This is a genomic window from Niallia sp. FSL M8-0099, assembly GCF_038006945.1.
Taxonomy (GTDB): domain Bacteria; phylum Bacillota; class Bacilli; order Bacillales; family Cytobacillaceae; genus Niallia; species Niallia circulans.
Genome location: NZ_JBBOWF010000001.1, coordinates 57,672 through 288,357, shown reverse-complemented (window position 1 = coordinate 288,357; position 230,686 = coordinate 57,672). Strand labels below are relative to the sequence as shown.

At 34.8% G+C, this 230,686-nt stretch carries 215 protein-coding genes, 1 pseudogene and 2 riboswitches (2 of these 218 only partly in view); of the genes and pseudogenes, 59 read left to right on the top strand and 157 right to left on the bottom strand.

From position 1 onward, the window contains the following. From NSQ92_RS01320 to NSQ92_RS01290, 7 genes are all read right to left on the bottom strand, one after another. Positions 1 to 988, bottom strand: the 5' portion of a protein-coding gene (locus NSQ92_RS01320) for an MATE family efflux transporter (protein ID WP_341152289.1). 374 nt of this gene lie to the left of the window's left edge; the window shows 988 of its 1,362 coding nt (coding positions 1-988); its start codon is at positions 986 to 988; its stop codon lies off the left edge, out of view. Positions 989 to 1,185: 197 nt separating this feature from the next. Continuing rightward, positions 1,186 to 1,629, bottom strand: coding sequence for a MarR family transcriptional regulator (locus NSQ92_RS01315; protein ID WP_186440670.1), 444 nt, complete (start codon positions 1,627 to 1,629; stop codon positions 1,186 to 1,188). A 149-nt stretch (positions 1,630 to 1,778) separates the two neighbouring features. Beyond that, positions 1,779 to 2,789: an SPFH domain-containing protein gene (locus NSQ92_RS01310; protein WP_341152288.1), complete on the bottom strand. Its 1,011-nt coding sequence runs from the start codon at positions 2,787 to 2,789 to the stop codon at positions 1,779 to 1,781. Between the two features lie 36 nt (positions 2,790 to 2,825). Further along, on the bottom strand, positions 2,826 to 3,677 hold the full coding sequence (locus NSQ92_RS01305) for a TPM domain-containing protein (protein ID WP_341152287.1): 852 nt from the start codon (positions 3,675 to 3,677) through the stop codon (positions 2,826 to 2,828). Next, on the bottom strand, positions 3,674 to 4,702 hold the full coding sequence (locus NSQ92_RS01300) for a TFIIB-type zinc ribbon-containing protein (RefSeq protein ID WP_141231687.1): 1,029 nt from the start codon (positions 4,700 to 4,702) through the stop codon (positions 3,674 to 3,676). Before NSQ92_RS01300 ends, NSQ92_RS01305 begins: the two co-directional genes overlap by 4 nt. Positions 4,703 to 4,950: 248 nt before the next feature. Then, on the bottom strand, positions 4,951 to 6,426 hold the full coding sequence (locus NSQ92_RS01295; RefSeq protein ID WP_341152286.1) for a protein adenylyltransferase SelO: 1,476 nt from the start codon (positions 6,424 to 6,426) through the stop codon (positions 4,951 to 4,953). A 147-nt stretch (positions 6,427 to 6,573) separates the two neighbouring features. Continuing rightward, entirely contained in the window at positions 6,574 to 7,545 is a 972-nt protein-coding gene (locus NSQ92_RS01290) for a sensor domain-containing diguanylate cyclase (protein WP_172859416.1), read from the bottom strand. A gap of 108 nt (positions 7,546 to 7,653) precedes the next feature. Then, a riboswitch (cyclic di-GMP riboswitch) is annotated at positions 7,654 to 7,739 on the bottom strand. 254 nt (positions 7,740 to 7,993) lie between these two features. On the opposite strand from NSQ92_RS01290, the gene NSQ92_RS01285 reads away from it, so the two are divergent. Next, positions 7,994 to 8,530: a CueP family metal-binding protein gene (locus tag NSQ92_RS01285; RefSeq protein ID WP_172859417.1), complete on the top strand. Its 537-nt coding sequence runs from the start codon at positions 7,994 to 7,996 to the stop codon at positions 8,528 to 8,530. Positions 8,531 to 8,580: 50 nt separating this feature from the next. Here NSQ92_RS01285 and NSQ92_RS01280 read toward each other — a convergent pair whose 3' ends face one another. From NSQ92_RS01280 to NSQ92_RS01270, 3 genes are all read right to left on the bottom strand, one after another. Further along, positions 8,581 to 9,405: a GNAT family N-acetyltransferase gene (locus NSQ92_RS01280; protein WP_172859418.1), complete on the bottom strand. Its 825-nt coding sequence runs from the start codon at positions 9,403 to 9,405 to the stop codon at positions 8,581 to 8,583. Positions 9,406 to 9,470: 65 nt separating this feature from the next. Next, entirely contained in the window at positions 9,471 to 10,535 is a 1,065-nt protein-coding gene (locus tag NSQ92_RS01275; RefSeq protein WP_341152285.1) for a UvrB/UvrC motif-containing protein, read from the bottom strand. 22 nt (positions 10,536 to 10,557) lie between these two features. Then, positions 10,558 to 11,523, bottom strand: a complete 966-nt coding sequence (locus NSQ92_RS01270) for a S66 family peptidase (protein ID WP_341152284.1) — start codon at positions 11,521 to 11,523, stop codon at positions 10,558 to 10,560. Positions 11,524 to 11,647: 124 nt separating this feature from the next. Between NSQ92_RS01270 and NSQ92_RS01265 the strand changes: the two genes are divergently transcribed. Continuing rightward, complete coding sequence (locus NSQ92_RS01265; protein WP_047941651.1) at positions 11,648 to 11,860, top strand: DUF5316 family protein; 213 nt, start codon at positions 11,648 to 11,650, stop codon at positions 11,858 to 11,860. 15 nt (positions 11,861 to 11,875) lie between these two features. On the opposite strand, the gene abc-f is transcribed toward NSQ92_RS01265, so the two are convergent. Further along, on the bottom strand, positions 11,876 to 13,507 hold the full coding sequence (abc-f, locus tag NSQ92_RS01260) for a ribosomal protection-like ABC-F family protein (protein WP_341152283.1): 1,632 nt from the start codon (positions 13,505 to 13,507) through the stop codon (positions 11,876 to 11,878). A gap of 536 nt (positions 13,508 to 14,043) precedes the next feature. On the opposite strand from abc-f, the gene NSQ92_RS01255 reads away from it, so the two are divergent. Together NSQ92_RS01255 and NSQ92_RS01250 are read left to right on the top strand one after the other, a co-directional pair. Further along, positions 14,044 to 15,438, top strand: coding sequence for an amino acid ABC transporter substrate-binding protein/permease (locus tag NSQ92_RS01255; protein WP_082138302.1), 1,395 nt, complete (start codon positions 14,044 to 14,046; stop codon positions 15,436 to 15,438). After that, positions 15,425 to 16,153, top strand: a complete 729-nt coding sequence (locus NSQ92_RS01250) for an amino acid ABC transporter ATP-binding protein (RefSeq protein WP_047941654.1) — start codon at positions 15,425 to 15,427, stop codon at positions 16,151 to 16,153. The genes NSQ92_RS01255 and NSQ92_RS01250 overlap by 14 nt, the downstream gene beginning before the upstream one ends. 31 nt (positions 16,154 to 16,184) lie before the next feature. Here the strand turns inward: NSQ92_RS01250 and NSQ92_RS01245 are convergent, their stop codons facing one another. After that, entirely contained in the window at positions 16,185 to 16,532 is a 348-nt protein-coding gene (locus NSQ92_RS01245) for a winged helix-turn-helix transcriptional regulator (RefSeq protein ID WP_047941655.1), read from the bottom strand. 172 nt (positions 16,533 to 16,704) lie between these two features. Here NSQ92_RS01245 and NSQ92_RS01240 point away from each other — a divergent pair, with 172 nt between their 5' ends. Further along, entirely contained in the window at positions 16,705 to 17,565 is an 861-nt protein-coding gene (locus tag NSQ92_RS01240; RefSeq protein WP_095259190.1) for an SDR family oxidoreductase, read from the top strand. Between the two features lie 42 nt (positions 17,566 to 17,607). On the opposite strand, the gene NSQ92_RS01235 is transcribed toward NSQ92_RS01240, so the two are convergent. Continuing rightward, entirely contained in the window at positions 17,608 to 18,441 is an 834-nt protein-coding gene (locus tag NSQ92_RS01235) for a helix-turn-helix transcriptional regulator (RefSeq protein WP_341152282.1), read from the bottom strand. A 106-nt stretch (positions 18,442 to 18,547) separates the two neighbouring features. On the opposite strand from NSQ92_RS01235, the gene fabF reads away from it, so the two are divergent. Beyond that, a complete protein-coding gene (fabF, locus tag NSQ92_RS01230; RefSeq protein ID WP_047941658.1) occupies positions 18,548 to 19,780 on the top strand; it encodes a beta-ketoacyl-ACP synthase II in 1,233 nt (410 codons plus the stop codon). A 53-nt stretch (positions 19,781 to 19,833) separates the two neighbouring features. Here fabF and NSQ92_RS01225 read toward each other — a convergent pair whose 3' ends face one another. The 24 genes and pseudogenes from NSQ92_RS01225 to NSQ92_RS01110 all read right to left on the bottom strand — a co-directional run bounded on the left by NSQ92_RS01225 (position 19,834) and on the right by NSQ92_RS01110 (position 47,205). Then, positions 19,834 to 21,054 (bottom strand): MFS transporter, encoded by a 1,221-nt coding sequence (locus NSQ92_RS01225; protein WP_336044636.1) that lies wholly within the window; start codon positions 21,052 to 21,054, stop codon positions 19,834 to 19,836. A gap of 204 nt (positions 21,055 to 21,258) precedes the next feature. Then, a complete protein-coding gene (locus tag NSQ92_RS01220) occupies positions 21,259 to 22,302 on the bottom strand; it encodes an ArsR/SmtB family transcription factor (protein WP_144545406.1) in 1,044 nt (347 codons plus the stop codon). Between the two features lie 127 nt (positions 22,303 to 22,429). Further along, on the bottom strand, positions 22,430 to 23,644 hold the full coding sequence (locus tag NSQ92_RS01215; protein ID WP_341152281.1) for an MFS transporter: 1,215 nt from the start codon (positions 23,642 to 23,644) through the stop codon (positions 22,430 to 22,432). Between the two features lie 246 nt (positions 23,645 to 23,890). Further along, on the bottom strand, positions 23,891 to 24,874 hold the full coding sequence (locus NSQ92_RS01210; protein WP_095322541.1) for a ketoacyl-ACP synthase III: 984 nt from the start codon (positions 24,872 to 24,874) through the stop codon (positions 23,891 to 23,893). 218 nt (positions 24,875 to 25,092) lie between these two features. After that, positions 25,093 to 26,253, bottom strand: a complete 1,161-nt coding sequence (locus NSQ92_RS01205) for a sugar ABC transporter permease (RefSeq protein ID WP_095320589.1) — start codon at positions 26,251 to 26,253, stop codon at positions 25,093 to 25,095. Then, positions 26,228 to 27,769, bottom strand: coding sequence for a xylose ABC transporter ATP-binding protein (locus tag NSQ92_RS01200; protein ID WP_061801248.1), 1,542 nt, complete (start codon positions 27,767 to 27,769; stop codon positions 26,228 to 26,230). The genes NSQ92_RS01205 and NSQ92_RS01200 overlap by 26 nt, the downstream gene beginning before the upstream one ends. Before the next feature lie 68 nt (positions 27,770 to 27,837). Then, on the bottom strand, positions 27,838 to 28,935 hold the full coding sequence (gene xylF, locus NSQ92_RS01195; RefSeq protein WP_341152280.1) for a D-xylose ABC transporter substrate-binding protein: 1,098 nt from the start codon (positions 28,933 to 28,935) through the stop codon (positions 27,838 to 27,840). Between the two features lie 400 nt (positions 28,936 to 29,335). Further along, complete coding sequence (locus NSQ92_RS01190; protein WP_341152279.1) at positions 29,336 to 30,955, bottom strand: response regulator; 1,620 nt, start codon at positions 30,953 to 30,955, stop codon at positions 29,336 to 29,338. Positions 30,956 to 30,966: 11 nt separating this feature from the next. Continuing rightward, positions 30,967 to 32,727 (bottom strand): sensor histidine kinase, encoded by a 1,761-nt coding sequence (locus tag NSQ92_RS01185; RefSeq protein WP_047941666.1) that lies wholly within the window; start codon positions 32,725 to 32,727, stop codon positions 30,967 to 30,969. Then, complete coding sequence (locus tag NSQ92_RS01180; protein ID WP_341152278.1) at positions 32,728 to 33,504, bottom strand: substrate-binding domain-containing protein; 777 nt, start codon at positions 33,502 to 33,504, stop codon at positions 32,728 to 32,730. A 9-nt stretch (positions 33,505 to 33,513) separates the two neighbouring features. Next, positions 33,514 to 33,765, bottom strand: a complete 252-nt coding sequence (locus tag NSQ92_RS01175; protein WP_341152277.1) for a hypothetical protein — start codon at positions 33,763 to 33,765, stop codon at positions 33,514 to 33,516. Between the two features lie 330 nt (positions 33,766 to 34,095). Next, positions 34,096 to 34,755 carry a phosphate signaling complex protein PhoU gene (gene phoU, locus NSQ92_RS01170; RefSeq protein ID WP_047941668.1) on the bottom strand — a complete coding sequence of 220 codons (660 nt, stop codon included), beginning with the start codon at positions 34,753 to 34,755 and terminating at the stop codon, positions 34,096 to 34,098. Positions 34,756 to 34,767: 12 nt separating this feature from the next. Continuing rightward, positions 34,768 to 35,598 (bottom strand): phosphate ABC transporter ATP-binding protein PstB, encoded by an 831-nt coding sequence (gene pstB / locus NSQ92_RS01165; RefSeq protein WP_341152276.1) that lies wholly within the window; start codon positions 35,596 to 35,598, stop codon positions 34,768 to 34,770. Positions 35,599 to 35,617: 19 nt separating this feature from the next. Then, entirely contained in the window at positions 35,618 to 36,442 is an 825-nt protein-coding gene (pstA, locus tag NSQ92_RS01160; RefSeq protein ID WP_047941670.1) for a phosphate ABC transporter permease PstA, read from the bottom strand. A 1-nt stretch (position 36,443) separates the two neighbouring features. Further along, complete coding sequence (gene pstC, locus NSQ92_RS01155; RefSeq protein ID WP_235844567.1) at positions 36,444 to 37,358, bottom strand: phosphate ABC transporter permease subunit PstC; 915 nt, start codon at positions 37,356 to 37,358, stop codon at positions 36,444 to 36,446. A 38-nt stretch (positions 37,359 to 37,396) separates the two neighbouring features. Continuing rightward, complete coding sequence (locus NSQ92_RS01150; RefSeq protein WP_095259177.1) at positions 37,397 to 38,230, bottom strand: phosphate ABC transporter substrate-binding protein; 834 nt, start codon at positions 38,228 to 38,230, stop codon at positions 37,397 to 37,399. 657 nt (positions 38,231 to 38,887) lie between these two features. Further along, positions 38,888 to 40,447 (bottom strand): annotated as a pseudogene (locus NSQ92_RS01145) (IS1182 family transposase); the annotation flags it as partial. A 386-nt stretch (positions 40,448 to 40,833) separates the two neighbouring features. After that, positions 40,834 to 41,850 (bottom strand): BtrH N-terminal domain-containing protein, encoded by a 1,017-nt coding sequence (locus NSQ92_RS01140; RefSeq protein ID WP_341152274.1) that lies wholly within the window; start codon positions 41,848 to 41,850, stop codon positions 40,834 to 40,836. After that, entirely contained in the window at positions 41,834 to 43,429 is a 1,596-nt protein-coding gene (locus tag NSQ92_RS01135) for an ABC transporter ATP-binding protein (RefSeq protein ID WP_341132104.1), read from the bottom strand. Before NSQ92_RS01135 ends, NSQ92_RS01140 begins: the two co-directional genes overlap by 17 nt. A 117-nt stretch (positions 43,430 to 43,546) precedes the next feature. Further along, entirely contained in the window at positions 43,547 to 43,702 is a 156-nt protein-coding gene (locus NSQ92_RS01130) for a hypothetical protein (protein ID WP_341132103.1), read from the bottom strand. 63 nt (positions 43,703 to 43,765) lie between these two features. After that, positions 43,766 to 44,563, bottom strand: coding sequence for a SagB family peptide dehydrogenase (locus tag NSQ92_RS01125; protein WP_341132102.1), 798 nt, complete (start codon positions 44,561 to 44,563; stop codon positions 43,766 to 43,768). A 14-nt stretch (positions 44,564 to 44,577) separates the two neighbouring features. Next, a complete protein-coding gene (locus NSQ92_RS01120; protein ID WP_341152273.1) occupies positions 44,578 to 45,834 on the bottom strand; it encodes a YcaO-like family protein in 1,257 nt (418 codons plus the stop codon). 17 nt (positions 45,835 to 45,851) lie between these two features. Then, positions 45,852 to 46,757: a hypothetical protein gene (locus tag NSQ92_RS01115; protein ID WP_341152272.1), complete on the bottom strand. Its 906-nt coding sequence runs from the start codon at positions 46,755 to 46,757 to the stop codon at positions 45,852 to 45,854. Then, complete coding sequence (locus NSQ92_RS01110; RefSeq protein WP_341132096.1) at positions 46,747 to 47,205, bottom strand: hypothetical protein; 459 nt, start codon at positions 47,203 to 47,205, stop codon at positions 46,747 to 46,749. The genes NSQ92_RS01115 and NSQ92_RS01110 overlap by 11 nt, the downstream gene beginning before the upstream one ends. An 865-nt stretch (positions 47,206 to 48,070) precedes the next feature. Here NSQ92_RS01110 and NSQ92_RS01105 point away from each other — a divergent pair. Next, positions 48,071 to 48,262, top strand: a complete 192-nt coding sequence (locus tag NSQ92_RS01105) for a hypothetical protein (protein WP_341132095.1) — start codon at positions 48,071 to 48,073, stop codon at positions 48,260 to 48,262. Between the two features lie 64 nt (positions 48,263 to 48,326). Here the strand turns inward: NSQ92_RS01105 and opuFB are convergent, their stop codons facing one another. Both opuFB and NSQ92_RS01095 read right to left on the bottom strand, forming a co-directional pair. Continuing rightward, complete coding sequence (opuFB, locus tag NSQ92_RS01100) at positions 48,327 to 49,841, bottom strand: osmoprotectant update ABC transporter permease/substrate-binding subunit OpuFB (RefSeq protein WP_341132094.1); 1,515 nt, start codon at positions 49,839 to 49,841, stop codon at positions 48,327 to 48,329. Positions 49,842 to 49,844: 3 nt separating this feature from the next. Continuing rightward, positions 49,845 to 50,804: an ABC transporter ATP-binding protein gene (locus NSQ92_RS01095; RefSeq protein ID WP_341132093.1), complete on the bottom strand. Its 960-nt coding sequence runs from the start codon at positions 50,802 to 50,804 to the stop codon at positions 49,845 to 49,847. Positions 50,805 to 51,066: 262 nt separating this feature from the next. On the opposite strand from NSQ92_RS01095, the gene NSQ92_RS01090 reads away from it, so the two are divergent. Together NSQ92_RS01090 and NSQ92_RS01085 are read left to right on the top strand one after the other, a co-directional pair. Beyond that, positions 51,067 to 51,306 carry a hypothetical protein gene (locus tag NSQ92_RS01090; RefSeq protein WP_047941674.1) on the top strand — a complete coding sequence of 80 codons (240 nt, stop codon included), beginning with the start codon at positions 51,067 to 51,069 and terminating at the stop codon, positions 51,304 to 51,306. Between the two features lie 138 nt (positions 51,307 to 51,444). Beyond that, the gene (locus tag NSQ92_RS01085) at positions 51,445 to 52,026 is read left to right on the top strand and encodes a DUF6944 family repetitive protein (protein ID WP_341132092.1); all 582 of its coding nucleotides are present in this window, start codon (positions 51,445 to 51,447) and stop codon (positions 52,024 to 52,026) included. Between the two features lie 27 nt (positions 52,027 to 52,053). Here NSQ92_RS01085 and NSQ92_RS01080 read toward each other — a convergent pair whose 3' ends face one another. Then, positions 52,054 to 52,593 carry a hypothetical protein gene (locus tag NSQ92_RS01080; RefSeq protein ID WP_047941676.1) on the bottom strand — a complete coding sequence of 180 codons (540 nt, stop codon included), beginning with the start codon at positions 52,591 to 52,593 and terminating at the stop codon, positions 52,054 to 52,056. 219 nt (positions 52,594 to 52,812) lie between these two features. Next, a complete protein-coding gene (locus NSQ92_RS01075; RefSeq protein ID WP_047941677.1) occupies positions 52,813 to 53,901 on the bottom strand; it encodes an NAD(P)-dependent alcohol dehydrogenase in 1,089 nt (362 codons plus the stop codon). 137 nt (positions 53,902 to 54,038) lie between these two features. Between NSQ92_RS01075 and NSQ92_RS01070 the strand changes: the two genes are divergently transcribed. Both NSQ92_RS01070 and NSQ92_RS01065 read left to right on the top strand, forming a co-directional pair. Beyond that, positions 54,039 to 54,929 carry a LysR family transcriptional regulator gene (locus NSQ92_RS01070; RefSeq protein WP_047941678.1) on the top strand — a complete coding sequence of 297 codons (891 nt, stop codon included), beginning with the start codon at positions 54,039 to 54,041 and terminating at the stop codon, positions 54,927 to 54,929. A 46-nt stretch (positions 54,930 to 54,975) separates the two neighbouring features. Then, on the top strand, positions 54,976 to 55,227 hold the full coding sequence (locus NSQ92_RS01065) for a hypothetical protein (RefSeq protein ID WP_341152271.1): 252 nt from the start codon (positions 54,976 to 54,978) through the stop codon (positions 55,225 to 55,227). A gap of 92 nt (positions 55,228 to 55,319) precedes the next feature. Here NSQ92_RS01065 and NSQ92_RS01060 read toward each other — a convergent pair whose 3' ends face one another. The 3 genes from NSQ92_RS01060 to NSQ92_RS01050 all read right to left on the bottom strand — a co-directional run bounded on the left by NSQ92_RS01060 (position 55,320) and on the right by NSQ92_RS01050 (position 57,443). Then, a complete protein-coding gene (locus tag NSQ92_RS01060; RefSeq protein ID WP_341152270.1) occupies positions 55,320 to 56,027 on the bottom strand; it encodes a M48 family metallopeptidase in 708 nt (235 codons plus the stop codon). 18 nt (positions 56,028 to 56,045) lie between these two features. Then, positions 56,046 to 56,540 carry a YehS family protein gene (locus tag NSQ92_RS01055; protein WP_047941817.1) on the bottom strand — a complete coding sequence of 165 codons (495 nt, stop codon included), beginning with the start codon at positions 56,538 to 56,540 and terminating at the stop codon, positions 56,046 to 56,048. Between the two features lie 411 nt (positions 56,541 to 56,951). Then, positions 56,952 to 57,443: a hypothetical protein gene (locus NSQ92_RS01050; protein WP_341152269.1), complete on the bottom strand. Its 492-nt coding sequence runs from the start codon at positions 57,441 to 57,443 to the stop codon at positions 56,952 to 56,954. A gap of 322 nt (positions 57,444 to 57,765) precedes the next feature. Here NSQ92_RS01050 and NSQ92_RS01045 point away from each other — a divergent pair, with 322 nt between their 5' ends. Then, a complete protein-coding gene (locus NSQ92_RS01045; RefSeq protein WP_341152268.1) occupies positions 57,766 to 57,915 on the top strand; it encodes a hypothetical protein in 150 nt (49 codons plus the stop codon). A 297-nt stretch (positions 57,916 to 58,212) separates the two neighbouring features. After that, positions 58,213 to 61,632 carry a carbohydrate binding domain-containing protein gene (locus tag NSQ92_RS01040; protein ID WP_341152267.1) on the top strand — a complete coding sequence of 1,140 codons (3,420 nt, stop codon included), beginning with the start codon at positions 58,213 to 58,215 and terminating at the stop codon, positions 61,630 to 61,632. Between the two features lie 349 nt (positions 61,633 to 61,981). Here NSQ92_RS01040 and NSQ92_RS01035 read toward each other — a convergent pair whose 3' ends face one another. Next, a complete protein-coding gene (locus NSQ92_RS01035) occupies positions 61,982 to 67,576 on the bottom strand; it encodes a 5'-nucleotidase C-terminal domain-containing protein (protein ID WP_341152266.1) in 5,595 nt (1,864 codons plus the stop codon). A gap of 804 nt (positions 67,577 to 68,380) precedes the next feature. Here NSQ92_RS01035 and NSQ92_RS01030 point away from each other — a divergent pair. Beyond that, positions 68,381 to 68,971 carry a LysE family transporter gene (locus NSQ92_RS01030; RefSeq protein ID WP_144545420.1) on the top strand — a complete coding sequence of 197 codons (591 nt, stop codon included), beginning with the start codon at positions 68,381 to 68,383 and terminating at the stop codon, positions 68,969 to 68,971. Positions 68,972 to 69,347: 376 nt separating this feature from the next. Here NSQ92_RS01030 and NSQ92_RS01025 read toward each other — a convergent pair whose 3' ends face one another. After that, positions 69,348 to 70,298 carry a glycoside hydrolase family 43 protein gene (locus NSQ92_RS01025; protein ID WP_341152265.1) on the bottom strand — a complete coding sequence of 317 codons (951 nt, stop codon included), beginning with the start codon at positions 70,296 to 70,298 and terminating at the stop codon, positions 69,348 to 69,350. A gap of 631 nt (positions 70,299 to 70,929) precedes the next feature. Between NSQ92_RS01025 and NSQ92_RS01020 the strand changes: the two genes are divergently transcribed. Together NSQ92_RS01020 and NSQ92_RS01015 are read left to right on the top strand one after the other, a co-directional pair. Further along, positions 70,930 to 72,483 carry an ABC-F family ATP-binding cassette domain-containing protein gene (locus NSQ92_RS01020; RefSeq protein WP_341152264.1) on the top strand — a complete coding sequence of 518 codons (1,554 nt, stop codon included), beginning with the start codon at positions 70,930 to 70,932 and terminating at the stop codon, positions 72,481 to 72,483. Positions 72,484 to 72,752: 269 nt separating this feature from the next. Next, positions 72,753 to 73,847 (top strand): GerAB/ArcD/ProY family transporter, encoded by a 1,095-nt coding sequence (locus tag NSQ92_RS01015; protein WP_341152263.1) that lies wholly within the window; start codon positions 72,753 to 72,755, stop codon positions 73,845 to 73,847. 380 nt (positions 73,848 to 74,227) lie between these two features. Here NSQ92_RS01015 and NSQ92_RS01010 read toward each other — a convergent pair whose 3' ends face one another. From NSQ92_RS01010 to NSQ92_RS00955, 12 genes are all read right to left on the bottom strand, one after another. Continuing rightward, on the bottom strand, positions 74,228 to 74,842 hold the full coding sequence (locus tag NSQ92_RS01010; protein WP_341152262.1) for a hypothetical protein: 615 nt from the start codon (positions 74,840 to 74,842) through the stop codon (positions 74,228 to 74,230). 110 nt (positions 74,843 to 74,952) lie between these two features. Continuing rightward, positions 74,953 to 76,734: an anti-phage-associated helicase HerA gene (herA, locus tag NSQ92_RS01005; RefSeq protein ID WP_341152261.1), complete on the bottom strand. Its 1,782-nt coding sequence runs from the start codon at positions 76,732 to 76,734 to the stop codon at positions 74,953 to 74,955. Positions 76,735 to 76,746: 12 nt separating this feature from the next. Next, positions 76,747 to 77,925 carry a hypothetical protein gene (locus NSQ92_RS01000; RefSeq protein WP_341152260.1) on the bottom strand — a complete coding sequence of 393 codons (1,179 nt, stop codon included), beginning with the start codon at positions 77,923 to 77,925 and terminating at the stop codon, positions 76,747 to 76,749. Positions 77,926 to 78,395: 470 nt separating this feature from the next. Continuing rightward, a complete protein-coding gene (locus tag NSQ92_RS00995) occupies positions 78,396 to 78,713 on the bottom strand; it encodes a hypothetical protein (RefSeq protein WP_341152259.1) in 318 nt (105 codons plus the stop codon). 124 nt (positions 78,714 to 78,837) lie between these two features. Continuing rightward, positions 78,838 to 80,412, bottom strand: a complete 1,575-nt coding sequence (locus NSQ92_RS00990; RefSeq protein ID WP_341152258.1) for a GmrSD restriction endonuclease domain-containing protein — start codon at positions 80,410 to 80,412, stop codon at positions 78,838 to 78,840. A gap of 220 nt (positions 80,413 to 80,632) precedes the next feature. Beyond that, positions 80,633 to 82,486 (bottom strand): DUF262 domain-containing protein, encoded by a 1,854-nt coding sequence (locus tag NSQ92_RS00985; RefSeq protein WP_341152257.1) that lies wholly within the window; start codon positions 82,484 to 82,486, stop codon positions 80,633 to 80,635. Positions 82,487 to 82,695: 209 nt separating this feature from the next. Continuing rightward, on the bottom strand, positions 82,696 to 83,190 hold the full coding sequence (locus tag NSQ92_RS00980) for a hypothetical protein (protein ID WP_341152256.1): 495 nt from the start codon (positions 83,188 to 83,190) through the stop codon (positions 82,696 to 82,698). Between the two features lie 169 nt (positions 83,191 to 83,359). After that, positions 83,360 to 86,698 (bottom strand): DEAD/DEAH box helicase family protein, encoded by a 3,339-nt coding sequence (locus NSQ92_RS00975; protein ID WP_341152255.1) that lies wholly within the window; start codon positions 86,696 to 86,698, stop codon positions 83,360 to 83,362. A gap of 4 nt (positions 86,699 to 86,702) precedes the next feature. Then, positions 86,703 to 87,926 carry a restriction endonuclease subunit S gene (locus tag NSQ92_RS00970; protein WP_341152254.1) on the bottom strand — a complete coding sequence of 408 codons (1,224 nt, stop codon included), beginning with the start codon at positions 87,924 to 87,926 and terminating at the stop codon, positions 86,703 to 86,705. A gap of 2 nt (positions 87,927 to 87,928) precedes the next feature. Next, positions 87,929 to 89,413, bottom strand: coding sequence for a type I restriction-modification system subunit M (locus NSQ92_RS00965; RefSeq protein ID WP_341152253.1), 1,485 nt, complete (start codon positions 89,411 to 89,413; stop codon positions 87,929 to 87,931). Positions 89,414 to 89,470: 57 nt separating this feature from the next. Beyond that, entirely contained in the window at positions 89,471 to 91,279 is a 1,809-nt protein-coding gene (locus NSQ92_RS00960) for an N-6 DNA methylase (protein WP_341152252.1), read from the bottom strand. A gap of 78 nt (positions 91,280 to 91,357) precedes the next feature. Continuing rightward, complete coding sequence (locus tag NSQ92_RS00955) at positions 91,358 to 92,137, bottom strand: hypothetical protein (RefSeq protein WP_341152251.1); 780 nt, start codon at positions 92,135 to 92,137, stop codon at positions 91,358 to 91,360. 521 nt (positions 92,138 to 92,658) lie between these two features. Between NSQ92_RS00955 and NSQ92_RS00950 the strand changes: the two genes are divergently transcribed. From NSQ92_RS00950 to NSQ92_RS00920, 7 genes are all read left to right on the top strand, one after another. Continuing rightward, positions 92,659 to 92,820 (top strand): hypothetical protein, encoded by a 162-nt coding sequence (locus tag NSQ92_RS00950; protein WP_341152250.1) that lies wholly within the window; start codon positions 92,659 to 92,661, stop codon positions 92,818 to 92,820. Positions 92,821 to 92,881: 61 nt separating this feature from the next. Next, complete coding sequence (locus NSQ92_RS00945) at positions 92,882 to 93,064, top strand: hypothetical protein (RefSeq protein WP_341152249.1); 183 nt, start codon at positions 92,882 to 92,884, stop codon at positions 93,062 to 93,064. Continuing rightward, complete coding sequence (locus NSQ92_RS00940; RefSeq protein ID WP_341152248.1) at positions 93,057 to 94,439, top strand: recombinase family protein; 1,383 nt, start codon at positions 93,057 to 93,059, stop codon at positions 94,437 to 94,439. Before NSQ92_RS00945 ends, NSQ92_RS00940 begins: the two co-directional genes overlap by 8 nt. After that, a complete protein-coding gene (locus NSQ92_RS00935) occupies positions 94,436 to 95,947 on the top strand; it encodes a recombinase family protein (RefSeq protein WP_341152247.1) in 1,512 nt (503 codons plus the stop codon). Before NSQ92_RS00940 ends, NSQ92_RS00935 begins: the two co-directional genes overlap by 4 nt. 364 nt (positions 95,948 to 96,311) lie before the next feature. Next, complete coding sequence (locus tag NSQ92_RS00930; protein ID WP_341152246.1) at positions 96,312 to 96,755, top strand: recombinase family protein; 444 nt, start codon at positions 96,312 to 96,314, stop codon at positions 96,753 to 96,755. A 281-nt stretch (positions 96,756 to 97,036) separates the two neighbouring features. Next, positions 97,037 to 97,195, top strand: a complete 159-nt coding sequence (locus NSQ92_RS00925; RefSeq protein ID WP_341152245.1) for a hypothetical protein — start codon at positions 97,037 to 97,039, stop codon at positions 97,193 to 97,195. A gap of 8 nt (positions 97,196 to 97,203) precedes the next feature. Next, entirely contained in the window at positions 97,204 to 98,685 is a 1,482-nt protein-coding gene (locus tag NSQ92_RS00920; RefSeq protein ID WP_341152244.1) for a recombinase family protein, read from the top strand. A 15-nt stretch (positions 98,686 to 98,700) separates the two neighbouring features. Here NSQ92_RS00920 and rlmD (NSQ92_RS00915) read toward each other — a convergent pair whose 3' ends face one another. Both rlmD (NSQ92_RS00915) and NSQ92_RS00910 read right to left on the bottom strand, forming a co-directional pair. Then, positions 98,701 to 100,110 carry a 23S rRNA (uracil(1939)-C(5))-methyltransferase RlmD gene (gene rlmD, locus NSQ92_RS00915; protein WP_341152243.1) on the bottom strand — a complete coding sequence of 470 codons (1,410 nt, stop codon included), beginning with the start codon at positions 100,108 to 100,110 and terminating at the stop codon, positions 98,701 to 98,703. Between the two features lie 485 nt (positions 100,111 to 100,595). Beyond that, a complete protein-coding gene (locus NSQ92_RS00910) occupies positions 100,596 to 101,054 on the bottom strand; it encodes an RrF2 family transcriptional regulator (RefSeq protein ID WP_047941702.1) in 459 nt (152 codons plus the stop codon). 170 nt (positions 101,055 to 101,224) lie between these two features. On the opposite strand from NSQ92_RS00910, the gene hmpA reads away from it, so the two are divergent. After that, on the top strand, positions 101,225 to 102,433 hold the full coding sequence (gene hmpA / locus NSQ92_RS00905; protein ID WP_047941703.1) for an NO-inducible flavohemoprotein: 1,209 nt from the start codon (positions 101,225 to 101,227) through the stop codon (positions 102,431 to 102,433). 44 nt (positions 102,434 to 102,477) lie between these two features. Here hmpA and NSQ92_RS00900 read toward each other — a convergent pair whose 3' ends face one another. The 10 genes from NSQ92_RS00900 to NSQ92_RS00855 all read right to left on the bottom strand — a co-directional run bounded on the left by NSQ92_RS00900 (position 102,478) and on the right by NSQ92_RS00855 (position 111,231). After that, on the bottom strand, positions 102,478 to 103,350 hold the full coding sequence (locus tag NSQ92_RS00900; protein ID WP_047941704.1) for a YitT family protein: 873 nt from the start codon (positions 103,348 to 103,350) through the stop codon (positions 102,478 to 102,480). Between the two features lie 90 nt (positions 103,351 to 103,440). Then, positions 103,441 to 104,307, bottom strand: a complete 867-nt coding sequence (locus NSQ92_RS00895; protein ID WP_445669255.1) for a DNA-3-methyladenine glycosylase family protein — start codon at positions 104,305 to 104,307, stop codon at positions 103,441 to 103,443. 85 nt (positions 104,308 to 104,392) lie between these two features. Next, positions 104,393 to 105,214, bottom strand: a complete 822-nt coding sequence (pdaA, locus tag NSQ92_RS00890) for a delta-lactam-biosynthetic de-N-acetylase (RefSeq protein WP_047941822.1) — start codon at positions 105,212 to 105,214, stop codon at positions 104,393 to 104,395. Between the two features lie 94 nt (positions 105,215 to 105,308). Next, positions 105,309 to 106,847, bottom strand: a complete 1,539-nt coding sequence (locus NSQ92_RS00885) for a fumarate hydratase (protein ID WP_061799865.1) — start codon at positions 106,845 to 106,847, stop codon at positions 105,309 to 105,311. A 243-nt stretch (positions 106,848 to 107,090) separates the two neighbouring features. After that, complete coding sequence (locus tag NSQ92_RS00880) at positions 107,091 to 107,603, bottom strand: thioredoxin domain-containing protein (RefSeq protein WP_341152242.1); 513 nt, start codon at positions 107,601 to 107,603, stop codon at positions 107,091 to 107,093. A gap of 12 nt (positions 107,604 to 107,615) precedes the next feature. After that, a complete protein-coding gene (locus tag NSQ92_RS00875; protein ID WP_341152241.1) occupies positions 107,616 to 108,611 on the bottom strand; it encodes an aliphatic sulfonate ABC transporter substrate-binding protein in 996 nt (331 codons plus the stop codon). Between the two features lie 2 nt (positions 108,612 to 108,613). Further along, complete coding sequence (locus tag NSQ92_RS00870; RefSeq protein WP_341152240.1) at positions 108,614 to 109,309, bottom strand: ABC transporter ATP-binding protein; 696 nt, start codon at positions 109,307 to 109,309, stop codon at positions 108,614 to 108,616. 19 nt (positions 109,310 to 109,328) lie between these two features. Then, on the bottom strand, positions 109,329 to 110,108 hold the full coding sequence (locus tag NSQ92_RS00865) for an ABC transporter permease subunit (protein WP_341152239.1): 780 nt from the start codon (positions 110,106 to 110,108) through the stop codon (positions 109,329 to 109,331). Positions 110,109 to 110,288: 180 nt separating this feature from the next. Then, positions 110,289 to 110,474, bottom strand: coding sequence for an SE1561 family protein (locus NSQ92_RS00860; protein ID WP_047941711.1), 186 nt, complete (start codon positions 110,472 to 110,474; stop codon positions 110,289 to 110,291). Between the two features lie 151 nt (positions 110,475 to 110,625). Further along, complete coding sequence (locus NSQ92_RS00855; protein WP_061799877.1) at positions 110,626 to 111,231, bottom strand: TetR/AcrR family transcriptional regulator; 606 nt, start codon at positions 111,229 to 111,231, stop codon at positions 110,626 to 110,628. Positions 111,232 to 111,465: 234 nt separating this feature from the next. Between NSQ92_RS00855 and NSQ92_RS00850 the strand changes: the two genes are divergently transcribed. Beyond that, positions 111,466 to 112,251, top strand: coding sequence for a tyrosine-protein phosphatase (locus tag NSQ92_RS00850; protein ID WP_047941823.1), 786 nt, complete (start codon positions 111,466 to 111,468; stop codon positions 112,249 to 112,251). Positions 112,252 to 112,404: 153 nt separating this feature from the next. Here the strand turns inward: NSQ92_RS00850 and NSQ92_RS00845 are convergent, their stop codons facing one another. After that, positions 112,405 to 112,893, bottom strand: a complete 489-nt coding sequence (locus tag NSQ92_RS00845) for a YtxH domain-containing protein (protein ID WP_047941713.1) — start codon at positions 112,891 to 112,893, stop codon at positions 112,405 to 112,407. Between the two features lie 194 nt (positions 112,894 to 113,087). On the opposite strand from NSQ92_RS00845, the gene yfkAB reads away from it, so the two are divergent. Further along, positions 113,088 to 114,209, top strand: a complete 1,122-nt coding sequence (gene yfkAB, locus NSQ92_RS00840) for a radical SAM/CxCxxxxC motif protein YfkAB (RefSeq protein WP_047941714.1) — start codon at positions 113,088 to 113,090, stop codon at positions 114,207 to 114,209. A gap of 77 nt (positions 114,210 to 114,286) precedes the next feature. Here yfkAB and NSQ92_RS00835 read toward each other — a convergent pair whose 3' ends face one another. The 5 genes from NSQ92_RS00835 to cax form a co-directional block, all read right to left on the bottom strand. Then, positions 114,287 to 114,451 (bottom strand): hypothetical protein, encoded by a 165-nt coding sequence (locus NSQ92_RS00835; RefSeq protein WP_341152238.1) that lies wholly within the window; start codon positions 114,449 to 114,451, stop codon positions 114,287 to 114,289. A 91-nt stretch (positions 114,452 to 114,542) separates the two neighbouring features. Continuing rightward, positions 114,543 to 114,668: a hypothetical protein gene (locus NSQ92_RS00830; RefSeq protein WP_341152237.1), complete on the bottom strand. Its 126-nt coding sequence runs from the start codon at positions 114,666 to 114,668 to the stop codon at positions 114,543 to 114,545. Positions 114,669 to 114,809: 141 nt separating this feature from the next. Next, positions 114,810 to 115,634, bottom strand: coding sequence for a YfkD famly protein (locus NSQ92_RS00825; protein WP_061799879.1), 825 nt, complete (start codon positions 115,632 to 115,634; stop codon positions 114,810 to 114,812). 99 nt (positions 115,635 to 115,733) lie between these two features. Then, positions 115,734 to 116,348 carry a YczE/YyaS/YitT family protein gene (locus tag NSQ92_RS00820; RefSeq protein WP_047941716.1) on the bottom strand — a complete coding sequence of 205 codons (615 nt, stop codon included), beginning with the start codon at positions 116,346 to 116,348 and terminating at the stop codon, positions 115,734 to 115,736. Positions 116,349 to 116,760: 412 nt separating this feature from the next. After that, the gene (gene cax, locus NSQ92_RS00815) at positions 116,761 to 117,825 is read right to left on the bottom strand and encodes a calcium/proton exchanger (RefSeq protein WP_061799881.1); all 1,065 of its coding nucleotides are present in this window, start codon (positions 117,823 to 117,825) and stop codon (positions 116,761 to 116,763) included. Between the two features lie 242 nt (positions 117,826 to 118,067). On the opposite strand from cax, the gene NSQ92_RS00810 reads away from it, so the two are divergent. Further along, the gene (locus NSQ92_RS00810) at positions 118,068 to 119,243 is read left to right on the top strand and encodes an MFS transporter (RefSeq protein ID WP_047941718.1); all 1,176 of its coding nucleotides are present in this window, start codon (positions 118,068 to 118,070) and stop codon (positions 119,241 to 119,243) included. Between the two features lie 175 nt (positions 119,244 to 119,418). After that, positions 119,419 to 121,350: a heavy metal translocating P-type ATPase gene (locus tag NSQ92_RS00805; RefSeq protein WP_061799883.1), complete on the top strand. Its 1,932-nt coding sequence runs from the start codon at positions 119,419 to 119,421 to the stop codon at positions 121,348 to 121,350. Positions 121,351 to 122,068: 718 nt separating this feature from the next. On the opposite strand, the gene NSQ92_RS00800 is transcribed toward NSQ92_RS00805, so the two are convergent. From NSQ92_RS00800 to NSQ92_RS00790, 3 genes are all read right to left on the bottom strand, one after another. After that, positions 122,069 to 122,890, bottom strand: coding sequence for a YihY/virulence factor BrkB family protein (locus NSQ92_RS00800; protein ID WP_047941720.1), 822 nt, complete (start codon positions 122,888 to 122,890; stop codon positions 122,069 to 122,071). Between the two features lie 225 nt (positions 122,891 to 123,115). Then, positions 123,116 to 123,481, bottom strand: a complete 366-nt coding sequence (locus tag NSQ92_RS00795) for a YtxH domain-containing protein (protein WP_141231691.1) — start codon at positions 123,479 to 123,481, stop codon at positions 123,116 to 123,118. A gap of 77 nt (positions 123,482 to 123,558) precedes the next feature. Beyond that, positions 123,559 to 124,032 (bottom strand): low molecular weight protein-tyrosine-phosphatase, encoded by a 474-nt coding sequence (locus NSQ92_RS00790; RefSeq protein ID WP_061799886.1) that lies wholly within the window; start codon positions 124,030 to 124,032, stop codon positions 123,559 to 123,561. A gap of 153 nt (positions 124,033 to 124,185) precedes the next feature. Between NSQ92_RS00790 and NSQ92_RS00785 the strand changes: the two genes are divergently transcribed. Beyond that, positions 124,186 to 124,410, top strand: a complete 225-nt coding sequence (locus NSQ92_RS00785; protein WP_061799888.1) for a DUF1128 domain-containing protein — start codon at positions 124,186 to 124,188, stop codon at positions 124,408 to 124,410. Between the two features lie 73 nt (positions 124,411 to 124,483). Here the strand turns inward: NSQ92_RS00785 and map are convergent, their stop codons facing one another. From map to treR, 3 genes are all read right to left on the bottom strand, one after another. Next, entirely contained in the window at positions 124,484 to 125,236 is a 753-nt protein-coding gene (gene map / locus NSQ92_RS00780) for a type I methionyl aminopeptidase (RefSeq protein ID WP_061799891.1), read from the bottom strand. Positions 125,237 to 125,497: 261 nt separating this feature from the next. Continuing rightward, on the bottom strand, positions 125,498 to 126,016 hold the full coding sequence (locus NSQ92_RS00775) for a type 1 glutamine amidotransferase domain-containing protein (protein WP_061799892.1): 519 nt from the start codon (positions 126,014 to 126,016) through the stop codon (positions 125,498 to 125,500). A 78-nt stretch (positions 126,017 to 126,094) separates the two neighbouring features. Beyond that, positions 126,095 to 126,811 (bottom strand): trehalose operon repressor, encoded by a 717-nt coding sequence (gene treR, locus NSQ92_RS00770; RefSeq protein WP_172867590.1) that lies wholly within the window; start codon positions 126,809 to 126,811, stop codon positions 126,095 to 126,097. A 286-nt stretch (positions 126,812 to 127,097) separates the two neighbouring features. On the opposite strand from treR, the gene NSQ92_RS00765 reads away from it, so the two are divergent. Beyond that, positions 127,098 to 127,421 (top strand): helix-turn-helix domain-containing protein, encoded by a 324-nt coding sequence (locus tag NSQ92_RS00765; protein ID WP_047941727.1) that lies wholly within the window; start codon positions 127,098 to 127,100, stop codon positions 127,419 to 127,421. Positions 127,422 to 127,578: 157 nt separating this feature from the next. On the opposite strand, the gene NSQ92_RS00760 is transcribed toward NSQ92_RS00765, so the two are convergent. Both NSQ92_RS00760 and NSQ92_RS26760 read right to left on the bottom strand, forming a co-directional pair. After that, entirely contained in the window at positions 127,579 to 127,728 is a 150-nt protein-coding gene (locus tag NSQ92_RS00760; RefSeq protein ID WP_082138297.1) for an anti-repressor SinI family protein, read from the bottom strand. A gap of 32 nt (positions 127,729 to 127,760) precedes the next feature. Then, a riboswitch (cyclic di-GMP riboswitch) is annotated at positions 127,761 to 127,846 on the bottom strand. 195 nt (positions 127,847 to 128,041) lie between these two features. After that, positions 128,042 to 128,251, bottom strand: coding sequence for a hypothetical protein (locus tag NSQ92_RS26760; RefSeq protein WP_341152028.1), 210 nt, complete (start codon positions 128,249 to 128,251; stop codon positions 128,042 to 128,044). 317 nt (positions 128,252 to 128,568) lie between these two features. On the opposite strand from NSQ92_RS26760, the gene NSQ92_RS00755 reads away from it, so the two are divergent. Then, a complete protein-coding gene (locus NSQ92_RS00755; protein ID WP_251687955.1) occupies positions 128,569 to 128,898 on the top strand; it encodes a helix-turn-helix domain-containing protein in 330 nt (109 codons plus the stop codon). 176 nt (positions 128,899 to 129,074) lie between these two features. Here the strand turns inward: NSQ92_RS00755 and NSQ92_RS00750 are convergent, their stop codons facing one another. The 5 genes from NSQ92_RS00750 to NSQ92_RS00730 all read right to left on the bottom strand — a co-directional run bounded on the left by NSQ92_RS00750 (position 129,075) and on the right by NSQ92_RS00730 (position 133,509). After that, the gene (locus NSQ92_RS00750) at positions 129,075 to 129,986 is read right to left on the bottom strand and encodes a pseudouridine-5'-phosphate glycosidase (RefSeq protein ID WP_047941729.1); all 912 of its coding nucleotides are present in this window, start codon (positions 129,984 to 129,986) and stop codon (positions 129,075 to 129,077) included. A 1-nt stretch (position 129,987) separates the two neighbouring features. Continuing rightward, positions 129,988 to 131,103, bottom strand: coding sequence for a carbohydrate kinase (locus NSQ92_RS00745; RefSeq protein ID WP_047941730.1), 1,116 nt, complete (start codon positions 131,101 to 131,103; stop codon positions 129,988 to 129,990). 205 nt (positions 131,104 to 131,308) lie between these two features. Then, positions 131,309 to 132,115 (bottom strand): flagellar motor protein MotB, encoded by an 807-nt coding sequence (motB, locus tag NSQ92_RS00740; RefSeq protein WP_341152236.1) that lies wholly within the window; start codon positions 132,113 to 132,115, stop codon positions 131,309 to 131,311. Next, positions 132,108 to 132,908 carry a flagellar motor stator protein MotA gene (motA, locus tag NSQ92_RS00735; protein WP_047941732.1) on the bottom strand — a complete coding sequence of 267 codons (801 nt, stop codon included), beginning with the start codon at positions 132,906 to 132,908 and terminating at the stop codon, positions 132,108 to 132,110. Before motA ends, motB begins: the two co-directional genes overlap by 8 nt. Before the next feature lie 220 nt (positions 132,909 to 133,128). After that, the gene (locus NSQ92_RS00730) at positions 133,129 to 133,509 is read right to left on the bottom strand and encodes a DnaJ family domain-containing protein (protein ID WP_047941733.1); all 381 of its coding nucleotides are present in this window, start codon (positions 133,507 to 133,509) and stop codon (positions 133,129 to 133,131) included. A 113-nt stretch (positions 133,510 to 133,622) separates the two neighbouring features. On the opposite strand from NSQ92_RS00730, the gene NSQ92_RS00725 reads away from it, so the two are divergent. Then, positions 133,623 to 133,781, top strand: a complete 159-nt coding sequence (locus NSQ92_RS00725) for a hypothetical protein (RefSeq protein ID WP_162837578.1) — start codon at positions 133,623 to 133,625, stop codon at positions 133,779 to 133,781. Between the two features lie 306 nt (positions 133,782 to 134,087). Continuing rightward, positions 134,088 to 136,169 carry a DNA topoisomerase III gene (locus NSQ92_RS00720; protein WP_144580229.1) on the top strand — a complete coding sequence of 694 codons (2,082 nt, stop codon included), beginning with the start codon at positions 134,088 to 134,090 and terminating at the stop codon, positions 136,167 to 136,169. 150 nt (positions 136,170 to 136,319) lie between these two features. Here the strand turns inward: NSQ92_RS00720 and pgmB are convergent, their stop codons facing one another. Continuing rightward, complete coding sequence (pgmB, locus tag NSQ92_RS00715; protein ID WP_095259150.1) at positions 136,320 to 136,985, bottom strand: beta-phosphoglucomutase; 666 nt, start codon at positions 136,983 to 136,985, stop codon at positions 136,320 to 136,322. Positions 136,986 to 137,198: 213 nt separating this feature from the next. On the opposite strand from pgmB, the gene NSQ92_RS00710 reads away from it, so the two are divergent. Next, positions 137,199 to 138,431 (top strand): aminopeptidase, encoded by a 1,233-nt coding sequence (locus NSQ92_RS00710; protein ID WP_061799902.1) that lies wholly within the window; start codon positions 137,199 to 137,201, stop codon positions 138,429 to 138,431. A 97-nt stretch (positions 138,432 to 138,528) separates the two neighbouring features. Here NSQ92_RS00710 and NSQ92_RS00705 read toward each other — a convergent pair whose 3' ends face one another. Then, positions 138,529 to 139,647 (bottom strand): DUF4309 domain-containing protein, encoded by a 1,119-nt coding sequence (locus tag NSQ92_RS00705; protein ID WP_047941737.1) that lies wholly within the window; start codon positions 139,645 to 139,647, stop codon positions 138,529 to 138,531. 505 nt (positions 139,648 to 140,152) lie between these two features. Between NSQ92_RS00705 and NSQ92_RS00700 the strand changes: the two genes are divergently transcribed. The 3 genes from NSQ92_RS00700 to NSQ92_RS00690 all read left to right on the top strand — a co-directional run bounded on the left by NSQ92_RS00700 (position 140,153) and on the right by NSQ92_RS00690 (position 141,657). Beyond that, complete coding sequence (locus NSQ92_RS00700; protein WP_061799910.1) at positions 140,153 to 140,425, top strand: acylphosphatase; 273 nt, start codon at positions 140,153 to 140,155, stop codon at positions 140,423 to 140,425. Positions 140,426 to 140,569: 144 nt separating this feature from the next. Beyond that, complete coding sequence (gene mscL / locus NSQ92_RS00695; RefSeq protein WP_047941739.1) at positions 140,570 to 140,956, top strand: large conductance mechanosensitive channel protein MscL; 387 nt, start codon at positions 140,570 to 140,572, stop codon at positions 140,954 to 140,956. Between the two features lie 62 nt (positions 140,957 to 141,018). After that, positions 141,019 to 141,657 (top strand): Bax inhibitor-1/YccA family protein, encoded by a 639-nt coding sequence (locus NSQ92_RS00690; protein ID WP_047941740.1) that lies wholly within the window; start codon positions 141,019 to 141,021, stop codon positions 141,655 to 141,657. Positions 141,658 to 141,715: 58 nt separating this feature from the next. Here the strand turns inward: NSQ92_RS00690 and NSQ92_RS00685 are convergent, their stop codons facing one another. The 3 genes from NSQ92_RS00685 to NSQ92_RS00675 all read right to left on the bottom strand — a co-directional run bounded on the left by NSQ92_RS00685 (position 141,716) and on the right by NSQ92_RS00675 (position 143,829). Then, a complete protein-coding gene (locus NSQ92_RS00685; RefSeq protein WP_047941741.1) occupies positions 141,716 to 142,000 on the bottom strand; it encodes a hypothetical protein in 285 nt (94 codons plus the stop codon). Between the two features lie 287 nt (positions 142,001 to 142,287). Further along, complete coding sequence (locus NSQ92_RS00680) at positions 142,288 to 142,791, bottom strand: acyl-CoA thioesterase (protein WP_047941825.1); 504 nt, start codon at positions 142,789 to 142,791, stop codon at positions 142,288 to 142,290. 105 nt (positions 142,792 to 142,896) lie between these two features. Continuing rightward, complete coding sequence (locus tag NSQ92_RS00675) at positions 142,897 to 143,829, bottom strand: magnesium transporter CorA family protein (RefSeq protein ID WP_095322574.1); 933 nt, start codon at positions 143,827 to 143,829, stop codon at positions 142,897 to 142,899. A gap of 120 nt (positions 143,830 to 143,949) precedes the next feature. On the opposite strand from NSQ92_RS00675, the gene NSQ92_RS00670 reads away from it, so the two are divergent. Continuing rightward, a complete protein-coding gene (locus NSQ92_RS00670; protein ID WP_047941743.1) occupies positions 143,950 to 144,198 on the top strand; it encodes a hypothetical protein in 249 nt (82 codons plus the stop codon). Between the two features lie 159 nt (positions 144,199 to 144,357). On the opposite strand, the gene NSQ92_RS00665 is transcribed toward NSQ92_RS00670, so the two are convergent. From NSQ92_RS00665 to NSQ92_RS00635, 7 genes are all read right to left on the bottom strand, one after another. Beyond that, entirely contained in the window at positions 144,358 to 144,915 is a 558-nt protein-coding gene (locus NSQ92_RS00665; protein ID WP_047941744.1) for an RNA polymerase sigma factor, read from the bottom strand. A gap of 87 nt (positions 144,916 to 145,002) precedes the next feature. Then, positions 145,003 to 146,328 (bottom strand): oligosaccharide flippase family protein, encoded by a 1,326-nt coding sequence (locus NSQ92_RS00660; RefSeq protein WP_047941745.1) that lies wholly within the window; start codon positions 146,326 to 146,328, stop codon positions 145,003 to 145,005. Positions 146,329 to 146,529: 201 nt separating this feature from the next. Beyond that, positions 146,530 to 147,162, bottom strand: coding sequence for a response regulator (locus tag NSQ92_RS00655; protein ID WP_047941746.1), 633 nt, complete (start codon positions 147,160 to 147,162; stop codon positions 146,530 to 146,532). Then, positions 147,155 to 148,201: a sensor histidine kinase gene (locus tag NSQ92_RS00650; RefSeq protein WP_047941747.1), complete on the bottom strand. Its 1,047-nt coding sequence runs from the start codon at positions 148,199 to 148,201 to the stop codon at positions 147,155 to 147,157. The genes NSQ92_RS00655 and NSQ92_RS00650 overlap by 8 nt, the downstream gene beginning before the upstream one ends. Continuing rightward, on the bottom strand, positions 148,198 to 148,932 hold the full coding sequence (gene liaF, locus NSQ92_RS00645) for a cell wall-active antibiotics response protein LiaF (protein ID WP_047941748.1): 735 nt from the start codon (positions 148,930 to 148,932) through the stop codon (positions 148,198 to 148,200). The genes NSQ92_RS00650 and liaF overlap by 4 nt, the downstream gene beginning before the upstream one ends. A 96-nt stretch (positions 148,933 to 149,028) precedes the next feature. Beyond that, positions 149,029 to 149,679 (bottom strand): PspA/IM30 family protein, encoded by a 651-nt coding sequence (locus NSQ92_RS00640; RefSeq protein WP_047941749.1) that lies wholly within the window; start codon positions 149,677 to 149,679, stop codon positions 149,029 to 149,031. Between the two features lie 12 nt (positions 149,680 to 149,691). Continuing rightward, entirely contained in the window at positions 149,692 to 150,039 is a 348-nt protein-coding gene (locus NSQ92_RS00635) for a lmo0954 family membrane protein (protein WP_047941750.1), read from the bottom strand. 335 nt (positions 150,040 to 150,374) lie between these two features. Between NSQ92_RS00635 and NSQ92_RS00630 the strand changes: the two genes are divergently transcribed. Next, positions 150,375 to 151,726 (top strand): IS3 family transposase gene (locus NSQ92_RS00630; protein ID WP_341132648.1). Its coding sequence is split into 2 segments (ribosomal slippage): positions 150,375 to 150,825 and positions 150,825 to 151,726, totalling 1,353 coding nucleotides; the frame shifts between segments, so codons are not numbered across the junction. Positions 151,727 to 151,913: 187 nt separating this feature from the next. On the opposite strand, the gene NSQ92_RS00625 is transcribed toward NSQ92_RS00630, so the two are convergent. The 16 genes from NSQ92_RS00625 to NSQ92_RS00550 form a co-directional block, all read right to left on the bottom strand. Beyond that, the gene (locus tag NSQ92_RS00625) at positions 151,914 to 153,110 is read right to left on the bottom strand and encodes a Ger(x)C family spore germination protein (RefSeq protein ID WP_341152235.1); all 1,197 of its coding nucleotides are present in this window, start codon (positions 153,108 to 153,110) and stop codon (positions 151,914 to 151,916) included. Beyond that, positions 153,107 to 154,699 carry a spore germination protein gene (locus NSQ92_RS00620; RefSeq protein WP_095322577.1) on the bottom strand — a complete coding sequence of 531 codons (1,593 nt, stop codon included), beginning with the start codon at positions 154,697 to 154,699 and terminating at the stop codon, positions 153,107 to 153,109. The genes NSQ92_RS00625 and NSQ92_RS00620 overlap by 4 nt, the downstream gene beginning before the upstream one ends. Beyond that, positions 154,696 to 155,814 carry a GerAB/ArcD/ProY family transporter gene (locus tag NSQ92_RS00615; protein ID WP_341152234.1) on the bottom strand — a complete coding sequence of 373 codons (1,119 nt, stop codon included), beginning with the start codon at positions 155,812 to 155,814 and terminating at the stop codon, positions 154,696 to 154,698. Before NSQ92_RS00615 ends, NSQ92_RS00620 begins: the two co-directional genes overlap by 4 nt. A gap of 62 nt (positions 155,815 to 155,876) precedes the next feature. Beyond that, the gene (locus NSQ92_RS00610) at positions 155,877 to 157,010 is read right to left on the bottom strand and encodes a GerAB/ArcD/ProY family transporter (RefSeq protein ID WP_341152233.1); all 1,134 of its coding nucleotides are present in this window, start codon (positions 157,008 to 157,010) and stop codon (positions 155,877 to 155,879) included. 121 nt (positions 157,011 to 157,131) lie between these two features. Next, a complete protein-coding gene (locus NSQ92_RS00605; protein WP_172864638.1) occupies positions 157,132 to 157,371 on the bottom strand; it encodes a hypothetical protein in 240 nt (79 codons plus the stop codon). 151 nt (positions 157,372 to 157,522) lie between these two features. After that, positions 157,523 to 158,680: a DEAD/DEAH box helicase gene (locus NSQ92_RS00600; RefSeq protein WP_341152033.1), complete on the bottom strand. Its 1,158-nt coding sequence runs from the start codon at positions 158,678 to 158,680 to the stop codon at positions 157,523 to 157,525. A 216-nt stretch (positions 158,681 to 158,896) separates the two neighbouring features. Then, positions 158,897 to 159,565: a GTP pyrophosphokinase gene (locus tag NSQ92_RS00595; RefSeq protein WP_047941826.1), complete on the bottom strand. Its 669-nt coding sequence runs from the start codon at positions 159,563 to 159,565 to the stop codon at positions 158,897 to 158,899. 370 nt (positions 159,566 to 159,935) lie between these two features. Beyond that, positions 159,936 to 161,765, bottom strand: coding sequence for an ABC transporter ATP-binding protein (locus NSQ92_RS00590; protein ID WP_341152232.1), 1,830 nt, complete (start codon positions 161,763 to 161,765; stop codon positions 159,936 to 159,938). Next, on the bottom strand, positions 161,728 to 163,485 hold the full coding sequence (locus NSQ92_RS00585; protein ID WP_047941758.1) for an ABC transporter ATP-binding protein: 1,758 nt from the start codon (positions 163,483 to 163,485) through the stop codon (positions 161,728 to 161,730). The genes NSQ92_RS00590 and NSQ92_RS00585 overlap by 38 nt, the downstream gene beginning before the upstream one ends. Positions 163,486 to 163,777: 292 nt before the next feature. Continuing rightward, on the bottom strand, positions 163,778 to 165,397 hold the full coding sequence (locus NSQ92_RS00580; protein ID WP_053215647.1) for an ABC transporter substrate-binding protein: 1,620 nt from the start codon (positions 165,395 to 165,397) through the stop codon (positions 163,778 to 163,780). Between the two features lie 51 nt (positions 165,398 to 165,448). Beyond that, complete coding sequence (gene opp4C, locus NSQ92_RS00575) at positions 165,449 to 166,372, bottom strand: oligopeptide ABC transporter permease (protein WP_341152231.1); 924 nt, start codon at positions 166,370 to 166,372, stop codon at positions 165,449 to 165,451. A gap of 12 nt (positions 166,373 to 166,384) precedes the next feature. Further along, the gene (locus NSQ92_RS00570) at positions 166,385 to 167,335 is read right to left on the bottom strand and encodes an ABC transporter permease (RefSeq protein WP_082138299.1); all 951 of its coding nucleotides are present in this window, start codon (positions 167,333 to 167,335) and stop codon (positions 166,385 to 166,387) included. Between the two features lie 15 nt (positions 167,336 to 167,350). Continuing rightward, positions 167,351 to 168,364 (bottom strand): ABC transporter ATP-binding protein, encoded by a 1,014-nt coding sequence (locus tag NSQ92_RS00565; RefSeq protein ID WP_047941761.1) that lies wholly within the window; start codon positions 168,362 to 168,364, stop codon positions 167,351 to 167,353. Next, entirely contained in the window at positions 168,361 to 169,383 is a 1,023-nt protein-coding gene (locus tag NSQ92_RS00560; RefSeq protein WP_047941762.1) for an ABC transporter ATP-binding protein, read from the bottom strand. The genes NSQ92_RS00565 and NSQ92_RS00560 overlap by 4 nt, the downstream gene beginning before the upstream one ends. Before the next feature lie 359 nt (positions 169,384 to 169,742). Next, positions 169,743 to 170,957 carry a M20 family metallopeptidase gene (locus NSQ92_RS00555; protein ID WP_336045068.1) on the bottom strand — a complete coding sequence of 405 codons (1,215 nt, stop codon included), beginning with the start codon at positions 170,955 to 170,957 and terminating at the stop codon, positions 169,743 to 169,745. Between the two features lie 46 nt (positions 170,958 to 171,003). Next, positions 171,004 to 172,209, bottom strand: coding sequence for an amidohydrolase (locus tag NSQ92_RS00550; protein WP_047941764.1), 1,206 nt, complete (start codon positions 172,207 to 172,209; stop codon positions 171,004 to 171,006). Positions 172,210 to 172,813: 604 nt separating this feature from the next. Between NSQ92_RS00550 and NSQ92_RS00545 the strand changes: the two genes are divergently transcribed. After that, positions 172,814 to 173,575, top strand: coding sequence for a class I SAM-dependent methyltransferase (locus tag NSQ92_RS00545; RefSeq protein WP_095259138.1), 762 nt, complete (start codon positions 172,814 to 172,816; stop codon positions 173,573 to 173,575). A 97-nt stretch (positions 173,576 to 173,672) separates the two neighbouring features. Here NSQ92_RS00545 and NSQ92_RS00540 read toward each other — a convergent pair whose 3' ends face one another. From NSQ92_RS00540 to NSQ92_RS00525, 4 genes are all read right to left on the bottom strand, one after another. Then, positions 173,673 to 174,395 (bottom strand): amino acid ABC transporter ATP-binding protein, encoded by a 723-nt coding sequence (locus NSQ92_RS00540; RefSeq protein ID WP_047941766.1) that lies wholly within the window; start codon positions 174,393 to 174,395, stop codon positions 173,673 to 173,675. Then, positions 174,392 to 175,048: an amino acid ABC transporter permease gene (locus tag NSQ92_RS00535; RefSeq protein WP_047941767.1), complete on the bottom strand. Its 657-nt coding sequence runs from the start codon at positions 175,046 to 175,048 to the stop codon at positions 174,392 to 174,394. The genes NSQ92_RS00540 and NSQ92_RS00535 overlap by 4 nt, the downstream gene beginning before the upstream one ends. 162 nt (positions 175,049 to 175,210) lie before the next feature. Next, the gene (locus NSQ92_RS00530) at positions 175,211 to 176,020 is read right to left on the bottom strand and encodes a basic amino acid ABC transporter substrate-binding protein (RefSeq protein WP_061799928.1); all 810 of its coding nucleotides are present in this window, start codon (positions 176,018 to 176,020) and stop codon (positions 175,211 to 175,213) included. A 228-nt stretch (positions 176,021 to 176,248) separates the two neighbouring features. Further along, the gene (locus NSQ92_RS00525) at positions 176,249 to 177,595 is read right to left on the bottom strand and encodes an aspartate kinase (protein WP_047941769.1); all 1,347 of its coding nucleotides are present in this window, start codon (positions 177,593 to 177,595) and stop codon (positions 176,249 to 176,251) included. 460 nt (positions 177,596 to 178,055) lie between these two features. Here NSQ92_RS00525 and NSQ92_RS00520 point away from each other — a divergent pair, with 460 nt between their 5' ends. Beyond that, positions 178,056 to 179,273 (top strand): MFS transporter, encoded by a 1,218-nt coding sequence (locus NSQ92_RS00520; RefSeq protein ID WP_047941770.1) that lies wholly within the window; start codon positions 178,056 to 178,058, stop codon positions 179,271 to 179,273. A 46-nt stretch (positions 179,274 to 179,319) separates the two neighbouring features. Continuing rightward, positions 179,320 to 179,556, top strand: coding sequence for a hypothetical protein (locus NSQ92_RS00515; RefSeq protein ID WP_047941771.1), 237 nt, complete (start codon positions 179,320 to 179,322; stop codon positions 179,554 to 179,556). Here the strand turns inward: NSQ92_RS00515 and NSQ92_RS00510 are convergent. Further along, the gene (locus tag NSQ92_RS00510; RefSeq protein ID WP_047941772.1) at positions 179,540 to 180,442 is read right to left on the bottom strand and encodes a LysR family transcriptional regulator; all 903 of its coding nucleotides are present in this window, start codon (positions 180,440 to 180,442) and stop codon (positions 179,540 to 179,542) included. The two genes, NSQ92_RS00515 and NSQ92_RS00510, sit on opposite strands and share 17 nt — an antisense overlap. Before the next feature lie 111 nt (positions 180,443 to 180,553). Between NSQ92_RS00510 and NSQ92_RS00505 the strand changes: the two genes are divergently transcribed. From NSQ92_RS00505 to NSQ92_RS00490, 4 genes are all read left to right on the top strand, one after another. Further along, positions 180,554 to 181,222, top strand: a complete 669-nt coding sequence (locus NSQ92_RS00505) for an O-methyltransferase (protein WP_235844521.1) — start codon at positions 180,554 to 180,556, stop codon at positions 181,220 to 181,222. A gap of 248 nt (positions 181,223 to 181,470) precedes the next feature. After that, positions 181,471 to 182,193, top strand: coding sequence for an AzlC family ABC transporter permease (locus tag NSQ92_RS00500; protein ID WP_095322583.1), 723 nt, complete (start codon positions 181,471 to 181,473; stop codon positions 182,191 to 182,193). Continuing rightward, positions 182,190 to 182,516 (top strand): AzlD domain-containing protein, encoded by a 327-nt coding sequence (locus tag NSQ92_RS00495; RefSeq protein WP_047941775.1) that lies wholly within the window; start codon positions 182,190 to 182,192, stop codon positions 182,514 to 182,516. The genes NSQ92_RS00500 and NSQ92_RS00495 overlap by 4 nt, the downstream gene beginning before the upstream one ends. A gap of 392 nt (positions 182,517 to 182,908) precedes the next feature. Then, complete coding sequence (locus tag NSQ92_RS00490) at positions 182,909 to 184,558, top strand: glutamine--tRNA ligase/YqeY domain fusion protein (protein WP_047941776.1); 1,650 nt, start codon at positions 182,909 to 182,911, stop codon at positions 184,556 to 184,558. A gap of 63 nt (positions 184,559 to 184,621) precedes the next feature. On the opposite strand, the gene NSQ92_RS00485 is transcribed toward NSQ92_RS00490, so the two are convergent. The 15 genes from NSQ92_RS00485 to NSQ92_RS00415 form a co-directional block, all read right to left on the bottom strand. After that, a complete protein-coding gene (locus NSQ92_RS00485) occupies positions 184,622 to 187,342 on the bottom strand; it encodes a tetratricopeptide repeat protein (protein ID WP_095322584.1) in 2,721 nt (906 codons plus the stop codon). Positions 187,343 to 188,238: 896 nt separating this feature from the next. After that, positions 188,239 to 189,948 (bottom strand): ABC transporter ATP-binding protein, encoded by a 1,710-nt coding sequence (locus NSQ92_RS00480; protein ID WP_095259134.1) that lies wholly within the window; start codon positions 189,946 to 189,948, stop codon positions 188,239 to 188,241. 81 nt (positions 189,949 to 190,029) lie between these two features. Then, positions 190,030 to 190,149: a class III lanthipeptide gene (locus NSQ92_RS00475; RefSeq protein ID WP_201781388.1), complete on the bottom strand. Its 120-nt coding sequence runs from the start codon at positions 190,147 to 190,149 to the stop codon at positions 190,030 to 190,032. A gap of 36 nt (positions 190,150 to 190,185) precedes the next feature. Next, positions 190,186 to 190,305, bottom strand: coding sequence for a class III lanthipeptide (locus tag NSQ92_RS00470; RefSeq protein WP_201781389.1), 120 nt, complete (start codon positions 190,303 to 190,305; stop codon positions 190,186 to 190,188). Positions 190,306 to 190,341: 36 nt separating this feature from the next. After that, positions 190,342 to 190,461 (bottom strand): class III lanthipeptide, encoded by a 120-nt coding sequence (locus tag NSQ92_RS00465; RefSeq protein WP_201781390.1) that lies wholly within the window; start codon positions 190,459 to 190,461, stop codon positions 190,342 to 190,344. A gap of 36 nt (positions 190,462 to 190,497) precedes the next feature. Further along, positions 190,498 to 190,617, bottom strand: a complete 120-nt coding sequence (locus NSQ92_RS00460; protein WP_201781391.1) for a class III lanthipeptide — start codon at positions 190,615 to 190,617, stop codon at positions 190,498 to 190,500. Positions 190,618 to 190,652: 35 nt separating this feature from the next. Then, complete coding sequence (locus NSQ92_RS00455) at positions 190,653 to 190,772, bottom strand: class III lanthipeptide (RefSeq protein ID WP_201781389.1); 120 nt, start codon at positions 190,770 to 190,772, stop codon at positions 190,653 to 190,655. Between the two features lie 36 nt (positions 190,773 to 190,808). Then, on the bottom strand, positions 190,809 to 190,928 hold the full coding sequence (locus tag NSQ92_RS00450) for a class III lanthipeptide (RefSeq protein ID WP_201781392.1): 120 nt from the start codon (positions 190,926 to 190,928) through the stop codon (positions 190,809 to 190,811). Between the two features lie 37 nt (positions 190,929 to 190,965). After that, entirely contained in the window at positions 190,966 to 191,088 is a 123-nt protein-coding gene (locus NSQ92_RS00445; RefSeq protein WP_201781393.1) for a class III lanthipeptide, read from the bottom strand. Positions 191,089 to 191,179: 91 nt separating this feature from the next. Further along, entirely contained in the window at positions 191,180 to 193,783 is a 2,604-nt protein-coding gene (gene lanKC, locus NSQ92_RS00440; RefSeq protein ID WP_341152230.1) for a class III lanthionine synthetase LanKC, read from the bottom strand. Between the two features lie 62 nt (positions 193,784 to 193,845). After that, positions 193,846 to 193,983 (bottom strand): class III lanthipeptide, encoded by a 138-nt coding sequence (locus NSQ92_RS00435; protein ID WP_123258863.1) that lies wholly within the window; start codon positions 193,981 to 193,983, stop codon positions 193,846 to 193,848. A gap of 21 nt (positions 193,984 to 194,004) precedes the next feature. Next, on the bottom strand, positions 194,005 to 194,679 hold the full coding sequence (locus tag NSQ92_RS00430; RefSeq protein ID WP_341152229.1) for a trypsin-like serine peptidase: 675 nt from the start codon (positions 194,677 to 194,679) through the stop codon (positions 194,005 to 194,007). A gap of 304 nt (positions 194,680 to 194,983) precedes the next feature. Then, positions 194,984 to 195,604: an NDxxF motif lipoprotein gene (locus NSQ92_RS00425; RefSeq protein ID WP_047941780.1), complete on the bottom strand. Its 621-nt coding sequence runs from the start codon at positions 195,602 to 195,604 to the stop codon at positions 194,984 to 194,986. Continuing rightward, positions 195,601 to 196,176 carry an HAAS signaling domain-containing protein gene (locus NSQ92_RS00420; protein ID WP_095259380.1) on the bottom strand — a complete coding sequence of 192 codons (576 nt, stop codon included), beginning with the start codon at positions 196,174 to 196,176 and terminating at the stop codon, positions 195,601 to 195,603. Before NSQ92_RS00420 ends, NSQ92_RS00425 begins: the two co-directional genes overlap by 4 nt. Next, positions 196,154 to 196,483, bottom strand: coding sequence for a PadR family transcriptional regulator (locus NSQ92_RS00415; protein ID WP_047941782.1), 330 nt, complete (start codon positions 196,481 to 196,483; stop codon positions 196,154 to 196,156). The genes NSQ92_RS00420 and NSQ92_RS00415 overlap by 23 nt, the downstream gene beginning before the upstream one ends. Positions 196,484 to 197,079: 596 nt before the next feature. Here NSQ92_RS00415 and NSQ92_RS00410 point away from each other — a divergent pair. From NSQ92_RS00410 to NSQ92_RS00395, 4 genes are read left to right on the top strand one after another with little or no spacing between them, the layout of a single operon-like run. Beyond that, positions 197,080 to 198,345 (top strand): sensor histidine kinase, encoded by a 1,266-nt coding sequence (locus NSQ92_RS00410; RefSeq protein ID WP_251687928.1) that lies wholly within the window; start codon positions 197,080 to 197,082, stop codon positions 198,343 to 198,345. A gap of 3 nt (positions 198,346 to 198,348) precedes the next feature. Next, positions 198,349 to 198,966: an accessory gene regulator ArgB-like protein gene (locus NSQ92_RS00405; protein WP_095322589.1), complete on the top strand. Its 618-nt coding sequence runs from the start codon at positions 198,349 to 198,351 to the stop codon at positions 198,964 to 198,966. Continuing rightward, positions 198,963 to 199,100, top strand: coding sequence for a cyclic lactone autoinducer peptide (locus tag NSQ92_RS00400; RefSeq protein ID WP_082138300.1), 138 nt, complete (start codon positions 198,963 to 198,965; stop codon positions 199,098 to 199,100). Before NSQ92_RS00405 ends, NSQ92_RS00400 begins: the two co-directional genes overlap by 4 nt. A gap of 2 nt (positions 199,101 to 199,102) precedes the next feature. Next, entirely contained in the window at positions 199,103 to 199,819 is a 717-nt protein-coding gene (locus NSQ92_RS00395) for a LytR/AlgR family response regulator transcription factor (protein ID WP_047941785.1), read from the top strand. A gap of 166 nt (positions 199,820 to 199,985) precedes the next feature. Here the strand turns inward: NSQ92_RS00395 and NSQ92_RS00390 are convergent, their stop codons facing one another. The 3 genes from NSQ92_RS00390 to pdxR all read right to left on the bottom strand — a co-directional run bounded on the left by NSQ92_RS00390 (position 199,986) and on the right by pdxR (position 202,890). After that, the gene (locus tag NSQ92_RS00390; RefSeq protein WP_047941786.1) at positions 199,986 to 200,174 is read right to left on the bottom strand and encodes a hypothetical protein; all 189 of its coding nucleotides are present in this window, start codon (positions 200,172 to 200,174) and stop codon (positions 199,986 to 199,988) included. 178 nt (positions 200,175 to 200,352) lie between these two features. Beyond that, the gene (locus NSQ92_RS00385; RefSeq protein WP_047941787.1) at positions 200,353 to 201,393 is read right to left on the bottom strand and encodes a SepM family pheromone-processing serine protease; all 1,041 of its coding nucleotides are present in this window, start codon (positions 201,391 to 201,393) and stop codon (positions 200,353 to 200,355) included. Positions 201,394 to 201,495: 102 nt separating this feature from the next. Next, a complete protein-coding gene (gene pdxR / locus NSQ92_RS00380; RefSeq protein ID WP_341152228.1) occupies positions 201,496 to 202,890 on the bottom strand; it encodes a MocR-like pyridoxine biosynthesis transcription factor PdxR in 1,395 nt (464 codons plus the stop codon). Between the two features lie 113 nt (positions 202,891 to 203,003). On the opposite strand from pdxR, the gene NSQ92_RS00375 reads away from it, so the two are divergent. The 3 genes from NSQ92_RS00375 (at position 203,004) to NSQ92_RS00365 (ending at position 206,098) form a co-directional block, all read left to right on the top strand. Next, a complete protein-coding gene (locus NSQ92_RS00375) occupies positions 203,004 to 203,711 on the top strand; it encodes an aspartate/glutamate racemase family protein (protein ID WP_341152227.1) in 708 nt (235 codons plus the stop codon). 162 nt (positions 203,712 to 203,873) lie between these two features. Continuing rightward, positions 203,874 to 205,259 carry an alkaline phosphatase gene (locus NSQ92_RS00370; protein ID WP_341152226.1) on the top strand — a complete coding sequence of 462 codons (1,386 nt, stop codon included), beginning with the start codon at positions 203,874 to 203,876 and terminating at the stop codon, positions 205,257 to 205,259. A gap of 173 nt (positions 205,260 to 205,432) precedes the next feature. Continuing rightward, positions 205,433 to 206,098, top strand: coding sequence for a DUF4352 domain-containing protein (locus NSQ92_RS00365; protein ID WP_095322592.1), 666 nt, complete (start codon positions 205,433 to 205,435; stop codon positions 206,096 to 206,098). A gap of 267 nt (positions 206,099 to 206,365) precedes the next feature. Here the strand turns inward: NSQ92_RS00365 and NSQ92_RS00360 are convergent, their stop codons facing one another. Continuing rightward, on the bottom strand, positions 206,366 to 207,205 hold the full coding sequence (locus NSQ92_RS00360; protein WP_176474073.1) for an STAS domain-containing protein: 840 nt from the start codon (positions 207,203 to 207,205) through the stop codon (positions 206,366 to 206,368). Positions 207,206 to 207,311: 106 nt separating this feature from the next. Next, positions 207,312 to 208,166, bottom strand: coding sequence for a VOC family protein (locus NSQ92_RS00355; protein ID WP_095322593.1), 855 nt, complete (start codon positions 208,164 to 208,166; stop codon positions 207,312 to 207,314). Positions 208,167 to 208,307: 141 nt separating this feature from the next. On the opposite strand from NSQ92_RS00355, the gene NSQ92_RS00350 reads away from it, so the two are divergent. After that, positions 208,308 to 208,619 (top strand): winged helix-turn-helix transcriptional regulator, encoded by a 312-nt coding sequence (locus NSQ92_RS00350; protein WP_047941794.1) that lies wholly within the window; start codon positions 208,308 to 208,310, stop codon positions 208,617 to 208,619. Positions 208,620 to 208,953: 334 nt separating this feature from the next. Here the strand turns inward: NSQ92_RS00350 and NSQ92_RS00345 are convergent, their stop codons facing one another. Beyond that, complete coding sequence (locus tag NSQ92_RS00345) at positions 208,954 to 209,184, bottom strand: excisionase family DNA-binding protein (protein WP_047941795.1); 231 nt, start codon at positions 209,182 to 209,184, stop codon at positions 208,954 to 208,956. 133 nt (positions 209,185 to 209,317) lie between these two features. Between NSQ92_RS00345 and NSQ92_RS00340 the strand changes: the two genes are divergently transcribed. Further along, positions 209,318 to 209,512, top strand: a complete 195-nt coding sequence (locus NSQ92_RS00340; RefSeq protein WP_047941796.1) for a hypothetical protein — start codon at positions 209,318 to 209,320, stop codon at positions 209,510 to 209,512. Positions 209,513 to 209,631: 119 nt separating this feature from the next. Here the strand turns inward: NSQ92_RS00340 and NSQ92_RS00335 are convergent, their stop codons facing one another. The 4 genes from NSQ92_RS00335 to NSQ92_RS00320 form a co-directional block, all read right to left on the bottom strand. Beyond that, positions 209,632 to 211,668 (bottom strand): bifunctional diguanylate cyclase/phosphodiesterase, encoded by a 2,037-nt coding sequence (locus NSQ92_RS00335; RefSeq protein WP_336045369.1) that lies wholly within the window; start codon positions 211,666 to 211,668, stop codon positions 209,632 to 209,634. Positions 211,669 to 211,915: 247 nt separating this feature from the next. After that, positions 211,916 to 212,515: a class I SAM-dependent methyltransferase gene (locus NSQ92_RS00330; RefSeq protein ID WP_336045370.1), complete on the bottom strand. Its 600-nt coding sequence runs from the start codon at positions 212,513 to 212,515 to the stop codon at positions 211,916 to 211,918. 51 nt (positions 212,516 to 212,566) lie between these two features. Next, positions 212,567 to 214,144: a response regulator gene (locus NSQ92_RS00325; RefSeq protein ID WP_047941799.1), complete on the bottom strand. Its 1,578-nt coding sequence runs from the start codon at positions 214,142 to 214,144 to the stop codon at positions 212,567 to 212,569. Continuing rightward, the gene (locus tag NSQ92_RS00320; RefSeq protein ID WP_336045371.1) at positions 214,125 to 215,930 is read right to left on the bottom strand and encodes a sensor histidine kinase; all 1,806 of its coding nucleotides are present in this window, start codon (positions 215,928 to 215,930) and stop codon (positions 214,125 to 214,127) included. Before NSQ92_RS00320 ends, NSQ92_RS00325 begins: the two co-directional genes overlap by 20 nt. 260 nt (positions 215,931 to 216,190) lie before the next feature. On the opposite strand from NSQ92_RS00320, the gene NSQ92_RS00315 reads away from it, so the two are divergent. From NSQ92_RS00315 to NSQ92_RS00305, 3 genes are all read left to right on the top strand, one after another. After that, on the top strand, positions 216,191 to 217,129 hold the full coding sequence (locus NSQ92_RS00315) for a carbohydrate ABC transporter permease (protein ID WP_373694333.1): 939 nt from the start codon (positions 216,191 to 216,193) through the stop codon (positions 217,127 to 217,129). Continuing rightward, the gene (locus NSQ92_RS00310; protein ID WP_047941802.1) at positions 217,129 to 217,956 is read left to right on the top strand and encodes a carbohydrate ABC transporter permease; all 828 of its coding nucleotides are present in this window, start codon (positions 217,129 to 217,131) and stop codon (positions 217,954 to 217,956) included. The genes NSQ92_RS00315 and NSQ92_RS00310 overlap by 1 nt, the downstream gene beginning before the upstream one ends. Positions 217,957 to 218,031: 75 nt before the next feature. Then, complete coding sequence (locus tag NSQ92_RS00305) at positions 218,032 to 219,330, top strand: ABC transporter substrate-binding protein (RefSeq protein ID WP_047941803.1); 1,299 nt, start codon at positions 218,032 to 218,034, stop codon at positions 219,328 to 219,330. A gap of 264 nt (positions 219,331 to 219,594) precedes the next feature. Here the strand turns inward: NSQ92_RS00305 and NSQ92_RS00300 are convergent, their stop codons facing one another. The 9 genes from NSQ92_RS00300 to NSQ92_RS00260 all read right to left on the bottom strand — a co-directional run bounded on the left by NSQ92_RS00300 (position 219,595) and on the right by NSQ92_RS00260 (position 227,488). Next, on the bottom strand, positions 219,595 to 220,755 hold the full coding sequence (locus NSQ92_RS00300; RefSeq protein WP_341152225.1) for a 3D domain-containing protein: 1,161 nt from the start codon (positions 220,753 to 220,755) through the stop codon (positions 219,595 to 219,597). Positions 220,756 to 220,973: 218 nt separating this feature from the next. Then, the gene (locus NSQ92_RS00295; protein WP_061800843.1) at positions 220,974 to 221,426 is read right to left on the bottom strand and encodes a GNAT family N-acetyltransferase; all 453 of its coding nucleotides are present in this window, start codon (positions 221,424 to 221,426) and stop codon (positions 220,974 to 220,976) included. A gap of 16 nt (positions 221,427 to 221,442) precedes the next feature. After that, positions 221,443 to 223,383, bottom strand: coding sequence for an elongation factor G (locus NSQ92_RS00290; protein ID WP_061800844.1), 1,941 nt, complete (start codon positions 223,381 to 223,383; stop codon positions 221,443 to 221,445). A gap of 94 nt (positions 223,384 to 223,477) precedes the next feature. Beyond that, on the bottom strand, positions 223,478 to 223,864 hold the full coding sequence (locus tag NSQ92_RS00285) for a ribosomal maturation YjgA family protein (RefSeq protein ID WP_341152224.1): 387 nt from the start codon (positions 223,862 to 223,864) through the stop codon (positions 223,478 to 223,480). A gap of 141 nt (positions 223,865 to 224,005) precedes the next feature. After that, a complete protein-coding gene (locus NSQ92_RS00280) occupies positions 224,006 to 224,209 on the bottom strand; it encodes a zinc ribbon domain-containing protein (RefSeq protein WP_047941808.1) in 204 nt (67 codons plus the stop codon). 88 nt (positions 224,210 to 224,297) lie between these two features. Continuing rightward, positions 224,298 to 225,056: a phosphotransferase family protein gene (locus NSQ92_RS00275; protein ID WP_341152223.1), complete on the bottom strand. Its 759-nt coding sequence runs from the start codon at positions 225,054 to 225,056 to the stop codon at positions 224,298 to 224,300. A gap of 314 nt (positions 225,057 to 225,370) precedes the next feature. Beyond that, complete coding sequence (locus NSQ92_RS00270) at positions 225,371 to 225,694, bottom strand: hypothetical protein (RefSeq protein WP_047941810.1); 324 nt, start codon at positions 225,692 to 225,694, stop codon at positions 225,371 to 225,373. Between the two features lie 257 nt (positions 225,695 to 225,951). After that, complete coding sequence (locus NSQ92_RS00265; RefSeq protein WP_341152222.1) at positions 225,952 to 226,962, bottom strand: tRNA dihydrouridine synthase; 1,011 nt, start codon at positions 226,960 to 226,962, stop codon at positions 225,952 to 225,954. Between the two features lie 289 nt (positions 226,963 to 227,251). Beyond that, positions 227,252 to 227,488 carry a CPCC family cysteine-rich protein gene (locus NSQ92_RS00260; protein WP_341152221.1) on the bottom strand — a complete coding sequence of 79 codons (237 nt, stop codon included), beginning with the start codon at positions 227,486 to 227,488 and terminating at the stop codon, positions 227,252 to 227,254. 1,412 nt (positions 227,489 to 228,900) lie between these two features. Between NSQ92_RS00260 and NSQ92_RS00255 the strand changes: the two genes are divergently transcribed. After that, positions 228,901 to 229,131 carry a VOC family protein gene (locus NSQ92_RS00255; RefSeq protein WP_321198311.1) on the top strand — a complete coding sequence of 77 codons (231 nt, stop codon included), beginning with the start codon at positions 228,901 to 228,903 and terminating at the stop codon, positions 229,129 to 229,131. 855 nt (positions 229,132 to 229,986) lie between these two features. Here the strand turns inward: NSQ92_RS00255 and rlmD (NSQ92_RS00250) are convergent. Continuing rightward, positions 229,987 to 230,686 carry the 3' portion of a 23S rRNA (uracil(1939)-C(5))-methyltransferase RlmD gene (gene rlmD / locus NSQ92_RS00250; RefSeq protein WP_341152220.1) on the bottom strand. 668 nt of this gene lie beyond the right edge of the window, so only the last 700 of its 1,368 coding nucleotides appear in the window; its start codon lies beyond the right edge, outside the window; the stop codon is at positions 229,987 to 229,989.

The window sequence follows — 230,686 nt, the reverse complement described above, 5'->3', positions numbered from 1 at the left end:
AAAGAACGGCCATTCCTAGTATAAGCTTACTCGTAAACGACACAACTTTTTTCATCCGCTTTCTATCTGCTGTAAAGGAATAAGCTATTAACGGCACTACACCTTCACAAACACCCATGATGAAAAACTCTAGAAACTGTTGTAATCTTGAGGAAATTCCATAAGCAGCAACAGCTTTATCTCCATATATCATCATAAAGTGATTAAAGAAGAGGGCTGTAACTCCCATAAAAACATTCATCAAAAATACCGGAACCCCAATCGTTAAAATATGCTTAAGGATAGTTTTTTCGAATGAAAAATCCCGAAAAGATAAGGTAAGGAATTTGCTCTTTTTTCCCATATAATAACTAAAATAAATACAAGCCATAATATTTGAGAGAATGGTTGCTGCTGCGACCCCCATAATTCCTAGCTTTAAAACAAAAATAAACAATAAATCCAGCACAATATTTATGGCTACACTAAGTATCATTCCAATCATGGAAACATTTGCCGCACCTTCTGATCGAACTAATTGTTCCATAGTAAAAAATAAAATAATAAACGGTGAACCAATAATTAACATCATTACGTATTGTTTTGTATACTCAAAGGAATGGAGGCTACTACCCAATAATGAAACAATCGAATCTATAAATGGAAGTGTAGCTATAATGATTAATAAACCTAATAAAATAGAACTGTAAATAGAAAACGAAGATACTTGTTTTACTCTATAATAATTTTTTTCACCAAGAAGCCTTGATATATAGGTACCTCCTCCCATTCCTATTAAATTTCCAAAAGCCATGATTAAAGCAAAGACTGGAAGTGCTAGTGTAATAGCTGTAAGCATCGCAGTGTCCTGTAAAAAGCCAATAAAATAAGCATTTAAAATCGAATAAACTACTGTCATTGACATACCAAGCATCATTGGAATAGCAAAATGGGCAACTGCTTTAGCAATTGGTGCTTTTTCAAAATAATAAAGATTTTCTTTTTCCATATTATCACTACTTTCTTTTTATTTAGTTAGAAATCTAACTAAATAATTAGACTTCTAACTATTTAGTTGTAATAAACAGACTTCATTCATTGAACCGTACTTAATCTAAATGTATTGAAAACGAAAAACAATTCAGTTTTTTATTTACTTAGAACTCTAACTATATACGGTGATATCCCCTGTAAGATATCACTTTGCTAAAGTTGTTTGTCTACATTTACATTCATTCGTTCTAAAAAATGAAATAGCTGCTTTTTCTCTTCATCACTAAAACCCTCAACCAGCATATTCTCAGCATTAGCAAAAAAAACTTCAAAATCACCTACGATTTTTTTCCCTTTCTCTGAAAGAGACAATAACTTTCTACGCTCATCCTTTGGATCAATTGTACGTTTTATAAAATCTTTTTTTTCCAAATTATGAATGATACTACTGATGGAGGAACCCTTTCGATTAAACCTTGTTTCTAAATCCTTATGCGTAATCCCCTGCTCCTCATGAGCATCAATGAAACCCATAGTACGGGCCTGTTCTAATGTAATCCCATGCGCTTCCAACCTTTTATCACCACTTAGCTTAATTTTATGATTAATGGTGCGAATAAGATATTGAAAATTTACTTCAAACTCCCTCTCCTTCATTTTCATTCCTTCCTTTTAATTACTTAGAATACTAACTAATTTACCTCACCTTCTATATAATGTCAATAAAATGCTTTTTGTGTTTGTAAAATAGCAACCAATAAACCCAAAACGGTTTCCCTCTATGGAAAACCGTTTTGGCGTCGCTTTTATACTAACTTATGGCCACAATTGGAGCAGAAATTGCCTTCCCCTGTTTTCGTTCCACAATTCGGACAAAAATTGGGACGCTTTTTCTCTTGATTTTGGGGTGCTGCTTCTGGTGTTGGTTGTTGAGCCGGCGTTTGCTGCTGATTTTGCCCCTGGCTTTGATTTTGCTTACTCATTTTATCCATCATTTGATTAGCCATATTCATTCCCATCATCATGCCAGCCATATCAGACGCTGCACCCCCGCCTGACATTTTCCCATTAGCCATGCCATCAATCAGCGAGACTTGCTGGTACTTATCTATATTGCCAACCATTCCGTGTGAGGCATTTTTATTAATCATATCCTGTACTTCTTTTGGATAGCTGAAGCTCATAATCTGGAAGCCTGTAATCGCAAGCCCGCTTTCCATCATCTGGCTATTTAAATCTTCTTGAATGCCTTTGGCAATTTCAAAGGAGTTTGCTTGAAGATTGAACATATCCTTACCTTCTGTGACTATCCACTTCATTAATAATTGATCCAGTACAGAGATAATGCGAATTTTTACATCTTCTACTAAATATTGATTTTTAATCCCAGCAATTTTATCGATCAGCGATATATAATCCTTTACTTTAAACTGAAAGGTTCCGTTTGCTCTTATTGGCATTCCACCAGGAAGTCCAGCTGCTGGTATATTTATTGCGTTTTTCGTGCCCCATTTAACTGTAAATTCCTTTGTATTGACGAATAGCACTTCTACTCGCATTCCACTATTAAATCCGAATTTAAAGCCTTTTAAAGTGGATAGAAATGGGACAATTTGCGACTCAATGTCATACTCGCCCTCCTCTTGAAAAGCTCCTTCTATATTGCCATTGTTTAAAAAGATAGCATCCTGACCTGGACGAATAATTAATTTACTTCCCTTTTTAATTTCACGATTTTTCCATTTATAAAAAATCATATCTTCACGAAATTCTTCCCATTCCACTACATTAGCAAATTGATTACGAAAAAATGACATCCTTTTTTAGCCCCTTTCACTAAGTAAAATACTTGTTTAGAATTTTCCTCTGCTTCCACTATGGGAGTGACCACCGCCAGTGATCCCTCCACCGCCACCTGAGTTGTTTTGTGGCTTTCTTTGTTTTGTTACTGTTTTTCGAATAAAGCGATCCTGTCTATTTATAATCTTCGAGTTATCCATATACGTATTGCCATCCACGGTTACTTTTCCCCCTGATTGGAAAACCATTATACTCACGATAATCCCTGCAATCACGAGCGAGGCAATCAGCTGAAAGCCCCAATGGAAGAAAAATGCTGGCATTCCACTTGCATTATTTTCCTCGCTATATTCATTTCTAGCCTCATCTATGCCGCTATAATCATAATCATTTTCTAAATTAGCCGGATCATCCACTAAATAATAAGCTGATTCATGCATAAAAGTGGAGAATGCCTCTAAGTAATCGCCGTCTGATAAAGCAGGTGTTATTTCTTCGCGGATATTATCTAGTGTTTCATTATCCAATGCATCTTCCGCTTTTTTAAAACCTGCTAAATAAATATCCCTTTGCTCCATATCAATGGCTAAGATAGCTGTATTACCATGAGGCTGGTCATAGCCTGGTGCTTCTTCATCATAATAATCTTCTACATATCGTTTAATATCTTTTCCATTTGTGCCATCTAGCGTAAGAATCAATAAGGCGGTTTCGGCTTCTTCGCCTAATTCCTCTGCTAAGCTTTCCAGTTCTGTTTTTTCTGAATCTGTTAAAAGCTGGGCATCATCAAAGATATATTGCGTTTGATTTTCTGAAGCCGCACTTACTGCATTCCTTGAGAACAGAGTAAATATTGCCAAGGCAATAAATAGTAAACTACTATACTTCCTTAAAATTTTTCTCAAAAGAAGCCACCACCCATTAAGACGGAGATACCCTTTAATGCAAGGAATGTGCCGCCAGCAATTCCGCTAAACCATAACGCTACCTTGCCTTTACTAATCGGCGGTTTCCCGACTACTTTTCCTGTTTGTCCATTCATCGCAAAAATATGTTCTTGGCTTTCGTAATCGTAACTGACCATCCATACAGGAAGCAAGACATAATCACTCCGGACCGCTTTTGTATCAATATTTCTATCCCGATAATTTATCGTGTGATACCCAGCAAAAGTGGAATGTACAAAGGAATCAATGTAATCACTCACTTTAGCCTTTGCGCGCGGTAATAATTCTGCGTCCGTATAATTATATTTTTCAGAAATAAAGCCAGCTAGATAAGGTGTTTTAAAATCTTTTAACTGTTCATATGGAAAAGGTTCCAATTTATCCATTAATTCATCTTTCATTTTTTCAGAAGCATCAACTGGAATTTTCGCATAATCTAAATTTATCTTTCGATATGCTTCATAATACTTCGTTTCCGTATAGATATAATCACCGCTTGTATACGTCCGGACCTTTGTGCAAAGGGCAGTTACATCAACATCACTGTTTAAATCATAAAGCCAAAATGGTACATACATACCAGTAATACTTTTTATCCTGTCTGCATTCATAAATCCCTTTGGAGTTAATAGTCCCTTTCTACACCATTTTTGAAAAGCCGCCATAGCTTCTTCTTTACTGATTGTAAAAGGGATCACTTTCTTAGGAGCAAGCGCTCCTGCCAATCGGTCAGCAATAACAACGCCTGCACCGCAAAAGCTACAATTTGTTGCCGTTGTGTCTGCTTCTGTTAGTAATACTGCCCCGCAGTTGTCACAATGGTATTCCTTCACCTCATTCTCTTCAAAAGAAGCGGTCATTAAATTTTCTGGATAGCTCTCAATATTCTCTTCATTTCCACAGCTAGGGCAAGATAAACTGCCTGTATCTGCATTAAAGCTCATATCTCCCCCACAATTTGGGCATTTATAATGAAGGATCAAGTAAATCACCTCAATTTTTATCTCTTCTTATACTAATCATACCTTATTTATCCACTCGCTGCTCTGCTGCCGTGAAAAATTTCCGTTATATACATATACTGATTGAACGTTTAAAAAGTTTCATTTTCATGCTTTGTTTTATAGATGGCAAAGATGTAAACATTTAGTCGACCATAATAAAAAAGTTCCCTGTTCTAAAAGAAACAAGAAACTTTTTATCGGTTGTTATTTCTGCTAGATTAAAATCATCATGTCCCGCAATACGTTTTATAAGCAGGGTTGATCTTCACTGGAGCTATGCCGTACTCCATTTGTGCTTTTGTATATGCATACGGGTTAGAAAGCATTTGTAATAATTCTTCCATTACACTTAAATCTCCGGCTTCTGCAGCATCAAGTGCTGCTTCGACACGATGATTGCGAGGGATGACAACTGGATTATGCTTTTTCATCCGTTCACGAGCAGCTACTTCTCCCCCTTCTTGCCCTGCAATTCTTTCCTTCCAAGCTTTATGCCATTCGCTAAATGCTTGATTTTTATTTAGTTCTAATCTTTCTACTTCCCCTAGTGTTAAAGCACGGAAAGTATCTGTATAGTCCGCCCGATTATTTTGCATGATACCAAGGAGCTTCTCTATCAGCTCAGCATCTTTTTCTTCTTCCGCTGCCACTAGTCCTAATTTTCCTCTCATTCCATCAAGCCAATGCTGCTGATAAAAAGGATTAAATTGATCTAATTGTTCTTGAGCAAGCTCCACTGCTTTTTCCATATCATCATGGAATAATGGCAGGAGGCTTTCAGCAAACCTGGCCAGATTCCACCCTGCTATTTTCGGCTGATTTCCATATGCATACCGACCTTGAACATCAATCGAGCTAAAAACAGTATCTAAATGGAAGCTATCCATAAACGCACATGGTCCATAGTCAATCGTCTCGCCACTAATCGTCATATTATCTGTGTTCATAACACCATGAATAAACCCAACTAATTGCCATTTTGCAATTAATGCAGCCTGCCGCTTCATTACTTCTCTAAACATTTCAACATACGGATTCCCATCTTTCTTAATCGTTGAGAAATGCCGTTCCATAGCATAATCCGCAAGTGCTTTAAGATCCTGCTTCGACTCAAGAGCAGCTGCATATTGAAAAGTTCCTACGCGAAGATGGCTTGCTGCTACTCTTGTTAAGACAGCTCCTGGCAAATTCATTTCACGGACAATCGTCTCGCCAGTAGCTACAACCGCTAAGCTTCTAGTAGTTGGAATGCCAAGCCCATGCATCGCTTCACTAATGATATACTCCCTTAGCATTGGCTTAAGCGCTGCTCTCCCGTCGCCACCGCGCGAATAGGGAGTTCGGCCAGAGCCTTTTAATTGGATATCGAATCGTTCGCCTGATGGGGTAATCTGCTCTCCGATTAACATCGCCCTTCCATCGCCTAGCATGGTCGGGTGGCCAAATTGATGGCCTGCATATGCTTGCGCAAGAGGAAAGCCTCCTTCTGGAACCTCATTCCCGCTTAATACTTGTATTATCTCAGGGTGCTGCAATTGCTCCCCATTTAATCCAAGTGTCTTAGCCAAATTCTCATTAAGCTTCACTAAACTTGGGGAACTGACTGGATTTACTGTCATCTTAGAATAAAATGTTTCGGGAAGACGAGCATAGCTATTATCAAAATTCCAGCCAACATCTGTTTTTGTCTCTTTATTACTCATATTAGCTCCCTTCCATTCCTTTTTGATATTTCTATTATACCCTTTTCACCGTGAAGAACATGCAATAACACTTTGCAAAAAGCAATTCTATATAAAGAAAACAGCTTCCTTTAGTTGAAAGCTGTCTTCCCTGTGCTGCAAAACAAGTTATTCTGCCAATACTTTATTTTGATTTTTCTTTTTCTTCTGAACTTTATTTTGATACATATGATTATCTGCTTCTGTAAATAAGGCTGTCATTCTTCCAAGAGAGCTTTGACCAAATGCGTAGCCAATCGACATTCTCACCATGTTTTCTTCTACGCATTTTCCCTTATCGCTTAATCCCATCGTCATCCTCTTATATAACTCTTCTATTTCTTCTTGCTGCATTCCTTGAATTAACAAGACAAATTCATCCCCGCCGATTCTCGAGACCGTAATATAGGGAGAAGAAAAAGTATTTAATAATTTTCCAGCTGCTTTGATTAAATCATCGCCTTGTTTATGACCGTACTTATCATTAACTTGTTTTAGTTCATCTAAATCACATATGATAATGGCAATTACTTCATCTATTTTCGTATCAAATTCTTCCATCTTTTGTTCAAAGTAAAAGCGATTATATACTTCTGTCAATGCATCATGGATCAGCTGATGCTCTAAATTCTCTCGTAGTCTTACTTTCTCGTCGATATTACGAATGATTCCATGAATCGCTACAAGCTCTCCATGCTCATAAATAGGCGTCGCATATTCCTCAAACCATTTATAAGAACCGTCTGAACATCTCATTCGTTGAACCAATGGCTGACTATAATCAATTGCACCATGAAGTTTTTTGTACATAATGTCATAATCATCGGGATAAATCATTTCTAAAGGGGCATACGGATTCCGATAAAATTCCTTGACCATGCCATCTCCTAATACAGCATCGGCGGAAGGACTAATATACGAATGTCTCATTTGCGGTTTCACTTCATATCGATAAACGATGTCCTTTGAGCTTTCCACTAGTCGAAACATAATGTCTTCTTTTTCTACTTTCGCTTTCCACTTATTATATTTACGCTTATCATTTTTTTTCCAAAAGAAAATGCCTATCATTACTCCGCAGCAAAAATATAATATCCCCATTTTTCTCCTCACCTTACCATTAGTGAGACTATCATCGACATATTACAGCTATCCAAATAATAGAAAAAAGCTAATCTTCGACCGATTAGCCCTTCTTTATCAAGATAAATCGGTAACTGGCTGACTTAATCTCCAAGATCTTAGTCCCTATAGCTTTGCGTCTTCACCTTTCGATGAATTTGCCTTTATCATTTTATTATATTTAAATAATGAAAATACTCTATTTCCTTTTTCTAGTTTCTATTACAAATTTTATAGGAAAATAGACAGATACACAAGAGAAAGAAAGGACTTTTCTCACAATTTTTACCAAACTTCTGAAAAATGAAAAAGAAATCGATTAAATAAAAAAATTCACAAAATCTCCATTTTTCTTTCATGATTTTTTGCTCTTTTTTGTTATCTTTATACATAAGCAGTCAAACTTGAAAGGGAGAATGCGATTAATATGAAAAAAACTAAACTTATCATTCCGATATTTATTACCATACTATTTGCTGTAACGATTCTTTTAATTATTACCCAAAATAACCGCTATGAAAAAATGGAGGATAGCGATATCAAACAACTTGTTCAAGATTTTAGTTCCGGGAAGAAGTCAGCAGCTGCCGCTTCCATTACCTCTGATATATTAACGGTGAATACTCTCGACAACGAAGAGCATCTCTATCGCTTGCCCAAAGAGGAATTTTTTGTTTCTGTTGCTCCTTACTTAGTAGATACTCACCCTTGTGCTATCCATAATTTAGCTGGATGCCGCGGGGAATTGGCAAATAAGGAATTCGCGGTACTTATTGAAGATGACGTGGGGAATGTTTATGTAGATGAACTTATAACTTCTCAGCAAAACGGGTTTATCGATTTATGGCTTCCACGCAATAAAGATTTAAAATTAACCATCTCCTATAATGGCAAAACAGCCAAATCGGATCTCACTACTTTTAAGGATGATAATACATGTATTACTGCTCTTCCTTTGATATAAGGATAGAAGGTATCTTAATGACTACATTTAGATACCTTCTGTCAAAAGAGTTATTTATATTCATAATAGTCCTGAGAATGATAGCTTCGAAATCCACAAGACTCATAAAGTTTAAGCGCTCGAGCATTTTTTGCTTCTACTTCTAAAAAGATAGAAAGGCCTTTTTCCTTTTCCATTTTTACCACTTTGGATAATGCCCTTCTGCCAATTCCTTTTCCGCGAAGCTCTGGAACAACAACAAACCCGTAAATCCATGCTTCTCCATCGGTTTCAGAAACTCTGATTTTCCCCGCTGTTTTTCCATCTACCTCAATAATCATGCGTTTATCACCAGCCTGCTTCGTTATGGTGTTAACGTAATCGCGAGCATCCTCCTCAGCTATACCAAAGCCTAAAACATCAAGTTCTATTTCTATTTCTTTATCCTGATCATAATCATATGGTCTTAAAGAAATCGCAGCATCCTCTATTAAATCTCCCTTATACCATTTCATTTGATGTTCCGAAAAGGCATAGAAACATGGTAGCTTATCTAAAAATAATTTTGCACTCTGCGATGCAGCAGGGGCATTCAATAATATACTCGTCACTTCTCTCAGCCTTGCTGCTTCTAAGCCCTCTTCCAACAAAGCTGTAAAAATCCCGTTTTGACGAAAATGTGGATGAACCATGCCACAAAGCTCGACTTTTCTGCCGAAATAGTAGCTCCCTAAAAAGCCAGCTAGTTTGCCGTCTACATAATGAAAAAAGTCCTCTTTCTTTTCTCCATTTCGATTTTCGAGCATATCAAAGTTAAGCTTTAACTCAAAACCTTCTTCTTTCTCACAAATATCCTTAAGCTCTCTAATTTCAGCAATTTGTTCTTTTGACAGCATATTGATTTCTCCTCTATTTTAGGATATCACTGCATTTTTATCTGTATTTCTCGAAGAATCTCTTTTTAATAGAACGGAAGAATTTTCCTGATGCTATTTTCCCAATTACCACATTCGGTATTTCCCTGCCATTCGCCCTCTATGACAACATACTGACAATTGCCGCTGTTTAAATAGTTGTAAATAATATAAGCTTCGTCTATTTCTGCTTTATCTAAAGTGCCGATAAACAGATTCTTTCTTGAAAGATATGTGCAAATCTGCCTCTTCACCGCTTGCATATCAAAATGATTTGCTTCATATATTTGCCGGTATAAAATTTGATTTCGTCTAATCAGAAATAGCTTTATCCGGTCATTATCTAAGTACTCGACTGCTAGAAAAAGACGATTATCTACCATAAAATTTATTACTGTTTCTGTTTGCAGAATCGTCTTTATTTTGGCAATGGTATCTCTTATTTCCGCTGCTTTTTCAAAATCAAAATTACTAGAAGCTTCGCTCATTTCGGCGGACATTTCTTCTAGTATTCTAGTATCCTTTTTTTTAAATAAAGAGATAAGACGATGGATAATTTGTTGATACGTTTCTTCAGCTATTGGATTGAAGCAAATCCCTATACACTTTCCGATTGTATAATTGAGACATGGACTATTACTTCTTGTCGTCTTGGAACAATCTATTTTATAAAATGATTGGATTCCTTTTATCGCATTTTCTACTGTTCTTTTACTAGTAAATGGACCAAAATAATAATGAATATCGTCCTTCTCCAATTCATTTACAATCTCCATACGGTAGGATCCCTTCTGCCATCGGAATACGATGTAGTTGTATGCCTTTGTCGCTTTCATCATCCGATTGTACATGGGCTGGATTTCTTTTATTAACTTACATTCCAGCATTAATGCCTCAAACTCTGTATCTGTGACAATAAAGTCAAAATCCTTTATATGCTTCACTAATTTCTCTATTTTACCAATCCGATTTTTCGAATGCTGAAAATATGAAGAAACTCTATTTTTTAATGTTTTGGATTTGCCAACGTAAATGATTTGTCCAGAGGAATCCTTCATCAAATACACCCCTGGAGATGCTGGTAGATTTTTTATCTTTTCTTTAAGCTCCAAGTCGATTCCTCCATTGAACCATTTAAAAAGTAGTCAATTTAATTCCATGGTTCTTTGTATCAATCTCTACATCTCCCCCAATGGGGAAAGTAAAGAATGGTTGGATATGACCAAAATCCACATCATATAGGACAGGGATTTGCTGCAAAAGAGGATGTTTATCTAAAATAAACAAAAGCTGCTCTTCAGTCATTTTCGATGCTCGTTGAAATCTCCCAATTACTAATGCTTTAATTATTCCTGCTGTCTGCAGCAAGGAGGTTAAATCTCTTGCGAATGTTTCTGGAATGGTTAATTCATCATCTTCTACAAATAGAATGCTGTCTTTAAGATTAGGCATATATTCTGTTCCCTGCAGTAAATTTAAGGTACATAAATTACCACCAAACAATTGCCCTTTTGCACTCCCCTCTTGGTATACCTTCCAGCCTCCAGGTTCATATCGACGATTTTCTTGATCCAAATACCATGCATCATCTGTCCATACATCAGAAGGTTCTATGATGAACGCACTAGTTTCCATCACGCATTTCTGAAAATATTCTGTTTGGTATTCCTGCAGCTTTTCCATTTGAAAGCTAGAAAAATGTGGACCAGAATAGGTAATAAAATCAGCCTTGGTTGTAATTGCAGCTGCTAAAGCGGTAATATCACTATACCCACAAAGTATCTTCGGGTTAGCTTTTATTAAATCAAAATCTAAATAAGGCAACAGCTCGTTGCTGTTAAATCCGCCAATTACCGTTAATATTCCTTTTACATTTTGATCCCGAAAAGCATCATGAATGTCTTCCACCCGATGCTCAATCGTGGAGGAGAATTGTAAGTCCGATTCAAAAATGTGCTTCCCAAACGTCACAATAAATCCAAGATTCTCTAATCTTTTCTTTGCTTGCTCTATTCCCTCTTCTGATAAAATTGCTGCACTTCGACTAGGGGCAATCACTCTAATTTCATCACCCTTTTGTAGCTTAGCAGGTATCCTCATGGCTATTCCTCCTCTTTCTTCTTATTAAAGCATAAATAATCACATATTTCTGTAACTTTAAGTTGAAACAATACGTATAATTAACACAAGAAAATTGCTTCTTATTTAAAAAGGAGGAAGATCTATGTTTATGTTTTTTTTCATCATCGGTATCATTTCGATCTTCATTGCGGTGACGATGGTCGGAGCATGGCCAGATGGCAGGCAGCACAGAAATCATCATTTTACAGAAACCGAACAAGATCGCACATTAAACGCAAAAATTTCCATAATAGCCTTTCTAATTGGGGGAGTATCATTAGCAATAGCTGGAATAATTAATTATTTTACAAATTAAAAGGGGAATAATCCCCTATAGCTCCTTTATTTGCTTTGTTAATTCCAGAAACTTTCTATCTAATTCCGCATATTCCTTATCCTTCGGTGTCATAAAGCTTAATTTTCCTAATACTTCTTGTCTTTCTGTCTCCAGCTTTAGCCGTAATTCTTCTTTATTATCTCTATCCCGTTTTGGAGACTCCGTCCATTGCCTTTGAATCGTTCCATCGCCTATGATTAGTTTACTTGTCGTTGTTTGCTCTAGAAAATAACGGTCATGCGAAACAATAATAAGCGTTCCATTATACTGGGATAGCGTTTTTTCTAATTGTTCCCGGGAAGGTAAATCCAGATGGTTTGTTGGTTCATCGAGTATGAGCACATCTTTTTCTTCTAAAATATAAGCCATTAATTTGCATTTTACCCGTTCTCCCATGCTCATATTTTTTATTGGTTCCTTCCATTGAGAAGCCATAAAGCCTAAATGTTTCATCAGTGTTTGTACTTTTCCTCTTTCTTCAAATGTTTCTTTGAAAAACAGCTGTTCCGGTGTTTCCTCTAAAGGAAGATCGAATACTTCCTGTGTTAAATAACCGATAGTGGCTGTCGGTGAAATCCAAACTTCTCCATCGGCCTTTTCTTTTCCTAAAATAATATTTAACAAGGTTGTTTTCCCACTTCCATTAGATCCCATAATCGCAACCTTTTCCCCATGCTGAATCGTTACATTCACCTTTTTAAACAACAATTTAGCGTCAAACGCTTTCGATAAATCTTTGATTTCCAAAAAGCGTTTCCCCTTCTTTTTATTCGCTTCAATCGAAAAAGCTACCGTATACTCTTCGTCTAAACGTTCCACTTTATTTTTTTCCAGCTCTTTTTCTAACCGTTTTTGCTTTGATTTGACTTGAGCATCCATTCGTTTGGCCTTTGTGCGGTAATATTCTTTTGGGAATTCTTGTTTGGTTGATTGGGCATGCGCTTTCTGAGACCAAGAGGTGAGCTCCTTCATTTGTCCTTCCACTTGTTTAATCTTCTTCTGCTGTTTATCATACTCCCGCTGCTGGGATAATCTCTTTTGCTCGCGTGCCTCCATATAGCTCGTATAATTCCCTTTATATTCGATAAGCTGTTTATTTTCAAGTGACCAGATTTTTGTTGTAACTGTATCCAAGAAATAGCGGTCATGGGAAACGATTATAATGGTTCCTTTATATGCTGTTATTTGGTCGAGCAGCAGTGCCATACTTTGTTCATCTAAGTGATTGGTTGGTTCGTCTAATAGTAATAAATCAGCATCGTGGGCAAAGCCTTTAACAAGACGTGCTTTTAATTTTTCCCCGCCACTCATTACTCGGAAGTCCTTTGTCGGCACCTGCCATTTCTCTAATAGCTTCGATTCCCAAAAAGTTTCTTTCTGTAAGTCGTAGTTTTCAGTTTCCTGTTCGACCATTTTTACCAATAAGTCTTCCTTTACCCACTTGATATGTCCATCTGTAGGGACAATTTCTTTAATTATTAACTGCAGTAAAGTAGATTTTCCTGCACCATTTTTACCAATAATCCCAATAACTTCTCCTTGCTGTACACTTGCATTTATATTTGTAAAAATAGTAGTATCCAGCACTTCATATCCGATATTAACTAACTTTAAAAGTTCTTGCATTTTATCAAACCCTTTCAGAAGGGAGAAAAAAATCCTCCCAAATTTTCTCTGGAAGGATTAGCCGTACCTAATTATTTGCTCATTCACAACATACATAACCGATATACAAAAAGCGTGCATATCGACCAATCATTGTGCACATACCATTAGAGATATGCTTTGAAAAAGCGATTTATGGAAATGGGCAGACTAATCCTATTTTTTGTTCCATTTGAAATGTATTTCATTCAAATTTTGGAAAAATAAGATTAGTTCTTCATCGTTCACCCATCATCCCTTTCGTTATAAGTAACTGTAGTATAACATACTTGCTATTATGTATTCCACCCTCTTAAAAATAATTGGTAAATTTTCTCTTTATATTCCTATCTGTACAAGATCAAAATTGTTTAGTATTATTTTAATTATGTTTTGTTAGGTAATCTAACATGTTATACCAGAACTTTATAACTTTAGAAAAACGAAAAGGAGTTGTACGAATGAAAGAAAAGAAAAGGATGTCTAAATTAGTTTTATTCTTCGTAGTTATCTTAACTATGCTGAATATTATTTCTCCTATATCAAAAGCAGAAGCAAAGGAGAAAGTATATCAGATTGCAACAGATATTACATTTGCGCCATTTGAATTTCAGGATGTAAATGGGGACTTCGTCGGAATCGATATGGATTTAATGGCTGCTATTGCGAAAGATCAAGGTTTCAAATATGAAATGAAGCCACTTGGATTTAACGCAGCTGTTCAAGCACTTGAATCAAAACAAGTGGATGCTGTTATTGCCGGGATGAGCATTACAGATGAACGACAAATGAAATTCGATTTCTCGGAACCCTATTTTGATTCTGGTATCATTATGGCCGTCGACAGCGATAATGATAAAGTCTCCTCCTATAAAGACTTAAAAGGTCAAAAGGTTGCTGTTAAAACAGGAACAGAGGGGGCAAGCTTTGCAGAAAGCATCAAAGACAAATATGGTTTTTCCATCGTAACATTTGATGATTCTGCTAATATGTACGAAGAAGTAAGAACTGGAAATTCCGTAGCTGTATTTGATGATTATCCAGTATTAGCATATGGAATCAAGCAAGGAAATGGCCTTAAAATTGTGACAGATAAAGAAGCAGGAGCCTCTTATGGATTCGCTGTTTCTAAAGGACAAAATACAGAGCTTCTTGAAATGTTTAACACTGGATTAGCCAATTTAAAGGCATCTGGAGAATATCAAGAAATATTAGATAAATACTTAGAAACTGGATCAGATGAAGAAGCTAAGAGTGGCTTTTTTGGTTTATTAAAAGAGAGCTTCCCTAGCTTATTATCTGGTTTAAAAATGACACTTATCTTAACAGTCGTTTCTCTATTAATTGCAACTGTACTAGGAATTATCTTTGGACTATTACGTATTGCCAAAAGTAAAATTTTACGAACAATTGCTGGTATATACATCGATATTTTCCGAGGAACACCATTAATCGTTCAAGCATTCTTTATTTACTTCGGAATTCCAGCAGCTCTTGACTTCCGAATTACAGCTGTTGCTGCCGGTCTTATTACATTAAGTTTAAATGCTGGTGCTTACATGGCTGAAATTGTTCGCGGAGGCATTCAATCGGTTGATAAAGGACAGATGGAGGCTGCTCGCAGTCTAGGACTTCCTTATGGAAAAGCAATGAGAAAGGTAGTGCTTCCACAGGCTATCCAATTAATGATTCCAGCATTTATTAACCAATTTGTTATTACACTAAAAGATACGTCTATTCTTTCCATTATCGGTATTAACGAATTGACACAAAGCGGAAAAATTATTATTGCAAGAAACTTAGAATCATTCCAAATGTGGCTGATCGTCGGTATTATGTACTTTATCGTTATTATGATTCTAACAAAAGTATCAAATCGATTAGAAAGAAGGATTAAAAATGGCCAAGCTTAAAGTGACGAATCTGAAAAAATCATATGGTAATCTTGAAGTTTTAAAATCAATTGATTTACAGGTAACAGAGGGCGAAGTTGTTTGTTTAATTGGTCCTTCTGGCTCCGGAAAAAGTACCCTTCTTCGCTGCTTAAATATGTTAGAAGAAGTTACAAGTGGCGAAGTTGTTGTAAATGACTTTAAATTAACAGATAAGAAAAATGATATTAACAAAATCAGAGAAAATATCGGAATGGTGTTTCAGCATTTCAATCTTTTCCCGCATCTAACGGTTCTGGAAAATATCACTCTTGCTCCAGTTGATTTGAAAAAAGCAACACCACAGCAAGCGAAAGAAAAAGCCTTACAACTATTAGACCGTGTCGGCTTAAAGGATAAAGCTAATGAAAATCCTTCTAAATTATCTGGCGGTCAAAAGCAAAGGGTTGCCATTGCCCGCGCCCTTGCGATGAACCCTGATATTATGCTGTTCGATGAGCCAACAAGTGCACTTGATCCTGAAATGGTCGGAGAAGTATTAAACGTTATTAAGCAATTAGCTCAAGAAGGAATGACGATGGTAATTGTTACACATGAGATGGGCTTCGCTAGAGAAGTAGCAGACCGCGTAATCTTCATGGATAATGGCTATATCGTGGAAGAGGGTACACCACAAGAGATTTTTGGAAACCCACAAAATGAGCGTACAAAAGATTTCTTGAATAAAGTATTGTAAAGCTAATGGGGACAATTATTTGTCCCCATTTTTATTCCTTAAAATGCTTTTTCCCCCACTCTCCCATTAAATCAAGAATAGGAATAAAGCTAACTCCCTTTTCTGTTAAGGAATATTCCACTTTGGGAGGCACTTCTTTATAAACTTCTCTGTGCACCATTTGATCTGCTTCTAATTCTCTTAACTGCCTTGTTAAAATCCCTTTTGATATGCCAGGCAATAGTCTTTGCAATTCATTAAACCGTTTTGTCCCCTGACTTAAATGCCATAAGATAATAATTTTCCATCTTCCCGCCGTTAAATTTTGTGTATAAGTTACAGGACAAAAACCCTCCTCATCGATTGAGACAGATTCATTTTGAACAAAAAAACGTGCCATTTTCTCTCTCCTTCCCATGGTACTATTTATGTGACTATGTTATAAAAAAATAACTACTTTCATTTTTTTTACTATGAATATACTATATACCTATATTGGATATCCAACAACACATCTTGTTAAAGTCGTTGGGGTATAATGAAAGAAAAACATTAATTGGAGGGAATTTCAAATGAAACTATTAGTAACAGGTGCCACTGGTAAACTTGGATCTAAAATCGTAAATGTTTTATTAGCAAAAGTACCTGCTGATCAGCTTGCTGTCAGTGTACGCAATCCAGAAAAAGCAGAGGATTTACGCGCAAAAGGCGTAGATGTTCGCCATGGAGATTTCGATCAGCCAGAAACTTTGGCAGCAGCCTTTAAAGGAATCGATCGCCTATTAATTATTTCAGCAGATGGAGATACAGAAACTAGAATTCGCCAACACAATAATGCTGTCGATGCTGCTAAAAACGCTGGTGTTTCCTTTATCGCATATACAAGTATTGCGAATGCACAGGAAAGCACTAACTTCCTTGCTGAAGTTCATAAAGCAACAGAGATCGCTATTCAAAAAACAGGTATCCCTTATTCCTTCTTACGTAATAACTGGTACCTAGAAAATGAGCTTTCTACTATTCAAGGAGTTCAAGCTGGAGCACCGTGGGTTACCTCTGCTGGCAGCGGAAAGGTCGGCTGGGCTCTACAGCAGGACTATGCAGAAGCTGCAGCAGAAGTGCTAGCCGGTGAAGGACATGAAAATACGATTTATGAACTATCTGGCAAACCTTTATCACAAGAAGAGATCGCTGCCGCTGTTAGCCAAGTGATTGGAAAAGAAGTGCCTGTCCAACATGTAGATGACAGTAAATATGCAGAAATAATGACACAAGCTGGCATACCAGATTTTGTTGTTCCTATGCTTGTAGCAATTCAAAAGGATATTCGCGAAGGTACATTAGATATTGAAAGCAATGATTTTGAAAAACTACTTGGCCGTTCGGAAACACCTGTAGTGGATGGAGTTAGAAAGCTTATTTCTAATTCTTAATAAATAGAGAAGGGGACACAATAAACGACTGTGTCCCCTCTTTCATTTCATCAAATGCTGAATCTTCTCCTCTGTCCCTGTTCCATCAACAGGCGTATAAATGCTGCATCTTAAATCATTCGTGCCATGGACTTGTAAGGAGGTTAAATTATAAATCATTTTCCCCGCCTTCGAGTGGCGAAATTCAATTAACACCTCAGGAGCAGAACTTACTTCACTTTCATTCCACATTCTATTAAAGTCTGGATAGTTCTTTTTCATGTCTTCGATAAATTCTTGATACCACTCATCTGCCATATATTGTCCTAAATATGTTCGAAAGATGGAAATGAATCCTTTTACAAAGTCCTCCCAATTGACAGCTAATGCTCTTAGTTCTTTTCTGGAAAAAAGCAATTCAATGAGATTTCTCTTTTCCGATGGGATTTTTTCAAAGTCTAGGAATACTTGCTTGGCGGCTTCATTCCACCCAACGATAAAAGAACGGCGATCCGTTATAATAGTTGGACAGTAGCGAAGTTCCTTTAAAATTCTTTCTAAAGCTGGAGTCATCATCTCTTCTTCTGCCTCTTTAGGAAAAAAAGAATTTCCCTCCTCAAACGCTAAACCGTATACATATTTTCGTTCATCAGAATTTAATTGCAGCGCATCTGCTACTGCATCGAGAACAGAGATAGACACTTTAATATCTCTACCTTGCTCTAGCCAGGTATACCAGGTAGTGCTTACTCCCGCTAATTGTGCCACTTCCTCACGGCGGAGTCCTGCTGTTCTTCTTCTCGTTCCAGCTGGGAGTCCAACCATTTGCGGCTGTATCTTAGAGCGCTTTGTTTTCAAAAATTCCGAGAGGGCTTCTAGCCTTATATCTCTATTCATATCCATTCTCCTTTTTAAGCTAGTACTATTTATACTAGTATAAACTACAACTTGTAATAGGATAAGAAAAGGATACAATAAAGAAAAAAGGAATGGGGGAAAAATCGTGAAAAGAGTTGTTGTCACTGGAATGGGAATTATTTCACCGTTAGGAAATAACGTGGATGAATATTGGCAGAACCTCTTAAAAGGGGAATCAGGAATCCGTTCTATCGACCATTTAGATGTATCTAATTCCAAAACAAGAATAGCTGGAGTAGTAACTGACTTTCATCCAGATGAAAGATGGGGAGCAAAGGAAGCAAAAAAACTGGACCGATTTAGCCAGTTTGCTTTAGCTGCAGCAGAAGAAGCCTTAACAAATTCACAATTAGACTTAGATTTAATAGATAAAGAGCGAATGGGTGTTTATGTAGGATCAGGAATCGGCGGTTTGACCACCCTTATCGATAATGTAAATACATTAAATCAAAGAGGTCCTAATCGAGTCAGTCCTAACTTAGTACCGATGATGATTTCCAATGCAGCTGCAGCGCAAATTAGTATTAGATTCGGAGCTCAAGGTCCTTCCCTCTCTCCGGTAACAGCTTGTTCCATTGGAAATACATCGATTGGGGAAGCCTTTCATACCATTCGAAATGGTGATGCAGATGTGATGTTTGCAGGCGGATCGGAAGCTGCTATTACGAATCTTTCCTTAGCAAGCTTCGGGAATGCCAGAGCATTATCGACAAAAAATAACGAACCGGCTTCAGCAAGTAGACCTTTTGATAAAAATCGAGATGGATTCGTGATGAGTGAAGGGGCAGCTATTTTAGTAGTGGAAGACTTGGAACATGCTATAAAGCGTAATGCTCCCATTTTAGCTGAAATCATTGGATATGGCGCAAGCTCAGATGCCTATCATATGGTGGCTACCCATCCAGATGGAAGAGGAGCATATCTTGCTATGAAGCGGGCATTAACTAAAGCAAATATTTCTCCTTCTGATGTAGATGTGATTAGCGCACATGCAACTAGTACACCTGTCGGCGATCTCTCGGAAACATTAGCAATTAAGAAATTATTTGAAGAAGACGCCTATAAAATCCCTGTGACAGCTAATAAGTCCATGCTTGGTCATATGCTTGGTGCTGCTGGTGGAGCGGAAGCAATTGCTTTAGTACAGAGCTTGAGAGAAGGGATTATCCCGCCAACTACTAATTTGGAAACTCCAGACCCAGACTGTGATTTAGACTATGTTCCAGAAGGAGCAAGAAAAGCCGGAATATCCATTGGTCTCTCTAATTCCTTTGGCTTTGGCGGTCATAACTCAGCAATTTTGTTAAAGAAATATTAATAGAAAAGACTAGGAAAAAGGAATGAATCCATTTCCTAGTCTTTCTTAATAGATTAAGCAGCCAGCTTGTTTTTATCGGTGCTTTCTTTATCCAAAAAGGCAAAGTAAGGAATCAATAGTCCCACTAAAGATACAGTAGTAATTATTGCTCCAATTAAAACGTATAAAGGCCGGATCCCCCATAATTCACTTAATGCTCCGCCTGCTATTACGCCTAGCGGCATCATCGCTCGAATGATAAAGGATCGGACCGAAATAATTTTGCCCATTAAATGATTGGGAACGGTTTGCTGACAAATCGTAATATTATGTATGCTGAAAAATGCCATGGTGATGCCAGCAACGATTTCCGTTACGATGGCTGAAATGAGCGAACTTGTTATTCCTAAATTAATGTATGTCACTCCTCCTATTAATAGTGCCCCTAGCATCAAGCGTCTCCGTGATTGGATTTTGATTTTGCCAACAAGTAAGGTTCCAAACATATATCCTAAAGGAAAACCCGCCATAAAATAACCGTACATGGCATTATTTCCATTTAGCACTGTTTTAATATAGGGAATATTAATCACCATTGTGACCCCTACCCCAAATTGAACAAATGCTAAAAAAATCCCTAACCACACAATCGTTTTTTGTTGAAAAAAGTAGCGAACCCCCTCCATAAATTCCACTGCCCATGTTTTTCTTTCCACTTTCGCTTCTCTTACTTCCATAATACCCAGCAAAAGACATCCACTAAGCATCAGCGCCGTACAAATAAACAATAAAGTACTGCCAATTCCGATATATTCAATGACAATCCCTGCCACAACTGGCGCTGCGAACGTCATTAATCTGGCCATCCCTTCTACATAGGCATTAGCACTACTTAATTGCTCTTTCGAAACAAGATTAGGCAGTATGGCTTGATTAGCAGGAGAATAAATCGGAGTTATTAATCCAATGATGACTTGAACAATATAAACATGCCACGGTACTAATGTGTCTGTTACAAACCCAATGAGAGGAAAAAGAAATATCATGCCTCTACTCCAGAGAGCAAAAATCATCATCCATTTTCTACTCCAACGATCAAGGTATGGCCCAATAAAAAGCTGAAGGATGAGAGAAGGCAGAAAATATAATAGCCACATACTGCCTAACGCCCAAGATGAACCAGTAATTTCATAGATTAATAACGAGTTGCAAAAGGTCCCAAAGGCTCCTGCTAACTCCGATATCCCATTTCCAATCCACATAAACGTGAATGATTTATTGCGAAAAATATTCAAATGAACACCACTTTCTTTGGTTTGGTGAGTTGATTGGTGATTTGGCTTCTCATCTTGGATGCTTTGGCTGATATTTTCCCAGTTTGGCTGATTCTCTCCCCGCTTTGGCTGATATACCCTCCAGTTTGGCTGATATACCACCTCCTTTAGCTAACTCCTCTCCCTACTCTCCCTCCTTTCACTCTTTAATCTCCTTTAAATCGTTTATTGTTGAATGTATTGCTCTAATTCTTTTGCTAATGAGGTAATTGCACTCCTTTTTAATACATATTTTCCATCTTCTATTCCTACTAGCTGTGCTGATCTCAATATTTTTAAATGATGGTGAATCGTGGATTTTCCCATTTCTAATTTTTCTGTTATGTCTTGGAGCGTTCGACTTTGTTCAAATAATAGTTTTACCATTCTTAGCCGAACTTCATCGCCCAATGCCTTGTGCTTTAAAACTAGAAAGTTACTCGGCATATATTTATCGCTCGGCGAAATACTTTCATTGGAAACCGGGTAGTAATAGACTTTTGTCCCTTCTATATCTGCTGTAATATTCCACGGACGATAGATGTATTGAGGAATGAGTAATACTTTATGAACACTCGGCTCGGGTGTATATCGTATTCCTCCTGTAGCCCATTCTACAAATTCTTCTGGATTCATTTTCTGTCTCATTTTTTCCTTTATGGAGACATCTGTTTGTAAAATGGATGTGAGTTTTTCTCTATCTGGTTCTATAACTGCTTCATACCATCCACTCATCACGGTGATGAGATGCTGCTTTAATTGCTGAGAATCAACTTGGCAGATAAAAGAAATATAGGTTGGGAAAAAAGGGTTATCTTTTGTAGCTTCTTTTAACTGTTCTATCGCTTCTCTGCTTCTAGCGGCTGCTTGCTCTCTGATAGGTTGATGGCTTTCACTTATAAACGGAATACATTGATAGATTAATTCTCTCTCCGTTAGTTTATTTATATATTCAGTAAATACGTCCAGACTCGCAAAATCCTGTTGATGAAGTAATTGCAGTAATGCTTTCCATGTATTATTCGCTTCTACGTAGTCTAGTTGCGCTTGTAAATTCTGAGAAAGGTTTGTTCGGACATTTTTCCAATAACTCATCGGCTGATCTAATGAATCTAGTAAACGTTCATTGGTAATCGCAGCGATCCCCAATGCACACTCCCATAATAAAGAATAATTCATTTCAACTTGATATGTTTCTTGTTTCCGACCTGTTGTACTAAATACTTTCATTAGCAAAACACCTCCATCTATTTTCTTTTATTCTAAATCATTCGAATTATACATTCAATATTTTTAGAATACCTCATTCAAAAAAACTCGACCTATTGGTTAAGGTCGAGTTTTCGATAAATGACATTTACTCTTTTTCTAAATGGCTTTGAATACGAAATAAAGATTTATTTTTATATATAATCATACTGACCAATGCTAGGAGAACACCTGAGAAAAGGAAGACTATCCTTACCCCTAATAAGTCTGCCAGTAACCCCATCAATAAGGAGCCTATCCCGAAAATCCCTGTACCAATTGCTCCAAGAGAAGTGTACACGGTTGATAGCTGTTCTTTGGGGACGCTGGTTTGAATAACAGTTTGCTGCGGTATACTTTTTATTTGTGTAACAATACCAACACCGAATGATATACCTAATGCAAGGATAGGAATGCTGTTTAAACTAAATAAAATCGTTAGTAGAAAGCTTATAAAAGAGCCTGCTGCTAAAAATGCTCCTAATTTTCTTTCCACAAAAGAAGAATAGTTCATGCAATAGAGACTTCCCAAAATTAATCCTAAAAAGAATGTTCCATTCATAAAGCCCCACCACTGTTGGTCCACCTTTAAAGCATCCTGAATAAACACGTATAAAACAGCTGCAATCCATACCGTTCCAGCGAGACTTTCTAAAGATTCCACTAAAGCCATTTTTCTTAACACAAGCGTATGAAACAGTGTTTTCCAGCCCGCTTTTATTTGTTCTAGTTTCCCCGCTGACTCTATTGTTTTCCCATCTACGTTTTCTAAAAGGCATAATAAACAACTTGAGACAAAAAATAAACAGCAAACAAACCAAATAAGATTCTGTGGACTTAAAAAAAGAAGAAACAAGCTTCCTACAAACCACATTCCGGCCTGAATCAGCTGTGTCACTGTTTCTACCATCCCATTTGCTTTCATTAATTTTTCCGGTCTAACATAATATGGAATTAAAGTTCTTGTGATTGGATTGGCACAGCCATCAAGAAATGCGATAAGACTTATAATCATAAAGATGATAAAGTAATTCGCTTCTGTTATTCCTGGTAAGATAAACCCTAGTAGTAAGAGCAATCCGGTCTTTCCCATTTGGGATCCAGCTAATAACCGATTCAATCGAATTTTTCTCACGAAAAGTGGTGTTAAAATACTTGATATAAACATACTAGTTGTAATCGTAAACGGCACAAATGATGCCGCTGTTGCTGATTCCTTTACGGTATAGATCAAATTAATAATACTCACCATATAGAGGACATCCCCTATATTGGCAAAAGACTGCCCATTCAATAATAATGTAAAGTTCTTATTTAATTTCATGCTTTATCCCCCGCTAATTAAAAAATAATTAAGTTATTCATTAATAACGGAGATTATTAAATTGGACAGTTCATTCTGATACATACTCCTTCTAAGTAGATAAGCCAGGGGGATAAGGCATATTCTAAGATTTTGTTACACTCATCTTATCATAAAGGAGTAACTTCTTGCTTCTGTTTTTAAAGGAAATAAGCTTTTTGATTAAACAAACGTTTGATTCTACTAATAAGCCACCGTTTCTTCTTATCAAATCGTCCATTTAATTAATAATCCAGCATGTGCTAGACCACCGCCGAATCCATATAATAATACATGATCCCCTTGCTTTAATTTCCCTTCTTTCACTCCGATATCCAATGACAATGGGATCGTACCAGAAGAGGTATTTCCGTAGTTAACTAAACTATATAAAGTTTGTTCGATTGGAAAATTACTTTTCTCGCAAATTGATTCTAGCATTCTTAAATTCGCACTATGGGGGACAAACCAATCTATCTCATTTAAAGTCCTATTTCCTCTTTCAGCAACAATTTTCATCCCATTAGTAACTGTTTTAACAGCCCATTTATAGACTTCTCTCCCATTTTGAACAATACAGCCATTTCCCTGTAAGTCAACACCATTCATTTGAGTAGCTAGACTGGTGCAATATAAATGCTGTCCCCCTTCTCCTTCTGATCCGATATGAGAAGAAAGAAAGCTTGGTTTTGTTTCATCATACTCTACCATTACTGCCCCTGCTCCATCTCCAAAAAGAATACATGTTGTACGATCAGTGAAGTCTGTAATTTTAGATAATGTTTCCGCCCCTACAACCAAAACTTTCTTATTTAGTCCTGATGTAACCAGTCCATTTGCTACATATAATCCATAAGTAAATCCTGCACAGGCTGCATTTAAATCCATTGCTCCTGTATTCTTTATTCCTAGCTTAGCCTGCAGGCTGGAAGCCACACTCGGTGTTTTATATTCAGGAGTCATCGTACAAACAATGATTAAATCAACATCATCAACTGTTTTATCGTATCGTTCCATTAAATCAAGGACTGCTTTATAGCTAAGATCGCTTGTAAATTCCTGCTCATCCGCAATTCTTCTTTCCTTAATACCTGTTCGCTTTACAATCCACTCATCATTTGTTTCCACCATTTTTTCTAAATCATTATTTGTTAAAATACGTTCGGGAACGTATGAACCAATCGCTGTAATACGTGCTTTGGAAATTGACATTCACATCACCTCATTATTCATTTACTTTTATTTTAACACCAATTACTATTACCTGGTACTAATTTTATGCAATTTTATTCTCTACTTTAAAAATATTCGCTCATCTCTCTTTAGAATATGTTTTTTTCGTTGTATTTGCTTTACCTATTTTCACCACAAAAAATCCTCACCTTTTTACAAGGTAAGGATTCTTCTACTTCATTAAGCTAGCCTATTATTTACTTCTTACTTGATATATCAATCCAAACGGCAACAATTAAAATAAGTCCTTTTACTATATATTGCCAAAAGGTTTGGATATTCATCATACTCATTCCATTGTCGATACTAGCCATTATTAAAGCACCAATTAGTGCTCCAACAATTTTTCCTTTTCCACCTATCAGACTAGTTCCACCGATAACACATGCAGCAATCGCATCAAGCTCATACATATTCCCCGCACTTACGGTTGCTGCATTTAATCTACTTGTTAACAGAACACCCGCCACACCAGCGAGCCCTCCCATCGTAATAAACACCCACAGCGTATTCCATTTTATATTAATCCCTGACAATGCCGCTGCCTCTTGGTTTCCCCCAATTGCATAGACATATCGGCCGAATGGTGTTTTATTTGAAATAAAGATAAAGATTGCAGCTATTGCTAAAACGATTAAGATTGGAATTGGAATACCTAAATACCGATTCAACATATAGGTTGCTAGCAGGATAAAAAAGGAATAGGCTACAGTCTTACCATAGTCTATCTTAGCAGCAGGGATCATTAAGCCCATATTTTTTCGTTTTGTACGATGTTTGGTCGTCCAAAGGAATAACAAAGCGATACTAACTAATGCAAGAATATATCCAGGAATGTATGGAAAATAACTAGTTCCAATTTTTTTAAAACTATCACTCATTGGTGCGACTGTTTGTCCCTTACTTATACCAATGAGTATACCTCGGAAGATAAGCATTCCTCCTAGTGTAACAATAAAGGCAGGAACAGCTCGGTAAGCAACCCACCATCCTTGCCATAATCCTAAAAGCGCTCCCACGACTACTGCACAAAGGACTACTAAAAGAGTATTCCAATCATACCAGACTTGCAAAATTGCCGCGATTCCTCCTGTTAATCCTACTAATGCTCCAACTGATAGATCAATATGACCTGCAACAATTATTAGCGTCATCCCAATAGCAAGGACGGAAATAACGGACATTTGCGTAAATAAGTTAGAGATATTTCGGGAAGAAAGAAATTCACCTCCAGTGAAAAAACCAAATATTAATGCAATCAATAGTAGAGCGATAATAAGTGTGTAAGATTGCATATCAACTTTAAAGCTTATTTCTCTTTTCTTGCTCTCTTCAACTGTTTGATGTTGAATATTCATTTTTCTTCCCTCCTGTGGCGCATGTCATAATTTTTTCTTGGGTAGCTTCTTCACGTAAAAATTCGCCAGAAATTTCACCCTCAGCCATAACTAGCACTCTATCTGACATTCCTAATACTTCAGGCAGTTCAGATGAAATAATAACAATTCCGACCCCCTGTTGGACAAGTTCATTAATAATCTTATAGATTTCATATTTCGCTCCAACGTCAATTCCTCTTGTCGGTTCATCAAGAACTAATATTTTCGGGTTATTTAACAGCCACTTACTTAGAACTACTTTTTGTTGGTTTCCACCACTTAGTTGTCCAACTCTTGCTTCTAAGCTCGGTGCTTTTAACTTCATTTTTTCCGTTATATCTGTTGCACTTTTCACTTCTAATGCCTGATCAATAACATTTAGCTTAACAACTTTATTTAACGCCGCTAACGTCGTATTTTTTGTTATATCCATTCCTAACACAAGACCGTAGCGCTTACGATCCTCTGAAACATACGCTAATCCTTCTTTAATTGCATCAGCAGGTTTTTGGATATTTGTTTCTTTTCCATCTATGATGACCTTTCCTTCTTTTTTTCCTTTGAATCCACCGAAGAGACTAATAAATAATTCTGATCGTCCGGCTCCCATTAATCCTGAAAATCCTAAGATTTCTCCCTTTTTAAGTAAAAAGGAAACTTGATTAATGATTTTATTTCCTTGCTCATCATAGACAGTATAGTCTTTCACTTCTAAAATATTTTCTTTACTAATAGCATGCTCCTCATATGGGAACAGTTCTGTTAATTCTCTTCCAACCATCTTTGTGACTATTTTATCCTCTGATAATTCCTCAATGGAATTAGTGCTTATCGTCTGGCCATCTCTTAATATGGTGACCGAATCAGCAAGTGACATAACTTCTCCTAATTTATGAGAAATATAGATGCAGGTAACTCCTTGTGAACGTAGATCTTGCAATAAATTGATTAAGATTTCTACATCACTTTCTGTTAAAGCAGCAGTTGGTTCATCCAAAATGAGTATGCTTGTTTTTTTCGTTAAAGCTTTTGCTATTTCTACCAGTTGCTGTTTCCCGACTGTTAAATCGGCAACTTTTGTTTGCGGATCAATATTTAACCCAATATGATCGAGCCACTTTTGGGCCTCTACATAAATTTCATTCCAATTGATTATTCTTTTTCTCATTAACTCATGACCAAGAAAAAGATTCTCGGCTACTGACATTTCCCCTACAAGCGCAAGCTCTTGATAGATAATACCAATTCCTGCCTCCTGCGATTCTTTAATAGATTTAAACTGAACTGTTTGACCATTAATGATGATGTCACCTTCATAGGTTCCATGTGGATAAACGCCACTTAAGATTTTCATTAATGTTGATTTCCCCGCACCATTTTCTCCGCAAAGGGCATGAATCTCCCCCCTCTTTACGGAAAAAGTAACATTATCTAAAGCCTTAACACCCGGAAATTCTTTCACAATCCCTTTCATTTGAAGCGCATATGTGTCCATTATTCATTCACCACCTATTAGTCAGGGAAAGCATTAGCTGCTCCCCCTTTAATTAAATATTTTGAGACTTACGGACGTTCTGGTCGTTCATTTTCTGGAACATTTTTATAGATATCATCATATGAATGGAATCCATCTTTAACTACAGTGTCAACAATGTTCTCTTTACCTACTTTAATTGGATCCAATTTTATAAATGGCACATCTATCTTTCCATTATTAACAGTTGAATCAGATGACACTTTTTCTCCTTTTCCTAGTTGAACAGCTACTTCAGCGCTCTTTGTTGCAATTGCCTTAATTGGTTTATAAACGGTCATTGTTTGAACACCTTCTGCAATACGCTGCACTCCTGCTAAGTCTGCATCTTGGCCAGAGATAACTACTTTTCCAGCTAAATCCTGTGCTTCTAGTGCTTGAATTGCTCCCCCGGCAGTACTATCATTAGATGCCACTACTGCATCAATATCATTCTTATTGGCAGTTAAAGCGTTCTCCATAATTTTCAATGCTTCATTTGCATCCCAATCTTTTGCCCATTGATCACCGACAATTTCAATATTACCTTTATCAACTAGCGGCTGAATAATATTCATCTGTCCTTCTCTAAACATCTTGGCATTATTATCAGTTGGTGATCCTCCCATTAAGAAATACTTTCCTGAAGGTACTTTTTCAACAAGATACTCTGCTTGCATTTCCCCAACCCGTACATTATCGAATGAAACGTAGGCGTCAATATCCGTTCCATTAATTAATCGGTCATATGCTAACACAGGAATCCCTTCGGCTTTAGCTTGATCGACTACTGTTGACAGGGCATCTGAATTGATAGCAATAATAACTAGTGCATCGATACCTTGTGAAAGCATATTTTGTATTTGAGATAATTGTTTTACCTCATCACCATTTGCTGATTGTACTAACACATTTGCTCCTAGCTCTTCTGCTTTTTCAACAAAAAAATCACGATCATGTTGCCACCGCTCTAAGGTTAAATCAGAGACAGAAAGACCAATTGTGACCTTATTTTTTTCTGTTCCTCCTCCGTCCTTATTTCCTTTCTCATTTGCTGGTGTACCATTTGCATCCTGTCCACATGCAGCCATGATGAACATTAGAGATAGAATAAGTACAAACGAAAGTAAACCCTTACATTTTTTCATGAAAATATCCCCCTAATTTTAAGATAATCGATAAGATTGGATTGATTGCTTTGGTCTATTAGTAGACATAAGTTGATTACCGAATATAAAGCCGACTTTCCGTATTCTAAAACATATAGTTGAGTAGAAATGACTTCGTCTCTTCCCTCCTCTAAACCATTTATAAAACGCTTTCACAAAAAGGATATATTTTTTTATAACTATTGGAAATAGAATATTTTTGATAATCCTTTAATATTTTTTGAATTTCCTATTTTCTTCTTCATAAAAAAAACTTCCATCAGTTGAAGTATTACTGCTATATTAAAAGTGGAATAAATAAAAAAACACTCATCATGGATGAATGCTTTTTTGCATAGTGTTTCACTACAATTCTTTTGCTGTTAACCTTCCCCCCATTTTACTCATCCCGATACTGAGTAGGATTAACCCCTGTTACTTTTTTAAATACGGAGCTAAAGTAATACGCATCTCTATACCCTATTTGTGCGGCAATTTCTTTAATACGTAAATCTGTATTCTTGAGCAGTTCTTTCCCCTTTCGGATACGTATATTTGTTAAATATTCACTGAAATGTTGGGAAGTGATTTCTCGAAATAATATGCTTAAATAGCTAGGACTTATATTAAATTCACGGGATAGGCTGGTTAGGGAAATATTCTCGGCAAAGTTTTCATTCATGTACTCCTTCATTTCCATAATAAGCCTTTCTGTTCGATTACCACGTTTTGATTCGATGAAGGAATGAATAGCGGAATAAAAGGAATATAAGCAATCCTCTATTTCTTTATAAGTAAAATTATTCTCTTGATTAAAGATGGGTAGTCCCGTTTCTCCGAATATTTCGTTCACATCGTACCCTTGTTCATTTATTGTCTTACAGGACATAAATACGATATTATTAATGGCTGTTGCCACTGCTTCATATGGAATACTTTCATTCTTAAGTTCTGCAAGCAATTCCGCTACGTCCTTTTTTACTTCTTCAAAGTCACCTGATTTTAAATCCTGATAAATTTTATGATTTACTATTTTATGTAATTGCTTGCTGTAATAAGTATGGTTGCTGATAATATTATGATAGAAATACACATCACCAGAACCGTGAATTCGACTTAATGCAGCTGCAGAACAAGCTTCTTCATAGGATAAATGTAAATCAAGTAATTGATTATACCTATCGCCTATACCAATTGTTAAAGAGATGCCTCTTTCCTGATATTCTTTCTGAATAAACTTGCTTAGTTGATGTCTAATGCGCTCGATATCTTCGAATACAATTAACACAATTTGATCCATTTTATAATTTAAGATATATCCCTTTTCTATCTGACCACGTTCAGAAAACTGCCCCCATTTCTTTTCTAGCAGATGAGAAAGTCGCTTATAGATGGATACATTAAATAAATACTTTTCATTTTCCTCCATTTCACTTCGAGCTGTTTGGAGTTGTTCAATATTTAGCACGGCTACAAAAAAGGGGGTATCCTTAAGATGTTCCATTTCCACATATTTCAAATCAGTCTCTAGATCTCCCACAAAACTATTGGTCAGGAGATTCTGGATTAGTTTTTCTCGTAAAGAATGCTTATTTTCTTGCAATTGCCTTTTCATTTTTTCTACATTTTCTTGTTCTCCCTTATCCCGAATCAAATCATTCTTTACATTTAATACGAGTTTTAATAGATTCTTAGATTGAAAAGGCTTTAGCATATAATCACAAACCTTTAAAGTAATCGACTTTCTTGCAAAGTCAAAGTCTGCATGACCTGAAATAATGATTACTTTTATTTCTGGATAAAACTCTTTCACATGTTTTGTTAATTGAATGCCATCCATTTCTGGCATTTTGATGTCGGTAATCAGAATATCAATACGGTTTTCAGCTAAAATTGTTACTGCTTCTGAACCATTTTCCGCTTCAAATACTTGTTGGAAACCATGACTTAACCAATTCGTATTATTGATTATTTTGTGACGAATCATATCTTCATCTTCTACAACCAATAAATTAAACATAGGATTCCTCCTCATATTTTTACAATAGGTAAAATGATTGTTACAGATGTTCCCGCATCTGGTTTACTTTTAAAATAAATTCCATACTCCATTCCATAGGTTAATTTTATTCGCTCATTCACATTTCGAATGCCAAAATATTCATTTTCATCCTCTATTTTCTCTATTCCTGTTAGAACATTATTAATGTGATTTACCTTTTCAACTGACATTCCCACCCCATTATCCCTGACTTCTAGAACCACTACTCCCTCCTTTTCTTTTCCTTTAATTTCAATTAGCCCCTTCGCTTTCATCCGTCTTACTCCATGATAAATCGCATTCTCTACCAATGGCTGCAAAATAAGCTTGACCGTTTCATAATTTAATATCTCTTCGTCTACTTCTACTTTCGTATCAAATTTATTAAAAAAGCGAAACTTTTGAATCGTAAAATAGTTACGAATATGTTCGATTTCCGCACCAATAAGAATGACATCCTTTCCATGACTTAACGATGTTCGAAAAAACATGCCAAGTGCTTCTATTAAATCAAGCGCTTCTTCAATCCGCTCTTGCTCTAACAATCCAATAATCGAGTCTAATGTATTATAAACAAAATGAGGTTTTATTAATTCTTGTAGTGCTTTCATCTCTATTTTGCGGATTTTCACTTGATCATCCATCGTTTTTTGAACAAGCCATTGAATTCGATTCATTAATTCATTAAAACTATTTGCTAGTTGCCCCATTTCATCGTTCGTTTTGACTTGTGCTCGAATGGCTAAATTATTATCTGCAAACCGTTTAATTGTTCTGCGCAAATCACGAATTGGATTTGTTAAAATATTCGTTAAATAAACACTTATTAGCACAACGAGCAGAAGACTGCCCACAGCAATTATAAGGGTTATCTGCCGGATTTTATTTATGTCTTCATTAAGTTCATCTGCATAAGTGACCCCAATAATATTCCAACCTGTAATCTCAGATTGTTTAAAGTTAACAAGATAATGCTTTCCCTTTACAGCTTCTTCAAATGATCCTTTATCTGAATTTAACAATCTATCATTGTTCATTAGTTCCTTTATAAACATAGGATGACTAGTATCTTCCGGGAAAAACTCTTCCTCCCCTGTTCTATCTGTAAAATAGACATACCCTTTCTCTCCTAATTTGATATCGTTTACAATTCGATTCAATAGATTTACATCAATATCAATAATTAAATAAGCTGGTTCACTTAAACTAGGAGATAAAATTTTCTTTCCAATAGAAAAAACATTACGATTAAACATATCCATATAAGGTGACTTTACTGCAAATTGCGCTTCATCTATTTTTCGCATATTCGTAAAAAAAGGGTCATTCATATCGCTCCAATATACACCTTGAGCGCTTATTGTCTCTCCTGTATGAGAAATGATTCTTATATCCACCAAATCGGATTTCATATTCCTAATTAGTTCTATCGTTTCCCATAAACGAACAGTATATTTCTGTATCCCATCTATATCTCCTGCTTCATTCAGCCTTAAGTACTGAATTGTGTAATAATCATCATAGATTTCTAGAATATTCTCGATATCTAAAATGTATGTTTCTATATTTTTATCCACACGTTCAATTACTTCATTGGTATAAACATTGATACTATTTTGGAGATCATTAATGTAATATTGATAGGAAAGATAACCAAGAATTAATAACGGGATAAGACTAAGTGCCAAGAAGCAGACAATCATTTTTGTTCGGATACTATAACGATCGATCCATTTCAGCCATTTCCTCATTTATTTTATCTCCCACGGCTTTTTTCTTTTTAACAAATCTTCATAATTATCTACATTGCCATATTCCAATCCCGTATATATCATAGTTTCTTTTACTTCGTCCCCATTAATTAATTTATACATATTCTCAACACTAAGACGTCCCATCCCTTTAAAATCTTGTCCAACTAGCGCGTCTGCTAATCCTTTATCGGCAGCAAATACTATTGGATAAAATGTATCAACAATCACAGCTATACCGCCATTTTCTTTCCACCTTTTATATGAAATCATCCCTTCAGGAGGAGAAAATAACGGCCATGCTCCAGCACTAAAAAACAAGTCAAAATGAGGATTCTTTTTCACATAATTCTCTAGAAGCTCTGAAGCGCGATTTATGTCATCATAGGATTCTACCATATCGACAAACTCTAAATCTAATTCTTCCGTTGCATCTTTAAATCCTTCGATTCTCTCTTGCATATTGACACTTTCCTTCACCCCAGTCATAATCAAAACTCTGAGATGACGCTGATGCAAATTTTTTTCTTTTACTATTTTCACCAAAGATTTTCCACTTTCTTGTCCAAGTTCATAATTATTCGTTCCAACATAAAATGCCCGATTGCTTGCCGGTGCATCTGAATCAAAAGTAGCCACCTTTATCCCTTGTGATACTGCTTTATTGATAAGCGGAGTCATTTTCTTTGTATCCAAGACACTGATAACAATGCCATCTACCTTTCTTTCGATTAAACTCTCCACTATTTTTTCTTGCTCCTGACTATCTACTACCATCGGGGCTAATCATTCCATTTTCACCCCTAACTGAGAGCTTACTCGTTCTGCTTCTTCCTTTGCTTCTATGAAAACTGGATTATCAAGAGACTTTGTAACAAAAGAAATTATCTTTTCCTTATCTTGATTAGACAATGGCTCTTTATAGATCGCTTGTTCATGGGAGTTACTTTTGATACGAATGCTAGTTGCCTGTTTATTTTCACATGCACTAACGAATATAAGCAGAATTACTAACAAGATATAGCCTTTGTTTTTCATACTTTCTTCCCCTAACCTACTCATTGATTGGTCTAGCTCATATAAAATTAAAGAAAGGTTACTCCATATGCAACCTAAATGAAACCGCTACCAAAATTATAGTTAGTAAATAAAAAAGAAGACACAAATTTAGTTGGATGAAAATGAATTGATTTTACGAAATTTGATACAGATGACGAAATACATAATTGTTAACAATATTTTCTATTTATTATGAGGTTTTTGTCAATATTAAAGTCACCAATTCTTCTGAATTGGTGACTTTAATATTAGGATAAGAACTCAATCGATAAGAGATAAAGGTCTATTTTTTTTCGAATTGCTTTTCCCTTAGGAATTAAAATCATAAATCTTCCCTTTAATCAAATACCCAGTGCTTTCCGCCATATTGGTTATATGGTCAGCTGTTCTTTCCAAATAACGGTTGATAAATAATAATTGAACTAGCTGATTGGTTTCTTCGGGATGTTCACTTAAATAGGCTGTCAATTTTTTATAGGTTTCTAAATAATAATCATCCACTTTATCTTCTAACTTACTTACTTCCTTTGCAAGCACAATATCTTCCTCTATAAAGGATTTTACTGCTTTTTGCAGCATTTCAATTGATAGTTCCTTCATTTTCTCTAAATGGGTTAAATCCAGAAGCGAAGTTGCTTTTCCTATCTTAATAGTTGCTTTAGCGATGTTTACGGCAAAATCAGCTACACGCTCAATTTCGGAGGAAATTTTGATCACACCAATTACAACACGTAAATCTCTTGCAACTGGCTGTTCCTTCGCCATTAGCCAAATCGCAAAATGATTAATTTCAGATTCTAAATTATCAATGTCATTATCCTCTTCCATTACATTTAAAGCAATTTCAACATCTTGCGCCTTTAACGCATCAAAAGCTTCTTCTAACTGAGTAATGGACATTTCGCCCATTTCACTGATTTTTTCTTTTAACTCTCCTAGCTTCTTCTCAAAGTTTTCTCGAATGACCATTAGTTCCTCCTATTATCCAAATCGACCTGTTACATAATCTTCTGTGCGCTGATCTCTTGGTGTAGAAAAAATCTTATTCGTTTCATCATATTCTACAACTTCACCATTTAAGAAAAAGGCTGTTTTGTCGGAAATCCTTGCTGCTTGCTGCATATTGTGTGTAACAATAACAATTGTATAATCTTTTTTCATTTTTGTAATCAGCTCTTCTACCTTCAATGTAGAAATTGGATCTAAAGCAGAAGTAGGCTCATCCATTAAAATAACATCTGGCTTCATAGCAATGGCACGAGCTATACATACACGCTGCTGCTGTCCACCCGATAAGCCAAGTGCAGATGTCTTTAACCGGTCTTTTACTTCGTCCCAAATCGCTGCCCCACGCAAACTCTCTTCGACAATTTTATTTAATTCTTTTTTATTTTTAATACCTTGCATTCTTGGACCATAAGCCACATTGTCATAAATACTCATCGGGAACAAATTCGGCTTTTGAAAAACCATCCCGACTCTTGTACGAAGCTTAATAACATCATTGGAAGAATAGATATTTTCGCCATCAATAATAATATCCCCTGCAATTTTTACGCCATCGATTAAATCATTCATTCGATTCAATGTTCTTAGGAAAGTTGATTTCCCACAGCCAGAAGGTCCAATTAAAGCTGTTACTTTCTTTTCTTCAATATCCAGAGTTACTCCAAACAAAGCCTGTTTTTCACCGTAAAATAAATTTAGGTCACTTACACTAATTTTTGATGCACCCGTTGTATCTTCTTGACCAACCTTTAAGAATGCTTTCCCTGTTTTCTTTTGACTTTTTTCTATTACTGTTGTAGTCATAAACATACCCCTTTAAAAATTAGTAGTCTGCTTTGTTTAGCTTTTTCGATATAAATGTTGCGATAAGGTTTATAGCAAGAATAATGACGATTAGCACAATACCAACTGCTGCGGCTAATTCAATATCTCCAGACTCTTGTGTTACTAAGAAGGAATGAACCGTTAGCGTACGAGCGGAGGACAACAGGCCCTCTGGCATGGCAGCAACTGTTCCTGCCGTTAAGAAAATAGCTGCTGACTCCCCAACTATTCTTCCGATAGATAAGATAATTCCTGATAAAATCCCTGGCATCGCACTTGGTAAAATAACTTTATACAATGTTTGCAATCTTGTTGTGCCAAGGGCTAATGACCCTTCACGATAAGTAGGCGGAACTGTCTTTAAAGATTCCTCAGTTGTTCGGATAATAACTGGCAGTACGATAATCGTTAATGTCAAAGAGGCCGCTAAAATAGACATTCCTAATTTCAAGGTGGTTACAAAGAATACTGCCCCAAATAAACCATAAATAATCGAGGGAATACCTGTTAAACTTTCTGTTGCAAAGCGAATTATTTTTACCAATCGGCCTTGTTTCGCATACTCTTGTAAATAAACGGCTGCTAATATTCCTATTGGTGTGGCAATCAGCAAGGAAATGACAATCGTGTAAATCGTTGTAACAATCATCGGCCAAATTCCACCGCCGCCACTTGGAGAATAGTCGCCAAAAATAAAATCGAAGCTGATTAAGTGCGCTCCTTTATAAAAGATATATCCAACAATCATAACAAGGACAGCAACAGACAAGAAAGCAGAAAGCCAAAGAAGTCCGCGTAACAAGTTATCTTTCATTTGTCTCATCTTATTTGCCACCCTTCGCACTAATTTTCGCTAAAACAAAATTCAAAATTAATATAAACGAGAACAATACAATCCCAGTTGCAAATAACATTTCTTGATGCGTCCCCGCTGCATAGCCCATTTCCAATGCAATGTTTGTTGTCAGTGGGCGTATACTATCTGTTAAGCTTGCTGGCACAATCAAACTGTTACCAGCAACGAGAATAACCGCCATTGTCTCACCGATCGCTCGACCTAAGCCCAATACAATGGCTGTCATAATACCTGACTTCGCTGCGGGGACAACAACCTTAAAGATCGTTCCAATTTCTGATACACCAAGCGCAAGGGATCCTTCCCGGTATGTTCTTGGCACAGCGCGAATCGCTGTCTCCGCGACTGTTACAATCGTTGGCAGCATCATAATTGCTAATACTAAAATAACCGCTAATAAACTTTGTCCCTTTACTAACCCTAATGTATTTTGTAAAAAAGGTACGATAATTGCTAGGCCAAAAACACCATATAAAACTGATGGAATACCAGCTAAAAGCTGAATGGCTGGTGAAACAATTTTAGCTATTGGCTTTGATGCTATTTCCGCCAAGAAGATGGCTGTGAATAATCCGATGGGAACTCCAATAATAAGTGCTCCTATGGTTGCATACAGAGATGCGACAATCATGGGCCATATCCCGAATTTTCCTTCACTAGGCACCCAGTCGACTCCAAAAAGAAAATCAAAAAAACTAAATCCTTCTGCAATAAAAGGGTGGGCCCCTTTATAGAAAACAAACCCAATAATTAATACTAAGCTGATTACGGAAAGAAGGGCACAAAACAAGAAAACCCTTGCCGAAACCTTCTCAAACATATATTTCCTCTTATTTGCTTTGCCCATTGCTGAGGCTTGCTTTTCGGTTGTTTGAATAGACACTCTATTTTCCTCCAAGATTACTTCTAAAGATTTTGGTATTACTTAATAGGAATTGCTCCTGCCTCTGCTGCAATTTTTTGCCCTTCATCACTTAGAATAAAATCGATGAACTTCTGCCCATTTGCAGTTAAACTCCCATCTTTATAGACAAACAAAAATGGCCGTGCTAACTTATATTTTTGCTCTAATACATTTTCAGCAGTAGCAGCAACGCCATCAATGTCGATAGTCGAGATAGCATCGTCAATATATTCAAAAGAAATGAAGCCAACAGCATGTTTATTATTTGCAACTGTTGTTTTAATATTTCCATTTCCACTGGCAATGATAGAGTTTCTAATTAATTCACCTGAGCTATAGCCTACAATTTCTTGGAATGCATCACGTGAACCAGAGCCATCCTCACGGGAAACAACCACAATCTCCATATCATCGCCGCCAAGCTGACTCCAGTTTGTCACTTTCCCTGTGAATATTTGCTTTACTTGTTCTAATGACAATTCTTTCACTTTATTGCTAGGATGTGTTACAACTACTATTCCATCATAAGCAATAACTACTTCTTTTAATTTTCCTTTTTCTTCATCTTTTAAATCTCGTGAAGACATTCCAATTTCAGAAACGCCACTCATCGCATTTGTAATTCCTGCGGAAGATCCAATTTGATTTATTTCAATTTTAGTTTGATCGTGTTCATGATATTTTGCTGCTAATTTCTCAGCAAGTGGTCCAACGGAAGTAGATCCTGAAATCGATATTGGATTACTGTCATTTGTTGATAGTTCGGTTTCTTCATTACTTGAACATGCTGATAATAAAAGGAGTATAGACAGTAACGAGAGTACTATTTTTAGTTTTTTTATAATGACCATGATTTACCTCCAAAAAGAATAGCAACTATTTATGTCATTTCTTGTCTAATAGTATGATAAATCTCCAGTGTAAATATTCTATTGACTGAATGTAAAGGTTTTGTAAATAACGTTAAAAGCAATCTATCTAATGTTATTTTTTGTAAAAATAAATTACTAGAAGCGGAAAATGACGAAAAATACATTCCCAAAAAAGATGAGGCTGGGACATAACTAGCTTCAAATAATGAGAAAGAGGGTGGGACATAAGTATTTCAATCAAATATAAACCCGAACAATTATTTATATACACTAAAAAAAATTCGTATAATTGTTCGGGGTTTAATTAATTTTAAGAAAGAAGGTTTGTGGTGATCACCCGCAGCCTGAATACACTTCGCTTTCCATGGGGCGAGCGCCAAGCCTCCTCGTGCCTGCGGGGTCTTGGACTTTCTCGCAGCTCCCATAGGAGTCTACGTGTATTCAGGCTGCTCCGTTTTTCCTAGTAATTTTAGTTTACTTAAAAACTAAATAATCTTTAAAAACGGAGTGAAATGAAACGAATTGGGTTCACCACTAAAATTAGAGATTGTTCGTCTTTATCCATAATATATTTTGTTTTATCCCAGCCACTTTCTTTATTTTTAGGTATAAATTCTTCTATTACCTTAGAAGTCTGGCAGTGAATTTTCTTAAATTCACTGCCATTAATGCGAGATCCATTTCGTTTGCTACCTTCGATTTTCCTCGTACAGAAAATCGAGTGAAACGCAAATTAGCCTTCAAGAATCCAAAAACTGGTTCCACATCGGTTTTGCGTTTTCGATAGATGGCACTCGTTTTCTCTTCTGAAAGCTTCGCTCTCACATATTCTTTTTGCTGTTCCCATTTTTTGTTCACCATTAGTTTTCGATTGTTTCCTTCTTTTGCCTTGGTACATGATGAGCGGAATGGGCATCCTGAACAGTCTTCGCACTCGTAGATTTTGAAACTCCTTTGGAAACCTGTAGCGTCCGTTCGGACAGAATGATATTGAAATTCTAAACGTTTCTGATTAGGGCATATATATGTATCGGTTTCTTGATCATATTCCCAGTTATCAGGATTAAATGTATTTTGTTTGTACTTTTTCTTTTGTTCCTTCAAAAACATGTTATATGTTATCAGTGCTTCTCGGTTTCTGTTTGAGAGAATATCACTAAAGTTTTGTTCACTACCATAACCTGCATCTGCAACAATATGTTTCGGTAACTCGAAATAATGTTGCTCTATCTCATCTAAAAATGGAATTAACGTACGTGTATCTGTTGGGTTTGGAAATAAACTATAAGCAAGCGCATATTGACCTTCCGTTGCGATTTGTACATTGTAACCAGCTTTCAATTGCCCGTTTTTCATATAATCATCTTTCATTCGCATAAATGTTGCATCTAGATCTGTTTTAGAATAGCTATTACGTGGTCCAAAGATGTTAAAATCCTGTTGGTACTTCCGTTTTCTTAGGATAAAATCAATCAACTGTTTACGCACTTGTTTCGGGTATTTTCGTTCACTTCGTAAGGCTTTTCGTTCGGTAACGTCTGAAGATGCTTCTATTTGTTTATCATATTCGGTCACTACTTCGTCTACTTTTTGAACCATTTGAGTGAGCTCTCCAAATGATAGCTGTTCATCACTTTCCCGTTCAATTTGGGGTATGATTTCGTTCTCAAGCAACTCATTGTACAACTGGTTTGACTTATCAATTAAACGCTGATGAAATTTCTCAATCGCTTTCTTCCAGACAAACGTAAATTTATTCGCATTCGCTTCAATCTTTGTACCATCGATAAATATCGCTTCTTGATCGATCAGTTTTTCTTCAATCAATTGGCAGCGAAATTGGATAAAACATTGACGGATTAAATCTTTTACTTCTGGTTGAACACGAAATCGGTTAATTGTACGATAGCTTGGTTCATACCCTTGAGCTAACCACATCATACGGATACTGTCTTTTAATAGGGCCTCCATTTTACGCCCCGAAAAGACAGATTGAGTGTAGGCACATAGAATAATTTTAAGCATCATGCGTGGATGATAGGCAGGACAACCTTCATTTCGAAGAAATGGTTCAAACGCTTCTTGAGGGATACTTTCCACTAAATGATGGACATGGAAGGCAATATCATTATTTTGTAACTTTACTTCTAAATCTAAAGGTAAAACGATTTGATTCATGGTATAATCTTTAAACATAAGGACACTTCTTTCTGATTAGATTTTGTGTGGTAACTTAATTTTATCAGAAGTTGTCCTTATTTTTTATTGTAAATAAGCAAAACAGTGAAATTTTACTTGTCGTAAAATTTCACCGTTTTTTTCGTCTTAGAGGAGGGTTTTGTCCCAGCCCCATCTTTTTTTCACTAAATTATTTTATTTAAACTGGTATAACTTACTATTTTTTACTTTTTTGTATTTCGCTTTTTCTCTTTGCTAAAAGATTGGTGTTTTTCAATAAGGTAATAATTTAAAAAAAATACTGAGTAGCCTGAATACAAGTAGACACCATCGAGGATAAGTGAGAAAGATAAGATCTGTTCGGAGGCTGTGTCCCCCCTCCTACTCAATTTGTCCAATTGCACTTATTTACTATAGAGTACCTTTTTAAATTTATTTTCCTGGTTACCAACTTCATGCAGCATCGTTTTCCAGAAAAAGGTTTCAATAACATATATATTATTTAACACTTCTTGTATTCTAATTATATATGTCTTTTCCTTTTTTATAGATTCTAGATAAAATAACCTTGCCAACTTTTTATACAATGAAATTAATTCTACACATTTTTCAATTAATGTATCTGTCTTAAAATTTGGTAGATGTTCCTTAACCTCATTTAAAAAACTTAAATATATTTTTCTAAATCCACTTCCTCCTGTCCCAATTAATTCAATAGAAGCATATACATGCCTACATAGACCTTCATAGTTAATTAAGTTTTTCCAATCAGTTACTTCTTTAGATAATCTCTTTATAGCCATAACACCTCTTGATTTATTGCTGTTTAACATGTTTATTGCATTCTTTTTCATTCCTAAAAGCAACTTATTATTTAAATCCTCTATAAAATTAATTTTTGGAACAATAGCCCATAAATTCTCTATATAGAAAGGGGGTTTTTGCACATTAATTGAGCTTAACAACTCATCAAAACTACATTCTAAAATTTCAGAACTAATACTGTCTGATACGTATACACTTCCTCCTTCATCATAACCTATTACTGTAATTGTATGTAACGCAGCACTAGGAATTTTTGTTTTAAAAAAGGGTAGCAACGAAGGATCAGTAAGAAATAAAATTGGTAGATTTTGATCTATTGCTTTTTTTACTTGATCAAAATTAGGTGTACCATTATTCCATTTAAAATTAACACCGATAGTATTGAAAAAATCGTTTTCTAGCATAGGAGAACGAGTAAAAACAAGTCTGCATTGATTTTCGTAATATTGATTTAAATATATAAAGTCTAAACCATTAGATAAGGCAAGCACCATTCCCTCTGATAATTGTGCGCCATTAAAATTCATAATTTCTGATAAAGACGTAGAAGCGCAATGTAATCCTTTTTTTACTGAATAGTTATCTAACAACTTCATGTAACTTCACTCCAATATTAGATTCAAACTCAACAAATTTTATTCCCTCGTAATTTAATAATGAAATATCATGAGTAACAAAAATCACCAACCTATTATCCTTAATCTCATATAAAATATCCAAACAATCTTTTATAGTAGCTGAATCCATATTACTAAATCCTTCATCTATAATTATTACTTGAGCATTTCTAGATAATTCAAATAAAAATGCTAATAGTTGTTTTTGTCCTCCAGAAAGGTGTTGAACATTTTCTGTATGTTTTAAATTATTTAATTTTTCATTTATAAACCTTATTATTTTTTCATCTACAGTACTTAAATTTTCAATAATAGCTTTAGTATAATCTTCTATATTATATGAAAAAAACTCAGACTTCTGAAAAACTATACCAACTTCAGACCTTAATTTGTTTAGCGGAATATTACAAATATCCTCTCCATCAATAAAAATTGTTGAAGGCTTAGGATTATATAATTTGTTCAGTGTGTTTAGGAATGTTGTCTTACCGCTACCATTAGATCCTAAAATAACATTTAAGTTACCTTTCATTAAAATAAAAGAGTTACCATTCCTATCCATACTAAAAATGTCAACATCTTCCTTTATAAATGGATTCCTAAATCCTTTTACAATAATAGTTTCATAAGAATCTTTGATTTGATCATTATATTCTAAATTTCTAAGTTCTTTCTCAAGTTCAATATTAAACAAATTGTATACCCTTTTTACAGAGACAAGTGATGACTTAAATTTAACTCCTAATGAAATTATACTTTGTAATGGTCCAAAGAAATTAAATACATACATTACAACTGCTACGTAATTCCCAACGCTCAAACTACCTTCAGCTATTAACATTCTTCCAAATATCACAACATATATTATTATAGCTACCTGGATTACCATAAAAATAGTTTTTATATAAAAATCAAGATAACCTATTTTCTTAAACCAATAAAAAATTTTATTCGTATTTAAAGTATAAGCTTTAATAAAATTATTCAGTGCTTTAGTATTCTTTAAAATTCTTAAATTTGTCATTATATTGGAAGTGTTATCAATAAGATTATCACGTTCTTCTAGGTAACCTTTATTGACTATTTCTATTCTTTTTGAAAATATATTAAATATGAGGAAATAAATTGGAATAAATATAAGTAGTAACAAACTAATTTGGTGATTAATGTTAAACATTATATAATATATGATAGCAAAGGAAATAATTTGAACTAGTACATTAATAATTATACTTAGTAAGTTAATACACGATGGAATATCATTGGTTATAACTTGAATTATAGTCCCTTTATTCTTTTCAAAATCATCTATATAGTATTTTTGGACTCTATTAATTATATCAATTCTTAAATTATTATTATTTGTGTTAATTATACTGTTTTCTAATATTACATTAAAGCCACTCATTAATATAAATATAAAACCAATCAATAGACAATATATTAGTATTTTATCTTGAATGGAATTTTTCCCCATCGTATAATCTATTATATTACTAAAAAAATATGGAATGAGTGCAGTCACAATCGAGCTAGATACTACCATTAATATATACAAAATTATTTTACCTTTTTGTCGTATATAATATGATTTTAGAAACGAATACATAATATCATTACCTTTCATGAAGATATGTCAAATTTATAAATTTGACATATCTTCATTCATTAGTGTTTAACCATTAGTGCAACTTACACACCCGACGCAACAGCAGGCATTCCCTCCGCCGCTACCTTCGTTTTCATTGGCAAATGTTGTTATTGTTTCACTTTTTTCTAATACGTTAATATCAAATGATGATGAAGTATTATTATTTTTGGAACTTTCCATTGTTTCACCTCCCCTCAAGTACTTGTCCCTAATTAAAATAAGGTTAGCACGATTTAAGTTTAATTAATTTATAAAATCAGAAGAACTTAAATTCAACTGCTGATGAACTGGAGTTAATTCTTTTCCAAAAAGGTGAACTAACATAGGTTCATCAGAACTCATATTGCATAATAGATTTGCCAGTTTATCATCATAAAATCCAGCTACTGCCCGAGTTGCGATTTTTAAATAACTCGACATTAGATATAAATTTTGAGAAACATACCCTACATCCATACAAATATGACGATACCCTCTATTTCCATATTTACTTATTGTTTGATCAATATTAGCAGTGATTACTATTGCAAATGAACACTTTTCAATATCATTTTTATTTACATTGCTAATGGCATTTGATAAATGATCTCTAAAATCACCTCTTTTGACTAGACCTATACAAGTTTCAAAAGGATCCCAATAATATATTCCTTGCTCTATTCCTATGATATTAAAAGCAAAGATAAATAAACTTAAAGGATATCTTCCACCTGCAGATGGAACCGATTTAATAAAATTAGAAGACTTAGGATCATTTGTGTTTCTTCCACAATATGAAAGTACTAACAATTCTGATAATTCATATAAATCTATAGGTATTCGATAATCTAATAATTTATATGACTTTCGGTTGTTTAAGGAATCATATAATGAATTATTTTCATAGGAAGAAGATAATTTTATTCTTTCTTTAGTAAAAACTTTCTTTTTTTGAGGAAATTTTTCATAATTCGATAAATGAGTTGAACTTTCAATAATTATATTTTTTGTATTTAGGTGAAATAATTTTGCCAATTCACCATATTGACTTAAATTTTTCAATTTAAACTCACCTTCTATGGAAATGGATGTGGTAATTCATTATTATAGTTATCTATTGTATATCCTAGCTTTCTTGGCACATTGTTAAGTCTTTCGCATTCATTCATGGGAATATTCAATTCTAAGAAAGCTAATTTAGGAACTATTGTTCTTACAACATAAAGATTAACACTTGCTACATCTATAGTTGTTAAATCGACCGTATAAACTTCTATGCCTTCACTTTTTAATTTATTTACCAATTCATCATAATTATTGATAAATTCACTAATATTCGGATTAAAATCAATATTTATTCCATTGGTTAAAAAGCCAATTTCATTATTAAAATTATTAAAAGCATAATACTCAGCATGTTCGTCCATTTCTGTAAATGAGCCAACTATTAAATCTTTATTAAATCCATTCAGATATTTATTAACATTTGAATTAAAAGTTGCAGCTGCTTCTTCCAATGATCCTTTCAATGCAGTTAATGGTTCAAAGTGGCTTTTTGCACCAACAGAAAGAAATGGAGGAGCACTATTTTTTATTAACGATAGATAGGTAGGGACTTTAAGATCATTAGAGATTTCAATAATTTCAATCTCTAAGTCTAATTCTTCTATTAGCTTAATTATTTTTTTCGTATCCTCATCTTGAATTGAATTAAGATTTATTTTTGGCATGGATAGCTTCTTTTGCCACATAATTGTAAAAGCATCTCTTTCAATACATTCTAATAATCCACTAGACTTTGCTTGTAATAAAGTATTTCCAGTTGCTAACCCTGTTGAAATTATATCTCTAATAGACTTATTATTCTTACTAGGAAGTAAGTATACTAAATCACTTGGAATCCAAGTACTTTCTTTATTTACCTCATTAAAACCTTCAACCCAATAAAACAATGTATCCCTATTACATTTTGAAAAGTAATTGAAGTTTTTTTCTTTAGAAACCCTTGTTATACTCACAGGGTCTAAACATAATTCAGACAACCTGGTATATGATCCTTTTATAACCTTTGTATTAATAACTGTCGAGCAGTATCGTTCTATGAACTCTCCAATAGCTTTTCTCATTGCTGAGTCTTGAGAATTAAAACTATAACCATAACCTCCAAATCTACTATCTACAATTATTTCCAGTCTATCATTTATTACTGGTTTACCATGAACCATATAAGCATGGAGAGGTATACTTCCAATAATATTTGTCATTTTTATTACAGAACTGATTAAACCTTTTTTATTGTTAATAATTGTATTATTTAATTTTTCAAAATCCATACCATTCTCCTTTTTGATTAGATATCACAGAATTTACAGTTTGGTACTTTCATTATTACAGAAGTACTTTTCTCAAAGTCAAAAAGATTAATAGATATTTCTTTTCCTAATAATAATTCACTATAAGAATTATTAATAAAGTAATTAACTATATAGTTTTTTATTATGGAACTAGATAAGGATTGAAGATCTGGGTAGTTTTTGATTTGGCTTTCAAATGCACCTAGATTGTTTATAAAATTCAAATAAATCTCAGGATGGTTAAGATTAGATATCGTTCTATTTATGAAGCAGTTGTAACAGGATGTTTTATGTGGAATAAATAAAGGTCCTACTTCCAATATCTCTTTATTGAGGTTTACTCTAAGATACTTTAAATTAGTTTCATGTGCTATTTCATTAACTAATTTTAGCAGATGAATATTTTCATAATTATTGAATACTACTAGAAGATCAATATCGTTTCCTATATTTATCAATTCATCAATATCAACCATTTCGAATATACACTCTAGATCTTTGGTTAGTGTTGATACTAATTTTTCTTCCCCAATTACTCCGATTTTTGTCTTCTTAATTCTATTTATTTCATTATTAATATCACTAGCATTTTTAGTAATAAGTATAAGATTTTCAAGACTATCATTCATAGATTTTTTTAAAATATTATTATTTAGTATGTTTTTCTCTTTTAAGAAGTTAGTAATTTGTTCTATATATTCTAAAGAAAGACCTGTTCCTCTACTAATTTCTTCAACTGTGCTTTTACCGTCACAAGAATTAATAACTAAATAAACATCTTTTGCTGACTTTCCTGACATGCTAAATTCTTTATCAATGGTTGAAACAATAAGTTCTTCTTGTTCCTCAAAGTATTTAAAAAAAATATCATTCTTCAATAATAATTGTTTATTATCTATCATTCAATTTACTCCTTTTATCTATAAATATATTGAGAACTTTTAGCCCATCACTATCAGTATTAGGACTATATTTAAATGGAACTAATGAACAAAAAGATACTAGATAAGAAAAAATTATAAAGTTACGATAATAATCTGCATATTCTACGTTACCAAATATCCAAACAAGCGTACCAGTTATAATATTAAAGATGATTCCCCCTAAATATATTAGAATATACTTGTATGAAGTTAGATTAATTGGTAGTTTCCATTCTATTCTTCCCATTAATATTAGTTTTCTTTTAACGAAAAATTTCTTAACTTTTATAAGAACTTCTCCCTCACCAAATCCTAATCCTTTTATCTCACCACCATAGATTCTAACAAAAAATGCATGACCCAATTCATGAATTATAGTTACCAGAAGATATGAAAGAATAGATATTATTATATTCGAAATTGTCAATCATCTCCTAACAACAATTATTTTATAATAATTATAAGACTTTTCCAACAAAAAAATAGAAATATATTCTATTTTTTAGCATTTATTACAAGTAACCTCCAGGATATACTTATCTTGAAATATCACCAATTTAGAAATCAACCTATCTAATATCTTTTCCATATTTTTCTTTAAACTTAGATATAAATTTTTCACTAAATATTATTAATCCTATAATTTCCACTGAATTATAATCTATATTAGATAACTAAGCCAAACACTACAAGTCGCTGAAACATCTATGTACATCATCTCTGATTACCCTCGTTATCTATTTACTTTCTTCGTTGTAGTTTTTAAAACTCGTTCTTTAATATCTTTTAAATTCATTGCTTCAAAGTCTAAAAATAGTTTTTTACAGGCACTTCCTCTACTTCTTGCTCCAACCAAACAGCATTTTCATATTTACTTTTGAACACGATTGCATTTAGTTTTCAATTATCAGACAAAGAATTTCTGCTTCTTTTCGTTCAAACTCCTTTATATCATGTATTTCATAAGATATTCCATTTCATCTTCTTTATTTGAGTATAATGTTCTGGAACATTCCTTCTTTATCCTCATTTACTCCTTTTTAGAGGATAGATCTTTATTTTTGCTTATTAATTAGTCATATATATAGGTGTTAGCATCATAAAATAGTTTGATAGGTTTTGGGGCGTAATTTACACCAATTGGCTATCTAATCTTCGCTTTTTCCAACCAGTTTCTTTGCGCCTCATTTGGTTTCTTTTTATTAACATTCGCGTTATCATTTGCCAATACCGGTTTTTATACTTTCTACCAAAATAATGTACCAGTAGAAATCATGGGGAGATTTTCAAGTGTGTTAGGGATATTAGAGGCTACTTCGATTATATTATTCACTGCTGGAATCGGCTTAACCGCTGAAATATTTGAGATTCGTTTTATCTATATTCTATGCTCTGCTATTTTTTTACTATTCGGAATACTGATTACTTTTGTTGTGTTTGATAGGTCTAAGAAAAATTTATTACGAAACAAATCCTTCCTATAGTACAAAGTCATAGCAGTAAGAGGGTTCTCAACCCTCTTACTAAGAAACGACAATCAGTGATTCCCTAATGAAGTAAACCCGCTTTTTCTAAAAACCCTTGGGCAACCTCACTCGGACTTTTTCCTTCTATATTTACTTGATAATTCATTGCCCTCATTTCATCATCTGTTATTTTTCCAGCTAATTGATTTAAAGCAGCAACTATCTCAGGATGTTCCTCGACTGTTTCTTCTTTCAATAATGGCGCCCCTTGGTATGGTGGAAAAAGATTTTGGTCATCTTCCAGTACCTTCAGTTGATATTGCTGCAACTCACTATCTGTGGAGTATGCATCGACTAAGTTAATTTCACCTGATTCAACTGCTACATAACGTAATTTAGGCTCCATTGTTACAAGATTAGGAAGGGTAAGTTCATAAAGATGCTGAATCCCTTGATACCCATCTTCTCGATCTGAAAATTCCAATGTAAAACCTGCCTGTATTTGCTCTTCTATCCCTTTCAGATCAGAAATTGATTCTAGTTGGAATTGGTCTGCAAGACTCTTGGAAGCTGCTAATGCATAGGTGTTATTATACTGCATCGGCTCTAACATTATCATTTGATATTTTTTTAACATACCATCCCTTGCTTGTCGATATACTTCCTCCCGATTTGTACTAGTAGCTGTTTCCTTTAGAAATTCGGAAATGGCTGTCCCTGTAAATTCTGGATAAAGATCAATGCTTCCTGTTTGCAATGCTTGAAACACGAAAGAGGTTTTTCCTAACCCCGGCTTCAGTTCTACTTGTAGATCTGTTTTTTCTTCAATAAGTATTTTATACATATTAATGAGAACTTCTGGCTCAGACCCTAATTTGCCCCCAATAACAATCTCTTTCTCCTTCTGCCCTATTAATGGCATGAGAATTATTAAAAGCGATAAAAGTGCAATCACTCCAACAGAAATAAAGGCTTTTTTATAGGATAGCTGCTCAAATTTTTTCAATAAGTAGTCAAACAGAAGAGCAAGCAATGCTGCTGGAATCGCCCCTAGAAGAATTAGATTTGTGTTATTGCGATCAATACCTAATAGAATAATATCGCCAAGACCTCCAGCTCCAATTAAAGCAGCAAGAGTGGCTGTTCCTACAATTAACACCATGGCTGTCCGAATCCCTGCCATAATAACTGGCATCGCAAGAGGAATTTCTACCTTGAATAATCTTCTTCTTGTATTCATCCCCATCGCTCGAGCCGCTTCAATTAAGGACGGATCTACTTCTTTAATTCCTGTATATGTATTTCTTAAAATTGGCAGCAAAGCATATGCAACTAAAGCAATGATTGCCGGCACTCTGCCAATTCCGAATAATGGAATCAAAATACCTAATAATGCCAAAGAAGGGATTGTTTGAATAACAGATGTGATTCCTACTATCCCTTCGGCCACCTTCCTATGTCTAGTAATATAAATTCCTAGTGGAATAGCAATGATGACTGCAAAAAAGAGCGCAATAAAGGATATTTGAATATGCTCAAACAACGCGCTCGCTAATTCGGACTTTCTGTCTTGAAATACTTGTGTCAGCTCCTTCATTCCTTACACCCCTTTCTGAAGTAGACTAGAAGATACATATTTCATTATTGACCTGCGATTAACCAATCCAATAGGCGTTCCATCTCGTTCGATTATTACTTGTTCATACTCCACTAGCAAATCTACTATCTCTTGCATAGTAGCAGTAATTGGTGCACTCACTTGACTTTTTTGCATATCCTCTTCTTCCATAATTGGCTCTAATAAGTTCTCCAGTTGAAAATCATTGCTCCAGCTATCATGTGTATTTCCAACAAAGTTCTTCACAAAATCATTAGCAGGATTCGTAATAAGTTCTTGAGGGGTGCCAATCTGAACAACCCTCCCTTTTTTCATAATGCAAATTCTATCTGCTAGTTTTAAAGCTTCTTGCATATCATGTGTAACAAATACAGTCGTTTTTTTTAGATTTTTCTTTAAGTCCAACATATCATCTTGTAACTTTTCACGGCTAAGCGGATCCAAGGCACTAAAGGGTTCATCCATTAATAGAATCTCTGGATCTGCCGCAAGAGCACGAATAACCCCAACTCTTTGCTGTTCTCCTCCTGATAGCTCACTAGGCTTTCGATTGGCGTATGTTTGGTGATCGAGACCAACCATTTCTAAAAGCTCGTCGGTTCGTTGTTTAATTCTGTCTCTTTCCCACTGTTTTAATTCAGGAACTATTGCGATATTCTCTTCAATAGTCATATGGGGAAACAAAGCAATTTGTTGGAGCACATAGCCAATATTCCACCGTAATTCATGAATATCATACTCGCTTATTTTTTTCCCCTTTATATAAATGGTGCCATCTGAAAGAGGAATTAAACGATTAATCATCTTTAATGTCGTTGTTTTCCCACAACCACTTGGTCCGATAATAACAAAAAATTCCCCTTGCTTAATTTCTAATTCAACCGAATCAACTGCTGCTGTTCCATCAGTGTATCTTTTTGATACATTTTCAAATTTTATCATTGCATTTAGTTCTCCTTATTTAAATTGTAGGACTACTCATACCCCGCCTCTTTCACTAACAGATAGAAGCTTATTCTATAACCATATCTACCCATATTTAGGACTAATAATAACACGAAGTAGTCCATCCAAAAAAAGAATAGCTTGGCTAGAATCTCATTGGTTGATCTACTTATCCTCATTTATATTGAAATTCATATTTTAGAGAACAGCTTTTACGTTTATAATAAACAAAGATAAATACTATTAGGAGGACAACGAAATGGACAAGCAAGGGCAAGAAAAGTTTTTAGCTTTTATCTTACAGCGAGTACAAGAGGGTAAAGAAGAAGAAGCAAAGGCTATACTAATGGATAACTTCCGAAAACAAGACGAGGGTACTTTTTCCCAAAATGATATAGAACAGTTTCTGCCTAAAATGATCAGTCTAATAAAACCAGAAAGATTAGAGGAAATCCAAGCAGTAGTAAAGCAATTTTCTGGAAGCTTCGGTAGCAAATAAAAGGATTATTTTCTGTTTGAAAAAACAACTTGGAAACTTTATTCCAAGTTGTTTTTATTATATCCAGCTCGTTTTTATCCCATTTAAAACATTTTTGAATATGTTAGTTATTGTAAAGGAATGGGCGGTTGATATGGAATGAATGGTCATTTTAAAGAAATATTCGGATCAGCTATCAATACGATTGGTACTATCCAAGCAGCTATCGGAATTACCCCCTCTTTCCACTTGTCTAGAGAAACAAATTATCAGCTTCGTTTATTTGGCAATATATTACAAGGAACAGGCAGCGCATTACAAGCTGACGGACAAGGGACTATTTCATTAGAAAAACTAGGAGATGAAATTCAGGCAATTGGAAATTCAACGGTTATAACCGGCTTGCTTCTTTATAAATGGAGCAACACCCCAACAGAGCAGAAACTAATTATTACAGGCAATTGGCTTCAAGCATTAGGCAGCTTTGTCGGGCTTACAGATGAATTTTTTGATCATACAGCAAATGGAAGAATCGAAAATATAATTGGTGGTTTGCTTCAGGGGATTGGAAATTCTTTGCAGGCACTAAGGGGAACAGAACAATTACATGGAATAAGTAACCTTAACCAACAAAATATCGGTGTATTAGGCAACTGGATTCAAGCCATCGGATCAGCTATTTCCCTTATTGGCCAAGTTAAAGAAGAATTAGAAGAGATTGCCCTGAATATTAATGAATAAAATAATGGAGGAAGAAAAATTCTTCCTCTAATCCTTTTTCTTTTTTGGCCATATAAAATTTGAAATCGCAATAATCAGGTCAATGCCTAATACTACTGTCCATAATTTTAGTACACCGTCTAGTGCTTCTGTGCGAGCAGTATCCTTGATGAAAAAAATTAAGCCTAGTAATATCCCTGCCCCAATAGCATAAGCTAACACATGTTTCCCCCAACTTTTCAAGTAATGCTTAGCATATGCCATCCCAAACAATGAAATAGGTTTAGCTCCTTGTTTTGCAACGTAATACCGGAATCTCTCATCCGCCCATTTAATCATGTCTTTTCCAAATGCAATCGAAACGCCAATATAAACAGCAGCAATGGCATGTGCAGTGGTTGCGGTAGCTCCTCGATACATATCCAAACTTGTTGTAATCAATAAAAGCAAATCAATTACTGGTGTTAGCGCTAAAAAGAAAAAGCCTAATTTCTCTCTTTTAAAAACATATCTAATTAGTAATCCTAAAATAATCACAATCCAAAAGCCTATTTCACTAGCAACAATCATCCAGGCAACAAAATTCAAAAATTCTCCTCCTAATATATTTTATTAAGTCAAAAAGGATTACGAATAATTAAAGTAAAAAGTTCCCTTCACCAATTTTTTTAGGAAGATAGTCGGATAAAAAAGAAAGTTTCTGAGGGCCTTATTGCTGGAGGTAATGATTTAAATAAATGAACAGAGAAGTGGCGTCCAATAGTCGATATAGATCTATTTAACGCCACTTTTCCTATTTTTAAATTATTAACTTATTCGTAGTATTGGTTTAATCGCTTCTCCGTTTTTAGAAGCTTCGAAAGCCTCATTAATTTGATTAAAGTCATAGAATTTAACTAACTTATCAAATGGGAATTGACCGTTTTTGTAGTATTCTACTAGCTGTGGGATAAAAACATTTGGTACAGAGTCCCCTTCAATGACACCCATCATTGTTTTTCCTTCTGCCATTATATCATTATGGACATCAATATTCATTTCAGGTGTAACTCCTACTACTGCTGCCACACCTAATGGACGCAGTGCTTGTAAGCATTGACGAACTACTGGAGGAAAGCCAGTTGTATCGACTGCATATTTTGTTCCGCCCTTTGTTAATTCCTTAATTTCTTTAACAACATCTACTTTTGTTCCGTTGAATGTATGTGTTGCACCAAGTTCTTTGGCAAGCTCTAACCGTGAATCATGAATATCAACAGCAATGATTGTTTTACAGCCAACTATTTTAGCAGCCATAATAGCACTTAAGCCAACGGCACCTGCACCATATATAGCAATAGTAGCTCCAAATTCAGGCTTGATTTTATTTAAAACAGTACCTGCTCCTGTTTGGATTCCACAACCTAAAGGTCCTAAAAGTGCTAAATCTACCTCTTTATCCACTTTAACAATGTTACGCTCATGAGCAATTGCAAATGTACCAAAGGAAGATTGACCAAAGAAAGTGGAAAGTGGTTTCCCATCTTTAGATAAGCGATGAGTATGATCATCATGAGCACCGCCAAAGTTCAAGTCATTAAATGTTTCACAAACAGTTGGATGACCTGTTAAACAATTTTCACAATGTCCACAATGTGCAAAGGATAATACAACATGATCCCCTTTTGCTAGACGTGTAACGCCTGAACCAACTTCTTCAATAATCCCTGCTCCTTCATGTCCAAGTACTGCAGGTAGTGGAGCAATTGCTGCATCACGAGCAACTGCATCTGTATGACATACACCAGTTGCAACAATTTTCACTAATACTTCATTTGCTTTTGGGGCAGCTAATTCTACTTCTTCTAAAAGAAAATCTTCACCTTGCCCTGGGGTAACGGCTGCTTTAATCTTCATATGACCTACTCCTTATATATGTTTAATTTAAATGTGACAGATTTGTGAATTCGTTTTTATCGTAATCCTTTCCGAAAATAGATACAATAGAAGCAAAGGAATATGTATATTTATTATGATTCATAAGAGGGGTTCGTATGCAATTATTACAGTTACACTACTTTCTCACTGTTGCCAAGACTGAGCATATGTCTCAAGCAGCACTTCAATTAGATATTTCACAATCATCACTAAGCAAAACAATCGCTAGATTAGAAGAGGATTTAGGTGTTCCTTTATTCAATAGAAATGGGAAGAATATTCGGTTGAATAATTATGGGAAGTTTTATGCGAAAGAAGTAGAACACGCTCTAAGAATCTTAGAAGATGCCCATGAAACAATTCAAGAAATGGCTGAAATAGAGGAAGATCAAGTATCGGTTAGTGTCATGAGTTCCACCATTCTTCCTTCTATATTCAAACGTTTCTATGAAAGAAGACCAAATGTACGGATTCAACAATCGATATTACCTGATTTTATTGCAAAGGAACGGTTAATGCGGGGAGAAATTGAATTATGTGTTTCCAATACACCCATAACAGGGCCCGATATAGAATGGCTGCCTGTCTTAAAAGAACGGTTGGATTTAATCGTTCCAAAAAATCATCGACTAGCACACTTAGATGAAATTGATTTACAAGATGTAAAAAATGAACGATTTATTGGCTATAAATCAGGATTAGAATCTATAAGTATGTTTGAACAATGTTGTATACAAGCTGGCTTCACACCTAATATTGTATTTGAAGGAACGGAACTATCGATAGTTTTGCAGCTTGTTGACGAAGGACAAGGTATTTCCTTTTACCCTCAATATTCTTTTTTAGGCAAACAACTAACTAATAGTAAAATCATTCGTCTAAAGAATCCCCATTGTTATCAAATGGTTGGTTTCGCTTGGTTAAAAAATAGACATTATTCTTATGTAGCAAGACAGTTTCGGCAGCATATGATTGAATCGTTTAAGGAAATTAATAAAAAGAACTGAGACATAGGCAAAAGTGAGGTACGATTTTTTAGGATATCAGCCAAAGTTGAGGGCTTATCAGCCAAATTCGAGATTTATCAGCCAAACTTCAGCTCTTTTCAGCCAAATTCGAGATTTATCAGCCAAACTTCAGCTCTTTTCAGCCAAACTTGGGATTTATCAGCCAAACTTCAGCTCTTTTCAGCCAAATTCGAGATTTATCAGCCAAACTTCGGCTCTTTTCAGCCAATCTTGGGATTTATCAGCCAAACTTCAGCTCTTTTCAGCCAAACCACATAACTTATCAGCCAAAGTATAAGAAAATAATTATTGCTTTTATGTTATCAATCTCCGTCATTCAAAAAAGACTGGATTAATGCTCCAGTCAAATTCTGTTTTCTCTCCATATAACTAGACTGTCATTTTCCAATTAGATAAAGCTAGCCACTTCTCTTTCTCCTGGTAGTCAGGCATTAACTTCCCAACAAGTCTCCAAAAAGAGCGATCATGATTAAGATGAACCATGTGACACATTTCATGAATAACAACATAATCAATTACCTCAAGTGGAGCCATCGCTAACCTCCAATTGAAGGTTAATTGAAAATTGGAATCACAGGTGCCCCAATTGGTTTTGCTATCCGTAATCCTTATCGATCGAGGCTTTGTTTTAAAGTTACTTTGATAGAAGGAGATCCTCTCCTCTACTAAAGACTTACTTCGCTGATAATAATACCTTTTTAATAATTTTTTTATTTGTTTCTTATCATACTCTTTTATATAGATACACAGCTTGTCCACTTCGAATTTCACCTGTTCTTGAACAACCGTTATATCTTGGATAATGTCAATAGGATAGCTATTACCTAAATAAAGAAATCTCTCCTTATTCTCATATACCTTTTCCTGCGGGCCTGCCATTCTTGTCTGCATTTCTTTTATTCTGGTTTGAATTTGGTTCCAATTTTGCTCCAGTACTTGATGGACATAATCGTCTGATGTCTTTTTGGGAGCCAAGATTTCAATGTTTCCATATCCATCTAATGTTATTCCAATGGAAGTACGATTTTTATACTTTATTTCATAACGGATTGTTTCACCTAAGTAGGTATGCAGCATATCGTCACCTACCTTTACTTATCCTCTATATTTAATAGCTAATCCCTTTAAGAAGTTTCTAGCGAAATTATCTAAACACACCTTATAGTTTTTATGGCCTTCTTTCCTTAAAAAAGCTCCTAATTCCCCTTTAGACACATTTAATCCTGCTTTTTTAAATATATCAATCATATCCTCTGTCGTTAATGACAGCGCAATTTTAACTTTCTTTAATAAAATGTTATTAACACTCGTATTGTTTTTTATCGATGATTCAGGTGCGCTGGATTGTCCTGGTTTTGGCTCCTGCTTTCCTCTCTTATAAATAATAAAGCCATTTAGAAAGGAATCTAACATACTATTCGTCAATTTGATTTGATCATCATTTTCTGCCTCTTCATCTGCCTTCTTCAGTATTCTTACTACTTCAGGCACAGATACCTCTTTTCCCCCAAGCTTAAAAATTTCAGCCATTTCACTATTTTTTATTTCTAACGCGTATCTTAAACGAATTAAAATATCATTATTCTCCATGATTTTCCCTCCAATTTTCAAAACAACTATATACTTTTCATCTACCTTCAGTAGAGTTCTAGTGTTAATCATAAATAATTATCCTTAAAAAGTATAGTACCTCTAGATCGCAAAGGATCTTCCACTAATAAATTCAATATATATCCATATAAAAAAGGAATGAATACTGCTTCCTTTTTCCTTAAAACAATCAACCTTTCTAACAAAAATAACCCAACTTCTTGGGCTAAATGAATTTTAATTTAATTAGGGAGATTATCTGACTTAGATATCCACGTATAATACAGTAATAAAATATCCAAAAGAACCGGATCAACGATTACAGAAATCCATAAATTCCAACCTTCATAATGAATCCCATTTCTATTCGTTTTACTATACCATTATATGTTTTGGTCTTGCTAAACTCGTTTACTCTTTATGTTTTAGTTTCCATCTATTAAACTGAATCTTTTCATATAAAAATTGAAAGGCATATAAGATTAAAGCTAAAACCGTAAACACATACATTATCTGCATTTTGGATAATCGCACCAACGATGCTATCCCAAATTTAGTTAAGTAAGGTACAATAACATAGGTAAATATAGAATCAATAACCATGTTGATCCCCATATAAGTAAAGAACTTTCCGTATGTCCATTTTAATATCCAAATGGTACCCACAAAAAAGGATCCTAACATAAACGGAATGTCTCCAGGTATTCTTGGATGGATTTTTTCATACCACCACCACCATTTACGTCTTTTAGCAACGATATTTGTCAATCTCACCATCAACGCAATAAACGTGCTTGCAGCTATATATCGTTTAAGTGTATTTTTACCTAATAAAAGTACCGTCACCCAAGGTACGATCATCGACAAAATCAACAGCGTCTTGGAATATTTCATTATTTTCATCGTGCCCACCCTTTATCATTCATTAAGATTACTATTCCCAAAAAGTCGGATTTTATCTTAATTAAACTTTAAGATAGAATAGAAAATCACTCTAATAAAGATAATGAGCTGGTTATTAAATTGCCCGCTGGTTAGTTAGGACTCCTATAAAATTCCTATTGCTTTATATTTATTGCACGGTTTTTCTTTATTCTGTAATTAGTTCATATGCAGATATTTTCTTAATTCTAAGCGAAATAATCATAGAAACAATATAAGCTAAAACCATAATACAAGCACAAGTGATTACCATACTAAGCAAATATTACTCAATCCTGGCTTAATGCTTATTATTCAACTTAGTGCATTTTTTGATCGAAAAGCAGAGCGATTAAGAGATCCTCATGTAGCGATTGCCTTTGATAAAGAAAGCTATAATACGATCTATGAGGAATCTTTAGCAAACTATCCAGGCGTAAAAGAACAGAGATAGAAGAGATTATCAACATGAACCTTACTAATTATCATTTTGGCAATCGGGAATTATAGATTAACCACTTCTCCTTAAAACTATCTCTTGTAAACTGCTTTTTTCCCATCTTTTTTCTTACTATTCCGACTTTTTACTCATTTCTACTATTATTAAAGATTATTAAATAAATTTATGCTATTATATCCTCGTACCAACATTGAAATCGTTTGCATAGTTAAAACTTAATACCTATTAAAAAATGAGGAGGTGAACTTTAATACTTGGTGCAAACGTTTTTACAAATATAGGAGGGATCAAATGATTTTTTTCAAAAAAATAAGTTACTTATTCTTAATTTTCTTTACTATCTTTTCTGGATTAACGTTTCAAGGTTCAAATGAACAACATCAAGTTAAAGCAGAGACTATTAATTTAGAAGAAAACGACTTTTCCTGGGATAATGCAACAGTCTATTTTGCTATGACAGACCGTTTTGCTGATGGGAACACCGCTAATAATAATTCCTATGGAAGACCGCAAACAGATGCAAACGGAAGTAACATCGGTACTTTTCACGGCGGTGATTTGAAAGGGCTTACAAATAAGTTGGACGAAGGTTACTTTACAGATTTAGGAATCAACGCAATATGGATTACTGCTCCCTATGAACAGATCCACGGCTGGGTTGGCGGGGGTAATAGCGGTGATTTCGCTCATTATTCTTACCACGGATATTATGCATTAGATTACACCATGGTAGACCAAAACATGGGAACTGTAAATGAAATGAGAGAGTTTGTTAATAAGGCTCATGAAAGAGGCATTCGAGTAATTATGGATGTTGTAATGAACCATGCTGGATATAATACTATTAAAGATATGCATGAATACAATTTTGGTAATCCAGGGGTACCTGAAACTTGGACACCAGGTTCTGGACAATCCTGGCATGATGTTCATAATTATATCAATTATGACGATGCGAATGCATGGAAAAATTGGTGGGGAGATTGGGTAAAAGCTGGGATTGGCGGCTATACTCAATGTGGGAATGATGATAAAAATATGTGTCTTTCTGGACTTCCTGATTTCCGTACAGATGTTACGCAAGACTTAGGTCTACCTAACTTATTAAAAAATAAATGGAATAAGGAGCAAAATGGATCATACGATTCTTGGATTGTTCCAGCTGCAAAAGATTTACGTAAAAATTTGGGAGTTGCCCCTGCTGATTACATCACTAAATGGTTATCCTCATGGGTAGAAGAGTTCGGAATTGACGGATTTAGAGTTGATACAGCCAAACATGTAGAAATCCACCGGTGGAAACAACTAAAAGAAGAAGCCAATGATGCACTTTGGAAATGGCGGGCCAATAATCCAGATGCCCCTGGTGCGCAATGGGATGATGATTTTTGGATGACAGGTGAAGTTTGGGGACACGGAGTAGGAAAAAGTGAGTATTTTTACAATGGTTTTGACTCTATTATTAATTTTACCTTCCAAGGAGAAGGTGCAAATGGTCCAGCATACAATCTAGCATCAATGGAAGATACGTTTTCACATTATGCAAGCAAAATCAATACCGATCCAGATTTCAATGTACTGAGCTATCTATCTCAACATGATACATCGCTTTATCCTAGAGATCGATTAATTGATGGTGGAACTTATTTAATGTTATTACCTGGTGGTATTCAAATATTTTATGGAGATGAAACAGCCCGACCATTCGGTCCAACAGGGTCGGATCCTAATCAGGGAACAAGATCCTCCATGAATTGGGATTCAATTAACGAACAAGTTCTCACTCATTGGCAAAAAATGGGGCAGTTTAGAAATAGGCACCAGGCAATTGGTGCAGGTGAGCATAAGCAAATTGGAAATAGCCCTTATACATTTAGCCGTACCCTCAGCAGCAATGAATTAGACGATCGAGTTGTTGTTGCAGTAGGAGCTAGTGGCAAAACAACGATTGACGTTTCATCTGTATTTAATGATGGAGATAAACTGAAAGATTTCTATACAGGCAATACAGCTACTGTTCACAATGGAAAGGTTACGTTTACACCACATAAGAACGGTGTTTTATTAATAGAACGCGAAGGAGAGGCTCTTCCATCCATTTCCGTAACTCCTAATAGTAGTGAATTTGATACAGAAGAGTTGGAAATATCCTTTAGTTTAAAAAATACAGCCGAAGGCTACTACACAGTAGATGGATCTGATCCTAGTGAAAATGGTACTGCATTTGTTGATGGAGATAAATTATCGATCGGAAAATCTCTAGAAATAGGCGAAACACTTGTTCTAAAACTCTATGCCGAAAATGACTCAGGTCCTGTTGCAAAAGAGTATACTTATAAAAAAATCGCTCCATTGCCGAAAGTCTCTGCTAATCCGCCTGGTGGTACATTCTATGACGACACAGTTGATGTAACCTTGGATTATCAAAATGTTGAAGAAGCATTTTATAAAATTAACGAGGGAGAGCCAGTTGCATATACAAAAGGGAAAACCATCTCATTGGGTGCAGATACCGCGGTTGGGGATGAAATTATTCTTACCTTAACGGCCAAAAATCAATATGGAGAAGCAGAGAAAACCTATACTTTCACAAAAATTGATGGCTTAACTATTTACTTTAAGAAACCAGATAACTGGAGTACACCTCATCTTTATTATTATGATACGGAACCAAAAGTTGATGAACCTTCTTGGAATAACGCACCAAAGATGGAGCATTATAAAGATGATTGGTATGTATATACCGTTAAAGGAACCGAGAGTATGAATGTAATTTTTAAGGATGCTAAAAATCAGTGGCCTGGTCCTAATCAGCCTGGATTCATAAGAAGCACAAGCGGATGGTTTGATGGAGAATGGCATGATAGTGATCCAACTACTCCAGTTGTCCCTTCAGCTCCAAAAAATTTAAAAGCAACGGAAGTGAATGCTAGTTCCGTAACACTAAATTGGGAAGCTTCATCAGCTAACGTGTCTCATTATGCTGTATACCGAGATGCAGAAAAAATTGGAGAAACATCTACTACCTCCTATAAGGATACTGGTGTCAGTCCACAGACAGAATACGAATATTATGTAATAGCCATCAATGATATAGGGAAATCAAAAAGCAGCAATATTATTTCTGTTACAACAACAGAGGTTCGCACAAATGAAGTAACGATTTATTATAAAGGTGTTGAGAATCCTTACATCCATTATCAAGTTGGCGATGGAGATTGGACACATCTACCTGGTAAGAAAATGGAGCAATCTAGTATTCCAGCTTACTATGTAACAACCATTCCCTTAGGAGAGGCCGATAAAATAAATGCAGCCTTTAACAATGGTAAAGGAAAGTGGGATAATAACAACGGGAAAAATTACGCTTTTACAAATGGCACCTTTACTGTGGACAATGGACAGCTTTTAGAAGGGGAACCTCCGTCCACTAATAAAGTAACCATTTATTATTATACTGGATGGAATGAACCTCGGATTCACTATTCACCATATGACGGGCATTGGAGTACATTACCTGGAACACAAATGTCCAAAAGCGATTATCCAGGCTACTTTGTGATTACATTGGATATTGGTACAGCAGACGGTCTTGAAGCTGCTTTTAATAATGGAAATAATTCATGGGACAACAATCAAGGTAGTAACTATCACTTTAAATCAGGGGAGTACATTCTTAAAAATGGTCAAGTAACAAGGGGACACCCATAAAGAAGTACTATATAACACAATAATGAACTCTATAGATCCAATGACTAAAAAAAGAGGCTAGCATCTATAGAGTCTTTATTCAAATTATAGAAATCAGGAAAAACTTCCAAGAACCGCACTTATTGTTAAATTTTAGTTTCTGATTTTCTATTAAAAAGTAAGAAGTAAAAAGATGATCCCCTATTCACGGAGATCATCTTCTTTATCAAAGTTATCTTATTTTTAAATACCTTAACGAAAATGTTTAAAAAAACGCTATTTCTTTATTTTCTAATATTAGGGGATTCTGAGTTCTTCCCCTTCTACCTAGTTTTGCTAAGGATGATAAAAATCACTCGATTAATACCAATTAATTTGTTCTCGAATTTCTTCTCTTCCCAAAATACAAACCAATACCAACTATAAGTAATATAAACCCTGCAACTAAAATATTAAAGTTGTTTGTCGCTGTATCTGGAAGCTCGTTAGCTTGAGTTGGAACATTAGAAGACTGCGGCTGTCCTTCAAATACGCCATACGTACTGAAGTGATCCGTATAAACAGACACCTTGCCGTTCTTATATTCTCCACCAATCAATTCCCATTTATCTGCTTTTTCATTCCAATAATAAACCTTTACATTTTTAGGATTTTTGACTTGTTTTGAATCAACTTTAAATGTGAGTTTCACTTTATCATCAAATTCATGGTACGTTTTTCCATCAGCTTCTATTGTAAAGTCATAAGCAATAAGCGAACCCTTTACTTTCATTTTCTTTACGTTAATATTTACGTTTTCAGCTAACGGAAGAATGGAGGCAGGAATTTGTACATCCACATTTCCATTACTTACTACAATCGATGCTCCCGCACTCTGTAAAGCTTGGACTTGCTCTTTTGTTAATGTAAATGTTGCATTGATTTTGTTATCGACTTTGATAACGACTACAGCATTATCTGCAATACTCGCAAGAGCAGAATCACTAATCTTATACTTGTTACCATCCTTTGTTACTTTCGGTTTAATTTCTTTTACTTTATTTGAGTTACCTGGTTTTTCTCCTGGTCCTTGACCTGGCTCTTCACCCGGATCCTGCCCTGGCTCTTCACCCGGATCCTGCCCTGGCTCTTCACCTGGATCCTGCCCTGGCTCTTCACCCGGATCCTGTCCTGGCTCTTCACCTGGATCCTGCCCTGGCTCTTCACCTGGATCCTGCCCTGGCTCTTCACCTGGATCCTGTCCTGGCTCTTCACCTGGATCCTGCCCTGGCTCTTCACCTGGATCCTGACTCACATCCATAATTCTTCCTTCTACTTCAGTAGGAATTCCCTCGCTTCCAATACTCACCAAATGGTCACGGAAGTTTTCCCAATCAGATAATCCTAAGTCTGTAACTCGGCCTTCTGCATAAGCTTTAGCAAAAACGTCATAGCCGTCTCCGCCTTTAGCAGTAAATGCATTTGTAGCAATTGTGTACATCGTATCATCTTGTACTTCTACATATTTACCAGCTTCATTTAAATAGGAAACAGATACAATTCGCTCTCCAGGTTGTTTTGTTTCATCATATACTACTTTTCCACCCGCTACATGTAAGAAACCACCATTTTCTGCTGGATACTGACCTAGAGAAATTTCAAACGCTTCTTTTAGCTCAGCACCTGTTACATCCATGGTTGCTAATGTGTTGTTAAATGGAAGAACAGTGATTATTTCACCAACTGTGATTGGTCCTTTATCAATTGCTGCACGGATTCCCCCGCCATTTTGCAGGGCCATAATAATATTTTTACCAGTGAACGTTCTTGACTTCTCAAGCATTCCATCTGTAATCAAGTTTCCTAAAATCGTTTCATTCTTGCGGACACTTGGTTTTGTATCATCGCCATTCGTACGTGGACTTTCTAATGCAATTGGTGATGACACGCCGATTTCCGTTTTAGCCACTTGATTAATTTTCTCTTTAAATGGCTCCAATACTTTAACAGCTTCTTTATCCTCTTCTTGAGCACCGATAGCTACTAAGTGACCGTCATAAGTCTTCACTACATCATTTTCATCAAAAGTTACATTTAAAACGCCAAGATTACTGTTGGAGTTACCAGTTTGAACAATTAACGTAGGTGTTTCATCCTCGTCTACTATTACTGGTTTCTCCAATGTTGTATGGCTATGACCTCCGACAATCACGTCAATACCTTCTACTTTTTCCGCAAGAATTAAATCATTATCAATTGCTGCATTATCGTCATATCCAATATGGGTCAAGGCAACAATTCGATTTACCCCAGCTTCTTCAAAAGCTTCTACTGCCTTTTCTGCTTCTTTCAAATAGTTTTCAAAAGCAATCGATCCTGGGCTAGAAATGTCAGCCGTTTCCGCTGTCGTTAATCCGAAAATCCCAACTTTCTCTCCATTTACTTCTTTGACAATGCCATTATATATCTTTCCGTTTTCACTGTTTGACTCAATCGATTTGTTCTGAAGTCCAGTAAATTTCCCATCTTTTGAAAAGTCAACGTTCGCACTGACAAATGGGAAGTTTGCTCCCTTAATAAAGTCAGCTAGCGCCTGATGGCCTTCTACAGAAGAACCTAAATCAAATTCATGGTTTCCAAAGGTCATTGCATCAATGCCAAGCAAGTTCAGCATCGCTAAATCAGCTTTTCCTTGGAATTCATTAAAGTATAAGGTCCCTGTAAATTGGTCTCCTGCATGAAGGAGAAGGGCATCTGGATTTGCTGCTCTTATTTCTTTTACAGCAGTAACTGTCTTCGGTATGTTATCCAAAGCAGAGTGGATATCATTAGTATGCATAATAGTTAAATCAGGCACTTCTGGTAAATTAGATAAATCAAGTTGAATCATTACTGGATCATGGTCAGATGCTTGTCCAGTTGCTTCCGTAAAGTTTGCGTTAATATGAATCATATCAGCCGTTGTTACATTTGCTAATCTATTTGTTACTAAAATATGGTCTAGTACTTGGTTGTTACCTTGGAAGAAGTAGGAGAAACGATCTTCAGCTGGAACCTTTTCCACCATATTTGTTAAAATCTCACCCTTTAAAGCCTTAAGAGCCGGTGTAAATTCAAAATCATTCATGTCTCCAGTTACAACCACATTTAAGTTAGGGTTTTTAGCAAGCCCTTCTTTAATAAAGTTGTTTACTTCTTGTGCAAGCTTGATGCGCTCTGCTTCAGAAGACAGTACAGGCGGCTGGTTAGCTCCCCATAAAGATTGATCTCCACCTTTAGAATTCAAATGGTTTCCGATTACTACAACACGCTGACCTTTAAATTCGAATTCTGCAGCAAGTGGTTTACGTGTGTTACTAAATGCTTGTGGATTAATAACACCTGGGTTTAATGTAAGGTTCCCTGTTTCCGTCCAACCATTTGCTTCCGTTGCTTTTCCTTTCGTTCCTTCAACCAATGTTACACGTTCAGGGTTGTAAAGATGACCAACACGAATATTGCCACCAGGAGCTCCACCGTTTGTGTTATTTACAGGAGCCACGTCTATCCATTTATATACTGGACCACCTGCAGCAACAATTGCATTGATTAAACGTTGATAACTTTCTGATGCATCAGAATTTCCTGAATCAGTTTCTCCATCATTATCCTGAACCTCTACTAACGTAATAATATCAGGAGATTTCATGTTTTCTACAAATGACTTGGCAATTTTAGCTACTTTGGCATCTGGAGTGTTTGCTTTATTGTTAGAGAAATTCTCAATATTGTATGAAGCCACAGTTAATTTATCTTCTGCCGGGACAATATGAGTAACTTCTTGTGTTAAATTGGATTTTGTTAAAGTAGGTAATTCGTTTTTATTAACAGATAATTGATAACCATTACTTGAATAGGTTACGACACCGACAACGTCACCATTAAACTTATCACCTGGCTGGAAATCACTTCCCACATTATCTAAAAAGATTTTTTCTGGATTATAATCGTCTTCAGCAATATTTAATCCACCTTGATTATTTAATGTATTATTCGTCGTGCTTTCCACAATAATAGGTACATCATTCGAATATGGAGGTCCTACTACTAGTGCATCTGGGAATGATACACGCATATATTCAAGAGATTCCCAAAAGTCGATCCCATCTTCATCTGGATCAAAAGATGTCATTTCATCATTATCAATTACTTTGTTTGGAGGAAAAATATCTTTCCCAATAATAAGTGGAGCCGGTAGTTCAGCCGTTCCATCTTTAGTAATGGATGTTGCGGTAATTTGTGTTTTAGACAGATTAGCTCCTCCACCATATTCTGTAACAGTTCCATTAACGGAAACTTTGTCTCCAACAGAAACCCCATGAGAGGACTTGTATACTTCAATTGCTTCAGATGTTTCGATATCTGTATCTGCTCCATCCACATCCTGCATAACAAAACTGCTTGAACCAAATACATGGGTTACAACACCAGTTATGTTCGTAACAGAAGAACCATTATATTCAGAAATATGCCCTTTTCCTTGTATATCATGGATACGGAGATTTTCCGTATTTAGAATTTTAAAAGTAAAGCTAAATACATCACTTACTGTACCATTTGTTACAGCAATTGCTTTAATCGTAGTTTCACCTGTTTTTAAAGCGATTGGCTGTGTGTATTTTACACTTGTTTCAGTTGGTGTAGAACCATCTGTTGTGTAGTAAATAGCAGCATCTTCTAGACCAGAATTCAACTCAACCTTTGTACCAGCTGGAACTACCCCTGGTGTTTGTGTGGAATAAACGGCTGGCTTGTTCACTAAATCATAGCTATTAAGACCAGTAGTTTTTAGATGATACCCCGTTTCATCAATTGATCCGATTCCTGTAAGATGAACTTTATCGCCTTCTTTGTAATGCTTAATTAAATCATCATAACTAGAACCTGTACGATTATCGTGAATTACACGTACCTTTTCTCCACTTTCAAATACAGCTTGGAATGTAGCAGTGCCATAGCTATCTTTTGTCATTTCGGAGATTGTGACGTTTTGTAATGTAAGTAATTCTCCTTGTGTGGAATCAGATACCTCAGTAACAGACTGTGCTGCCGGCAGATCATTGTCTGAAGACACGATATCAAGGCTTTCTGGTTCGATTTCCAGTTCATTTTTATATGTCTTCAATACGCCCGTTATTTTTACTTTTTCTCCTGGCTTAACAGATTTAGGGCTAGCATAAACATACATCCCAGCAGTGGAATCTTGCATATAGAAAGTCTCGCTTCCCCAAAGTCCTGAATTTGTTGTCACGATTCCTTCTATCGTAACTGTTTTGCCAGCGCCAAATTCACGAGCTTTTGCGATCGAAATAGCAGGATCTGGTTCTGCAGGTTCAGTAGGCTCTTCAGGAGCAGCTGTGCCAAAAGTATGTATGCCAAGATTATCAAAGGAATTAATTCCTTTGTTCGTCCATTCTACATTTCGATCAAAAATGTCTTTAACATTTTTGTCACCTGATAAAACATCACTATTTCTAATTAACGTAACGTCTTTAGCAAAATCAGCATTCGAGCCAACTTGGCCAATTGAATCAATAATAGATTCTCCTTTTAATAGAACAAGAGGATCGTTACCATTAAAATTAATTACCGTTGAATTTTCTAGATTTCCTTTTGCCTTTATTTTTTCATCGGCTTGAGTATGATAAATAACATAAGTATCGCCATTTTTTAATGTGCCGTTCAGTGAGAGTTTATGTGAAATTTCTTCTGCACCATTTGTATGAATTCCCAGGCTGTACTGACTTAAATCAAGGTCAGAGCCAGTTCCGTTATATAACTCGATTGCCTTGTTAAAGCTGCTTCCCTCGATATATTCCGAGATAATTAAATCTGTAGCTACAACTGCTTCAGCCTTTACCTTTAAATTAGCTACTGGTGAGAATAAACTAAAAAGTATAGCAATTATCGTAATAATACTAAGATTCCTCTTATTTCTTCTTTTCATGTTTTTTCTCCTCTTATTTTTTAGATTAGCTTCTTGTTTCGAATGTCTCGAAAGGAGACTATCTTGTTTGAAAGTGACATACACATGAACTACTAAAGTAGTTAGAAAAATTATCCTAATAGAATAGTAGTTTTTCTATATGCAGCTTCCCACCCTTAACTTTCACACAATCCACTGTACCTCTACAAAATTAGCTAGTTTCTTTGTCACATCCTTTATCAGACAATATAGTTGCAGCTCATAAAATGTCATAGGCCTAAACACCTATACGTTTAACCCAAGGATAATAGGTTATATTTTTACTATTAAAATATAACAAACCTATCCGAGAATCATTGTATAATGTTATAAATTGCTTAACAAGGTTCCTTTACAAAAATTTAAAGAATTTACAAAAAAAATAGAATTTTAATGCTATTTGTCGTAATATGGTTAGTTTTTTCAAGACCATAAAGCGTTTTCCCGTAACATACATTCGAAATAATAATCTTATAAAAATTCAAATTTCTTCTTTCTATATTTCTTGATACCAAATAAAAAATAGTAACAAACTCCTATCTATCAATCAGCATTGCTCTTTTCGCTATAATAAAAATTCAAATTTTCTTCCTCCATAAATCCTTAATTAACAGTAAGAAAGTTTTCGACTAAAAAAAGCTGAATTCAAAAATTCAGCCCTAAATTGTATCGAATTTTTTTGATAATTAGAAAAACTCCCAGCACTACTTTATGTAATATAACAAAAGTGTGTTATATTGTAATCTTCATAGATTACAATCTATCAAATAGAAATGGAGGTTAAATATGCCCTTTTTATCATTCCTTTTGTTTGTATTAGTTAGCAGCTTTACCCCAGGTCCAAACAATTTTATGGCAATGTCGTTTGCTAATAAATATGGATTTAAAAAAACGATTAAGTTCAGCCTGGGAGTTTCAGCCGGCTTTTTTGTTTTAGCGTTGATGTGTAGTATTTTTAATCTTTTGCTTATAAGCATCCTGCCAATTATAAAGGTACCATTAACTATTTTAGGTGTCGGCTATATTCTTTTCTTAGCTTATAAAACACTTACAAGCAAAGGCATCAATAATAATGAGGAAAATGACGAGACGAACAAAAATCTTTTTTTAATAGGTGTTTTGATACAATTTATTAATCCAAAAGGGATTCTGTATGGGATTACAGTCGTATCAACCTTTATATTACCTTACTACACTTCTTACTTTAGTTACTTTATCTTTTCCTTATTCTTAGGGATTATCGGATTTCTAAGCTCATTATGTTGGAGTATATTTGGCTCCATTTTTCAGAAGTCATTATCAAAGTACCAGAAGCCATTTAATATAATAATGGCCTTGTTATTAATATATAGTGCCATTTCCATTGTTTTACATTAAAATTTATACATACGACAAGAATGAGGGTGGTTAATCTCCTCTGCTTTATTCTAATAATAAAGTGGAATGACCCTTTTTCTTGCCGAACTCTTCCTTCTATCAAAATTTAATTGCTATCCATTGAATATTGTCCAACTCGCTATCACAAAAAATTTTTGAAACGATAAGTACAGAAGATAAGAGACTGTTCCAAAAGTTTCTCTTTGAAACAGCCTCTAAAAAGCAAAAAAAATTCACCTATTGCTACCCTTTTTAAATTATTTATGCATAGTAAAAATCTTGACCTTTCCTCTCCATTTACCTTTAACTCATTATCTATTTGGAATTTTCCACTGCAGCGACCATTCTCTTACCGAATTTCTCTGTTCCCTCCTTATCACTCACCAGAAGGAATAATAATCGGTGTTGATGTACGTAATGGAATCCCAAAATTAGGAGAACCATCAGCATTCCAATTGAATTTTTGAATTCTAGTACTTCTTCGCTGGCTTCCTCCATCTGATTCGGAGATAGCATGATAAACAATCCAATCTTCTGTCCCATCAGGAGATTGTGTAAAACTATTATGGCCAGGAGCAAGTACTTTATTTTCAATACTTTTCTTAAACACAGGCTCTGTAGATTTAAGCCAAACCTCGGGATTCATGACATCCTTATTCTCTGAGGTTGTTAACATACCCAAACAATAATCATCCGACCAAGTGGTACTAGCAGAATAAATGAGAAACAACTTATTATTCCTTTTTAACATTACTGGTCCCTCATTAATCGCCATTCCACCTTGCTTTTCCCAATCATACTCAGGTTTTGACAATAATACGTTCGGACCGGTAAGTGTCCACGGATTTTCCATCTCAGCTATATATAGAGCTGATCCATACTCAGGAAAGTTCCCATATCCAGCATAAACAAAATAAAGTCGACCTTTATGTTCAAAAATCGTTCCATCTAAACCAGGGTACTCTGTATTTACATACCCCCTCTCTACCCAATCCCCGCTAAATGGATCTTCCGCAGGATTCTCTAACACAAAAATCTTCCTTGATTGATCATTGCCTATCCCGTCATTTGCTGTGAAATATACATACCAGTTCCCATTAATCCGATGAATTTCTGGAGCCCAAATATTATCACAATTGATTCCTTCACTCGGAGCAGTCCAGATTGTTTTACAATTACCTTGGGCTATTCCACTTAATGTAGGTGACTTCCATAAATCAAGTCTTGTCTTTTTCGTTACCATAAAATAGTAAGTCTCTTTCTCCTTATACACCCAAGGATCTGCCCCAGGTTCTAAAATTGGGTTATGAAAAGTTAATTTCCCCATAGCTTCCTCCTCTTACCACGTTTTTCCAATGACGAAACCGGACTTAGTAAGGGCTTTTATTTTTCCTATCAACAGTTACGATCAAGGAGCAAGCTCTGCTTCTCCTTAATATCCCTTTTTGGTTTGAATCCCGACCTGCCGAAAATGTATAATCTTTATCCTATTTGTTCCTAAATAAATATTTGTAGTTTAATTAATCCTCGAATTTCATACATATCCCTACTCTCACTTTTACTTATCGATTATATTTATTCTCTACCATTTCTTTCTTTTCCTTTTAATATTAACAGAGAGTATGAATTACTTTTTTTAAGGCCAAGTAAATTAAAACTCTTACTTTTCACCTTCCCTAGAAATGCACACCCTAAAACTTTATTTTGTAATCAACCAATTATTTCATTATTTATTCAGCTATTCCCATATGGGAAAACCTCTTATCATATTGTATAATAGACTTTTATCCTATTGTAAGAAGCTAAGAAAAAAATTCATATCCAATTAATGAAGATTCGGTAAACTTTCTTATACCTTCTAAGTTGGATGGTATTTTAGACAATATAAATTCACGTTAGAAAATCCAGTCTAAATCAAGTATGATATCCACATGGGATAGTAGAAAAGGGGTTAAAAAATGAGCGTATTAAATGTAAAAGATTTAAGTCACGGTTTCGGCGATCGTGCGATTTTTAATGATGTGTCTTTTCGGCTTTTAAAAGGAGAACACGTTGGACTTGTTGGAGCAAATGGTGAAGGTAAATCCACTTTCATGAATATAGTCACTGGGAAGCTGCAGCCTGATGAGGGGAAAATTGAGTGGTCTCGAAAAGTCCGTGTTGGTTATTTAGATCAACATGCTGTCCTTCAAAAAGGGACAACAATGCGTGAAGCGCTAAGCACTGCTTTTCAATATCTTTTTGATGCGGAAGCAGAGATTAATGAACTTTATGCAAAAATGGGCGATGAAGGCGCTGATATTGATGCCTTACTTGCAGAAGTAGGAGAGCTGCAAGAAACGTTGGATAGTAATGATTTCTATCAAATTAATGCAAAAATCGAAGAGGTTGCTCGTGGTCTAGGATTAGACGATGTCGGACTAGATCGTGATGTAGCTGACCTTAGCGGTGGGCAGCGTACGAAAGTTTTGCTAGCTAAGCTATTACTAGAAAAGCCAGAGATTCTATTACTAGATGAGCCTACAAACTACTTGGATGAACAGCATATTGAATGGCTGAAGCGCTATTTACAGGAATATGAGAATGCATTTATTCTCATTTCTCATGATATTCCGTTCTTGAACAGTGTTGTTAACTTAATCTATCATATGGAAAACCAAGAGTTGAATCGCTATGTCGGCGACTATGATAACTTCTTAAAAATTCATGAAATGAAAAAACAGCAGCTCGAGTCTGCCTACAAGCGTCAACAGCAAGAAATCGCTAATTTAAAAGATTTCGTCGCTCGTAATAAAGCAAGTGTTGCGACTCGTAATATGGCGATGTCTCGTCAAAAGAAGCTCGACAAAATGGAAATTATTGAATTAGGGAAAGAAAGACCAAAACCAGAGTTCAAATTTAAAGAAGCTCGCGCAGCCAGCCGGTGGATTTTCGAGGCGGAGGATCTTGTTATTGGTTATAACGAACCACTTTCTCGCCCTCTTAATCTGAAAATGGAACGAGGACAAAAGATTGCCTTTGTTGGAGCAAATGGTATTGGTAAGTCTACGCTTTTAAAAAGTATTCTCGGGTTGATTAATCCTATTTCGGGTAAAGTAGAGCGCGGTGATTATCAACACATCGGTTACTTTGAACAAGAAGTAAAAGAGTCCAACTATAATACTTGTATCGAAGAAATCTGGAGCGAATTCCCAAGTATGAATCAGGCGGAAGTACGTGCTGCTCTTGCAAAATGTGGATTAACAACGAAGCATATTGAAAGTAAAATCGAAGTCCTTTCTGGTGGAGAAAAAGCCAAGGTTCGCTTGTGCAAAATTTTAAACACAGAAACGAATTTATTAATACTAGACGAACCTACCAATCACTTAGATGTAGATGCAAAAGAAGAACTAAAGCGTGCTTTAAAAGAATATCGCGGAAGCATCTTGATGGTATCCCACGAACCTGATTTCTATCGTGAAATTGCGACAGATATCTGGAATTGTGAGGATTGGACGACGAAAGTATTTTAACTAATGATTGAGGGGTGCCAAATGATTGAGAATTCATTTTGGTACCCCTTATTTTTACAAATTCTAAAACCTCTTTTCCCAAACTTGGTCAAAGAAACAGCATTCCTTCGTAATACCATGAATTATGACAGATGACCATATCGAATTCATTTTCGCGCATAATCCAGCACAAAAACACTGACAACATTTCAATATATTGGAATAGTTTTAGGATTTTAACCAATGATAAGACATATCAAAAAGTTATATACCTAAAGGGAGTTTCGAAAATGGTGTTAAAAGAAAAAATTTCTTTAAACCAATTATTCCACATTGTTATTGGATTTAATTTGGGGAGTTCTCTTATTATCGGAATTGGGATAAATGCAAAACAGGATGCCTGGATTGCCGTTTTATGCTCTTCCATCATTGGAATTTTCATCGCATTATTTTATTACCATTTCCAAGAAATCTTACCCAATAAACATTTTTCCGAAATGCTTGAATACATTTTAAATCGTCCCATTGCTATTTTCATTACATATATCTATACACTCTATTTTTTTTATTTAGCAACTAGAGTTATTCGTGATTTTGGAGAATTGGTAACAACCTTTATCCTCCCTAACACTCCGATAGAAGTTTGCAGCTTAAGCCTCGTTATCATCCTTGCATACATCGTATATTTAGGGGTGGAAGTACTTGGAAGAGTTACAGAAGTATTTACGCCATACGCTATTCTTTTTATTATCCTTGTGACGATTCTATTGCTTGGTAATAACGACATAAAATTAGAGCGAGTTACGCCTATTTTAGCTACAGGGGTTAAACCATTGTTAAATACCATTTTCCCATACGAACTCATAAGACCATATGGTCAATTATTTGCCTTAACATTTTTATTTTCTCATTTACCTAAACAACAATATGCGAGACACACATTATTCTATTCAATCCTATCATCAGGATTTTGGTTAACAATAGGAACATTCATTGTGACTGCTTCCTTAGGTCCATCCATTGCATCTCGCAGCGCTTTTCCTCTTGTAAGTGCAACAAGGTTAATTAGTATAGGTGATTTCTTACAAAGGGTAGATGCGTTCGCCGTATTTATTATTGCATTAGGAGTAATAATTAAAGTTTGTATTTTATCCTTTGCTGGCTTAAAGGGGCTGGAATACATTTTTAAACTCCCTTATCGCCTATTAGTCATTCCAATGATGTGTATCTTATCCATATACTCATCCTTTATTAGCATAAACTTTTCTGACCATATCACCGAATCAAAAACAGTAGTTCCTTATTTTTTAAGCTTACCTTTATTTTTTCTTCTTCCTAGCTTATTTATGGTACTAGCCTTAATAAAAAAGAAAAAGGATGCATAGACAAGCATCCTTTTTTGAATAGTATATTTGCAGGGGATATGGACAAAAAGTACATACCTTGCATGGAAATCCTATTTTATTAATGTTAATTGCGCGACGCACTCCACATGGCTTGGATGGTGATGGCAGATAAATATAGATGTAGTAGTGTTTACCTTATGATTATTTTTATATGTAAAAATCTATATTACATCATGTCGCCCGTAAACTGAGAGTATAATATCGTTAATGAGAGGTGCAAAAAGTGAGGTAAATCATCATTTCGGATATTGTTGACTGTAAATCTTTAACGTTGATTTACCGTTTATTTTGGGTAGCTTTAGCAAAATGTTAGCTTTGTTAATCCCTTTTTCAAGACAAGATTAAATAATTAAAAAACATTATTTTACAATCTTTTTATCCTTAATTGCAACTACATGCAATAGAGGTAGTCCACTATCTTGCACTTTATCAATAAAGTCCTCCCGTGTATCTCCATCAAATGTAGTTAAAATTCTTGATGTAAAATAATCAGCCAATTTTTGTTTATTATATTTTTGACCATCCAAGATTTTCGTTCCGCTACATACATAGGGATCTCTTCTTTCCCCAACTGGATTAAGAACTAATACTTTTGGCGATCTAGTCAACTTTTTCATCTTTTTTATTTGCTTTTTTAAATCAGCACTATTCAGATCAGATTCATCCATCTTCGCTTGCACTAAAATAGCTTTCTTTACTTTTTTGTTTTTATCCCTTATATCTGCTGTAATTGCAAAATCAGCACCTGAACGGGATTCTGCGGAGTTTCTTCCCCTATCATTAAAAACAGTAGGGATAAGCTCAATATGTATGTCTGAGTCACTATAAACTACACCTTCCAACTTAGAGAGTAAGGCGGAGGTATAAGTAGGTTCTTGATAATAACGTTTTGAATCAGTCTTATTGATCTTATCATTAACATAATCTTTTACACTTTTTCTAACGTGTTCTGGAAAATTAAAGGAATGTTTCAATCCTATTACTCCTTAACTAAATAAATGTACTTTTACATATGGACTAATTAATATTAATCTACTAAAATGCTTTCTATGGTTTGGATATGATCAATTATTTTCTTTAATTACTAATCAAGCCAAGATTCCAATGTATTATTAAAATCAATATCTCTCCATTTTTCTTTCCACAGCTCAATATATCTTATGTCATTTGATGATGGTTCATTGGCACATCTTTCTATACTGACTATTGATGGCATCACCACAGCATCTCCAATTAATAATGCTTCACCACTTTTAAGTGATGGTAAGCTTTCAGTCACTCCATCAAGGGTGTCTGGTAATAAACGTTTAACATAATTCTGATCATCTGGATTTGTTAATCTCATAGCGACAAAATTATTACATTGGGAGAATATAGTTTCAGAAATCTCTGAAGGTCTCTGACTGACTATCGCTAATGTTACACCGTATTTCCTACCTTCCTTGGCTATTCGTTCTATTGCTAAAGTTGAACTTCTATATTTTACAAGGTTGCTTTTTGGAGCATATTTATGGGCTTCTTCATAAACTAAAAGTAATGGTGTGTTATTTTCACCTTGCTTCTTTTTAGTAAAATAACCAAATTCAAATAATAAGCGCGATATTAATGATACAGTAATACTCAAAACTTCAAATGGGACACCGCTTAAATCGATAATAGTTACATTTGACTTTTTCTCGTCTTTGTAACCTATAAAGTTTTTTATAACGTCAATAAAAGAAATTTCTTGTGATGCATCTCCAAATAGGAAGCTCAATCTTTTATCTTTAATTTTATTTTCGAATCTAGAAATGAATTTGTCTAAAGTTCCATCAGCATAGTCGCCATGTTTAATGTTTTGATTTTTGGTCGGATGAAAGTCAAATATTTCTTCAAAAAACTTTAATATCTTTTCCTCATCATTTAATAAAATCCCAGAATTAACTTCTGTCTTTCCATCATTTAATTCATAAGAATCATCCACAATCATTATTCTATCTGTTGACTTTGCATTCTTTGTTTCTCTTTTTAGATTCTTTAGACACGTTAATACTTCCTGAATATTAAACTTTAACGGGCTATCAAAATAAACATCACCCGAGTGTGTATTATTTTTCTTTTTATTTGCTATTATTAATTTTCTAAGGATTGAAGCTTGATTATAATTATTAAATTCACCTGACTCTAGAAATATTTCTTCTAGCTCCTCACCATTTAATAACCAATAAGGTAATATTAAATTTTCTACATTTATTTTGTTTGCGTTAGGAAATGCACTTTCATACTCAGAATGAATATCAAAAATAATTACATGAGAGTTATTTAATCCCTCATACTCACTCTCTTTAATACTATTTGCATTTTGTATTATTTTTGCTGTTGTATGTGATTTTCCTGATCCACTAGCACCTACGATTGCTAGATGCTTATTAAAAAATTTATTTCCATCCACCGGCACACTAACTTCTGGGTTATTTGCCAATTTTGAAAAGCTAAATTTTTTATCAGTTTCAATGCTATTTTCAAAGATTTGTTTTATGTATTTAGTTTCAGCGGGTTTAACAGCCTTTGGAGGAATTGATAAGGTATCCCCTCCTCGTATAAACCTGCTATCCTTTAATACACCGACAGGACTTGCTTCTATTATGTATTTTCTTTGCAGTTCAAAATAATTTGAACCCTTATCATCAGACTTTTTAACCTCTAATAAATCAATAGAAAAACTTTCAATAATCGCTATTAAGATGACATCATTATCATCGGAAATTTGTAAGTAAGAACCAACTTTTAAGTCCTCTTCAGCAATCTTAAAATCCTCTAATCTTTCGACAGATATCTTAACTTTATCCGGTTTTACGGAGATTACTTCAGCATTAATTTTTTCCATAAATTATCACCCCTAAAATAAAAATTCATTAATATCACTAAAGTCCTCAATCTTAATGTGATTTATACCTAAATCCTCTTGCTCAATTCTTTTATCTAAATATAGGTTATATATTTTTTTTGTTCTTTGTAGTTGTAAAATAATTTCTTTGATATATTCATATCTATTAATAAATTTAAGTTCTATATTATTTTGTGGAGTACTCTCTTCTAATAAATTGCTCAAGAAAAAATCAGCACCTTCAAAGCAAAAACCGTCTCTAAAAATTATTCCTTCAGATAATAGTTCGGTCTTCATATTCTTTAGCACGGTATCTTTTACATTTTGAAAAAAGATATATGGTGCGGGAGATTTTATTATAGTTGCACCACCAAATGTACCTTTTTTATAGTACCTCTCAATAATTTTTCGGGATAATTGAATTAACAGATTTGTATCATCAAAGTTTTCTGGTAACTCAAATAAAAAGATTCTTTCATGGAAATTAATATTCGTTTCACGAAAAAATCTTTTATAAATAAATTTATAATATTTTTCTTTACCTAAAAATTGAGTATAACTAGAATGAAAAATAACTTCTCTACTATTTGTTATTAGATCCTTTACCTCTTTCTTAGAACATACTCTTTTGTGCTTATCTTCTGGAGCATTATTTACTACTTTATTCTCAATATACTTATAAATTTGAGCATAATAGATAAACGCTTCTTCTTCTTCACAATTAAATTCCTTATTTATCTTCTCAATTAAGAACTCAAATTGCTCTTGATATTTACCAGTAAAAGTCATTCTGAATTGACTTATAAATTCTGTTTTTAGCTCTTCTTCAAAATTATATTGCTTATTTTTTATCTTACAGTCTCCAATAATGTCATTTAAATCTTGTAAACTCAAAGAAACTTCTTGCTCTTCCTTGTTTTTAAAGTATGCGTATAAAACTGGTTTCCTTTTATCAGTTTTAAAAATCTCTAGCAACTGACAAAGCGGCTTTTTCACTTGAGAATTTGAGAAATTTGCCCGTTCTTTATATTTAACTTGAACAATAATGTTTTCATCACTATAATCCTCAGTTTGTTCAATTTCTACTTCATTTAACTCATTTGTTTGCTCCAAAATCCTAATAATTGTATAGTCATATTGAAAATTAAATCCTTTGATAGCATAATAGCCACCATCTAAGACTGTACTCATTCGTAATATCCTCCATTAAGGAAATGCATTCTCTGTCATATTTCGACACCAAATTGTAAATTTCCTCCTTTTAAAGCAAAGTGTTTTTAAACCGCGAGACAGATGCCTCTCTCAAACAAATCATTGGCCACCTGACTATTCGGATGTCAAAACCAACAGAATGTTGTTATATCAAAAATGTAAATAGAAGAGGCTTCCCAAAAGTTAAATCAACTAGTGAGAAGCCTCTTCTATCAATATAATATTAACATTTTGTTAGTAAATCATTTAATAATCATTATGAATCAGTGGATTTAACAACTATCACACCCCGGTCAAAATCTGAGAGCGTTTATTAATCGTTAACAAGAGGTCTAAAATGTGCGGTAGATTAACGTTTAGATGTTAACTTTAGCATCGATTTACAGTTTTTTTTAGATTGTGTTAACAAAATGTTAGCAGCCGATCCATTAGAGACGAACAAAAATCTATTAAATATTGATAATTCTTTCTGCAAAATAAACTACTATTGGTAATGGGGCATTGATCTTAAATGAATAAGGTGCTGAAGAGTGTTGTTGTACTTTCGGTTCTGGAATAAAGTTTGTAATATCACCTTGCATTATTGCCCTATTCTTTGCAGCATGTAAGAAAAAATCTATATTATACATTTCTATGTTCCTACTAATATTGTTGGAATACTTTATATCAAAGGTTATATTATACGAATAAAAATTTTCACCTAAACCCAATTCTTCAACAATTATACCATTCGAATATAATACTTCAAAAATGTTCATATTTTTCAATGATTTAATCCCCTTTAGCTATTCTAATTAGGATATGAGATTGTGTAAGTACCAAATGAATAATAAACCACAAAAAAATTTGCTCATAATATTTAGAATAAAATCTAATTTTATGTTTTGTAATTTATATTAATGTTTTTACAAAACGGGTTAAAATTTCTGCTCTACTATTTAAGAAATCATCATAACTTAAATCAAGTGCATTTTCGGGACAACCATGTGATTTAAATATTTCTTCTATAGATTCTTTTGGTAACATTACTTTATAATCTGATGGCGCTTTATCTTTTATCTTTTGATTATCAGCATTATTTAAGAAACATAAATTCCCTAAAACGTTTATCTGTTTATTGTTATATCCCAATCCTTTAAGATGATTTTTTGGAAAAATATGATGGAACTCATTTTTACTGCAATTCTTTAATACTTCTTCCAAATCAACTTTTGCACCAGAAATAAATGACCGAGGAAATAAATTTGCTAAGGTTATGACAAATACCTTAGTATTTACGGTTGATAAGTCAAATTGATTTTTTAAGAAGAACTCTTTTTCAATCTCGCACTTAAAGTTTGAAACAACCACTTCATCGTTTTCTAATAGTGCTAATAGACTCTCTATATCTTTTTCATGCTTATCATTCACTCCGCTAGAATATCTTCTTGAATAACATGATTTCCAAAACCACTTAATCAGTTCCTTACGTTGTTTATCATTAAAAAGTCTTCCATTAACTTTATCTGTCGCAAAAAAAGCTGTTAAAGAAACTAGCATTGAAGGATAAGGTAATACCTTATATGAACTAATATTAAGCTCCCTTTGTAAGAAGTCTATAGCTCCTTTAATCCCATTAGCAATCTTATTAAAATTATTTCTTATTTGTTCTCCGTTTATAGAAGCAATGGAGTCAGGTGAAGCCTTTCTATTAATTACTCCACTACAGCATTTCAAAAGTAAATCTTTATCTTCAGATAATTCCCCGAAATTAAACTTCTCTAACTCATCCGCTAATTTTTCTATTTCTTCATTAAAATCAAACTCTGAACTCCATGACCATGCAGTAATTAATTGGAACGTATCTAAATCAGTTCCTGCCCGGTTAATTCTATCAAATACTATAGCAACTTTACCTTTATCATCTGTTTCTATTTCTTGGATTGGGATCATTACCTCTTTAAATTTCTCCTGTAGCTTATCTATTTTTTTTATTTCTTCTCTTGTTAGTCCGTCTGTTGCATCTCTATATCCCACAGAATCAAATAAGACTTTCATAGGAAAATGACTTTTTTTATCTATTTCATCTTCTTTTAATGCTACAAATAGGCTTTCGGTTGAGCTTTCATTTGCTTTAAAAGCATAATAAATATCTATCCAACTGTGATTATCTTTAGTAGGTTCTATTACATCCTGAAACACAGTAAATAATGAAGTAATTCTTTGTTGACCATCTAACACATATTTTACTGGATAATCTTTTTCTGGTTCTGGAAGAGTAAAATTCCCAAAATCTTTTTCTATTTTTAACTTCTCATTAGTCTTCCAAAAAAATAAGTTTCCTATTGGTATACCTTTGTATAAACTATCCATCAAAAATGCTACTTGATTCGCGGTCCACACAAAATCTCTTTGAAACGATGGAATACGAATTTCCCCACTAGTAACCTTATTAATTATTTGTCTTATAGTTATTGGCTCAGCCATTTTAGATACCTCCGATTTATATTATGAATAAACACCCACAATACTTTCACTTAAAACATTCGAACATCGAAGTGAGAGATGTCCTAAATCTGTTATAATATGACCAATTCTTAAACAAGGTTGATAATATTAAATTTCTCATCTATCTAAATCCAAGAAAGTTATGTATGGAATTTCAACAGAATCAAATACGTATTAGGCTCATTTTCTTCAACAATATCTATTTCCAAATTATCTTGATAATTTCATACAGTAATTTATGTCTCTTTTCTAACTCATCAGGGCCGAAATCATCCATTGGCTCAAAGTCTAAGTGAAGATTGTTTATCATTTTTTTAAAGTCAATTTTCGTTTTATACGTGTCTTGCCTTAAAGTTTCATTCCAATAAAGAGTATTAGCATAAGTCTTCAGTTTATCGGAATATTTTTCATTACTACTCGAAATATTATCTTTCCCTTTAAGTAAAAGCAGACCACCAAGACGGTTTCTTTCCCTTTCAAATCTGTCGTTATCATTATTAAATTTTGCTAAATTATCTGCGTTTACAGAAAGAATATGTTCAATGTGAAAACCATTTACAGACCCTGTGTTCGAAACTAAATCGTACAGAGAATGTCTCATTTGCATATTTGTTTCTTTTGAAATAAACTTTTCAATTCTAGCAAAAAAGTATCTTTTAAACCTCTTATTTAATTCGTAACCGGTGTCCTTGAATAATTGATAACTTATTGGCTTCTTAATGTCTAATCCACGGTTCTCAGAGAGCATAGATATTAATTGTTCATCGAATACTTTCCGTATATACGTGAAGTCATCTTGCTCTCTAATACTTTGGCTAATCTTATAGATCGCTTCGTTATAATCATTACTATCGTAGCCTTTTTGAAGCTGTAAAAGGGAATAGAATCGATCAACCTCATAAGATATTTTTTGAATCTTCTCATCTTCCTTTGAGTCATTTAATTTGCAAACGGATAGCGTTAACAAGAACTGACTATCCATTTCAGTTAAACGGTTATAGTAAACATGAATATATGGCTCGTGTTCATTAGAGTAATAGTTTAATACTTTGTTATATAAAGAGGTGAAATATTTGAAGTCGTTAATCAAAAAATCTTTAACAGCTTTGGGATTATGATCTAACTTCCACTTTGCATTCACTTCTTTTTCAAAAATAGTCCTATGATAATTATTTTTATCGTACTTTCTTGAATCACCTATTGTGTTGGCAAATTTAGCACGAAGTAGATACATAAAAAATTCATCTACTTCGTCTTTATATTCTCGGTTTATTTCCCCAATGCTTGTATCCCACAGTTCATTTAACTGGAAATGGTCCAGTTCTTTTTTGTCCACCTGTCCTAGAAGTTTTCCTTTTAAGATTTCGTAAGGCTTTAGCTTTACTCCACGATCATTAATTACTTCAAACACCATTGGTACATCTGTTTGTTCCACATTCAAATTTATTAGTACCAGTCTTTTAAGAAAATAAAATACAAAACTTTCATACTTATGTTTGTCTTGTAACCTATCATCAAGGAATTGGGAAATAGCCGAATAATTACTTACCATGTTAACTGCTGTTACTCCGCTTGAGGTATCTATCCCAGTAAGGTCATGACCGTCATATAGCGCCTTCATTGTAGATAAATGTTGTTCATGTTTCATCCAAAACTCTTTTTCATATCCATTAAATCCAACTATTTTTTGAGATATCCAATCAACTAAAGGAGAGTTATGATGATTACCAAGGTGCATTAGCTTAATCAAAATTAAAGTAATTGTAGTTAACCTTTGCTGTCCATCGACAATATATAACTTCCCGCCAACAGGATTAGTTACGTATGTATTCAAATAATACCATCCATATTCTTCTATTAACTGATGAAGAGGGATGTCACTGGTGCAATGCTTTTCATACTCAATACTAAACTTATAAAAAACATCATCTAATAATCTGTAAACAGGTTCGTTCGACCATTTATATTGTCTTTGATAGAAATCAATATAATAAGTTGTGTTAGAAAAAACAGTATTTATATTTTGTTTATCAGGAGTTACGTCCATACCCATCTTCTAAACCACCCTCTAAAGATTTATAGGAATATTATACCATTAATAGCCCTCCACATATAAAAATACATGGCGGTTCCGTTTAATTTTATTGAAGTCTGGCAATCATGATATTGTTAGTGCAATCTGTATGTCAAAAACAGAAGGAGATAAATACACTCCTTCTGTTTTTTATTTTGTATTATCCAATAGATTACCGTAATTAAATATCAGATATAAAGCTTTACCTTTTCAAAAAGTTCTATTCTCTCATTTTGTGAAAAGTTTCGAACCAGATTTACTATTGCTTCAACCGTTAACCATCTACTTTCTTGAACAAAAAACGCTTTTAGGTTTTCTTTAAAGGGATTCGTAATCTGCTCATTACTAATCCCTGCTTCCATGAATAGCCCTATTACTTCATCAATTTTATCTTCATCAATTTCCTTTCTTCGCAGCATTATTTCTTGTTTAATACTTGACCAATATGAAGTCAGAAATTCCTCCCACTTATCATCCTCAAGATAGAAAAAGTCTAGGTAAGATGTTTTCTCTAGGTCAATAAAGTTTTTAGTATATACTTCTCTACGACCATAACTGTTATTTTCTTGAGAATAGAGACTTTGTAAGTTTGAAATTAATTGATTAAACCTCACATCGGCTTGGTGTTCCCATATCTTCTGGAGCAGGGTTAATATTCTCTTAATTCTATTGGGGTCTCTCATAATGTGCTTCATCCTTCCAGAATCATTTTTAATTTAGAGTGTTGCTATATGCAAGAAGTTTTGTTTTCTAAGATAAAAATAGACACCCTAATAAACATATCAAAGGTGTCTTAAAAAAAGGTATTTATAAATTGAGTTTTTTGTTGTAACTGTCTGCTAGGGTTACAACTCAAGAAATCTCCTCGGCATTACGATTAATCATATCAATAATATCTAAAATCCCTTTTGCTTTTGGCAGTTGGTCTTTAAACACGACTGTTATCCCACCTAATGTTGTAAATGGATCTTGTTGTAATGCTTGGCGCTCAAGAGTTCCGTTTTTCACTACATAATCAATAATTAACTCGACAAATTGAGTTTGTTGTAGATTTAATTTTTCTTCTGATAAGAATGTAGAGAATGCTTCAACAGCCGCTTTTCGGTCTAGCCCAACAATTTTCCGAACAAGTTTTGTTATTGGTGTATCACCAAAATCTTTTTCATACTGTTCTTTAGAGCCTAGTTCATTCCATAGAATTTGCTCTAAGTACTCAATATCTTGTTTAGTTAATGGCTTATTATTACGAAGTTTATAGATTGCTAATGTGTCTTCATGTTGATGTTCTTTTAAATAATGTTCGACCTTTTTACGATAGCTTTGAAGATCATTCACATTTAAAATCGACTCGTTTTCTCTTACTTCCATTACTTCATCTTTAAAATCAGTGTAATAAATTTTCTGTTGGGTACGCTCAATATAGCGAATTAAATCACGCAAGGCCTCACGTACTTTTTCTAAATCTGCTATCGAGGCTTCTTGCCAAAACTCACTTGTTCGCACTTCATCAATAATTTCTCTTTGTGCTTCTATTGCTGGAATTGTTCCTAATTTAGAAAGTGCCTCTGCTGTATCAACAACTCGACGAATAGGTTTAGTTGCATTGTTTGACTGCAATTGTGCCAATTCTATTGTTAACATTAATAAGTCAAAACGCTTGGCTAATTCATCGTCATCAATTGGTGCGATTAACGGTGAAATATTTTCCTTTACTTCGTTAGTCTGAACAACAGATAATGCTTGCCAGTTGTCTGCGTTTTGATACTTATGCACGTATTGCAAATATTGACGCACTCGGAAATTTTCATCATTTAAAGCACGTATATCAGCCAAAATTTCTTTTACTAGCTGCTGACGGTATTCAGAATAGGGCTGTACTTGATACTGAACATCTTGCAACTCACGAACAATATCAACCTTTGAGTTAAACAACTTTTCTGTAAGGGTTTGTGTGACTTTCGATTCTTCTCCTTTTTCATTGGCACGAAAGTACTCAAAGTTTCGCAAATAATCAAAAATCAAGAAATACTCTTTGTCCATTCCCGGACCAAATAAATCCTCACATAAACGTGTTCCGCGACCAATCATTTGCCAGAATTTCGTTTTAGAGCGGACCTTTTTGAAGAAAATGAGATTCACAACTTCTGGCACATCAATTCCTGTATCAAGCATATCAACCGAAATCGCTATTTGTGGCATTTTATTTTTATCTGAAAAGTCATCAATCAAAGTTTGGTAATATTCCACGCTGTAATCAATAACTTCTGCAAAACTACCACCATATTCAGGGAATTTCAAATCGAAACGTTCTTTAATGGCTAGGGCGTGCTTATGATTTTTCGCAAAGATAATTGTCTTTCCTAGTTTATCGCCGCCTTCTACTTTAATGCCATTTTCCATAACATCTTGCAGAACGTGATCAATTGTATTTTTATTAAAGACAAATCGATTTATCGCAGCACTGTCGATATCTTTTACCTGTGGCTCATCTTCAAAAATTTCATCAAATTCTTCTTGCTCTTCTTTTGATAGATCATCATAGCGGATTCCATCATCTAAAATCTTCAATGTTGTCTCCCGTGTACGATAATCAACTAAATACTCGTCTTCTACTGCTTTCGACAGCTCATAGGCAAAAGTAGGTACGCCGTTTTCTAAATCAAAAATCGTATACGTATTTTTATCCAGTTCATTCTTTGGTGTAGCGGTTAACCCAACAAGCATCCCATCAAAATAGTCAAAAATGCTTTTATACTTTTGATAAATCGAACGGTGGGATTCATCGATAATGATTAAATCAAAATGACCGACCGTAAATAAACGGTTACCATCTTTACTTTTCACTTCATCAATCGAGTTCATCATCGTTGGATACGTTGAAAAGACCATCCGCGCATCCTCTGGATTCGACTTTTTCTCAAGCATATTACTTAAAGACAAATTTGGTAAGAGCGTGTTAAAGTTACGAAATGCCTGCTTAACAAGTGACTTACGATCCGCTAAAAATAACACATTTTTAATCCAATGATGTCTCGTTAATACATCCACTAATGAAATGGCAGTACGAGTTTTCCCACTTCCTGTTGCCATGACGAGTAACGCTTTACGCCCGTTGTGACTGAACGCATCACAAACAGCTAAAATGGCTTCCTTTTGATAATATCGATTAGTTATGTCATCATTAATATCAATATTGACTAATGGTTTCTTCAACTTTCGGCGATCAATGATAAGTTGTAATTCATCTTGTGTATAAAATCCAGATGTACTGCGAGCAGGATATTCATCATGCCATATATGGGTTTCAAAGCCATTTGTATAGTAGATAACTGGTCGAATTTGCTGCACTTGTTCGATACAATCTGCATACAACTTAGCTTGTTGACGACCAACTTTCGCATCTCTTGAAGTGCGTTTTGCTTCAACAACTGCTAACACTTTGCCGTTTGTCCCAAGTAACACATAGTCAACAAAGCCTTCCCCTGTGTTATTTGGCATCCCTTGCACTGGATATTCCTCAAGCACATTGTTACCGATTTCCCAACCTGCTAATTTCAAGTCTAAGTCAATATAGCGTTTCCGTGTCTCAAACTCTGATATTTCATCGACTTGGAAATGATACTCTTCCTGTTGCATAACTCGGTTCGCTGTTAACTGCTTACGCAACTCTTCATTTTGCTTACGCAACTCTTCCAGACTCTGATCTTTGGCACTTAGCTTTTCATATAAATCATGAAGTTCTTCCGGCCGTTCACGCTTATACTCTGATGTATAAAGGAGAGATTCATTAAAATCTGGTGCTGTATATTCCTCTGCATAACAATAATCAATCCACGAAATAAACTGGTGTAAATTATGTAACGACAAAACCGCTTCATCTCGTGTAATTGCAACATTTGTATGCACAGATGCATTGCCTAGCTTCACAATATATTTCAACATCGGCAACAATTCTTCATCAATAATGGCTAGGAAATGTCGATCATGAATCAAGCTTGATAAGTTATCTTGATATGGGATCTTTACATCTTGGTCAAACTGATAAACCCATTTCACCGCTAACTCCAGCGCGCGGCGAGATAGAATCGCACACGTCGCTGGACTAACTTGCATGGCTTTTTCTGCTTCTATACAAGCATTCGCAAAACTTTTAAACGTTTGCTTCTCCTGCAAAAAAACAAAATTGGACATCACATCAACTCCTTTGCAAAACAAAATCATTCAACTTCTGTTCTTGAAACAGCTCATCTTTAAAGGCTTTTTGAAGTAGGGAGTTATAAAGTAACTCTAAGTTATTTAGACTTCTTGTTAATACCTTTTTTTGTAATTCTATTTTCAAAATAATTTCAGAAAATTTCTCTTGTGTTTTTAAAGAAGGAAGGGGAACTAGTAATTTTTTTATATCGTCATTTGATATATTAGCTTGTCGTACACCTCGACTCACACTTGTTAATTGCTCTTTAAATTTTTTTTGCTTAAAACAATAGAATAGATAATGTTTATTTATATTATTTGATTTAATTTTCAACTTCGCAACACGTTGATTTAATAAATATCTAGAATAATCATCAGTAACCTCACAAATATTAGCATAATCATCCTTCCCTACTGTACCTGTTAAAGTAATCAATAAATCCCCTGAAGTTACAAGGTACTTTTCATATTTATCTCCAAAGTCTTGTGGTAAAAACGCTAAAGTATTTAAATCAAAATAACCTTTATTTGCTGTACCAATTTTTATAACTGGAATACCTTCATCAATAAAATCATTACTCTTAAAAGCATAACCGCCTATGACGTCAATCAGCTCCCCGAGTTTTTCCCTTTCAAAATTATAAGGGTTATCTACCGGATCTCCAAACATCTCTAAAAACACACTTTGAGTTAATTCATCTAATGCACTGATTTGATATTTACGGCTTACAATTAATTTCTCAGCTAATTCTAAAATCCTTACAATTTTCTTTTGTCTCTCGATATCTGTATAAGGAATTTCAATTAAATTTAGTTTCTTTTTATTTAATGTGACTCCTTTAGCAGCTTTATCAGCATATTTCTCAAGATTTATAGTTTTTAAAGCATAGTACAGATATTCGGGTATAATTTCAGCTGGATTTTTTATTGGAAAAGATGCAATAGCTTCATTTGAGTACATTTGTTTTTTTAGAATTGCAGATTTCCCTAACGACAGTTTAAAACTCATAACTACAGTATCTCTAGGGATTAATTTCATATTACATTCTTGTATTGCTTTTTGTGTTATTCCTTCTTTCGCATTTATTATATACTTACTTTTCAAATCTGAAATTGCTAGCCATTGATGTTCACCACTCCAATATTCCCCATTAGCTCTTGCTGGTGTCTTTCCAATATTTATCTCACATAGTTCATTTAATAACTTCATTTCAAATTTAGCCATTTTTAAATCAACTCTTTCAATAAGCTTAAATTAGATATAATATCCTTTTCTAATTCCTCTATTGTTAAAATAATATTTTGTGGAGTATTATATTGTATTTGTTCATATTTAATTTTTTTATATTTATTAATTGATAAATCATATTCTTGCATACGAATCTCATCGGCCGGTACAAAGAATGACTGTTCTGTTCGTTTACGTTCAATCTCATCTTGTAAATTATTGAAACGGGAAACAATATCCGGAATATCGTTTTCGCCAATTGGTGTACGATGGTCATTTAAAGTAAAGCCATCCGCTTTCATATCATAAAACCAGACCTTATCTGTTCCACCTGTACCTGTTTTAGTAAAAATCATAATTCCTGTTGATACCCCAGCATATGGTTTAAACACTCCGCTCGGCATGGAGATAATAGCCTCCAACTTATTATTATCAATGATTTCTTTTCGAATGGCTTTGTGGGCATTGGAACTGCCGAATAATACGCCATCTGGTACGATGACCGCCGCGCGTCCACCCGGTTTTAAAATACGTAGGAATAGGGATAAAAATAGCAATTCAGTTTTCTTTGTTTTTGCAATTTTTAATAAGTCATTTGATACAGATTCATAATCAAGAGAACCTGTGAACGGTGGATTGGCTAATACTAATGTATATTTCTCTGCATCTTTATTGTCCTCTGATAATGAATCACGATATTCGATGTTTGGTGCATCTACCCCGTGAAGCATCATATTCATTGCACCAATACGTAACATAGTGGTATCCATATCATTCCCATAAAACATCGTATTGTGAAAATGTTCCTTTAAACCTTGAACAAGGAATAAATCATTATGGTTCTTCCGTAAGTATTCACTTGCTGATACTAAGAAACCCGCTGATCCCATCGCAGGGTCAATGATTGTATCTTCAGGTGTAGGTTTCATCAATTCAACAATCATATTAATAATATGGCGTGGTGTTCGGAACTGACCATTTGTACCGGACGTTTGTAACTTTGATAGTAAATACTCATAGATGTCTCCCTGCGTATCACGATCTTCCATTGAAATACTATCGAGCGCAGTAACAACTTTTTGGAGTGTTGCTGGTTTATTAATCATGAAAGAAGCGTCTTTCATATATTTAGAGAACGCAGAATCTTCTTTTCCACCTAACGTTTTAATAAATGGGAAGATGGTAGTAATCATCACTTGATGCATCTCTTCTGCAGGAAGTTGTTTAAATTGAGTCCATCGCATTTTTGGCCAATACTCTTTTTGTATATCCGTTAAATCAGCTGGCATTTCAGAAAAAATCCCTGTATGTTCTAAGCCTAAAAAAGCTGCATCCTTTTCTTTACGCAATTCGCTTTCATCTAATCCTTTAATGAACAGCAAATAAGTTAATTGTTCAATATTTGTTAATGGATTTGTATTGCCCTCTGTCCAAAGCGTTGTCCAAATCCCATCGATTTTATTTTTAATTTCACCTGTAATCATGTAATGACCTCCATTTTGGAAAGATGCCCATTTGAGTAGGCACCTCCCCCTAATCTATTATTTTAAATTAAATGTTTGTTCAATGCCCATTTGTTTAAATACTTTTAATTTAGATTTCTTTAAGTCTGACTGAATTTTTTCTAATTCAGCTTTTAATTCATCTTGTTCTTTTTGATAAATTGCAACAATTTGTTGTTGCTGTTCCAAAGGTAAAACTGGAATCCTAAATTCTTCGATATCTTTCGGTGGTAAATTCAACACTGTTGAACCAGTTAGCTTGTTATGCATAATGAATTGCATGGTTGGTGATTCTAAATATAACTTCAGAAACGCTGGATCAATATCTTTATTGCAACGTATACCAATAAAATTTTGTGAAAGAAGTACATCTTCACGTTTACTCTCAAAAATAGCTACTTTTAATTGTCCTCTAATTGATAGCACAATATCTCCGTGTTGTAGTCGATAACTTTCTATCTTCACACGTCCCCCTAAATCATATCGTGTTAAACTATGTTCTTGAATCACACCATCTATTATATCTGAAATCTTTAACATCGCGACATTCCCATTCGGACTCTCATCTTTTGGTAGTGCATTATAACCGCGAAAAGTCGTTGCAACTTTGTGTAATGGAACAGTATTTAATGTTTCGAAGGCATGTAAATCTACTTCAACTGTACCGTACATATCTAAATCCATTTCGTTTTCAAATACATATCGACTTGGCACAAGTTCATAATCATGTAATTCATTTGTTCCCAAAATTTTCGAAATACCTTTTACTTCTCTACGTTCTGAAAGAATTGATAAAATCTCTTTTAAACCTTCTACTGTTAGCATTGTTTTCTTTCGAACATTTTCCGATAACGCTGTTGCATTAATGAACAGAATTTGATCTTGTGCATGGTTCATTTTTGCTTTATTCACTAATACTAAAACGGAGGAAATACCTGTTGCTGGGGCATAGAAACCTCCGGGAAATTCAATTACCGCTTCAATTACGTCATTTGTTACTAACCGTTCACGAATTTTTTCATCTGCTCCGCTACGTGAAAGCGCACCTGTTGTAAAGAAGAAAGCTCCTTTACCTTTCTCATTTAATGTTTGAATACCAGCAACCATAAAACCTAAGTCTGCATTCATTCGAGAAGGTACACCATAATAACTAAAACGCGGATCATGCTTTAGTTGATCCATTTCTTCGGACATAGGTTTATAACCAAAACGCGGTGTATCGTAAATATAATTAAAATATCGGCTACCAAAAGCTGGTGCTGTTAAAATATTGGCTTGTTTTAATTGAACATTTGTAAAACCAGCTAAATATAAACGTATTTCTGCGATGACCAAATCTTCTACCGCAAAATCTTGCCCGTATATTGAAGTTAGTGTTTTATTTTGTAATAAATCGGTTACCTCAAATCCTTTTCCAATGCGGCCACTAAACACTGTTTCATGCTCTTGTATATTGAAAAAATGTTTTACAATCTCTGTTTGTTGGTGGGTTGCTTTTACTGAACCATACTTTTCCTCTGTTAATTCTATTAGTTCATCAAATAACGTTAATGGGGCAGTTACTTCTAATAACTTTGCATAATCTAAAATCATATCAACTAATTCACTTACAGAAATACTTGATTTGAATTGATATAAATCTCTCTGAAGTCTCTCTTTTGTGAATTGACTATACGATAAAGATTCAAGTGTTGCTTCTAATTGTTTTACAACATTAATTGAACTCGCAATTTGTCTTAATGTTTTACTATCTCCAACCGACACCATCAGTGACCCTATTTGTAATTGCTGTTGAGGTGATAGCATCCCTCGATGTCTATCTAATAAATTTATTAAATCTTTTTTCATTCGAAGCAACCTACTTTCGTTTTTTATAAACAATATTTAAAGTTAGTATTGTATATACTATTTTATTATGATTATAAATTAAATGCAACTATTCATTGCACATTCTAACATCCATTGAACTAACTCACTATAATGTTGTTGATTTGCCAATTGTTTTGCCTTTACATCCCGTCTACCAAATGCGTTGACTTTAAGATCACGGATTACTTGAGCATGTTTTTGTAAACATTCTGCCATTTTCATAGTATCTTGATGAATACGTTCCATATCCCATTCCGTTCCAATAGCACGAATCTCTGCTTTAGTTTCTCCTTGATATAAGACTTTCCATTCATAATTTAGTGATAAGTCTTTCATAAATAATTGTTGGACTGTTTCAAACCAAGCACCATAATACACACCCACAATTTGGAATCTTGGTGAGTTTCGTTTATGACCATTACAACCAGATAATACTCGAATCCCCGCTAGATTTGCAGCTTTCATAAAAGCAGCCATATTGAATTCAACTTCCAACGCATTTATTCGAATCCCAAACGTATGATTGAGGAAATAGCGCCAGTGTGTTTGACATTCTGCATAAGGAATTGAATACGGATTCCCACCAAAACGTGCCACTTTATTATAAATACTTAATGGCAGTGATATAACCAACACTTCAATTAGATTATCGCCCTTCATTATAAATGGAATATCTAACTTATTCAAAATCGCCATAGTATGTTTTAAATCATCTTTTGCACTTGAAGCTAAAAATTCGATACAGCCATTTGTTTCTTTTACCTGAAAACCACGTAACTGTAAAGCATCCACACAAACCTTTGTCGCATCTTGTAATTTAAAATCAATGTAGTTCATTAAACATTCCGCCTTTCAATATTGGTTTTTTTCGTTACATTAAATATACTACATTAAGTTAGTATTGTAAATAGTAAGTTTAAATATTTTTCATAATTTAATTTTAAAACTTATAAATACCGACTTGTTTATAATAAAAAGGCTTCCATATAGGAATTGCTCTTTTATAACTTCAAAAAGACATATAAAAAGTAAAAGCAATATTGTATGTCGGTAGTAAATTGTACACTTCAGTATCTTACATTTACCCTCCTAAGACCTTCAATTTAAAGAGGTAAATATCACATCCATTTGCAGAAAGTAAAAATAATTCTTTTTACCTATAAGAATATTAATTTCTTAAAAGTAAGATGATTAACGCTTGAGGCCAAGAGCATTTATCTTTTACAGAAAGGAGGACTCCACAGTGGAGTACAAGAAGCCAAATACGGACTGGATGAAATTATACCTAGAGCATTGTGAATCACTAGGAATTTCAAAATCTATCATAAAGTTGTTCATCCACTTACAGGAACAAAAGTATGAACAAGATTATAAAAAAGCTTCAAATTCCCGGATATGAAACAAAAGTGATAATTGTACCTCGTAAAAACAAATCAGCTAATGATGCAAAAATTACGACTGGCATCCAATTATCTTTTGATATAGAGATGGAACCAAATAAGCAAGATTCAATGAAATAACGTATAAATCATTCCCCTCACGTCAAAGATGGTAAGCAAATACTTGATGGGAGGGGAAGCTATGGCCGAGAAGTATCGTGTCGTTAAAGTCAGTTACTCCGAGGAATTATCGTCTGACTCAGAACTGTGGTTCAAGCGCTTTATTGAGAAGGCGTTGTTGGACCATATTACTAAAGACGATTATAGACTTCAGGCTTTATTGATTAGTAAAAATAATAATTTGAAAGGATTTTACCATGAATGAAAAAGATTTAACGGTCATTTATGGCCGTGTCAGTTCAGCTGCCCAAAGTCTTGAGTTACAGCTTTCTGCAGCTAGGAGATACCTTGAATCACAGGGTTTAACCGGAAAAGAGGACTTTGTGATCAAACTAACCGATCATGACGTTTCTGCAACAAAGTTCAAAATGAAGGATAGACCAAAACTGATGGAGTTAATCCAACTAATACAAGAAGGTAAAGTTAAAAAGGTTATTGGATATAAGCGGGATCGCTTCGCTAGAAACTTTTATGAGTTTGTGGATATCACGAGAGTTTTTATTAAATATAATGTGGAAGTTGTTTATACAGCTAGCAATGAACCGCCATTCCGAAATAAGTTAGCTCTAGAAGCATTTTATGGAATGTTCGGACAGATGGAAGGCGAAAATATTCGAACACGTACCAGTGATACCCGCAAGCAGTATCCTTCCAGCATCTTTGGATATAAGCGTATAAAGGAAGAAAATCAAGTTAATTTTGTCGTGAATGAGGAAAAGCGAGATTCTATTGTTTCACTATTCACTGAGTTTAGTAATGTGAAAGACGAAGAGCAATTTTTTAACTTTTTTATGACACGCCACAAGGGACTAAATCAACCTGAGAAACGACTACGAATTTTAACCAATCCATTTTACGCTGCTCATTACGATTCGAAAAATGGGTTGCACCCAATGGATCATGTAGAACCTATAATCTGTTTAGATTTATATTTGGTAGCCAAGTCTCAGATAGATGAATTTCTAGCTATCTATAAAGAAAGGCTTAATGAGGTTAATAACCTGTTCATGACAACACCATTGTGCGGCAAATGCGGAAATAAAATGAAGCATCGCAAGCAAAACGTTCTGGATGAAGGTTATTTCGTTTGCAGTGCCAATCATAAAAGGCAGATGATTACAGTTGTTGAATTAAATGATTCCGTTAGGCAGGCTGTTCTGGAGCATGTACAGTCTATGTCTGCCCAGTTAGCCAATAAGATTATGTCCAAACATATTGCTAATACAAAGAAACGATTAGAACATGAAAAGGATATCGCAACATCAGAATATCTTGAATCTTCACTTGAGCTAAGTACCATTAACCTAAGCAGCAAATCTGTTATTTCTAGATACTTGGATAGAATTCAAATGTTAAAGGACAAATCCAATAAGATTGGGCAAGATTTATTAGCTTTACAACTATTAAGTAATGAGATTAGAAGGATTGACAAGATTTTATCTCAACAAGAATTAAGCCTTTCGCATCAAGACATTCAACGATTAACGGAATTGCTTGTTCATGATGTCATAGTTCATGAATCCTATATAGGAATTGATCTATTTCTTTCAACATTTGCAAAGGAATGGAATGCATCATGAGGACAAAAGCAACCGCCTATTTACGTTATTCAGATAAAAAACAAGATGGTAATCATTCATTGGAAATTCAGAAAAACCAAATCCAACTGTTGTCTGAAAGAGAAAATCTAGAAATTGTTGAATGGCGTGCGGACAAAGCAACAAGTGCCTATCACAATAATGCCAGTAAACGTCAAGGTATCCAGATGATTCTTGAGGATATTGAAAATGGCGCAGAAGCGATCTGCTTCTACGAAGAATCTAGAATTACCCGTAGTATCACAGATTTTTATAATGAGGTCTACACCCCTGTTAAACAACAATATCCATTCGTAAGGTTTTTCAGCACTCAATATGATGGTGTTTGGAACCCTAACGACCCTATTGTACAAGCCAAGCTTGTTTTTGCTGCAGAGGAATCGGAAATAAAATCCGTCCGAGCAAAGGATGCTCAAGCAAGTTTACTTGGAGAAAAAAAACGACCCGGCTCTCGTGTACCCGTTGGCTACGATATGGTTGATGGTATCTTATATCCAAGTAAAGATGCTCCAATTGTAGAACTCATCTTTTATCTAACAAGTCTAGGACACTCGCAAGATGTAATAGCTGATTATTTTAACAAATGCAAGATAAGAACGAACAAGATTAAGTATTGGAATAGTAGCACCATTGGTTATGTTTTATCCAACCGCGTCTATTCTGGAAATTTAGCTTGGAATGTTAGAACGAGCTATGAAATCAGCAGATCTAAACCGGAATCTGAAATTGATTTGTTAAGGCATTCGCATGACTCCATTGTCAGTCCGACACTTGTTCATTTGGTAAATCAAATCAACGAATTGAAAGCTCAATACGGTACAATGAGTACGCCTTATTACCTTCGTGGAATAATTAAATGTAAGAAATGTGATGCTTTGCTTCAAGCAAAAGACAATTCTCCCAAAGGTAAAAAAGGTAAATACATGATTTATCGGTGTACAGAATGCAAGAAAACTGTATCTATCATTCCTGTTCACAAAACCGTTTTAAATGATTTGCAACGCAAGTGGAATACTCAACTTTCAACCTTTGTAATAAGTGCTAAGGAACAACTGAAGGGCTGGTCTGCGAAACTCCTAAAGGCTAAAAATAAGCGAAAGGGACTTTTAGAAAAATCACTCTATAATGAGAAAATGCTCGCACCTGATATTACGACCAACACCCTATTGGCTGAAGCTTTCTCAGTTTCACAAATACACTTGCAAGGTGAAATTATGTATATCAATACAACACTGGATGAAATCAATCGATTACTTGAAGACAACTTTCTCGATGCATTTATGAATGAGCTGATACAGGAGAGTTTTTACGACTTTTCAGATACCGAATTACGAGTCTTCTTCCTAATGTATTTCGATGAAGTGATGATTGATTTTGAGAAAAACAACGAAATCCAGATCAGTTATCGTCTTTCTCCATTTATTTCGTTAGAGGTAACAACTGGTCAGCTAACCGAAAAAATTGGCAATAGAGAGAATTTGACTGGTTAAGAAACCGAAATTCTTCTAAGCAACGAATTCAAACTCCATCGTTTGTAGTTCTCTACTCTCAAAAACCCTTGATATCAATGCTTTTTGGGAGTAGCCTTTCGGCTTTCTGACCATCGAAGAATACTTCGATGGTTAATAAACCGAACCATATATTTACTTTATGGTCAAAAAACCGAAAGTTTAAACTGCAATAAAATCATAATTTTTTATGAAAAAGTCTTCAAATATAAAATTACGAAGATATAATGTATTCCGGTTAACCAATTACTGATTAAAAGATTTTAGAGGGAAATAAATAGCTATTAAATATGTTAGACAATTTTAGTTTACTCAATTTTAAAAACTTAAAGGAGAAATTATTATAATGAAATGTGCAATTTATATTCGAACAGCAAGCAAAAACAATCAAGATTACCACTTAAAAACACAAACTGAGCGACTTGAACGCTATATTACAGAACGAAAATGGGAGTTATTCAATTCATATATTGATATTGGTTCAGGTACCAATAAGCATAAAAATCTACAGGCGATGATTGAAGATGCCCAAAATAATAAATTTGATGTTATTCTTTCGACAGACCCCTCACGATTATTTCGATATCCTGAACAATCGTCTAAAATGAAGAAGCTGTGTGAATTGAATGAAATTCATATTATAACATTAGATGGTTCCATTAATACTCAGCAACGAAATGTAGATTTAATTAGTCTTTATGCTTGGATAATTGAACATGAGACTCAAATCATGAGCCAACGAATCAAATATGGTAAGAAGAAACGCATATTAGAAGAACAAATTAAGTAATTTTCAATAATATATCGTAACCCAACAACAAGCGAAAACCGCAGCGGTTACATAGCCATCATTAGATGATTATGTAATTTTCTGCGGTTTTTATTATGAAAGGAGCATTAATCAATGCAAACAAGTAATATTAGCAAAGGCGAGTTATACAGCCGAATGAATCCTGAAGCATTCAAATATCTAAAAAAAGTAGAAGGATTGTTATCTGAATTCCTATATGATTCTCATAAAAATAAGGTTAAATCAAACGTCCTTAACTTAAATAGAAAGGGGCGGTCTTAATGAGTAAAAACACTCTTTCTGCAGAACGAATCTACACAGATCCCAAGCTGGCATTTACTCAAGTAATTAAAGCAATCATTGATAATAAAATTGAGGAACTTGTCAATAATGCTAACAAGGTGAACACTGCTACATCTCAATCAAACGATAAGGAGTAAGATGCTTCATGAGATGTGCAATTTATATTCGAGTATCAACAGACAAAGAGGAACAAAAAGCATCACTAAAATATCAAAAAGAATTATTTTATAAATTCATTGAAGAAAAAGGATGGGACATCTACGAATTTTACGTAGATGTTCAATCCGGGACAACAGCAAAGAGAAAAAACCTTCAACGAATGATCGAAGACGCTCAAGACAAAAAGTTCGATATCATCTTAGCCAAAGAGTTATCACGGCTTGCTCGGAACGGTGAGTTATCATACAAAATCAAAAACCTTTGCGAAAATCAAGGGATCCACATTATCACATTGGATAATGCGATCAACACATTAACCGGCAATACCAATATGTTTGGTTTGTACGCTTGGATGTATGAACAAGAATCTCAAAATACAAGCAATCGTGTAAAAGAAACATTGAAAACACGTGCAAAAAAGGGATTGTTTAAAGGGTCCAATCCTCCATACGGCTATGAGGTTGTGGAAGGTAAGCTTTATATTCGTAAAGATGAGACACCTGACATTGTGCGACGAATTTATAGAGAGTATCTTGAAGGTAGTGGTCGTGAAAGTATCGCACGACGACTTTACAATGAAGGAGTCAAAACACCAGCTGATGTTGCAGGGAAGAAAAATGCGAGTGATAAATGGAATGATTCCACAATCAAGCTCATTCTTACAAATCCTCATTACGTTGGGGATTTAGTTCAAGGACGCACGACCACAGTAAGTGTCACAAGCAAAAAACGAAAGAAACAACAGAAAGATGAAATGTATATCTTTGAAAATACCCATGAACCCATCATTTCAAGGGATATGTTTGAAGCGGTACAAAATCTGATGAAGCAGCGCAAAAAATTCATTACGGCTCCGAAGCTTCACTTATTTACGAACATCCTCTTCTGTGCCGACTGCGGAAAGGGAATGTGGTATAGAAGCAATAGACCACATGGTTACATTTGCGGTAATTACGCTCGTCACGGTAAAAAGGCTTGCAGCTCTCACACGATTAAAGAGGATTTTCTCAAAGAAACGATTTTATATGATATCCAAAAACTTGTTCAAGAAATTGATAAAGAACAATATCTGAAAGAACTTGAGGCAAAGTCAAAGAAATCAAAGAAGGATATCCAACAAAAGCTGGATAAGTTCAACAAGCAAATCGAAGTGTTAAAAATTCGAAAAAAGAAATTCATCAATTTGCTTGCTGATGAAAAAATCAAGCATGATGAGTATTTAGAAATGGTAGAAGATAACAATAACGAACTCTCTCAACTTGCTGAAAAGAAAAATGAAATAATTTCGATGCTCGAAAGTGAGCAAATCATTGATAATATCGATAAGCTTAAACAAGAGCTTCTCCAATTTCTTAATTTTGATGAATTAACACCTGAATTATTACATCGCCTCATTAATCGAATCGATGTAAAAGAAGACGGCACTCCGGTAATACATTACCGATTTGCCGCCCCAACATTTGAATAGAAGCAGGATTTCCCCTTATTGGGAACCTGCTTCTTCTTTTAAAATCATCTGCGATACTACCTCAACATGTGCGGTATGCGGAAACATATCAACCGGCTGCAAATATTCCACCTTATAATCTTTAGACAAATAATCAATATCCTTCGCTAAGGTAGAGGGATTACATGACACATAGACAAACTTTTTCGGCTTTACTTTTTTGATTGCGTCTAATAGTTTTCGATCACAGCCTGTTCTCGGCGGGTCAACGACTACAACATCTGGGCGCCAGCCTTCTTCTACCCATTTTGGCAGCCAGTGTTCTGCTGTACCTGTTACATAGGTTGCGTTTTCGATACCGTGTCTATCTGCATTTTTTTGCGCATCTGTAATCGCGGCTTCGATTGTATCCATTCCGCGGACTTCCCTTGCGCCATCTGCTAGCCATAAGCCAATAGTTCCGACACCACAATAAGCATCCGCTATTTTTTCTTTTCCTGTTAACGCGGCTGCTTTTTTTACTTCATCATACAGCTTTACTGTTTGAACAGGGTTCAATTGGAAAAAAGCTCTTGCTGACAATTCGAAGTTTAAATCACCTAGTGTTTCTTGAATGACTTCTTCCCCGCTTAAATGGATTGTTTTATCGCCAAAAATAAGAGACGTTTTATTGCCGTTGATGTTTTGCACTAATGATTTCACTTCTGGTAATCTTTTTTGAATTTCGGCCATTACTAATTTTTTTCTTGGCATTTCTTTTTGTGTCGTAATCAGTACAACTTGCACTTCTCCAGATTCAAAGCCAGCGCGCGTTACAATCGTGCGGACGATCCCTTTTTGTTTCCGTTCATCATAGATTGGCACTTGGAATTCTTCTAATATTTTGCGGACTTCTTCTGATACTTTATTCGTTAATGGATGCTGTACCATACAATTCTGAATGGGGATTAAGCGATGGGAATCAAGTCCATATAGCCCTGCAATCACAGCACCATTTTTTTGCTGTCCCACTTGGAATTGGCTTTTATTACGATAGTTCCATGGATCTTCCATGCCGATTGTTGGGCGAATATCCAATTTATCGATTTTTAGCTTTGTGTGTCTTTCTAATGATTGAATAACTATATCTCTTTTTTCCTGCAATTGCTGATCATAGGCTAAATGCTGAAGCTGACATCCTCCACATTGTTCATAAAAAGGACATGGTGCCTGTACGCGAAAAGGCGAGGACTTTCTTATCTTCTTTACCTTTCCTTCTGAAAACTTGGGCTGAACCTTTGTCGCTTCAACTACCACTTCTTCTCCTGGAAGAGCACCTGGCACAAATACAACCTGCCTTTTAAAATAGCCGACTCCTTCTCCGTTGATCCCTAAACGTTTTATTGTCAACGGGAAGGTTTGTCCTACCTTCAGCTTCGCTATCATATTTTGCTGTTTATCTTTCATCTATAATTACTCCTATTATCTTCTATTAAAAGGTACTACTATCTTTCCTCATTCTGTCTTCTTCCTATACTAAAGCTTCTTTGGGGAAATATCCAGTTTTGCTTATTCACAGAAGCTGAAAAAAATTTCCACCTAATAAAAAATATATTCCTTAGGTATATGGAACTGAAATTCATTACATGATTTAGCATTGGCTTAATAGTAGATTAATAATCCTTTTCTATACTAAGGTAGTACGAAAAATTACTTTGTTGAGGTGATTCTTTTGAATTTCAAGAAGTTAACATTGGGAATGAGACTGCTTTGCTTTTTGCAGGAATGTTAGTTGGCTGCTCTGACCAAAAAGATGACCAAACGGAAGATACCGAAACAGAAACACCAGCAGAGAACGAAAAAGAAGAATAAAAAAGTGAATATAGAAACAACAAAAAGGCTGATTAACATGTTCAGCCTTTTTTCTTATATACATTTTCTAAAAAAGCAGATTATTCCTCTTCTGAACTTGCTTTGTTTTTCAGAGCAAAATAATCTTTTAACATCACCTGATTTTCTGCTATATCTGCTAGTGTATACTGGTCTAATACTTTAAAAAACTGTTCCAATGCATTATTTAGAACATGCTTTAATGAACATACTGGCGTGATGACACAGGCATTATTATCATCAAAACATTCTACCAAATAGAAGTTTTCCTCTGTTTGGCGGATAACTGCTCCAATATTAATATCTGCTGGATCCATTGCTAAGCGAAAACCACCGCTTCTTCCTCTGATTGTTTCTATATAGCCTAATTTCCCGAGATTGAAAATAATCTTCATTAAATGGTTTTTCGATATATTATAAACTTCCGATATTTCTTTGATATTTGTTAGTTTTGGCTGTTCTTGTGTTGCCAAATAGATTAATACTCTTAGAGAGTAGTCAGAATAATTGGTTAACCGCATAACTCTATCTCCTTTTGTTATTTTTACGGTTCTGATAGTGAAATTGTGAACATTTTGTTAAACATGTTAAAAACAGTGAAAAAGATGTATTTAAAATATTGCTTTTATCGAGACAGAATCCTATCATTAAAGATGTATTTAAAATATTACTTTAAAAGAAGGTTATAAAAATGCTATCACAAAAAACAATTGACATCATTAAATCTACTGTACCAGTATTACAAGTCCATGGTACACAAATAACTACTGTTTTCTACAAAAATATGTTTGCTGCCCACCCTGAACTGCTGAATATTTTCAATCATGCTAATCAAGCACGAGGACGCCAGCAAACCGCTCTTGCTAATACCGTATTAGCAGCAGCACAAAATATTGATCAGCTTGAGACTATTATACCAGTTGTAAAACAAATCGCCCACAAACACCGCAGTTTAATGGTGAAAGCCGAGCACTATCCAATCGTCGGGGAATTTCTTTTAAAAGCGATTAAAGAAGTCCTAGGAGATGCTGCAACAGATGAAATTATCCAAGCATGGGCTGATGCTTATGGTGTAATTGCACAAGTATTTATTGATATCGAAAAAGAAATGTATGAAGAAAGTGCTTCTCAAAATGGCGGTTGGTCTGACTATAAAGAATTTAAAGTGATAAAGAAAGTAAATGAAAGTGATGTTATTACGTCCTTTTATTTAGCTCCAGCTGACGGAAGTTCGTTACCAGCCTATGAAGCAGGTCAATATATTACCATCCGCTTATCCATTCCTGGGGAGAAATTCTTATTTAACCGTCAGTACAGCCTATCATGTGCCAGCAATAAAGAATATTTCCGTATTTCCGTTAAAAAGGAAGCGTCAGTAGAAAATCCGGATGGCAAAGTTTCTAATTATCTTCATAGCGATATTAATGTTGATGATCTAGTAGAAGTTACCGTTCCAGCTGGTGATTTTACCCTTTTAAAAGAAGAAAACCCAATTGTTTTTATCAGTGGGGGTGTTGGTATCACCCCATTTATGAGCATGGTAGGAAGTATTGCAACAGAGCAGCCCAATCGCGAGGTACACTTTATTCATTCTGCAAGAAGTGGTTCCATCCAAGCATTCAAAGAGGAATTAATCCAACTGAAAGAAAAAATTACGAATCTCACTCTTTCTTATATATACGAAAATCCTTCCGAAGAAGATAAGCTAAACCCATTCTTCCAAAAGGCTGGCTATATTGATGCAGACTGGCTAAAAGAGAATGCCATTACGACAGATGGACATTACTATGTCTGCGGCCCAGTTCCATTTTTACAAGCAGTGATAACAGGATTGAAGAAAAATGGGATTGATGATAGTCATATTCATTATGAATTCTTTGGTCCTTCTATGAAGTTATAAGAAAGAAAAAAGCCATTTGTCCGCTGACAACTGGCTTTTTTCTATTAATGGATATCCCGTTTCTTAAAGTTACCGCCTTTTACTTCTGATACATCATAAATAGCGACAAATGCTGTCGGATCTAATTCATGGATAATCTCTTTCATTTTTCTTTCTTCCATCCGGCTGACTACACATGTAATTTCTTTAAATGGCTCATTTGAGTATCCGCCTTCTGCAAGTGTATATGTCGCACTCCGACCTAGGCGGTCACGAATGGTTTCAACCATTACTTCTGGTTCATCTGTAATAATTTTAAACGTTTTGGATCCACTTAAACCTTCTTCTACAATGTGGATTACTTTAGAGGCAATGAAGTATGCAATCGCGGATAAAATAGCTCCTTGAAGACCAAATACCGTAGATACGAAAATAAATACAAACAAGTTTAAAAATAAGATTAAATCACTTGTTCCAAATGGTAATTTTCTTGAAAGCAATACAGCTAACATATCAATTCCATCTAATGCTCCACCATTACGCAAGGCTAAACCCATTCCAAAACCGATAATAATCCCGCCAACAACTGTTATTAGAAGCGTATCTCCTTCAATGATGGTCGGGACATGGTGCATTAAGCTTGTACTAATAGCTAAAGAAAGTATACCGATAACCGAATATATAGCAAAACTTTTTCCTATCTGTTTATATCCTAAAAATATAAAGGGAATATTTAGTATTCCAATCAAAATTCCAAGGGGGAATCCCATTAACTGAGAACCAACGATACTTAAACCAGTAACCCCTCCATCAGATACTGCATTAGGAATAAGCACTGCTTCCAGCCCATATCCAGTGATAATTCCTCCAATAATAACTAATAATGCTCTTGAAGCCATAATAAGCTTCTTTGGTTTTTTCTGTGTCTTTTTCTCCATTTACTTTCCTCGTTTCAAACTATTTAAATAATCAACTTATTTATATTTTACCATAGTTAATTGTTAACAACTAAAGATAAGGCTAAAGAGCTACTCAATACTTCTCCATAGGTATAGGGATGCATAGCTTAAATACGGATGCCATTCCGGGAGCAACGCCTCCATTTCTTCTTTTGTCGGCTTTTGATCCAATTGTAAAAGCTTTTTCAGCGCATTTTGAATCCCTATATCTGCAATGGGAAAAAGATTATTCCTTCCTAATCCAAATAATAATAGATTCTGAATAGTCCATTGGCCTATTCCTCGATAGCGGATTAATTCTTTCATAATTTCGTCATCAGACTTTTTTTCTAAACTTGCGGTATCTAAATTACCTTTTATTATTTCATTGGAAAGATCGATAATATACTCAGCTTTTCTTGTACTAAATTGCAGCTCACGCAATTCTTGGACAGTAAGCTTTGCTACTGTTTCTGGTGCTGGGTAAAACCAGACACCATCTTTTTGAAAACCATATGTAGTCACAAAACGCTCGGTTAAGGTGAAGGCAAACTTTAGGTTTAGCTGCTGATGGATTATACACTTTACTAAACTGTTGTAAGGATGAAAATCTAATACAATCGGTGTTCCATAATGCTCCTCAAAGAGCGGCTTTAATTTGGTTGATTGAAAATGTTCATGAATGGCGAGCAATGATTCATCCCACCGGAAAATTCTGCGGATTTCTTTATAAATGAGGTCATGCAATGAGGAATCTATTTCCTCCCACTCTAAGCGAAATGTTGGTTTTTCCGTTATTCCAGTTGCTTGTATCTTCACCACGATTGGTTTGTTATCGATACGAAGTGGTACTTTTACCCATCTTGCTTCTTTATCTAGTACATGTAGTGGATCTAAGGCTAATCTGCTTAAGACGAGATCAAAATTATAAGGTCCTTCAATTTTAACGGTATGCAAAGTGATCACCTGTTTTTTTCTTGTATTATAGCATGAAAAAGCCCAATAAAGAGAAGGAATTCTCTCATTGGGCATACTACAATTCTTATTGCATGATTCCTTCATCCATTTCTTTCTTCAATGTTAAATCGTCTAAGCTTTTAAAGGTATAGCCTCTTTGTTTCAAATCTTTAATTGCTTGTTCTAATGCTTCTGCGTTATCTTTTGAAACAGTATGAAGTAATAAAATACAGCCCGGATGAACTTGTTTCATTATATTGTCATAGCTATACTTCCAACCCTTTTGCTGGTCTGTCTTCCAATCTACAAAGGCTAATGACCAGAACACTTGTGTATATCCTAACTCTTGAGCAAGCTTTAATGTTCTCTCACTAAAAACACCACGCGGGGGACGTAAGTAACTCATTCCCTTTTTCCCTGTTAGTGCTTCTGTTTCTTTCAGAACGGAATCAAGCTCCTGCTTTAATTTTTCATCACTAACTTGTGTAAAATCTGGATGATGGTAGGAATGGTTTCCAATAATATGACCTTCCGCAGCCATTCTTTTAACAAGATCTGGAGCGCTTTTTAAATAATGACCAGTAATGAAAAACGTTGCAGGTACCTTTTCTTTTTTGAGAACATCAAGAATTTTTCCTGTATATCCATTTTCATAGCCATTATCAAAGGTTAGATAAAGTACCTTATCTTCACTGGTATCTTTATAATAAGCACCATACTTTTCCAGTAAAGTATCTAACTCTTGCCCTGCTTCTGCCGGTTGTTCATTTGCTCCCTTTTTAAATCCCCAGCTTAGCGGTTTATTGGATACACTCGCTCCTACAGGAAGGGCAAATAAACAAAAAGCAGAAAAGCAAATAAACGTTTTGATTGCTAATTTCAATGTAATTCCTCCTTTGCCGTTCATTCCTTTTGTTATTTTCTGTACACTGGAGGAATTCATTCTTGGTAATAACAAGCAAAGAAAAAAACGGCTAAGCTTTTAGCCGTTCTCACCACATTTATTTGTATACACGATCTTTAAATTGCGCTAATTTTTCTAAAGAAGACATTTCAATATCTTGATGAAGAGAATTACCATGAGCATCCATTGTCACCACGGCTTTAAATCCCTCTACCTTTAAATGCCACATCGCTTCAGGAATTCCAAACTGCATAAGGTCTACACCTTCTACCGATTTAATGCAATCAGCGTAATATTGGGCCGCTCCGCCAATGGCATTTAAGTAGACACCGCCATGCTCTTCCAATGCTTTTAGTGTTTTAGCACCCATACCACCTTTTCCAATCACTGCGCGGATACCAAATTTTTTCATGATATCCCCTTGGTAAGGCTCTTCCCGAATACTTGTTGTTGGTCCAGCAGCCTTCACATGCCAATTTCCATCTTCATCTTTGAGCATAACTGGTCCACAATGATAAATAATTTGTCCATTTAAATCAATAGGAGCATCATTTGTACTTAAATATTTATGGATCGCATCTCGCCCTGTGTACATCATTCCATTAATTTGGACAACATCTCCGACTTTTAATTGACGGATTTCCTCTTCACTAATTGGTGCTTGAAGGATAATGACTTCCTCTGCTGCCGCTACTTCATTTTCTTCCGTATCTGCTTTGAAATCGATTTTATCTCCTTCTTGATATTGCCACTCCTTAATTTCCCCTGTATCAGGATTTACGGAGATAGCCAAACGGCGGAATGCCCAGCAATTGTAAGCAACGGATACAAAGAAGCTTGCGGGAATACGGTTCATTACGCCAATTTTACAGCCTAACAGTGTTGTTTCCCCGCCGAATCCCATTGTACCAATTCCTAGTTTATTCGCATTCTCCATGATGTACGCTTCTAGCGCCGCTAATTCTGGAATATCATTTGTATCATCGACAGAGCGGAATAGCTGCTCTTTCGCTAAATCATATCCTGCAGAACGGTCTCCACCGATACCGACTCCAATGAAACCAGCACTACAGCCTTGCCCTTGTGCTTGATATACAGAATGAAGAATACATTTACGAATTCCGTCTAAATCACGACCAGCACGGCCAAGACCTTCTAATTCACATGGAAGGCTGTATTGGATATTTTTATTTTCGCAGCCTCCGCCTTTTAAAATTAAACGAATATCGATATAATCCTTTTCCCACTGTTCAAACTTTATGACAGGTGTCCCTGCCCCTAAATTATTCCCGCTATTTTCCCCTGTAAGTGAATCAACGGAGTTTGGTCTGAGCTTCCCATTTTTCGTTGCAAGCTCCATCGCTTCATAAATAGCTGCTTTTATATCCAGCTGATTGACAGCAATAGGTGTTTTAATTTTAAATGTTGGCAGCCCTGTATCTTGGCAAATAGGTGAGACTTCCTTATCTGCCATTCCAATGTTTTGCGTAATGGTCGCTAAACTCATCGCTGAACGAGTGCCAGCATTTTCTGATGCAGTAGCTTTCGCAATTGCACGTCGCACATCTTTTGGAAGATTGGTCGATGTTTCTACAATTAAATCGTAAATACTCTTCTTTAGATTTTCAAAATACATGCTTCTCCCCCTCATTTGAAAAGCGCAAGTCCAATCTTGCACATTTTATATTACATACATACTCCCTATCAAAAATTATACTCTTCTCTTTGGCGATAGAGAAGTGATTTGCAATCGTTTACAGAAAATTACTATAAATTTGTTTTTTCTATATAGAAAAAGAAGAGATATCCTTCATCTATAGGAGATCTCTTCTTTACAAATCATTGTTTCTAAACGTCCCCACTTTAAAGACGTCTAGTATTAAGATAATGCATTCTCTACTTCATCTATTAATTGCTGTGCATCAATTTCTACTGGGAATTGGAATTCTTTATCATTAATAAAGACAGTTGGTACCATCTTTACTTGACGCTCGATTGCCTCTGCGGTAATTTTTAAACTAATATCAATTGTTGCCGGCTCTTCTTTCAAGCCATATGTTTCTGTTAACATTTGCTTAATAAAGTCACTATCCTTTTCACTCCATTGACTTTGTTTCGCAAATAAATCTTTCATAATTTCATAGATGCGCTCTGGCTCATTATAATCAAAAAATAAGTTTGCCAATGTGCCATACAATAGCATTTCACGTGGTTTATCATAATGCTTAATCACATATTGCACTTTTCCATTCTCTATATATGGTTTTAAGCTTTGATCTGCTGCAGCAAAGAAAGTAGCGCAGTAGGGGCATGCTAAATTTAAAAACACCTCTACTTTTACTGGGGCATCTTCTCTTCCGTAACTTAAAAATGCATTTTTTAGTTTTGACATGATCTTTCCTCCTTATTTTATATTAGTGGGAATAATAGAATCATCCGTTGTTACCGCGTCTTTAATACTAATTTCTTTTTTGAGTAGCTCAGCTGAATAAAAAGTATCCGCAAGCTTTTGTTGACTGTTAATTATATCTTCATTTATTTTTTGCACACCAAAGGTTCTTCTATCATTTGCCTTTTGTAATGGTGCTTCCTCTAAACCAAGCTCAGAAGCTAAGATTTTAGCGACTTCGTCCTTATTTTCATTTGCCCATTGATCTGCTTTTTGTAATTCTTCTAAAATTATTTTTGTAACTTCCGGTTTTTCCTTTAATAATTTATCTGTTGCAAAATAGAATGTCCGATTTTCTGTCAGGTCCTTCCCATTGATTACTGTTCGAGTATCGACCTTATTTTCAACAATGGCTAAATATGGATCCCAAGTGCCATATACATCAAATTCACCTTTTGTAAATGCAGCTAATCCTTCAGCAGCATCCTTATAGAATTTTATTGTCACATCATCTAATGCAATGCCTGCTTTTTCCAATGCAACTAGCAATAAATAGTGCTGATTTCCACCTTGAGTAACACCTATAGTTTTTCCTTTTAAATCTTCAACTGTTTGGATTGATGAGTCCTCTTTGACTATTAGGGCTACACCTTCTGGATAAGGGGCTTCTGAGGCCACATAATGTAACGGATGCCCACCAGCTTGCATAAATACAGCATTACCATCAGAAGCATGTCCGAAATCAATATTATCTGTATTTAAAGCCTCCAACAAAACAGTTCCTGTCGGAAATACCTTCCACTCTATTTGGTAGCCAGCATCATTTAAGGCTTTATCTAAATTCCCATGCTCTTTTAGAATATTTAATGTATTCCCTTTTTGATAGCCAATTGTAATGACTTCTTTATCCTTGTCTCCCGACGGTTTAGTATCCGTTGAAGCCTTATCTCCACACGCAGCTAAAACAATAGCTACGAATGATGCAACGATAAATAGTGATAATCTTTTCATCTTTATCCCCCTAATATCTGATTAAGTATTTTTGTTTCATAGTAAGTAAATTTATCATTGCGTTCACGAGGTCTTGGCAACTCAATAATTTCATCTAATTGAATGATTCCTTTATCAATAACAATAACCCGATCCGCTAACCTGACTGCTTCTGTTACATCATGGGTTACTAGAAGAGAAGTAAATCTTCGTTGCTGCCATATTTCCTCTATTAAATTCTGCATTTCCAATCGTGTGAGTGCATCTAACGCTCCAAGTGGCTCATCAAATAGAAGAATATCAGGATTACTCGCTAAAGCACGGGCAAGGGCAATTCTCTGCTTTTGACCACCTGATAATTGATCTGGCCAATCCTTTTTCTTTTCGATTAATCCCACTCGTTCCAGTGAGTTTATCGCATCATCTTCTTTATCTGCTCCTAGTTCAATGTTTTTTATAATATTTTTCCAAGGGAGCAGACGATCATCTTGAAACATAATCCTAATTTTAGGTTCTCGCTCTCCTTCGCCAGAAAAAAGCAAACTGCCTTTTGAAGGCTGTTCTAACTTTGCAATGACTCGAAGCAATGTACTTTTGCCACATCCACTACGCCCAACAATTGCCGTAAAGCTTTCCTGTTCAAGTGATAGATTAATGTTGCTTAGTACTTCATTTGTACCGAAACTTTTTGCTACCTCTTTTAATTCTATTTTGAACATATCATCACCTCATTCCATCTTAATCTCGTCGATAAGCGGGATTCCATTTTAAAAATCTTTGTTCGAGCAGTTTTGCGAGAAAATCGGATAATTTACCTAAGATGGCATACAAAACAATTGTTAATACAACAATATCCATTTGCATAAATTCTCGACCATTTGTTGCCAAAAATCCGATTCCAGCATCGGCACCAATCGTTTCCGCAACAATTAAGGAAGTCCACATGACTCCAAGAGCATACCGGACTCCGACTAAAATAGACGGCAAAGCACCTGGTAAGATGATATTTCTAAAAAGCAGCCATTTATTTAAACCATAAACAGATCCCATCTCTACTAATTTCCGATCAACATTTTTAATGCCATTAAATGTGTTGATATAAATGGGGAACATAACCCCTATTCCCACTAAGAAAATCTTGGCACTCTCTCCAATCCCAAACCAGAGTATGACAAGGGGAATTAATGCTAAGTGTGGAATCGTTCGTATCATTTGAATAGATGTATCAATGACTCTTTCAAAAAATAAAATGGTCCCATTAAATAAACCTAAAATAAATCCTAATGTTCCCCCAATGACGAAACCGATAATTGCCCGCTGTGTGCTTATCCACACATGTTCTTGTAAATCGCCTGTCCCCCATAAGCTAATTCCTGCTTTTATAACCTCTACTGGAGTTGGCAAAATAGAGGAAGTAATAATCTGAAACTGCCCCAGAATTTGCCAAAGTACAATAAGGACAATAGGAAGGATCCATGGTACATATGGATTGTCATACCACCTTTTGTTTCTTTTCACTTTTTCCACCTTCCAAACACTGTAAAATTGATTGTAACGTTCTTTATTATAGTAATTCCAATCGGATTTGTAAACATTAAAATTTTTAATTATCAGTAAAATTAGCGCATAAAAAAACACCCATCTGCTGAGTGTTTTTAAACAAATTTATTTTTTATTGATAGGAACTATGAATCGGTTTTATAAATCTCTATGTTTAAACTCATTACATTTTGATTCAATTTCATCTATCATTTCAATTAAGCGATCAATATCCTCTAGTTCAGCTTCTTCTGGATCAATGGCATCTAGCACATCCATAAACATATTTAATCTTGTCTTTAGAAAAGTAACTTGCTCATTTTTATCTGTAATTGAACTACCCAATGTATTCTCTCCTTTCAAAACTACTTCTTAATCGTAACGAATTTTTCTTCTTTCGGCAACCTTCCTCTTTTTAGCTTGGCACAGGTATTATTTTTTTACACATTCATAGAGGAAAAAGAAAGAAACATCTAGTCAAGATGCTCCTTTCTGTTTATTTATTGACACTTTCCTTCCCTAACCCTGTAGCTATATAATCGATAATTCTATCCATCACTTGAGGAAAAAGCTCTGTTCCTATTTCATCTTTATGCAATCTTATCATCATAATCGCTTGGATAACTCCTACCGTTAATTCTGGATTCTCTTTAGGTAAGACTCCACGATCCATAAGAACTTTGATAGCATTGATTCCTCTTTGAGTATGTATCCGCGAGAATTCTTCCATCTGTTCCGGAAGTTTTCTTGTAAGTCTTTCATGTTCATCACTCTGAAACACACGTTGAAGAAAGGGATTTTCCTCCACAAATGTGAAGGATGTATGAAAAAATGAAGTAAGCAAGTCCTTCGGAGAAAGATCTTCACGAAATAACTCAGCAAGAACTGTCTCACGTACTTCTTCTTCATTTTTTAGAATTTCAAAATAAAGCTCCTCTTTAGATTGAAAGAATTTATAGAATGAGCCCTTAGCAATCCCGCATGCCTGTACAATATCATCAATAGTTGTTTTAGCCAGTCCATACTGTATAAAAATTTCTCTTCCTTTTTCCATAAGGGCATGATGGATATGCTCTTTTTCCTGTTTTGTAAATTTAGGCATGATAAATCTCCTTTTAATATTTTTATGACTTTTTATAGACATTTAGTCATATAATGTTTATACTTATCTTAATCTCTTTGTAAATAAAAGTAAATAAGTAATAGTATATTTTTGAATTTATATGACTATAAGACCTTTTTTTGTTCACATAAAGAGATAACGATGGAGGGGAAATTCATTGTTAGATCTATTTCCTCTCCTTTCAATATTGAATATAAAGATGGAGAGATGAAAATGAAGACCTTAGAAAAAGCATTTGAATTTGAAAAATTATATAATTTTCGTGATATTGGCGGCATGACAACCAGTGACGGGCGCAAAATGAAAGCTGGTGTATTATTTCGTTCAGAAGAGTTATCTAAGTTATCCAACAAAGATTTGGAAACCTTCGATAAATTGAATATAAAAGCCATTTGTGATTTAAGAACACCTAATGAGCAAAAATCAAAGGTAAGTCGTATCCCGACTGGAAAAAGAATTCAATTATTAAATGTATCCATCCATGATAAAAGCCGAGAATTCACCCGTCTTGAATTCTTTAAATTTCTAGTTAGCAAGTCAAATACCATTGATTTTGAAAAGATCATGAAAGAAATGTATGAACATATGGCATTTGGCTGTCATAAGGAAATTCGCGAAATTCTTATCTTTCTTTCAAACCAGCAAAATATTCCTGCCCTGATTCATTGCACAGGAGGAAAAGACCGAACTGGCTTTGTATCAGCAATTATTCAATTACTTGTGGGTGTCCCATATGAAGCGGTTATAAACGAATATCTAGTATCAAATCAGTTAATAGCTGCTCGTATGAAGAAAGTCGAAACTTTTATTAGATGGATGAGTTTGTTTCAAGTATCGCCAGAACGATTAAAACCCATGTTAGAGGTTCAGCGTGATTATTTAGAAGACGTATATAGAAAAATCATCGAAGAGTACGGAAACATAGAAACTTATCTTCTGGTGGCTTGTAATATTCCTCAAAGCAATTTAGACAAGCTCAAACAATTATTAATTGAATAGAAAGTTATGAGTTATGATCTTAAATATAGAAGTTTTACATGTGAAGATGGATTTAGAGAAAATTACTTTCTACCCAGCAAGTTTATTAAATAAAAGACAACCGCTACATAAAAAGAGCATCTTCTAAGACTTAAGATGCTCCTTTTCTCTACATTATTGTAGGGCTGTCCCCTTTTCCTTTACTTCCATCTCTTCTCTAACAGCAGGAAGCTGGGTTCCTTCTTTCATTTCTGACGATTCAATAATTTGGTCTTTCGTAGTAGCTATCTTATTCGTAATTTGGTTATATTGTCTCTTTGTTTGAAAGTAGAGTTGTCTGAAATCCTCCGTAATTTCTTTTAAGTCCTTGGAACGCTCACGCACAGTGGATTGAATTTGCTTGTACAATCTCTGAGTATCATTCGTAATAGCTTTCATGGCATCAGAAGAACGATGGAATCTTTCCTTCCAATCCTTTTTAAATTCATCTGGGTTATCTTTATAACTCTGAACAATGCGAGTGCTTCCATCTTTTAAATTCTCGAATTTCTGCATCGTTCTTTTTCTGGTAGCTGGATCAATTAGAGAAACTGTGACACCAATGACACTTCCAATTACTAAGCCTGTTACAATTTTATTTCCTTGATTTGCTGCATTAGACATATCATTCATCTCCCTTCTTCTCGTTAAAGATTCTTTTCCCGCCTACGTAATATTTAAACAAAAACGTTTGACAGATAGGATTTTTCCTTTAATAATGACAAGGGGCCTTTTATCCCTAACAATGGAAAAAAGCATTCTATACCTTTTTTACACATAGATATAGTTTAACTATTTATTTTATAAAGGAGCTTATAATGATTACTGAAAAAAACATAATTTCTCCAAGCATTGATCCTTGGGAAGCTTATATGGATATGGAGCAGCATGGAAAATTAACCTTATCTAACATTGAATTTACTACAACAACCTTATGTAATATGCGCTGCGAGCATTGTGCTGTTGGTTATACTCTTCAACCAAAAGACCCGAATGCTTTACCGATTGATTTATTACTAAAAAAACTGGATGAAATTCCGCATCTACGCTCACTAAGTATTACTGGCGGAGAGCCAATGATGAGCCGAAAATCTGTAGAAAATTATGTGGTCCCTCTTTTTAAATATGCACATAGCCGCGGAGTAAAAACACAGTTAAATTCAAATTTAACACTAGGTCTGGACCGTTACGAACCCGTAATTCCTTATTTAGATGTGCTGCATATTTCTCATAACTGGGGAACAGAAGAGGAATTTGCAGAACGAGGTTTTGCGATGATGACAAGAAAACCAACTTACGAACAAAGAGGGAAGCTATTTAACAACATTATTACAAATAGTAGAGCTTTAGTAGAAGCTGGGGTAGTTGTCTCTGCCGAAACCATGCTAAATAAGCGTACACTCCCATATTTAGAGCATATCCACCGGCAAATTGTTGAAGAGATGAAATGTCAAAGACACGAGATTCACCCTATGTACCCTTCAGATTTCGCTTCTGCTTTAGAAACATTATCACTAGATGAAATTCGTGACAGCATCAATCACCTTCTCGATATTCGCGATGAAAATGTGTGGATGCTATTTGGTACCCTTCCATTTTATCCGTGTAATACGAAAGAAGAAGATCTACAGTTATTAAATCGCCTTTATTCTAGCAAAAATGTTACAGTTCGAAACGATCCTGATGGTCGTTCTCGTTTAAACGTTAATATTTTTACTGGAGATGTAATTGTTACTGATTTCGGTGACACTCCAGCACTTGGCAATATTCAAACAGATCATTTAGAAGATATCTTCCAAAAATGGCTATCCACTGATTTAGCTCGTTCGCTAAATTGCCATTGTCCTGCTGTTAAATGCCTTGGACCAAATGTCCTTGTAAAAAACAGTTACTATCAAGATGTGGATTTTACAACAAGAAAAGCAGTAATTAGTCGATAATAAAAAGTAGTGTCCATTGATAGTTGATGGACACTTTTTATTGTGCGTTGTGGGCGTTTTTGCAAGATGATTTTGTACTATTGGTATATGTTTACGGTAAGGAGAAATGCTGTTTTTCTTTTTGGCTTATGAACACCATTTTTCTCTCTTCCCTCCGCTTTTTGGCTTTCATATCCCTTATGAACACCACTTTTCCGCTTAGCTTCCCTTCTTTTGGTTTTCATATCTCTTATGAACACCATTTTTCTCTTTCCTCTCCGCTTTTCTTGCTCTCATCCCTCCTATGAACACCATTTTTCCACTTAGCTTCCCTTCTTTTGGTTTTCATATCTCTTATGAACACCATTTTTCTCTTTCCTCTCCGCTTTTCTTGCTCTCATCCCTCCTATGAACACCATTTTTCCACTTAGCTTCCCTTCTTTTGGTTTTCATTTCTCTTATGAACACCATTTTTTCCAATTATCCCCTCCTTGTTTAGCTTTTCATCCTCCATAAAAAAGCCACTTTCTCCGATCCACTCTCTATTCCTGTTCGCTCCCCAACACCTTCTCCTAACAAAAAAAAAGACTGACATCCATAGTCAGCCTTTTATCCATCCATTTATTTCGGTTTTTCGCTTGCGCTAAATTCAAAGGAAATATGATCTTGGACGGGAATCCATGCACCAATTCCTTGAGAAGTTACATTTTTGACTATAATGGATTTTTTGCTACCTTTAAGCATCATGTATACTTCACCATATGTCACTTTTCCTTTTTCATTAACTGCAGGTGCATAACCGTATAAATATCCAAGTCTTTTAGCTGGGATATTGTATACTTGGTCCTTTTTCGTTCCTGTTCCAACCACTGTTTCAAAAGCAAGAGATAATCCTGAATTTTGAGCTGCTTTTACAAGCATCATTTTCTTCACTTGTTCTGCATTGGGAATTTTTGCAGTTAAGCCGCCCCTAATTTTTTTCTGTGATTCTTGCACATAATGGATCTGGTAGGATGATTTCCCACCACGATTATCATAGAAATTGGTATTTATTTTCTGATACTCCCAATTTGGCGCCGTTTCTGTTGACTCATAGTTAAGCGGCCATTGTCCTAAATAGACAATTGCTTTATAGCCAAGAGCAAATGGCGTACTATTAACCGTAGACTCATTCAACATACGAATCAAATCTGGATTATCGATTTTCACTTTAGAAGAATTAATAAGCTGCTGTGTTAACTCACTAGGTTGTAGCTTAGGCACATCCTGTGTTGGGTTTGGATACGTATTTTCCTTCGTTATATTCATAACTGCATTAGGTATGGTAATAATTTTGGATTTCGGTGGATTTTCTTCTTTTTCTTTCTCTTTTGCTTTTTCCGCATATGTGAACATTGGAAGCATTAAGAAAAAAGATAAAAGCACAATCATTATTTTCTTGTACATAGCAATTTGAACTCCCTTCAAATAATCATCCATCACTATGATTATTTTTTTCGGAGTTCATCAAGATTATCCATTATAAAATAATTTTTTTCTTTCCTTCTATTTAATTACAAATTTTCCCGTCAGCTTAGAACAGTATGGATGGAAAAATTGAATAGCTGGACCAAGTCCAAAAGCAATGATTAAGGTACCAAGCCCAATAGGTCCTTTTACTAAAAAAGCGAACAATAAAGCAAGTATTTCTCCAATTAGCTTAGCCATCATAAGATTGACTCCATATCTCTCCTGAATGGTAACCATAAAATCATCAATGGGATTTAAAGGAAATTCAGACTGTAAGTAGAGAGCAATCCCTAGACCAACAATAATTAACCCAGCAATAAGTAAAAGTAATTGACTCATAAACATAAAATAATGAAGACGATTAACAAGATGCGCCATCCAAAAATCAACAAAAAAGCCAAGAATAAACACGGTTGCAAGAGATAATAAATTTGGTCTTTTTCGTAAAAGAAAAGCATTAACAAATATAAGGAGGATACCTACAATAACAATCCAGCTTCCGATTGTTAATCCTACCAAATGAGACAAGCCTACATTAAGAGCATCCCAAGGACCAGCTCCTAAATTAGCCTTAATAGTCAACGTTGCCCCAAACGCTAATATAAAAAGCCCGCCAACGTACAAAAGCCATCGATAAAACAATGACGACATAGATTAAACCCCTTTCTCCACCCATCCTCTTACTTTCATTCATATGCATACGAAACTTAAAACTTGTCCTTTATCCTTAAAAATAAATAATCAGAATATTTACATTTATTAAATATTATTGTATAATAAGATCATCAAATAAAAGGAGGGCAGCTATTTAGATCGCTTGGATTTTAGTAAAGGAGGAAAATATAAACCTTTGAATATTCATCAATCAGAATGTAATCCACATTACAAAAGGAAAAGAGGTTGGTGATCCGATGGAAGCGACATGATAGATTCCCTAAACAACATATTTAAATCAACGAATACTTAAAATTTATTATCGAAAAATAAAGAGGTGAATAAAGAAAAAGAGGCCTAGCCGTTGTAAAGAAAACGGCTAGGCCTTGTTTTTCTAAATTATATAGTCTTAAAGCAAATAAAACCCAATTCCCATAATCGCATAAGCTGCCAGTAAGGTTGCTCCCTCAAACCAGTTTGTCTCTCCATCATTTGAAATACTTACCATTAGCAATACAGCTGTTACCATACTAATAAGTTCTGGCAGCGTAAAGACTAATGATAATCCACTTGGGAAAAACAAGGAAATTAATACTAATAACGGTGCAACAAACATCGCAATTTGCAACGTTGAACCAATCGCAATTTCAACCGCTATGTCCATTTTGTTCTTGTATGCCATTACAACAGCAGAAGCATGTTCTGCAGCATTTCCTACAATCGCCACAATAATGATCCCGATAAATAACTCAGACCAGCCAAAGGATTCTGCAACTACCTCGAAAGTATGTACTAGGTTTTCTGACACATAAGCAACTGCTAGTGTTGCAATCGCCAAAATAGCAATACTTTTTTTCACAGACCATTCTGGAGTTTCCTCATGAGCATGACCGTGGTCTCCACTCTTTTCCACTTGATAAACCCCGCGATGAGTTACTAATTTAAATAAAAGTGCTGCCAAATACAATACAATTAAAATAATAGCGATCCCAATACTTAAAGAAAATGTTTTTCCTTCACCCATATTCATCGTGAAAACTTCAGGAATAACAAACGCAACGATAACGGCGAAAATCAGCAGTCCTGAGTTATGACGAGCATCAAAAACATTAAATTGCTGTCTCTTATACTTTAACCCGCCGATAAAAAAGGACAACCCAGCTACAAGCAATAGATTCCCCAGCACAGATCCAGTTAAGGATGCTAATACTACTTCTGTTAACCCCTCACGTAAAGCAAATATAGCAATTATTAATTCTACAGCATTCCCAAAAGTAGCATTTAATAATCCACCAATTCGAGGGCCAGCGACAATAGCTAAGCTTTCTGTTGCTCTCCCCATAAAACTCGATAACGCGATGATGGTAAGACAGTAAATAACAAACATAAGAATGCTTGACCAATGTAACAAGGAACCTATTATCGATAATGGAACCCCAATAAATGCTGCAATCATAAATATTTTATTAACCATTTTTTCGCTTCCTTTCACTATCACCTTCATTTATTTTTCCCATCCGGCTGGAGGCTAAACTTATTATACAGCTACTTTCCCTAAATATAACCAATTTTCAAGAAATTTTACTGCTTTAGGAAAAGAAAAATAATATTCTTACTTCTCTAAAAAAATCTATTGCAATACTGTTCAATCCCCTTTAACATCATTTAGGGAGACTAAATATAAACCCAATGTAAGGAAAAAATAAGGAGTATATTATGAACAGTAAAAAATTTGCCGTATTAATTAGCATTGTCAGTATTTCTGGATTTAGTCAAGGAATGCTGCTTCCATTAATAGCAGTTATTTTTGAAAGTGATGGTCTTTCTTCCAGTTTAAATGGCTTAAATGCAGTGGGACTGTATATAGGGATTCTGCTAATCTCTCCTTTTATGGAACATCCCTTGCGTAAATATGGGTATAAACCCGTTATCGTTTTTGGCGGGTTGGTTGTTATTGTTGCACTAGCGCTTTTTCCAGTGTGGAAATCCTTTTGGTTCTGGTTCCTTCTTCGTTTATTTATTGGTATTGGAGATCACTCTCTCCATTTTGCAACCCAAACATGGATTACTACCGCTTCACCAAAGGAGAAACGCGGACGCAATATTTCACTATACGGTGTATTCTTTGGGATTGGATTTGCAGTGGGACCATTGTTAACACCATTAGTAAAAATAAATGAGTCACTGCCATTTATTCTTTCATCTATTATGTGCTTTATCGCATGGATCTTTATTCTCTGGATTAAAAATGATTTTCCAGAGCAAACAGTAGAAACCAATTCATTTCTCGATACAATGAAACGCTTTTCTAGTGCTATGAAGTATGCATGGATTGCTTTTCTTCCACCGCTTGCCTATGGATTCTTAGAATCAAGCTTAAACTCTAGTTTTCCTGTGTATGGATTAAGAATTGAATTAAGTGTCGTCCAGATTTCTCTCTTGCTTACCGCCTTTTCGATCGGAGCCATTGTCTTTCAGCTTCCTTTAGGAATGATTAGTGATAAATTTGGCAGAAGACAGACACTTATAACGATTTTAATTATCGGTACTGCCTGCTTTTCTTTCGCAAGCCTATTAGAAGCTTATTTAATCGGCCTTATCATCTGTCTCTTCCTCGCAGGAATGGCAGTTGGCTCTACCTTCTCTTTAGGCATTAGCTATATGACCGATTTAGTTCCATCTAATCTTCTGCCGACTGGAAATCTTCTTTGTGGAATGGCCTTTAGCGTTGGAAGTCTCATTGGTCCATATTTGGGAGGATTGTTTATTCAATATTTCCAGCATATAAGCTACTTTGTAGTGATTGCTGCTATCTTATTTATTGTTGGTTTGATTATTTTCCTTTTCGGGAAAAAAGAAATGAAAAATCAATATTTAGCAGAAGCAAAATGATACCTGGTTCATACAATATGTGGTAAGATTACCTTATAAAACTAAATATCAAAAAATTATTTTTATTCGGGTATTTATGCTGTCACCTTTCTAGGTGGCAGCTTTCGTGTTTTTTAAGGGTATTGAACTTGATTCTCGCTCTCAATAAGAATGGTTAACAAAGGAGGAAAAACGAATGTCTACAGAAACAGAATTAAAAACCTATATCGAAACAAAGCTAGAAGCAGAGCCTACTCTATTTGCCAAGCTATCTCCTCATCTCGAATTAATTGCTGCAGGGATAAGCGGAATTTTCATTGTAAGCGGCTGGATTTTACACCACTTTCATTATTCTTCTATGTCTATCCTAGCCTACTTACTTGCTTTTGTGATTGGCGGCTATGCAAAGGCGAAAGAGGGAATTAGCGAAACGATTGAAAATAAAGAATTAAATGTCGAAATGCTCATGATTTTTGCAGCAATTGGTTCTGCTATTATTGGATATTGGGCAGAAGGAGCGATATTAATATTTATCTTTGCTGTAAGTGGAGCATTAGAGACTTATACTATGAATAAGAGCAATAAAGAAATATCTGCTCTTATGAAATTGCAGCCAGAAGAAGCTGTCCGAATCCTGCCTGATGGCCAAGAGCAAGTGGTTCCAGTATCATCTCTTTCTGTCTCCGATATCATTTTAATTAAACCAGGTGAAAGAGTACCTGTGGATGGAAAGATTATTAAGGGAACTACAGCAATTGATGAAGCAGCTATCACCGGTGAGTCTATTCCATTATCTAAGGGAATTAATGATGAAGTATTTGCTGGTACCGTAAATATAAGCGGGTCGATTACCGTCACCCTGACCAAACATGCAGACGAAACTCTTTTCCAAAAAATTATTACATTGATTCAATCAGCACAAAGTGAGAAATCCCCTTCGCAAGCCTTTATCGAAAAGTTCGAAGGTGCCTATGTCAAAATTGTATTAACTATTGTTGTCCTATTAATGTTCCTTCCCCATTTCCTTTTAGGGTGGTCATGGAATGAAACTTTTTATCGAGCAATGATTTTTTTAGTCGTGGCCTCTCCTTGCGCCTTAGTTGCAAGCATTATGCCAGCCACATTATCAGCGATTTCTAATGGAGCAAGAGCTGGCATCCTTTTTAAAGGTGGCGTTCACCTAGAAAATCTTGCCCATGTAAAAGCAATTGCTTTTGACAAAACAGGAACATTAACACAAGGAAAACCGGTTGTAACAGATGTCCTGGTTGATCAACATTTTTCAGAGAAAGAAATTATTCAAATAACAGCTAGCATTGAAAGCCATTCAAATCACCCACTTGCAAAAGCAATTGTCCAATACGCTAAGCTGAAATATCAAGAAACATTCCCACAGCCAGAAAGCATTCAAGATAATTCAGGCTGGGGTGTTACAGCCCTTTTGAATAATGCCGAATGGCGGATCGGAAAAGCTGCTTTTGTAGGCGAAAAGGAAGCAATGGCTTTCCAACAAGGAAAATATGATCAGTTATCAAAAGAAGGAAAAACAACTGTATTTATAAAAAAAGATGCCGATGTGATTGCGTTAATTGCATTAAAGGATATTGTAAGAGAAGAATCGAAAGAAGCTATTAACCGTTTAAAGGAAAATGGTATTTATACGGTTATGGTAACAGGAGATAATGAAAAAACAGCAAAAGCCATCGCCCAAGAAAGCTATGTAGAGGACTATATTGCTGAATGCTTACCAGAAAAGAAAGTAACCTCTATTAAAGAGTTAAAAGAGCGATATGAAATCGTGGCTATGGTTGGAGATGGAATTAATGATGCACCAGCTCTCGCCACAGCAAATGTCGGCATTGCCATGGGCGAAGGTACAGATGTTGCTTTAGAAACAGCGGATGTTGTTTTAATGAAAAATGATTTACCTAAAATTGCTGATGCCATTCAACTATCTAAACGGATGAATCGCATTATTAAACAAAATATTATCTTTTCTATTTCGGTCATTATGCTCTTAATTATTTCCAACTTCCTGCAAATCGTTGCCCTTCCTTTTGGTGTTATTGGACATGAAGGCAGCACCATCTTGGTTATTTTAAATAGCTTGCGGTTATTAAAAGGATAAGCAACTCGGCGGAGGAATGTGGATACATGTTGGCTGATATTTTCTAGTTTGGCTGATTTCTCTTTCCGGTTGGCTGATATTTTCTAGTTTTGGCTGATTTCTCCTTCCGGTTGGCTGATATTTTCCGGTTTTGGCTGATTTCTCCTTCCGGTTGGCTGATATTTTCTAGTCTTGGCTGATTTCTCCTTCCGGTTGGCTGATATTTTCTAGTTTTGGCTGATTTCTCTTTCCGGTTGGCTGATATTTTTACTTTTCAGCTAATTCTCTTGCTCGATTGGCCAGATATATTCAATTATCCACTATTTCCTAGCCCAATTAGTGATTTTTTTTATAAGAGAACCATTTAATTGGCTAAGCTGTATATGAGTCATCATTAATTCCCCCACACTGTTTTCGTCACTGCTAACATTGTTACCAAAAGGAATTAATGGACCAAACAAAAATTGGCTAATTTTCCCAATTTATATTGCTATCCTTTATTACGCCAAGCAAAAAGGCCTTCAAGGTGTAATCCTTGAAGGCCTTTTGGTTAATGGTAGCCGTTTGATCCGTTGGCAGAACCAGATGTTTTATGCTTAGGCTTGCTTTTCCCTTTTTGTTTTGTCCCGCCATCTTTTTTTGTATGTTTTGTCATTTTAAATTCCCCCTTATTAAAATGTTTCCCCTCTAATAGTTTGTTCTTTTTACATTCTTTTATAGAGGTAAATAACGGATACACTTAACAAGGTTCTTTCTTTCTTTCCGTGAAATAAGCATTAATCTCGCCGCCAATAATAATAATAATACCTGTTATATAGAACCATATCATTAGAACTATAATCGTTCCGATACTTCCATATGTTGCCGAATAATTACTAAAGTTCCCTACATAATAAGAGAAGGCTAAAGAAGCGACTACCCAGCCAATTGCAGCGAAAATGGCTCCTGGAATAGCGGAAATACATTTTAGTTTTTTATTCGGTGCAATCCAATAAAGAGCAAGAAACACAATAAATAGAATGATGGGGGATGCAAGAAATCTTAAAGTATTCCATAAGGATAAAAATTCATCCGTTAAATTAAATTGTGAAAATAAAAACATCCCTATTTGTTCTCCAAAAACCGGCAATAGCAAAGCAACTACTACTACAGCAATCATTCCAAGTGTCAGTAAAATAGACATACCTCTTGCTACTATAAAAGATCTTGTTTCTTCCACATCATACGCTTTATTTAGCGCCTTTACGATAGCATTTAAACCGTTTGAAGCAGACCATATTGTCGCAATGATACCAAATGATAATAAACTAACATTTCTGCTGAGTACCTGATCAATATTAGATTCAATCGTATTCATAATGTCGCCAGGAGCAAATCCTTCCACTAATCCTAATAAGTCTTCCTTCGTAATAGGAAGATACGGAAGAAGAGTCATCACAAAAATAAGTAATGGGAAAATTGACAAAAGGAAATAATAGGATAATTGGGCTGCCAGATCAAATACATTATCTTGTTGAATTTTCTTGATAAGAACCTTTATAAATGGAATTACGCCTCCCATACAAAATCACCGTCCTAACAGTTCTTTTATGTATGTCTATTGCCCTTTATCGTGTAAATAAAAACCTGTTCACTAATTAGAAAAGACATTAGCCCTTTCTAGCATATGTTCTCATAGTATGTAATGGGAGGCAGCCTAAAGCATCTCCCCTCTTCTAATGTAAAAAATTCCAAATAAAGAGATGGGTACATAGGCTGCTATCCCTGTCAAAACCATTCTTACTGGCTATTCTGGCTTAGGTAAATATTGTATGCTGGAAACAAGCGTTTTTTCCTGATTTCTCGTATTCCCGCTTGAGAAAGCTTCCTTTGTATCTCGGATAATACCAGCAACGACTGGTGTTATTCCTTTCAGTTCTTCTAACTGTTTTTTAACAAATGCAGCATCGTCCGAAATTTTCAGGGCTGAATTCTTTATTTTTTCGGAAGTTAGATTCAAGCTAGATGTCATTTGATCCAAATCTGTTACAGTATCTTTCGCATGCTGTAAAGTTGTTACCGCATGTTGTCTTGTATGTCTGTCCAATAAGCTAATAGCTGTTCCAATAAGACTGCCGATAAAAAGACCTTTTGTCATACTTATTTTCATCATCCCTGCCACCTCTCCAAATTATATGGCTATTACAGCCCCAATTTTGTAAAACAAGCTTGAAGGATGGCTATTATTGCTTATAAGGAATATTTTTGCTTAATCTCTCGTAACAGACCTTCACAGCCATCCTTCACTAAGGCAAACACCTCTTCAAAATTGCCGGTATAATATGGGTCTGGTACTTCTTTTCCCGCAGCGTGGTCTGTATAATCCATTAACAAACGGACTTTTGTGCCGTCTAACATTTCATTAAGCTTTTTAATATTTGCTATATTACTGTTATCCATTGCAATTAGATAATCAAATTCTTCTAAATCCTTATCCGCCAATTGACGGGCAAAAATACCTGCATCCTTGATTTTATTCACTTTAAGAATATCTCTTGTTCCCTGGTGAGGCGGATTACCAGTATGCCATCCGCCGGTTCCAGCCGAATCACAAATAATACTTTCTTGCAATCCTTCCTTTTCGACTAAGTCACGGAATACTGCCTCCGCCATAGGAGAACGGCAAATATTTCCTAAGCAAATAAATAAAACACGTATTTTCATTTTTATTTTCCTCCATTTTTCTATTTACATACTTTTTTTACTTACCAGTTCGCAAAAAGCACTTTATTTAATGATACATCTCTATATTGACATTTCTATGTTTGCATGAAAAGATGAATAGAACAACTTTATTGTCCAGGAAAGGGGAAAGGTATGAATTTAGATAATAAAACAACAGAAAATGTGAATTTCATGATTGAAAAAATAAAAGAAAAATTAAAAGTATTGAACATAGGTGCCATTAAATCCACCCATTTTGATGAAGATCTATATGATGACATTAAAGAAATTTATGAGCATGTGATGAAACGAGACTCCTTTAGTCCAAATGAAATGCAGGCACTCGCTGAAGAGCTTGGAAACTTGCGAAAACAATAACTTGATTTAGAAAAAATAATCAGTGGGTGAGTGCCCACTGATTTCTTTTAATGCCATAGGACAACGAATACCATTAAACATCTTGATCGGTAAGTATAACAGGACCCTCTTTTGTGATAGCAATGGTATGCTCATATTGTGCTGAGTGCCTTCCATCTATCGTTCTTGCCGTCCATCCATTATTATCCATTTTCATTTTATAATCACCAACATTAACCATTGGCTCAATTGTAAATACCATTCCTTCTTTGATACGAGGCCCTTTGCCTGCTAAACCAAAATGAGGTACTTCTGGTTTTTCATGTATTACTTTGCCAATACCATGACCGATAAAATCTCTCACAACAGAAAAACCTTGTTCTTCTACATATTGTTGAATAGCGAATCCAATATCCCCGATTCGATTGCCAACCTTCGCCTGTTCAATACCTATATAGAGGGCTTTTTTTGTAACATCCATCAGTTTTTGCAATTCAGCTGATACTTCTCCAACTGCATATGTCCAGGCAGAGTCAGCCAAAGCACCATTATAATTAACAACCATGTCAATGGTTACGATATCTCCTTTTTTTAGAGGCTCATTTCTTGGAAAACCGTGACAAATTTCATCATTTATACTGGCACAAGTTGCATATGGATAATCACGATATCCTTTTTGTTCAGGAGTGGCTCCCATTTCTGCTAAATAAGCTTCCACCTTTTGATCAATTTCCAATGTTGTAATCCCTGGTTTTATCATCTTGGCAATCATTTTATGACAACCAACTAGAATCTCACCAGCCTTCTTCATTTGTTCTATTTCTCGTTTTGATTTTAATACAATCATGTCCAAGCCTTCTTCCTATCTAAAATTACCGCTAAGAATGAACACAAATAGAATTTTTTCTACTCCTCTTTTTATATTAGCGGTTCATTAAGTATGTTATCTTAACATTATGAGTTGATTGCAGCCAAAAAAACAATTTATCTCTTCTTAAGATTAACACAAAAAAAGAGCCTATACCTACTCCAACTCATGATAAAAAGATTATATTCCCCTTACCATAAATCTGTGTAGGTACAGACTCTTTCCATTATTTATATTTCTTTATTTATTTAAAAGCTTTAATGATTCACGATTAAAGGCAGGGATATCTTCTGGCGTTCTGCTTGTTACCAATTGGTCCCCACATACCACAACCTCTTCATCCTTAAAAGTAACACCTGCGTATTCCATGTCCACTTTGATTGATTTATAGCCAGTGGCATTTCTACCTTCTAGCGCTTTAGCAGTAATGAGCAGCTGCGGTCCATGACAAATTGCAAAAACAGGTTTTTTTGCATCCATAAACGCTTTTGTAAAGGCCACAACTCGATCATCGACACGGAGCTGGTCAGGAGAAAATCCACCTGGAATGAATAATGCATCGAATTCATCAGGGGAAACCTCATCTATTCCTTTATCAATTGTCACAGAGGCTTCTTTTTGTTTTCCTTCCACTGTTTTACCAGCTTCTAGTTCAATTGTTACAACTTCATGCCCAGCTTCTTTATAAGCCTTAGCCGGTTCTGTGTACTCAGAGTCCTCAAACATATCAGTAATTAAAGTAGCAATTTTTTTACTCATATATAGCATCTCCTTTTTCTATTTTCTATAAGTAACGTTCCCCATAGAATGAAAATAAAACATGCTAGGACCATTTTTTCACGCCTCGTTTCTTCTTGCAAAATCAACAAATCGGAATTTATCTGGTCGATGTCGCGACTCTGTAAATTGAAATAAAGTAGCATTTTCAAAATATATGTAGTTTTTAACTACTACGATCGAATGAAATCCTTCTAAATCTAATAGGTTATAGTCTTCTTCTGTAGGCTCTTCTACTGTAAATTCTTTTTTCGCAAAGCTAATTTTTAAATTTAACTGTTTCTCAATATAATCAAAAATAGAGTTTTTACATATTTCCTCTGTTAATCCCGGAACATATTTTTCGACAATATAATCCTTATCTAAAATGATACGTTCTTGATTAATTTCTCTTACACGAAAAACTTCCCAGATAGAATCGTCCTTGTTTAACTGCATTTCCTTTTGCAAAAAAGAAGATGGTTGTTTATTCGTAAAGCTTTCAATAATTGTGACAGAGGAATGTCCCATTTTATCCGCTAATTCCTTAAAGCTAACTAGCCCGGAGATTGGAAATTGCAGTTTTTCTAAATCAAGCACTAAAGAACCTTTACCTCTGAGCTTTTGAATATATCCTTTTTGCGATAAAATATTTAAAGCCTTACGAATTGTTTCTCTAGATGTGTTATACTGCTCAGCTAATTCATTTTCAGATGGCAAAATAGTATCGGGTGGATACTTTCCATTTCTTATCGCAGCTTCTAATTCCTCGAATATCATATAATATTTATTCAACATGAAATTCACCAACATTTTCAAATTATTCGTTACCATTCTACTCTTTTTCAGACAAATTGTCTAAAAAGGATTGAAAAATGAATAAAAAAATGTTTCAGTGTATGTAGAAAAGGGTAAGCACTATAAGATATATTTCAATATTGTGAACATACTTTTAGAAAAATCTTTTACACATCAATGGTTTATAAGCATAATGGATAGAACAATTCGTTCTTTATATGGAACTTTTTATCTATAAATGCTATGATAAATATACATACCGTAAAGAGTGAAAGTGAGTGAGCGTATGATTGGGGATCGTGTAAAACAGCTACGTTTAGAGAAGAGAATGTCCTTATCAGAATTAGCTGAACAAGCAGGAGTTGCAAAATCTTATTTAAGTTCCTTGGAAAGAAATTTACAATCCAATCCATCGATTCAGTTTTTAGAAAAAATAGCAGCTGTTTTCAATATACCAGTCGATCATTTAATCAATGATCAACAGAATAAGGATGAATTAGATTCTGAATGGTTAAAAATTGTAAAAGAGGCAATGGATTCCGGGGTATCAAAAAAAGAATTCCGTGAATTTTTGGAATTTAACAGATGGAGACTGGAACAAAAAAAATAGTACGTTTTCCACTTATATGGCTAAAATAAGTTATTAGATTTTTTCCATTTCAAAAGAGGTTATCTACATTGAATACTTTTCCATTATTGTCAAGTATTCAATGTAGAGATATCTTTTTTGTCCATTTTTTAGACAATCATTTTCTATATACAAATGTTTATTTCGGATTTTCCTGAATTAAGTAATCCTTCTCACTTCGCAAAAATTCTCTTACTTCTTGCAAATTCATTCCAATATTTTTGGCTTCATTAATTAATTGAATCCATTCTGAATCCAATTCTTCGGTAAAAAGTTGACTATTAATCACTTAATTCTTCCCTCCCAAAAATACATTTGTATTTTGGCAGTCCGGCCATCATTGTTTTAAGACATTAGATCCGTGACTTTGCGTCCCAAACTTTCGTATTGGTTTGCCTTTTACATTTACCTTTTCTCGTATTCTTTACTGTTTTCTCATTATATCGCTTTTCCTCATGAAATGATGCAGTAATTTGTCATAAAATTAGGATAAATTACTAAAATATTTCTCCTTGTTTCTACAAAAAATGTTGATTACAGCGAATCTTATCGAATTAATCATACTTATGCATTATTTACAGATTTCTCTTAAGTCAGGAGCACTACTTATCTTGTCTTCTATCATAATATTGTGTTTGATAGCTTTTTAGCACTTTTTTAAAAGAATAATTAATATGAATTTGTTCAAATGTAATCGCATCAAAAAAAGGATATTCCGTTAAGTCATTTTGGCATATAGGACAAATCCACCTGCCTCGTTCATTACTACTATACGATGGTCTATTGCATATATCACAGTTTTTTCTATACATTTTCCACCCTCTTCCTTTTTCTTTTTGGTTTCTTATGCTGAAATAATTGTTACTGATTTAGTTCATTTATTATCTCTTTAGTTAAATTATAATGTTATAAAACACAACAATGTTCTTAGTAAAGAACTTTTCCATAAGTATAGTGCAAAACTATCATTTTCGAAAATTCCAAAATCAACCGTTTTTTCTTTTTAACGAACGATTATCATTCTTTTCCTCACAATAACTCCTTTTATCTAGCTTTTTCATATTTTATATTCACAATATCGTTCGTTATAATGAAATTACATTTCTTATGTGATAAGGAGAATATTGTTATGTTGGTTGGAGAAAAAATAAAGACATTAAGAATAAAAAAGGGCTTTTCTATTAATGAACTTTCCGACAAATCCGGTGTTTCCAAATCTTATTTAAGCTATATTGAAAGAGGAATTCAAAAGAACCCCTCTCTTCAAGTATTAACGAAACTTTCCCACACTCTTGAGACAAATGTAGAGGAACTACTAGACAATAATTATACAGTGATTGATGGAATCGATGAGGACTGGATGAGTTTAGTAGAGGAGGCAATAGAAGAAGGAATTACAAAAGAAGATTTTGCTGGCATTCTTGAATATGTTAAATTTAAAAAAAGACAAGAGAACTAGAAAAAAGGAAGCCTTCTCTATTAATGGCAATAGCGAATGGCCTCCCTCCATTGGAGTTTATGTGTACTCTTCCTGTTTCGTTTTTCTAATAAACATTCTTTCATCAAAAAGACTATTCAAAGAGAATGCTACTACCGATTTGGAAGCGATATTCTTACTTCGAATAGTCTTATTTCTTATTTATTTAACTCTACTGCTATTTTTGAGCCCACCTCTGCATTGTTTTTGACTAATGCAATATTAGCAACTAGGCTTGTTCCTTCTGTTAACTCTTTGACACGACTTAATAAGAATGGAGTTACTTTTTTACCTGTAATATGATTTTCTTTTGCTTCTTGAAGTGCCTTTTCAATAATTTCTGTAATGTATTTTTCATCGAGAGCATCTTTTTCTGGAATTGGATTAGCGATCACTACCCCGCCATCTAGTCCTAATGCCCATTTTGTTTGGATCATATCTGCTGCTTCTTTTGGATCTTCTACTGAGAAATTCACTTCAAATGGACTCGTTCTTGTATAAAAAGCAGGAAGAGACTTTGTTCCATATCCTACAACTGGAACACCATATGTTTCAAGATATTCTAGCGTTAATCCAATATCTAATATTGATTTGGCTCCCGCGCAAACAACCGCTACGCTTGTTTTAGCAAGTTCTTGTAAATCCGCAGAAATATCCATTGTATGCTCTGCTTCTCTATGAACGCCGCCAATTCCGCCAGTTACAAACACTTTAATTCCTGCAAGTTCTGCGCAAATCATGGTAGCAGCTACAGTTGTTGCCCCATTCTTTTTACCAGCGATCAAATATGGTAAATCACGTCTGCTTGCTTTCTCAATATTATCGCTTTTAGCTAAAAATTCAATTTCATCTTCTGATAAACCAATTTTTATTTTCCCTTCTATTATTGCAATGGTTGCAGGAACTGCGCCATTTTTACGAATAATATCTTCTACCTCTTTAGCAGTTTCCACATTTTGAGGATAAGGCATTCCATGGGAAATAATAGTCGATTCTAAGGCTACAATCGGTAGATTATTTTTCTTTGCTTCTAATACTTCTTTTGAGAATTCTAGCCATTCTGTTTTCATGTTATATGCTCCTTTTTGCAAAGTATTTTCCAAATAGTTCTTGTAATTTTTTATTATTTAATAACGGATTTACTGTTTGATTCGATTGAAGGGTTATGTTTGAGCAAGTAATACCGATTTTACAAGCATCTTCCGTGTTTAGGCCTTTAATATGAGAATACATTATACCTGAAACAAGGGAATCACCAGCACCTGTTACATCGACTACTTCTGCTTCTGGAGGTAGGATCACACCAGCTTCCCCCAATTTAGTAAAATAGATAAGGCCTTTATCTCCCCGTGTAATAACTACTTTTTCAACACCTTTTTCGAGAATTATTTCAGCTGCTTTAAAGAAGTCTCCTTCTTCTTTTATTTTTATTCCTGCTAGTACCTCTGCCTCATCTCTGTTTGCAATCAACCAAGTAACTCCATGCAGATCTTCTGGCAGCTTTCGTACTTTTGGTGCCGATACAGGCGTAATACACAATGCCATTTGTTCTTGCCTGCATCTGATGATAATATGCTCCAATACTTCTGCTGAAAAATTAGTGTCAAGAATAACTAATTCTGATGTTGCAATATACCCCCACTTTTTATCGATTATATCTTTATCAATGCTGTCATATATAGACATATCTGCTAAAGCAACGGCAAGTTCACCATCAGATTTCAATAAGGCTGTATAAGTCCCCGTACGATAAAGATTAGACAAAAGAGATGGAGTGATATCTGCATAGTTTTTGGTATTCTCTAATAGCCATTCCCCTTCATGATCATCTCCCACAATAGTAAATAAAGAAGTTTCGAGTCCCAATCGTCCTAAATTCTCTGCAATATTTCTTGCGACCCCACCAGGTGACTGACTTGTAGATGCTGGATTAGAGGTACCGTACTGAATGGTCTCCTCTGCTTGAACTTTACGATCAACATTGGCTCCTCCAATACAAATAACTTCTTTCTTTTTTGGTAATACATAAGCTCTACCTAGTAGTTTCCCTTCTTTTGTTAAAGAAGAAATATAGCCTGCTACCGCAGAACGGGATAAGCCCATTTTCTCAGCTATTTCATTTTGAGTAACAAAGGGATTTTCTTTAATCAGCTGAAGAATAAAAATCTCTTTATCATTCACTTCCATCTCCCCCTCAAATAAAGTGAAACTGCCATTGGTTAGCAGTAGAAATGAGTTATCTCTATTTCTAACAAAACATTTGTCTTTATTATAAACTTTTGTCCGATGAACAACAAGACTTTATTCATTTTTACGAAAACTTTATTTATTTGTTGATTTAGTCTTCTTTTTTAATAAGATTTCTAGATCAAAAAAAGAAGACTATCCATTGTTAGTCTTCTTTTGCAACTCTTGGTTCAATTAAAATATCTACTCTTCTATTTTTTGCTCTTCCTGCAGAACTATCATTACTAGCAATAGGCTGAAACTCGCCGTAACCTTTCGCACTAAATGATTTAGGATCTAATTTCTTGTTTTCAAGAAGTAATTTCATGAAATTCAGTGCTCTTGTCACACTTAGTTCCCAGTTGGACTCATAACTTGAATTACTGATTGGAACATTGTCTGTATGTCCACTTATAATAATGCTTCGCGGTGGATCCATCACAAGTAAATTGGCAATTTCAGAAACAACTTTTCTGTCCCTATTTCGAACTTCAGCACTTCCAGAAGCAAAGAGTACATTATCTCTAATTGAAACATGCAAACCTTCATCTGTCAGTTCCGTATCCAGCTTATTCCCTAATTTATTCTTAGCAATATAGGCATTTACCTTCTGTTGAATCTCTAATAATTCTTGTTTATCTTGCTGCTCTTGTAATTCTTTTAGCTCTTTTTCACTAAGATTTTTTTTATCCTTTTTGTCTTCCTTTTTCTCTTGGTCAGCCAAATCAACATCTGTAGTTTCACTATTCATTGACGGTGCAGGACTAGGATATTCGAAAATACCTGTCCCTCCTTGTAATTCTCTATTAAAAGCTTCTGCTATTTCAGAGAATTTTTTTGCGTCAACAGAACTCATGCCATATAAAACGATAAATAAAGCCAACAATAAAGTAAGGATATCGGCATAAGGAACAAGCCAAGATTCGTCTACATGCTCCTCATGATGTACTTTCTTTTTTTTCTTTTTACTCATTCGTATTCACACTACTTTCGCTTTCTTCCAGAAATTGTCTTCTTTCTGAAACAGGTAAATACGATGCAAGCTTCTGTTCAATTACCCTAGGCGCCTCTCCTTCTAGAATAGAAAGAACCCCTTCTATCATCAAATATTTTTGACTTGCTTCCACGTGTGATTTTCTCTTCAGTTTATTTGCAAATGGATGCCATAAAACGTATCCCGTAAATATCCCCATTAAAGTAGCAACAAACGCAGCACTAATAGCATGTCCAAGTGCTTCAGCATCAGACATATTTCCTAATGCAGCAATCAGCCCAATTACTGCTCCTAGTACTCCCAATGTAGGAGCATAAGTACCTGCTTGCGTAAAAATTAGTGCTCCTGAACGATGTCTCTCTTCCATTGCTTCTATTTCTTCTGTTAATACATCTCTAATATACTCTGCACTTTGTCCATCTACAGACAAAGATAAGCCATTTCTTAAAAATGGATCTTCAATTTCATCTGTTTTTGCTTCTAATGCAAGAAGTCCTTCTTTTCTAGCTAATTGTGCCCACTCTGAAAACAAGCGGATTAACTCTTTCGTATCCTGCACTTTCTGCTCCTTAAACAAGATGCCGAATAACTTTGGAACTCGTTTAATTTCTGAAGCAGGAAAGGCAATAACTACTGCTGCCACTGTACCTACTAAAATAATTAGAATAGCCGCTGGATTCAATAATACTGCAGGGCTGACACCTTTAAATACCATTCCAACTCCAACAGCAATAATAGCAAGTATAATTCCTATCAAGGAAGTTTTATCCATCATTTTCACCTATCTTATTCCAAAATTTCGATTCTCTGTCTTACCTTTTTTTTCGACATTTCTCTTCAAATTTTTAGTTTTATTTCATGTAAATTTCGTAAACTTCATGAATCATGACGATAGTCCTGCTTTTTAATAAAAAAAAGGTGATATTTTCATCACCTTTTTTTGAAATATAAGTGAAAAACCTATATTTGAATTAAAACCGTAACTACTATCATCATTTCGGAAAAAATTTATTCTCAACCTTTTTCTGATATCCAGAGAAAGGTTGAGAATGACTTCCTGCTGTACGTTCTTTCATCATTTTACGGAAGCGCAATAATTTTTCATTATATTTTCTTTGTAAAACTAATTTTTCTTCTTCTGTCTCACAGGAACGAATTAAATCTTCCATGGACAGTAATTCTTGTCTAATCTTATCTTCTTCTAATGAATATCCAGCATTCTTGAGAACACGATAAGCCATTCGCAATTCTTCTGGTACAGATGCTAAGCTATCCTTTGGGAGCGGTTTTCCGAACCCGGGAAGATGGTTAAACTCCCCGTCTTTATATGCTTTTTTTATTTTATCTTCTGAAACAAGAAACGAAAAATCCATTCATCCATCCCCTCCTGTTTTCAATAAATCTATTTCCATTATACAATTTCCACTTCTCGTCGGTATAGGATGAGCGATTTTTATAAAAAATAGAAAAGAAAGGGGTGTTATTATTGGCACGTGGAGAACATTTCAATCATAAGAAGAAACACCATCCAGGTCCGCTTCCAAAGGATACAAGAAAACATACACATACAGAGGATGCTCCTGGCGATGAAGAATTTATCGTAACACAGGAAGCTTTTAAAAACCGAATCGAAGAAGAAGAATAAATCCAAGCAATAGACGGCGTTCTCGACCATTCGAAAAGGGCGCCGTCCTCCTTTTCCCCCAAAAAGTGGTCCCCTTTATTTTCTTATACGTTCGAAATAGGTCATCATATGCTTCGCCTTTATATTCAGCAAAAGCTCACTATTTCCCACTCCCCTTCTTCTCTCATGTTATACTAGAAAGTATCGTATGACTAATAAAACGATGATTATCAAGAAGAGTACGGTTGGCTTTCTTACTTGAAAATGAATAACAGAATCTACTTCTTTTATTCAAGACAGCTAAAATTTCTATTGGAAGGTGTTTAAATGAAATCTCTTGTGTTATGTGAAAAGCCAAGTGTTGCTAGAGAAATTGCAAGAGTGCTTGGTTGCAATAAATCCACTAAAAATTATTTAGAATCAGATAAATATATAGTGACTTGGGCTTTAGGCCATTTAATTGAATTAAAAATGCCTGAGCATTATGATCCTAAATTTAAAAATTGGAATTTAGATGATTTACCAATTATTCCACAAAAAATGGAATTAAAAGTGATGAAGCAAACCAGTCATCAATATAAAGCCATTGAACAGCTAGCAAAAAGAAAAGATATTAAAGATTGCATTATCGCCACAGATGCAGGGCGTGAAGGAGAATTAGTTGCTCGTTGGATTTTAGAAAAGATCCGATTTAACAAACCAACTAAACGTTTATGGATATCTTCACAAACAGACCGAGCAATAAAGGATGGCTTTAAACAACTAAAGCCTGGAAAAGACTATGATCGCTTATATCAATCCGCTGTGTGTAGAGCACAAGCAGATTGGCTAATCGGATTAAATGTTTCTAGAGCCTTAACAACAAAATTCAATGATCCATTGTCAGCAGGGCGTGTTCAAACCCCCACTTTATCAATGGTTCTAGAGAGAGAAAAGGAAATTCAATCCTTTGTTCCAAAAGAATATTGGACCATCACTGCACAAATAGATTCTCTACAAGCAAAATATGAAAAGAATCAAGAGAGAAGAATCTTTTCAAAAGAAACGGCAGAAAAAATTGTCGCCAATACTAAAGGAAAACCAGCAGTTGTTGAAACACTAACCGTAAAAGAAAAAACAGAACAACAGCCATTGCCTTATGATTTAACAGAGCTCCAGCGAGACGCAAACCGTCGATTCGGCTTCTCTGCCAAAAAGACGTTAAATGTCCTGCAGAAGCTATACGAGCAACATAAACTTGTCACCTATCCAAGAACGGATTCACGATATTTAACGACAGATATGAAGAATACGATGATTGATCGCATCGAAAGTATTTCTGGAGCATTTAAAGAAGAAGTTCAACCTGTCTTACGTAACAAGGGGAAGGTCGAAGCCAATAATGTGTTTAATAATAATAAGGTATCTGACCACCATGCCATTATCCCCACTGAGCAGCCTGTATTTTTAAACCGATTAGATAATGAAGAAGTAAAAATTTATGATTTAATCGTAAAAAGATTTTTGACACTATTTTACCCAAAATATAAGTACGAAATTATTTCTACAACATTAAACATTAATGGAGCTTCATTTGTCGCTCAAGAAACAAATATATTAGAGTTAGGTTTTAAAGCATTAGACTCTCGCAAAACAGATTCTTCTAAAAGTCTACAGCTTCAAAAGGGGCAACAATTAAAAGTCCAATCTGTAAATTTGGAGCAAAAATTTACGGAAGCCCCATCTCGTTTTACAGAAGCTGATATTCTGGGGAAAATGGAAAAATTCGGACTGGGTACTCCAGCTACACGTGCTGAAATTATTGAAAGATTGCTTTCATCTGAGGTATTAGAAAGGCAAAATGGGAAATTACATTCTACCTCCAAAGGAAAACAGCTCATCAATCTCGTTAATGATGATTTGACTACTCCCGATTTAACGGCAAAATGGGAGCAAGAGTTAGAGGATATCGCTAAAGGAAAGGCAAATCCTCATCAATTTATGGAACAAATTAAAGAGCAGACAAAACGATTTGTCCGGGAAATAAAACAAAGTGAGAAATCGTATAAGATGCACAATCTCACTGGCTCCAAATGTCCTGAATGTGGATCTTTCCTAAAGGAAAAAAATACAAAAAACGGAAAAATTCTTGTATGCTCCAGTATGGATTGTTCTTTTAGTAAAAGAAAAGATCCTAAACTTTCGAACAAGCGTTGTCCACAATGCCATAAAAAAATGGAAATCCATAATGGAGTGGCCGGTACCTATTTCCAATGCAGAAACTGCAATGTTGTGGAAAAAGCTACAGACCGTAAAAAGACCATTAACAAAAGAGAAGAACGGAAACTTGTTCAGAAATACAGTAAAGACGAAAGCTTTGGAAATAGTCTAGGAGATTTATTAAAAGCCGCGATGAAAAAAGACGATTAAAAGCTATAAGGCTGTTATATTCGCATTCCAGCTATTAATTACTCCAATATCATCCGGATAATTTCGGATGATATTTTTTATGTAATTTGCTACTATTACAAGCCGTTCACACTACTCTTTGCTTCCATGAATAAGTTTCCCTCTTTTTCTTCATCGATTATTAAACTTTTCTAATAAAGTTTTCGCACTTAGCTCTCTAGTGGAAGCAACCTGCCAATCCGCTTTTGCAAAAACATCTCCTTGTCCTATCCCGACAGAAAACATAGGCGTTTGTAAAATACCACTCAAGCCTGCTTGTCCATCCTCTATAGCAGCACACTCATGATAATCGATCCCTAAGCAATCTGCTGCTGTTAAAAATATTTCTGGATCTGGTTTTCCCTTTTTCAGAGAATGTGGGTCTACTATGCAGTCGAACCAGTCTCTTATTCCAAAACGCTCCAATAAAAAAGGTGCATTGGAGCTAGAGGATGCAATCCCAAATTTAATCCCCATTTCCCTAAGTTCTTTCAAAAATTCATACATTCCTGGCAGCATATTTTCTACTGTGAATTCTGCAATTAAAGCTTTATAATAATCACTCTTGCGATTTCCTAATATTTCCTTTTCTTTATCCGTAAATACTTTATCTGTTTGTGCAACTAAGTCGTCAATTAGCACCTTTCGAGGAACACCTTGATATCTTAAGTTATCTTCTCTAGTAAAGGAGACCCCAATCTCCAACGCCATTTTTTTTGTTGCTTCGTAATATAAAGGAACAGTGTCTGCTATAACACCATCAAAATCAAAGATAACTGCTTGTAACCGATTAGTCATAAAAACCTCCTATAAATAAAAAAACAATTATATCTATTCTATCAAAAATGCATATTATTTGTTTCCCTCGCGCTAAGATCAATTATTATCCTAATGTTATGATCAATCAGTTTATTTCTCTTTCTAAAAAAGCTACAATAGAAGCAGCATCCATTCCATATTGGGATTCATGTTATACATAGAGCTAACCGCTTATAGAAAAGGAGAATAAAAATGAGTACATTTCAAGAAAATCTACAAAAATATGCAGAACTCGCAGTAAAAGTCGGTGTAAATATCCAAAAAGGACAAACGCTTGTTATTAATACATCCATTGAATCAGCAGAGTTTGTTCGTCTTGTCGTAAAAGAAGCTTACCAAATTGGCGCAAGTAATGTTGTAGTCAATTGGAGTGATGATTTCGTTACTCGTACTAAATACGAATTGGCACCAGATGAAGCATTTAAAGAATATCCTGAATTTAGAGCAAAAGAGACGATTGCACTTGCAGAAGAAGGGGCAGCCTTCATGTCAGTAGTATCTTCTAGTCCAGACCTTTTAAAAGGGATTGATTCTGAACGAATTAGTAACTTCCAAAAAGCTTCTGGTACAGCTTTAAGCCAATTCCGAAAATATGTACAGTCCGACAAAGTAAGCTGGACCGTAATTGCTGTTCCATCCAAAGCTTGGGCAAATCTTGTTTTCCCAGATGCCCCTGAAAACAGCAGAGTTGAGTTACTATGGGATGCTATATTTAAGGCTATTCGAGTAGATCAAGCAGATCCAATCCAAGCATGGAAAGAACATGATAAAACACTTCATACAAAAGTGGATTACTTAAATGAAAAAGCATACAAACAGCTTCATTATACAGCTCCAGGTACAGATTTAACGATTGAACTTCCAGAAGGACATCTATGGTGCGGTGCAGGATCCATCAATGAAAAAGGTTTTGAATTCATGGCAAATATGCCGACTGAAGAAGTCTTCACTGTTCCACATAAAAAAGGAGTAAATGGAACTGTATCAAGCACAAAGCCTTTAAGCTATGGCGGAAACATTATTAATAATTTCTCCGTAACCTTTAAAGATGGTCGAATTATCGATGTGAAGGCAGAAGAAGGGGAAGAAATTCTTCGTCAATTAGTTGAAACAGATGAAGGTTCTCATTATCTTGGAGAAGTAGCTTTAGTACCACATCGTTCACCTATTTCTCAATCAAATATTCTTTACTACAATACTTTATTTGATGAAAATGCTTCAAATCACTTAGCAATCGGAAGTGCATATGCATTCTGTATTGAAGGTGGAAAAAAGATGTCAAGTGAAGAACTAGCTGAAAAAGGTCTAAACGATAGTATTACACATGTCGACTTTATGATAGGTTCAGACAAAATGAATATTGACGGTATTACCACAGACGGAAAAGTAGAAGCAGTATTCCGCAATGGAGACTGGGCATTTTAATTTTTAGTAACCAAGTTCAATAAGGATGTTCCATGGAATGTTTATGTTATGAAACATTTCACGGAACATCCTTTATTTTACTGTTTTGTTAATCTTCCTATTTTACCAATCTAATCGATTTAATTCGTTGAGATAAGTCCAATTGGATGATTAGTTTATAGTTTCCTGCTGTATAAGTAGCTATAGACCCATCCTCTTTCGTAACAAAATCATCTGGCTTCCCGATTGTATCTTGAATCGATTGTACTGATTCTTTTAAACGAATACCTGGAATAGAAATAGAAGTAACAAGATCGGTTTTCTTATCATAGTAATAAGTAACCTCAGGAAAATCCAATTGACTATATTTCTGATTATAATCCTTGATTGTATAATTCGAATTAATTTTCTTTATCTCTTTTATATTTGTTCCGATTGGATATTGGGCGCCTATCAACATTCCTTGTTCCGCTAAATTTTTTAAACTAGAAGTAACAGATAAGTTTTTATATGGATAGTAAAATTCCGTATCATCCAGCCATTTATTTATAATATCCTTATTTTCAATAGAAGTTCCATCTACTTTAACTAATTTCCCGCTTTTCTGTTCAAGCATCCATGTATCAAATTCCATTTGGTCGGTATCTTTTTTCCTTAAGGTCTGTATATAATTTTGTTGAATGTTTTTGATATTTTTACTAAAGATACGCATTCCATAATCAGTCAGGGTAACTAATTTTCCATCATGAATGGTATAGAAATAGGCCATTACCTCATTTGCTTCTTCTCCTTGGTAAACAGCAGCAATATTTTGCTGGTTAACAAGAAATGTCGCTATATTTTTTTGCGACAAATTGAAGGTCATAGGATTGGGTAATTCTAGATCTTGTTTCACTGCTTCCTTTCCGTATTCTTTCGTCCATAAGTAAAAGGCAAAATCTCCAGTCACAATCGTATCATCTTTTTCCCCTAGATCCGTAGCTTCTACTTGCTGATATTTCCTTTCTCCTTCTCCTATAATATATAATTCATACTCTTTCTCTTTCACGTTCATATCTATTTCAAAATAAGCATTATCTTTCGTCCATTGTAAATCTTTCTTAATCACCATATGTTTTTGATCCAGCTCATTTTTATGTTTCTCTGTTAGATAGGAATTAACCATAGAAGTGATTAAAATCCCTGCAATTATAATGACTACGACCAATAACAGCCAGATATATTTATTTCTTTTCATTATCTTTCTCCTATTTTCCAAACATATCTATACTCCTTTAGGAGGAGTTAGATATTCACTTTATGGATAGTCATGTTCTAGTTGTTTAAAATCAAGCATAACTACCATAAGTTATATTATTGAAAGCTCACTAAAGATACTAATTTTTTTATAGAGCTTCATATATACTTATTAATAGTACCAAATTGCTCCCCAATCTACAAATCTAGCTTTTTCCAGCTCCTACTCCCCCCTTCTCCGAGACCTTTCACACACATCATATAGACTATCCGCTCTCCCATTACCCATATCCAAGGGCCTAACTTGCGTCAATATAAATAAATATGAGATGATTAATAAGAAAGCTTGCTATATATTAAAATAAAGAAAGCTCCAATCTGTGCGGATTTTCTTCACCCTTGCTGATATAAGCACCTTACTCGGTCTTTTCGGATGCTTTTTTCCTTGTTGAGTTCACCGCCCGTTAAAAAGGAGATAAAAGATTTTTAAAATTAGGAGGGACGAAATGAAACAACTACATCTTATAATCAAAGGAAGGGTTCAGGGCGTAGGTTTTCGATACTTTGTCCAAATGATTGCTATGGAAAATCAGGTAACCGGCTGGGTTCGCAATAAAGCAGATGGAACAGTGGAATGTATGGCTGTAGCTTCTTCTGAAACGCTGCGAGCTTTTATGGAAAAAGTAAAAAAGGGAAATCGCTTTGCCAGAGTGGACCATATAGAAATAAAGGAAAGTGAGCCAGAAGAACTATTTTCGAGCTTTAAGGTGATTTATTAAATAATTCATAGGACATATTCGATTTCTGCCATGTCCTATTTTTACTAAATTGTGTTTTCATTAACTTGATAATAATAATTTTTCATGTCAGAATAATAATATTTTAAAAAACAAAATAAGATGTACATATATTAGGAGGATCGCATGTGGAAAGACTTTAAAGCATTCGCAATAAAAGGTAACGTAATAGATTTAGCAGTAGGGGTGATTATTGGTACGGCATTCAGCAAAATTGTCAGTTCACTAGTAGATGATTTGATCATGCCGCTGTTCGCCCACTTTGTTGTCGGCGTAGATTTCTCAACATGGTCTTATTCAAGTATAAATTATGGAAACTTTATACAAAGAATTGTTGACTTTTTCATTATTTCTTTCTCTATCTTTTTAGTAATCCGCTTCTTAAACCGCTTTAAGAAAAAGGAAGAGGTACAAGAAGAAGCAGTAACCGTTGATACTAAAGAAGAGCTATTAAAAGAAATCCGTGATTTACTGAAAGCAGATGTTGTTCGCGATAAAAATGGCTTAAATTGAAACTTTTTTGCGCGTTGTTCGTATTACTATATAAATTAAACACAATACAGGAGTGAAGAAAAATGTATGCATATAGCCCAAGTAACGAATATATGCCCTCTGTTTTAAGAACTTTTGCTCTTTCTCTAGGAATAGCATTCATTGGAACAATGATTGGTAATTTTGTTCCATCCTATTTATTTTTACCGTTGTCAATTTTAGAAGTTGTTCTTTTATTAATCGCCATCTTCGCAAGAAGAGGAAAATCATTATCTTATGGTTTCTTATTTACCTTTACGTTTATTTCGGGGATTACCACCTTTCCAATCGTCTCTTATTATGTATCCACAGTTGGCGGAAATGTTGTCATTAATGCATTGGGTACTACGACAATTGTGTTTGCTGGGGTTGCTATATATGCAACAAAAACGAAGCGCGACTTCTCTTTCTTAAGAGGAATGTTACTCGCTTCCCTAATCGCTTTAATTGCTATCGGTATTTTCAATATCTTTTGGCCATTAGCAACAGGTGGCATGCTCGCATATTCCTTCATTGGTGTCCTAATATTTAGCGGCTATGTGTTGTATGATTTTAATCGAATGAAACATTATGGTATAACAGCAGATCAAGTTCCTTTAATGGCTTTAAATTTATATCTCGATTTCCTAAATTTATTTATAAGTATCTTACGTATTTTCGGAATTCTGTCCGAAAGAGATTAAAAAGGTTTGAGTAAAGAGGTCAAAAACCTCCTTGCTCAAACCTTTTTTAGATGTATGCCTATAAATAATCCGCTATTTGTCTTCTAATTAATCGAATCATTTCTTCTGGATTATCTTTTATTACAAAAGAGTACACTCCACGATTTGTATGTAAATATAGCATTTTATATTGATTACTCGAGGGCTTAAAGGAAATGTCATGGATGGTGTGTAAATGAAATGTCTGCTCGTCGCTAGTAACTCTATCACTCCATAAAACAAGACTTTTTTCTTCTTCGATTATTTCCATATTCAAGTCAATCTTTCTTGTAACAACAAAATAGGAAAGAGAAAATATTTTCACTTTTACCTCCTAGCACCTGTCCCATAGTATAGAATAATTATGGATAACGAAATTAAACACTATCCCCCCTGCAAAATCAGACAGTGTTATTAGACAATATTTTGGAGAATGTCATCATTTCCTGGAAAATAATTTGGTATTTCGACAGCATGTAAAATCGATTTTTATCAATAATGAAAATATTCTCTTTTTCCCAGACTTTCTTTCGACAAACTTATTAGCTTTAGTATGATTTTATGCATTACTAGGATAAGCAAGAGAATGACATGGCATTCCCTTGCCCATCATCAAAAACTTCTATATTTCTTTGCAAGTTCTTCTGTTTCTTTCTTCCGTTTTTTTCGTGCTTCCGCTCGTTCCTTCGCTGATTCGTAAAGGCTCTTTTCCTCTTCTGTTTGTGGGATAACTTTGGGAACTTTTGTCGGCTTTCCATTTTCATCGATGGCAACCATCGTTAGAAAGCTAAGTGCGCATAAATGGCGCTCTCCAGAAATTAGATCCTCTGCCGTTACTTTTACAAATACCTCCATGGAGGAAGTTCCAGTATAGGTAACAAAAGCTTCTAGACACACAGCATTTCCCTCATGAATAGGATACAAAAAATCAACTGAATCAGTCGAAGCAGTAACAATCCCTCGTCTTGCATGACGCATCGCTGAGATAGCAGCTGTATCATCAATATAGGCCATTAATTTGCCACCAAATAAAGTTCCATAAGTATTGGTATCTGTTGGAAAAACAATACTTGTTTTCACTACTAGTGACTCACTACAAAATTTTGACTCTTCCATAGCTCCTCCTTGCATATTCATGGGAGTTTTCTTCCTTTTTATCCTATCTACCATCTTATTATATGCTAATTTAGGAGGAAGAGTCTAATATTGCTTGGATTAGGGTTATCGAAAAAAAGAATTTTTCTTCCGGGCTTTTAACAGATCCCCCATCCACCCTCGTGATTTAAGATAGAAATATACAACAACCGTTGAGCCAATAATCACTGCTAAAGAAAAAACGTAGCCGAATTTCCATTTTAGTTCTGGCATAATCTCAAAGTTCATTCCCCATAATGCTCCCCAAGCCATAATTGGTGTACATATTGTAGTGAATACCGTCAGGGTTTTCATAATTTCGTTTCCTCTATGCTGGGATACTACCTCTTCAAAATTAACGAGATTATTTAATTCTTTTTGGTATTCTTCCACCAAAATTAATCCTCTTTCGATTCTCTTAGTAACACGAGCATATACTTTTCCTTTGGTAATTTCCTCGCCAAAAGCTTCCTCTAATGAGTATCTGATTTCAAGAAAAGGGATCATAACATTCTTCCAAACAAGAAGTTCATGTCTAGACTGATACACTTTATCTAATGTTTTTATACTATTTCTTTGTTTAACATCCCAAATCAATTGTTCTAACTGTTGTTCATAAGCATCTATATGATACAAAATATCTGTCATTACTTTTCCTAGAATAACCATAAATCCTTCAATCGGTGTTTGTGCATGCTTTATCTCTTTTATTAGATTGTTTCTATCAATATGTAAACTATTATCCTTATAATCATAAGTAATTAATGTATCCCTTGATAAGAAAAAATGGAAAATTTCATAGTCTTCTTTTTTATCTATTTCTCTATGGTATATAAGCGAACCACTTAATACTTCTTGGTCTTCTTCTGACGTATCAATATGAAGATAGTTACTTCGATTTCCTTTTATATCGCGAAACCATGTATTTATTAATGGACCCTTTTCTAAGGACACTTCCTGTATATCCGCTTCTTCCAATAGCTGAAACCACTCCCAGTTCTCTAAACGATATCTTTTCACTTGAATCCCCCCTTAATCGCTTTTCAATTATTATTCCCTGAATGACGTTTGTAAAACTTATAATAGGGTAAATAAAAAATAGAATGGAACGAGAAGGAATAAATTAGGAGGGATTCTCTCATGTTTGGAAAAAATTCAATGCGTACTTTTGCAATTGTCGGGGCTGGATTAGGAAGCTTTTTCCTGTTCACATCAAAAGGGAAAGACATGTTTCATCGCTTTAAAAGCAAATTCAATTCTACGCAACAAGAGGACTTACTTTCTAAAGCAGGAAATCCCGCTCCAGATGATATTGGTGACAACAATATGGTAAATGAAGGCGCAATGTATTCCGTAAATTACTATAATAAACAAAGAAATAGTAACTAGTTTCGTAGTTTCGATGTAATTTTGCGAATGGATAAGGAATTTCCATTACTTGGACTGTTCCTATCATTTAGTGATAATTAGTTAAAAGCAATCAGACATTTATGTACAGAATAGGAAAACTTGAATCAGTAGGGAGAAGCAACTGATTCAAGTTTCCTCTCATAAATAAACAATCTTTTTATTCATAACTTTTGGCTTCAATTGATCCTTCGCACGTTTCATTCTTGTTTTGACCGTTGATAATGGCGTTTTTGTATGGTTGCTTATCTCTACCAATGTTTGATTATGGTAATAAAAAAGCAGTAAAGGTTCTTTATACATATTTGGTAATTCTTCCAATGTATCAATCATCTCTTCTTTTTCACATTTGCTCATTAATGTTTCCTCAGGTTCCAATGCCACAGAAGTATCTCTTGCATATGTATAAACAGACTCTTCCCAAAACTTCTTTGATGTTTTCTCTTTTCTCCAGTAGTCTCTACACTTATTTAGAGCAATTTTATAGAGCCAGCTTTTCACTTTATGGTGATCTTCAAAGCTGCCAAATGAGGTATAAGCGGAAATTAATACTTCTTGATACAAATCTTCCGCTAGTTCTTTATGCTTAACAAGCGATAATATATAGATATAAATTGATTTTCCGTATTCCTTCACGACATGTTCAAATAATTCTTCTTGATTTCCCACAGTATATGTTTTATTTATTAGGGATTCCATGTTCTTTCTTTTCCCCTTCCCAGTTTTACGATTCTACTTAATAAACGCTAGCTCCTCTGCGAATCCCTACACTTTTTTTAAAATTTTTTATTGGAATTTATTCACTGGTGTCAGCCACATTGAAACTCCTATTTTTTTGCATATTGTTAAATAATGCATGGAAGCTAATATAACAGCTCCTAAATTCATTCCAATTGCAATTCCGCTCATTTGAAGCTGGCTTAAAGATCCTAAATAATAAATCGCTGCATAAGAGAATGATGTTGCCCACACACTATGAAAAACCGCATCTTTCAACAAGCCCAAACCAATTAAATATGCTTGCATGGGAATGGTGAAGTAATGAAGTAAAAAATAGGGCCATAAAAGCTGCACAATTATAGCTGCCTGAGTAGAGTGAAAAAAGGTCATCGTAAGTGTTTCCGCGTAAAAATAAAAAATCCCAACAGATATGGTCCCATAAATTGCTGTTATGATCATCACTTGCTGCAATAATCTTTGTAGTTTTGGATAGTCTTTTTGTACATACGCTTTCGAAACAGTTGGTATCAGCATTGTCATAAAGCTATGGGATATAAAAGCTGGAAAAAAACCTATCGTCATTGCTATCCCTGCAAGCATTCCATACTGTTCTGTCGCATTTGCTGCTGTTATTCCTGATGCAACAAGTGCCCCTTTGATGAGAAAAGGCTGAATGGCGTGTGTTAGAGCATGAAATATTCGAAGACCTGTTGTCGGAATAGACACAGATAATAAATCCTTCCAAATGACTTTCCCATTCATGCTTTCATTTTTCCCCTTTTTAATCCGCTGATATTGCACGAAAAACATATGCAATAAGTACAATAAGACAACTGTATCACTCCCTACAATGGTAAAAAAGGCAATCAATACAGAAGTATTTAAATCAAAGGAAAACCATTGAAACAAAAAGACTAATAAACCTAATTGAATAATTTTTTTCAAAAAATTAGAAGCCGCAATTTTCCCCATTTGCTGTTTTCCCATAAAATAACCTCTCGCAATAGAAGTAAAGGAAATAATCGGCAATAGAAGAATAACTAGCCACTTCAAGAGTGGATGATAGGAATAAAAAATAGGGATAAAAGGTATGATGATAGATGCGATGATGGTTAGAAAAATAGTGAAAATAATGGTCCACTTTAATACTTGCTGCAGCATCGATAAATGATATTTGGAATCTTTTTCAGCAATAAATTTCGAAATGGATGTTGGCAATTCAAAGGTAGCAAGCAGTACAATAAGAAAGATAGTAGGTAATATGGTCATAAATAAACCTAGTCCATGCTCTCCAAGTTCCCTTGCCATTACCATATTAATAATGAATTCGATACATTCGCCAAAAAACGCGGTAACAATTAATAAAAAGGTCCCTTTATAAAATGAACTCATGAATCTCTCCCTCAATCTATCTTCCACAAGCATGTAAGTAAAAGATGTGTGTTTATTTTCTCTTCTTTATCATCATATGAGACAAGTTCAAAAAATATTTTCCTAGATTGTCTTTTTCTTAATTGTAGAGAGAGAAATGTCTTAATTAAACGTTTGATTAAGGGACCTATTCACTTGCATATAAGGTTTTTTATTTTTTGTTTATTCTACAAGTGAGTGCTTAAAAGCGTAAATGACAGCCTGAGTGCGATCCTGTACTTGCAGTTTACTTAATATATTACTTACATGTGTTTTCACTGTTTTTAATGCAATAAATAATTCGTCTGCAATTTCCTGATTACTTTTCCCCTCCGCCATCAACAAGAGAATCTCCATTTCTCGGGTAGTTAGCTCCTCGTGCAGAGGCGTAGTTTTCTTTTCTCGCATTTTTGTCATCATTTTATCAGTAACTTCAGGCTCTAGGACAATTTGGCCTTGATATGTTTCGCGCACAGCTCTTGCAATTTCACTCGCCTTGGATGTTTTGAGCATATAGCTTGTTGCACCCGCCTGCAAAGCAGGATATACCTTCTCATCATCAAGAAAACTGGTGACAATAATTATCTTTGCCTCCTGCCATGCTTCTATTATTTGCCTCGTTGCCTCAATTCCATCCATTTCATCCATTACTAAATCCATCAAAATCACATCTGGCTTTAATTGAAGAGCAAGCTCAACAGCTTTACTGCCATTTTCCGCCTCTGCAACAACTTCAATATCTGTCTGTGCAGATAAATAAGAAGAGACTCCAATCCGCACCATTTCATGATCATCCACTAGCAATACTCTAATCATTTAAATCCTCCTTTCTTCCCAAAATTGGCACTTTCACTTCTAATCTTGTTCCTTTATTTTCCAAACTTATTAATTTTAATACCCCGCCAATTTCAGCTGCTCTTTCGTGCATATTTTGAAGTCCATAAGATCCTGCTTTCCTCTTATCCACATTAAAGCCGACACCATCATCGATTATTCGCAATATAACAAATGCCTCCCTCTGAATAAGCTGTACTTCTAAGGAACTTGCCTTTGCATGTCTTAATGTATTGGATACCGATTCTTGAAGAATTCGAAAAAGATGATCTTCAATTCCTTTATCCAAATCGATATCTTCTAGTTTCATTTCCATTTCCAAAGATACCTTTTGCTGTAGTTCATGTAATAATTCTATAATTCCCGCTTTTAACGTTTTTCCTTTTAAAGCGATTGGTCGTAAATGAAGCAATAAAGCTCTCATCTCTAATTGAGACTGCTGAATCGTTTCCTCTACTAGCTGTAATTGCCGTGATTCATGATCATTCGTTTTCGGTCTTGTTTCATTAATTGCTGATAACAGCATCGATGCTGCAAATAATTGTTGGCTCACAGAATCGTGCAATTCTCTGGCCAAACGATTTCGCTCTGCAATAATGACAGTTTGAACCTTCACCTCTTGATCTTCCGCTTTCTCATTTACGAGTTTTTGAGATAGCTTCATTTGTTCCACTAATTGATTCTGCAGCTGAATGATTCTATAGCTTAAAGATTGGAGCTCCTCTGTGGAACCAATTGGCTGAACTGGATAATACTCCATTTTATCCATTGTATGTAAGGTTTCTTCTATGGAACGGATTTGTTTTTTCCAGGAAAATCCTGATAAATAACCAATTAAAACACCTAATGTAATATCTACACTGATTAAAAATAAAATAAATGGAACATCCATTACCTCTTTTTCCCACAAAGCACTCCAGGTTGCCGGCGGAAAGACGATTAGATAGCTTATGGAAAAGAATACAAGTAAAAGAAGGGATGCACATACTCCCCACAAAATTTGTCTCGTTATAATACTCATATTCTTTTCACCTCTAAGCTACCAGTAATTAATGAGGTGAAAATTTTCACTCTAGTCTCAGCCTGATCATATCCAGCTGTCCGAATGCTTATATTTTGATTCCATATATTTTCTTCAGCTTCACCAAATATTTGATAGGAACCAAATAAACTGGAATGGTGAATACTAACATCCATATCATAAGGGATATATACCTTCACATCTCCTACAATATTTCGAATCATAATAACTGTTTCTCCTTCTGGTAACACCGTGTAACTAAGATCCACAGTAGTATTCGTTATGCCACCCTGAATATTGATATCATCCCATTCATATACGTGATCTGGTGTGGTATTACGGCTAAAGAGAGAATTCGTAAATAAGGGCTTTTTCTTTATTTTTATTTCGTCTGTCTGTATGGCCGTTTCCTTATCCTTTATGATTGGTTTTATAATATCCTCATTATTCTTTTTTTGAAATAATTGAAAAAGGTAATAGGCAAGGAGTGTAAACAAGATAATTTTCACTGTAACCATATTTAGTATGCTAATGATTAAAAGCAGGCTCCCTATCCAAAAAAGAATCTTTCCAGCTCCGCCTTGCCGTGATTTCTTTGATATATAAATCATGCCAATTGAAACAAGAAGGGAAAAGATTAGTCCGGGATTAAAGACGAAGATTTCTAATAACAAAAAACCTCCAACTACATAAAACCAATTTGCATAGTTATCTTTTAATTGTTTAAACATTGGCTATTCTCTCCCTTCTTTATTTTATTTGGATGAAGATCTTAAATAATTGAAGGCTGGCTTTACCACACCAGCCTCTTTTAGAATACCATTTTTTTATAAGGAAATGGAGTCATCTTCTTTTTTTAGCATATCTTTCTCTAATGCTGCTAACTTTTCGTCCATTGTTTGTTTATAATATTCTGTATTTATTTTTTCTTCTAACGTTTCTATATATTGTTCCATTTCGCTAAAGCGTGTTGGATTTGTTGGACTCGCCTGTTTTTCTTCTAATACTTTATTCATTGTATGGTGTGCTTTTGTTATATTTTCTTTTGCCATCAGTTCCATCTGGCGTATTTTCATATCCTTCAATTTATGTTTCATATCCATATATTTCGTTTCTATTTCATGCAATTGCTGCTCTGTATTTTTTAACGATTCGGTTAAGCGTAATACTCTTTCTTCATAATGAGTCTGCTCCTGCTTAGCATAAGCAAAAAGCTCTTCTTCTCCTGCTTTGCCAGCCACCTCAGCCTGTCTTTGTCTTTTCTCCGCCATTTGTTCAGCCTGTTGTAATTCCTTCATGAACTCTTCTTTTAATTTATATTGTCTTTCGACCATTTTTTTTACTTTATCTGTCTCTTTCTCACATTCTCTTACATATTGATTTAAAAGCGCGATTGGATTTTTTTCTTCCTTCTTATCTAATAAATGATTAATGTCTGCCATTACCGTATTTTTTATTCTTTCTAATAGATTTGTCATATTAACCTCTCCTTATTTATTTAATTCTGACCACTGTTTTTCAAAATTTGCAAAAGGGTCATCCGCTGTTTTATTTGTAATAATGGTCTGCTTGTTGTTCCACTTTTTGTAAACAAGATACAATACATACGCGGCTGCTAATCCGATGATCGCTGGCAGGTTACTTGCTGTTATAATAAGCATAATCACTCCTGCTATCCCCCACCCCAGCTTTCCTGATGTGCTTGTTGCTTTCGTGTATTGCTTAAAGGCAAAATAAAGAATTGCTGCACTAATAACTAAACCGAGTATTGGACCTATCTGTGATAAAAGGATGATAGAGGCGGCCGCCCCAATAAGAAATAAACCAAATTTTTTCATTTTGCGTTTCGCTCCTTTCTTATCTACTATGTTACCTTCTTCCTGTTTTTTTCATAACATGCCTTAGCTTGATTTTGCTCTACAACTTTAGTCTTAGAAAATACTAATACTAATAAGCAAAGAAAAAACTGTTCATAATGGAACAGTTTCAGACTGTAGACAAACTCCTGTATTTTGGAAATAGAAGTTTGAGTAAAGTATATTTATTAATCTCTTTGAATTTAGACGTTACTTTCCGCTCCGGGGGTTCGCTTTCCGTGGGGCTCGCGCTGAGCCGCTTCGGCTTACTGAACTGCACCCCAATTATTGGACACCACAAGAATTGGGGCTTTTGTATGGATAAAAGAAAACGGTGGACTATAGAAGAAAAAATATCAGCTATTGTACTATATGAAAGTGGCAAATTTTCCTTTCTTGAAGTTGCTAATCGTATCGGGATCGATAAAAAATCAGTCATAAAGTGGTGGAAGTTATATCAAATGCATGGAGTAGAGGCACTAATGCCCCGAAATAGTTGCACGGTGTATGAACCCTCCTTTAAACTGGAGGTACTAAAATATCGTGTAGAGACAGGGGCATCTTATCTGAATACTGCCACTTACTTTAACTTACCTTCCCCGTATACTATCCAACGGTGGGAGGAGAAGTATAATCGTCTAGGGGAAGTAGCCTTTGTTTCCAGGAAAGAGGAGAAATCTACCATGGAGAAAAAAGGACAAGCAGAGAAAGATGAAATCAAAGAAATAAAGGGAGAATTAGAACGATTACGTATGGAAAATGCGTATTTAAAAAAGTTGAATGCCTTAGTTCAAGACAAGGAAAAGTCACCAAACAAGACAAAATAAAGGTCGTGTATGAACTAAGGCATGAATATCCGGTGAATAAGTTATGCAAAATAGCGAATATTCGTCGCAGTACGTATTACTATGGAGTTAAGTTAATGAATCAGCCAGATCCCGATGAAAATTGGAAAAAGGAGATTACCTCTATCTTTGTTGAAAATAAAGGCCGTTATGGATATCGTCGTGTTTGGAGTGAATTAAAGAACAGGGGATATAAAATCAATCACAAAAAAGTGCAAAGAATCATGAAAATACTAGGCTTAAAATGTATGATTCGATTGAAAAAATATAAGTCTTATAAAGGAGTAGTAGGAAAAACTGCTCCCCATCTATTGAAAAGAGACTTTACTGCAAGAAAACCGAATGAAAAATGGGTAACAGATATCACCGAATTCAAGCTATTTGGCGAAAAGGTCTATTTATCTCCTGTTTTAGATTTATTTAACCAAGAGATTATTACGTATACCACAGGATCTAGACCGACCTATTCGCTAGTATCGGAAATGTTACAAAAGGCTATGAAGCGCTTGCCCAAGAAATATACAAATCTCCTGTTACATTCGGATCAAGGATGGCATTATCAGATGAAGTCTTATCGTGAATCCTTAAAGGAACGGAAAATCACACAAAGTATGTCGCGAAAAGGAAACTGTTACGACAATGCGGTAATGGAGAATTTTTTTGGCATTCTAAAATCAGAGTTTTTCTATTCCATGGAATTTAAAAATAAAGAGCATTTTTTAAAAGAACTAGAAAAATATATTTATTACTACAACCATAAACGAATTAAAACAAAACTAAATGGTCTGAGTCCAACAGAATATCGAACTCAGACCATAGGTTAAAATAATGTGTTTAATTTTTGGGGGTCACTGCATTACAGCCTGCAGGGTCTCAGACTGTCTCGCTAATCCCACAGGAATCTCACCCCCTCCACTCCAAGCAACGCATGAAAATGCATTTTTACTTCTCCAATATCTTTTTGTCGACAAGCTGACTGTTCATAATGGAACAGTTTTTCTCCTTTAGTAATTATTTTTCTGTACCTGTCAAAAAGCTCTTGGAGCGAATTCCTGATCTTCTCAGAACAAAATCTACATCTACTTTAATATCTGCTTTTGAAAATTCTTGATCCCACTTGTCTTTTATTTTCATAAATGAATCATAGTCTTGTCGTCTCATTGCTTCTCCAAATCCGTAAATATCTGATTCATATTGGCTTTGAACATGTGAAATGCTATTGGATATTTCTTGGGATAAAACTTTATTCACTAGTTTTTCATATTTTTCAATGGTACCTAGCTTATCTACACTTTTATAGCATTGTGTTCCCTCCAGATATCCTTCTGCTTTTATCCCAACATGAATAGCAGGCTTATTATTCTTCCATTTAGAAGTTATTTCTGTTTGTGATTCTGTTACACGCACAGAACTATAGTCTCCCTGTTTGCATTTAATGGACAAAGAAGTAGTTTTTAATTTATTTCTAATCCACAAATAATTTCTCGAATCTTCCATGCTCAGAAAACCGACCAATTTGCCCTTTTTAAATATCGCCAGAGAATCAACGACTACTATTGCATCAGGAGTCACCTTCATGATATTTTCCATACTCTTTCCTTTTTCTACATCTCCTTTTACGCGGACAGTAGCTAACACTGGTTCTTTCCCTTCTAGGTTCAATTCGGAGATAAACTCAATAATACTCATTCCTGGGTCTCCTCCCCAATCCTCTAATAAATGATCCAATTGCGGGGATAACTTTAAAGAGGAAGCCTTTCTATAATGGGCAACTATTTTTAAAATATCTTCTGCCTTTCCATCTTTTGCAATAATAATATTAAAGTCATCCCGTATTTCCCTATTCCTTTCCAAGAAGTCAATAAAATCAAGCATTCCCGACCTAGCTATTTCCTCGCTGATTACCAGTATCTTCATATGAGAGAAAACCAGGGACTGTGCATAGTACTCATTTAAGAGATGCGTAATTTCAGAAATAGTGTTTCCCTCAATGCCTTCTACTATTGTCGGAGCATTTCCAGAAGCAGTTTGGGTATTTAATTCTACTGCATTTAAGGCCTCTACTGTCAATTTATATTTTGCATTTTCGCCTTTATCAATGGCCATTCCTGCCACTAATTTAATTTCTGATAATTCTTTTCGATCCCAACAACCAGTTAATAGAAACAAACAGTTTAATATACATAGAAAGACACAAATTTTCTTCACTTTTTCTTCCCACTTTCCGGTTTAGGCGGAGACGGGGACCCTTGTGGCTTTTGCTTATTCTTTACATTTGGACTTAAATAGGAAGAACGCTTATTAATGGACCATAGTGGAAAACGAACAAATACATCTTTTTGATCTTCGACAATAAATGGAGCAACAGGTGCTAAATAAGGAACCCCAAAGGAACGAAGAGAACTTAAGTGTGCAACCATAAATACAAGTATTAAAAGAACCCCATATAACCCTAAAATAGAGGCAACAATGATAAGAACGAATCGAATAAGTCTAGATGCGTTCGCGAAGCTATAATTAGGAAAAACGAAATTAGCAATCGCAGTAATCGCGACAATAATAACCATAATATTGGAAATGATTCCCGCTTCAGCGGCTGCCTGTCCAATAACTAATGCTCCTACAATCGAAACCGTCTGACCAACGGCCCGCGGCATTCTTACCCCTGCCTCTCTTAAAATTTCAAAAGTAATTTCCATGATAAACACTTCCACTACAGCTGGAAAAGGTACATCCTCCCGCTGTGCAATAACACTCAGTAATAAAGTAGTTGGCAGCAGTTCTGGGTGAAAGGTCAAAACTCCTACATAAGCGGAAGGCATAATTAAACCAATCATAAAAGATAGGTAGCGAATTAAACGAACAAAACTACTCATAAAATAGTTTTGATAGTTATCTTCCGGAGAAGTGAAAAAATCAGTCAGTACAGCCGGAACGATTAATACAAATGGTGATCCATCAATGATGATGACAATTTTTGCATCCATTAAATAGGTAGCTACTGCATCTGGACGCTCTGTATTCATCGCTAACGGAAAAACAGTCAAACTTTTATCTACAATTAATTCTTCAACATTCGCTGACTCAAATACAGCAGAAATATTAATTTTATTTAATCGAGACCTTACTTCTGCTACTATTTTTTCATTTGCAATGGAATACATATACCCCATGTATACATTTGTACGTGTTTCGTTTCCTATCATAAATTTTTCAAAACGCAATTGATGGTTTCTTATTCTTTTTCTTATTAAATTGATATTTGTAGAGGCATCTTCTACAAAAGAGTCCTTTGGTCCCCGTACGACTGTCTGTGTAGTAGGCTCGGCTACTGATCTGCCTTCACTATTTAAATAATTTAAACTAAGCGCCTGCCCAACGCCTCTAAAAACAATAACAATACGTCCTTCCAGGAGAGAAGAAACAATTTCATTAACCTTTTTTAATAATTTATATCCTGAAACACCAAAGCTCTTTTTACTTAAGCTCTGTAGGTCTTCAATTGTATCAACAACAATATCTTTATCGGCTGAATTCTCTAACGTATTCCCTAACATCTCTTTTAGCATTTCTGTATTTACTACAGTTTCTAAATAATAAATACATCCCTCACTTTTTCCTACTCGAATCACATCTGACTGCAAATCAGCTGTATTTCCAAAGGTTAAACCTATCACTTCTCTCAATGCTTCAAAGGTAAGTTCTTCTATCCCTATTTCTTTCGCTTCGGTCGGAACGACTTTAGAGGGTATTTCTTTTTTGCTATTTAAAGCCATCATTTTTTTAAAATAATTCATATTTTCAACCCCCTTTTTTCATCCCTTTGTTCTTTCCATTTTTTTATTAACAACACAAATGTAATCAAAATAGGTACCATAAGTTCCAGTGGAACATGAACAAGAAATAAGTCTACATTTAACCCTTCCACAATATGATCCGAAAAATCCGTAGAAATGAAGATGCTAAACATCGTTGTGATACAGGCAACAGGCATAGCAAAATATCGGTAAGGTATTCGAAAAATATACTCCATTCCTTTTAAGCCGCCATATAGAAACACAGAACTTTTGATTAATATTCCCAGCATCATAATAAACACAACGAGCACGTCAATCCTTTCCAAAAACTCCCCTATACTAACAAGTCTTGCCGCTATTAATAGTGGGAAATTTGCTCGCATTGCTGTATTTTCCCCTAAGGTGGCTATAATGATAAAAACGGAAGATAGTAAAATGATACTTGCGACAATAACACTAATTAAGGCAACCTTCTTCGTTGCCTTAAACTCTCCAATATGAGCGAAAATAACCGTAAATGCTATTAACTCTCCAAAGGGGAAGGCAATGATAGATGGAATAGCCGCTTTCATTATTGGCTTTATCCCATTACTTAAAACTGGCTGTACATTGGTAAGGTTTATTTTGTCTCCAGCGTATAAAAAAATAAACAGCAGGATGATAAATAAAAACATATAGGGACTAAATATTTCAGCTGTTCTTCCTAATACTTCAATCCCTAAATATAAGATATAGCCAATTACTAACATAAGCGCTAATATCGTAAATTCTATAGGTGTCACAGGCAGAATGGCAGAAGTGATCAATTCCCCAAAGTCTCTAATTACTCTTGCAGAAACATAGATAAAATAACTTAAGTACACGAGAGCTAAAGTGATAGCAACTTTTCTAGAAAAACAATATTCCATCATCTCATATAAGTTTTTCCCTGGAAGCAATGACATTAAATAAAGATAAAAACTTATTATAATTACGCCGACAATCATTCCAATTAAAACAACTATCCATGCATCTCTTTTGGCTTCCATTCCTATGCCAATTACGATAGAACTTCCAAGAAGGAAATTGATAATCATCGTAAATATTTGGGTTAAAGATAGTTTTTCTGTCAACATAATCACTCAGCACCTTATCGGTTTTAATTTAATGTAATCAAAATTTCGCTCATCGCTATTTCCTAAAACACATTCTGTCCTCCACTTTTTGCTTTTTTCTTGGAGTTAGATTTATTCCAATGTTTTATTAACATGATAAATACCATTAATGCCGGCAGGCCAAATTGTAATGGAAGATGTAACAGAAAAGGATTAGACTGCAATCCCTCCTCCATATGATCGGTATAATTTCGCGCAATTAATGTTGTGAATACTCCTACAATACAAATCATCGGAATCGAAAAATACCGAAATGATTGACCAAAAATGTACTCGATTGCCTTTAATCCTCCATATATATAAATACAGCTTTTTACAAGTGTTCCGAGCATCATACAGAAAACTACAATAGCATCGATCCGTTGTAGAAAATTCCCAATAGAAACAAGTCGAGCTGCACTTAATAAGGGGAAATTGGAACGTAATCCGAGCTCGTATCCTAAAGACAAAATAATCATCAATGATGTAACCAGCAATAATAAACTTGAAATCAGAACACTATAAATAATAATCTTTTTGCTATATTTAGCATTTGAAACATTGCTCAATATAAAGGTTAAAACGAGTAATTGTCCATACGGCCGTACAATTTCATAGGGAAACACAGCAGTCCATAAGGGCTTAAAGCCGTCAGCTAATACTGGTTTTATATTAGAGAAATCAAGGTTTTTACCAGCATATAAGAAAATAAATAAAAGCATGATGAAGATAAATGCATAAGGAGTGAATATCTCTGCGGTTCTCGCAAGAACCTCCACACCCATATACAATATATATCCCATTACGAACACTAGCATAATGGTGGAAATCTCAATCGGTGTTAAGGGAAGTACTGTACTTGCTATCAACTCTCCAAAGTCGCGGATAATTCGACAGCTATAATAAAAAAAATAAGCTGCATAAACGAGACTGAGCCCCTTTGCAATTGGCCGATTAAAGCAATATTCAAACATCTCAAATAAGTTTTTCTCTGGGGCTAAAGAAATCATATAGATAAAAAATAAGGTGATGACAATTCCTATTCCTAAAGCAATCAGAAGTACAATCCATGCATCCTCTTTTGCTTTTAATCCAAGACCTATTACAATCGTACTTCCGATTTGGAAATTAAAAACAACTGCCGCCAATTGAGTTAACGAAATGCTTTCTTTTAACATGGCTGTAACACACTTCCTTTTAGAAAAGCGCAAGCGCCTCATCTTTTGCTTTATTAGTATTCCGCCAGCTCTGGCAGAAACTTCTATACTCTGTTGTGCAACTGGTATCTAAATGGAGTAATTATCCTTGAGTTTTCTGCCTGCTTTGTTTTTTATTTTTCCATAGTCGAATATCCACTACGACCGACCAGACAAAGCCTAATATTGCAGTAAAAACAATGGTAATAGCTCCTGCACCAACTTCGGCGTCGTATATTCTTTTTATACATTTCATAAATCCTTCATGAAATACAAAAATATCCAGAACAATTGTTAAAACACTCATAGATGTAAATATTAGTAGATAAGCAAAAGTTACCATTTAACCCTTCCTTTTAGTGCTTTGTTTATTTATGGTATTATCTTGTGAAATTTCTCCATTTTTATGCTTATATTTTCATTTATGAATGTTAATTCAAATAAAAAAGCTGGCATCAACCTGCTATTACGGTTGATGCCAGCTTTTAAAAAGATTATTTATTGTTTTTTTGTCTCACTTTGTAATCCACCATTTCTCCATGGTAAAAGGTTTTTCTCGATAACTGAAGATTTAGCCTCTTAGCTGTTTGCTTCAGTTCTCTTTCCTCTCTTTCTGTCACTAAACTAATAACTACTCCCGCTGCACCAAATCTGCCCGTCCTTCCAGACCGATGGATATACTGAGTCTTATCTGTAGCTAAGTCATAATGAACAACATGTGTAATATTTTGAATATCAAGCCCTCTTGCAGCTACATCTGTTGCTAGAAGCATGTTTCTCTTGCCATCTCGAAAATCAGTTAATGACTTTTGACGCTCCATTTTATTTAGATCAGAATGCAAAATACTTGTTTGAATTTTTTTAAATGCTAACTTCTCATGGATAACACTTAAATTTCCAATATCCTTTACAAACACAAGAATCTTCGCATTCTTTAAACGAGAGATCGGTTCTAGTAGCTTTACTTTATCTCGATATTCCGCTTGGAAATAAATATGCTCTACTTCAGCTGCTTCAATCACCTTATCTTTTTTGATGCGAATAATTTCTGCATCTTGAACAAGTTCAGCTGCAATATTTTCTGTTTGCTTTGGTAATGTTGCAGAAAATAAAACGACTTGTCTTTCTTTTAAAGTGGCTTTGATAATTTGACGAACAGATTCTAGATGCTCTGGTACTAACAATTGATCTGCTTCATCTAAAATTACTGTTTTTACTGCATGCATTTTTAATTTTTTTTGTTTAATCAATTCTAATGCTCTTCCAGGTGTACAAATGACAAGATGAGGATGCTTTTTCAGTTTTTCTAATTGTCTTTTAACATTTGCTCCTCCAATAAAAGAGGCCGCCCGAACACCGCTGCCCTCTCCCCATTTTTGAACTTCTCCTAAAATTTGCATAACAAGTTCTTGAGAGGAAGCAAGACAGATTGCCTGAATATTCTTCGATTCTGTATCCAAGTTATTTAAGACTGGTAGTAGATATGCCAATGTTTTTCCTGTTCCTGTTGGGGATTCAGCAATTACATCTTTTCCCTCTAATATTAGCGGAATAGATTGTGCTTGAATAGAAGTTGCTTGTTTAAACTGTGCCTTTTCCCAGTTTTCCTGTATAAACGGTTTAAATGTACTCCAAAATAGCTGTTCTTTCATTTCGTTCTCCTTTTTCATCAAAATCAGACAAATAGCATCTAACCTTAAAATATATCTTCTTATTATAAATTATTTACGAAAAAATAGATATGAAACCTTATTCAATAGGGGGAGATTATATTTTTCGCTGAATATAAATTATAAATGCTGGATTTCGAGGATTTCTTTGTTTCTACAAAGAAAGGAGCTTCGTTTCTTGCGAAGCTCCTTTTCAAACTATATGAATAGCTGATTCTTCCCTACTGTATGAACGATATCGACACCATCTTTGATTCGCTTCATTTTTACATCTAGTTCATGGGCTGCATCTGCTGCTTCCTTTAATTCATTAAGTAAATGTGCAGGAACATCTTTGTCGAATTTATAATAGATTTTATGTTCTAAGCTTGCCCAAAAGTCCATCGCAATCGTTCTTATTTGAATTTCAACAAATACTTCTTGCATTCCTGTACTTAAGAAAACAGGAATACTGATAATTAAATGTAAGCTTTTATAGCCATTTGGTTTTGGATTTTTAATATAATCTTTTACCTGCAGTACTTTAATATCAGCTTGTTTTTCAATAATATTATAAATTTCGTAAATATCCGAAATAAAGGAACAAGTAATTCGAACTCCTGCAATATCATGTATATATTTTTTGGCATTTTCCATTGTTATAGCATGCCCTTTTCGATGCAGCTTTTGCATAATACCCTTTGGATCTTTAATTCGTGATTTAATGTGCTCGATTGGATTATGATTATGGATAAATTGAAATTCCTCATTTAATATTTTTAGTTTCGTATTTATTTCATCTAAAGCAAAGTTATAAATAATTAAGCTATTTTTCCATTCATTAAGCTCATTTGATAATTCATGTAAATTGAAGTTATTATCTTCCATGTATGTCTTGAGTTGTTTTACGCTTTCCATAAACTAGTATGTCTCCTTTGGATTCCTATAAACCTTTTCTGCGTCTACTCCGATACTCTTCAAAAATTCAATAATTTGGTCAATTGTTTTCACTTTCAACATCCACCTTTGTATATAACGAGCTATTTTCGGATGGTTGACATGCACCGAATCTATCTTTATTGTAAACAATAATGACCGGTCAGTCAAATATCATTTCAAACAAATATTTTTATTTATAAAATAAGAAACAGCACTTCCCTTATTCCTTCAATATCAGCTCTAAGGAGAGAAGTGCTGTTCTTTATATATCTACTATCTACACTGACCAACCGGTGCAGCCCCATTTTATTTTTATAATCTAATCAACTGTCTCTGAGAATTGGTTTTGATGTAGTTCATAATAAAAGCCTTTTTTCTTCAATAATTCTTCGTGAGACCCCTTTTCGGCTATCATCCCTTTATCCAATACTAGAATCAGATCCGCATGTTTAATGGTGTTTAATCGGTGAGCAACAACAAAGCTCGTTTTCCCTTTCATCAACCGTTTTAAAGCATCTTGAATTTTCATCTCTGTGATTGTATCAATGCTACTTGTTGCTTCATCCAGAATAAGAATAGATGGATCTGCTAAAATTGCTCGAGAAATGGATAACAGCTGCTTTTGTCCTTGACTAATTCCGTTTCCATTAGCAGAAAGAATCGTATCATATCCTTCCGGAAGATGTTCAATAAAGCCATGAGCATTGGCCTGCTTTGCTGCATACTCCACTTCCTCATCCGTAGCATTTAACCTGCCATACCGAATGTTTTCCCGGATGGTCCCTTCGAATAGATAGCTATCCTGAAGAACAAATCCCATATGCGAACGAAGACTCTCTCTTTTTATTTTTGTAATCTCCTGTCCATCCACTAATATATTTCCTGCGGTTGCATCATAAAATCTCGTGATAAGCTGGATAATAGTCGTCTTTCCAGCTCCAGTGGGTCCAACCAAAGCAATTGTTTCACCTGGGTTTGCCTTAAAATCAATATCTTTTAAAATTTCTTTATTTACCTCATAAGAAAAAGAAACATGCTTAAACTGAACTTCTCCTTTCATTTCTTCCATCACGGCTGCTTTCTTCTCATCTACTTCTTCTCTTTCTTCATCTAATACGTCAAATACTCTCTCTGCACCCGCGATGGCAGATAACAGTGTATTAAATTGATTCGATAAATCATTTAAGGGTCTAGTGAACTGTCGGGAATATTCAACAAAGATTACAATAACCCCAATAGATACAGTACCTGATTTGAGGGCTAATAGCCCGCCAACCCCTACAATTACTGCATAGCTAGCATTATTTAACATATTCATCAACTTTGGAATAAAGCCTGAATAGACTTGTGCCCAATACGCAGAATTCTTAAGCTTATCACTTTTTTCTTTCATATCATGAATCACTTTTTCTTCTAAAGAAAAAGTTTTTACAATTTTTTGTCCTGAAATAGATTCCTCAATAAATCCATTTAACTCCCCTAAATTCTTTTGCTGTTCCTTAAACAATATACTTGTTCTACTCGTAATCCACTTCATTCCGATAAACATAACTGGCACAATAGTTAAAGTCAGGACGGTTAATAACGGGCTGAGCAATAACATAACGACTACTGTCCCAACTAATGTGATAATACTAGAGAAGATTTGGATAACAGAGCTATTTAAAGTAGAACTGACATTTTCAATATCATTTGTAACACGACTCATCAATTCTCCATGCTGCTTTTTGTCAAAATAACTTATCGGCAGCTCATGAAATTGGTGGAATAAATCCGCTCTTAAGCGAAAAACAGTTGTTTGTGAAATTCCAACCATCCAATAACTTTGCAAAAATAATGCAACAGAATGAAAAAAGTAAATACCACCAAGGGCTATTAGCATTCCTGTAAAACCATCTAAATTTCTATTGACAATAAAACGATCAATAGAAATTCCTAAAACATATGGTCCCAATAATCCTAATGCACAGCTCATTGCCACCATCACTAAAACAAGAAATAATAATCCCTTTTTTTGTGCAAGATAGCTCCATAATCGGTATAAGGTCTTCCCCATATTTTTTGGTTTTTTCCCTTTTTTAACAACTGTGGGATCTGGCTTTAATTTAGGTTTAGGATAGCGAAATGGATCGGTTAGTTCCCTTTGCATTCTCCCACTCTCCTTCCCCTAGTTGTGATTCTACTATTTTTTGATAAAGGTTGTTTGTCTTCCATAACTCATCATGGGAAGCAAAACTTACAATCTTTCCATCTTCAATCAACATTATTCTATCTGCCTTCATCGCAGTAGATACTTTCTGCGTAATGAGCAGAAGGGTACATTGATAATCTGCAACTGCATCCAGCAGCTTTTTTTCTGTTTTTAAATCTAATGCACTTGTACTATCATCTAGCAGGAGAATACTTGGCTTTCTGACGAGTGCTCTTGCAATGGAAAGGCGTTGCTTTTGTCCTCCGGATAAATTAACTCCCTTTTGTCCAATTCTCGTATCATATGTATGAGGCATTAACATAATGGTATCGTGAATTTGGGCATCTTTTGCAGCTTGCACTACTTCATCAAAGGTCGCATCAGGATTTCCCCATCTAATATTTTCTTGAATGGTACCCGTAAAGAGCATCGATTCCTGTGGTACATATCCAATTTGCTTTCTTAGCGTATTTAATGAATATGAATCCACTCGTTTATCGTCGATCAAAACGCTTCCTTCTGTTGGTTCATAAAGACGTGGAATTAATTGGAAGAGTGTTGTTTTTCCTGAACCTGTTGCTCCTAATATAGCAATTGTTTCTTTAGGGTGGATGGTAAAGTGCAGATTCTCTATCGTATTCCTTCTATTAGATGGATAACGAAAGGATACATGCTGGAACTTAATTTTCCCTTTCAGTTTTGAGTCCATACTTTCATCTGGATTATCCTTATCCTGTTCTTTCTTATCAATAATCTCTTGGATTCGATCAGCTGAAGCTTTTGAACGAGAAATAACCATTACTAACATACTTACTACAGAAATCGATGTAGTGATTCTTAATGTATAATTGATAACGGCAACTACTTCACCAATCTGTGCCTCACCTGTGTTTATTTGTCCGGATCCAATCCAAAGTATGGCAATAATACATAGATTCATAGCGAATAATAAGAGCGGCACAGTAGTTTCCATAATTCGGAGCGCCTTTTGGGTAAGATTTTTTAAATCCTCGCTTGTATGCATAAAACGATTTCTTTCAAACTGCTTACGGATATATGCTCGGATAAGCCTCACTGCTGTTAAATTCTCCAGCATCACACTGTTTACCTGATCGAGTTTCTTTTGAACAGATTGAAACAGACTTCTTCCTATTTTAATAACCCAAATAAACATAACCACAATAAGCGGAATCGTAATCGCCAATATAAACGCTAGTTTCACATTAACTAAGAAGGACATAATGATTCCACCAACGATTAAAAGCGGTGCCCTTAATAGAAATCGCAATCCCATAAATATCGTGTTTTGTAATTGTGTAATATCATTCGTTAATCTAGTGATCAAAGACGAACTTGCAAAAACATTACTGCTTGAAAACGTAAAATACTGAATGATTTGATATAACTCATTCCGAAGACTATAGCCAAAATTCTGACAAACATGGGAAGAATAGAATGTATTAATTATTCCAGCAGCAAAGGCTACAAGCGAAAATAATATCAACAATCCTCCCCAAATTAACACTACTTTTGTATCTTGATGAGCCAAGCCATCATCAATTATCTTTGCCATAATCAATGGCTGAACCAGTTCTACCGCAAGTTCGGTTAACATTAGTATAAGTGCTATTGTAATACTTAGTTTATATACTCGAAGTCGACCAAATATTTTTGACATTATTCCCTCCAGCCTTTACTCTAATTGAATTTACTACTTAATATCCAATCATCGATGAAATTTATTTAGATTTGCTAAACATTATTTTTATCATACCTCTTTTTAGTAAGTTAGAAAACATCATTCAGAATAAAATTAATTCAGTATATTTTATTACATGTACAAATGCCACCTTCTTTCTTAAAATAAAAAAACCGAACAATTATACAAAAATTCTAGATTAGAATCTCTGTATAATTGTTCAGGTTTAAATTTGTTGGAAATATTTATGTTCGAGCCGCTTTTATCGCTTTTAGTTTACACCAGCTAACGACCATTTATATAATTCATTATGGAAACCAAATACCTTTGGTGATCCCACAGCTACATCTTTAGAAACTGCTCCAAAGTCATAGTCAGAATACAATGTAAAGATCGGCAGTTCATCACTCCAAATTGCTTGAAGCTCATTATAAATCTCTTTACGCTTTTCTGTATCTGGTTCTTGTTTCCCCTTTGCTAATAGTTCATCTACCTTTGGATTGTTATAATTTGTATAGTTACTTGATCCCGCAGAACCATAGATTGTTGTTAAATCTGGATCAATAGTATTAGTGAAGCCAATTAGCATTAAATCGTAGTCGCCTGCTCTCGCTTTTGACATAATCGTTGGGAAATCATACGTAGTTGTATTTAGTTTTAATCCAACCGCTTTTAAATTTTCGGCAATAATATTGGCTGATTGTTCCCGCACTTTGTTTCCAATCGGAACAACAAATTCTATTGTCTTATTGAAATCCCAGCCTGCTTCTTCTAATAACTGCTTCGATTTCTCTGGATCATACGTGTATGTTTCTAATTCTTTATCAAGATAAGGGCTGATGGATGTATACGGACCGTCTACAATTTCTCCTTCTCCCTTTAGTAATTGATCGACAATTTTTTGACGATCAATAGCATAAGCGATTGCTTGTCTTACTTTCTTATCTGTGATGGTTTCCATATTAAAACTCATATTCTGATATCCATATGTTTTATCTGTTGTGGTTGTTACATTGTCAAATCCTTTTACTGTCTCAAAGTCTTGCACTGCAATTTTTCCAATCCCTCCTGCAGCATTCATTTGAATTTCGCCTGTCTGCAATTGAGCTACAAGGTTTGCTGCTGGCATGATTTTCACAAATAGTTTATCCAGTTCTACATCCCCTAAATAATAGTCATCATTCCTAGCATATTCTACATATTGATCTTTTGCATATTTAACAAACTTAAAAGGACCATTCGTTACGGTCGGCTTCATCATAAAAGGATCCTTTTGGAGATTTTCCGGAGCAATATTCTTTAACTTATGTTCTGGAAGAATCATAAATTTAGAACCTAATTGTTCTTTCACCATATTTGGATCAACTGGGGCCTTTGTCTTAAATTGAATTGTTTTCTCATCAACAATGGTTATAGATGGTATTTCTGTTTCTCCTTCTGGAAGCTTGCCATCGTCTGTTAATCCATCTAATACAGTTAAATAGGCTCCAACAGCTGTTTCCGTCTTTGGATTAGCAACTAAATTTAACGTAAAAGCAACATCCGCAGACGTAACAGGTGTTCCATCTGTCCAATTTGCATCCTTATTAATTTTGATTGTAAATGTCTGATTATCCTCTGTTTCAAAGGACTCAGCTAGCTTTGGTGTAAACTCCAAAGGACCAGTCATCTCTAAAAAAGTATCAAACATAAATTTTTCTAACCATGATGCTGCAATATCAGAAGAATTAATGGGATTAAAACTAACTGGAGCATTTACAAGCCCCAAATACATCGTATTTTCTTTTGCACCACCACCAGTTGAAGCTGGATTATTTACACCCGAGCACGCTGAAAGTAATACTAAAATGACAATGGAAAATAGACTAAATATCGTTTTAAATTTCTTCATTGAATGTTCCCCCATCTATTGTTCTAGAATAGTAATAAATGCATCTCCTCATCATTTATGGCTCTTGGGATCCATTGCATCTCGCAAACCGTCCCCCATAAAATTTATGGATAATACAGCAAGTAATATCATGACTCCAGGCGGAATCCATAACCAAGGCTGTGTTGCCAATACAGTAATGGATTGAGCTTCATTAAGCATATTCCCCCAGCTTGCTGTAGGAGGCTGAACACCCATCCCTAAAAAGCTCAAGGATGCTTCCATAATAATGGCAGACGCAATGCCAAATGTAGCATTAACAAGAATCGGCGCAATGCAATTCGGAAGAATATGTTGAAAAACAATTTTTGGCGTGGAATACCCTAAAGCGACACCTGCTTTAACATAATCCATTTCTTTAATTGTTAATACACACCCTCTTACTAATCTTGCAATCGATGGCCATCCGAGCAAACCTAATACTAAAATAACGTTAAATAGACTTGGCCCCATTATACTTACTAGAACCAAAATTACCATTAAATACGGAAATGACATGAACACATCTGTAATACGCATGATAACCATGTCCACCCATTTTCCAAAATACCCCGCAATCGCTCCTAGTATAGTACCAATAGCAACATAAATCACCACTGCTCCGACTCCTACTGATAAAGAGACTCTAGCAGCATATAATAGTCGGCTAAACAAGTCCCTTCCCACTTCATCTGTACCAAGAATATTATTAGCAGAAGGAGCAGACGCAAATTCGCCATCAACAGAATATGGATTATGCGGTGCAATTACTGGAGCAAAGATTGCAATCAGAACCATTAATGAAAAAATAATGAGACCAACAACGGCCAACTTATGTTTAAAAAAACGTTTTGTTATTAGTTTTAGATAGCTTTCTTCATTCCCCAATTGATTTTGAACAGGAATCACCACATTAACTTGTAATTCCGTATCCACTTTCACATTAGGAATACTCATATGCACTCCTCCTTAGTTATACTTAATTCGCGGATCTACTACGGCATATAAAATGTCAGCAAGTAAATTCGAAAATAGGACAGCAAGTGCTGCAATAAAATTTATCGCCATTAACGTAGGATAGTCACGAGAGGAAATCGACTGGATTGTTAGTTGTCCTAAGCCTGGCCATTGAAAAATTTGCTCCGTTACTACTGCGCCGCCTATTAAAATTGGTATTTCCATTCCGATAATTGTAATAATAGGAATTAACGCATTCTTTAATCCATGCTTATTGGTAACGATAAACTCTTTTAATCCTTTCGCTCTTGCTGTCCGCAAATAATCTTGCCCCATTACTTCCAACATGCTGCTTCTGACATAGCGAACCGTACTGCCTGCAATCCCGGTTCCTAATATAGCGGCTGGCATAATGAGGTGAAACAATGTATCCATAAATCCTCCACTGCTTCCCAATGTAAACATGCCACCTGTCGGTAAGATATTTAAAACAAGTGCAAATACGTAAATACTTCCTAATCCTAAGAAAAAGTTAGGAATGGATACACCTAAAAATGAAAAAGTAGTAGTTAAATAATCAATCCAAGAATACTGCTTTGTTGCACTCAAAATTCCTATTGGAATGGCAATAATATAAGCAATAACTAAGGCAGTGCTCATAAGGAGCAACGTGGGGCCAACACGATTTAGCACTAAATCTAATACAGGTTCATATGTTGTATAGGAAAATCCAAAATCTCCTTGCAAAAGATTTCCAAGCCATCTAAAGTATTGAATATAAATAGGATCATTAAGACCTAATGCTTCTTTCTTTGCATCAATATCCGCCTGAGTAGTATCTGGATTAATATACATATCTACCGGGTTACCAGGAGCCAAGTTAATAATAATAAAGTTAAATACCGTTACCCCCAGCAACACTGGAATAGCAATCAATAATCTCCTGATAATATATTGGAACAAATGAATCTCCCTCCTTTAACGTAGTGGAAAATGACAGGCAACTGAATGATTTGCTCCATCTAATAGCGGCTCCTTCTCCTTACACATAGCTTGTGCCATAGGACATCTAGTATGGAACCTGCACCCATTTGGTGGATTTGCCGGACTTGGAACATCTCCTTCTACCACAATCCGCTCTCTATTTCGAAGATGAGGATTAGGAATCGGATAGGCACTTAGCAACACTTGTGTATAAGGATGCTTTGGATTCTTAAAAATCTCTTCAGTCTTTCCAATTTCCACAATTTTGCCTAAATACATAACGGCAATTCGATCACTAATATACTTAACTGCTCCTAGACCATGTGCAATAAATAAATAGGTTAAATTAAATTCCTTTTGTAAATCCTTTAATAAATTTAGTACTTGCGCTTGAATAGAAACATCCAATGCTGATACCGGTTCATCGCAAACAATCAATTTTGGGTTTAGCATAAGAGCTCTAGCAATCCCTACCCTTTGTCTTTGACCGCCAGAAAATTCATGAGGATATCTGCTTTTATGAAATTTAGTTAATCCTACTATTTCAAGCATTCGATCTACCTTTTTACTTGCTTCTTCTTTTGTCGCAAGTCTGTGGGCAATTAAAGGCTCTGCCAATAAATCACCGATTCGCTTTCGCGGATTGAGAGAAGAATAGGGATCTTGAAAGATGATTTGCATATCTGTGCGAATTTTTCTTAATTCCTTATTTTGAATGGCGGCCATATCTCTTCCTTCAAATAAGACTTTCCCATCTGTCGGAGGATCTAGCTTCACAATAGCTCTGCCAGTAGTGGATTTCCCACATCCAGATTCACCAACAAGGGAAATTGTTTCCCCAGAATAAATGGAAAAATCAAGACCATCTACAGCTTTTACATGGCCAACGGTTTTCGATAATATCCCTTTCTTAATTGGATAATATTTCTTTAAATTTTGGATTTCTACTAATGGCTGCATTTGTTCTTTGAATATTCCGTCTTTTTCAGACAAGATTTCTACACTCATATCTTAACCTCCCTTTCCTCTTCCAGCATGTTGCCTTGTTGCTGAGTCTCATACAACCAACAACGAACCTTGTGATCTGCTTGATTGTCTATGCTAATATGGGGAGGCTTTTCGGCAATGCATTTTTCAGTGACATAAGGGCAGCGAGTATGAAATCTACAGCCTTTTGGCATTTGCTGTAATGTCGGAACAGAGCCTGGAATAGAATATAATTTTTCTTGAGAATCATACTCTAAATGTGGAATAGATTCGATTAAGCCTTTGGTGTAGGGATGCTTTGGCTCATCAAAAAGAGTAAAGACATCTGCCTCTTCTACCACCTGCCCGGCATACATGACAATAACCTTATCAGCCATTTCCGCAATAACTCCTAAATCATGGGTAATCATCATAATCGCTGTCTCTGATTCGTTTTTTAAACTTTTCATTAATTCAAGAATCTGTGCTTGAATGGTTACATCTAATGCTGTTGTTGGTTCATCTGCGATTAGAAGCTTCGGTTTACAAGATAGAGCCATCGCTATCATTACCCTTTGCCGCATACCTCCAGAAAGAGCGTGTGGATATTCATCAATAATTACCTCTGCTCTTGGAATTCCTACTTTCTTCAGCATTTCTACCGCATAGCTCTTTGCTTTTTTGGCATTTAAGCCCATATGTAGACGAATTAGTTCCACCATTTGATTTCCAATTGTAAAAACCGGATTTAAAGAAGTCATTGGTTCTTGAAAGATCATCGAAATTTCATTTCCTCTAACTTTTCGCATCTCCGCTTCCGTTAGTGTCGTTAATTCTTTCCCCTTCAGATTTATCGTTCCCTTTTTGATATAACCATGTTTTCCTAACAGTCTCATAATCGATAGGGAAGTAACACTCTTACCACAGCCTGACTCTCCTACAATACCAATAGTCTCTCCTGGCTTAAGCTGAAAAGTAACCTCCTCTACCGAAATAACCTCCCCCTTATCCGTTCGAAAAGCTGTTTGCAATTTCTCCACCTCTAAAATATTCCGCACCATACTTCCCCTCCTTCAAGTAAAGCGTAAGCGCCTGTTTATCAGCGTAAAAACTGGAAGATCACCGACTGAGATAAAGGAAACACAGTGAACGCTAGTGAACTGATGTTGACTTATCGTAGGGAGGTGATCAGAAGTTTGCTAGCTGATAGGCGCTGGAGCTAGATCGTTCTCTGACTTAGAACGTTTTTCCCTGTTATTTCGTAAAGCGTAAGCGCCTGTTTATCAGCGTAAAAACTGGAAGATCACCGACTGAGATAAAGGAAACACAGTAATCGTAGTAAACTGATGTTGACTACGAAAAGAGGTGATCAGAAGTTTGCTAGCTGATAGGCGCTTATCGCTTGTTAGAATACTAGACTTTAGATTGTAGAGCTGTTCACCAAAGCCTCTTTCCTTTCTGTATTCGTGTAGTAATCTACTAGACTTAAAAATATCTTAGCTGTATGGAGCATGGCCCTTTCATCAAAAGTAAACTTTGGATGATGATGAGGATAAATTGCCTCTATATCTTCGTTTCTAGCCCCTACTGAAAAGAAACATCCAGGTCGATTTTGTAGATAATAAGAGAAATCTTCTCCACCCATTCCTGGTTTTTCTATTATGACAGGCTTGCTTTCTGGCAAGGCATTTATCAAACATTTTTCGAGTATATTTGTTTCATCCACTGTATTTACAGTAGAGGGATAGCCTTTTGTATAATTAAATTCAAAAGTTGCATGGAATGCTTTACATACCCCTTTAATTAGCTGCTCCATTTCTTCTATAATCAATGATCGTACATCTTCATCAAATGTACGAACGGTTCCAGTTAAATCAGCTGTATCTGAAATGACATTTCCCGCATTTCCTGCATGAAATGATCCAATGGAAATAACTGCGGGCTTCTGTGGGTTTACTCTTCTGCTAACAATATGTTTAAGTTGATTGGCAATTTGGACGCCAACTGCAACAGCATCAATTGTTTGATGGGGAGATGCCCCATGTCCACCTTTCCCTTGAATTTTTAATTCAAATGCGTCACTTGCAGCGGATACTGGTCCAATTCTATAAAGGACACTCCCTAGTTCACTGCCAGAGGCTAAATGAGCACCATAGACAACATCTACACCATCTAAACAGCCATCTTCAATCATGGCAATGGCTCCCCCTGGCGGTGATTCCTCCGCATGCTGGTGTAATAGCACTACATTCCCAGCCAATTCTTCCGCATTATCCTGAAGAACCTTTGCTACTGCCAGCAATGTAGCTGTATGCCCATCATGTCCACATGCATGCATCACACCTGGAACTTTCGATTTAAAAGCTACATTCTTTTCATCCTGAATCGGTAAGGCATCAAAGTCTGCTCGTAAGGCAATCGTTTTTCCAGGCTTAGCACCGTAAATCTTACCTACAATCCCATTTCCACCAACATTTCGTCTTACTTCAATTCCGAAGCTTTCCAACAGGTCACCAATCATCTTACTTGTATTAATTTCTTGAAAAGATAGCTCTGGATTTTCGTGTAAATATCGTCTCCACTCTACCATTTGCTCATACATAGCTTCAATTTCTTCATACCATTTCTCTAGCATCTCAATCGCTCCCATCCCATTACATTAATTTTCGAAAAGATCTTTCTTATAGAACTGGTTCAGCAAGGTTTTCTTTTACTTGGATCGATACATAATTATCGACAATACTCAAAAATGCTTTTCCAGCATAAATCATTGCTCTTTCGTCAAAATCAAACATTGGATGATGATGAGGATAAGCTTTTCCCTCTGAGACTTTTGCTCCTGTATGAAAAAACATACCCGGCTTTTCAAGCAAATAATAAGAAAAATCCTCTGCCCCCATGATTGGTACGGAACGAACTAACATATTCTTATCTAATGAATTTTCTATAACCTTTTCAAAAACTTCTACTTCTTCCTCATGATTATATACAGCTGGGTATCCCTTTATATAATTAATCTCAGCAGTAGCCTGCATGCTCTCACAAATCTCATTCACCATTAATTTGATCTCTTCTTCCATAAATAAACGCAGATCTTTATCTAGTGTTCGGACGGTTCCTGTCATCACAGCAGTATCAGCAATGACATTTTGCGCCTTTCCTCCATGAAAGGATCCTACAGATAGTACAACGGGATTTAATGGATCTACACGTCTGCTCGCAATATATTGTAGCTGGCTGACTAGCGCCGTTCCGACCGCAATCGCATCCACTGTTTCATGAGGAGCGGAACCATGTCCCCCCTTTCCTTTAATGGTAATTTCAAATGCATCTGCTGCTGCTTGCGAGTATCCGGGTTTATAATAATATTTTCCGAGTTCATTTAATGAGGAAAGATGTGCCCCATAAACGACATCTACATCTTTTAAACAATCGTCTTCAATCATTGCTTTTGCTCCACCAGGTGATAATTCTTCAGCATGCTGATGAAGCAGTACAATATTCCCGGCAATACTATCCCTATTATCTTGAAGTACTTTCGCCACCGCTAAAAGAGTAGCTGTATGTCCATCATGCCCACATGCATGCATAACTCCTGGCACCTTCGATTTATACGGTACATCCTTTCCATCCTGGATTGGCAATGCATCAAAGTCTGCTCGCAGCGCAATCGTTTTGCCAGGTTTGGCTCCATATATTTTCCCAACTACTCCTCTACCACCAACATTTCTCCTTACTTCAATACCGAATCCTTCTAAAATTTCAGCAATCATTCTTGGTGTTTCCACCTCTTGGAAAGATAGTTCTGGGTACTGATGAAAATGTCTTCTCCACTCAACCATTTGATCAAACATCTCGGCTAATTCACTATGCCATTTTTTTAACATACTACCCCTCCTAATAAATTTGCTTATGAATAAGGAATACTTCTTGAGAAGTTAGAAAAAATGCAGCTTAACTATATCCCTTAATTTTGATTTCTTTTATATTAACGGTAATTTCAAGCAATGTATAATAAGTTTTTTTAATCATCAAAATATTCAGAATAAATTAACAACCTCTTATTTTTCCTATCATCCCTATTTATTAGGGTTGTTATCGTTTACATCGTTTATTTTTCTCCTACTAAATTAATTCCTTTCTCCTAAGGGGGTTCTACCACATGCCCATCAAGTAAAAAATGCTTGTTCCCCAAAACGAGAAAAATATTACTTTTCTCTAAAACTAATAAAATTTTATCCAAGTTCGATGATACTAGGGTGACACCTCATTTAGAGATGATTTAAGAATGTATATATACCTTTATTCAGCATAATAAAAAATCAATTATCAAAATATTGTGTTATATTTTTATTATCTCTTATTGAAAGTGAGTTATTATGACAGTCCGTTCTTTCCAACTATCAATTAAATACAGGGTACGGAGGGGTTAATATTAGAAGTTTCTTTAATTAAAAATTTTCCGTATACAAAAATGGAGGAAAATACTATATGTTTAGTTATTATAGTGCACTTTGTACTGAGCTCTACGATTTCACAAAGCCTGTGGGGTACTCTTTAAATGGGGATATTGAATATTACCAAGAACGGTTAAAAAATTGTCAGGGACGTATTCTAGAAGCTGCAGTTGGCTCAGGACGTTTTATTATTCCACTTCTTGAGGCGGGATATATAATTGATGGAATTGATTATTCTCCTGAAATGTTGAACTCTTGTCGTAAACGTTGTGAAGAAAGAGGATTAAGCCCTAATTTATATGAAGATAAATTACAGGGATTTTCATTGCCATTTAATTATAAGGCAATTATTATTCCTACAGGTTCCTTTTGTTTAATAGAAAAACGAGAAGACTCTCTAAACGCATTGAAGTGCTTTTATAAACATCTTGTTCCAGGAGGACGCTTGATTGTTGATCTTCTATTACCTCATGATTGGAAAACAGGAGAGATTTCTACTTCAACTTTTTCCCTACCTAACGGGGATGGGATTACGCTGGAAAACAAATCGATTGAAATGGATTGGCTAAATCAATTTACTATTTCCTACTTGAAATATGAGAAATGGCGTAAAGGAAAGTTGATTCAAACCGAGTTACAACGTTTTGCGCTGCGTTGGTATGGAATTGAAGAATTTAAGCTTATTTTGGAAAATATCGGTTTCTCTGATATTACGTGCTCCGCTGATTATGTTTACGAGAAGCAACCATCAAATGCAAGTCAAATCATTACTTTTGAAGCTGTAAGAAAACAATAACGGTAAGATTAACCTTATAAAAACATGTGATATCACACTTATACAAAAAGACAAGTAAATCTCCTTCAATAGAAGTTTCACTTGTCTTCTTGCCACTTTATAAGATCTTACTTAAGAAAGAAATGGTACGTTCCTCTTGCGGATGTGTAAATAACTCTACTGGTGTATTTTCTTCGACTACATATCCACCGTCCATGAAAATCACACGATCTCCAACTTCTCTTGCAAATCCCATTTCATGCGTTACTACAATCATCGTCATTCCTTCCTTGGCAAGTTCCTTCATCACTTCCAATACCTCTCCTACCATCTCTGGATCTAACGCAGACGTCGGCTCATCAAATAACATAATACTTGGTTCCATTGCGAGTGCTCTCGCGATGGCGACACGCTGTTTTTGTCCACCAGAGAGTGAATCAGGATATACATTTGCTTTATCCTCTAAGCCCACTTTTTTCAATAATTCTAATGCCTTTATCCGAGCATTTTCTTTTGAGACCTTTTTTACTTTCATAGGTGAAAGCATAATATTTTGAAGAACTGACTTATGTGGGAATAAATTAAACTGTTGAAACACCATCCCTACATCCTTACGTACTTCATTAATATTTGTGGACTTATCCGTAATATTCTTCCCATTAATATGAATCGTTCCGTCCGATATACTTTCTAGTAAATTGATGCAACGCAAAAAAGTTGATTTTCCCGATCCGGAAGGACCAATAATTACGACGACCTCCTGCTGGTTAATAGTCATACTAATATCCTTTAATACTTCATTATCTCCGAAGGACTTTTTTAATTTTTCTACAACAATCATTCTGTTTTCAACCTTCTTTCCAAACGAGTTAAGAAGAAGCTTAATGTTAAGGTTAAAACAAGATAAATAACAGCTACTGTTAAATATGGCTCCCAAACTCGGTTATACTGTCCCATCATCAGCCTTGCATAGTACATTAACTCTGGAGCAGCAATAACAGCTGCTAAAGAAGAATCTTTAATTAATACAATAAATTCATTGCCTAACGGGGGAATCATTCGTTTAAAGGACTGAGGAAGTACTATGTATCGCATTGCCTGTACATGCGTCATCCCTAAGGATCTGCCTGCTTCCATCTGACCACGGTCAATGGATTCAATTCCAGCTCTAAAAATCTCCGCAATATAAGCAGCTGCGTTAAGTGATAATGCAACAATTGCTGCTATCATGGCATTGGTTGTATTTAAAAATAATGGGATAAATCCAAAATGAATGATTAGGATTTGTACAAAAAGAGGGGTGCCGCGGAAAATAGCAATATAGCAACGGAAAGGAAAAGCAATCCATTGATTCTTTGCTATTTTGCCAAGGCCGATTAATAAACCTAAAACCGTTCCAAATACTATTGCATACAAGGATAATTGAATGGTCACTAATATCCCCTTTTTAAATAAGTCAGCATACTCTAAAATAATCGTAAAATTAAAATCCATTACCTCTTCTCCTCCAAAGACCACAAAATGACTGACATTCAGCAGCACAGGCATTCAGAAGGAACATTCCCTCACTAAGAACAATCTAGAAGAAGTATTGTGCTCCCTCCTTGTCAAAGCGGGTAATGCCCCTCCTGAGTACCTTCCTCATTTGCGACTCTTCTATTGTTGTGCTTTTAAATTTTCAATGTCTGGATCTTGCCCAAACCATTCTTTATATATCTCTGCATATTTACCATTATCAAAAATAGCATTAAGACCTTTGCTTAAATCAGCTTCCATCTCACTATCTTTCGGGAACATGAATCCATAATATTCTGATTCAAATCCTTCTTTATCCTCAATCACGATAAAGTTATCTTGCGGATTATTTTTAGCATATGCTTCTAATACTGCATTATCTGCCACAACAGCATCAGCACCCTGATTCTTCATTTCCAAAATAGCTAAATTATTATTTTCAAACTTTTTTACTTTTTCATTGCCATTTCCTAGGAGCGCATCGACTGCATCTGCACCTGTTGTTCCTGATTGAACAGCAACAGTCTTATCTGTTAGATCAGCAGCTTTCTTAATATCAGTACCTTCTGGTGCCAAAATTTTATTCGTACTTTCAAAATATGGAACAGAGAAATCATAGGATTTAAGTCGGTCATCGTTTATTGTAATGGCTGATAAACCAACATCCGCTGTGCCATTTTCTAATTCTGCAAAGAGTGGGTCCCATCCAACGTTGACAATTTCAAAGTCATAGCCAGCTTCCTCTGCTGCCGCTGTGAATATATCGACATCGAAGCCAATAATCTTGTCTTTATCCATATACTCAAATGGTGCATAAGCCGCATCTGTAACGACTCTTAATTTCTTTTTGCCATCTCCATCACTATTTGCTTTTTCTGAACCTGTCCCACATGCTGCTAAAACAAGAACAATCGATATAAATAAAGCAAATAAAATGCCGTTTTTCCTCATTATAAATCCCCCTCTTTTGATTAATTGAAAACTGTATATTAAAATAATATAGAATTTTCAATTAATTTAAAATAAAAATTTTTCCATTTGCTTTATTACTAATAATGCATTCATTATAACTTTTTGTTTATTTATATACAAGAAAACTATTTGAATTTTCGTAAAATTTCATAGATAAAACAAGAAGTCCCTCTTTCTGGTTTAAAGAAGGAACTCCTTTTTCTCTTTCTATACAAAAAACTCTTCATACAAAGCTTTTACAGCTTTTTTGACAACTGTTTCTTTTACTCCGAACATCATGCTTACTTCAGAAGAACCTTGGTTAATCATTTCAATATTCACTCCCGCTTTCGCGAGTGCTGTGGATGCACGGGCATTTGTACCGATATTACGTCGCATCCCTTCCCCTACAAGCATGATAAGCGCTAAATCGTGTTCTACTTTTATTTCTTCTACTTGTAGTTCCTCGGATATTCTGGTCAAAATCTCCTGTTCGCTTTTTCTTGTCAATTGATCTTGGCGTAAAACAATTGTTAAATCATCAATTCCAGACGGCATATGTTCATACGAAATATGATAATCCTCTAATATTGATAGAACTTTTCTGGCAAACCCTACTTCACGATTCATTAAATATTTACTAATATAGATGGAACAAAATCCCTTATCATTAGCAATACCAATTACAGGACCATTGATATTATTTCTTGAGGAGACTATTCTAGTTCCTGATGCGGATGGATTATTTGTATTTCTCACTTGAACAGGAATACCTGCACGATACGCCGGAATTAAAGCTTCAGCATGAAATACAGAGAAGCCGGCATATGATAATTCACGCATTTCCCGATAAGTAAGTTCCTTAATTTCTTTCGGCTGCGTTACAATGGAAGGATTTACAGAGTAAACAGCATCCACATCTGTAAAGTTTTCATACAACTCCGCTTTCACGCCATTGGCGAGAATCGCTCCCGTAATATCTGATCCACTTCTTGAAAATGTCACTACATCTCCCGCTTCACTGTAACCAAAAAAACCTGGAAATACAATTATTCGCTTCTCTTCTCTTAAGGAATATAACCGATCATAAGATTCAGAAAGCACTTGAGCATTTCCGGGATCATCACTAACAATCAAGCCCGCTTCCTTTGGACTAATATAAATGGCATCTAATCCTCTGGTTTTAAAGAAATGTGCAACTAATTTAGCATTATTATCCTCTCCGCTGGCCTTCATTGCTTCCATAAAAGCATCTTTATTAGAGTATTTATTTATTAAATCCAATAAGTCGTTTTTAATGTTTGTTATAATATCACTCGATAAGTCCAATTCTTTAGCAATACTAGCATATCTGTCTAATACTTCCTCTAAATAAGGAGAATAATCACTTCCATTTACTACTGCTTGCGCACATTGGATTAATAAATCTGTTACCTTCGTATCTGAATCATATCTTTTTCCAGGTGCAGACACGACGACAATCCTTCTCTCCTTATCTGCCTTTACTATTTGTAATACCTTTTCCAATTGCTTCCCTGTAGCTAGAGAACTACCCCCAAATTTGACAACCTTCATTTCGCCAACTCCCACTGATTGTTAAATAGTAACAATTTTCTAAATTGTTCACTATGGCTATTATCACTATTTCATAATAAATAATCAAGTCATTTCCACTCTAAAAATACATTTGTTTTTATAGAGTGAACAATAATATTTTTTCACTTGGCTTCTTCTCTATGAATATTAAAATAAAACTGGTAATTAATGTTATTTTTCATTTTGAGATAATCGCTATAAACGCCTTTAATAAAGACTTTTATCCAACAATGGAGAGCTTCTTTAAGTTGTTTATTGGAAATAATAATCCAAAATACTTTCATTTATGTAAATTTTACGTTAAACTAATATTTAGTTAAACGAAATTTATTGTGCATTTACCAACAATCTCCTCATTCCTCCTTTCGTACTCCATCCGTTTTAGATGGAGGAAACCTTAATAAAATCTCTACTATATTAGAAAGAAGTGTTTTACAAAATGGAAACCCAAAAATATTCAAAACGAAACTTAGGAATCATGTGGTTCGCTAACTTTTTTATAAGTGCCTGCATGACTATGGTTCTCCCATTTTTATCGCTTTATATTGAATCATTTGGTCAATATTCACCTGAATTTGTGCAGCATTGGTCGGGGCTTTGTTTCTCTGTGACCTTTGTAGCAGCTTTCTTGTTTTCACCGATATGGGGAAAAATTGGCGATAAATTTGGGAGAAAAACGATTCTTATCATTTTAGCAATCGGCTTAGGCATTTCCATCTTTCTGATGAGTTTTGCCAATTCTGTATGGGAAGTCTTTATTCTTCGTTTTTTCACGGGATTTTTCACAGGATTTATCCCAATGTCACAAGCATTTATCTCCACTCAAACTCCCAAAAAAACTGCTGGTAAGGTATTAGGAACCTTACAGACAGGAAGTATTACTGGCGCATTGATTGGTCCGTTACTTGGAGGAGTATTAGCAGATAGTTTCGGCTATGCGGCAACTTTCCGATTTACTTCTCTTGCTATCTTTATATCTGCAATTCTAGTATTTACAACAAAAGAGTTTGTCCTGCCTGCTCAAAAGGGCACGAAAAGCAGCTATACAAGCAGAGAGGTATTAGCCTATATTCTAAAAAACCCTGTATTCATTACCGTTCTGCTTATCTCAGCCTTTATACAAATTGCCCATTTCAGCATCCAGCCTATTCTGTCTTTATATGTCAGTAAATTGCATGGTCCAGAGAATATTGCGTTTTTCGCTGGTCTAGCTTTCTCAGCTGCAGGTTTAGGAAATTTACTAATGGCACGGAAATGGGGAGAAATGGGAGATCGATCTGGTCACCTTAAAGTACTTGTTATTCTCTTGTTTATTGCCGGAATTATCTATTTCCCGGGAGGATTTGTTAATCAATACTGGCAATTGCTGATTATCCGCTTTATTCTCGGTGTAGCAATCGGAGGCATGGTTCCTGTACGTATTGCTTATATTCGACAAGAAGTACCTATTGCTATGCAAGGAGAAGTAATGGGATATGAAACAAGTCTTCGTTTTCTCGGTAATATAATCGGTCCTGCACTTGGTGGACTAATTGCAGGTAACTTTGGGTTCTCTATGGTATTCTTTTCAACTAGTATTCTCTTATTAGCAAGCGGTATTTTCCTATTTTTAATGATGCACCGCCATCCTAAACTAGCTAAACATTCGATTTCTTAACGATTTAACGGCTGTGTAAATACTTGTCATCATAAGGAGGATAACTATGGCTAAATCAAAGGCAAGAAAGAAACGCGACAAAGTGCTGCGTGAACATGGTTTTGATACAACGATGCGCAGAGGATCTTGGGGCAGCATTGTACCAATCACGAAAATAACAAAAACAAAGAAAGAACGCATGACACGAAATGAAAAGAAATATAAACAAAACCATTCTTCTAGATATGATGAGAATGGTTTTTATTTTTTGCCAATGATTTTTGGATTTAATATTCTTCTTTGACATATTTCCTGCAAATTTCAATAAAATTCTCCACCATTGCGGAGCGCTTTTCGTTTTTTCTCGTACATATTGCTATTTTATTTGTCACCCTAATATCCTTTACAAATACTCTTGCTAACTTCTTATTCTTTACATAATCTCTTATCACTATTGACGATACAAAATTAACACCATACCCCGTTAAAACAGAATGAATGGCTTCATTTATGCCATTAAATTGTAGAGCAATTTTGGGTGGAGGAACTTGATATATTTGACATAAAGAGAATAATCTTTCCCTCGTAGAACTCCCCTTTTCCCTCATTATAAAAGGTTCTTTCACAATCTCGGATAAAGTGACCTGCTTATTTGCCAATCGATGATTTGCTGATACAACAAACCATATTTCATCTTCAACTATTTCCTCAGCCAATATATTGTCATGAAAATGCTCCATCCATCCTCCCGCATACATTGCAATGTCTGCCTTGTAATGAATTAATTGATCAAATGCTGCATGCGAATTACTAGTAGTCAAATTAAATTCAATCTCTTCATTCTCAGCTTTAAAAACTGCCGCACAAGCAGGAATGACAAAATTTGCTGGCAAATAAGTTGCCGCAACAGAAAGCCTGCCTTTTCTGGACAAATAATAATCTTCTACAAAATCATCCAATTTCTGTTCATAAGAAAATAATATTTCTGCTTGTTCTGCCAATAATGATCCAAACTCTGTAAGTTTAAATTTCCTTCCATCTTTTATAAACAATGGAATACCTATTTCTTTCTCAAACTGCTTTATTTGACTAGAAACAGCTGGTTGACTAATTCTTAATAATTCTGCCGCCTTTGTAAAACTCCTATCTCTTGCAACATGATAAAACAATCTTAATCCGTGAATATTCATCCTACCCCAACCTTACATAATTATTTCTTATATAACTATAAAATATATATATTTTATTAATACGTTATGGAAGCATATACTAAAATTATAAAGAACAAGGAGATGATTAAGGTGACAGAAAATCAAGTTTGGAATGCAGTTGATCACTATTTAATTAATAGGTTACAACCACACAACACCAAAATGAAAAAATTACTTCAGAATAATAGAGATAATAATCTTCCAGAGATTGACGTAAGTCCTACTCAAGGTAAAATGCTTTGGATGCTTGCTAAAATGATGGGGGCGCACAGAATACTTGAAATAGGTACACTAGGAGGATATAGTACCACTTGGCTAGCAATGGCTCTTCCTGAAGATGGTAAAGTAATAACATTAGAAAATAATAATAATCATATTAAGGTAGCTAAAGAAAACTTTCAACTATCCGGTCTCGAGAAAAAAATCACCATTATGGAAGACAACGCTCTTACTTCTTTATCAGAGCTCCTAAAAAATAATATGGATGAATTCGATTTTATATTTATTGACGCTGACAAACCTAATAATCCCCTATACATTGATTACGCCATTAAATTAGCAAGAAAGGGAGCCGTGATTGTTGCTGACAATATTGTTCGTAACGGAGATATAGTAGCTGAAAACAGTCAAGATGAAAAAGTACTAGGAATCCGACGCTTTATCGATATCCTTTCCAAAGACTCCCGAGTAGAGTCAGTTGGAATACAAACTGTTGGGTTAAAAGGCTATGATGGTTTCATCCTTAGCTATGTAAAATAAAGTGAAACTTCTATCAGTGATGGTTTTCCTCCTCCCCCACTAATGGTTAGTTGAACCAATCAGACCTTTACAGGCAGTTAGTTGACTCCTACCTATCTTCCTCTTGAGGAGGGAGTCTTCCTGTCCGTTAAGAGTGGAATAATCAGGAATATCCCTCCCTATTATCCCCATACAATAAGACATTGCCTAAACCTTTACGTCCTTATATAATATATGCAATTACTAATTTGCGATAAAGGGGATTGACCGTGGAAAGTATTAAAGTAGCAGAACAAGAACAACACACACTCTCCTATTTAGATGGAGTGAAAGACTGTATTCCAACCTTACTTGGTTATATCAGCATTGGCCTCGCAATGGGAGTAGTCGGTGTATCATCCGGCTTATCTATCCTGCATGTTTTCCTGCTTGCTACATTTGTTTATGCAGGGGCTTCCCAGTTTATTATTTGTGCAATGATTGCAGCTGCAAGTCCCATCAGCGCAATTATACTTACAACATTTATTGTAAATTTGCGTCACTTATTGTTAAGTTCCGCTCTAGCACCTAAATTCACCCAATATTCTATACAGAAAAACATTGGTATTGGCAGTCTTGTAACAGATGAATCATTTGGAGTAGCGATTACCAAGATTGCTAGAAAAGAGCCAGTTAATGATCGATGGATGAACGGACTAAATCTGACTGCCTACCTTGTTTGGATTGCAGCTTGTACTGTCGGAGGATATATCGGAGGGTGGTTTCCCGATCCTGAACAATTCGGATTAGATTATGCCTTGCCAGCTATGTTTATTGCATTGCTGATTATCCAGCTGCAAACAATTGAACCTACTAAACTGAAACACTATTTATTGTTAATCACATTGATGATTATCTGCATGCTTTTCTTCTGTACTTTTTTATCAAGTAGCTTAAGTGTCATTATATCAACAATCATTGTTGCTACAATTGGGGTGGTGACAGATAAATGATGAGCAATATGAGCTTTTTTCTTTTATTAATCGGCTGTACTATCGTAACCTTTATTCCAAGAGTAATTCCATTTTTAGTGGCGCGCAATTTCACGATTTCAGCACCTGTCGAAAAGTGGCTTTCCTACCTTCCAGTATGCATTTTTACTGGCTTAATTGTAGAAAGTCTTATAGGAACCACCGAAAGCAATAGTATTAGCATTAACTGGGAAGCGCTTCTTGCGACGATTCCTACGATAATTGTTGCTTTTCTTAGTAAAAGTTTATTAACTACTGTATTATTCGGAGTTGTGTGTATGGCTGTTGTGAGATTGGTATTGTAGCTATTATATAAAAAGCTTCTTTTTGTTTATAAAAGAGGCTTTTTATTATGATGAATGCTTTTTTCTTCTGACTCCTTCCTTATCAGCTTTCATCATTTTATGAACACCACTTTTTCGGTTTTCCTCCGCCTTATAAACTATATTCACCACTTAATAAAATGGATAACTTTAACAAAAATATCCATAACCTTACAAGAAACCATGGAAATCCATAAAAATTAACAAATTTATTGTACTTTCGTTCCCTTTCTATGAAGTTTATAATAAAATATTGGTTATATTATTGATATAATCATACTAAGATCGTTTGGATATTTTCGATAGAGACGAATGGCTAAGCTAAATATTTTATTCTAAAAGTATTCATACATATTAGAAAGGTGGCTATAATCTTGGAGATGGGCTCTAATTTTATAAAAAACATCATGAAAGAAGATTTAGAAACTGGGAAGCATGATACGGTTATCACGCGTTTTCCGCCAGAACCAAATGGATATCTGCATATTGGTCATGCAAAGTCAATTTTTATTAACTTTGGACTAGCAGATGAATTTGGAGGTAAGACAAACTTACGCTTCGACGATACAAACCCTTTAAAAGAGGACATTGAATATGTAAACTCTATTAAGGAAGATGTAGAATGGCTCGGATATGAATGGGAAAATTTATTATTTGCATCTGACTATTTCGAGGAAATGTACAACCGTGCAGTCTTATTAATAAAAAAAGGGCTCGCTTATGTTGATGATTTATCAGCCGATGAAATTCGCGAATATCGCGGAACGTTAACAGAGCCAGGAAAAGAAAGTCCTTATCGTAATCGCACAGTGGAAGAAAATCTTCAATTATTTGAGGCAATGCGCAATGGCGAATTCGGTAATGGCGAGAAGGTTCTTCGTGCAAAAATTGATATGGCTTCGCCTAATATTAACTTAAGGGATCCTGTTATTTATCGTATTGCCCATGCTACTCACCACAATACAGGCGATAAATGGTGTATTTATCCAATGTACGCATTCGCTCATCCAATAGAGGATGCAATTGAGGGCGTAACACACTCACTTTGTACAACAGAATTCGAAGATCAACGTCCTCTATATGATTGGGTTGTTCGCGAATGTGAGATGGAAAGCACGCCACAACAAATCGAATTTGGCCGTTTAAATATTACGAATACCGTAATGAGCAAACGTAAATTAAAGCTTCTTGTGGACGAAAACTATGTGGATGGCTGGGATGATCCACGCATGCCTACCATTTCTGGCTTAAGAAGAAAAGGAGTTACCCCTGAAGCAATCCGTAATTTCTGTATGGAATTAGGAATTTCAAAAGGCTCTGGTGCAGTGGACTCTGCCATGCTTGATCACTTTGTACGGGAAGATTTAAAATTAAAAGCACCTCGTACGATGGGTGTTCTAAATCCGTTAAAAGTAGTTATTACTAACTATCCGGAAGGTCAAGTAGAAATGCTAGAAGCGGAAAACAATCCAGAAAATCCGGAGATGGGCACTAGACAAATTCCATTCTCTCGTGAAATTTATATTGAACAAGAAGACTTTATGGAGAATCCTCCAAAAAAATATTTCCGCTTGTTCCCTGGTAATGAAGTGCGTTTGAAGCATGCTTACTTTATTAAGTGCGAAGAAGTAATTAAAGATGAAGAAGGCAATGTAATCGAGCTTCATTGTACGTATGATAAAGAAACAAAAAGTGGAAGTGGGTTTACTGGTAGAAAAGTAAAAGGAACATTGCATTGGGTAGAAGCATCTCAAGCTATCCCTGCGGAGTTTCGTTTATTTGAACCGCTAATTACCGATGAAGATGAGGAAATGGAAGAAGGAAAAACGTTCTTAGATTATGTAAATCCAAATTCTCTCGAAGTCATTCAAGGCTTTATTGAGCCAAATATGAAGGATGTTAAGCCACAAGATAAATTCCAATTTTTCCGCCACGGATATTTCAATGTGGATCCTAAATATACCACTTCAGAAAAGCCGGTATTTAATCGCATCGTTTCCTTGAAAAGCTCCTTTAAACTTTAAGCAATAGAATAAAGGGAGGAGAATAATCGATAAGTCGACTATTCTCCTCCCTTTTTATATGGCTTACGTCCATGTTGTTGCTGGCTTGGTAGTATTGGCAAGCCAGTCATACTGCAAGAGGCGTAGTTCGAATAACTTCAATGGGTCATGGAACAATTCTGGATTATTCTTTAATCGGTCTAATAAATTCTTATATTCTACGATATCTTTTGATTTTTCCTCAGCAAATTGCTCTAATGTCCTTTTTGGACGGACAAAGAACATTTTAATATCATTTTCCAATCCTTTTTCATAGAAATCAAAATGCTGCAATACTGCTGTCGAAACAGATGCTGCCACATCAGAAAAATCCTCTGTTTCCAGATACTTTTGATATCTTGATTGAAGCATTTTGTTATTTTGCTGAATTGCACCAAGCAGCTTCCCAGCACTCTTCAGAAATACTTGGGATGCATTAAAACGATTGAAAATATTTAATGGTTCGATGCGAAGTCCGCTTGATAACCGGCGTGCATCTCTTTTCCAATCTTCTATAATCACAAAATCACAAGATAGCTCTATTGGATGCTCCTTGTAAATTCCATTGAAGCCTTTGCTTAGCTCATTAAGGAATAGTTGGCCATCCTCTAATTGTTTATGAGCTGCTTGAATCCATTCTTCAATACTTCGATGAATTTTCGGCGATAATGTTTCATTTAAGTACTCATTTACTCGTTTATTCATCTCTTTATTTAGAGAGATATGCATTTTACTATAATCACTATCTTCTTTTATAATATCCTTACATCCTTTTAAAATAGCTGGAATTTCCTTTTTAATTGCTTCTTGCGTTTCTATTTTGATTTCATCAAACTGCTTTGTTATTAACTCACTTTTAGAGGCTTCCATATCAATTAGTTGATTTTTAGCTCCAGTCAGCTTGCTGACCATTTCCTCATAAAGCTGGAGTGATGCTTTTAAACTATCTTCCATATCCAATCGTTTATCCAATAGATTAGTAATTAAATCTTGAATGATAGAAATACAGCTTTGCAATCGTTCTTCATTCATCTTTCTAGCTGCAAAATGGTGGTAATAATAACGGCTAATTTCATCTAGCTGAGCTTCTCTCTCCTCTTGCTTGGAATAAATAAAGATTTTGCTATCTGGAAAATAATGCTGAATTGCAGACATCGCCTTTTGTAAACGCTTGGATGCTACTTTTTCATTATCTAAATCATCGATATAAATTAAAAATTGCAGTGTTAAAAATGGCGATTTTTCCTTCCATTGCTTTAATTGTTCATATTCCGTATAAGAAAAAACAGATCGCTCATTAATAACAAATAAGAGACTGTCAGCAAGCATAGCATAATCTGCGTAAGATGCATCTTCTACAAAAGGAGCAGTGGTAACCGTCCATCTATTTTGGTTTAAATAATGAGAAGGAGTGTCTAACTGGAACACTCTCGGACTCTCCTGTTGAACAAGCAATTCTTCATAAAAATTCGTGAGTGTATCAATTAATTTTAAGCCAGAATTGGTTACTTCGTTTATTTCTAGATAGTCATTATCCTTTATCGTTAAAATCGCATTTGTATCTTCTGCTAAAACAGTCTCTCCTACTAGCTCATTAATATAGGCATTTACACCGCTGCCAGCAGATCCTACCATTAATAACTGATAATGATTCGATGGAAGAAAATCGTGTACCTTTTGGGCAAACTTCTTATCTAATGGAATATCATGCTTATCTGCCCACTCGATAATAGATTCAAATAAGTTCATAAATTGCTGGAATGATATATTTGTTTCTGTTGTTTCATTAATAACCATCTCTGCTTTTGATACAACAGATTGATCCATCGAATGTTTAAACATTTCATTCCAAGCTAAAACTGCCGATGCTGCCGATACAGTCTGTTGGCCAATTGAAGATAAGAAGTAATTGGATAAAAGAGCCGGAACAATTTCTTCCACTTCCTTAATCGAATAACTGCCATCAATTAAATGAGCGTACGCACCTTCCAAAATATGCGCCAATCCTTCTTCTCCTTCGCAAGGAACAGGTTCATAAATGCTATTAAATACCGTTACCCATGTTAGATAATAGGCTGTGTCTTCATAGTTTTTCCATAATGATATAGATAATCTCTCAAAAGTAGCAAAGTCTAACTCTTGAAGATTTTTTAAGCTTTCTATAAAGTATGCAGGCTCAAACTGCTGAATCACTCCTAAGTTGCTATAATGAATTAATGCTTCATACCATTTTAATCCATCTGTTCTTTTTCCTTCCTTAACAGCAAGCTCTACTGCCTTTTCCCAATTTTGCTGTTCTTCATAATATGATTTTGCGATAGTTGGTATATTCGCATAGTCTGGATTAGTAAGAACTAGATTATTAATAATCCCCAATGCCATTTCATGATTCCCTTTTTGGAAATATAAAGAAAATAGTTGCAAAGATATTTCTGTTTGTAAAAGCTCTGAATCTGTCACAACAGATTTATAAAAACTTTCCGCTGTTGAATATTCCTCTAATTCCAAGTATGCGTCTGCTAGATTCTTCTTTGCCCATGGCTCTAATTCATTACTAATATTCTCCCATTTAAAAATTGCCGCTTCATAGTCATGGTACTGAAAATATAATTCACCTTGTGCGAAACGGATGGAGGTTAGATCTGGAACATTCTTTCTTTGTTCCGCTATATATAATTGGCCTAAAACTTCAATTGGCGACTCGTCTCTATCCTGTAAGTATCCTTCATAATACGTTTTTTCAATTAGTTTTTTTTCTAATGTCATAACTTCCCCCTGCTATTCATTTAGAGTGGTTTTTTATCATTCTAAATAATATATTTATGCTCATCCGTCATCATTATGTCTTATGTAGGCTATCCTTCATTGTAGCAAATCAGATTATTTCATGGATTTCGAAACCGATTCAATCTCTTTACAATATAATAACAGGCTAAGTAATCGTTCTGAATGGTTGGGTATTTCTTCGTGATATAAGCGAAAGCGCAGTATATTCCCTCTTTAAATCTAGGTACTATTATATTTAAGATTACTGATTCTTCTCCTCATCCTCTAGTGTCCATCGTACCTTTCTTCCCTGTTTTTTATTTATCCTCTCCGTCTTTTTACCTAGTTCACTTTCTCCTTTAACAGAGTGGGGATTATTCCAGGATAATAGCAATAGACCCTTAGATTTTAAAGGAACATACTCTTTGGAAAATAACCGCTATTCATCCTTCCTATTCTTTCCATCTATCCTGAGTAGAAGCTACAACTCCCCAATCAAATAAGAAATTATTCCCTGGAAACTAACTTATGGAAATGAAAGGGGGTTTTTCAAAACATCATGGAGGTTGTCGTTGATTATGAGAATTACACGAATAAATCATACTTAACGAAAAAAAGAGTCCGAGCGTCCCTCTGCTAATGATGATGATTTTTTTATATTGTTCCAAATGGAATGGGCAAGAGCTATGGCAGAACGAAAAAGACAGTGTTAGTATGCCAATAACGGTGATATGGCAGGTGAGTAATCTCTTAGAAGTTTAAGGATTAAGCAAAAATTGCTTAAGAAAAAGGAAGAATAGAGCGTGGAAAAAATGTTCGAATAGCACAAAATCAACACTAAAAAACAGTAAGTAGATAAACATTTAATCTACTTACTGTAATCCCAAAACTACAAACTACACCGCAGCTGTAGAAATAAACTCTTTATATCTTTTATTCATCTCACTCATTCTTTCATGGGAACCTTCACATACAATTTCTCCATCTTCAATGAATAATACATTGTCACCTGGTTTTACTTCTTCTAGGTTATGAGTTACTTTAATCACTGTCTTATCTTTAGTAAGTTTGTTTATTGATTCCAATACTAAATTTCTAGATTCTATATCTAAGTTTGAGGTAGGTTCGTCCAATAAAATTATATCCGGGTTCTTCAAAAATAGCCTAGCTATATTTAATCTTTGTTTTTCTCCCCCTGATAATTTGTCGCCACTCTCCCCTATATTTGTATTAAGTTTGTCCTTCTGTCTATCAACAAACTCTTGTAAATTCGCATACCTTAAAGCCTCTCTTATTTTTGATTCATCAATTTGGTCTTCATCAAGACCATATAGCAAATTATCTAAAATGGTACCGCTAATTAAGGAGGAACCTTGGCTTACTATCCCAATGTTTTTTCGAAGTTCATATGTGTTCAAATGACTGATATTGATATTGTCTATTGTTATGGAACCACTTTCTGGATGATAAAACTTCTCCAATAGGTTAATTAAAGTTGTTTTCCCAGATCCTGAAGGACCAACAATCGTTAGAGACTCCCCTCGTTTAATAGTAAAGCTGATATCACTAAGCATAGGTTTATCTTTGTACCCAAAAGTAATTTGATTAAAGGATAATTCATGTAGAAATTTATACTCTGTATTACCAGTGTATTCAACTTCGTTATTATTCATTATATTATTTAAACTTTTAATTGCACCATTAGCTTTATGGTACTCTCCAATAAATCCACTAATGGAACTCATTGGGGTCATCATTTGAAAGGCATAGATTACAAACGCAATTAATGTACTTATAGTTAATGTTCCTACTGAGATTCTATATGCCCCATATCCTACCACTATTAATAAGCCTAGAATAAGTAAAAAATTCACTAAAGGAGCTACTATAGCAAAAATTTTACTTTCATATAAGTTAGCATTGTATAGTCTATCAATACACTTAAACATTAATGATTTTTCCTGTTTTTCAGCCGTTGAAGCCTTCACCATCTTTATATTTTTAAAAGTCTCTTGCGTTTTTGAAATAAAAACAGAAGTTTCTTTTTGTTGTCTATCCCCAGTGTTCTCCATTCTCCTCATCAGAGGAAATATAATCCCAAATATAAATGGAGCAATTATTAGTACCACAACCGTTAGTTTCCAATCGAGGATAATTGTTAATGCTAATCCACCAAGTATCATTATAATTCCCGTAACTAATTTAGGGATGTGATATGTGATTAAATCTTTAACAATTTCTGTATCATTTACGATTCTACTTGATAATTCTCCGCTGTGGTAATCATCAAAAAAATCAACTTTAAAATAAATAACCTTATTGTAGATATTTTTTTGTAAATCGCGAATTACCATGTTACCAAATTTAGATATTATGTACTGATTAACTGCTTCAATTATAGATTTTATTACTAAGAATAAAACTAAACCTCCAACCATCCAAAGGCTAATCTCATTCATTGAAAATTCATCAACAATATCCTTTACCAAAAGTGGGAAAAATAAAGTTGCTGCTGTAAATAAAATAGATGCAATTATAATTGTGACCAAAAGTAATTTCTTCTTTGTATCATTAATTGCTAATAGGAGCATTTTATACGCATTCAATTAAGATTCACCTCATTAATTAAGACAATAAAGCTTGATTGACCAAACTTTATTGTCTTTTACAGAAATCATTTACTAGTCTTAACAGAAGAACCAGCTTGCGTTGCTGCTTCCTTTACATTGAATACTTGCTAGGGACTTTGCTTTTAGTTGTACATCTTTTGATATAACTTCTTTTTGTAAAGATAACACCTTGTTCATTTCTCATTCCTTCTTTCTTAATAGTTTTTTTAAGAATTAACAGAAGAACCAGCTTGCGTGACTACTTCCTTTACATTGAATGCTTTTAGAGGATTTTGCTTTTAGTTGTACATCTTTTGATACCGCTTCTTTTTGTAAAGATAATACCTTGTTCATTTCTCATTCCTTCTTTCTTAATAGTTTTTTTAAGAATTAACAGAAGAACCAGCTTGCATGACTACTTCCTTTACATTGAACGCTTTTAGAGGATTTTGCTTTTAGTTGTACATCTTTTGATATAGCTTCTTTTTGTAAAGATAATACTTTGTTCATTTCTCATTCCTTCTTTCTTAATAGTATTTTGTAGAATTAGCAGAAGAACCAGCTTGCGTTGCTGCTTCCTTTACATTGAATACTTGCAAGTGATTTCGCTTTTAATTGAACTTCTTTTGATACAGCTTCTTTTTGTAATGACAATACTTTGTTCATTTTCATTCCTTCTTTCTTAATAGTTTTTTTAAGAATTAACAGAAGAACCAGCTTGCGTGACTACTTCCTTTGCATTGAATGCTTTTAGAGGATTTTGCTTTTAGTTGTACATCTTTTGATACCGCTTCTTTTTGTAAAGATAATACCTTGTTCATTTCTCATTCCTTCTTTCTTAATAGTATTTTGTAGAATTAACAGAAGAACCAGCTTGCGTTGCTACTTCCTTTACATTGAATACTCGCAAGTGATTTTGCTTTTAGTTGTACGTCTTTTGATACAGCTTGTTTTTGCAAAGATAACACTTTGTTCATTTCCCATTCCTTCTTTCTTAATAGTATTTTTTAAGAATTAACAAAAGAACCAGCTAGTATTACTTGATGGAGAACAGCCTAAACTCACAGATGACTTTAATACATCTCCATTTTTCCGTTCTTTCTTACCTATTTTTTGTAAACCAAGAACGTTTTTCATTTTTATCACCTCCTATAATAAATAATTTTGCTCATCATCTTTGAATCCTTTTATTTACATAAAATGATATATTTTACATCATGAGAGTCAATTAATTACCAGAGAAGGATAGTTCTACCTTCCTTTGCGAATTTTCCCCTATTAAGATCGAAGAATTAAATACCTTTTCTAAGTTGAGTATTGGTAACCAGGAGTAGTTTCTATTCTCTAAAATATCGTTTATTACTAACAGTAGGCCAGCAGAACCAGACATAATATCGCCAGAAAGTCTAAAGCATGAATCCCCAGGAACAAATATACAGTCATCATTCTCTAATAAATGTAGATTAAGGGTAAATAAAGCTGAGCTGACTAAACTGTTTTTATTGGTATATTGCTCTAAGAGATTTGCAATAGCTAAAATACCAGTGGTTCCCTGAAATAATCCAGCGTTATAAAAACATTTACTTTTCGAAATTTTGCAAATTCCATCAATTTCCTTATCCCATTTCTTTATGTCTGCATTCAGCTCTAATTCAATTATAGGAATAGCCAGTCCACTTCCTCCACCAGCGAGATATGGTAAAATCCTAAAATCATCATCTATATGATACAAGCCATCGTCATCAAATACCCCTAATTTCAAGTCCTTTTCTAATGCCTTTTCTGATAATTCCAGCCACTTTTGATCCTTTGTTTTTTTATATAATGCAGTAAAATACAGGGAAACTCCTGACCAACTTGTCATGACTCCCTTATCAACCACGTCGTAATCAAAAGTAATGATAGGTGCATTAGAATTTAATTTATCTATTAATATCTCTCCAATAGAGAGACAAATATCTAGATATCTAGGATTATCATATTCGTAGCTAAGTCCTAAGTATGCCAACCCAATCCCACTTAAACCTGCTGCAAGAGAAATATCTTCCATGTTTTTAATATCAATGTCTGAATCAAATAGGGCTTTTGCCTTTTCTTGATAACCTAATTCCCATAAAACTGCAGCAATTCCCATTTTTCCAGTAAATAAGCCATTTTCTAAATGAAGTAATTGATTGATTTCTTGTTTTTCAATCCAATCTTTTACTGTTTGATTTATTCCACCGGTTCTATGTAAAGCCATTGCCGTACCAAAGCCGCCGGTCAATACATTTATTATTCCTGCTTCCATTTCATATTGACGAATATCTCCCGGTAAAAGTCTATCTTCCATTTTAACGTCTTTTAATATGGAATTCCGTAATTTTAATTTTAAGATAGATAAATCAAAATCTTGTTTTAACTGGCCATTTGTACTCAATAACTCGTCCATAGGACGTGATTGATAGAAATCACACAGCGATTTAACTTTGTCAATTATTTCAGTCGCTTTTTCTCCAAATACAACCTGCACCCATTTACTATGAATGGTATCCAAATTCCAGGAAATATCTTGAACACTTCCAATTGGTACAAATAACTGTTTTGCTATCCTTAGTAATGCAAACCAATCACTTTGTTCTTTATTCATTTCTTGATGGCCTATATAACCAGGAGTCATTAATCCAGAAAGAGAATCATTTGTTGTGCTTGCTGTTTCAAAATCTATTAATCTTACTTTCTCTTCGGGAGTGACTATAACATTTGCAGGCTGTAAATCGCCCATTCCTACATTATGCTCATGAATTTCATGTATAGCCTCAATAAGTTGATTAATAATATTTATACATGCTTCAGTGTAAGACTCATTTTTTAGGGTAGAGCTGAAAGGGTAGTTCTTAACTAGCCACTCAGACAGTGAATCGCCTTCGATATACTCTTCTTCGATGAAATAATGCTCCCACGCACGAAAGGAACTTATTTTTTTAACTGGGAATGTTGTTTTTTCTAATTTATCAAGTATCTCACTTTCGTTTACAATCCTAGAAAATGCATCACGACCTTGTGCATCTACCGCGGCATGAGGCCTTCCCTCTTTTAGAATGACCTTTGTATTGTTTTGTAATTTATTCTCACAGATATATACGCCACCGCCATTACTAAAATGTAGTGCCTCTTTAATATCATAATTTTCAAGGGGTGAATAAGTATCATTTTGATCCATTGCTTTGTCCATGGCTATAATTTCTGGAGGCTCTTCTACAAAGTCAGGCAGATAATAATAAGGAACCCTTTTATCTTCAATAAGTTCACCCTGTAAATTTTCTATAGCATCGACTTTTACTCCATCTATAAATGTAAATCTTGGCGCGAAGGCACCGTATCTAAAATAGACGTTAGAATCATACCATCTTTTATCATTTAGTATATACGGGCCAGGTTTTAAATGAGATAAGCTATTCTCTAGTAAACTTAATAACTCGATAAATTGATTAGTATTTACAGGATATATTGTAATAAACTTTCCTGAAGAACCTCTATCGCCATATTTGGAATCTTTCATTAGTAGCTCTGTAATACTTTTTACGTACTTAAATGATATATTTCTTTCTATCATTAACTTAGATACAATATCTAAAGTTGTTTGCGCCTCTTTCATGTTCGTACTAATATGAATCTTCCAGCCCTGATTAGGTAGTTTAATGTTTCTTTCCAAAACATTTATCCAATGTTCTCCATCAATTACTATGTAGTTATCTGGTGGGCAGTCTAAATGGAGCAATCTTTGATTGTTTTCACTAGCAACATTATAATAATAGCCTTCATTTATGTACTTTATATATCTATTATCCATTAGTTCACCTCATTATAAGCACAAATTAACCAAGTTAATTTGTGCTTAATTTTTTGAATTTCTTATCTAGGAACTACACAGAAAAAAAGGCTTAAACCACTATGTGTTTTGCAGTTAACGCTGACATTTGAACCAATTGGCGGCTCATCGTTCTTTTTATATCTTAAACTTTGCAGAGATAAAACATCCGTTCTAGACATAGTCACACCTCCTTTCTAGTTTTATAATTTATAGGTTTTAATACTTTCTAAGTTGTTCCCTTTTTTATTGGCATGTAGATATAAATTTTCTATGTGTTCCCCCCAATAAGGGCCCCACACTATATCTTTAACACTATTAAAAGATAAACTTGTATTTGAAAATTGGAAGTAATCACGACCTTTTTCTAACAGCCAAGGGCTGCCTGAGCTACCTACTCCCGCTTTTCCTTTTACTCCTAACAAGGATGAATTGTGTATATAGTCCTCAAATGTTATGTTTTTTATTATTTCGATTTTATTTTTCCGGAGAAATTTTTTCTGTATGTAAGGTATTAATGCATGCTGTTTTTTCGAGGTGTTATTAAATATAGGTTTAATTATATTGTCTGTTTCTAAAGGCGGTTCTTTTAAAGTGAGAAAAGCAGTATCATAATCTACTATTCCATTTTGAACCCACTCCTTACTGACGTAGATTTCCTCCACTTCATATTCTTGGTTATCATAAGTTATAAAGGTTATCTCATTCGCATTTGTTTGCTTATACCAATCAAAAACACAATGTGCAGCAGTACAAACTAATGGATATTTCAATCCCATAATTAGTGAAGCATTACTTATAAATTTGTTTTTATTTTGTTTTATTTTCAATATTCCTGTGTTCATTATTTGATTTTCATTCATAGATACTTTAAACATTATTCTTCATTCCTTTGACTGGTATAAAAAAACAATACTACCAAAATATAAGAGATTCAATATTTTATTTTCATAGTAATGTTTTAAGGATAATATCATTCTATATATAATAGTAAATAAGAAATAACTAGACTGAGTCCCAGCAGCACACTTTCTAGAACATCTAAAAAACCCGGCCATTACACGCATTTCCCTTTGGAATTACCGTATAAATATCGAGGTTAATCTTAAGCTGGAATACTTCTCATACAAAAAAGATGTACCTGAAAATAAATTCGGTACATCTTTTTTTATATCTATAAAATTATTCTGTTTTTCCTTGTGAATTCTTCCCAAATGCTTTAGTATCAATATTCTCCCTCTCGAGAAACTCTTCTATTTTTTTCTGTTCTCTTCCATTCACTACATCACTTTTTTTATTTATTAAATCAAAGTTTACTGTCGGAATAACTTCTTTCTCTATGTCGTCTGTAAGTTGATTAAGCATTGTATCTATTTCGTAAATAATCTCATTTACACCTGTAATATATCTGCTAATTCTTTCAGACTCCTCTAGATACCCTTCAGGTAATGTATTTTGTGAAATATAATTAGAGAAATTTTCATCATTTTCTTTTGTTAGTCTGTAAATTTGGTCTAATTTCTCCAATTCACTTTTAGTCAATTCCTTTTCTTCATCGATCATTTCTTCAAATGGATAGCTAGCAAGCTGTAATGCTTCATAAGTGTCTAGGTACGTTTTTATACTTGATTTCATTTCCTTTTCATCAATTACACTGTTTTGTTTGTCAGAAGAAAAAATAATACTAGGGATTTCTACATTCTTTGTATCGGGTATTTGGTTTTCAGAGGTGCCAATATTTTCTTCATTTGAACACGCGCTTAATATAAAGAGAAATAGGATACTAAAAAATATTTTTTTCATAATCCATTTTTCCCCCTTGCTATTGATGCGTTCCATTTTAGATATTTAATAAATAATTTAATAAATGACTTCCCTATATAATACCCTAGGATGGCTAAAATGGCTCCTATAATAACTCCTTTTATAGACTCGAGAATTTCCCCAAGTCCAATGGTAGAACCATCTACAAATCCCATTACTATTAAAATTATGGGAGATAGGATCATTATAGGCACACCAATGACATAAGCCAATATAAATGGCGTTAATAATAACATAAAGAATAAACTCACTATAATAATAATGCAATTCATTAAACTTAAACCCATTATGGACATCATTGCTGTAAGCATACTTCTTATACTTTTCTTTTCTTCGACCTTATTAATCGCATAAACAGCGTTTAATTCCTTAGCGATTTCTTCAGGATTACCTAATTCTTTAGAAATTTCCTCTTCACTTTTATTTTCACTTAATCCCTCCGTAAAATGCATGCTATACTCTTCTAATATATCTTTCTTTTCTTTTTCAGACATAAACTTCAAACTATTTTTGAGTAGTTTCAAAAAATTATTTTTGTTCAAGTTTATCATTCTCCTCGACAAAACGATTTATTGTTAGGAAAAACTCATTCCATTCCATCTTTAAGGATTCAAGTTTAGCTATACCTTCCTTTGTAATTCTGTAGTATTTCCTAAATGGTCCTTCTTTTGATTCTTCATGATATGTCGTGACATACTTTTCTTTAACTAATCTTCTTAAAATCGGATAAACAGTACCTTCCGATATAACGATCTTATTCGAGATCTTCTTTATTAGTGAATAACCGTATTCATCCTCTTTGTTTATTATTATTAAGACTATTAATTCTAGTACACCTTTTTTAAACTGTGCATTCATAATTTATCACCAGCGTTTATAATTTATTTAATACTATCTGTGTATTAAAAGGTACTAAACTTAACACTGTATCCTAATATCAGAATATTAAGAATTAATTATCAGTAATTAATTCCTGGGAATCATATGGATTATAACAGTACTAATATATTTACATAAGGTCATCAAGTATCCGAGAACATTATTTACTATTTGTGTAAAAAAATTGATTTATTTTAAATTTGATGTTACATTGTTATTTAGAGAATAGGAAAATAAATCCAATCCATACAACCTTTTTTCAGAGGTTATTTGTTCCTTACTTTTTTAAATTTCTTTATTCCGTAATAAATAGAAATGTATTTTAGTATTTAAACCACCACCCTTTTATCCTATATTTTCCATTATAAAATGAAACAGGTTTATAAATACCTCGAAAATTATAAAAGGGATAAAAAGCTGCATATTAGGACATTTAGAGTACATAAAAGGGCAATATGTAAAATGGGAAACGCTTAATTGTTTGAATTATCATAAAAAATAGGCTCGAATACTTTCTATTTGATTTCTAATTTTTCCAACTTTTATATACTTAATTATAGGAGTGTAAGAAGACATTGATTTTTATTGATTTTATTGGAGCTCTGTTTGAAACAATCCCAATGCTTTTAATAACCCTACAATTATTAAATAAATTTCATTTTAGTAAAATACAAATACTTTATTTATTTTCGATAAGTCTAGGAACAGCCATATTTTTAACACTATCACTAAGTTATCCCTTTATTAAATTGCCTTTAGCTGTAGTAATTCTGGCTCTTCTTATATCCAAGCTATATAAAGTGAAATTCACTTTTTCAATATTATCCCTATTATTAAGTATGACCCTTCTACTGATTGTACAATTGATAAATATTATTATTTTTGATCTACTTTTTGCAGGCTCTTCAACATTTAATCAAATACGATTTATCTCTGGATTAGTTAACGGTTCATTATTAACTCTACTATTATTATTTCTAAGAGCATTTAGGAGGAGTCTTATACCTAACCAGGACATTTCTCATGCTAAGACCCCAAAGTTTTGGTGGATTTTCCCCCTATTTGTTGTGTTATTCATGTTAATTGTAATTAAAGTCATTCAAGATGACGGTATATCGATTACCTCTGCTTATTTAATAATTATCTCGAGTATTGCATTTATTTATCTTACAAGGTACTTAGTTTATCTAAACACTATTAAAGCAGAAAAAAAATTATTAACTGAGCAAGAGAAAAGTGCAAAATTTTATCTAAGAAGTATACGAGCACAAAGGCATGACTTTATCTTTCAACTTAACACTATCAATTCTCTAGTCCATCTAAATAGAATAAATGATTTAAAAGCTTATCTGAGTGAACTCACTGAAGAGTTTCAGACAACTTCTGAAACTCTACCTTTACATTACATGTCAATAGCCGGTTTACTTATTCAATACAAACAGATTTTAAAAAAAGACGGTATTAATTTTAATATTTTTATCTCCGATACATTTGAACTCATTCCTATGCCAGTTTATGAATTTAACAATGTTATCGGAAACTTAATTTCTAATGCATATGAATTTATAAAATCAAACGAAACAGCTTCTAGAGAAATAGTCATTAAATTTTACAAAAATCAGTATTTAATAGTCGAAGTGTTAAATGAAGTGAATCCGGAGCTGCTAGATTTGGAAAACATATTTCAAGATGGTTATAGTACAAAAACTACTTATGAAAATGGATTAGGACTAAGCAATATTATGATGACTTTAGAGAGATATAACGGATACATATATCCAGAACTTAATAATCGAACTTTAAGTATGTTTGTCCTCATACCACCTAAAGAAAGGAAATAATTTATGGTTAATCCTAATATAATTAGTAATGAAGTAACTAATTTTGTTATCAAACATGCCCCAGAATACAGAGATAATAAAGAGTATATACGATACGGACTAGAGTGGATAATCTCATTAACTATTCAAATTTCAGTTATTCTAATACTATCGGTTTTATTTGGAGTTTTTATTGAAGCCACCGTATCTCTTTTTACAGGAGCTTTTCTTAGAACTTTTGGTGGAGGAGCACACTTTAAAAGTTATTTAAAATGTGTGGTCTACAGTACTATTTTAATCCTTATACTTTCGATAGCAACCAAGCATTTTCTAGCTCTTAATATGATCGCTGTCCTTATAATTTATTTAATTTCTATGTTTATTTATAATAAAAAAGCTCCTGTCTTACATAAAACTAGAGCTTTATTTAATGACAATAAGAAAATGTTATTCAAACATATTTCATTATTTTTTATTACAACACTGTTCATCCTCACGATATTATTACCTATAGGTAAATCAAGTATTATCTCAAGTATTTGGCTATCTGTTCTCTTCCAATCGATTTCACTTACAAAATGGCATCATGACATGACCGATTGGTTAGATAAAAAAACTACAAGAAAGGTGGATTATTTATGAACTTATTTACGAAAGTACTAGCAAAAATTATAGGTAAGGTTGGTTTTATGGCCTCAAAAGGTACTCTAGCATCGTATTGGTTTACATACGAACCTGAACTTCCTAGTAAAGACAAAAAGAATGATTCTGAATAAAAATGTCTAAATTAAGTATCATAGCTATAGACGATGACCCGATACAATTAGAACTATATAAAGATATTTTTAAAGAATCACCATATAATTTAGTATATACCTCTACAAATGGTGATTCTCTTCCAATTTTTTTAAATGAGAATAAAGTAGATATTGCATTATTAGATATAGAAATTGCATCTCAATCTGGATTTAAACTAGCAGAACATATCAATCAGTATTACAAAAATATAAAAATTGTTTTCATCAGTAATCACAAATCCTTTGCATTGGATGCATATAATTTTTATCCCTTAGATTATATAGTAAAGCCTGTTGATGTATTTAGATTATTCCAAACACTAACGCGAGTTAATTATGTAAATAAAGACGACCTTCGGGTAGGGGTTAAGACATCAACTGGGTACTTATTAATTAAAAAGGATGAGATCAACTTTATTGGTAAAACCATTCGAAAAACCACAATACATCTTACAACCGGAGAACTTATTGAAAGTAATGAGAAACTTGAAGTTCTTGAAGCAAAATTAGCAAAGCACGGATTTTATCGTATCCATAAATCCTATTTAGTCAACCTAGAAAGAGTTAAAAAAATTCAAAAAGATGAATTTATGAATTCATATAATCTGGTTCTAATTGATTCTGAAGAAACTTTACCAGTGAGCAAACATCGGATAAAAGGTCTTAAAGATTTAATATTCAGTGAGTTCAGTTTCTAGCTTTATTGATATTGATAACAGCCTTTTTTGGCATCAAACTTTACAAAACAACCTACAAAACCTGAACAAGTATCCAGATGTAAAAAAGGATAATTGTTCAGGTTCTTCTTATACTTGAATTTTATGGCCAAAATTTTTTTCATCTAAAGGAAGGAAAATGTTATTGCTACTTCTTCTTATTATCTTTTTCAATTTTCTCTACTGACGAATGCCCCATCCAGTCTTCTTGCTTCATTTTCTTTTTTCGTCTTCTTTGTGAAACAACGATAACAAGAATAATGAGAACGATTAAAAGTAGAGGAACTCCGAAAGCTCCATAAAGAATATTAAAAAAACCACTGAAAAATTCTGACATCGTGAACCTCCTTATAAATGCCGTTTTACCGACTATACGTGCTTTTCATTTCTTATATATAACTTTCCCATTTCAGGCTTTTCTAAACGCTAGAATTTTACAGGAATCTCCCTGTCTCCTTTCTTATAAAAAGAAAAATCTCCCTACTATGTAAGGAGATTTCTAATAACCCATAAATTTATTTCTTCTCTGGTAGCTTTTCTAAATACTCAATTGCCTCTTTTAACGTACTAACAGGAACTATCTTAATATCGGTATATCCCTCTTCTTTTACTTGTTCTTTAATTTCCTTTTCATTCGTATCATATTCTGTTATATCGCGTGGATAGAAGAATATATCCACATCTTCTTTATGTGCCGCAACGATTTTATGCTTGATTCCACCAATTTGCCCCACATTTCCTTCGGCATCCATCGTTCCGGTACCGGCTATTTTGTAGCCTCTTGTTAAATCTTCTTTGACAATTTGATTATAGACTTCTAATGAAAACATAAATCCGGCGGAAGGCCCTCCAATATTTTCACTATTAATTTTTACATCAATAGAAGGGTGGATCGTCATATTATCTTCTGGAGCAATCCCAATACCAACCTGCCCTGTCTTTTTGTCTAATTCAATTACTTCTACATCAGCTTCTTTCTTTTTCTTGCCATGTAAAAATTCAAGGTGGACTATATCTCCTGCTTGCTTTTCTTTTAAATAAGCAATTAACTTCTCGCTTTTAGTAAATGCCTTTCCATCCACTTTTTTAATAATATCTCCGACTTGAATAATTGATTTTGCCTTAGAGTTATCTAATACTTGAGCAACGAAAATACCGTTATAAGTAAACTCTACCTTTTTCCCTGCTGCATGCAGACTAGCGATAATCGCATTTTGCTTTGATGTATCCATCATATGAAGCAGCAGCTTATTGTACTCATCATCACTTAAATTCCCCTTAACCTCTTCTTCCTTTCGGATTTCCGTATGTGGTGCGACCAATCCGTATAGATAGATATAGGGGTTATTTGCTTTAATCGAATAAACTGTTGTTAGATTCAGACTTCCCTTTTCAGACTTCGTACCATTCTCTACGGTCACTTTTGATGCAAGTGCTTCAATTGAGCCTGGTTGATTTAAATAATAAGGGGTCGGGATAAATAAGAGAATAATGAGTACCCCAAAAAGTATGATTAACCACTTTTTTGAAAAGATGCTTTTTCTTGATTTATTCATATCTACATACTCCTTAGGATATTAATTTTACTGATATAAACTATATTTACATATATCATATTAAAAAAAAATGAATTTCAGATAGTTTTTCCATTAAAAAGACTATTTTTCTGTATCAAGGATTTCTCGCAATAATCGGACGCCTTTTTCAATCTGTTCGAGGGATAATCCACCATAACCCATTACAATTCTACTCTTATGCTTTCCTTTAACTAAACTATACTGTTCAATCGGATATACCTTTACTCCATTTTCCTCGATTTTATGTATGAAGGTGGAATGAAAATCTGTATCTGGAATTTCGACAACTAAATGCATTCCTGCCGATTTACCAATGATGGTAGCATATTCAAAATTTTGCTGAATAGCTAAGACTAACCGTTCCCGTTTTTCTTTATATATTTTTTTCATTTTGCGAACATGCCGATCTAGATAGCCTTCCCTGATAAAACGGGCTAATACTAATTGTTCCAGAGAGGAAGTATGTCTGTCTGAAAACCACTTAAGCTGTTCAAAATCACTTATTAATTCCTCTGGTAAAATTACATATCCTATCCGTAAGCCTGGTGAAAGAATTTTGCTAAAAGTTCCTACATATATAACGTGGTTAGGAGCTATTCCTTGGATAGACGGTACAGGAGCCCCCTCATAGGTAAATTCACTGTCATAATCATCTTCTACAATATAGCAATCCATCTTTTTCGCATACTCGATTAATTGCAGCCTTCTTTGAATAGAAAGAATACCCCCTAAAGGAAATTGATGGGAAGGAATAACAAAGACAAAACTGGGGGATTGTTTCGGTAATCCACTTGGATCAATCCCATTTTCATCTACAGGAACAGGAATGATTTGTCCATTGCTAAAAGTAAAAATATTTCTCATTTCATCTGTCACAGGATCCTCAACTGCTATCGTTTTATTTCCTCTCCCAAGCATTTCTGTGATTAGCTTCAATCCTTGAGTAGCACCCGATGTAATAAAAATTTGCTCTGCCCTGCATTGCACCCCTCTAACTCTTTTTAAATAGTCAACAAGGGCATTCTTTAATTCTTTCATTCCAGAGGCCTCTCCATATCCAAAGACTGCTTCCGAAGAATCCAAACAAATTTCCTTTGTTAATTGTGCCCATTTCTTCCTTGGAAAATAATCGATTGCTGGATTCCCTGCTTTAAAATCAATATACCTCTTTTTATTCGCATCGATTTTTTTAGGAGTTTCTTTTCTTCTTGTATTTTCTGTAAACGAAAGAGAAGTCCCTCTTGCTACAAAAGTCCCTGACTTTGGTCTTACTTCTAAATAGCCTTCTGCAATTAAACGCTCGTACGCCTCCAGCACAATATTTCGCGAAACTCCAATAGAGCTTGCTAATTCTCTTGAGGAAGCTAGTCTATCTCCCTCTTTTAATTGCTTTTCCAATATTCCATTACGAACTTGATCATAAATTTGCTGTGTTAAAGAAATAGAACTGGATCGGTCAATCGTAATAAAGATCATGCAGAATCCTCCTAAAAAACAAACTGGTACTATAAAAGTATATAATTACTGGCTCTATTCTATACCAGTATACCATGTTATGATGTGAAAAAATGGACATAAAGGAGTATCTAATGAAAACAATTGGACTAATTGGCGGGTTAAGCTGGGAATCAACAGCTGATTATTATCGCTATATAAATACATTCGTAAAAGAACAAATGGGTGGATTACATTCTGCTAAATCGCTTCTATATTCCTTTGACTTTGAAGAAATTGTTGCTCTGCAAAAAGCTGGACATTGGGATGAGGCCACTGTATTAATGATAAATGCCGCTAAAACACTGGAAGCGGGCGGTGCTGATATCGTAATTATCTGTACCAATACTATGCATAAAATGGCAAAAGAAGTACAAGCAGCTATCACTATTCCATTACTTCATATCGCAGATGTTACTGGATATGAAATAAAAAAAGCTACCTTAAAAAAAGTCGGCTTATTAGGAACGATGTTTACAATGAAGCAGTCCTTTTATAAAGATGCACTTTTACAACAAGAGATTGAAACAATTATTCCTGACAAAGAGGATAGAGAAGCAGTTCATCAAATTATATTCGATGAATTATGCAAAGGGATAATCCTTCCAGAATCAAAGGCTATCTATTTGCGTATTATAGACAAACTTCAAGCACAAGGCGCTGAAGGGATAATTTTAGGATGTACCGAGATTCCCTTACTTATAAAACAAGAAGACAGTTCTATTCCGCTATTTGATACAACATTTTTACATGCTCAAGCAGCCGTTTCCTATGCACTCGATAAAAATTTTGCATTAAAGTAAAAACCTCTTTTTCCTTTTCCATAGGCAAACGACCTCTATCATTACTATCGAACTAGGGTACATTTATCCTAGTTTTTTTTACTTTTTTTCTAAACTACTGTAAAACAAGCTTAACTTTTTTCCATGATAATAAAGCGAGCCTAAATAATGGAGGGGAAAAATTTGAACTTAAAATCATGGAAAAAAAAGGTGCTGCCAATCGCTGTAATCTCTTCTCTAACAGTTGCTGGATTAGCAACTGTATTAACAGGAACAGATGCAGAAGCAAAAAAAAATGGAAACAATAACGGAAAACCGAAAAATGTTATCTTTCTGATAGGAGATGGAATGGGTGTTTCTTACACTTCCGCATATCGCTATTTAAAAGATAATCCGAAAACCAAAACGGCAGAAAGCACATATTTTGATCCTTATTTAGTAGGACAGCAAATGACATATCCAGAAGATCCCGAACAAAATGTCACAGACTCTGCATCAGCCGCAACCGCAATGTCTGCTGGTATTAAAACATACAATAATGCTATTGCTGTAGACAATGATCATTCGGAAGTGAAAACCGTCTTAGAAGCTGCAAAAGAAAAAGGCAAATCCACAGGTCTTGTTGCCACTTCTGAAATTACCCATGCAACCCCAGCATCTTTTGGGTCACATGATATTAATCGTAAAAACATGAATGCCATTGCAGATGATTATTTTGATGAGATGATAAATGGTAAGCATAAAGTGGATGTTCTCCTAGGTGGTGGGACAGACCTTTTCGTTCGCCAGGATAGAGACTTAACGAAGGAATTTAAGAAGGCTGGCTACAATTATGTAACGAATCGTAAAGATTTACTGAAGAATAAAGATACACAATTGCTCGGTCTATTTGCGGAAGCAGGAATGCCGAAAATGATAGATAGAGATAAAGATACACCTTCGTTAGAGGAAATGACAAAAACTGCTATCAATAGTTTAAACAAAAATAAGAAAGGATTTTTTCTTATGGTGGAAGGTAGTCAAATTGACTGGGCGGGCCATGATAACGACATTGTCGCTGCAATGAGTGAGATGGAGGATTTTGAAAAGGCATATAAAGCAGCAATTGACTTTGCTAAAAAGGATAAAAATACTTTAGTTGTTGCTACAGCAGACCATTCAACTGGCGGATTCTCTATTGCAGCTAATGGGGATTATAATTGGTATGGCGAGCCAATCAAAGCAGCAAAGAAAACACCTGATTTTATGGCAGAATTAATTGTAAATGGTGCGAATGTAAAATCTACCTTAAAAGATCATATTCAGTTATCCTTAACTTCAGAGGAAATTCAGACCGTTCAAAAGGCTGCTGATACAAAGGACCTCACTACTATCGACAATGCTATTGAAGATATCTTCAATAAACGAACCAATACAGGCTGGACAACTGGAGGACACACAGGTGAAGACGTTCCTGTCTATGCCTACGGACCTTCTAGCAACCTTTTTGCAGGACAAAAGGACAATACAGATCATGCAAAAATTATCTTCAATCTACTAAACGCAAAAATAAAAATAACGGATAAATAGAATGGCGGAGGGTTCCTGTTTAGGAGCGTCGGGGCTGGCTGGTGCGACATTTCCTGAGATATAGGAAACACGGGGACTGCTTCCATCTATTAACCTGTACTTTCTTTACTTTAATAAAAGAAGTGCTTCCCTCTATTTTCGCGAGGGGAGCTTTTCCATCAGGAGGAACGCCATTGAGACAAAATATTATCTATTTATTAACCTTCCTTTTACTAGCCGGCTGTAGCAGCAAAGAAACTAATACTAATACAAAGAATAACGATTTAAAGAAAAGAGAAACGAGCACGCTAGCTGCAGATAGAAAAACTGTTTCAACGGATATTTATACTCCCAATCCGCAAGTAATTGATGATGCCGCTTTACTAGCTGCTGGTGACTTTTATCGCGATAGAAAAGGAGAAGCAACATTAAAAGCCATTTCTAAAGAAGCCAAGGAAGTTCAGGTTGATTCCGTAAGACTAGCAGTCAAAGACATCAAACTTATCGCTTATCGACCAGCATATAGCTTAATAGACTTTTATCATACTTATACACATGAAGAACAATTCACTTTCATCAAGTTTTCTGTGGAACTTGAAAACCTATCGGACGAAATTAGGAAGTTCTCACCAATTGCTTTCATCCAAACAGATAAGGATGAAATGATTACATGGGAAAAGGATATCTACTTAGAAGAGCTTAATGGAGTATTAAATCCAGGAGAACGAAAAAAAGGAAATATAGGCTTTATCTTAGAAAATTCTGCCGTTAATAAAGTCCAGTTAAGTACAAGCGATGCCTATACAGAACAAGATAACCTGTTAGGAAAAGCAAAAATGATTGACATTAACTTAGAATAATATATACATTCTCTACTAATTCTAAATCGCTGAAAGAGATCAAGTACGTCAGGTAAACCCTTTTACGACGAGCTGGCATTTAATGTGAGCCAGCAAGGTAATCCTGGCGTAAAAATTCTTCTACCAATAAACAAGCCGATAATAATAAGACACATGTTGCTTGTCTCTCTATATGATAACCTGCATACAAGTGGACAAATTTTGGACAACAGAAGTTGGCGGCTCCTTATATACGGTACTCGTCCCTTTCACTGATTCATAATTTACTTACTTTTCAAAGTTGCCATCTTGCTCAATTGCTTTAGAAAGCGTGGAAGCGATTGAAATATCCGCGAAGGGTAATCCTAACTGTATTGCGGTTGTTGCTATTTCTGGGCGAATACCTGATAATGTCGTATTCACTCCAATTAAGCTTAAACCATGAATCAATTGGAATATCTGATGGGCAACCATTGTATCAATAATAATTACACCAGATAAATCAATAAATAATCTGGATACTTTCTTCTCTTCACATTGCTTAATCGTATTTTCTAATATAGAAGCAGCACGCGCTGTATCAATATCTCCAACAAGAGGCAAGAGTGCACTTGATTTACTTAAAGAAATGACTGGTGAACTTAATTCATTAATCATATCCTGTTGTGCTATAAGCTGCCTATTGGAATAATTATGATGTTCCTCAGTATATTTCAAGATAATTTTATCGAGAACCTTTACAACAGAATGGCTCCATTCAATGACGCGTGACTGCTCGACATGATGTTTGGCCGCGTATTCTTCGATCAACTGAAAATATTGCTCCCTCGTTCGAATAAATTCACGAATAATAAAATGAATTGGTGTATCTAAATGCCCCTGATCGGTTGCAATTTTAAAAATCCATTCCTTAATGTCTTCAAGGAACTCTTCCCTATCTTTAATAAAGAGACCTGCAAGACGAAGATGAAAATCATTGTTTTGCTTTTTCATTGTCTCAATCGCATATGGATCAGTTGCTGCGTACACACCTTTTGGATCATTTTTTGTCAAATCATTATACCATTCTTCTGTTAATCTTTCTGAATTGTCGATGAAATATTGATATACACCTTGATTATAGTACAACTAATGCATCACTCCTAATAAATGTTGATTATAGTCCAACTTGGAAATGATGTACTCTAATTTAAAGTTTAATAAGAAAATAGAAATTAAGCAGTGCTTTATATATTCAAAAAACTGTTAAATGAATCATATTTCCAGAGGGATCCCATGTATACCATTTACCCTCTTTTTCGATAATTAATGCCCCTAGCTGTACAATTCTATGCTTAATTTCTTCTAGTTTTTCGTGATTAGGTATACTCAAATCAAAATAAGCTAAACCAACATGATTCTTTTCTGGAGCAGGTGCCCCCATTCCATTCCAAATATTTAAGCCGATATGATGGTGATATTGTGCTGTTGAAAGAAAGAACGCTTGTGAACCATATTTTTGAACGACATCAAAGCCTAATCCTTTTACATAAAAATCAACCGTATCTGTTAAATCCGCAACATGTAAATGAATATGACCAAGGATAGTTTGCTCGGGAAGACCTTTCCATTGGCGATTTCCTGCAGATGCAAGCACTCCTTTTGTATCCATATAGGCTGTATCCATTTTCACAAATCCATCTTCCCACTCCCACTCTGTCGCCTTTCTATCTCGATAGATTTCAATCCCATTTCCATCTGGATCTGCTAGATAGATTGCTTCACTAACATAATGATCAGAAGCTCCTTGTAATGGATAACCTGTTTCTAGCAAATGGTTCAATATAATTCCTAGCTCCTCTCTTGATGGCACCAAGATAGCAAAATGATAGAGTCCTGTTGTTCGTACCGTTTTAGGCTCGATTTCTTTTAATTCTTCTAAAAATAAAAAAGGTTCCCCTGTTCCTGCACGTAAAGATGCAGTCCTTTTATCTTGACTCGCAACTGAAAAACCAATTATTTTCGTATAGAACAAAAGAGACTTTTCTAGATTAGATACTTTTAAAGTTATTGATTTTGCATAAATAGTTGAATCGTTATGAAATGTCATTCTTTTTCCTCCATTTTTAGTTACTTTATGTAAGTAATTTTATTTTAATAAACAACAGTTGTAAAGTAATCAAGTTATGATTCATAATATTTTTACTTAAAATAATAATTATTGTATAATTATTACGAGGGGGGATGTAAGATGAACCATTCAACAATTTGTCCACGGTTTGAAAAAGCAATGAGTATTTTAAGCCAACGCTGGACTGGTTTAATTATTTATCAGCTGTTAAACGGTCCTCAACGTTTCTGTTCTATAGAATCCTCCATTGGAATAAGCGGAAGACTTTTATCGGAGAGATTAAAGGATTTAGAGCAAGCTGATATTGTGGTACGAGAGGTATACCCTGAAACGCCGGTTAGAATTGAATATTCTCTAACAGAAAAAGGGCGTTCATTAGAACCAATTATGAAAGAAATCGAAAATTGGTCTCATTCATGGCTAGAAGTATAACCATATAAAGTTTTCCTGTCGATGATAACCCGAATAATTATACGGAGATACCATATGATTGTTTGGGTTTTTATTCACTTTAAAAAGATAGTTTTTAGTTATCATCTACAAACTGATTCACTCCGTTTTCCCTGGGCTATAATTATTTTCGAAAAAATTGAAGTGGAGCGGAGATAAGGACACTCCACTCCTACAATAAGAATAGACGCTCTTAAACCTCGACGGCAAGCTCTTACGAATAGATGTCAGCAAGGCAGTAATTTAAATTTATTGATTCGTCTTTACCTTCTTATTTAGTTGTTTGTCAGCCTTATTATTAACAATCTAAAAAAAACTAATCCTCATCTTTAATGTCTAAATCCTCAGGAATTGGCTCACTTAATACTTCTTCTACAAACGTTTTATATTTTTCCACTTGCTTAAAATGCGTATTAAATTGCTCCTTGTTAATAAGATAATCCGTCCCATCATAAATGGCCCTAATCTGATTTTGTAAAATAAGGTTTTTCACTTTCATTTCTGAAATCGACAGCAATTCTGCGGTTTCTTGCACGGATAAATACATAAAAACACCTCTTTCATCTATTTGCTATTCATCTTTACACTGACTCCATTTAAACTTAACTCTGTCTTTATACTGCCTTCATCAATAAACGGTATAGTTACCATATCAGCACCATCAAAAGGAGGATGAATAAATGAATTTCGTTCTAAACAGCTTATTTTTAGTTATGATCTTTTGTTGTTTCTCTTTCATATTTTATCAGTCTTTCTTTGCTAAAACTAGAAAGGAAAATGCCCCCATTTTACCAACTATTAAATTAGAAAATGATTCTTGTAAATCAAAAAATACAGGAGCCTTCTCTAAAGATATTAAATTATCTGCTGAATAGTCACATAAATCAACCACCCTATTTCACTTATCATTTCTATTTATCTCAAAGATCCCACGAAAAGAAAAGGATCATCCTTTCTTTTAACTTAAAAGCGGATGATCTTATTTTTCAAACTTCTATCCTGTTTTTTCTTCTTCAAACATATAAAGCCACTCTTCCAAAGCAAGATTATTCATCGGTTTAGCATAATAATATCCTTGGATAATCGGCCATTTATTTATGGTAGATAAATATTCAATTTGCTCTTCTCTTTCTACCCCTTCTATCACAATGCATAAATGCAAAGAACTTGCCAAGGCAATAATAGCTTTAATAATTTCTCCATCTTTTTGCGATTCTGGAACCTCATCAATAAAGGATTTATCTATTTTCAATGTATTGACTGGAATTCTTTTTAAATAGGACAAAGATGATACCCCAGTACCAAAATCGTCAAGAGCAACAGAAAAACCTGCATTTCTATAAGCTTGCACGGATTGAATTGCTCCTTCCATATTACCGACGGCGCTTGTTTCAGTAATCTCTAACTCGATTAATGATGGACTTAGCTTATATTTCTCTACATACGCTTTTAAGTTTCTCATTAGTCGTCGAGAAGTAACATAAGGACCTGGAATATTAAATGCCACAGATAGGCTTCTATCTTGATTTTGCCATCTGGCCATTTGCTTGCAGATCTCTTCCATAATCCAGTCAGTAACTTCCCACATTTTGTCAGACGCTTCTAAAATAGGAATAAAAACTCCTGGAGAAATCTCCCCATATCTAGGATGCTTCCATCTTAATAAAGCTTCCACTCCTGCTACTTCCTTTGAGTTTAAATTTACTTTAGGCTGATACACTAAGTATAATTGTTTTTTTATGAGGGCATCTTCTATCTCACTCACAAGATGATTAGCAAATGTTCGCTTATGTTTACCTGAATCATACTTTATTATTTCATTTTCATAGCGAAGCGAATAATGAGTTAAAACTGCTACAGCATTTAAATATATTTGTTTAGCAGAAACCTTTTTCTCATTAACAGACAATGCAATAGCTGTCTCTATCTTGATCATTTGATCATCAATTATTACAGGACTAGATATTATGGCTGTTAGACGATTAAGTTCTAAAATTAATTTCTCTAGATCCTCATTTGTCCTACTTAAGAACGCAAAACGATTTCCTTCTATTCGGAACAATTCTATATTATGGCCTACTAGCTTCCTACACACTTCTTCTATATAAATAATGATTTTATCACCAAAATAGTAGCCATACTTACTATTCCATTTATTTATATTATGAATATGAAGAATTGCTATCCCACTTAAATAAGTAGCAGAGCCTATCACTTTTTCAAACTGCCTGCGATTGGGGCGCTTCGTTAATGCATCAAAATGATTTAACCGATAGTCGACATAGCGATCCAGCAAGCTAGATAAAAAAGAAAATAAAAAAAGAATAGCCATACCAATTGATATACCGAGAATGATTGATTTTATACTAAGATGATTTGCGTGGGAATGAATAAGTTCTCTTTCTGAATCCACATAATACCTGACAGCATGCATTCCAGTATAATGCATACTTGATATCGTAATTCCCATCAAAAGAGAGGTAATACATTTCACAATAAAGTTATTCATATATGGCTGTAACTTTAGAAAAATAAATAAGGAAGCAAAAGAAGCAAGCACGGCAATAACAACAGATAAAGTAAAATAGCCAAAATGATAGGCATAATTAGCCTCTATAACCATTGCTCTCATTCCAATATAGTGCATAGCACTAATACCAATCCCCATAAATATCCCCGCGAATACAATTAATCTACTAGAATTTCTAGCTTTGCTTGATAGGCTGAAAGCCAAAAAAGCAGCTAGAATAGCTGGTACTATTGAAAGTATCGTTAATGGAATATTATATTTCATATTTACTGGGAGCATAGAGGCGCTCATCCCAATAAAATGCATAGACCAAATTCCGAACCCCATGGTAATAGACGCTAATCCTAACCAAATATATCGATGAAAAAAACTATTATAAACAATCCGCTCATTCATGGAAAGCGCCGTATAAGATGCTAAACATGCGATTAAGATCGATAATAGAATAATAGGAATAGAATATTCCACTTGTAAATAAGTTACTGAATCAGCATTAGGCAATGTAAAAATAGTAATTTCCCCTCTAAAAATATTCTAATAAGCGATTTCTCTTGATTATCTCTTTTTCACTTTCGATTAACGCATGTTATTTAAAACTTTTTACCTAAGACTTTCTACTTGTATAAATTGAATATAAAGGAAAAATCCACTTTAGACAATCCTTTCATTAATGGTATTATCTCCCAAAAAATTTAAATAAATTAAATCCCGTTAAATCTTTAAAGATTTAACGGGCAAGAAACAATGCCTAATAAAGAGATTGATAAATGATAAACGTATCCTTTTCTGTCCTATTCCCGACTTTCACCTCTCCTTTCTTTTTGAATAATGCATGGTTATCCATAAAAAATCGATATTCATCTGAGGGAAAATAGAGAATAATGTTGACCTTGCGACTACTTTGTTCCAGTGAGCACACGATATTACTAATAATTTTTTGAAAGATAGGCAAGGAAAAAGGATTAAAAAAATAGAAATAATTATCTTCTGGCTGTACCAAAAAATCCTCTGCCTTTCCTAAATAAAAATGTATCTTTTCTTTCTTTTTCTTTCTGCTTTTTGCGTATTGTTCTAAATTAAGAAGCGCTTGATAATAAAAGTCTTCATTGATTTCAACTCCCTTTACAGTCGACTGAAATACATAATGAATATAAAAGTTTAAACGCCCTTTTCCACATCCAAAATCAACTACATAATCTGTCTCACGAAGCGGAAATTCGCGAAATAATTGCTCCAAATGCTCATATGGAGTTGGTTCATATCGATGATAATGATAGGACTTATGGAATCCTACTTGTATTTCTTCTGTTTCAATATGTAATAATTTATCGTAGTTCAAAGCATTCACCTTTCATCTAGTTTCTTAATAACGAAAAAATCCCAAATATACATTTTCACTCTATCTTATTTCCATCTCACGGTATTCATTAGGTGAAACACCTATGATTTTTTTAAATACTTTGCGAAAATATTTATCATCTTGGTATCCAATCATATTAGCAATATCATAAACTTTCAAATTACTGCTTTTCAATAATTCTTGAGCTTTTTTCATTCGGATGGTAACTAAATACTCTGAAATATTGACATGATACTCTTGTTTGAATTTTCTTGAAATATATTCTCTACTGATGTAAAAGTGCTCCGATATTTCTTGAAGCTTAATCTCCCGATGAAAATTTGCTTTTATGTACTTTTCAATTTCGTGAATAACATTTTGCGATCTTCGGGCATTTTGTCTTTTTACTCGTCGAAGAAACAATGCTATTTCTTTTTTCTTCCTTGCTTTATATGCTTCCAACTGAAAAATACCCTCTTTGTCCATAAATGAATAAATACGCTCCTCAATATTGGAGGGAATTCTTATCGGGAGATTGAACTCCTTAAACCATCTTGTACTTATCATTAAATATTCATGCTCCAAATGCAAAAGCTGGCTTAATGATAATGGTGGATTATTCATCATATCTTTTTGGATCTGCCCAATAAGTGATTGAAAAGCATGTAATTCTCCCGTTTGAATCGCCATTTTTATCGAGCTTGAATAACCCATTAAGCTTTTTATCTCATATTCCTTTTTCTCTGTCATTATTTTTCCTTGTTGATTCCCCAAAACATCTCGATTCATCATAATAGACTTAGCATACTGATAAGAAAGATTCAACTGGTTAACGGAAGTAACTTCTAATCCCATTGATAAAGTACAAGAGATTCCTAATAACTTTAGGATAGTAGTATGTACTTCTCTCATGATGACAACCGCTTCCTCTTTCCTTCTTAAGAGAAGAAGGACAATTTCTCCTCTTCCGGTTACATAATGAAAGGCAATTCCCTTATTATTGCTGCTAAGCTCCTCATTTATTACATTCAAGAGTGTAAAAAGAGTGAGATCTTTATCCCATTTAAATTCTTCCACGATTCCATTACTTACTTGTAAGAGTCCGATTGTATAGGCCTGTGCTTTGGTTAAAAGAAATTCCTCCAAGACATGTTTATCGAATGGATCATTATTTAACATCTGTGTTAATTGGTGATCACGATACGCTGGCTTCATTTTATTAATAAGTTGTGTTCTATTAAGCTTCCTTTTCCTTTCCTCTTCCTCTTGTTTCCACTCGTTCACTACCCTCCTTAATGTATCATTCAGCATTTCAGGGTTAATAGGCTTCAATAAATAGTCTGAGCTTCCGTAATGCATTGCCTTCCTCATGTAATGATAATCATCATAACCTGTAACTACTATCGTCTTCCCATGAGCGTAATGCTCATCCATCCATTTTAAAAGCTGAGTACCGTCGACCTTTGGCATTTTCATATCAGAAAAAATAATTTCGGGATTTGCCGCTTCTATTATTTGAATAGCATCTTCTCCATTACTTGCTTCGTAAATGTCTGTAATTTCATTTCCTGACCAATCAGCAAGAAGCTTAATTCCTTCACGAACATGCCTTTCATCATCAACGATTAGTGCCTTCATCTTCATTCACTCCTTCATGTGAAATTATTGGGATACGAATCATTACGGTAAACTCTTTCTTTTCGATACTGTCGATTACAAAGCTTGCTTGTCCCTCATAGTAAAGTTGCAAACGATCGTAAATATTATTTAATCCGATTGATTCTCTTTCTTTATCCTCCTTTCTTCGTTCCTCATAATATAATTTTTTATGAATCGTCTGTAGTCTTTCGCTGCTTACTCCTATCCCATTATCCTCGACAATAATTACTAAATCATCATCCTCTGTATAAGCACGGATTGTAATTCTTGCGCCCTCCATTTTATTACTAAAACCATGTTTAAAGCAGTTTTCAATAATTGGCTGTAGCAGCATTTTCGGAACAACAATTTCATGTGTGCTCGGTTCGATTATTAATATTATATTTAGCTCATCCTCAAACCTCTGTTTTTGAAGAGACAGATAGGATTGTGTATGTTTTAATTCTTTCGATAGCGGCACCATAGCTTCTCTCATATCCATACTGTATCGCATCATATCCGAGAGAGAAGTCAATAATGTATAAACAGGAACTGCATTCATTTTTAGAGCAAGTGTGCCTATGGACTGAAAACTATTGTATAGAAAATGGGGATTTATTTGTGATTGCAATACCTTTAATTGAGCTGACTTATTCTCAATTTGCAGTTTATATTCTTTGTCTATTAATCTATTGATTTGTAATACCATCGATTTGAAACGCCTACCAAGCATTCCGATTTCATCATTTCCTCCCGCCTCAAAGTTTGCCACAAAAATCCCCTTCTCTACCTTTTTCATATTTTCCATTAAAACTTTAATTGGAGCAGTAATCTTAAAGGAAATAATCATTGTTATGACTAATACCATAATTAAAGCCACTAAGGCAATCATCGTATTCATAAATGCCGTTGCCCTCGCACCTTGATAAAGACTAGAGTAAGGGATACTTTTTACCATATACCAATTATTATCCTGAACAGCAATATTTTCATAAAAAATAACCCCTGAAAAATCTTTACTTTCCCACTTTATGTTATTTTGTTGGGGATTTGTTTGAACTTTATAAAACCATTTATCCTTTGTTTTTTTGCCGATTACAGCTTTATTGGAAGAGTAAATTACAGTTCCATTTTCATTTATAATGGAAATACCTTCCTTATCTTTATATAGCCTATTCACAATCCCATCTATTTTTGAAAGATTTATATCAATAGACATAAATCCCAAAATATCATTAGATGGCACATTTCTAATCTTATTATGAAGGGATAGAACAGTTGATTTCTCAGAGTTAGGAATAATCGATAAGCCATTATAACTGTATATCGTATGTGGTGGTTCGATAAGCGAATAATTTGTTTCACTTTCCTCTAATCTCCGATAATATGGATGAAAATAGATATTTTTATTTTCACCTCTCCCACTTATGCGCGAGTGATAATTTGTAACAGAATCTCTCCCTTTATTAATATATAAATGCATTTGCTCTATTTCTGAACGAGAATTGTACACATATGCCAGCACTCGACGTACCTCTTCCATATTCTCCTTGTTATTCTCTCCCACTCCCTGTGTTAGTACATTCATGAAAGGAGTATAACGATATAATACGGTAGACATTAAAGCAATATCCTCTAAGTACGTACCTAACTCTTCCTTTCCCTTCTTCATTAACTCTGTATTGTATGCAACTGATTCCTTGTTAACATGATGAATGGTTTGAAAATAGGTAAGGACGATACTGCTTCCAAAAGGAAGAATAGTAGCAAGAAGCAAGAAAATCATTAATTTTTTTCGAATACCCCATTTCATTTTCGGTCGAGAAGCCTTAAATAAACTCCGTTTTTTTGATATACGCCTAAAGTGGACATTATTCTAATCTCTCTCTCCTCCTCTCCAAACCATTCCTTATAAAAATAATACATAAGGAGTGGTCAATATATTACACCTTCCTTGTCAATGTAAGCGGTTACCCAAAAGGTATAACCATTATATTATAAAAATAGGAGGTGCAGAAAGTGAATAATCCAAATAATATAGAAAAAATAGAAACTCCCCCTGTACACCAGTCAAGTGTAACGAGAAAAAAACCACTCTCTACAAAAAAGAAGAAGAACTGGAAGGAAGCAGGTTTATTTTCTCTATTTGTAGGTCCTGTTTTTATTGCATTTACAATTGTGGTGCTTGTTCCATTTTTTTCTGGCATCTATTATTCCTTTACCGATTGGAATGGCATAACTGGAGAGATTAAGTGGGTTGGATTGGATAATTTTAAGTATATCTTCACAGACGATAAACAGTTTCTCCAATCTTTTAAGCTGACTGCTGTTTACACTGTTGTAGCGATTATTTTGACAAACGCCATTGGTTTTAGCCTAGCACTGCTTGTTACTCAAAAACTAAAATCTAGCAATCTATTACGTACTGTATTTTTTATGCCTAATCTACTCGGCGGCCTCTTACTCGGCTTTATCTGGCAATTTATCTTTATTAGAGGATTCGCTTCTATTGGAGAACTTACAGGGATACCACTATTTGAGTTAGCATGGTTAGGAGATAAAAATACCGCCTTTTGGGGAATTGTAATTGTCAGCGTATGGCAAGGAGCAGGATATATTATGCTCATTTATATAGCTGCATTGCAAAACATACCAAAAGAACTAATTGAAGCAGCAAAAATGGATGGAGCAAACCGCTTTCAAGTGCTGCGAAATATTAAAGTTCCACTTGTTGCTCCTGCTGTGACAATATGCTTATTCTTAACAACTGCATCTTCCTTTAAAATATTCGACGCCAACCTTTCGTTAACAAATGGAGGTCCTTTTAAATCAACGGAAATGCTGGCTCTTAATATTTATACCGAAGCCTTTGTTAACAATCGCTACGGAATTGGGGAAGCCAAAGCACTTATCTTCTTTATTGTTGTAGCAGCCATCTCCATTTTACAGGTTACTCTTACTAAGAGAAAAGAGGTGGAATCTTGATGGAAAACAGGTATACTAGCAAAACTTTCTTAATGGAACTGCTTGGTATTATACTAGGCTTATTATTCTTGATTCCCTTTTATTATGTGATTTCTAATTCACTCAAGCCTTTTTCAGAAATACTAACAAATACCTCTTCCTTACCAAGTACGTTTGAATTTGGAAACTATCTAAATGCTTTTGAAAAGTTAAATTTCCTAAAGGTTTTTAGCAACTCTCTTCTTATAACGATAGCTAGCAATATTGTATTAGTCGTATTCTGTTCGATGGCTGCTTATATGCTGGTCCGGACGAAAAAGAAAATTAGCACGATTATTTTCATGGCCTTTGTTGCTGCCATGATTATCCCTTTCCAATCTATTATGATTCCACTTATTAAAACAGCCTCAAGTTTACACTTACTTAATAGTATTTGGGGTCTAGTATTTATGTATTTAGGCTTTGGGTCTGGGATGACTATCTTTTTATATCATGGTTTTATTAAAGGAATTCCAGTTGAACTAGAAGAAGCTGCTATTATGGATGGCTGCTCTCGTTTTGGGGTGTTCTGGAGAATTGTTTTTCCATTATTAAAACCAATTACCGTAACAATCATCATCTTAAATAGTCTTTGGATATGGAATGACTACTTATTACCATCACTTGTCTTACAAAATCCAGAACTGCGGACAATACCACTTGCTACTTTCTTCTTCTTTGGCCAATACACAAAGCAATGGGATCTCGCTCTAGCAGCACTAATGATAGGAATTGTCCCACTGTTAATCTTCTTCTTTTCGATGCAAAAGCATATTATACAAGGGATTACTAGTGGATCTATTAAATAGGGAGCTAAGAGGCTGTGTTCACAAAGCCACCTCTTCCATATAAATAAGCTATTTCTATAAACAGGAGGAAATCAAATGAAATTTAACAAAATGAAAAGGTATTCCTTATTAACTGGTATCTTATCTGCTTCTCTGCTCTTTGCAAGTGCTTGTTCAAATGAGGGTGCCTCAAGTAACACCTCTTCAAGCAAAGGAGAAAAAGTAGTGGTGGACTTGTTTAACGGAAAAGTAGAAATTGCGGATCAATTAAAAGCATTGACAGATCAATACTCAAAAGAACATCCAGATGTAACCTTTAATATTGAAACAGTCGGTGGAGGAGCAGATGGAACGGCTGCTTTAAAAGCAAAATTCGCCTCCAATACAGCTCCTGATATTTTTGGAAATGGTGGATATCAAGAGGCCTTAACTTGGCTGGATAAATTAGAGGATTTGTCAGATCAACCATGGGTAAAGGACGCATATGAAAGTGCCTTAGTTCCCATGACAGTAGATGGAAAAATTTATGGCCAGCCAGTTAACCTGGAGGGATATGGATTTGCCTATAATAAAGCATTATTTAAAAAGGCAGGTATTACGGAAATACCAACAACATTTTCTGAACTAGAAGCAGCTGCTAAAAAGTTAAAAGCTGCTGGAATTACACCTTTTTCGATTGGTTATGGTGAATGGTGGGTTTTAGCTAACCATGGACTAAATGTTCCTTTTGCTTATCAAGAAGATGCCGACGCCTTTATTAAAGGATTAAATGACGGATCGGCAAAAATCGAAGGGAATGAGCATTTTGACAAATACTTTGATTTACTGGATTTAACCATTGATTATGGTAATAAGAATCCATTAACAACAGACTATAATACCCAAGTAACTCTTTTTGCAACAGGTGAAGCTGCGATGATCCAGCAAGGAAACTGGATTCAGCCGATGATTGATAAAATTTCTCCTAACTTGGAGGTAGGCTTTATCCCAATGCCATTAAGTGATGAGAAGGAAAAATCGGATAAGCTAATGGTGGATGTGCCTACAAACTGGGTTGTTCATAAGGATGCTCCTGAAAAAGATAAAGAAGCAGCATTAGATTTCTTAAACTGGATGGTTACTTCCGATTTCGCAAAAGAATCTATTGTAAAGGACTTCAAATATGTTCCAGCATTTGAAACAATCACTGCCACAGCTGAAGATATCGGTCCCTTAGGCGCAGAGATTCAAAAATACTCACAGGAAGGCAGAACATATACATGGCAATTTACGAAATATCCTGATGGTGCTGGACAGGAGTTTGGTGCTAGTCTTCAAGCATATGTAGGAAGTCAAAAATCACGCGAGGAAACAATGAAAGCATTGGACGATACTTGGGCTAAACTAAAAAAATAGTAGATGCACAATATGAGATACTAGCTAATATTCATACATTTATCTTATCTTAACAATTTATTTAAGATTTATTGATAGTTTTGTCATATATTATTCATAATATATGGGTATGATATAGCTATAGTCATTAAATTTCTTTTTCAAGTCCCCCCTTGAAAATAGATAGTATGAAGGAGTGCCAAATAAAAGGCATTCCTCTTTTTTTCGCAAAAAAAAAGACTCTTCACACCTGAGAGTCTATATAATAAGAAGAATAGTATTAAATTAATTCAAGATTTTTATTTTGACTGTTTTCCGTCCCCAAGCCTTTGCTTTGCTAGTTGATGGCATTAACACGTCTATTTTATGTCCTTTAATTGCTCCGCCTGTGTCTCCTGCCACAGCTTCTCCATAACCTTCTACCCAAACTTTAGAACCTAATGGAATGACTGCTGGATCTACTGCAATTAATTTCATATTCTTATTCTTTTTAATATTATATCCAAGTGCCGTAAAATCAGATTTTGTATCTTGATGACTATAAGCAGTTGAGGTTACATAAATAACATCTTTACTGCTTGAAGACTTACTAGAAGGTGATTTGCTCGTAGTAGGTTTTGAGTTAGTCGATGCCCTAGCAGCTTTTTTAGCTGGACTATTTACCTTTACGACATTCTTCTTCGCTTCTTCTTGCTCTTTCTTCAATGCGGACTCTGCTGCATTTATTTGATCAAGTACTGCTTTTTTCTGGTTCTCAGCTAATTCTACTTCTTTAGAAACAGAAGCATATTTTTTCTGTACAGCCGTTACTGCCTCTTGTCTTTGAGCAACATTTTGCTGCAGTTCATTTTGAGTAGCCGCTAATTCATCATATTGTCCTGTTAATTCTTCTTCTTGCTGATCAATTGCTGCCTTTTCTTCTTCAATTTTCTGAAGATCTGCTTGCTGCTGCTCTAATATATCTTTATCACCATCAAAAATCATCGAAATAGCTGTTGCTCTACTAATAAAGTCAGCGAAGTCCTTTGAATTAAACAGCACTTCTAAAACAACATTTGTTTGGTCTGTATTCTGCAAGGAAACGAGACGATCTTTCATCACGTCTTTACGTGCCAATACTTTATCTTCTAGAACAACAATTTCTTCTTTCTTTTTCTCTATTTGTTGTTGCGTTTCTTCAATTTTCGCCTGCAGATTTGCTATTTTATCTTTATTTTGCTGCATTACTGTTTCAATAGATTTTAAATCCTCTTGAACAGCTTCCAACTCTTTTAAAGTTTTTTGCTTTTCTGCTTCTTTTTCATTAATCAATTGCTGATTTTGATCCAACTGATTTTTCGCCTTGTTCAGTGTTTCTTGACTCGTTTCTGCTTGTACCATAATCACTGATGTCAAAAAGATGACACTACTTAACGAAATGGCCATTAGTTTTTTTAAGGAACGCATCTAAAAACCCCTTTCTCTATTGTTATAACACATGAAAGAGGCTTCTAAATTACAATTCTATTAAAATAATAAGTCAATCCTTTTAAAATTAGTTTACAAGCCAGCTATTAAATATCGCATATTTTCTAGCATTCTGTAAGTCTAGAAGGGAAAATGACCCTTTGTTACCTTTGTAATAATTCTGTTAATTATTAATATTTACCCTTTTCGAAATTGAATTATATATCCTGTTTGAGCTTTATCATATCCATACACTGAATTCCATTTTCATAGATTTCCTCTTCATAGTGCTGGAGAAAAAAATCTTTCTCAATTCGATCGATTCGAAACCCGCATTTTTGATAGAGAGCAAGTTGTGAAATACTGCTATTCCCAGTCCCTACTTCTATTCTGTTATATCCTAATTTTCTCGCCTCTTCAATCGCGTGCATAACTAACCTTTTCCCTAAGCCTATTCCTTGATAGCTTTCGCCCACAGCAAGATTGATTAATTCTATTGTTTCTTCTTCCATTGGTAATAAAACATAGACACCGATAGTTTGATCCCTATCTTCCGCAATATAGCAAATGCCCTTTTTAAGATATTCTCTGATTAAATGTTCAGATGGGTCTGCTAATAATAATAAATCAAAAGGGGGAGTTTCTCCTTCTCTAAGCTTACGAATCTTCATCAATCGTTCATCCTTTCTATAGACAATGCATCATTTTTTCCGCTTCTTGCCAAGGAACCGTATATCCTGCGCCTTTCGCACAGAAAATAGATGAGGATGTATATGCTGGATCAGCATTTTTATCATAGTCTAGTCCAGCAATCACTTCTTTTTCATTATGACAAGGGTAATAACCCGCAAAGGTAAAGGAAAGCTGACCTTTTCCTTGTGTAAAAGAGGCTAAGATTGTGCTGTATTCCATAAATGTGGCAACGGGAGCCTTGCCGGTAATAATTGCTTTATTATCTATTGTTTCGGGCGTATCAAATGCTCCATGGGCCATTTGAATATCAGCCAGCACTCTGCCCATTTGTTCGATAGCTACTTTTATTTTGAAAGCATAATAAGGCTCTAATAACCGGTTCTGTACTTTTTCTAGTCCTTGGCGCAATGCTCGAAAAGTAGCTTCCCGAAAATCACCGCCGTGTGTATGTTTATTATGGGCTCTCCCTGTTAATAATGTCACTTTTATATCTGTTAAGGGGGAACCAGTCAAAATCCCATGATGATCTCGCTCAAAAAGATGCTGGCAGATGAGATGTTGATTTGCTATAGATAAGTCATCTGTATGGCATCTACTCTCAAATGTAATACCTGTATTTCTTTTTCCTGGCTCTATACGGAGATGTACCTCCGCATAATGACGTAATGGTTCAAAGTGTCCATATCCGACAGTAGCTGTTTCGATTGTTTCTTTATACAAAATTTCCGGTTGACCAAAGTGCACATTTAAAGAAAATCTTTCTAATACTAGCTCCTGAAGAACCTCTAATTGTATTTTCCCCATCACATGCAAGTGAATATCTTGCTGTTTCTCCTCCCATGTTATCTGAAGAGATGGATCCTCTGCTTCTAATATCCGAAAAAGCTTTAGTACCTCTTTTTTATTTACTCCGTCTTCAACTACCACTTTTGAACGAAGCGTTGGTACCAATTCATATACTGCTTTTTCAAGCATTGCTCCGACTCCATCTCCCACAATTGCCTCTGTAAGACCTGTTACAGCAAAAATTTCTCCGGCACCGACTTCATTTACTTGTTGAAATTGTTTTCCATTATATTTACGAATTTGCGTAATTTTCTCTACCATTCCATCTCCATATGGAAGTTCATCTCTGACATGCAGAGTACCACTTATTGCTTTTAGAAAAGTAATTCTTGTTCCACCTTGCTCGTAGCGAATTTTAAATACTCTTCCTGCAAAAGGTTGATCCTTCCTATATATTGTTTTTGTTAATTGATGAAACTGATCGAAAAATTCCTTTATCCCAATATCCTGAAGTGCTGAACCATATCCACAAGGAAAGAGCCGCGACGAAATAATCATTTCTTGGATTTTTTCCATCCACAATATCGGTTGATAGCCATTATCCATATAGTAATCCAAGAGCTCTTCATCCCGCTCTGCAATAAATTCTATTTGCTCTTCCGACATACTGCTATTATCTAAAGAGGAAATATCATATACATCTGTCGTAAATTGGGAACGAATTTCTTCCAGAACACGCGCTGCATCCGCTCCTGTCCGATCTGTTTTATTAATAAAGAAAAATGTAGGAATCTGATGCTTCCTTAATAGATTCCACACCGTTTCGGTATGCCCTTCAATCCCTTCTACCGCACTAATAATCACAATAGCAAAGTCCATTACTTGAATCGCTCTTTCCATTTCTGGAGAAAAATCAATATGTCCAGGAGTATCAATTAAATAATAAGTAGAATCTCCATGTTCAATGATTCCTTGGTCTGCAAAAACCGTAATCCCTCGTTGCTTTTCAATTATATGACTATCTAAAAAGGAATTTTTATGATCTACACGGCCTCGTTTAGTTATACTATTTGTATGATATAGAAGCTGCTCTGAAAAAGTAGTTTTTCCCGCATCAACATGTGCTAATATTCCAATTGTCTTGTTCATTTTGAAAGCGACTCCTGCTTTTTTAGTTTATACCTTTCATTATAGCTGAAATGGCCATAAGGATGGTATAACTACCAGAAAAATCAATTGTAGATCAGCCTCTTTTACTTCTCCAAACAAAGAATGTATCTACTATACAAGCCAGTAAAATTCCTGCTGAATAGCGTATTAAATCCATTAATAGGAAGCCCTTTCCTAGAATTAACGCTCCAATTGTTGTATCTCGAAGCTGATTAAGCCAATCCGCTTGATATAATTGACTGCCTTCGATTCCAAAACTGAATAGTATGCTCAGTATTCCTGCTACAAGGAGGCTTTTTCTGATAAATAGAAACCGACATCCAAAGTAAACCATCATCGCCCAAATCATATCTCCTGCATGAACGGTTATAAAATCAGGAAGATGATTACTAAATGTTCTAGAAGATAGTCCTAATAACATCATAAGTATGGCAGAAACAAAATAGAATAATTTGTACATTTTTTGTCACTCACAATTATATTTTAAAGCTTGATAATCTCTACCCTTCCTTTCCTATCTGTCCCTAAAATAAGAGACCCGATAAACTAATATGGTCTCTTCATTTGAACTATTCAGCTAATTTTCTATTTGTTGTGCCACTTATCCTAAAAATAAATCTAAAATATTGGAACCTTTCGATGCTTGTTTATTATAAAACTCTGAGTACCCACATTTCTTGCAAAAGACAACCGTAAATGTATTATGCTGGATATCCATTAACTTAGATAAACCCGTTCCTGTCATGGCCACATCTTTTGTCCCTATATCTGTTCCACCGCATTTTACACAGCCTTTGCTTTCCATGTTATTACGCTCCTTTTTTGTTATATCTTTGCTTCTGTTTTAACATCTCCTTTATTATTACGAAGTAAAACGATATTTAGTTTCATTTCTAGCGATACAAATAGTATTGAATTATTTTTAAGAGCTTATCTAAATTTTCTTCCGAGACATTTTCACTTAATCGTGCCGCTGCCACAATTGGAATCCATTGAAGGATGTCTTCTTTCGTTAAGCCTGTCTTGCTGCAATATATATGCAAGTATAAATCTGCTAGATCCTGATGATTTTCCGCATAGAGAAGATAAGTTCTGCATACATCTGCCCGAGAATCTCCTGCTCCTGCATCCACCCAATCGATTATCCAAACACTGCCCTCAGCTTTTACAAGATTGAATAAATGCAAATCCCCATGACAAAGCCTTGTTTCCTGCGGCATTGTTTTCAGTTTGTTTAAAAGAAGGGATTTACTTTCTTCGTCTAGAATCTGAGAGTCCACTATTTGTCTTCCCCATTTGTAAGATATCGGCTCAAGTGCTATTCCATCATGCTGGTGAATCTGTTGTTGGATATCAATAGACAAGCTCATATAATATTCAGCTTTCTTTTCGTTTTTAAAGAGAAGCTCCCCCAATGTATTTCCTTTTATATATTCCATTATCAAAACTTGTTTGTTCTCTACCATTGTCACATCTAATACTTTTGGAACAGGTAACCCACAAGCGTGAGCAAACCTTTGTTTCCTTGCTTCCATTTCCGCTTCGGCAGGTGGAAGATAATCTTTATACACTTTCATAATCGTTTTATCATTTACATAAATAGTTGCCGTATTTCCGGTCGCAATGGCTTTCCCAAACTTCAACTTACCCACTCCTTTTTAAGATTCTTCCTCTCGCAAAGATATTATTTTGTTGTCATTTCAAGAGGCTTTTCACACAAAAAACGAACGTTATTTTATTACAAAGTAGGAGTATTAGGAAATAACAGATATTTATCTTAATCCCCAGTGATTTCGGTTCCATAGATAGGAGCTTCCTTTTGAAAAAAACACCTAAAATATTCCATGCATTTGAGCTAGTTCAAACTTCCGGATGAAATTCATACTAATTTATAAAATATTTGCTTCCTATAAAATCGCAAGAAATTATTAATAAAATTCACTAAATTTGTTGCAGAATAATACGCTTAGAAAAAATAAGGAAAATAAATAGCTACTGTTAAAATAAGGGATAGAATAATGAAAATAATCTGTCCTAGAATCACAGAATTCACTTTTAAGGTGAATATCTTAACACTTCCTGTTTCCATTCCCGTCCATCCTTTATTGCCTGCGTTTAATAGATTATTTGTTTGATTTATATTTAGACCAAATAACCAGTACACACCAAAGATAAGTACACTCCCTACTAACACTAAATCTGAAAACCTCCATCCTATTAACTTGGACACAACATAAATAAGTGTTGCCTCTATTAATATGGTTATGATGATAACTATTAGCTTTTTCATATGATTGCCCCCCTATTTTTATCCATTCAACTCTCTTAAAGACTTGAACTATCATAAATAGCTGAAAAATATATGTATACTATTCAAAATTATCACACTAAATATTAATTTTCAAATATTTTGAAAATGAATCTATTTCTACATAATGTAAACCCACTATCGTGCTAGAAATACAAAAAACTTGGCTGGCAAAAATTCGGTTATTACCAATTCATGCCAGCCAAGTTACTATCTCAATTTGTATTTTATAAGTTATTTTAGCTTACTACCCCTGTCTCATCAGCATTCTTCGCTTCAAAATCATTGAGCATTGCACGCACATCATCAGACGATTGTGTACTCATTAATTGATTTCTCAATTCACTTGCCCCTCTAAATCCTTTCACATAAATCTTAAAAAAACGGTGAAGGGCTTTAAAAGATCGGGTTTCTAATTCCTGTGAATATTTGTCATGAAGATCAAGATGTAATCGTAATAGATCAAGCAGTTCTTTACTGCTATGCTCTTTCGGTTCTTTTTCAAAGGCAAATGGATTTTTAAAAATACCGCGCCCTATCATAACACCATCCACTCCATATTTCTCAGCCAGCTCCAAGCCATTTTGACGATCAGGAATATCACCGTTAATCGTTAAAAGTGTATTTGGTGCCACACGGTCACGAAGTTTTTTGATTTCCGGAATCAATTCCCAATGTGCATCCACTTGACTCATTTCTTTTCTTGTACGCAGATGTATCGAAAGATTCGCGATATCTTGTTCCAAGATATGTGTTAACCAGTCTTGCCATTCCTCTATCTCCGTATAACCAAGTCTTGTCTTAACACTGACAGGCAGTCCACCTGCTTTTGCTGCTTGTACAATTTCCGCAGCAACCTCTGGACGGAGGATAAGTCCGCTTCCCTTCCCTTTTGCTGCGACATTAGGAACTGGACAGCCCATATTGATATCGATTCCCTTAAAACCTAGCTTTGCCATGCCTATACTCATTTGTCGAAAATATTCAGGCTTGTCTCCCCAAATATGTGCAACCATTGGCTGTTCATCTTCTGTAAAAGTCAAACGTCCACGTACACTCTGTGTTCCCTCGGGATGACAATAACTCTCCGTGTTAGTGAACTCCGTAAAAAACACATCCGGTCTAGCCGCCTCACTGACTACATGACGAAAAACAACATCCGTCACATCTTCCATCGGTGCTAATACAAAAAATGGCCGTGGTAATTCCCGCCAAAAATTATCTATCATATAAAACTCAGTTCCTTTCATATAGATCCAATATTAAACTTCTCGTCTCACAATTAAAACGAAAAATATCCCTGCCTACTTGACCCTTTTCGTCTCAACAAGTTATATCATCGATTACTTAAATCGAAAATTTATCATTTATTAGTAAAACCTTTTAAAATTATACCGTCTTCTATATTAAAAGGCTTTAATTCCTCTGTCAAATCAGTATATCTCTTGCCTGTTATAAGTCCCCCTCAGTATTGGAAAAAACTAAAGATCTCTTCTTATCTGATTAGCATTTCCCTTTAAACTAATGATATAGACAAAATCATTTTTCTTGTAAAGGTCTAGAATTTCCATCTTTTTCATATTTAGAATAAGAAGTGTTTTTCCAATGTAGCAGTTTTACACCAATTTCCAGGAAATTCTTTTGTGCTTCTCTTAAGGATTCTTGATTGGCGCCTCCGGCTAAATCTGGTTCATCTGCTTGTAAACTATCATCCTCCCATTTACAAACAACATATATTTCCCAATCATTACGTTCACTTAACGTTTTTATATCCACAACAAGGACAAGCAACTATTTCTGTATACAAAATCCCACCAACTTTTCATTTTGTTTGTCTTTCAATATATCCATTTCTTACACCCACTAAAATCTGTGGACGCTGACTCTGTGGATAAATTTTAATTCTTGATGATCAAAACATTTTCTTCTATTCGCTTTCTTTGTATAATAAAATATATCAATATGCCTCTGTAGCTATAGAAGGGAAGAGCGCCGGAAAACATTGTTGGTACCGGGTCGCAAGGCAAGGGTTTCAGAAGCACCGAAAAGCAAAAAAGCTGAGGCAGGTGAAATTCCTAGCCGGTGAAAGTCCGTAGGGAAGCGTGTTCCCCCTAGCCTATGCTTACGAAAGGAGTGCGGGTTCGAATCCCGTCAGAGGCATCCTATTTTCCTCTTTCTTACCACCAACCGTATCACTAGTTAATAATCCAAAGGATGATGGTATCTGTGTTTAAATCTGAATTTGCTAGCTTGATTACCAATCTAGTATGTTATATAATCCCTCTTATTTTCCTTTTCCACTCCTCAACTCTTGGTACTTGATTTAAGGTGGTCGCCATGCTCGCATTTTCCCTCAGAGCAGCGTATGACATCGCAAAGTACCGTAGAAATAAATCTCATGATTCTTAACAGCTTTCTTGATGAAAAATCTACTAAAATATACCTATTATCACAATTAATCAAGGAATAAATACCTGATTGTCAGCCACTTCTTTTTCCCTGTTTTTAACAATTTTCCCATTATCCATTTACTTTAAGACGACTTAATTTTAAACTAAAAAAAAAGTCTGATTGAGGTGGTTTCCTTGAAATTTAAATCAATAATCTGTTTCCTTAGACGAAATCATAAGTTTAGCTATTATTCAAATAGCTGTATTAGATGCGGGAAAAAAAAATCTCAATAGGATTCTGCTTCCTCACTCTCCCAACTGATGGTAGGAGAGTGATAATCTAATCCAAAATGATAATCTGGCGCTCTTTCATAAATCCCAGCCTAATTCTTCTCCATATACATACAATCACCCAATATGCAGCTATTCTCGAATATCCATATCTCTTAACTCAGATTGGTATTAACCAAAACTCCCACGCGAAATATTGCTTCCACTCCACACTGCGCCCTCCAAAGAATCGCATATGTGCAAATTTCCGATGAATTATTCTTTGAAACCTTGCAATTTCTCAAAATATCCAATTGAATCGAAATGCAAAGAAAATTCTTTAAATAAAACCCTTTCATATATAGTAATGCAGATGCCCTCTATGTTTTATTGGAAGGTATCTGCATTTACTTATACACTTCAAGTTACTCACTTATATTATGGTTGATCAGAATAATTGAATAAAATAAAGGAAAGTATAACTCTTTAGCTAATAATTAAATGACGAGTAATTTTAGGAGGTTTAAAATGGGTAAATTCACACCACATGTAGCAACCTTGGAAATTCCTGTTTCGAATTTAAAAAAATCACTAGATTGGTATTTAGCTATCTTTGACTTAAAAGTTCATCATCAGGATAGTGTTACTGCTATGCTCACATTTGAATCTAAAGGTGTACCAACAATCTACTTGGTCGAAACTGAGGAGTTAAACAAGCTATCATTCAAAAATTCAGTTACAAAAACATACATAGCATAATAGACTTCTTCGCTCCTTCATTAGCCGAGTTTCATAGTTGGCTTAAAGAGAAAAATGTAGTTGTTGGTACACTGAATATTGATCCTAACCATGGCTTTGGAGGTTTTAGTTTTAAAGATACTGACGGAAATTTACTTGGTGTAACAAATGTGTTGCATTCTAAGCAATAAATAACTACACACAGATTTTCGTGCCATGCAATCCAACTTTATAAGAAAAGCTGGATTGCAAATCCCACTATTTTAACTTCTAATTGTTATATCTCCCCTACTACTTCTTCTGATGTCTGAATCCCAAATACATAATCGAAAAAATATTTAATTCCCCAGCAATTATTGAAAGTCATATTCAGAGAAACACTTGAATCATAGATTTAGAAGATTCTTTTGTATTATTCAGTTCAATTTTATTATTCTGTTAGATGAAAGTAATTTTTCGTGGAAACCTTATACCATCTTATTGTTTCATAATGATCTATCACAAATTAATCAAGTTTTTTTCAAGTTGTAGAAAATACTAAAAATGGATGGGCAATAGAGCGGAAAGAAACCTGGGGAATTAAGTGAAAATGGATGAAAGCATTGCAAGACAAAATAAAAATAGTCCTTCGTTCAACTACGAGGACCCTAGAATTTAATGAAGTAATAAAGTTTCTAATGTTTGCCAAAATTTATTCTTATAACCTTAGACATACCGACGCAACTAGTAAGAAATGGGAAGAATCCAAGGAGTACTTATTAGGAAATGCAGCATCTCACTCAATCCAAAAACTAGAGTTGAACCTCTTAGGAATTTCATAAAAAAGGTTTTACAAGGTATGTCGTCATTTTGTACATACCTTGCTTAAAAAGCCTGTTATACCAACGTTAACCTCGCCACTGCCTCCACATGCATCGTTTGAGGAAACATATCCACAGGCTGTACTTCTTCTGTCTTATAGCCACCATCCTCTAATATGCGAAGATCACGAGCTAAAGTCGCTGGATTACAGGACACATAGACCACTTTCTTTGGCTTCATATCAAGAATTGTTTGCAGTAATGCTTCATCACAGCCTTTTCTAGGTGGATCTACTACTAAAACATCCGCTTCATTGCCTTCTTTATACCAGTTGGGGATAACTACTTCTGCTTCTCCCACTGCAAAATCGACATTGTGGATATCATTTAAAACAGCGTTATTTCTTGCATCTTCAATTGCTTGTGGGACAATTTCGACTCCAAATACTTTACGTGCCTTTTTTGCCAAAAATAAAGAAATCGTGCCAATTCCACAATAGGCATCAATTACTTTCTCTTCTCCACTTAAATCAGCATAGTCCAAAGCTTTCTCATAAAGCACCTTTGTTTGTTCCGGGTTTACTTGATAAAAAGAACGAGCTGAAATAGCAAACCTTATATCGCCAATATAATCCGTAATCGTCTCCTCTCCCCAAAGTACACGAGTAGCATCTCCCATTATCACATTTGTTTTTTTGTTATTCACATTGTGGATAATCGATTTAATATTTGGCACTTTTTGAACAATTTCATCAACAATTGCTTTGCGATTGGGG

Bases quoted from the DNA above. Each gene is read 5' to 3' on its own strand.
- NSQ92_RS01085 (WP_341132092.1), top strand. From the start codon at position 51,445: ATGAATGGTCATTTTAAAGAAATATTCGGATCAGCTATCAATACGATT.
- NSQ92_RS00745 (WP_047941730.1), bottom strand. From the start codon at position 131,103: ATGGAAGTGAATGATAAAGAGATTTTTATTCTTCAGCTGATTAAAGAA.
- NSQ92_RS01015 (WP_341152263.1), top strand. From the start codon at position 72,753: ATGGTGTTAAAAGAAAAAATTTCTTTAAACCAATTATTCCACATTGTT.
- NSQ92_RS00925 (WP_341152245.1), top strand. From the start codon at position 97,037: ATGAGTAAAAACACTCTTTCTGCAGAACGAATCTACACAGATCCCAAG.
- NSQ92_RS00870 (WP_341152240.1), bottom strand. From the start codon at position 109,309: ATGTTCAAAATAGAATTAAAAGAGGTAGCAAAAAGTTTCGGTACAAAT.
- NSQ92_RS00750 (WP_047941729.1), bottom strand. From the start codon at position 129,986: ATGAAAACAGAATGGCTAGAATTCTCAAAAGAAGTATTAGAAGCAAAG.
- NSQ92_RS00585 (WP_047941758.1), bottom strand. From the start codon at position 163,485: ATGTCAAAAATATTTGGTCGACTTCGAGTATATAAACTAAGTATTACA.
- NSQ92_RS01210 (WP_095322541.1), bottom strand. From the start codon at position 24,874: ATGTCAATTTCCAAAGCACGTATTACAGCGATTGGTTCATACGTTCCC.
- NSQ92_RS00605 (WP_172864638.1), bottom strand. From the start codon at position 157,371: ATGGTAACTTTTGCTTATCTACTAATATTTACATCTATGAGTGTTTTA.
- NSQ92_RS01250 (WP_047941654.1), top strand. From the start codon at position 15,425: ATGGCCAAGCTTAAAGTGACGAATCTGAAAAAATCATATGGTAATCTT.
- NSQ92_RS01265 (WP_047941651.1), top strand. From the start codon at position 11,648: ATGTTTATGTTTTTTTTCATCATCGGTATCATTTCGATCTTCATTGCG.
- NSQ92_RS00345 (WP_047941795.1), bottom strand. From the start codon at position 209,184: ATGTATTTATCCGTGCAAGAAACCGCAGAATTGCTGTCGATTTCAGAA.
- NSQ92_RS00660 (WP_047941745.1), bottom strand. From the start codon at position 146,328: ATGAGTTCATTTTATAAAGGGACCTTTTTATTAATTGTTACCGCGTTT.
- NSQ92_RS00265 (WP_341152222.1), bottom strand. From the start codon at position 226,962: ATGAAAGGAACTGAGTTTTATATGATAGATAATTTTTGGCGGGAATTA.
- NSQ92_RS01315 (WP_186440670.1), bottom strand. From the start codon at position 1,629: ATGAAGGAGAGGGAGTTTGAAGTAAATTTTCAATATCTTATTCGCACC.
- NSQ92_RS00775 (WP_061799892.1), bottom strand. From the start codon at position 126,016: ATGAGTAAAAAAATTGCTACTTTAATTACTGATATGTTTGAGGACTCT.
- NSQ92_RS01200 (WP_061801248.1), bottom strand. From the start codon at position 27,769: ATGGACACATATGCGCTTCAAATGAAAGGGATTGTGAAAGAATTTCCG.
- NSQ92_RS00565 (WP_047941761.1), bottom strand. From the start codon at position 168,364: ATGAGTGTAGAAATCTTGTCTGAAAAAGACGGAATATTCAAAGAACAA.
- liaF (WP_047941748.1), bottom strand. From the start codon at position 148,932: ATGTTTAAACAATTAAAAGATAACTATGCAAATTGGTTTTATGTAGTT.
- hmpA (WP_047941703.1), top strand. From the start codon at position 101,225: ATGCTATCACAAAAAACAATTGACATCATTAAATCTACTGTACCAGTA.
- pdaA (WP_047941822.1), bottom strand. From the start codon at position 105,214: ATGAACGGCAAAGGAGGAATTACATTGAAATTAGCAATCAAAACGTTT.
- cax (WP_061799881.1), bottom strand. From the start codon at position 117,825: ATGGTTAATAAAATATTTATGATTGCAGCATTTATTGGGGTTCCATTA.
- NSQ92_RS00375 (WP_341152227.1), top strand. From the start codon at position 203,004: ATGAAAACAATTGGACTAATTGGCGGGTTAAGCTGGGAATCAACAGCT.
- NSQ92_RS00950 (WP_341152250.1), top strand. From the start codon at position 92,659: ATGAACAAGATTATAAAAAAGCTTCAAATTCCCGGATATGAAACAAAA.
- lanKC (WP_341152230.1), bottom strand. From the start codon at position 193,783: ATGGATAATAGATATATAAAGTACATAAATGAAGGCTATTATTATAAT.
- NSQ92_RS01070 (WP_047941678.1), top strand. From the start codon at position 54,039: ATGCAATTATTACAGTTACACTACTTTCTCACTGTTGCCAAGACTGAG.
- rlmD (WP_341152243.1), bottom strand. From the start codon at position 100,110: ATGAAAGATAAACAGCAAAATATGATAGCGAAGCTGAAGGTAGGACAA.
- NSQ92_RS01035 (WP_341152266.1), bottom strand. From the start codon at position 67,576: ATGAAAAGAAGAAATAAGAGGAATCTTAGTATTATTACGATAATTGCT.
- NSQ92_RS00535 (WP_047941767.1), bottom strand. From the start codon at position 175,048: ATGGATTTTAATTTTACGATTATTTTAGAGTATGCTGACTTATTTAAA.
- NSQ92_RS00320 (WP_336045371.1), bottom strand. From the start codon at position 215,930: ATGATTTTCTTGCTTCTTGCTACTATTCTTCCTTTTGGAAGCAGTATC.
- NSQ92_RS00885 (WP_061799865.1), bottom strand. From the start codon at position 106,847: ATGTATTTTGAAAATCTAAAGAAGAGTATTTACGATTTAATTGTAGAA.
- NSQ92_RS00540 (WP_047941766.1), bottom strand. From the start codon at position 174,395: ATGATTGTTGTAGAAAAATTAAAAAAGTCCTTCGGAGATAATGAAGTA.
- NSQ92_RS00650 (WP_047941747.1), bottom strand. From the start codon at position 148,201: ATGAGTATTATAACGAGACAAATTTTGTGGGGAGTATGTGCATCCCTT.
- NSQ92_RS00590 (WP_341152232.1), bottom strand. From the start codon at position 161,765: ATGCAAAGGGAACTAACCGATCCATTTCGCTATCCTAAACCTAAATTA.
- NSQ92_RS01175 (WP_341152277.1), bottom strand. From the start codon at position 33,765: ATGAAAAACAAAGGCTATATCTTGTTAGTAATTCTGCTTATATTCGTT.
- NSQ92_RS01030 (WP_144545420.1), top strand. From the start codon at position 68,381: ATGCCCTTTTTATCATTCCTTTTGTTTGTATTAGTTAGCAGCTTTACC.
- NSQ92_RS00850 (WP_047941823.1), top strand. From the start codon at position 111,466: ATGAAGACCTTAGAAAAAGCATTTGAATTTGAAAAATTATATAATTTT.
- NSQ92_RS00795 (WP_141231691.1), bottom strand. From the start codon at position 123,481: ATGATGAAAATAAGTATGACAAAAGGTCTTTTTATCGGCAGTCTTATT.
- NSQ92_RS00970 (WP_341152254.1), bottom strand. From the start codon at position 87,926: ATGGCTAAATTTGAAATGAAGTTATTAAATGAACTATGTGAGATAAAT.
- NSQ92_RS00450 (WP_201781392.1), bottom strand. From the start codon at position 190,928: ATGAACAAAGTGTTATCTTTGCAAAAACAAGCTGTATCAAAAGACGTA.
- NSQ92_RS01240 (WP_095259190.1), top strand. From the start codon at position 16,705: ATGAAACTATTAGTAACAGGTGCCACTGGTAAACTTGGATCTAAAATC.
- NSQ92_RS00510 (WP_047941772.1), bottom strand. From the start codon at position 180,442: ATGAATATTCACGGATTAAGATTGTTTTATCATGTTGCAAGAGATAGG.
- NSQ92_RS01040 (WP_341152267.1), top strand. From the start codon at position 58,213: ATGATTTTTTTCAAAAAAATAAGTTACTTATTCTTAATTTTCTTTACT.
- opuFB (WP_341132094.1), bottom strand. From the start codon at position 49,841: ATGAAGGAGCTGACACAAGTATTTCAAGACAGAAAGTCCGAATTAGCG.
- NSQ92_RS00475 (WP_201781388.1), bottom strand. From the start codon at position 190,149: ATGAACAAGGTGTTATCTTTACAAAAAGAAGTTATATCAAAAGATGTA.
- NSQ92_RS01120 (WP_341152273.1), bottom strand. From the start codon at position 45,834: ATGGATTTTGAAAAATTAAATAATACAATTATTAACAATAAAAAAGGT.
- NSQ92_RS00395 (WP_047941785.1), top strand. From the start codon at position 199,103: ATGTCTAAATTAAGTATCATAGCTATAGACGATGACCCGATACAATTA.
- NSQ92_RS00545 (WP_095259138.1), top strand. From the start codon at position 172,814: ATGTTTAGTTATTATAGTGCACTTTGTACTGAGCTCTACGATTTCACA.
- NSQ92_RS00920 (WP_341152244.1), top strand. From the start codon at position 97,204: ATGAGATGTGCAATTTATATTCGAGTATCAACAGACAAAGAGGAACAA.
- NSQ92_RS00435 (WP_123258863.1), bottom strand. From the start codon at position 193,983: ATGTCTAGAACGGATGTTTTATCTCTGCAAAGTTTAAGATATAAAAAG.
- NSQ92_RS01150 (WP_095259177.1), bottom strand. From the start codon at position 38,230: ATGGTCATTATAAAAAAACTAAAAATAGTACTCTCGTTACTGTCTATA.
- NSQ92_RS00295 (WP_061800843.1), bottom strand. From the start codon at position 221,426: ATGAAGATTCGTAAGCTTAGAGAAGGAGAAACTCCCCCTTTTGATTTA.
- NSQ92_RS00960 (WP_341152252.1), bottom strand. From the start codon at position 91,279: ATGAAAAAAGATTTAATAAATTTATTAGATAGACATCGAGGGATGCTA.
- NSQ92_RS01235 (WP_341152282.1), bottom strand. From the start codon at position 18,441: ATGAATAGAGATATAAGGCTAGAAGCCCTCTCGGAATTTTTGAAAACA.
- NSQ92_RS00680 (WP_047941825.1), bottom strand. From the start codon at position 142,791: ATGGAAGAGTCAAAATTTTGTAGTGAGTCACTAGTAGTGAAAACAAGT.
- motA (WP_047941732.1), bottom strand. From the start codon at position 132,908: ATGGATAAAACTTCCTTGATAGGAATTATACTTGCTATTATTGCTGTT.
- NSQ92_RS01285 (WP_172859417.1), top strand. From the start codon at position 7,994: ATGAAAAAAACTAAACTTATCATTCCGATATTTATTACCATACTATTT.
- NSQ92_RS00325 (WP_047941799.1), bottom strand. From the start codon at position 214,144: ATGAAGGCACTAATCGTTGATGATGAAAGGCATGTTCGTGAAGGAATT.
- map (WP_061799891.1), bottom strand. From the start codon at position 125,236: ATGATTGTATTAAAATCAAAACGAGAAATAGAACAAATGAAGAAGGCT.
- NSQ92_RS01215 (WP_341152281.1), bottom strand. From the start codon at position 23,644: ATGAAATTAAATAAGAACTTTACATTATTATTGAATGGGCAGTCTTTT.
- NSQ92_RS00935 (WP_341152247.1), top strand. From the start codon at position 94,436: ATGAGGACAAAAGCAACCGCCTATTTACGTTATTCAGATAAAAAACAA.
- NSQ92_RS00310 (WP_047941802.1), top strand. From the start codon at position 217,129: ATGGAAAACAGGTATACTAGCAAAACTTTCTTAATGGAACTGCTTGGT.
- NSQ92_RS00285 (WP_341152224.1), bottom strand. From the start codon at position 223,864: ATGTACAAATTATTCTATTTTGTTTCTGCCATACTTATGATGTTATTA.
- NSQ92_RS00290 (WP_061800844.1), bottom strand. From the start codon at position 223,383: ATGAACAAGACAATTGGAATATTAGCACATGTTGATGCGGGAAAAACT.
- NSQ92_RS01255 (WP_082138302.1), top strand. From the start codon at position 14,044: ATGCTGAATATTATTTCTCCTATATCAAAAGCAGAAGCAAAGGAGAAA.
- NSQ92_RS01205 (WP_095320589.1), bottom strand. From the start codon at position 26,253: ATGAATATTCAACATCAAACAGTTGAAGAGAGCAAGAAAAGAGAAATA.
- NSQ92_RS01130 (WP_341132103.1), bottom strand. From the start codon at position 43,702: ATGGAAAGTTCCAAAAATAATAATACTTCATCATCATTTGATATTAAC.
- NSQ92_RS00610 (WP_341152233.1), bottom strand. From the start codon at position 157,010: ATGTTAAAAGAAAGCATTTCGTTAACTCAATTGGCGGCAGTTGTTTTT.
- NSQ92_RS00990 (WP_341152258.1), bottom strand. From the start codon at position 80,412: ATGGCTGAGCCAATAACTATAAGACAAATAATTAATAAGGTTACTAGT.
- NSQ92_RS01220 (WP_144545406.1), bottom strand. From the start codon at position 22,302: ATGAAAGTATTTAGTACAACAGGTCGGAAACAAGAAACATATCAAGTT.
- NSQ92_RS00390 (WP_047941786.1), bottom strand. From the start codon at position 200,174: ATGTCAGAATTTTTCAGTGGTTTTTTTAATATTCTTTATGGAGCTTTC.
- NSQ92_RS00670 (WP_047941743.1), top strand. From the start codon at position 143,950: ATGTTTGGAAAAAATTCAATGCGTACTTTTGCAATTGTCGGGGCTGGA.
- NSQ92_RS00975 (WP_341152255.1), bottom strand. From the start codon at position 86,698: ATGTCCAATTTTGTTTTTTTGCAGGAGAAGCAAACGTTTAAAAGTTTT.
- NSQ92_RS00485 (WP_095322584.1), bottom strand. From the start codon at position 187,342: ATGACATTAGAAAAAAAACTAATTGAAAAAACGTATTATGAAGGATAC.
- motB (WP_341152236.1), bottom strand. From the start codon at position 132,115: ATGAGTAAAAAGAAAAAAAAGAAAGTACATCATGAGGAGCATGTAGAC.
- NSQ92_RS01180 (WP_341152278.1), bottom strand. From the start codon at position 33,504: ATGGTAGTAGATAGTCAGGAGCAAGAAAAAATAGTGGAGAGTTTAATC.
- NSQ92_RS00985 (WP_341152257.1), bottom strand. From the start codon at position 82,486: ATGGGTATGGACGTAACTCCTGATAAACAAAATATAAATACTGTTTTT.
- NSQ92_RS00300 (WP_341152225.1), bottom strand. From the start codon at position 220,755: ATGCGTTCCTTAAAAAAACTAATGGCCATTTCGTTAAGTAGTGTCATC.
- NSQ92_RS00835 (WP_341152238.1), bottom strand. From the start codon at position 114,451: ATGGTGTTCATAAGAGATATGAAAACCAAAAGAAGGGAAGCTAAGCGG.
- NSQ92_RS01115 (WP_341152272.1), bottom strand. From the start codon at position 46,757: ATGATAGATAATAAACAATTATTATTGAAGAATGATATTTTTTTTAAA.
- NSQ92_RS00580 (WP_053215647.1), bottom strand. From the start codon at position 165,397: ATGAAGAAATTTAAAACGATATTTAGTCTATTTTCCATTGTCATTTTA.
- NSQ92_RS00965 (WP_341152253.1), bottom strand. From the start codon at position 89,413: ATGATTACAGGTGAAATTAAAAATAAAATCGATGGGATTTGGACAACG.
- NSQ92_RS00705 (WP_047941737.1), bottom strand. From the start codon at position 139,647: ATGAAAAGAAATAAATATATCTGGCTGTTATTGGTCGTAGTCATTATA.
- NSQ92_RS00425 (WP_047941780.1), bottom strand. From the start codon at position 195,604: ATGAAAAAAATATTTTTTAGTATCCTATTTCTCTTTATATTAAGCGCG.
- NSQ92_RS00445 (WP_201781393.1), bottom strand. From the start codon at position 191,088: ATGAAAAACGTTCTTGGTTTACAAAAAATAGGTAAGAAAGAACGGAAA.
- NSQ92_RS01295 (WP_341152286.1), bottom strand. From the start codon at position 6,426: ATGAGTAATAAAGAGACAAAAACAGATGTTGGCTGGAATTTTGATAAT.
- NSQ92_RS01020 (WP_341152264.1), top strand. From the start codon at position 70,930: ATGAGCGTATTAAATGTAAAAGATTTAAGTCACGGTTTCGGCGATCGT.
- NSQ92_RS00805 (WP_061799883.1), top strand. From the start codon at position 119,419: ATGTCTACAGAAACAGAATTAAAAACCTATATCGAAACAAAGCTAGAA.
- NSQ92_RS00600 (WP_341152033.1), bottom strand. From the start codon at position 158,680: ATGAAAGAACAGCTATTTTGGAGTACATTTAAACCGTTTATACAGGAA.
- NSQ92_RS00430 (WP_341152229.1), bottom strand. From the start codon at position 194,679: ATGTTTAAAGTATCTATGAATGAAAATCAAATAATGAACACAGGAATA.
- pstB (WP_341152276.1), bottom strand. From the start codon at position 35,598: ATGACTACAACAGTAATAGAAAAAAGTCAAAAGAAAACAGGGAAAGCA.
- NSQ92_RS00755 (WP_251687955.1), top strand. From the start codon at position 128,569: ATGTTGGTTGGAGAAAAAATAAAGACATTAAGAATAAAAAAGGGCTTT.
- NSQ92_RS00420 (WP_095259380.1), bottom strand. From the start codon at position 196,176: ATGATAAACTTGAACAAAAATAATTTTTTGAAACTACTCAAAAATAGT.
- NSQ92_RS00900 (WP_047941704.1), bottom strand. From the start codon at position 103,350: ATGGAGAAAAAGACACAGAAAAAACCAAAGAAGCTTATTATGGCTTCA.
- NSQ92_RS00530 (WP_061799928.1), bottom strand. From the start codon at position 176,020: ATGAGGAAAAACGGCATTTTATTTGCTTTATTTATATCGATTGTTCTT.
- NSQ92_RS01185 (WP_047941666.1), bottom strand. From the start codon at position 32,727: ATGAGGAAATGGCTGAAATGGATCGATCGTTATAGTATCCGAACAAAA.
- NSQ92_RS00690 (WP_047941740.1), top strand. From the start codon at position 141,019: ATGTATGCATATAGCCCAAGTAACGAATATATGCCCTCTGTTTTAAGA.
- mscL (WP_047941739.1), top strand. From the start codon at position 140,570: ATGTGGAAAGACTTTAAAGCATTCGCAATAAAAGGTAACGTAATAGAT.
- NSQ92_RS00845 (WP_047941713.1), bottom strand. From the start codon at position 112,893: ATGTCTAATGCAGCAAATCAAGGAAATAAAATTGTAACAGGCTTAGTA.
- NSQ92_RS00880 (WP_341152242.1), bottom strand. From the start codon at position 107,603: ATGTCAAAACTAAAAAATGCATTTTTAAGTTACGGAAGAGAAGATGCC.
- NSQ92_RS00525 (WP_047941769.1), bottom strand. From the start codon at position 177,595: ATGAAGGTTGTCAAATTTGGGGGTAGTTCTCTAGCTACAGGGAAGCAA.
- NSQ92_RS01140 (WP_341152274.1), bottom strand. From the start codon at position 41,850: ATGAAGTTGTTAGATAACTATTCAGTAAAAAAAGGATTACATTGCGCT.
- NSQ92_RS01060 (WP_341152270.1), bottom strand. From the start codon at position 56,027: ATGCTGCATACCTACTTAGGTGAAACAATCCGTTATGAAATAAAGTAT.
- NSQ92_RS00520 (WP_047941770.1), top strand. From the start codon at position 178,056: ATGGAAACCCAAAAATATTCAAAACGAAACTTAGGAATCATGTGGTTC.
- NSQ92_RS00730 (WP_047941733.1), bottom strand. From the start codon at position 133,509: ATGGATTTTTCGTTTCTTGTTTCAGAAGATAAAATAAAAAAAGCATAT.
- NSQ92_RS00810 (WP_047941718.1), top strand. From the start codon at position 118,068: ATGAACAGTAAAAAATTTGCCGTATTAATTAGCATTGTCAGTATTTCT.
- NSQ92_RS00560 (WP_047941762.1), bottom strand. From the start codon at position 169,383: ATGGTGCGGAATATTTTAGAGGTGGAGAAATTGCAAACAGCTTTTCGA.
- NSQ92_RS00980 (WP_341152256.1), bottom strand. From the start codon at position 83,190: ATGAGAGACCCCAATAGAATTAAGAGAATATTAACCCTGCTCCAGAAG.
- NSQ92_RS00555 (WP_336045068.1), bottom strand. From the start codon at position 170,957: ATGCTAGAGAAATGGTATGAAGAAATTGAAGCTATGTATGAGCAAATG.
- NSQ92_RS00710 (WP_061799902.1), top strand. From the start codon at position 137,199: ATGAGTACATTTCAAGAAAATCTACAAAAATATGCAGAACTCGCAGTA.
- phoU (WP_047941668.1), bottom strand. From the start codon at position 34,755: ATGGTCATTCGAGAAAACTTTGAGAAGAAGCTAGGAGAGTTAAAAGAA.
- NSQ92_RS01000 (WP_341152260.1), bottom strand. From the start codon at position 77,925: ATGAGTACAGTCTTAGATGGTGGCTATTATGCTATCAAAGGATTTAAT.
- NSQ92_RS00550 (WP_047941764.1), bottom strand. From the start codon at position 172,209: ATGTTAAAAAAATGGCATAGTGAATTAGCCGAGATGTTTGATCAAATG.
- NSQ92_RS00655 (WP_047941746.1), bottom strand. From the start codon at position 147,162: ATGATTAGAGTATTGCTAGTGGATGATCATGAAATGGTGCGGATTGGA.
- treR (WP_172867590.1), bottom strand. From the start codon at position 126,811: ATGTTGAATAAATATTATATGATATTCGAGGAATTAGAAGCTGCGATA.
- NSQ92_RS00385 (WP_047941787.1), bottom strand. From the start codon at position 201,393: ATGAATAAATCAAGAAAAAGCATCTTTTCAAAAAAGTGGTTAATCATA.
- NSQ92_RS01310 (WP_341152288.1), bottom strand. From the start codon at position 2,789: ATGTCATTTTTTCGTAATCAATTTGCTAATGTAGTGGAATGGGAAGAA.
- NSQ92_RS01055 (WP_047941817.1), bottom strand. From the start codon at position 56,540: ATGGAGAATAATGATATTTTAATTCGTTTAAGATACGCGTTAGAAATA.
- NSQ92_RS00720 (WP_144580229.1), top strand. From the start codon at position 134,088: ATGAAATCTCTTGTGTTATGTGAAAAGCCAAGTGTTGCTAGAGAAATT.
- NSQ92_RS00470 (WP_201781389.1), bottom strand. From the start codon at position 190,305: ATGAACAAGGTATTATCTTTACAAAAAGAAGCGGTATCAAAAGATGTA.
- pdxR (WP_341152228.1), bottom strand. From the start codon at position 202,890: ATGATCTTTATTACGATTGACCGATCCAGTTCTATTTCTTTAACACAG.
- NSQ92_RS26760 (WP_341152028.1), bottom strand. From the start codon at position 128,251: ATGTATAGAAAAAACTGTGATATATGCAATAGACCATCGTATAGTAGT.
- NSQ92_RS01190 (WP_341152279.1), bottom strand. From the start codon at position 30,955: ATGTTTAATTTATTGGTTGTAGAAGATGAAGATATGATTCGTCACAAA.
- opp4C (WP_341152231.1), bottom strand. From the start codon at position 166,372: ATGAGTATTCCTAATGTGAAAGTGGATACGGAATTACAAGTTAATGTG.
- NSQ92_RS01270 (WP_341152284.1), bottom strand. From the start codon at position 11,523: ATGAGGATACCTGCTAAGCTACAAAAGGGTGATGAAATTAGAGTGATT.
- herA (WP_341152261.1), bottom strand. From the start codon at position 76,734: ATGGAAAAAATTAATGCTGAAGTAATCTCCGTAAAACCGGATAAAGTT.
- NSQ92_RS01090 (WP_047941674.1), top strand. From the start codon at position 51,067: ATGGACAAGCAAGGGCAAGAAAAGTTTTTAGCTTTTATCTTACAGCGA.
- NSQ92_RS00595 (WP_047941826.1), bottom strand. From the start codon at position 159,565: ATGGAAGATAATAACTTCAATTTACATGAATTATCAAATGAGCTTAAT.
- NSQ92_RS00930 (WP_341152246.1), top strand. From the start codon at position 96,312: ATGAAATGTGCAATTTATATTCGAACAGCAAGCAAAAACAATCAAGAT.
- NSQ92_RS00515 (WP_047941771.1), top strand. From the start codon at position 179,320: ATGGCTAAATCAAAGGCAAGAAAGAAACGCGACAAAGTGCTGCGTGAA.
- NSQ92_RS00355 (WP_095322593.1), bottom strand. From the start codon at position 208,166: ATGACATTTCATAACGATTCAACTATTTATGCAAAATCAATAACTTTA.
- NSQ92_RS00665 (WP_047941744.1), bottom strand. From the start codon at position 144,915: ATGGAATCCCTAATAAATAAAACATATACTGTGGGAAATCAAGAAGAA.
- NSQ92_RS01245 (WP_047941655.1), bottom strand. From the start codon at position 16,532: ATGGCACGTTTTTTTGTTCAAAATGAATCTGTCTCAATCGATGAGGAG.
- pstA (WP_047941670.1), bottom strand. From the start codon at position 36,442: ATGAGACAAATGAAAGATAACTTGTTACGCGGACTTCTTTGGCTTTCT.
- xylF (WP_341152280.1), bottom strand. From the start codon at position 28,935: ATGAAAAAATGTAAGGGTTTACTTTCGTTTGTACTTATTCTATCTCTA.
- abc-f (WP_341152283.1), bottom strand. From the start codon at position 13,507: ATGCAAGAACTTTTAAAGTTAGTTAATATCGGATATGAAGTGCTGGAT.
- NSQ92_RS01280 (WP_172859418.1), bottom strand. From the start codon at position 9,405: ATGCTGTCAAAAGAACAAATTGCTGAAATTAGAGAGCTTAAGGATATT.
- NSQ92_RS01025 (WP_341152265.1), bottom strand. From the start codon at position 70,298: ATGGGGAAATTAACTTTTCATAACCCAATTTTAGAACCTGGGGCAGAT.
- NSQ92_RS01075 (WP_047941677.1), bottom strand. From the start codon at position 53,901: ATGAAGATTAAAGCAGCCGTTACCCCAGGGCAAGGTGAAGATTTTCTT.
- NSQ92_RS00305 (WP_047941803.1), top strand. From the start codon at position 218,032: ATGAAATTTAACAAAATGAAAAGGTATTCCTTATTAACTGGTATCTTA.
- NSQ92_RS00280 (WP_047941808.1), bottom strand. From the start codon at position 224,209: ATGGAAAGCAAAGGCTGTGTAAAATGCGGTGGAACAGATATAGGGACA.
- NSQ92_RS00615 (WP_341152234.1), bottom strand. From the start codon at position 155,814: ATGTTGACAGAAAAACTATCTTTAACCCAAATATTTACGATGATTATC.
- NSQ92_RS00945 (WP_341152249.1), top strand. From the start codon at position 92,882: ATGGCCGAGAAGTATCGTGTCGTTAAAGTCAGTTACTCCGAGGAATTA.
- NSQ92_RS00640 (WP_047941749.1), bottom strand. From the start codon at position 149,679: ATGACAAATCTATTAGAAAGAATAAAAAATACGGTAATGGCAGACATT.
- NSQ92_RS01290 (WP_172859416.1), bottom strand. From the start codon at position 7,545: ATGGGGATATTATATTTTTGCTGCGGAGTAATGATAGGCATTTTCTTT.
- yfkAB (WP_047941714.1), top strand. From the start codon at position 113,088: ATGATTACTGAAAAAAACATAATTTCTCCAAGCATTGATCCTTGGGAA.
- NSQ92_RS00940 (WP_341152248.1), top strand. From the start codon at position 93,057: ATGAATGAAAAAGATTTAACGGTCATTTATGGCCGTGTCAGTTCAGCT.
- NSQ92_RS00465 (WP_201781390.1), bottom strand. From the start codon at position 190,461: ATGAACAAAGTATTATCTTTACAAAAAGAAGCTATATCAAAAGATGTA.
- NSQ92_RS00255 (WP_321198311.1), top strand. From the start codon at position 228,901: ATGGGTAAATTCACACCACATGTAGCAACCTTGGAAATTCCTGTTTCG.
- NSQ92_RS00785 (WP_061799888.1), top strand. From the start codon at position 124,186: ATGAATTTAGATAATAAAACAACAGAAAATGTGAATTTCATGATTGAA.
- NSQ92_RS00405 (WP_095322589.1), top strand. From the start codon at position 198,349: ATGGTTAATCCTAATATAATTAGTAATGAAGTAACTAATTTTGTTATC.
- NSQ92_RS00620 (WP_095322577.1), bottom strand. From the start codon at position 154,699: ATGAATTATTTTAAAAAAATGATGGCTTTAAATAGCAAAAAAGAAATA.
- NSQ92_RS00955 (WP_341152251.1), bottom strand. From the start codon at position 92,137: ATGAACTACATTGATTTTAAATTACAAGATGCGACAAAGGTTTGTGTG.
- pgmB (WP_095259150.1), bottom strand. From the start codon at position 136,985: ATGACTAATCGGTTACAAGCAGTTATCTTTGATTTTGATGGTGTTATA.
- NSQ92_RS00820 (WP_047941716.1), bottom strand. From the start codon at position 116,348: ATGTCGTCATTGTTTTATCGATGGCTTTTGTACGTTGGCGGGCTTTTT.
- NSQ92_RS00910 (WP_047941702.1), bottom strand. From the start codon at position 101,054: ATGCGGTTAACCAATTATTCTGACTACTCTCTAAGAGTATTAATCTAT.
- NSQ92_RS00855 (WP_061799877.1), bottom strand. From the start codon at position 111,231: ATGCCTAAATTTACAAAACAGGAAAAAGAGCATATCCATCATGCCCTT.
- NSQ92_RS00350 (WP_047941794.1), top strand. From the start codon at position 208,308: ATGAACCATTCAACAATTTGTCCACGGTTTGAAAAAGCAATGAGTATT.
- NSQ92_RS00495 (WP_047941775.1), top strand. From the start codon at position 182,190: ATGATGAGCAATATGAGCTTTTTTCTTTTATTAATCGGCTGTACTATC.
- NSQ92_RS00460 (WP_201781391.1), bottom strand. From the start codon at position 190,617: ATGAACAAAGTATTGTCATTACAAAAAGAAGCTGTATCAAAAGAAGTT.
- NSQ92_RS00400 (WP_082138300.1), top strand. From the start codon at position 198,963: ATGAACTTATTTACGAAAGTACTAGCAAAAATTATAGGTAAGGTTGGT.
- NSQ92_RS00455 (WP_201781389.1), bottom strand. From the start codon at position 190,772: ATGAACAAGGTATTATCTTTACAAAAAGAAGCGGTATCAAAAGATGTA.
- NSQ92_RS01045 (WP_341152268.1), top strand. From the start codon at position 57,766: ATGCTTATTATTCAACTTAGTGCATTTTTTGATCGAAAAGCAGAGCGA.
- NSQ92_RS00825 (WP_061799879.1), bottom strand. From the start codon at position 115,634: ATGTACAAGAAAATAATGATTGTGCTTTTATCTTTTTTCTTAATGCTT.
- NSQ92_RS00340 (WP_047941796.1), top strand. From the start codon at position 209,318: ATGAATTTCGTTCTAAACAGCTTATTTTTAGTTATGATCTTTTGTTGT.
- NSQ92_RS01050 (WP_341152269.1), bottom strand. From the start codon at position 57,443: ATGAAAATAATGAAATATTCCAAGACGCTGTTGATTTTGTCGATGATC.
- NSQ92_RS00635 (WP_047941750.1), bottom strand. From the start codon at position 150,039: ATGAAAAAATTTGGTTTATTTCTTATTGGGGCGGCCGCCTCTATCATC.
- NSQ92_RS01095 (WP_341132093.1), bottom strand. From the start codon at position 50,804: ATGATAAAATTTGAAAATGTATCAAAAAGATACACTGATGGAACAGCA.
- NSQ92_RS00790 (WP_061799886.1), bottom strand. From the start codon at position 124,032: ATGAAAATACGTGTTTTATTTATTTGCTTAGGAAATATTTGCCGTTCT.
- NSQ92_RS00415 (WP_047941782.1), bottom strand. From the start codon at position 196,483: ATGAATGCACAGTTTAAAAAAGGTGTACTAGAATTAATAGTCTTAATA.
- NSQ92_RS00270 (WP_047941810.1), bottom strand. From the start codon at position 225,694: ATGAAAAAGCTAATAGTTATCATCATAACCATATTAATAGAGGCAACA.
- NSQ92_RS00765 (WP_047941727.1), top strand. From the start codon at position 127,098: ATGATTGGGGATCGTGTAAAACAGCTACGTTTAGAGAAGAGAATGTCC.
- NSQ92_RS00700 (WP_061799910.1), top strand. From the start codon at position 140,153: ATGAAACAACTACATCTTATAATCAAAGGAAGGGTTCAGGGCGTAGGT.
- NSQ92_RS00800 (WP_047941720.1), bottom strand. From the start codon at position 122,890: ATGGGAGGCGTAATTCCATTTATAAAGGTTCTTATCAAGAAAATTCAA.
- NSQ92_RS00875 (WP_341152241.1), bottom strand. From the start codon at position 108,611: ATGAAAAGATTATCACTATTTATCGTTGCATCATTCGTAGCTATTGTT.